Annotated in this window: 193 protein-coding genes, 1 tRNA gene, 1 pseudogene and 1 riboswitch (2 of these 196 cut by a window edge); of the genes and pseudogenes, 93 read left to right on the forward strand and 102 right to left on the reverse strand. The window is 73.7% G+C overall.

Annotation, left to right across the window (positions count from 1 at the left end; translation table 11 throughout):
• From ACIOHG_RS15275 to ACIOHG_RS15285, 3 genes are all read right to left on the reverse strand, one after another.
• Positions 1-92, reverse strand: partial view of a sugar transferase gene (locus tag ACIOHG_RS15275; RefSeq protein WP_400950092.1) — the 5' portion only. It extends 1,423 nt beyond the left edge of the window; the window shows 92 of its 1,515 coding nt (coding positions 1-92); it begins with the start codon at positions 90-92; its stop codon lies beyond the left edge, outside the window.
• A gap of 297 nt (positions 93-389) precedes the next feature.
• A complete protein-coding gene (locus tag ACIOHG_RS15280; protein WP_400950095.1) occupies positions 390-1,553 on the reverse strand; it encodes a glycosyltransferase in 1,164 nt (387 codons plus the stop codon).
• A 165-nt stretch (positions 1,554-1,718) separates the two neighbouring features.
• Positions 1,719-2,159 carry an SRPBCC family protein gene (locus ACIOHG_RS15285; RefSeq protein ID WP_400950097.1) on the reverse strand — a complete coding sequence of 147 codons (441 nt, stop codon included), beginning with the start codon at positions 2,157-2,159 and terminating at the stop codon, positions 1,719-1,721.
• Positions 2,160-2,436: 277 nt separating this feature from the next.
• Here ACIOHG_RS15285 and ACIOHG_RS15290 point away from each other — a divergent pair, with 277 nt between their 5' ends.
• Positions 2,437-4,011: a serine/threonine-protein kinase gene (locus tag ACIOHG_RS15290; protein ID WP_400950100.1), complete on the forward strand. Its 1,575-nt coding sequence runs from the start codon at positions 2,437-2,439 to the stop codon at positions 4,009-4,011.
• 37 nt (positions 4,012-4,048) lie between these two features.
• Here ACIOHG_RS15290 and ACIOHG_RS15295 read toward each other — a convergent pair whose 3' ends face one another.
• Positions 4,049-4,738, reverse strand: a complete 690-nt coding sequence (locus tag ACIOHG_RS15295) for a response regulator (RefSeq protein ID WP_400950103.1) — start codon at positions 4,736-4,738, stop codon at positions 4,049-4,051.
• Positions 4,739-4,760: 22 nt separating this feature from the next.
• Positions 4,761-6,014: a sensor histidine kinase gene (locus ACIOHG_RS15300; protein WP_400950106.1), complete on the reverse strand. Its 1,254-nt coding sequence runs from the start codon at positions 6,012-6,014 to the stop codon at positions 4,761-4,763.
• Positions 6,015-6,110: 96 nt separating this feature from the next.
• Here ACIOHG_RS15300 and ACIOHG_RS15305 point away from each other — a divergent pair, with 96 nt between their 5' ends.
• Positions 6,111-7,010, forward strand: coding sequence for a HipA family kinase (locus tag ACIOHG_RS15305; protein WP_400950109.1), 900 nt, complete (start codon positions 6,111-6,113; stop codon positions 7,008-7,010).
• A gap of 36 nt (positions 7,011-7,046) precedes the next feature.
• On the opposite strand, the gene ACIOHG_RS15310 is transcribed toward ACIOHG_RS15305, so the two are convergent.
• Positions 7,047-8,531, reverse strand: a complete 1,485-nt coding sequence (locus ACIOHG_RS15310; RefSeq protein ID WP_400950112.1) for a S8 family peptidase — start codon at positions 8,529-8,531, stop codon at positions 7,047-7,049.
• A gap of 181 nt (positions 8,532-8,712) precedes the next feature.
• On the reverse strand, positions 8,713-11,622 hold the full coding sequence (locus tag ACIOHG_RS15315; protein ID WP_400950115.1) for a glycoside hydrolase family 48 protein: 2,910 nt from the start codon (positions 11,620-11,622) through the stop codon (positions 8,713-8,715).
• 232 nt (positions 11,623-11,854) lie between these two features.
• On the opposite strand from ACIOHG_RS15315, the gene ACIOHG_RS15320 reads away from it, so the two are divergent.
• On the forward strand, positions 11,855-13,390 hold the full coding sequence (locus ACIOHG_RS15320) for a cellulase family glycosylhydrolase (RefSeq protein ID WP_400950118.1): 1,536 nt from the start codon (positions 11,855-11,857) through the stop codon (positions 13,388-13,390).
• Between the two features lie 55 nt (positions 13,391-13,445).
• Here ACIOHG_RS15320 and ACIOHG_RS15325 read toward each other — a convergent pair whose 3' ends face one another.
• On the reverse strand, positions 13,446-13,862 hold the full coding sequence (locus ACIOHG_RS15325) for a hypothetical protein (RefSeq protein WP_400950121.1): 417 nt from the start codon (positions 13,860-13,862) through the stop codon (positions 13,446-13,448).
• A gap of 845 nt (positions 13,863-14,707) precedes the next feature.
• On the opposite strand from ACIOHG_RS15325, the gene ACIOHG_RS15330 reads away from it, so the two are divergent.
• Entirely contained in the window at positions 14,708-16,162 is a 1,455-nt protein-coding gene (locus tag ACIOHG_RS15330) for a Shedu anti-phage system protein SduA domain-containing protein (RefSeq protein ID WP_400950124.1), read from the forward strand.
• 248 nt (positions 16,163-16,410) lie between these two features.
• Here the strand turns inward: ACIOHG_RS15330 and ACIOHG_RS15335 are convergent, their stop codons facing one another.
• The 3 genes from ACIOHG_RS15335 to ACIOHG_RS15345 all read right to left on the reverse strand — a co-directional run bounded on the left by ACIOHG_RS15335 (position 16,411) and on the right by ACIOHG_RS15345 (position 18,916).
• Positions 16,411-16,767, reverse strand: a complete 357-nt coding sequence (locus ACIOHG_RS15335; RefSeq protein ID WP_400950126.1) for a hypothetical protein — start codon at positions 16,765-16,767, stop codon at positions 16,411-16,413.
• On the reverse strand, positions 16,764-17,225 hold the full coding sequence (locus tag ACIOHG_RS15340) for a prevent-host-death family protein (protein ID WP_400950129.1): 462 nt from the start codon (positions 17,223-17,225) through the stop codon (positions 16,764-16,766). The genes ACIOHG_RS15335 and ACIOHG_RS15340 overlap by 4 nt, the downstream gene beginning before the upstream one ends.
• A 443-nt stretch (positions 17,226-17,668) precedes the next feature.
• Positions 17,669-18,916: a peptidase S8 gene (locus ACIOHG_RS15345; RefSeq protein WP_400950131.1), complete on the reverse strand. Its 1,248-nt coding sequence runs from the start codon at positions 18,914-18,916 to the stop codon at positions 17,669-17,671.
• Positions 18,917-19,434: 518 nt separating this feature from the next.
• On the opposite strand from ACIOHG_RS15345, the gene ACIOHG_RS15350 reads away from it, so the two are divergent.
• Positions 19,435-20,499: a cobalamin-independent methionine synthase II family protein gene (locus tag ACIOHG_RS15350; protein ID WP_400950134.1), complete on the forward strand. Its 1,065-nt coding sequence runs from the start codon at positions 19,435-19,437 to the stop codon at positions 20,497-20,499.
• Between the two features lie 45 nt (positions 20,500-20,544).
• Here ACIOHG_RS15350 and ACIOHG_RS15355 read toward each other — a convergent pair whose 3' ends face one another.
• From ACIOHG_RS15355 to ACIOHG_RS15370, 4 genes are read right to left on the reverse strand one after another with little or no spacing between them, the layout of a single operon-like run.
• Positions 20,545-21,105, reverse strand: a complete 561-nt coding sequence (locus tag ACIOHG_RS15355) for a GNAT family N-acetyltransferase (protein ID WP_400950137.1) — start codon at positions 21,103-21,105, stop codon at positions 20,545-20,547.
• Positions 21,083-21,727 carry a YrhB domain-containing protein gene (locus ACIOHG_RS15360; RefSeq protein ID WP_400950140.1) on the reverse strand — a complete coding sequence of 215 codons (645 nt, stop codon included), beginning with the start codon at positions 21,725-21,727 and terminating at the stop codon, positions 21,083-21,085. The genes ACIOHG_RS15355 and ACIOHG_RS15360 overlap by 23 nt, the downstream gene beginning before the upstream one ends.
• A gap of 28 nt (positions 21,728-21,755) precedes the next feature.
• Positions 21,756-22,337 (reverse strand): hypothetical protein, encoded by a 582-nt coding sequence (locus ACIOHG_RS15365; RefSeq protein ID WP_400950142.1) that lies wholly within the window; start codon positions 22,335-22,337, stop codon positions 21,756-21,758.
• 57 nt (positions 22,338-22,394) lie between these two features.
• Complete coding sequence (locus ACIOHG_RS15370) at positions 22,395-23,723, reverse strand: glutamine synthetase (protein ID WP_400950145.1); 1,329 nt, start codon at positions 23,721-23,723, stop codon at positions 22,395-22,397.
• 241 nt (positions 23,724-23,964) lie between these two features.
• Here ACIOHG_RS15370 and ACIOHG_RS15375 point away from each other — a divergent pair, with 241 nt between their 5' ends.
• The 11 genes from ACIOHG_RS15375 to ACIOHG_RS15425 all read left to right on the forward strand — a co-directional run bounded on the left by ACIOHG_RS15375 (position 23,965) and on the right by ACIOHG_RS15425 (position 38,226).
• Positions 23,965-24,606: a TetR/AcrR family transcriptional regulator gene (locus ACIOHG_RS15375; RefSeq protein ID WP_400950148.1), complete on the forward strand. Its 642-nt coding sequence runs from the start codon at positions 23,965-23,967 to the stop codon at positions 24,604-24,606.
• A gap of 124 nt (positions 24,607-24,730) precedes the next feature.
• Entirely contained in the window at positions 24,731-26,218 is a 1,488-nt protein-coding gene (locus tag ACIOHG_RS15380; protein ID WP_400950151.1) for an MFS transporter, read from the forward strand.
• 551 nt (positions 26,219-26,769) lie between these two features.
• Positions 26,770-28,545: a 3-hydroxyacyl-CoA dehydrogenase family protein gene (locus tag ACIOHG_RS15385; RefSeq protein WP_400950153.1), complete on the forward strand. Its 1,776-nt coding sequence runs from the start codon at positions 26,770-26,772 to the stop codon at positions 28,543-28,545.
• A gap of 218 nt (positions 28,546-28,763) precedes the next feature.
• The gene (locus tag ACIOHG_RS15390; protein ID WP_400950156.1) at positions 28,764-29,675 is read left to right on the forward strand and encodes a TetR family transcriptional regulator; all 912 of its coding nucleotides are present in this window, start codon (positions 28,764-28,766) and stop codon (positions 29,673-29,675) included.
• A gap of 376 nt (positions 29,676-30,051) precedes the next feature.
• Entirely contained in the window at positions 30,052-31,389 is a 1,338-nt protein-coding gene (gene ccrA, locus ACIOHG_RS15395; RefSeq protein WP_400950159.1) for a crotonyl-CoA carboxylase/reductase, read from the forward strand.
• On the forward strand, positions 31,389-33,413 hold the full coding sequence (locus ACIOHG_RS15400; RefSeq protein ID WP_400950162.1) for a protein meaA: 2,025 nt from the start codon (positions 31,389-31,391) through the stop codon (positions 33,411-33,413). The genes ccrA and ACIOHG_RS15400 overlap by 1 nt, the downstream gene beginning before the upstream one ends.
• A gap of 23 nt (positions 33,414-33,436) precedes the next feature.
• Entirely contained in the window at positions 33,437-34,396 is a 960-nt protein-coding gene (locus ACIOHG_RS15405; protein WP_400950165.1) for an HpcH/HpaI aldolase/citrate lyase family protein, read from the forward strand.
• A gap of 5 nt (positions 34,397-34,401) precedes the next feature.
• Positions 34,402-34,899 carry a MaoC family dehydratase gene (locus ACIOHG_RS15410; RefSeq protein ID WP_400950167.1) on the forward strand — a complete coding sequence of 166 codons (498 nt, stop codon included), beginning with the start codon at positions 34,402-34,404 and terminating at the stop codon, positions 34,897-34,899.
• Between the two features lie 133 nt (positions 34,900-35,032).
• Positions 35,033-36,235: an acyl-CoA dehydrogenase family protein gene (locus ACIOHG_RS15415; RefSeq protein WP_400950170.1), complete on the forward strand. Its 1,203-nt coding sequence runs from the start codon at positions 35,033-35,035 to the stop codon at positions 36,233-36,235.
• Between the two features lie 448 nt (positions 36,236-36,683).
• Positions 36,684-37,361 (forward strand): phosphatidylserine decarboxylase, encoded by a 678-nt coding sequence (locus ACIOHG_RS15420; protein WP_400950172.1) that lies wholly within the window; start codon positions 36,684-36,686, stop codon positions 37,359-37,361.
• Entirely contained in the window at positions 37,348-38,226 is an 879-nt protein-coding gene (locus tag ACIOHG_RS15425) for a CDP-alcohol phosphatidyltransferase family protein (protein WP_400716013.1), read from the forward strand. The genes ACIOHG_RS15420 and ACIOHG_RS15425 overlap by 14 nt, the downstream gene beginning before the upstream one ends.
• A 112-nt stretch (positions 38,227-38,338) precedes the next feature.
• Here the strand turns inward: ACIOHG_RS15425 and ACIOHG_RS15430 are convergent, their stop codons facing one another.
• The 3 genes from ACIOHG_RS15430 to ACIOHG_RS15440 all read right to left on the reverse strand — a co-directional run bounded on the left by ACIOHG_RS15430 (position 38,339) and on the right by ACIOHG_RS15440 (position 41,794).
• Positions 38,339-39,676, reverse strand: coding sequence for a hypothetical protein (locus ACIOHG_RS15430; RefSeq protein ID WP_400950175.1), 1,338 nt, complete (start codon positions 39,674-39,676; stop codon positions 38,339-38,341).
• A 392-nt stretch (positions 39,677-40,068) separates the two neighbouring features.
• The gene (locus tag ACIOHG_RS15435; protein ID WP_400950178.1) at positions 40,069-41,187 is read right to left on the reverse strand and encodes an alpha/beta hydrolase family protein; all 1,119 of its coding nucleotides are present in this window, start codon (positions 41,185-41,187) and stop codon (positions 40,069-40,071) included.
• 97 nt (positions 41,188-41,284) lie between these two features.
• Positions 41,285-41,794, reverse strand: coding sequence for a hypothetical protein (locus ACIOHG_RS15440; RefSeq protein ID WP_400950181.1), 510 nt, complete (start codon positions 41,792-41,794; stop codon positions 41,285-41,287).
• A 279-nt stretch (positions 41,795-42,073) separates the two neighbouring features.
• Positions 42,074-42,153: riboswitch (cobalamin riboswitch) on the forward strand.
• A 53-nt stretch (positions 42,154-42,206) separates the two neighbouring features.
• Between ACIOHG_RS15440 and ACIOHG_RS15445 the strand changes: the two genes are divergently transcribed.
• The 5 genes from ACIOHG_RS15445 (at position 42,207) to ACIOHG_RS15465 (ending at position 48,800) form a co-directional block, all read left to right on the forward strand.
• The gene (locus ACIOHG_RS15445) at positions 42,207-43,148 is read left to right on the forward strand and encodes a cobalamin biosynthesis protein (RefSeq protein ID WP_400950183.1); all 942 of its coding nucleotides are present in this window, start codon (positions 42,207-42,209) and stop codon (positions 43,146-43,148) included.
• A 70-nt stretch (positions 43,149-43,218) separates the two neighbouring features.
• Positions 43,219-44,766: a cobyric acid synthase gene (locus ACIOHG_RS15450; RefSeq protein ID WP_400950185.1), complete on the forward strand. Its 1,548-nt coding sequence runs from the start codon at positions 43,219-43,221 to the stop codon at positions 44,764-44,766.
• Positions 44,767-44,801: 35 nt separating this feature from the next.
• The gene (locus tag ACIOHG_RS15455) at positions 44,802-46,814 is read left to right on the forward strand and encodes a putative cobaltochelatase (RefSeq protein WP_400950593.1); all 2,013 of its coding nucleotides are present in this window, start codon (positions 44,802-44,804) and stop codon (positions 46,812-46,814) included.
• A 5-nt stretch (positions 46,815-46,819) separates the two neighbouring features.
• Positions 46,820-47,416, forward strand: coding sequence for a cob(I)yrinic acid a,c-diamide adenosyltransferase (cobO, locus tag ACIOHG_RS15460; protein ID WP_400950188.1), 597 nt, complete (start codon positions 46,820-46,822; stop codon positions 47,414-47,416).
• Positions 47,417-47,429: 13 nt separating this feature from the next.
• Positions 47,430-48,800, forward strand: a complete 1,371-nt coding sequence (locus ACIOHG_RS15465; RefSeq protein ID WP_400950596.1) for a cobyrinate a,c-diamide synthase — start codon at positions 47,430-47,432, stop codon at positions 48,798-48,800.
• An 82-nt stretch (positions 48,801-48,882) separates the two neighbouring features.
• Here ACIOHG_RS15465 and ACIOHG_RS15470 read toward each other — a convergent pair whose 3' ends face one another.
• Entirely contained in the window at positions 48,883-50,442 is a 1,560-nt protein-coding gene (locus ACIOHG_RS15470) for a DUF4190 domain-containing protein (protein WP_400950190.1), read from the reverse strand.
• Between the two features lie 151 nt (positions 50,443-50,593).
• Here ACIOHG_RS15470 and ACIOHG_RS15475 point away from each other — a divergent pair, with 151 nt between their 5' ends.
• From ACIOHG_RS15475 to ACIOHG_RS15495, 5 genes are all read left to right on the forward strand, one after another.
• Positions 50,594-51,244 carry a GntR family transcriptional regulator gene (locus ACIOHG_RS15475; RefSeq protein ID WP_400950192.1) on the forward strand — a complete coding sequence of 217 codons (651 nt, stop codon included), beginning with the start codon at positions 50,594-50,596 and terminating at the stop codon, positions 51,242-51,244.
• Positions 51,245-51,249: 5 nt separating this feature from the next.
• Positions 51,250-51,732, forward strand: a complete 483-nt coding sequence (locus ACIOHG_RS15480) for an OsmC family protein (protein ID WP_400950194.1) — start codon at positions 51,250-51,252, stop codon at positions 51,730-51,732.
• 96 nt (positions 51,733-51,828) lie between these two features.
• Positions 51,829-52,554: a WXG100 family type VII secretion target gene (locus tag ACIOHG_RS15485; protein WP_400950197.1), complete on the forward strand. Its 726-nt coding sequence runs from the start codon at positions 51,829-51,831 to the stop codon at positions 52,552-52,554.
• Positions 52,551-56,357 (forward strand): DUF6531 domain-containing protein, encoded by a 3,807-nt coding sequence (locus ACIOHG_RS15490; RefSeq protein WP_400950200.1) that lies wholly within the window; start codon positions 52,551-52,553, stop codon positions 56,355-56,357. Before ACIOHG_RS15485 ends, ACIOHG_RS15490 begins: the two co-directional genes overlap by 4 nt.
• The gene (locus tag ACIOHG_RS15495; RefSeq protein WP_400950201.1) at positions 56,354-56,845 is read left to right on the forward strand and encodes an SUKH-3 domain-containing protein; all 492 of its coding nucleotides are present in this window, start codon (positions 56,354-56,356) and stop codon (positions 56,843-56,845) included. The genes ACIOHG_RS15490 and ACIOHG_RS15495 overlap by 4 nt, the downstream gene beginning before the upstream one ends.
• A 36-nt stretch (positions 56,846-56,881) precedes the next feature.
• Here ACIOHG_RS15495 and ACIOHG_RS15500 read toward each other — a convergent pair whose 3' ends face one another.
• Together ACIOHG_RS15500 and ACIOHG_RS15505 are read right to left on the reverse strand one after the other, a co-directional pair.
• On the reverse strand, positions 56,882-58,486 hold the full coding sequence (locus ACIOHG_RS15500; RefSeq protein WP_400950203.1) for an ABC transporter permease: 1,605 nt from the start codon (positions 58,484-58,486) through the stop codon (positions 56,882-56,884).
• On the reverse strand, positions 58,483-59,433 hold the full coding sequence (locus tag ACIOHG_RS15505) for an ATP-binding cassette domain-containing protein (protein ID WP_400950206.1): 951 nt from the start codon (positions 59,431-59,433) through the stop codon (positions 58,483-58,485). Before ACIOHG_RS15505 ends, ACIOHG_RS15500 begins: the two co-directional genes overlap by 4 nt.
• A gap of 113 nt (positions 59,434-59,546) precedes the next feature.
• Here ACIOHG_RS15505 and ACIOHG_RS15510 point away from each other — a divergent pair, with 113 nt between their 5' ends.
• On the forward strand, positions 59,547-60,056 hold the full coding sequence (locus tag ACIOHG_RS15510) for a GbsR/MarR family transcriptional regulator (protein WP_400950209.1): 510 nt from the start codon (positions 59,547-59,549) through the stop codon (positions 60,054-60,056).
• 15 nt (positions 60,057-60,071) lie between these two features.
• Here the strand turns inward: ACIOHG_RS15510 and ACIOHG_RS15515 are convergent, their stop codons facing one another.
• The 4 genes from ACIOHG_RS15515 to ACIOHG_RS15530 form a co-directional block, all read right to left on the reverse strand.
• Positions 60,072-60,524 (reverse strand): GNAT family N-acetyltransferase, encoded by a 453-nt coding sequence (locus tag ACIOHG_RS15515; RefSeq protein WP_400950211.1) that lies wholly within the window; start codon positions 60,522-60,524, stop codon positions 60,072-60,074.
• An 82-nt stretch (positions 60,525-60,606) separates the two neighbouring features.
• Positions 60,607-61,698 carry a TolB-like translocation protein gene (locus ACIOHG_RS15520; RefSeq protein WP_400950214.1) on the reverse strand — a complete coding sequence of 364 codons (1,092 nt, stop codon included), beginning with the start codon at positions 61,696-61,698 and terminating at the stop codon, positions 60,607-60,609.
• 211 nt (positions 61,699-61,909) lie between these two features.
• Complete coding sequence (locus ACIOHG_RS15525) at positions 61,910-63,217, reverse strand: MFS transporter (RefSeq protein ID WP_400950216.1); 1,308 nt, start codon at positions 63,215-63,217, stop codon at positions 61,910-61,912.
• A gap of 6 nt (positions 63,218-63,223) precedes the next feature.
• Entirely contained in the window at positions 63,224-64,111 is an 888-nt protein-coding gene (locus ACIOHG_RS15530; protein ID WP_400950220.1) for an alkaline phosphatase family protein, read from the reverse strand.
• 266 nt (positions 64,112-64,377) lie between these two features.
• Between ACIOHG_RS15530 and ACIOHG_RS15535 the strand changes: the two genes are divergently transcribed.
• Together ACIOHG_RS15535 and cobC are read left to right on the forward strand one after the other, a co-directional pair.
• Positions 64,378-64,809 (forward strand): cobalamin biosynthesis protein, encoded by a 432-nt coding sequence (locus tag ACIOHG_RS15535; protein WP_400950222.1) that lies wholly within the window; start codon positions 64,378-64,380, stop codon positions 64,807-64,809.
• On the forward strand, positions 64,806-65,936 hold the full coding sequence (cobC, locus tag ACIOHG_RS15540) for an Rv2231c family pyridoxal phosphate-dependent protein CobC (protein ID WP_400950225.1): 1,131 nt from the start codon (positions 64,806-64,808) through the stop codon (positions 65,934-65,936). Before ACIOHG_RS15535 ends, cobC begins: the two co-directional genes overlap by 4 nt.
• Before the next feature lie 136 nt (positions 65,937-66,072).
• Here cobC and ACIOHG_RS15545 read toward each other — a convergent pair whose 3' ends face one another.
• The 6 genes from ACIOHG_RS15545 to ACIOHG_RS15570 form a co-directional block, all read right to left on the reverse strand.
• Positions 66,073-66,855: an MOSC domain-containing protein gene (locus ACIOHG_RS15545; protein ID WP_400950228.1), complete on the reverse strand. Its 783-nt coding sequence runs from the start codon at positions 66,853-66,855 to the stop codon at positions 66,073-66,075.
• Positions 66,852-67,304, reverse strand: a complete 453-nt coding sequence (locus ACIOHG_RS15550; protein ID WP_400950231.1) for a hypothetical protein — start codon at positions 67,302-67,304, stop codon at positions 66,852-66,854. The genes ACIOHG_RS15545 and ACIOHG_RS15550 overlap by 4 nt, the downstream gene beginning before the upstream one ends.
• A gap of 79 nt (positions 67,305-67,383) precedes the next feature.
• Positions 67,384-67,950, reverse strand: a complete 567-nt coding sequence (locus ACIOHG_RS15555; RefSeq protein WP_400950233.1) for a hypothetical protein — start codon at positions 67,948-67,950, stop codon at positions 67,384-67,386.
• Entirely contained in the window at positions 67,947-69,095 is a 1,149-nt protein-coding gene (locus tag ACIOHG_RS15560; protein WP_400950236.1) for a M48 family metallopeptidase, read from the reverse strand. The genes ACIOHG_RS15555 and ACIOHG_RS15560 overlap by 4 nt, the downstream gene beginning before the upstream one ends.
• A 58-nt stretch (positions 69,096-69,153) precedes the next feature.
• Positions 69,154-70,131 (reverse strand): MerR family transcriptional regulator, encoded by a 978-nt coding sequence (locus ACIOHG_RS15565; protein ID WP_400950238.1) that lies wholly within the window; start codon positions 70,129-70,131, stop codon positions 69,154-69,156.
• Positions 70,132-70,212: 81 nt separating this feature from the next.
• Positions 70,213-70,689 (reverse strand): hypothetical protein, encoded by a 477-nt coding sequence (locus ACIOHG_RS15570; protein WP_400950241.1) that lies wholly within the window; start codon positions 70,687-70,689, stop codon positions 70,213-70,215.
• Between the two features lie 146 nt (positions 70,690-70,835).
• On the opposite strand from ACIOHG_RS15570, the gene ACIOHG_RS15575 reads away from it, so the two are divergent.
• A complete protein-coding gene (locus tag ACIOHG_RS15575) occupies positions 70,836-71,597 on the forward strand; it encodes a GNAT family N-acetyltransferase (protein ID WP_400950244.1) in 762 nt (253 codons plus the stop codon).
• Between the two features lie 90 nt (positions 71,598-71,687).
• On the opposite strand, the gene glnII is transcribed toward ACIOHG_RS15575, so the two are convergent.
• The 5 genes from glnII to ACIOHG_RS15600 form a co-directional block, all read right to left on the reverse strand.
• Positions 71,688-72,710 carry a glutamine synthetase GlnII gene (gene glnII / locus ACIOHG_RS15580; protein ID WP_400950598.1) on the reverse strand — a complete coding sequence of 341 codons (1,023 nt, stop codon included), beginning with the start codon at positions 72,708-72,710 and terminating at the stop codon, positions 71,688-71,690.
• A 230-nt stretch (positions 72,711-72,940) separates the two neighbouring features.
• Entirely contained in the window at positions 72,941-73,906 is a 966-nt protein-coding gene (locus ACIOHG_RS15585; protein WP_400950246.1) for an SCO1860 family LAETG-anchored protein, read from the reverse strand.
• A 306-nt stretch (positions 73,907-74,212) separates the two neighbouring features.
• Entirely contained in the window at positions 74,213-74,755 is a 543-nt protein-coding gene (locus ACIOHG_RS15590; RefSeq protein ID WP_400950250.1) for a GNAT family N-acetyltransferase, read from the reverse strand.
• Between the two features lie 162 nt (positions 74,756-74,917).
• Complete coding sequence (locus ACIOHG_RS15595) at positions 74,918-75,598, reverse strand: uracil-DNA glycosylase (RefSeq protein WP_400950252.1); 681 nt, start codon at positions 75,596-75,598, stop codon at positions 74,918-74,920.
• A gap of 119 nt (positions 75,599-75,717) precedes the next feature.
• The gene (locus tag ACIOHG_RS15600; RefSeq protein WP_400950255.1) at positions 75,718-76,806 is read right to left on the reverse strand and encodes an amidohydrolase family protein; all 1,089 of its coding nucleotides are present in this window, start codon (positions 76,804-76,806) and stop codon (positions 75,718-75,720) included.
• A gap of 94 nt (positions 76,807-76,900) precedes the next feature.
• Here ACIOHG_RS15600 and ACIOHG_RS15605 point away from each other — a divergent pair, with 94 nt between their 5' ends.
• From ACIOHG_RS15605 to ACIOHG_RS15615, 3 genes are all read left to right on the forward strand, one after another.
• Positions 76,901-77,992 (forward strand): pyridoxal-phosphate-dependent aminotransferase family protein, encoded by a 1,092-nt coding sequence (locus tag ACIOHG_RS15605; protein WP_400950257.1) that lies wholly within the window; start codon positions 76,901-76,903, stop codon positions 77,990-77,992.
• A gap of 252 nt (positions 77,993-78,244) precedes the next feature.
• Positions 78,245-79,822: a TauD/TfdA family dioxygenase gene (locus ACIOHG_RS15610; protein ID WP_400950259.1), complete on the forward strand. Its 1,578-nt coding sequence runs from the start codon at positions 78,245-78,247 to the stop codon at positions 79,820-79,822.
• A gap of 105 nt (positions 79,823-79,927) precedes the next feature.
• Positions 79,928-79,998: transfer RNA gene (locus ACIOHG_RS15615), tRNA-Gly, on the forward strand.
• Between the two features lie 107 nt (positions 79,999-80,105).
• On the opposite strand, the gene ACIOHG_RS15620 is transcribed toward ACIOHG_RS15615, so the two are convergent.
• Positions 80,106-80,873, reverse strand: coding sequence for a GntR family transcriptional regulator (locus tag ACIOHG_RS15620; RefSeq protein WP_400950262.1), 768 nt, complete (start codon positions 80,871-80,873; stop codon positions 80,106-80,108).
• A gap of 329 nt (positions 80,874-81,202) precedes the next feature.
• Here ACIOHG_RS15620 and ACIOHG_RS15625 point away from each other — a divergent pair, with 329 nt between their 5' ends.
• The 6 genes from ACIOHG_RS15625 (at position 81,203) to ACIOHG_RS15650 (ending at position 86,415) form a co-directional block, all read left to right on the forward strand.
• Positions 81,203-82,369: an ABC transporter substrate-binding protein gene (locus tag ACIOHG_RS15625; RefSeq protein ID WP_400950264.1), complete on the forward strand. Its 1,167-nt coding sequence runs from the start codon at positions 81,203-81,205 to the stop codon at positions 82,367-82,369.
• An 8-nt stretch (positions 82,370-82,377) separates the two neighbouring features.
• The gene (locus ACIOHG_RS15630) at positions 82,378-83,367 is read left to right on the forward strand and encodes an ABC transporter permease (protein WP_400950265.1); all 990 of its coding nucleotides are present in this window, start codon (positions 82,378-82,380) and stop codon (positions 83,365-83,367) included.
• The gene (locus ACIOHG_RS15635; protein WP_400950267.1) at positions 83,355-84,182 is read left to right on the forward strand and encodes an ABC transporter permease; all 828 of its coding nucleotides are present in this window, start codon (positions 83,355-83,357) and stop codon (positions 84,180-84,182) included. Before ACIOHG_RS15630 ends, ACIOHG_RS15635 begins: the two co-directional genes overlap by 13 nt.
• 21 nt (positions 84,183-84,203) lie before the next feature.
• Positions 84,204-85,295 (forward strand): ABC transporter ATP-binding protein, encoded by a 1,092-nt coding sequence (locus tag ACIOHG_RS15640; RefSeq protein WP_400950269.1) that lies wholly within the window; start codon positions 84,204-84,206, stop codon positions 85,293-85,295.
• Between the two features lie 137 nt (positions 85,296-85,432).
• Entirely contained in the window at positions 85,433-86,095 is a 663-nt protein-coding gene (locus ACIOHG_RS15645; RefSeq protein WP_400950272.1) for an HAD family hydrolase, read from the forward strand.
• Positions 86,095-86,415 carry a DMT family transporter gene (locus ACIOHG_RS15650; RefSeq protein ID WP_400950275.1) on the forward strand — a complete coding sequence of 107 codons (321 nt, stop codon included), beginning with the start codon at positions 86,095-86,097 and terminating at the stop codon, positions 86,413-86,415. The genes ACIOHG_RS15645 and ACIOHG_RS15650 overlap by 1 nt, the downstream gene beginning before the upstream one ends.
• Here the strand turns inward: ACIOHG_RS15650 and ACIOHG_RS15655 are convergent.
• Positions 86,393-87,532 carry a hypothetical protein gene (locus ACIOHG_RS15655; protein WP_400950278.1) on the reverse strand — a complete coding sequence of 380 codons (1,140 nt, stop codon included), beginning with the start codon at positions 87,530-87,532 and terminating at the stop codon, positions 86,393-86,395. The genes ACIOHG_RS15650 and ACIOHG_RS15655 overlap by 23 nt on opposite strands.
• Positions 87,533-88,436: 904 nt before the next feature.
• Here ACIOHG_RS15655 and ACIOHG_RS15660 point away from each other — a divergent pair.
• Positions 88,437-89,063, forward strand: coding sequence for a DUF6584 family protein (locus tag ACIOHG_RS15660; RefSeq protein ID WP_400950281.1), 627 nt, complete (start codon positions 88,437-88,439; stop codon positions 89,061-89,063).
• Between the two features lie 147 nt (positions 89,064-89,210).
• Here the strand turns inward: ACIOHG_RS15660 and ACIOHG_RS15665 are convergent, their stop codons facing one another.
• Together ACIOHG_RS15665 and ACIOHG_RS15670 are read right to left on the reverse strand one after the other, a co-directional pair.
• A complete protein-coding gene (locus tag ACIOHG_RS15665) occupies positions 89,211-90,461 on the reverse strand; it encodes a glycoside hydrolase family 3 N-terminal domain-containing protein (protein WP_400950283.1) in 1,251 nt (416 codons plus the stop codon).
• Positions 90,462-90,553: 92 nt separating this feature from the next.
• On the reverse strand, positions 90,554-91,237 hold the full coding sequence (locus ACIOHG_RS15670) for a phosphonatase-like hydrolase (RefSeq protein ID WP_400950286.1): 684 nt from the start codon (positions 91,235-91,237) through the stop codon (positions 90,554-90,556).
• 28 nt (positions 91,238-91,265) lie between these two features.
• On the opposite strand from ACIOHG_RS15670, the gene ACIOHG_RS15675 reads away from it, so the two are divergent.
• Positions 91,266-91,424, forward strand: a complete 159-nt coding sequence (locus tag ACIOHG_RS15675; protein WP_400950288.1) for a hypothetical protein — start codon at positions 91,266-91,268, stop codon at positions 91,422-91,424.
• A 188-nt stretch (positions 91,425-91,612) separates the two neighbouring features.
• Here ACIOHG_RS15675 and ACIOHG_RS15680 read toward each other — a convergent pair whose 3' ends face one another.
• The 3 genes from ACIOHG_RS15680 to ACIOHG_RS15690 all read right to left on the reverse strand — a co-directional run bounded on the left by ACIOHG_RS15680 (position 91,613) and on the right by ACIOHG_RS15690 (position 94,229).
• Positions 91,613-92,734: a TIGR03364 family FAD-dependent oxidoreductase gene (locus ACIOHG_RS15680; protein ID WP_400950291.1), complete on the reverse strand. Its 1,122-nt coding sequence runs from the start codon at positions 92,732-92,734 to the stop codon at positions 91,613-91,615.
• A gap of 110 nt (positions 92,735-92,844) precedes the next feature.
• A complete protein-coding gene (locus tag ACIOHG_RS15685) occupies positions 92,845-93,357 on the reverse strand; it encodes a pyridoxamine 5'-phosphate oxidase family protein (protein WP_400950293.1) in 513 nt (170 codons plus the stop codon).
• A gap of 224 nt (positions 93,358-93,581) precedes the next feature.
• Complete coding sequence (locus ACIOHG_RS15690; RefSeq protein ID WP_400950296.1) at positions 93,582-94,229, reverse strand: phosphatase PAP2 family protein; 648 nt, start codon at positions 94,227-94,229, stop codon at positions 93,582-93,584.
• 182 nt (positions 94,230-94,411) lie between these two features.
• Here ACIOHG_RS15690 and ACIOHG_RS15695 point away from each other — a divergent pair, with 182 nt between their 5' ends.
• The 3 genes from ACIOHG_RS15695 (at position 94,412) to ACIOHG_RS15705 (ending at position 97,379) form a co-directional block, all read left to right on the forward strand.
• Entirely contained in the window at positions 94,412-94,858 is a 447-nt protein-coding gene (locus ACIOHG_RS15695; RefSeq protein WP_400950298.1) for a BlaI/MecI/CopY family transcriptional regulator, read from the forward strand.
• Positions 94,855-95,844, forward strand: coding sequence for a M56 family metallopeptidase (locus ACIOHG_RS15700; protein WP_400950299.1), 990 nt, complete (start codon positions 94,855-94,857; stop codon positions 95,842-95,844). Before ACIOHG_RS15695 ends, ACIOHG_RS15700 begins: the two co-directional genes overlap by 4 nt.
• Before the next feature lie 125 nt (positions 95,845-95,969).
• A complete protein-coding gene (locus tag ACIOHG_RS15705; RefSeq protein ID WP_400950301.1) occupies positions 95,970-97,379 on the forward strand; it encodes a GAF domain-containing protein in 1,410 nt (469 codons plus the stop codon).
• Here ACIOHG_RS15705 and ACIOHG_RS15710 read toward each other — a convergent pair.
• Positions 97,298-97,801, reverse strand: coding sequence for an SsgA family sporulation/cell division regulator (locus ACIOHG_RS15710; protein WP_400950303.1), 504 nt, complete (start codon positions 97,799-97,801; stop codon positions 97,298-97,300). The two genes, ACIOHG_RS15705 and ACIOHG_RS15710, sit on opposite strands and share 82 nt — an antisense overlap.
• Before the next feature lie 274 nt (positions 97,802-98,075).
• On the opposite strand from ACIOHG_RS15710, the gene ACIOHG_RS15715 reads away from it, so the two are divergent.
• Positions 98,076-98,993, forward strand: coding sequence for a hypothetical protein (locus tag ACIOHG_RS15715; RefSeq protein ID WP_400950305.1), 918 nt, complete (start codon positions 98,076-98,078; stop codon positions 98,991-98,993).
• A gap of 84 nt (positions 98,994-99,077) precedes the next feature.
• Here ACIOHG_RS15715 and pepN (ACIOHG_RS15720) read toward each other — a convergent pair whose 3' ends face one another.
• Entirely contained in the window at positions 99,078-101,573 is a 2,496-nt protein-coding gene (gene pepN, locus ACIOHG_RS15720; RefSeq protein ID WP_400950308.1) for an aminopeptidase N, read from the reverse strand.
• 148 nt (positions 101,574-101,721) lie between these two features.
• Between pepN (ACIOHG_RS15720) and ACIOHG_RS15725 the strand changes: the two genes are divergently transcribed.
• Positions 101,722-102,972 carry a TerD family protein gene (locus ACIOHG_RS15725; RefSeq protein ID WP_400950601.1) on the forward strand — a complete coding sequence of 417 codons (1,251 nt, stop codon included), beginning with the start codon at positions 101,722-101,724 and terminating at the stop codon, positions 102,970-102,972.
• Positions 102,973-103,043: 71 nt separating this feature from the next.
• On the opposite strand, the gene ACIOHG_RS15730 is transcribed toward ACIOHG_RS15725, so the two are convergent.
• Positions 103,044-103,973, reverse strand: a complete 930-nt coding sequence (locus ACIOHG_RS15730) for a proline dehydrogenase family protein (protein ID WP_400950310.1) — start codon at positions 103,971-103,973, stop codon at positions 103,044-103,046.
• A 100-nt stretch (positions 103,974-104,073) separates the two neighbouring features.
• Positions 104,074-105,702: an L-glutamate gamma-semialdehyde dehydrogenase gene (gene pruA, locus ACIOHG_RS15735; RefSeq protein ID WP_400950312.1), complete on the reverse strand. Its 1,629-nt coding sequence runs from the start codon at positions 105,700-105,702 to the stop codon at positions 104,074-104,076.
• Positions 105,703-105,931: 229 nt separating this feature from the next.
• Between pruA and ACIOHG_RS15740 the strand changes: the two genes are divergently transcribed.
• The gene (locus ACIOHG_RS15740) at positions 105,932-107,527 is read left to right on the forward strand and encodes a PucR family transcriptional regulator (RefSeq protein WP_400950315.1); all 1,596 of its coding nucleotides are present in this window, start codon (positions 105,932-105,934) and stop codon (positions 107,525-107,527) included.
• Between the two features lie 62 nt (positions 107,528-107,589).
• Here the strand turns inward: ACIOHG_RS15740 and ACIOHG_RS15745 are convergent, their stop codons facing one another.
• The 3 genes from ACIOHG_RS15745 to ACIOHG_RS15755 form a co-directional block, all read right to left on the reverse strand.
• Positions 107,590-109,107, reverse strand: coding sequence for an alkaline phosphatase PhoX (locus ACIOHG_RS15745; RefSeq protein WP_400950318.1), 1,518 nt, complete (start codon positions 109,105-109,107; stop codon positions 107,590-107,592).
• A gap of 132 nt (positions 109,108-109,239) precedes the next feature.
• On the reverse strand, positions 109,240-110,328 hold the full coding sequence (locus ACIOHG_RS15750) for a hypothetical protein (RefSeq protein WP_400950320.1): 1,089 nt from the start codon (positions 110,326-110,328) through the stop codon (positions 109,240-109,242).
• Positions 110,329-110,491: 163 nt separating this feature from the next.
• Positions 110,492-112,105: a hypothetical protein gene (locus ACIOHG_RS15755; protein ID WP_400950323.1), complete on the reverse strand. Its 1,614-nt coding sequence runs from the start codon at positions 112,103-112,105 to the stop codon at positions 110,492-110,494.
• 386 nt (positions 112,106-112,491) lie between these two features.
• Here ACIOHG_RS15755 and ACIOHG_RS15760 point away from each other — a divergent pair, with 386 nt between their 5' ends.
• A complete protein-coding gene (locus ACIOHG_RS15760) occupies positions 112,492-113,820 on the forward strand; it encodes an MFS transporter (protein WP_400950326.1) in 1,329 nt (442 codons plus the stop codon).
• Between the two features lie 303 nt (positions 113,821-114,123).
• Here ACIOHG_RS15760 and ACIOHG_RS15765 read toward each other — a convergent pair whose 3' ends face one another.
• The 11 genes from ACIOHG_RS15765 to ACIOHG_RS15815 all read right to left on the reverse strand — a co-directional run bounded on the left by ACIOHG_RS15765 (position 114,124) and on the right by ACIOHG_RS15815 (position 124,887).
• Positions 114,124-116,409 (reverse strand): tetratricopeptide repeat protein, encoded by a 2,286-nt coding sequence (locus ACIOHG_RS15765; protein WP_400950329.1) that lies wholly within the window; start codon positions 116,407-116,409, stop codon positions 114,124-114,126.
• A 123-nt stretch (positions 116,410-116,532) separates the two neighbouring features.
• Entirely contained in the window at positions 116,533-117,375 is an 843-nt protein-coding gene (locus ACIOHG_RS15770) for an RICIN domain-containing protein (protein WP_400950332.1), read from the reverse strand.
• A 130-nt stretch (positions 117,376-117,505) separates the two neighbouring features.
• On the reverse strand, positions 117,506-117,994 hold the full coding sequence (locus tag ACIOHG_RS15775; protein WP_400950335.1) for a hypothetical protein: 489 nt from the start codon (positions 117,992-117,994) through the stop codon (positions 117,506-117,508).
• A 95-nt stretch (positions 117,995-118,089) separates the two neighbouring features.
• The gene (locus ACIOHG_RS15780) at positions 118,090-118,377 is read right to left on the reverse strand and encodes a metal-sulfur cluster assembly factor (RefSeq protein WP_051055973.1); all 288 of its coding nucleotides are present in this window, start codon (positions 118,375-118,377) and stop codon (positions 118,090-118,092) included.
• 141 nt (positions 118,378-118,518) lie between these two features.
• The gene (gene sufU, locus ACIOHG_RS15785; RefSeq protein ID WP_400950338.1) at positions 118,519-118,971 is read right to left on the reverse strand and encodes a Fe-S cluster assembly sulfur transfer protein SufU; all 453 of its coding nucleotides are present in this window, start codon (positions 118,969-118,971) and stop codon (positions 118,519-118,521) included.
• Between the two features lie 12 nt (positions 118,972-118,983).
• Positions 118,984-120,246: a cysteine desulfurase gene (locus ACIOHG_RS15790; protein WP_400950341.1), complete on the reverse strand. Its 1,263-nt coding sequence runs from the start codon at positions 120,244-120,246 to the stop codon at positions 118,984-118,986.
• On the reverse strand, positions 120,243-121,007 hold the full coding sequence (sufC, locus tag ACIOHG_RS15795; protein ID WP_400950343.1) for a Fe-S cluster assembly ATPase SufC: 765 nt from the start codon (positions 121,005-121,007) through the stop codon (positions 120,243-120,245). Before sufC ends, ACIOHG_RS15790 begins: the two co-directional genes overlap by 4 nt.
• A gap of 7 nt (positions 121,008-121,014) precedes the next feature.
• Positions 121,015-121,332, reverse strand: a complete 318-nt coding sequence (locus ACIOHG_RS15800) for a non-heme iron oxygenase ferredoxin subunit (protein ID WP_400950345.1) — start codon at positions 121,330-121,332, stop codon at positions 121,015-121,017.
• Positions 121,329-122,561: a Fe-S cluster assembly protein SufD gene (gene sufD, locus ACIOHG_RS15805; RefSeq protein WP_400950347.1), complete on the reverse strand. Its 1,233-nt coding sequence runs from the start codon at positions 122,559-122,561 to the stop codon at positions 121,329-121,331. The genes ACIOHG_RS15800 and sufD overlap by 4 nt, the downstream gene beginning before the upstream one ends.
• A 59-nt stretch (positions 122,562-122,620) precedes the next feature.
• Positions 122,621-124,033 (reverse strand): Fe-S cluster assembly protein SufB, encoded by a 1,413-nt coding sequence (sufB, locus tag ACIOHG_RS15810; RefSeq protein ID WP_400950350.1) that lies wholly within the window; start codon positions 124,031-124,033, stop codon positions 122,621-122,623.
• Complete coding sequence (locus tag ACIOHG_RS15815; protein WP_400950353.1) at positions 124,030-124,887, reverse strand: helix-turn-helix transcriptional regulator; 858 nt, start codon at positions 124,885-124,887, stop codon at positions 124,030-124,032. The genes sufB and ACIOHG_RS15815 overlap by 4 nt, the downstream gene beginning before the upstream one ends.
• Positions 124,888-125,011: 124 nt before the next feature.
• On the opposite strand from ACIOHG_RS15815, the gene ACIOHG_RS15820 reads away from it, so the two are divergent.
• The 3 genes from ACIOHG_RS15820 (at position 125,012) to ACIOHG_RS15830 (ending at position 127,734) form a co-directional block, all read left to right on the forward strand.
• Positions 125,012-125,929 carry an ABC transporter ATP-binding protein gene (locus ACIOHG_RS15820; RefSeq protein WP_400950355.1) on the forward strand — a complete coding sequence of 306 codons (918 nt, stop codon included), beginning with the start codon at positions 125,012-125,014 and terminating at the stop codon, positions 125,927-125,929.
• Positions 125,926-126,696: an ABC transporter permease gene (locus ACIOHG_RS15825; protein WP_400950357.1), complete on the forward strand. Its 771-nt coding sequence runs from the start codon at positions 125,926-125,928 to the stop codon at positions 126,694-126,696. The genes ACIOHG_RS15820 and ACIOHG_RS15825 overlap by 4 nt, the downstream gene beginning before the upstream one ends.
• 72 nt (positions 126,697-126,768) lie before the next feature.
• Positions 126,769-127,734, forward strand: coding sequence for a heme A synthase (locus ACIOHG_RS15830; protein WP_400950360.1), 966 nt, complete (start codon positions 126,769-126,771; stop codon positions 127,732-127,734).
• Between the two features lie 73 nt (positions 127,735-127,807).
• Here ACIOHG_RS15830 and ACIOHG_RS15835 read toward each other — a convergent pair whose 3' ends face one another.
• Genes ACIOHG_RS15835 through ACIOHG_RS15845 form a run of 3 tightly spaced genes read right to left on the reverse strand, consistent with a single transcriptional unit; the run spans position 127,808 to position 130,050 of the window.
• Entirely contained in the window at positions 127,808-128,140 is a 333-nt protein-coding gene (locus tag ACIOHG_RS15835; protein ID WP_400950362.1) for a hypothetical protein, read from the reverse strand.
• A 9-nt stretch (positions 128,141-128,149) separates the two neighbouring features.
• Positions 128,150-129,463, reverse strand: coding sequence for an FAD-dependent monooxygenase (locus ACIOHG_RS15840; protein ID WP_400950365.1), 1,314 nt, complete (start codon positions 129,461-129,463; stop codon positions 128,150-128,152).
• The gene (locus ACIOHG_RS15845) at positions 129,460-130,050 is read right to left on the reverse strand and encodes a chorismate pyruvate-lyase family protein (protein ID WP_400950367.1); all 591 of its coding nucleotides are present in this window, start codon (positions 130,048-130,050) and stop codon (positions 129,460-129,462) included. The genes ACIOHG_RS15840 and ACIOHG_RS15845 overlap by 4 nt, the downstream gene beginning before the upstream one ends.
• Before the next feature lie 163 nt (positions 130,051-130,213).
• On the opposite strand from ACIOHG_RS15845, the gene ACIOHG_RS15850 reads away from it, so the two are divergent.
• Positions 130,214-130,858 (forward strand): DUF2461 domain-containing protein, encoded by a 645-nt coding sequence (locus ACIOHG_RS15850; RefSeq protein WP_400950369.1) that lies wholly within the window; start codon positions 130,214-130,216, stop codon positions 130,856-130,858.
• Between the two features lie 26 nt (positions 130,859-130,884).
• On the opposite strand, the gene ACIOHG_RS15855 is transcribed toward ACIOHG_RS15850, so the two are convergent.
• A complete protein-coding gene (locus tag ACIOHG_RS15855) occupies positions 130,885-131,829 on the reverse strand; it encodes a heme o synthase (RefSeq protein ID WP_400950604.1) in 945 nt (314 codons plus the stop codon).
• A 422-nt stretch (positions 131,830-132,251) separates the two neighbouring features.
• Here ACIOHG_RS15855 and tkt point away from each other — a divergent pair, with 422 nt between their 5' ends.
• From tkt to pgl, 5 genes are all read left to right on the forward strand, one after another.
• On the forward strand, positions 132,252-134,348 hold the full coding sequence (gene tkt, locus ACIOHG_RS15860) for a transketolase (protein ID WP_400950372.1): 2,097 nt from the start codon (positions 132,252-132,254) through the stop codon (positions 134,346-134,348).
• 96 nt (positions 134,349-134,444) lie between these two features.
• Positions 134,445-135,584, forward strand: a complete 1,140-nt coding sequence (gene tal, locus ACIOHG_RS15865; protein ID WP_400950374.1) for a transaldolase — start codon at positions 134,445-134,447, stop codon at positions 135,582-135,584.
• A gap of 70 nt (positions 135,585-135,654) precedes the next feature.
• Entirely contained in the window at positions 135,655-137,214 is a 1,560-nt protein-coding gene (gene zwf / locus ACIOHG_RS15870) for a glucose-6-phosphate dehydrogenase (RefSeq protein ID WP_400950606.1), read from the forward strand.
• The gene (opcA, locus tag ACIOHG_RS15875) at positions 137,211-138,356 is read left to right on the forward strand and encodes a glucose-6-phosphate dehydrogenase assembly protein OpcA (protein WP_400950377.1); all 1,146 of its coding nucleotides are present in this window, start codon (positions 137,211-137,213) and stop codon (positions 138,354-138,356) included. The genes zwf and opcA overlap by 4 nt, the downstream gene beginning before the upstream one ends.
• Positions 138,353-139,090 (forward strand): 6-phosphogluconolactonase, encoded by a 738-nt coding sequence (pgl, locus tag ACIOHG_RS15880; RefSeq protein ID WP_400950379.1) that lies wholly within the window; start codon positions 138,353-138,355, stop codon positions 139,088-139,090. Before opcA ends, pgl begins: the two co-directional genes overlap by 4 nt.
• Positions 139,091-139,159: 69 nt before the next feature.
• On the opposite strand, the gene ACIOHG_RS15885 is transcribed toward pgl, so the two are convergent.
• The 12 genes from ACIOHG_RS15885 to uvrA form a co-directional block, all read right to left on the reverse strand.
• Positions 139,160-139,447, reverse strand: a complete 288-nt coding sequence (locus ACIOHG_RS15885) for an RNA polymerase-binding protein RbpA (RefSeq protein ID WP_400950608.1) — start codon at positions 139,445-139,447, stop codon at positions 139,160-139,162.
• Between the two features lie 162 nt (positions 139,448-139,609).
• Positions 139,610-139,843, reverse strand: a complete 234-nt coding sequence (gene secG, locus ACIOHG_RS15890; protein WP_400950382.1) for a preprotein translocase subunit SecG — start codon at positions 139,841-139,843, stop codon at positions 139,610-139,612.
• A gap of 88 nt (positions 139,844-139,931) precedes the next feature.
• Positions 139,932-140,717, reverse strand: coding sequence for a triose-phosphate isomerase (tpiA, locus tag ACIOHG_RS15895; protein ID WP_400950385.1), 786 nt, complete (start codon positions 140,715-140,717; stop codon positions 139,932-139,934).
• An 8-nt stretch (positions 140,718-140,725) separates the two neighbouring features.
• Complete coding sequence (locus ACIOHG_RS15900; RefSeq protein ID WP_400950387.1) at positions 140,726-141,931, reverse strand: phosphoglycerate kinase; 1,206 nt, start codon at positions 141,929-141,931, stop codon at positions 140,726-140,728.
• A 159-nt stretch (positions 141,932-142,090) separates the two neighbouring features.
• The gene (gene gap / locus ACIOHG_RS15905) at positions 142,091-143,098 is read right to left on the reverse strand and encodes a type I glyceraldehyde-3-phosphate dehydrogenase (RefSeq protein WP_400950390.1); all 1,008 of its coding nucleotides are present in this window, start codon (positions 143,096-143,098) and stop codon (positions 142,091-142,093) included.
• A gap of 218 nt (positions 143,099-143,316) precedes the next feature.
• The gene (whiA, locus tag ACIOHG_RS15910; RefSeq protein WP_030910402.1) at positions 143,317-144,297 is read right to left on the reverse strand and encodes a DNA-binding protein WhiA; all 981 of its coding nucleotides are present in this window, start codon (positions 144,295-144,297) and stop codon (positions 143,317-143,319) included.
• A complete protein-coding gene (gene yvcK, locus ACIOHG_RS15915; RefSeq protein ID WP_400950393.1) occupies positions 144,288-145,334 on the reverse strand; it encodes a uridine diphosphate-N-acetylglucosamine-binding protein YvcK in 1,047 nt (348 codons plus the stop codon). Before yvcK ends, whiA begins: the two co-directional genes overlap by 10 nt.
• 67 nt (positions 145,335-145,401) lie before the next feature.
• Entirely contained in the window at positions 145,402-146,280 is an 879-nt protein-coding gene (rapZ, locus tag ACIOHG_RS15920; protein ID WP_400950611.1) for an RNase adapter RapZ, read from the reverse strand.
• Positions 146,281-146,282: 2 nt separating this feature from the next.
• On the reverse strand, positions 146,283-148,286 hold the full coding sequence (gene uvrC, locus ACIOHG_RS15925; protein WP_400950396.1) for an excinuclease ABC subunit UvrC: 2,004 nt from the start codon (positions 148,284-148,286) through the stop codon (positions 146,283-146,285).
• 74 nt (positions 148,287-148,360) lie between these two features.
• Positions 148,361-149,359 (reverse strand): ArsR/SmtB family transcription factor, encoded by a 999-nt coding sequence (locus ACIOHG_RS15930; protein ID WP_400950399.1) that lies wholly within the window; start codon positions 149,357-149,359, stop codon positions 148,361-148,363.
• A 204-nt stretch (positions 149,360-149,563) separates the two neighbouring features.
• Entirely contained in the window at positions 149,564-150,040 is a 477-nt protein-coding gene (locus ACIOHG_RS15935; RefSeq protein WP_400950401.1) for a Rieske (2Fe-2S) protein, read from the reverse strand.
• A gap of 101 nt (positions 150,041-150,141) precedes the next feature.
• On the reverse strand, positions 150,142-153,021 hold the full coding sequence (gene uvrA, locus ACIOHG_RS15940; protein WP_400950404.1) for an excinuclease ABC subunit UvrA: 2,880 nt from the start codon (positions 153,019-153,021) through the stop codon (positions 150,142-150,144).
• A 231-nt stretch (positions 153,022-153,252) separates the two neighbouring features.
• Between uvrA and ACIOHG_RS15945 the strand changes: the two genes are divergently transcribed.
• Both ACIOHG_RS15945 and ACIOHG_RS15950 read left to right on the forward strand, forming a co-directional pair.
• Positions 153,253-154,008, forward strand: coding sequence for a maleylpyruvate isomerase family mycothiol-dependent enzyme (locus ACIOHG_RS15945; RefSeq protein ID WP_400950406.1), 756 nt, complete (start codon positions 153,253-153,255; stop codon positions 154,006-154,008).
• Between the two features lie 77 nt (positions 154,009-154,085).
• Positions 154,086-154,739 carry an MBL fold metallo-hydrolase gene (locus ACIOHG_RS15950; protein ID WP_400950408.1) on the forward strand — a complete coding sequence of 218 codons (654 nt, stop codon included), beginning with the start codon at positions 154,086-154,088 and terminating at the stop codon, positions 154,737-154,739.
• A gap of 59 nt (positions 154,740-154,798) precedes the next feature.
• Here ACIOHG_RS15950 and ACIOHG_RS15955 read toward each other — a convergent pair whose 3' ends face one another.
• The 3 genes from ACIOHG_RS15955 to uvrB form a co-directional block, all read right to left on the reverse strand.
• The gene (locus ACIOHG_RS15955) at positions 154,799-155,773 is read right to left on the reverse strand and encodes a TerC family protein (protein WP_400950411.1); all 975 of its coding nucleotides are present in this window, start codon (positions 155,771-155,773) and stop codon (positions 154,799-154,801) included.
• 237 nt (positions 155,774-156,010) lie between these two features.
• Complete coding sequence (locus ACIOHG_RS15960; RefSeq protein ID WP_400950414.1) at positions 156,011-156,592, reverse strand: TerD family protein; 582 nt, start codon at positions 156,590-156,592, stop codon at positions 156,011-156,013.
• A gap of 191 nt (positions 156,593-156,783) precedes the next feature.
• Complete coding sequence (gene uvrB / locus ACIOHG_RS15965) at positions 156,784-158,874, reverse strand: excinuclease ABC subunit UvrB (protein WP_400950417.1); 2,091 nt, start codon at positions 158,872-158,874, stop codon at positions 156,784-156,786.
• A 77-nt stretch (positions 158,875-158,951) separates the two neighbouring features.
• Here uvrB and ACIOHG_RS15970 point away from each other — a divergent pair, with 77 nt between their 5' ends.
• Complete coding sequence (locus tag ACIOHG_RS15970; RefSeq protein ID WP_400950420.1) at positions 158,952-159,374, forward strand: hypothetical protein; 423 nt, start codon at positions 158,952-158,954, stop codon at positions 159,372-159,374.
• Positions 159,375-159,389: 15 nt separating this feature from the next.
• Here ACIOHG_RS15970 and zapE read toward each other — a convergent pair whose 3' ends face one another.
• Entirely contained in the window at positions 159,390-160,439 is a 1,050-nt protein-coding gene (gene zapE / locus ACIOHG_RS15975; protein WP_400950421.1) for a cell division protein ZapE, read from the reverse strand.
• Positions 160,440-160,538: 99 nt separating this feature from the next.
• Here zapE and ACIOHG_RS15980 point away from each other — a divergent pair, with 99 nt between their 5' ends.
• From ACIOHG_RS15980 to ACIOHG_RS16000, 5 genes are all read left to right on the forward strand, one after another.
• On the forward strand, positions 160,539-161,336 hold the full coding sequence (locus tag ACIOHG_RS15980) for a pyrimidine reductase family protein (RefSeq protein WP_400950613.1): 798 nt from the start codon (positions 160,539-160,541) through the stop codon (positions 161,334-161,336).
• Between the two features lie 120 nt (positions 161,337-161,456).
• The gene (locus ACIOHG_RS15985) at positions 161,457-161,918 is read left to right on the forward strand and encodes an indole-3-glycerol phosphate synthase (RefSeq protein WP_400950423.1); all 462 of its coding nucleotides are present in this window, start codon (positions 161,457-161,459) and stop codon (positions 161,916-161,918) included.
• Between the two features lie 101 nt (positions 161,919-162,019).
• The gene (murC, locus tag ACIOHG_RS15990) at positions 162,020-163,426 is read left to right on the forward strand and encodes a UDP-N-acetylmuramate--L-alanine ligase (protein ID WP_400950425.1); all 1,407 of its coding nucleotides are present in this window, start codon (positions 162,020-162,022) and stop codon (positions 163,424-163,426) included.
• A gap of 25 nt (positions 163,427-163,451) precedes the next feature.
• Entirely contained in the window at positions 163,452-163,856 is a 405-nt protein-coding gene (gene msrB, locus ACIOHG_RS15995; RefSeq protein ID WP_400950427.1) for a peptide-methionine (R)-S-oxide reductase MsrB, read from the forward strand.
• Positions 163,857-164,143: 287 nt separating this feature from the next.
• Positions 164,144-166,021 carry a restriction endonuclease gene (locus ACIOHG_RS16000; protein ID WP_400950429.1) on the forward strand — a complete coding sequence of 626 codons (1,878 nt, stop codon included), beginning with the start codon at positions 164,144-164,146 and terminating at the stop codon, positions 166,019-166,021.
• Between the two features lie 15 nt (positions 166,022-166,036).
• On the opposite strand, the gene ACIOHG_RS16005 is transcribed toward ACIOHG_RS16000, so the two are convergent.
• Entirely contained in the window at positions 166,037-166,948 is a 912-nt protein-coding gene (locus ACIOHG_RS16005) for a GNAT family N-acetyltransferase (protein ID WP_400950433.1), read from the reverse strand.
• A 199-nt stretch (positions 166,949-167,147) separates the two neighbouring features.
• Between ACIOHG_RS16005 and ACIOHG_RS16010 the strand changes: the two are divergent.
• The 3 genes and pseudogenes from ACIOHG_RS16010 to ACIOHG_RS16020 all read left to right on the forward strand — a co-directional run bounded on the left by ACIOHG_RS16010 (position 167,148) and on the right by ACIOHG_RS16020 (position 170,482).
• Positions 167,148-168,426, forward strand: a pseudogene (locus ACIOHG_RS16010) (DUF692 domain-containing protein).
• A gap of 68 nt (positions 168,427-168,494) precedes the next feature.
• Positions 168,495-169,607, forward strand: a complete 1,113-nt coding sequence (locus ACIOHG_RS16015; protein WP_400950435.1) for a TIGR04222 domain-containing membrane protein — start codon at positions 168,495-168,497, stop codon at positions 169,605-169,607.
• Positions 169,608-169,711: 104 nt separating this feature from the next.
• Positions 169,712-170,482, forward strand: a complete 771-nt coding sequence (locus ACIOHG_RS16020) for a TIGR04222 domain-containing membrane protein (protein WP_400950437.1) — start codon at positions 169,712-169,714, stop codon at positions 170,480-170,482.
• A gap of 72 nt (positions 170,483-170,554) precedes the next feature.
• Here the strand turns inward: ACIOHG_RS16020 and hemQ are convergent, their stop codons facing one another.
• The 3 genes from hemQ to ACIOHG_RS16035 form a co-directional block, all read right to left on the reverse strand.
• Positions 170,555-171,283, reverse strand: coding sequence for a hydrogen peroxide-dependent heme synthase (gene hemQ, locus ACIOHG_RS16025; RefSeq protein WP_400950440.1), 729 nt, complete (start codon positions 171,281-171,283; stop codon positions 170,555-170,557).
• A gap of 21 nt (positions 171,284-171,304) precedes the next feature.
• Entirely contained in the window at positions 171,305-172,693 is a 1,389-nt protein-coding gene (gene hemG / locus ACIOHG_RS16030) for a protoporphyrinogen oxidase (protein WP_400950441.1), read from the reverse strand.
• A gap of 61 nt (positions 172,694-172,754) precedes the next feature.
• A complete protein-coding gene (locus ACIOHG_RS16035; RefSeq protein WP_400950443.1) occupies positions 172,755-174,932 on the reverse strand; it encodes a tetratricopeptide repeat protein in 2,178 nt (725 codons plus the stop codon).
• Between the two features lie 167 nt (positions 174,933-175,099).
• Here ACIOHG_RS16035 and ACIOHG_RS16040 point away from each other — a divergent pair, with 167 nt between their 5' ends.
• Positions 175,100-176,053: a DUF4349 domain-containing protein gene (locus ACIOHG_RS16040; protein ID WP_400950446.1), complete on the forward strand. Its 954-nt coding sequence runs from the start codon at positions 175,100-175,102 to the stop codon at positions 176,051-176,053.
• A 42-nt stretch (positions 176,054-176,095) separates the two neighbouring features.
• Here the strand turns inward: ACIOHG_RS16040 and hemE are convergent, their stop codons facing one another.
• Positions 176,096-177,175 (reverse strand): uroporphyrinogen decarboxylase, encoded by a 1,080-nt coding sequence (gene hemE, locus ACIOHG_RS16045; RefSeq protein ID WP_400950448.1) that lies wholly within the window; start codon positions 177,173-177,175, stop codon positions 176,096-176,098.
• Positions 177,176-177,355: 180 nt separating this feature from the next.
• Between hemE and ACIOHG_RS16050 the strand changes: the two genes are divergently transcribed.
• The 6 genes from ACIOHG_RS16050 (at position 177,356) to ACIOHG_RS16075 (ending at position 184,861) form a co-directional block, all read left to right on the forward strand.
• Positions 177,356-178,009 carry a DUF3000 domain-containing protein gene (locus ACIOHG_RS16050; RefSeq protein ID WP_400950451.1) on the forward strand — a complete coding sequence of 218 codons (654 nt, stop codon included), beginning with the start codon at positions 177,356-177,358 and terminating at the stop codon, positions 178,007-178,009.
• 438 nt (positions 178,010-178,447) lie between these two features.
• Positions 178,448-179,179, forward strand: a complete 732-nt coding sequence (locus ACIOHG_RS16055; protein WP_400950453.1) for a LuxR C-terminal-related transcriptional regulator — start codon at positions 178,448-178,450, stop codon at positions 179,177-179,179.
• Between the two features lie 275 nt (positions 179,180-179,454).
• A complete protein-coding gene (locus ACIOHG_RS16060; protein ID WP_400950455.1) occupies positions 179,455-180,690 on the forward strand; it encodes an HRDC domain-containing protein in 1,236 nt (411 codons plus the stop codon).
• 133 nt (positions 180,691-180,823) lie between these two features.
• The gene (locus tag ACIOHG_RS16065) at positions 180,824-182,041 is read left to right on the forward strand and encodes a thiolase family protein (protein ID WP_400950456.1); all 1,218 of its coding nucleotides are present in this window, start codon (positions 180,824-180,826) and stop codon (positions 182,039-182,041) included.
• Between the two features lie 2 nt (positions 182,042-182,043).
• Positions 182,044-184,170 (forward strand): 3-hydroxyacyl-CoA dehydrogenase NAD-binding domain-containing protein, encoded by a 2,127-nt coding sequence (locus ACIOHG_RS16070; RefSeq protein ID WP_400950459.1) that lies wholly within the window; start codon positions 182,044-182,046, stop codon positions 184,168-184,170.
• A gap of 112 nt (positions 184,171-184,282) precedes the next feature.
• Positions 184,283-184,861: an alpha/beta fold hydrolase gene (locus ACIOHG_RS16075; RefSeq protein ID WP_400950461.1), complete on the forward strand. Its 579-nt coding sequence runs from the start codon at positions 184,283-184,285 to the stop codon at positions 184,859-184,861.
• Here ACIOHG_RS16075 and ACIOHG_RS16080 read toward each other — a convergent pair.
• The 7 genes from ACIOHG_RS16080 to ACIOHG_RS16110 form a co-directional block, all read right to left on the reverse strand.
• A complete protein-coding gene (locus ACIOHG_RS16080; protein ID WP_400950463.1) occupies positions 184,845-185,312 on the reverse strand; it encodes a hypothetical protein in 468 nt (155 codons plus the stop codon). The two genes, ACIOHG_RS16075 and ACIOHG_RS16080, sit on opposite strands and share 17 nt — an antisense overlap.
• Positions 185,313-185,319: 7 nt before the next feature.
• A complete protein-coding gene (locus ACIOHG_RS16085; protein ID WP_400950465.1) occupies positions 185,320-186,834 on the reverse strand; it encodes an ArnT family glycosyltransferase in 1,515 nt (504 codons plus the stop codon).
• A gap of 122 nt (positions 186,835-186,956) precedes the next feature.
• Positions 186,957-188,858: a 1-deoxy-D-xylulose-5-phosphate synthase gene (dxs, locus tag ACIOHG_RS16090; protein ID WP_400950467.1), complete on the reverse strand. Its 1,902-nt coding sequence runs from the start codon at positions 188,856-188,858 to the stop codon at positions 186,957-186,959.
• Between the two features lie 204 nt (positions 188,859-189,062).
• Positions 189,063-190,331, reverse strand: coding sequence for a sugar ABC transporter permease (locus ACIOHG_RS16095; RefSeq protein WP_400950469.1), 1,269 nt, complete (start codon positions 190,329-190,331; stop codon positions 189,063-189,065).
• Positions 190,328-191,116, reverse strand: coding sequence for an ATP-binding cassette domain-containing protein (locus ACIOHG_RS16100; RefSeq protein ID WP_400950470.1), 789 nt, complete (start codon positions 191,114-191,116; stop codon positions 190,328-190,330). The genes ACIOHG_RS16095 and ACIOHG_RS16100 overlap by 4 nt, the downstream gene beginning before the upstream one ends.
• A 136-nt stretch (positions 191,117-191,252) precedes the next feature.
• Positions 191,253-192,347, reverse strand: a complete 1,095-nt coding sequence (locus ACIOHG_RS16105) for a substrate-binding domain-containing protein (RefSeq protein ID WP_400950473.1) — start codon at positions 192,345-192,347, stop codon at positions 191,253-191,255.
• A 192-nt stretch (positions 192,348-192,539) separates the two neighbouring features.
• Entirely contained in the window at positions 192,540-193,709 is a 1,170-nt protein-coding gene (locus tag ACIOHG_RS16110; RefSeq protein WP_400950474.1) for an ROK family protein, read from the reverse strand.
• Between the two features lie 162 nt (positions 193,710-193,871).
• Here ACIOHG_RS16110 and pepN (ACIOHG_RS16115) point away from each other — a divergent pair, with 162 nt between their 5' ends.
• Positions 193,872-196,436 carry an aminopeptidase N gene (pepN, locus tag ACIOHG_RS16115; RefSeq protein WP_400950477.1) on the forward strand — a complete coding sequence of 855 codons (2,565 nt, stop codon included), beginning with the start codon at positions 193,872-193,874 and terminating at the stop codon, positions 196,434-196,436.
• A 22-nt stretch (positions 196,437-196,458) separates the two neighbouring features.
• On the opposite strand, the gene ACIOHG_RS16120 is transcribed toward pepN (ACIOHG_RS16115), so the two are convergent.
• Positions 196,459-198,039 (reverse strand): sensor histidine kinase, encoded by a 1,581-nt coding sequence (locus ACIOHG_RS16120; RefSeq protein WP_400950478.1) that lies wholly within the window; start codon positions 198,037-198,039, stop codon positions 196,459-196,461.
• Complete coding sequence (locus ACIOHG_RS16125; RefSeq protein WP_400950479.1) at positions 198,039-198,740, reverse strand: response regulator transcription factor; 702 nt, start codon at positions 198,738-198,740, stop codon at positions 198,039-198,041. The genes ACIOHG_RS16120 and ACIOHG_RS16125 overlap by 1 nt, the downstream gene beginning before the upstream one ends.
• Before the next feature lie 181 nt (positions 198,741-198,921).
• On the opposite strand from ACIOHG_RS16125, the gene ACIOHG_RS16130 reads away from it, so the two are divergent.
• Genes ACIOHG_RS16130 through ACIOHG_RS16140 form a run of 3 tightly spaced genes read left to right on the forward strand, consistent with a single transcriptional unit; the run spans position 198,922 to position 201,573 of the window.
• Positions 198,922-200,283 carry a ferric reductase-like transmembrane domain-containing protein gene (locus ACIOHG_RS16130; protein ID WP_400950481.1) on the forward strand — a complete coding sequence of 454 codons (1,362 nt, stop codon included), beginning with the start codon at positions 198,922-198,924 and terminating at the stop codon, positions 200,281-200,283.
• Positions 200,284-200,296: 13 nt separating this feature from the next.
• Positions 200,297-200,758, forward strand: coding sequence for an FMN-binding protein (locus tag ACIOHG_RS16135; RefSeq protein ID WP_400950483.1), 462 nt, complete (start codon positions 200,297-200,299; stop codon positions 200,756-200,758).
• 20 nt (positions 200,759-200,778) lie between these two features.
• A complete protein-coding gene (locus tag ACIOHG_RS16140; RefSeq protein WP_400716346.1) occupies positions 200,779-201,573 on the forward strand; it encodes an FAD:protein FMN transferase in 795 nt (264 codons plus the stop codon).
• A 70-nt stretch (positions 201,574-201,643) separates the two neighbouring features.
• On the opposite strand, the gene ACIOHG_RS16145 is transcribed toward ACIOHG_RS16140, so the two are convergent.
• The 4 genes from ACIOHG_RS16145 to ACIOHG_RS16160 all read right to left on the reverse strand — a co-directional run bounded on the left by ACIOHG_RS16145 (position 201,644) and on the right by ACIOHG_RS16160 (position 205,941).
• A complete protein-coding gene (locus ACIOHG_RS16145) occupies positions 201,644-202,711 on the reverse strand; it encodes a hypothetical protein (RefSeq protein WP_400950485.1) in 1,068 nt (355 codons plus the stop codon).
• A gap of 203 nt (positions 202,712-202,914) precedes the next feature.
• Positions 202,915-203,136, reverse strand: a complete 222-nt coding sequence (locus ACIOHG_RS16150; RefSeq protein WP_400950488.1) for a hypothetical protein — start codon at positions 203,134-203,136, stop codon at positions 202,915-202,917.
• Between the two features lie 21 nt (positions 203,137-203,157).
• A complete protein-coding gene (gene malQ, locus ACIOHG_RS16155) occupies positions 203,158-205,266 on the reverse strand; it encodes a 4-alpha-glucanotransferase (RefSeq protein ID WP_400950616.1) in 2,109 nt (702 codons plus the stop codon).
• A 219-nt stretch (positions 205,267-205,485) separates the two neighbouring features.
• Positions 205,486-205,941, reverse strand: a complete 456-nt coding sequence (locus ACIOHG_RS16160; protein WP_400950489.1) for an SUKH-3 domain-containing protein — start codon at positions 205,939-205,941, stop codon at positions 205,486-205,488.
• 198 nt (positions 205,942-206,139) lie between these two features.
• On the opposite strand from ACIOHG_RS16160, the gene ACIOHG_RS16165 reads away from it, so the two are divergent.
• Positions 206,140-209,988: a beta-N-acetylglucosaminidase domain-containing protein gene (locus ACIOHG_RS16165; protein WP_400950491.1), complete on the forward strand. Its 3,849-nt coding sequence runs from the start codon at positions 206,140-206,142 to the stop codon at positions 209,986-209,988.
• Positions 209,989-210,103: 115 nt separating this feature from the next.
• On the opposite strand, the gene ACIOHG_RS16170 is transcribed toward ACIOHG_RS16165, so the two are convergent.
• Positions 210,104-210,718 carry an HNH endonuclease gene (locus ACIOHG_RS16170; RefSeq protein ID WP_400950493.1) on the reverse strand — a complete coding sequence of 205 codons (615 nt, stop codon included), beginning with the start codon at positions 210,716-210,718 and terminating at the stop codon, positions 210,104-210,106.
• 287 nt (positions 210,719-211,005) lie between these two features.
• Between ACIOHG_RS16170 and ACIOHG_RS16175 the strand changes: the two genes are divergently transcribed.
• From ACIOHG_RS16175 to ACIOHG_RS16205, 7 genes are all read left to right on the forward strand, one after another.
• Positions 211,006-212,070, forward strand: a complete 1,065-nt coding sequence (locus ACIOHG_RS16175; RefSeq protein ID WP_400950495.1) for a mechanosensitive ion channel family protein — start codon at positions 211,006-211,008, stop codon at positions 212,068-212,070.
• 174 nt (positions 212,071-212,244) lie between these two features.
• Positions 212,245-213,435, forward strand: coding sequence for an ROK family transcriptional regulator (locus ACIOHG_RS16180; protein ID WP_400950498.1), 1,191 nt, complete (start codon positions 212,245-212,247; stop codon positions 213,433-213,435).
• A 117-nt stretch (positions 213,436-213,552) separates the two neighbouring features.
• Positions 213,553-214,902, forward strand: a complete 1,350-nt coding sequence (locus tag ACIOHG_RS16185; RefSeq protein WP_400950499.1) for an ABC transporter substrate-binding protein — start codon at positions 213,553-213,555, stop codon at positions 214,900-214,902.
• 10 nt (positions 214,903-214,912) lie between these two features.
• Positions 214,913-215,869, forward strand: coding sequence for a carbohydrate ABC transporter permease (locus ACIOHG_RS16190; protein WP_400950502.1), 957 nt, complete (start codon positions 214,913-214,915; stop codon positions 215,867-215,869).
• A 5-nt stretch (positions 215,870-215,874) separates the two neighbouring features.
• Positions 215,875-216,768, forward strand: coding sequence for a carbohydrate ABC transporter permease (locus ACIOHG_RS16195; RefSeq protein ID WP_400950503.1), 894 nt, complete (start codon positions 215,875-215,877; stop codon positions 216,766-216,768).
• An 8-nt stretch (positions 216,769-216,776) separates the two neighbouring features.
• Complete coding sequence (locus ACIOHG_RS16200) at positions 216,777-218,057, forward strand: 6-phospho-beta-glucosidase (protein ID WP_400950617.1); 1,281 nt, start codon at positions 216,777-216,779, stop codon at positions 218,055-218,057.
• Between the two features lie 82 nt (positions 218,058-218,139).
• A complete protein-coding gene (locus ACIOHG_RS16205) occupies positions 218,140-219,159 on the forward strand; it encodes an N-acetylglucosamine kinase (protein WP_400950505.1) in 1,020 nt (339 codons plus the stop codon).
• A gap of 306 nt (positions 219,160-219,465) precedes the next feature.
• Here the strand turns inward: ACIOHG_RS16205 and ACIOHG_RS16210 are convergent, their stop codons facing one another.
• Positions 219,466-220,782, reverse strand: coding sequence for a M64 family metallopeptidase (locus ACIOHG_RS16210; protein WP_400950507.1), 1,317 nt, complete (start codon positions 220,780-220,782; stop codon positions 219,466-219,468).
• A 124-nt stretch (positions 220,783-220,906) separates the two neighbouring features.
• Here ACIOHG_RS16210 and ACIOHG_RS16215 point away from each other — a divergent pair, with 124 nt between their 5' ends.
• The 3 genes from ACIOHG_RS16215 (at position 220,907) to ACIOHG_RS16225 (ending at position 224,277) form a co-directional block, all read left to right on the forward strand.
• Entirely contained in the window at positions 220,907-222,475 is a 1,569-nt protein-coding gene (locus ACIOHG_RS16215) for a helix-turn-helix domain-containing protein (protein WP_400950508.1), read from the forward strand.
• Positions 222,476-222,543: 68 nt separating this feature from the next.
• Positions 222,544-223,629: a MerR family transcriptional regulator gene (locus ACIOHG_RS16220; RefSeq protein WP_400950511.1), complete on the forward strand. Its 1,086-nt coding sequence runs from the start codon at positions 222,544-222,546 to the stop codon at positions 223,627-223,629.
• A 177-nt stretch (positions 223,630-223,806) separates the two neighbouring features.
• Positions 223,807-224,277 (forward strand): hypothetical protein, encoded by a 471-nt coding sequence (locus tag ACIOHG_RS16225; RefSeq protein ID WP_400950513.1) that lies wholly within the window; start codon positions 223,807-223,809, stop codon positions 224,275-224,277.
• A gap of 86 nt (positions 224,278-224,363) precedes the next feature.
• Here ACIOHG_RS16225 and ACIOHG_RS16230 read toward each other — a convergent pair whose 3' ends face one another.
• Positions 224,364-224,936, reverse strand: coding sequence for a nucleosidase (locus ACIOHG_RS16230; RefSeq protein WP_400950516.1), 573 nt, complete (start codon positions 224,934-224,936; stop codon positions 224,364-224,366).
• A 289-nt stretch (positions 224,937-225,225) separates the two neighbouring features.
• Here ACIOHG_RS16230 and ACIOHG_RS16235 point away from each other — a divergent pair, with 289 nt between their 5' ends.
• From ACIOHG_RS16235 to ACIOHG_RS16245, 3 genes are all read left to right on the forward strand, one after another.
• Positions 225,226-226,572: a hypothetical protein gene (locus tag ACIOHG_RS16235; protein WP_400950519.1), complete on the forward strand. Its 1,347-nt coding sequence runs from the start codon at positions 225,226-225,228 to the stop codon at positions 226,570-226,572.
• A 15-nt stretch (positions 226,573-226,587) separates the two neighbouring features.
• A complete protein-coding gene (locus ACIOHG_RS16240) occupies positions 226,588-227,511 on the forward strand; it encodes a glutamate ABC transporter substrate-binding protein (protein WP_400950522.1) in 924 nt (307 codons plus the stop codon).
• Positions 227,512-227,659: 148 nt separating this feature from the next.
• Positions 227,660-228,477, forward strand: partial view of a hypothetical protein gene (locus ACIOHG_RS16245; RefSeq protein WP_400950524.1) — the 5' portion only. It continues 532 nt past the right edge of the window; only the first 818 of its 1,350 coding nucleotides appear in the window; the start codon lies at positions 227,660-227,662; its stop codon lies off the right edge, out of view.

Here is a 228,477-nt window from a genome sequence, read left to right on the forward strand (position 1 = left end):
TTCGGCCGATCGAGCACACCCGCGCGACTGCTGCGGTCCGGGTCCGTCATGGTTCTGCCCGGACGAGGCACGCTCTCGTGGTCAATGGTCATCAGCGCACGAACTCCCCTGCTGTGTGTCCGCCGTGACCGGGCAGCCGGACCGGGCGGACCCGGCGCGACACCCCCGGCCCGGTGGACGCGGTCCAGGTAAGAACCTGCTGCCATGGAAGGCGGTCGACCATTTCTGTCATGAAAATGGGGACGATGCAGGCGGAATCAGACATTACCGAACACCCAACCGAGGCACCGGGAGGCCGATCTGCCATTTCATCCCACCTGCCCAATAATAAGATTTTCCCAATACAGGGCCGCACCCGCATCGGCGGACCCCCCTGGTCTGACAAACGATCAGAACCGCTGCGGGACACGGCCCGTACGGCCCATTGGCACACCTTGGGCTCGAACGATCGTCCGATAGATGACCGCCATTTGGCGGACCACTCCCCCGATATCGTGATGATCTGCCACATGCGCACGGGCGGAAACTCCGCGCCGTTCGCATTCGATCCGATTTCCGAGGAATTCGACCAGCCGTTCGGCCAGCAAACCCGGGTTCTCCACCGGCACCACCGCGCGCGCCCGCTCGGCCGCCGGCAGGCACTCCCGTGCGCCCGGCACGTCGGTCAGCAGCACCGGCCGGCCGCAGGCCATCGCCTCCAGCGGTGCCAGCGCCATCCCCTCCCAGCGCGAGGGCAGCACCGCCAGGTCGGCCGCCGCCAACCAGAGCCGCGGGTCCGCCACGTCGCCCACCAGCCGCACCCGGGACGGGTCCGGCAGGCCGCGCACCCGCTCGGCCAGCGCCTCCGCGTCCGGCCCGCCGCCGACCAGCACCAGCCGGGCCTCCGGCCGCGCGCCCTGCACCTTCGCCCAGGCGTCCAGCAGCACGTCCTGGCCCTTCTGCCGGCACAGCCGCCCCACGCAGACCGCCAGCGGGTCGGCCTGGACCAGGCCCAGCGTCATCCGGGCCGCCCGCCGGGAGGCCGGGTCGGCGGGCGCGAAGTGCTCCAGGTCCACCCCGTTCGGGACCACCCGCCAGTCCGCGACCAGCCCGGCCGCCTCGCCGTCGGCCCGCTCCCGCTCGCTGACGCACAGCACCGTGCGGGCCCAGCGGGTGGCGTGCCGCTCCCAGCGCAGGCTGGCCCGGGCCAGCGCGCCCTCCACCGCGGCGAACGACCAGGCGTGCGGCTGGAACACCGTCGGCACGGCGCCGCGGACCGCCAGCCGCCCGGCCAGCCCGGCCTTCGCGCTGTGCAGGTGCAGCACGTCCGGCTCGGCCCGGCGGACGATCCGGCGCAGCCGCCAGGCCTCCCCCGCGGTGCTCGGGCCGGGTGAGCGCTCGGCGGGCCAGTCCAGCACCCGGGCCCCGGCCGCGGCGGCCTCGCGGGCGAGCCGGCCGCCGGGCGGGCAGGCCACCAGGACCCGGCAGCCGGCCGCGCGCTGACCGCGGACCAGGTCCACCACCACCCGGGCCACTCCGCCGTCGACCGGCTGGGACACATGAAGGATCGTCATCTGCACGGGCCGGAGCCTAGGTTGACGACGGGGGCCCACCGGGCCCGCTTCACCCGTCCCGGGGAAGCAGAACACCCGTACGGCTGACGCGCCGTACGGGTGTCCGAATGTTCTGCCGCTGCGGGTGCGGCTGTCCGACCCGGTGCCGGTCCGCGGTCGGCCGGGTCAGCCGAGTTCGGCCGCCAGGTTGGCCAGCACCTGGTCGTGGATGCGGTTCAGGCCCTTCGGCGCGAAGGTCCGCTCGAAGAACCCGCCGATGCCGGTGGCCCCCGTCCAGGACGCCTCGACCGTGACCCGGCTACCGCCGCCGGCCGCGGCCGAGACCGTCCAGGTGATCACCATCGAGGAGTTGGCGTCGGTCTCCACCAGCTGCTCCGGGCTCGGCGCCGAGACGGTGAACAGGCAGTCCCGGACCCGCTTCTCGGTCGCCTGCAGCTTCCAGTGCACCTGGGTGCCCGCGCCGGTCCCGCCGGCCCGCACCTCGTACTCGCTGTACTGCGCGGGCAGCAGCTTCGGCCGGGTCACCGCGTAGTCCGCCAGCGCCTCGTACACCCGCTCCGGCCCGGCCCCGTACGTCCGCTCGGTGGTGGCGTACACCTTGCCCATCGCTTCACTTCTCCTCGGTCGGCCGCTCGCTGTTCGGCGCCAAGCCAACCACCGCCCCCGCCGCGGGCCAAACCCGGGGGCGGCCCCTCCTCCGGGTGCGGGACGGCGGCGGCCTACTGCGCTGGTTGGAGAAGAGGGTCAACCCGAGGGGGGACTACGGCCGTTCCGGTCCGCACTAGCGTGGGGCGGGAGGTCGGCCGGCGCGGTCCGCGGGTGCGGTGCGGGGGAGGGCATCCGCGCGCCGCCGGCCGTCCGTACCGATCCGCAGGGGGAGAACGTGGCCGAGGAGCCGACGAGTGACGGCCTGCCGGCCCCGTTCGCACGGACCGGCCGGCCCGCCCCGGAACCCCCCGGATCGGGGGCGGGCCGGCTGATCGGCGGCCGCTACCGACTGCTGGAGCGGCTGGGCGCGGGCGGCATGGGCACGGTGTGGCGGGCCCATGACGAGGTGGTGGACCGGGACGTCGCGCTCAAGGAGCCCCGCGTCCCGGACCACCTCACCGACGCCGAGCGGCGGACCGCCTTCCTGCGGATGGAGCGCGAGGCCCGCGCCGCGGCCCGGATCGACCACCCGTCCGTGGTGGCGATCCACGACGTGGCCAGCGAGGACGGCCGGCCCTGGATCGTGATGGAGCTGGTCCGCGGGGCCTCGCTCGCCGAGACCCTGGAGGAGGGCACCCTGGCGCCCGCGGAGGCGGCCCGGATCGGGCTGGCCGTCCTCGGCGCGCTCACCGCCGCCCACGAGGCCGGGGTGCTGCACCGGGACGTCAAACCGGGCAACGTGATGCTCGGCCGGCACGGCCGGGTGGTGCTCACCGACTTCGGGATCGCCCAGGTGGAGGGGGAGCAGACGCTCACCGAGACCGGCGCCTTCGTCGGCTCGCCCGAGTACCTCGCGCCCGAGCGGGTCCTCGGCCGGCGTCCCGGCCCGGCCTCCGACCTGTGGGCGCTCGGCATCACGCTGTACCAGGCCGTCGAGGGCGTCTCGCCGTTCCGGCGGCAGACCACCCCGTCCACCCTGCAGGCGATCCTGCTCGCCGAACTCCCGCCGCCGCAGCAGGCCGGGGAGCTGACCGACCTGATCACCGGGCTGCTGCGCAAGGAGCCGGAGGCGCGGCTGGCCGCGCCGGAGGCCCGCCCGCTGCTGCACACGGCGACCGCCCCGCTGCCCCCGCCCGCCGTGCTCCGGGTCGCCACCGTGGCCGACGGGGCGCTGCCGCCCGCGGCGGAGCGGACCCGGTGGAACCGGCTCCGGCGGCGGCTGCGCACCCGGACCGGACTGGCCGGCACCGGGGCCGGGGTCCTCGCCCTGGCCCTGCTGGCCGGCCTGGTGGTGGCGCTGACCGGCGACGACCTGCCCGACGGGTGGAAGCGCTACGACGAGTACCGGATGGAGCTGACCGTCGCCGCCCCGGCCGACTGGCGGATCGCGACCATGGACGACCTGGGCAGCAGCAGCGGCCCCTACCGCGGCACCCTGTACACCTCCCCCGGCGGTGACAGCTGGATCGGCGTGGACCGCAAGGAGCGGACCACCGAGACCGCGCGGGCGATCGCCGAACGGTGGAAGCGCGAGCACCAGTCCGCCACCCCGCCGGAGGGCGGGGCCGCCGGCGTCGCCACGGTGGAGTCCACCACCGAGCAGGGGCGGGACGCGGCGGTCCTCACCGAGTACTACAGCCAGGACAAGAAGGGGGCGCCGCGCCGGCTGTCCAAGTCCCTGATCATGGTGGGCTCCCGCCAGGAGCGGATCGGCCTCTGGGTGGACGTGCCGGACGGCAAGGACGCCGCGCGGACCGCCGCCGCCCTGCTGGACAAGGCCCGGTCGGCCTACCAGGTCCGCCACCTCTGAACCGCCACCGGGCGGGCGGCGGGCGCCCCGGGCCGGTTCAGGCGCCCGCCGGTGACGGGGCGTCACCCCCCGGCCGGACCAGGCCGCTCTCGTACGCGAGCACCACGGCCTGCGCCCGGCTGGCCAGCCCCAGCTTGGCCATCACCCGGTTCAGGTGGGTCTTGACCGTCGCCACGCTCACCACCAGCCGGGCGGCGATCTCCCCGTTGGTCAGGCCGTGCCCGACCAGGTGCAGGACGTCGGTCTCCCGGGCGGTCAGCGCGGCCAGCCGGGCCGGGTCGGCCGGGGCCGGCGGCTCCGTGCGGGGCGCGAAGGCCTCCACCAGCCGCCGGGTGACGCTCGGGGCGAACAGCATCTCGCCCTCGGCGATCAACCCGACGGCGGCCAGCAGCCGTTCGGGCGGGGTGTCCTTGAGCAGGAAGCCGCTGGCCCCGGAGCGCAGCGCCGCGTACACGTACTGGTCCAGGTCGAAGACGGTGAGCATGACCACCCGGGGCCTGGGCTCCGCGGCCTCGGCCAGGATCCGCTCCAGCGCGGCGATGCCGCTCATCCCGGGCAGCCGGATGTCCATCAGCACCACGTCCGGGCGGCAGCGGGCGGCGAGCTCCACCGCCTCCTCGCCGGTGGCGGCCTCCCCCGCCACCTCCAGGCCCGGCGCGGCCCGGACCAGCGCCGCCAACCCGGCCCGGATCAGCACCTGGTCGTCCACGATGAGCACGCTCGTCATCCGCGCCGTCCCCCGTCGCAGCTCAGTCACCGGCCGGCCGGCCCCGGGGGCCGGGCACGGGGAGGGGTATCGAGAACACCACCTCGAATCCGCCCCCGGGCCGGGGGCCGGCGTGCACCGACCCGCCGTAGAGTTTGACGCGTTCACTCATCCCGATCAATCCGAGCCCGCCACCGGGCGCCGTGCCACCGCCGGGCGCCGTACCGCCACCGGGCACCGTGCCGCCGTCGGTGGCGGGCCCGTCGTCCAGCACCCGGCCGGTCAGCCGCTCCGCGCCGCGGTCCAGGACGACGCGGGCGGTGACCGGCCGTCCGGCGTGCTTGATCACGTTGGTGAGCGCCTCCTGGACGATCCGGTACGCGCACAGGTCGACGCCGGGCGGCAGGAGGAACTCCTCGCCCGTCACGGCGAGTTCGACCGCCACCCCCGCTCCCCCGGCCCGGGCGGCCAGGTCCGCCAGCCCGTGCAGGCCGGGCGCGGAGCGGTAGGGCGGCTCCTCCTCGGGCTCGCCGTCGGGGGCCGGTCGCAGCACCCCGAGCAGTCCGCGCATCTCCTCCAGGGCCGCCCGGCCGGTCGCCCCGATCTCCCCGAGCGCCCGCCGGGCCGCCGCCGGGTCGGAGTCGAAGACGTACTCCGCCAGGCCGGCCTGCACCGTCAGCGCCGACAGGTGGTGGGCGACCACGTCGTGCAGTTCCCGGGCGATCCGCACCCGCTCCTCGACCCTGGCGTGCCGGGCGCGCAACTCCTGTTCGGCGCGCAGCCGTTCGGTCAGCTCGGCGAGGCGCGCGTTGCGCTCGCCGAGGTTCCGCATCCCGGTGCCGAAGATCCACACCACGCCGATGCCGAGCGCCGACTGGGCCACCGCCATCGGCCCGTGCAGCTTCGCCGCCAGCCCGCTGACCAGCCACGCCCCGCCGGTCAGCAGCGCGGCCCCGGCGGCCTCCCCGGCCGGGCGCCGGACCACCACGGTGTAGCAGGCCAGCAGCGGCGCCCAGACGTTCACCGAGGGCTGGTACCCGGCCAGGGTGTACACCAGCAGGGCCGCGACGGAGAGGACGAGCACCGTCCGCGGCAGCCGCCGGCGGGCCGCCAGCGGCAGGTTGACGGCCAGGCACAGCCAGACCGCCCAGCTGTCGAGGGCGTGCCAGGATTCGTGCCGGTACCTCGCCCGGTACGCCTCCAGGGAGTAGGCGACCGCGACCGCGGCCAGCACGGCGGCGAGCACCCCGTCCACCAGTACGGGATGGGCCCGCACCCACCGTCCACCGATCCGCATCCCGGCAGCGTAGGCCCCGCGCGGCACCCCGTCGTCAATCCCGGGGTTGACGGCGGCGGACCGCCGCGGACCGCGGCGCGTTGTTAGGGTGGGCGGATGCTCGATGAGGTGACCGCGCTCCGGTACGTCGACCCGCTGCGGGCGGGGGGTTCGGTGCCGGGCGTGGTGGAGGCCGACGACCTGGGCACCTACGTGGTGAAGTTCACGGGTGCGGCGCAGGGCGTGAAGGCGCTGGTCGCCGAGGTGATCGTGGGCGAGCTGGCCCGGCGGCTGGGGCTGCGGGTGCCGCCGCTGGTGCTGGTGGACTTCGACCCGGCGGTGGCGGCGGACGAGCCGGACCGGGAGATCCAGGACCTGCTGCGGGCCAGCGCCGGGCGCAACCTCGGGATGGACCTGCTGCCGGGGGCGCGGGACTTCCGGCCGGGGATGATCGAGGTCTCCCCCGCCGAGGCGGGCCGGGTGGTCTGGCTGGACGCGCTGACCGGCAACGTGGACCGCAGCGTGCACAACCCGAACCTGATGGTCTGGCACGGCCGGCTCTGGCTGATCGACAACGGTGCGGGCCTGGTCTTCCACCACCGCTGGGCCTCGGCGGCGGCCGCGGTGCACCGGCGGTACGACCTGAGCGGCCACGCGCTGGGCGGCTCGGCCCCGGACGTGGCGGCCGCGGACACCGCGCTGGCACCGCTGGTCACCCCCGAACTGCTGCGCGAGGTGGCCGGGTTGGTGCCGGACGAGTGGCTGGCCGACGAGCCGGGCTTCGACTCGCCGGACGCGGTGCGGGCCGCCTACGTGGCGCACCTGGCGGAGCGGGTCGCGGACTCGGCGGCCTGGCTGCCGGAGGGCTTCGCCACCCCGGACCAGATCCGGGCCGCCGAGGAGCGGGCCGCCGCCGCCCGGCTGGCGGCGCGCCCGTCCTGGTTGAAGCAGGTGCCGAACCGGGCCGGTCTGGCTCCGGTGGAGCCGGACTGGTCCCGGCACGTCGGCGGCGAGTGAGCTACCGACCGCTCGTCAACTGCTGTTTGTGGCCGGTCAGTTGAGCCAAGGGTCGGCGGCCTTGGCGGCGGAGACCACGCCCGCGCCGTAGAAGCCGTTGTGCGCGGCGGAGCCCTCGCAGGTGGCGGTGTACACGCCGGTGCCGCCGGGGTTGTAGACGCCGGGCGGGCAGCCGTGCGCGTCCGCCTCCTGCACCAGCAGGGCGCGCAGCTCGTCCGGCCCGGCCCACGGGTGGGTGGAGGCGAGCAGTGCGAGGACGCCGACCACGTGCGGGGAGGCCATCGAGGTGCCCTGCATGTAGGCGTACCGGTTGCCGCGGACGGTGGACAGGATGCGGCCGTTGCGGTCGGGGGTGTCGGGCAGCTGGTAGCGGGCGTCGCCGCCGGGGGCGGCCACCGTGACCTTGTTCAGGCCGTAGCTGGAGTAGTAGGACTTGTCGCCCTTGACGCCGACCGAGGAGACGGTGACCACGCCGGGGAGTTCGGCGGGCAGGTTGAGGCAGCTGGCGTCGATCGGCCGGTCGACGGGGGTGGTGTCGTCGGGGCTGCTCGGGTCGGTGGTCTTGTGCGCCAGGTCGATGTTCTCGTTGCCGGCCGCGGCCACGTTCAGCACGCCGCCGCGCCGGGAGTAGTCGACGGCCCGGCGGACGCCCTCGGTGATGGCGGCCTGGTCGGGGTCGTTCGCGCAGTTGAACATCCACGGGTCGACGAAGTAGCTGTTGTTGGTGACCTGGAAGTGGTGTTCGGCGGCCCAGACGAAGCCGCAGATCGCGTACTCGGGGTAGATGAACCCGCCGTCGTCGACCACCTTGACGGCGGCCAGCCGGACGCCGGGGGCGATGCCCTCGATGCCCTTGCCGTTCTTGGCGGCGGCGATGGTGCCGGCCACGTGGGTGCCGTGGTCGCTGGCGGTGGGCTGCCAGGACTGCCAGGCGGTGTCGGCCCGGCCGCTGAGGCAGGAGGCGGAGAGCGCCGGGTCGACGTTGGCGGCCAGGTCCTCGTGGGTGGCGTCGATGCCGGAGTCGAGCACGCCGACCACCACGGAGCGGCTGCCGAGCGTGCTGCGGTGGGCCCGGTCGACGCCGATCTGCTTCATGTCCCACTGGTTGGCCCAGAGCGGTTCGACGCCGTCCGCGGGGGCGGCGGTCGGGACGGTGGCGTCCTGGACCGCGTCGTCGGCGTTGGCGGTGATGCCGGCGGTGCGGCTGGCGCCGACCGAGTCGACGGTCTTCGACTGCCGCAGCCGGGCGGCGAACCCGGGGTCGGTCGAGCGGGCGATCAGCACGCCTATCTGCTCGTAGGAGGCCACCACGCTGCCGCCGGCCGCCCGGATCTCGCGCTCGGCCTTCTGGGTCTGGCCGTGGTTGGCCCGGGTGTTGACCACGTAGCTGAGCAGCGGCCCGTCGGCGGCGGCCGACGGGGCGGCCGCGGCGCTGGTGACGGGCAGGGCCAGGGCGCCCGCCGTGGCGAGCGCGATGCTGGCCGCGGCGAGTGAACGGCGGCGGATCGGGGGAACGCTCATAGGGGTTGACCCTCCCGAGTGTGGCGGACGCGATCATGGGTGATCGAGGCGCACGAATGGGCGGGAGACTATTCAGCGCATAAGGTAAATATCAAGATGTATGACAACAATCTCCTCATAAAGAGCGAGTGCCCGGTCCGCTGTCGGTCGGACCGGGCACTCGCGTTCGGGTGACGGCCCGTCAGCCGCCGAACAGCTGGCCGTAGGTGGCCATCGCGGTGGCGATGTCGGCCTGCGCCCAGAACCGGTGGTACGTGAAGGTCGGCGCGGCGCCGCCGTTCAGGTACGTCTGGACCTTGGCGAAGGACGGGTCGTTCTTGTACCAGGACCGGATCGACAGGAAGGTCGAACTCCCGTTGACCGGGTCGCCGTCGGGCATGGTGCCGGTCCAGCCGCTCGGCACCGACAGCGAGTCGTTGAACCGCTTGTAGTCGGTCCGGGTCTCCGGCACCGAGATGCCCAGCGCGTCCTGGTTGTTGCCCCACATGCCGTCGAGCAGCTTCTGCGCCGCGGTCTTCGCCGCCGTGTTGCCGGACTTGGCCGCGTAGTAGGACAGCAGCTTGGCGTACGAGCCGGCCACGCCGACGTCGTTGGTGTAGTCGACCACGCTCACGTGCAGGCCGGTGTTGGCGCCCGGGGAGGCCGCGTTCCAGGTGTCCGGCTTGCCGCTCCAGCCCAGCGTGGACGGGATCCGGTAGCTGCCGTCCGCGTTGAAGGTGGTCTGGGAGAGCGCCCAGGTCACCCACTTGTCCAGGATCGCCTTGGCCTTGGCGTCACCGCTGGAGTAGTAGTACTCGGCCATTCGCTCCAGGCCCCAGGCCTGGAAGCCGAACCACTGGTTGGACGGCGGGTCGTGGTAGACCGGCGCCTCGTCGTAGAACATCCCGTAGAAGGTCGGGGTGCCCGCCGGCGGGGTCCCGTAGTCACCCTCCCAGCTGTTGGTCGCGCCGCCCGCGATCGCGCCCTCGCTGGACTGCAGCCACTGGGTGAACTCGACCTGACGGCTCATCGAGGTGGTCCAGTCCGCCTTGCCGGTGGCCGACTTCGGGGCCATCGCCGGGTCGTTGACCAGCGCGTACGCGGCCATCGGGTTCTGGTAGCCGCCGTGCGCCGCACTGTCGCCGATCCGCCAGGCCCAGCCCGCCGAGGTGTCGGTCGCGCCGCCCCAGGCGTAGTACCAGGACAGCAGGTAGTGCTCGGAGCTCTTGCCGCTGCCGGCCGCGCAGGCACTGGCACCGACGCAGTTGCCGATCTGCTTGAAGTACTTGTCGAAGAACGAGTACCGCAGGTAGTCGCCCATCTTGCCGGCCTTGGCGACCGTGGTCGCCACCTGCGAGCCGTTGCCCTGCGCCTTGGCCCAGGTGTCGGCCCAGTACGCGGCCTGGATGGCGCGCGCGTCGGCGTCCGGCGCGTCGGTGTACTTCCACTGCTTGGCGTACGAGTTGTCCTTGACGAACAGGTCCAGGTACCCGTTCTTGCCGCCGTACTTGAAGCTGTCGCAGGTGGGCTGCGGGACGGTCTCCCACACCGACTCCTGCGCGCCGCGCTGGTAGGTGTTGATGAACGACGGGCCGGTGTCGGCCGGACCGGCCTCGCACTTGCCGGGCGCGTTGCCGTAGCCGTAGACGTTGTCCACGTCCTGCAGCCAGTGCATGCCGTAGATGTCGTCGGTGCCGTACGCGCTCTTCAGCTCCCCGGCGATCGGGTCGCTGCCCGCGGTGACCGAGGTGTCCAGCTGCGCCGGGTAGTCGCTCGGCAGCGGGCGCTCGGGCGCGTAGGTGGCCGGCTTCGAGGCGTTGTAGAACGAGTTGGTGGGCTGGTCGGCGTGGCCCGGGATCATGTACGTCTCCATGAGCGTCCACGCCGCGTTGAACTTCGACCAGTCCTGGCTGATCCGCCCGTACTGGGCCTCCAGCCAGAGCAGGTACGAGTACGCCTCCGAGGTGGTCTCGTGCCCCTGGTCGGGGGCCTCGACCAGCAGCGTCTCCACCGAGTGGTACGGGATGCCCTCGGGCGAGAAGTAGCCGTTCGCCGGGTCCTTGATCTTGTTGTACAGCTGCAGGAACCGGTCGTTGTACACGCCCGAGGCCGCGGTCAGCTCGGTCACCGTGACCGCCGAGGAGGTGTACCCGGTGGCGGTCGAGGTGAAGGTGGCCGCACCGGTGGACGAGGCGTCGGCGGTCAGCGTGACGGTCTGCGCCGTCGACCAGTTGCTCGGCGTGAAGGTCAGCGTCGCCCCGGAGCCGATGGACAGTCCGGTGTTGCCGGAGCTCCGGGTGGTGGTCACGGTGACGTTCGCGGTGGGCTGGCTGGACAGCTTCAGCGCGAAGCTGCCGGTCTTGCCCTGGTTGACCGACAGGGTCAGCGGCGTGGCGGTGATCGACGGCCCGGCCGCGACGGTGACGCCCGCCGGGGTGGACTCGCTGCTCGCGCCCAGGCTGTCGTACGCCTTGGCGTAGATCGAGTGGCTGCCGCTCGCCGCGCCCGTCCAGCTGTAGGTGTACGGGGCGGTGGTGGCGGTCCCGAGCAGCGTGGTGTTGTCGTAGAACTCCACCTTGCCGATGCTCGCGCCGTCGCTCGCGGTGGCCGTGGCGGAGAGCGGAATCGCCGCGCCCGCCTGGTAGTTGGCGCCCGGGGCCGGGCTGGTCAGGGTGGTGACCGGGGCCGCGTGCGCTCCCGTGCAGCTGGTCCCGTTGACCGCGAACGAGGTCGGCGCCGCGTTGGTGCCGCTGTACGAGAAGTTGGCGCCCGCGGTGGCCGAGCCGCCCGCCGCGATGGTGGTCGCCCAGGCCGGGGCGGCGACCGTGACGTTCTTGCCGGACTGGCTCCAGGTGCCGTTCCAACCGCTGCCCGAGAGCGTCTGGTTGCCGGCGTAGGAGTAGGTCAGCGTCCAGCCGTTGAGCGCGGCGGTGCCCTTGTTGTTGATCGCCACGTTGGCGGTGAAGCCGCTGCCCCAGTCGTTCGTCGTGTAGTCGACGGAGCACTGGACGACGGCGGCGGACGCCGGGACGGCGACCGCCGTCGACAGGCCGGCCGCGAGCAGCGTGAGGGCGGCGGTGAGCGCCTGGACCCGGTTGCGGGGTGGTGACATGACGGCTCCTCGGAGGGGGTGGGTGGGGGAGTCCGAAGACGTGCGCACGGTGGCACAGGGATGGTGCTGGCAAGGCCGTTCATGTGGGAGCGCTCCCAAATATCGGGAGGGGCGTGCGCACTGTCAAGGGAGTCTGCAGCCCCACGTGTTGGCAACTGCCTTACCCCTGGCTATGGTTCGGGACGGGCCTGTGGGAGCGCGCCCATATCGCCACTCCTCCGAGGAGCCGGACATGTCCGTCCGCACCACCGCCCTCGCGCTGGTCTCCGCCCTGGCGGCGACCGCGGCCGCCACCCTCGCGCTCACCGGCGCGGGCACCGCGTCCGCCGCCGCCGTCCAGTGCTCCGTCGACTGGACGACGAACGACTGGGGCAGCGGCTTCACCGCCAACGTGAAACTTACGAACACCGGCACCACCGCGCTCACCAACTGGACCCTCGGCTACGCCTACACCGGCAACCAGACCCTCTCCGGCTCCGGCTGGAACGGCACCTGGAGCCAGTCCGGCAGGAGCGTCACCGTCACCGCCCCCGCCTGGGCCACCTCCGTCGCGGCCGGCACCTCCGTCACCGCGGGCGCCAACTTCTCCTACAGCGGCGCCAACGCGGCTCCGACCTCCTTCACCGTCAACGGGGCCGCTTGCGGCGGGGCGGCGCCGTCGCCCTCCCCGTCCCCCTCCGCCTCGGTGTCTGCCTCCTCCTCCGCCTCTCCTTCCCCTTCCCCCTCCCCTTCCTCCACCGGGGGGAGCGGTGACGGTAAGGCCCCGGCGCTGCACGTCTCCGGCAACCGGCTGGTGGACGCGGCGGGCGGCCAGGTGGTCCTGCGCGGGGTGAACCGCTCCGGCACGGAGTTCATGTGCGTGCAGGGCTACGGGTTCACCGACGGGCCGGTGGACGCCGCCTCGATCGCCGCGATCAAGAGCTGGAAGGCCAACGCCGTCCGCGTCCCGCTCAACGAGGACTGCTGGAACGGCTACGCGAACGTCAAGCCGGAGTACGCGGGCGAGAACTACCGCACTGCCGTGAAGAACTTCGTCTACGCGCTGCGGGACGCCGGGATCACCCCGATCGTCGAACTGCACTGGTCGCAGGGCCGCTACACCGGCAACTCATCGGGCTGCTCGGACGCCGACTCGACCTGCCAGAAGCCGATGCCGGGCGCCGGCGCGGCCACCTTCTGGAGCTCGGTGGCCGGCGTCTTCAAGAACGACTCGTCGGTGGTCTTCGACCTGTTCAACGAGCCCTACCCGGACCGCGCCGTCTCCGGCCTCGACCAGGCCTGGAACTGCTGGCGGGACGGCGGCAGCGCCTGCCCCGGCATCGACTACACCGTCAGCGGCATGCAGACGCTGGTGAACGCGGTCCGCGCGGCCGGCGCGAACAACGTGATCATGCTCGGCGGCCTCGCCTACTCCAACGACCTCGGCCAGTGGCTGTCCCACAAGCCTACCGACCCGGCGAACAACCTGGCCGCGGCCTGGCACGTCTACAACTTCAACTCCTGCTCCAGCCAGTCCTGCTGGAGCTCCACGGTGGCCCCGCTGGCCGCGCAGGTGCCCGTGGTGGTCGGCGAGATCGGCGAGAACGACTGCGCCCACTCCTTCATCGACCAGGTGATGTCCTGGGCCGACGCCGCCAAGGTCTCCTACCTCGGCTGGACCTGGAACACCTGGGACTGCTCCTCGGGCCCGTCGCTGATCTCCGACTTCGACGGCACCCCGACCGCGTTCGGCCAGGGCCTCAAGTCCCACCTGCAGGCCGTGAACTGACACCCGGGGCGGCCGCCCGGAACCCGACTCCGGGCGGCCGCCCCGCCACCGCGACCTACTGCCCCCGTTCGGCAAGGACCCGGGCCAGCCCGCTCCGCAGCCGCGCCGAGGCCCCCGCCGACTCCCCCAGCGCCCGGGCCCGTTCCACCGGAAACCCCGGACGGGCGGCCAACGCGAGCACAGCGGCGTACGGCCGCTCCCCCGCCGCCAGGCACGCACCGACGGCCTCCCCCACCGCCGCCAGCACCGCTCCGTCCGCCGCCGGATGCCCGGCGAGCAGGAACAGCAGCCTGTTCCCGTTCCACCCGCCCCACCGCGCCCCCGCCAACGCCACCAACACATCCACCGGCGTGTCCGGATTCTCCGCGAGCGCCTGGTCCACGAACGGATACCCCGTCCCCACCAGCCCCCGCAACACGGCGGCCTCCCTCGAACTCCGGGCCTCGGCAAGACGATCAGCGGGCGTGGGCACGGCACGGACTCCTCGACGAGCGGGACGGGAACTCGGAGCCCCGAAAGGCTACGCGCCCGGGGACACCCAGGACCGGGCGACTGGCTCCGCCACACCCCTCGGCTCCGGCCCCGCCTCTGAAGTGACAGATCGTCACCACCTCCGATGGGCGAGGCAAGCACCGCGGTCGACACACTTCTCCTCAGTCCCTCCTGGCCGTCGTGGCATGACAGCCGATCACGCCACAGGACGTCGGCCTGCTCGTCGAGAACGTAGACCAGGCGGTGATCCTGGTTGATTGGATGTCGCCGGGATCGATCAGTTCGCGGGCCACGGCACTACCCTCCCCAGCACTCCGGCCGGAAGCGACGCAGGTGGTCGGCGGGCAGGCAGTAGGGCAGTTGGCCCCACGGAGCGAGGCGTACTTGGCCGGCGAGATGAAGACCAGCAACTCGCGGCCGGTACGTGTGAGGGCCCCAGCATGGTTTCTCGCGGAGAGCCGAGCCTGTGTCCGCCCTCCGCGCAAGGATACGGCGGGGGATGTGTCATCCGATCGCGCGAGGGGAGATTCGGTGAAGCGGTGGCTGCTACTGACACAAGAGAGGGCATCGGCATCCAGTTCGAATCCCACCATCGAAGACTGGGAGAACGGTCACTTCGCAGTCGCGGACACGTCTGCCCATGTGGGTGACCCTGTCCTGCTGTGGCGCCGCGGGCGTGGCGGCGGGGCCGTTGCGCTCGGACGGATTGCGGAGACGGCTGCCATCAGGCCGCCCAGGTCTCTCCGGTCGGTAATTCTGGGCCAGCCGGACGACGAAGAGCCTGCGCAGGCTGATTACGGACCTTCAACTCCATGCAGGGTGCGCGTGGACTTCGAAGAAATGTTTCTGGCCTCTCCACTCCCGGCTGAATCATGGGGAATTCCTGCACTGGGGCAGATCGTTCGAACTGCAGGCCACGGTCTGACGGAAATCTCCTTGACAGACGCACAATTGGAGGCTCTTGATCGCTGGATCAAGCTTCCGAATCCGTCAGAGGAATTGCTGTCAGCATGGAATATTCCTCCAGGATCCGTAGTGAGCCGCACCCAACTGCACAACATTTACGGCGGAAACTCGCGAGTCACCGCCAGCCCCAGCGCAAAAACACGGAATGTATTCCTGTTCCTGAATCGATCCACCGCTGCCGCGGATTTGACCCCACGCCTGAGCGGAGATGTTCTGCTTGCGCCTGGGCAAGTACAAGTGGGCAACCATCTTTCCACGGAGAACATCGGGGTATTGAGCCATATCCGACGTGGACTGCCATTGCGCGTCTTCGAGGCACGACAGGGTGAATGCTTCTATTTCGGCGAGTTCGCCGTCGCCGAGGAACTTCCGGTCGCTCGGTGGGTCGAGGCCGGAGAGCCGATTGTTCACAGTTTTGGCGGCAGGGATTTTTCCCTCGTTCGCCAGGTGCCAATTTTCCGGCTGCTCCAACTGAACGGGGTCCGACCGTTCGCCGGCGGGTCCGATTCCTTTGACGAGGCTCCCCGGATGAGCCTGAGCCTTCGATTGGCCAATACGGATGACGAGTGCAGTCCGGCTTCGGGGCGCGGCGGCGATGAACCGCCGATCGAGGTGGGAACAACTCGCGAGGCGACCGGCAGTGCGGGAGCAGTGACGGTCCGAAGACTGCTGAATCTATTGGAACACGACCCCGAAGCCGCGCGGGCGATTGGTGCGATTGACGAAGCCCAGGCATTTGCGACTCTGGTGCAGCATGCGAGGAGACGTACCGACCTGGCCGAGTTGCGTATTGCAGCAGAGAACCCGAACAGCACGGAGAGCGACCTCCAGAAGTGTCTGCAGCGCATGACCTGGGTCTTCGGTGCAGAGTTCCTCTCCGGCTCTGCTCGACGAGACCTGACAGCGCAGGATCAGCTCGACCTGTCCCTCATCAGGCCGGATGGGTCCTTGCACGGCGTGGAGATCAAGAAGGCCAAGATCGGTGGCCTTGTCAAGAAGCATCGCAACCACCTCACCGTTGGTGCTGACATCAACGATGCGATGGGCCAGGCACTGAACTACCTTAGGAGCCTCGACGAACATCGGCACCAGATCTTGGCCGACTTCAATATCGACTGTCGCCGCGCCACAATGACCGTTGTCATTGGGCATGCGTCGTTCGTTACGGGGAGAGTCACTGCGGCGCAGGTCGCCGAGACGATCAGGACCTACAACAGCAACATGACCCGGATCACGGTGGTCACCTACGATCAGCTCATCGAAGCTGCGCAGCGCAGCCTCGATCTCGCGGAGCCGTCTGCTGCCGATCGGTAGAAGTGCTGCGGGAAAGCACAAGGCTGACCATGTCCAGCCAGTTCCTCCGATGTGTCGCCGACTTGAGGAAGTCCTGAACGGCTCCTCCTCAAGGCTGCCCATGCCGAACGCAAGACGGGGAGAACGACGAGGGCCCGGACCTCCGAGCGGCCCAGGCCCTCGTTTGCCCTGGTGGGCAGAGGCGGGAGATACGAGATTCGAACTCGTGAGGGGTCACCCACAGCCGGATTGATCCGCTCCGCTGTCGGTCAGTTGTCCGTGTCTTTGGGATGCCGGGGCGAGGCGTAGACGAGGTGGACGGTCCGACTTGGCTCGTCGACGAGGTAGCGCACGCGCCCGCCGGCGGTGACCTCGTACTCCCACTGCGGCAGCTCGTCCCCAGCGAGAACGCGGATGGCGAGGCGACCTCGGAGTCGGTGCTGTCGATCGGGGTCGCTCGTGGACAAGGGGTTGGCGCGGAGGGCTTCGAAGCAGCGACGGGTGTTCCCCGGTGCCTCCGTACAGAGGTCGCCCCATCCCTTGGCTGCCTCGTTGGTGGCGAACCGCAGTCGCCACTCGTCACCGACCGGTGGTGGTGGGACGTCGTCCCCGCGCTTGGGGCTCACGGGGCGAGCACCTCACCGTGGTCATCACCGAGAAGCGGCGCGGCGAGCTGGGCGCTCAGTTCGGGGTCTGCCAGGATTCTGGCTGTTGCCCGCCACTCGACGATCACACGGTGCAGGTTGGCGTGGACGTCCAGTTCCACCACGTCGCGGGTGGCGTCCACGAGGTCGACGACGAACTCGCGCACCTCCTCGGCCGACAGGTGCCGGGTCCAGGGGAAGACCTCGGGGAGGGCGAGGAGCACCGCGCGCGCACCCTCGTCACTGGCGATCAGAGCCGCGAACAGACGAGCCGTGACATCTGCGGTCTCCTCGCGCTGGCGGTCGTGGCGTTCGGTGGTCAGGTACAGGTCCTCGCCGTCACGACGGGTGACATGGACGCGCTGCGCCTGCTCGACGGTGTCCGCGACGCGCTTCGAGTTCTTCGACAAGTCGGAGAACGACACGGTGAGAGTGGACATGCGGCCACGCTACTTCGGAATACGTTCCGAAGTCAATGTGTGGATGCGCCTGGTCAGGTGCAGGTTTCCGCAGCAGGAGCTGGGAACATGACGGAAACGTCTGGGGGCCTGGATGTGGAGGCTCGCAGCCGCGTGGAGCGACGCCCTGCTCGGGTCATGGCGTTCATCACCGCGCTGCTTCGATCGGTGCGGATGCTCCTGCAGTCGGTGACCGACATGATGCGCTCCTGGCACTGTCTTCGGCGTGCTGTTTCGGCTGGCTTCGAGCAGCCCCTTATGACGAAGGCTCGGACCGCTGAGCAGCCCGAGCCTTCGATCGAGACGGGGGATCCGAGGTTCCCACCCGTGCGGAGTTGCCCCCAATACGCTTCCGGGTCGGCCGTCACGAGCCATGGCCGCCGCCCCTCGGGGAGGGGTCGGCGGCCATGGGCGATGCGGGCGCGTCAGCTGTGGAAGGCGGCGGTGCCGTTGGGGGTGCCGAGGCCGGTGGGGCCGTCGTAGCCGGTGGTGGCGGTGCAGAGGTAGGAGGGGGAGCAGCTGCCGTTGTTGCCGGTGGTGACGTCGAAGAGGGAGGTGGTGTGGGCGTAGGGGAAGGAGGCGGGGCTGGTGCCGGTGGCCGGGGTGCCGGCCAGGGCGTAGACGCCGGCGATGATCGGGGCGGCGGCGCTGGTGCCGCCGTAGACGGCCCAGCCGCTGCCGCCGTAGGTCTGGTAGACGGCGACGCCGGTCGCGGGGTCGGCGACGGCCGAGACGTCCGCGATGGTGCGCTTGCTGCAGCCGGTGTCCTTCTGCCAGGTGGGCTTGGTGTCGTACTTGGAGCAGCCGGAGCCGGTGCCCTCGGTGGAGTTGGTGAGCCAGACGCTCTCGGTCCAACCGCGGGTGTTGGAGGCCTTCTTGAGCGCGGTGCCGCCGACCGCCGTCACGTACTTGGAGGCGGCCGGGTACTGGGCGCCGTACGCGGAGTCGCCGGAGGAGACGGTGATGGCGACGCCGGGGTGGTTGAAGTACGAGGAGTCGTACGAGGTGTCGGCGGAGGACTCGCCGCCGCCGTAGCTGTTGGAGACGAACTTGGCGCCGAGCGAGACCGCGGTGTTGACCGAGGTGCCGAGGTTGCCCATGGTCGCGCTGCTGGCCTCGACCAGGATGATGTGCGCGTTCGGGGCGATCGCGGAGACCATGTCGAGGTCGAGCGAGATCTCCCCGGCCCAGCCGGAGTTGTTGGCGGGGAGGCTGGAGCCGCCGGTCTGGTTGACCTGCTTGAAGCAGCCGCTGGCCTTCGTGCAGGCGGGGAGCCCGTACTGGGCGCGGTAGACCGCCATGTCGGACTCGGCGTTGGGGTCGTTGTAGGCGTCGACGATGGCGATGGTCATGCCGGCGCCGCCGTTCGCGGGCAGCTTGTACGCGCTCAGCAGGTCGGCGGGCCCGTAGCCGGACGGGGTGGCGTTCGGAGTGACGCCGAGTGCCTGGACGGCCTCCGTCGTGCTGGTCACGCGCAGGGCGTGGCAGGCCATGGTGTCGCCCTTGGCCAGAGTGTCGCAGGCCCTGACCCAGGACGTGCCGTCCTTGGAGTGCACCTGCGGGCCACCGACCGCGCCGGCCGGGGCGGTGCCGGCCAGGGCGGAGAGGGTGAGGGCGGCGATGCCGGTGGCGGCGAGGGCCGTCCGGCGGGCTGCTGCGGGGAGAGTGCGCATGGGGGAATGCCTCCTGTGGCTGGGGTGACCGGAAGCGGTGCGCGCCCGCGCCGCGGGCCCGGAGTGGGTGGCCGGGTCCGCGGCGGAGCAAGGCCCGTCGCGGGTTCTGGAACCGTCGACGGGCCGGTGTGTCCCTGGAGCCTTGCGGCTGGCGTCCGACGCTAGCCGGGCGTGCACATGCCCAACAAGGACGGCGGCGTGATCCGAACCCTCCCTTTACTCAAGGCAGTTGGCTCTTGGTGGACGGTCGCCAAAGCGACTGGGGAGGGTTTGCCTCCGCTTCCGCCGCTCCCCGCCCCGCCCCCGCAGCCCCGGAGCCGGCGCGCCGACCGCACGTGGACGTCCGCACCGAGGGTGGGCCGCAGGACCGGGGAGGGGGCTTCCCTCCCCCGGCGTCCGCAATCTCACTCGTTCCGGTGAAACAGTGTCATATTCCTTACTCAGCAGCGTAGTTGGGACGCTCGCGCGCCTCGCGCGCCCCTTGTGGCCGCCCGCGCGGACTTCCTAGGGTCGGCGGCATGACCATCCCCACCGAGGCGATCGGCTCGCTGCCGCGCCCGCGCACCCTGTTGACCGCGCTCGCCGACCACGCGGCCGGCCGGATCGACGACGCCGAACTGGCCAAGCACCAGGAGGCCGCCACGGCCGAAACCCTGGCCCGGCTGGCCGAGTTGGGCAGCCCCGTGCTGGTCGACGGCGAGCAGGCCAAGCCGAGCTTCCTCACCTACCCGGTGGCGGGCCTGGAGTCGCTGGCGCCCGACGGCGCGATCGTGCCGTTCGCGGACGGCCACACCCGGCAGCTGCCCGTGCTGACCGCCGGGCCGTTCCGCTACCGGGTCCGGGCGGCCCAGTACCTGCGCGACGCCCGGCGGCACACCGAACTGCCGGTGAAGCAGGCGGTGATCGCCCCGTCCGCGCTCAGCCTGCTCTACCCGGCGGACGGGATCGCCGGGTACGCCCGCGAGGACTTCCTGCGGGACCTCGCCGACGAGGCCGAGGCCGACATCCGCGGCTGCTTGGAGGGCGGGGCGCACGCCGTCCAACTCGACTTCACCGAGGCCCGGTTGTCGCTCAAGCTGGACCCGAGCGGCGGGCTGCTGAACGATTTCGTCGCGCTCAACAACCGCGTCCTGGACCGCTTCACCGCGGCGGAGCGGGCCCGGATCGGCGTGCACACCTGCCCGGGCGGCGACCAGGACTCCACCCACAGCCTGGACGTGGACTACGCCGACCTGCTGCCCGCCCTCTTCCGGTTGAATGTCGGCAACTTCTACGTCCAGCTGGCCAGTGAGACCGACCCGGACCGGGTGCTGTCCGTCATCGCCGCCCAACTCCGGCCCGGTGTAAGGGTGTTCATCGGGGTGACCGACCCGGTCGACCCCCGGGTGGAGACTCCGGAGGAGGTCCGCGACCGGGTGCTGGCCGCCGCCCGGCACCTCCCGGTGGACCAACTCGGGACCTGCGACGACTGCGGCTTCTCCCCGTTCGCGGACGACACCTCCACCTCCCGGGAGACCGCCTTCGCCAAGATCGCCGCCCGGATCGCGGGCACCGCGCTGGCCGCCGAGGCGCTCGGCCTCTGACGGCCGGCCCGGACACTCACTCCGCGCGAAGGACGGCGGCCGGCCTCAGAACCCGGCCGGCTCGCCGTACTTCGCGTAGAACTCCTCGGCGAACAGCGCGAACAGCACCACGTCGACGTGGCGGCCCCGGACGAAGACGTGCCGCCCGAGCCGGCCCTCCTCGGCGAAGCCGACGGCCTGCTGCAGCGCGAGGGACGGCCCGTTGTGGGCGAACACCCGGGCGGTGGCCTTGTGGCAGCGCCGCTCCTCGAACTGGTGCCGCAGCACCATCCGGACGGCCTCCCCGGCGTAGCCCTTGCGGCGGTGCTCCTCCGCGACGGTGATCCCGTACTCGAACCAGCCGCTGCGCGGATCGGCCCGGTGCACCCCGATCGCCCCGACCGCCGTCCCGTCGGCCACCGACTCGATGACCAGCTGGTACGCGTCACCGCTCGGGTCCGCCGCGGCCTTCTCCCGCGCGAACGCCTCCCAACCCTCGGCCGACTGCGGCGGGTTGAGCGCGTCCCCGAGCCGCTCCTCCTCCGCCGAGAGCCGCGCGAACAGCCCCCCGTCCCCCGGCTCGACCGCCCGCAGGCGCACTCGTTCACCCGTCCAGTAACTCGTCATCCGATCTTCGTACCACGCGTACGCACGCCCCGTCCCCCGGTTTTCCGGAGCCTCCGGCCGCGTCCCCCGGACCCCGCACTCGACGCACTCGACGCACTCGACGGGCCGTCAGGAACGGGTCGGGCGGCGGCACGACCTGCTGCCGCACCAGGTCCACCAGCCGGGCCGGGGCCTCGCCCGTCAGCAGGGCGCGCACGTACCCGACGGCCTCGACCGGCGGGAGCGCCGGCACCCGTTCGCGCAGCGCCCGCGCCGCGCGGAGCGGCCCCTGTTCGGCGGCGAGGGCGCGCACCTCCTCGTGCAGTGCGTCCACGGCGGTGCGCACCGGCAGGCCCCGGATCCGGGCACGGTAGTCGTCCTCCCAGCCGCCGGTCGCCGCGGCGACGGCGTGGAGCTCGTACAGCTCCCCGTCGACCCGGTCGACCAGGTACAGACCGGGTCCGACGGGCAGATCCTGGACATCCCGGGTGCGGGCGAACTCCTCGGTGGAGCAGCCGACGATCCAGACCAGCTCGTGCTCGGTGGCGGCCAACACGACCGTGCGCCGCGCCTCCGGCTCCTCCCGGTGCTCCCGTGCCAGTTGCTCCTCGACGATCCGGACCGCGGTCTCCCGGTCGATCACGCCTCCTCCTCCCCCGGCCGACGGGCCGTCAGACGCCCCAGAGGGCGAGGTAGGCCGTCGCGCCGAGGACGGTGGCGACGAGGGCGGTGATCAGGAACCTGCGGGTGGGGACGACGGGCGGGGGCGGGGTCGCGCGGGTGGCCTCCGGGGCGGTGTCCAGCGGGACCTGGACGGGGGCCTCCTGGTGGCCGGACACCTCGACCCGCCACGGGCGGGCCGGGTCGTGGGTGACGTCGACCGTGCGGCCGGGGCGGAAGTCGGCGAGGTCCATCACGTTGACCCGGGCGGTGGCGTGCACCCGGTAGGCGCCGCGCCCCTTGGCGGCGACCGTGAGGTCCAGCCGGACGGTGTGCTGCGGGCCCTCGCCCTGGGCCTGCGCGCTCTCGATCCGCGCCGGGGCGGGGAACATCGGGCCCTTCGCCGCCGGCCCGGGGCGCCGGCGCCGACCGGCGGCGGTCAGCGCGCCCGCGACCAGCGCGGTCCACGGCACCAGGTTGATCCCGATCACGAACCGGGCCACGTCCCCGTCCCCCAGCCGGGCCGCCCCGGTGACCACCGCCGCCAACTCGCCGCCCAGCAGCGCGAACAGCGCCAGTCCGACCCAGTACATCGCAGACCCCCTCCGGTCACCACGGAGGACAGCGAAGACGGGGCCGCGGTTCCCGCGTCAGTACCGGTAGCGGACGGCGTCGACCACCTCCGCCGCCGTCCGGCCGGCGAAGCGGGCGGCCTCGGCCTCCCGGACGCCGAGCACGGAGCCCAGCAGCTGCTCGCCCAGCGCCGCGCCGAGCACCGCCGAGCCGCGCAGGGCGGCGGTGGCCGCGCCCAGGGAGGCCGGGAGGCGTTCGGCGGTGCCGTCCGGGTCGCCGGTGGTCTCGGGCGGCAGGCGCAGGCCCCGGTCGAGCCCGGCCAGGCCGGCGGCGAGGACGCCGCCGACGGCCAGGTAGGGGTTGGCGGCGGCGTCGAAGCACTTGACCTCGGCGTTGGCCTGCTCGGGCGCGGAGCCGGTGATCAGCCGCAGCGCGGCCTCCCGGTTCTCCCGCCCCCAGCAGCGGTACGGGCCGGACCAGCGGCCGGGGGCGAGCCGCAGGTAGCTGGCGACGGACGGGGCGCCGAGGGCGAGCAGCGCGGGCAGTTCGGCCAGCACGCCGGCCAGGAAGGACTCCGCCTCGCGGGTCAGGCCGTGCGGCCCGTCGCCGCCGTGGCCGAGGTTGCGGCCGTCCCGCCAGAGGCTGAGGTGCAGGTGCCCGCCGTTGCCGACGCCCTCGGGGTCGGTGACGGGGGCGAAGGAGGCCCGCAGGCCGTGCCGGAGCGAGACGGCCTGGACGGTGTGCCGGACCAGCAGCGCGGTGTCGGCGGCCTCGACCGGGCCGGCCGGGGCCACCGAGAGCTCGAACTGCCCCTCGGTGTACTCGGGGTGGAGCTGGAGCACCGTCAACTCCTGTGCGTGCAGGGCGCGCAGCAGGTCGCGCAGGTAGTCGCCGTGCCCGATCAGCCGGCGCATGCCGTACGCGGGGCCGCCCTCGAAGCCCGTCCCGTCCTCGCCGCCCTCGACGATCCACTCGACCTCGATGCCGGCCAGCACGGTGAGGCCGCGCGCGGCGAGGGCGTCGGCGGCGCGGCGGGCGAACAGCCGCTGGCAGCCGGGGTGCGGCGTGCCGTCCTGGGCGTACCGGTCGCCGGGGGCCCAGGCCCAGCCGGGCTGGGCGGCGAGGCGGTGCAGCCCGGCCAGGTCGGGGACCAGGCGGAGGTCGCCGACGGGGCCGCCGCCCGGGGCGAGCGAGTCGTCGACCAGGAAGGCGTCGAAGCAGGGGGCGGCGCCGACGCCCCAGCGGGCGGCGGACTCCAGGCCGTGCACGGGGACGGTCTTGACCCGGGTGACGCCGGCGTTGTCGACCCAGCCGACGATCACGCCGTCGACGCCCTCGGCCGCCAGCCGGGCGGCCGACACCCGGGCCGCGGCCGCCCGCTCGGCGCGGGGCTCGGCAGTGCTCATGGCCCCATCCTGGCGGGCCCGGCCGCGCCCGCCGGGCGACCGGGCCGGGGCCTCACCCGTCCGTGGCGCCGTAGATGTGATGCAGGTCACATCGGATGATGAAATTTCCGGGGACCCACTCCCCGTTTGGACATCTGTCGGCAACAAACGGGGACTCGCTCCCCGGTCCGGGGCCGACGCAGAACACCGCAGCACCACCCGCACCGACCGCACCGCGACCGCCACTCGAAGGGAGCGCACCATGACCACCGTCGCCGCCGCCCCCCGCCTGCGCGCGGACGCCAGCCGCAACCGGGCCCGGATCGTGGCCGCCGCCCGGGAGGCCTTCGTCGAGTACGGGGCGATGGCCCCGCTGGACGAGATCGCCCGCCGCGCCGGGGTCGGCAACGCCACGCTGTACCGCAACTTCGCCGACCGCCGGACGCTGATCCACCAGGTCTCGCTCGCCGTGATGGAGCGGATCGTGGCGCACGCGCACGCGGCCGCCGCCGAGGAGCCCGACTCGTTCGCGGCGTTCAGCCGCTTCGTGCTCGCCGCCGCCGAGGAGCGGATCGGCGCGCTCTGCCCCCTGCTGTCCGACTCGATCCACCCCGACGACCCCGAACTCCTGGAGGCGCGGGCGGAGATGAAGCAGGTCACCGAGGACCTGATCACCCGCGCCCAGGCCGACGGCCTGCTCCGCGCCGACGTCGGCGCGGGCGACGTGGTGGTCGCCATGGCCCAGCTCACCCGACCGCTCCCCGGCTTCAACTGCCTCGACCTGGACCCGCGGGTCCGGCGCCACCTGCTCCTGCTGCTGGACGGCCTGCGGGCCGTACCGGCCCCGTCGTCCGTCCTGCCCGGCAGCCCCGTGACCCTGGAGGACCTCTCGCCCCGCGCCTGACCTCCACCGGGCCCGACCGGCAGTCCCCAAGACCTCTCCGCAGCACCCCGTTCCGGGCGTCCCCTGCGGCCCTGCACGCTTCCGAACGTCTCGTACGCTCTCGCACACAAGTGGGTAATCCTCCATGTCTGACACCCTCCAGCCGGATCCGCGCCGGTGGAAGGCGCTGGTCTTCATCGCGCTCGCCCAGCTGATGGTCGTGCTCGACGCGACCGTCGTGAACATCGCGCTCCCGAGCGCCCAGATCGACCTCGGCTTCGCCGACAGCACCCGCCAATGGGTGATCACCGCCTACGCGCTGGCCTTCGGCGGACTGCTGCTCTTCGGCGGCCGCGTCGCGGACCTGTGGGGCCGCCGCCGGACCTTCACGGTCGGCCTGGTCGGCTTCGCCGCGGCCTCCGCGATCGGCGGCGCCGCCGCCAACACCGCCATGCTGCTCGGCGCCCGCGCCCTGCAGGGCGTCTTCGGCGCGCTGCTCGCGCCCGCCGCGCTGTCGCTGCTCGCGGTGATGTTCACCGACGGCAAGGAGCGCGCCAAGGCGTTCGGCATCTACGGCGCCGTCGCCGGCGGTGGCGGTGCGATCGGCCTGATCCTGGGCGGTGTCCTCACCGAGTACCTGAACTGGCGCTGGACCTTCTACGTCAACATCCCGTTCGCGGCGATCGCCATCGCCGGTGCGGTCCTGGTGATCCGGGAGCCCGCCGGCGGCCTGAACCGCAACCGCCTCGACATCCCGGGCGTGCTGCTGGTCACCACCGGCCTGGTCTCGCTGGTGTACGGCTTCACCCGCGCCGAGAGCGACGGCTGGACGGACGCCACCACCATCGGGCTGTTCGTCGCCGCCGCGGTGCTGCTGGCCGCGTTCGTGTTCGTCGAGAGCCGGGTCAAGGCCCCGCTGCTGCCGCTGCGGGTGCTCACCGACCGCAACCGCGGCGGCGTCTACCTCTCGCTCGGCATGGCCGTGATCGGCATGTTCGGCCTGTTCCTGTTCCTCACCTTCTACATGCAGCAGGTGCTGGGCTACAGCCCGGTGAAGAACGGTCTGGCCTTCCTCCCGATGGTGGCCGGCATGATCACCGGCTCCACCCAGATCGGCGCCCGCCTGATGACCCGGGTCCCGGCCCGCTTCCTGATGGCCCCGGGCTTCGTGGTCGCCTCGCTGGGCATGCTGATCCTCACCCAGATCGACGTCGGCACCTCGTACTGGCAGATCCTGCCGGGCCTGGTCCTGATGGGCCTCGGCATGGGCACCGCGTTCATGCCCGCGATGAGCCTGGCCACCTACGGCGTGCAGCCCCGCGACGCGGGTGTCGCCTCCGCGATGGTCAACACCTCCCAGCAGGTCGGCGGCGCGATCGGCACCGCCCTGCTGAGCACCGTCGCCAACAGCGCCGCCACCGCGTACGCCAAGTCGCACGCCGCGGCCGCCACCCACCCGGACCTCTTCAAGCTCCAGGTCCAGGTGCACTCCTACTCCACCGCCATCTGGTGGGCCTTCGGCATCCTGCTGCTGGCCGGTGCCACTGCCTTCACCCTGATCAACGCCGGCAAGCCGGCCCCCCACGCGGCGAACGCCGACGCCGAGGACGCCGTCCCGGTCATGGCGCACTGACGCCCCGTCACCCGCACACCCGAACGGCCCGCCCGGAAACCCTCCGGACGGGCCGTTCGGCGTCTCAGCGGGCGAACTCCTTGAGCTCCTCGGTGTCGAGCGTGACGCCCACCGGCTCCGGCAGCTCCACCACGTGCCCGTAGGCCGGCGTCACGACGCTCAGGCGGCGGACGGCTTCTCCATCCGGTCACAGCGGGCGGCGTGCCGCTTCCCCTCTTCCTACCCGTGAGTAGCTGGGCTACAGTGTCCGCACGCACCAGCGCCGGGCTTCGGGAGCCGCACCGGCGGGTGGCGTTTCTTTCCTTGTGTGTGCGCGTCGGCGTCGCTTCATGATCCTTTCGGAGCGCCTGAGCACCACGGCACGTGCCCCTCGACGGGACCGGAGCGGACCGGACCGTACGGCGGGGTCGCCGCTGTTCTTCTTCCGTTCCCCGTTTCTCCCGTGCCGCCGGCACACCCTCCCCCGTCACACCCTCCGTCCGGGGTCGCGTCGTCGCGGCCGGACGGTGGCGGGGGCCGGGGCACGGGGCCCATGACAAGGAGTCTGGACAATGGAGCGTCCCTTCCCCACTGTTGCCGTGGTCGGCCTGGGCACCATGGGTGCCGGGGTGGCCGTGGCGGTCGCGCGCAGCGGCCGGCGGGTGATCGGCGTGGAGGCCGGTCCGAGCGAGGCGGTGCGGGCGCTGGCCCGGATCGAGGCGGCCACCGCGCGGGCGGTGGAGCGCGAGCGGCTGACCGCCGAGGAGCGCACCGCGCTGCTGGCGCTGATCGAGGTCGGCGCCGAGCTGACGGCGGCGGCCGCGGCGGACCTGGTGATCGAGGAGGTCCCGGAGGACCTGGAGCTGAAGCGCGCCCTGTTCGCCGAACTGGACCGGATCTGCCCGCCGGAGACGGTGCTGGCGACCGGCACCACCGCGCTGAGCGTGACCCGGATCGCGGCGGCCACCGCCCGCCCGGAGCGGGTGCTGGGCGTGCACTTCTTCAACCCGGTGCACAGCATGAAGCTGGTCGAGGTGGTCCGCACCGTACTGACGTCCCCCCAGGCGGCCGAGCAGGTCGCCGAGTTGGCCCGCGACCTGGGCAAGGAGCCGGTCTCGGCGGGCGACCGGGCCGGGTTCATCGCCAACGGCCTGCTGTTCGCGTACCTGAACCAGGCGGCGGCGATGTTCGAGTCCCGGTACGCGACCCGGGAGGACATCGACGCGGCGATGCGGCTGGGCTGCGGCCTGCCGATGGGGCCGCTGGCGCTGCTGGACCTGATCGGGATCGACACCGCCCGCACCGTGCTGGAGGCGATGTACGAGCAGTCCCGGGACCGGCTGCACGCCCCGGCGCCGATCCTCGGGCAGCTGGTCGCGGCGGGCCTGCTGGGCCGCAAGACCGGCCGCGGCTTCTACACCTACGAGGCCCCGGGCTCGTCCAAGGCGGTCGCCGAGGAGGCCGCGGCCGCCGGGGCGCGGACGGCCGGGCGCGAGGTGCGCGGCGTCGGCGTGTGCGGCAGCGGGACGATGGCGACCGGCATCGTGGAGGTGTTCGCCAAGGCGGGCTTCCCGGTGCTGCTGGCGGCGCGCAGCCAGGAGAAGGCGGAGCGGGCGCTGGCGCAGCTGGCGAAGTCGCTGGACCGCTCGGTGGCCAAGGGCCGGCTGACCGAGCAGGCCCGGGACGCGGCGCTGGCGCTGGTCACCCCGACCGGTTCGTACCAGGACCTGGCGGACGCGGACCTGGTGGTGGAGGCGGTGGCGGAGGACCTGGCGGTCAAGCGCGAGCTGTTCGGCACCCTGGACAAGATCGTCAAGCCGGGCGCGGTGCTGGCCACCACGACGTCGAGCCTGCCGGTGATCTCCTGCGCGACGGCGACCTCCCGCCCGCAGGACGTGATCGGGATGCACTTCTTCAACCCGGCGCCGGCCATGAAGCTGGTCGAGGTGGTCTCCACGGTGCTGACCGCCGAGGACGTCACGGCGACCGTGCTGGAGCTGTGCGGCAAGGTGAAGAAGCACGCCGTGGAGTGCGGCGACCGGGCCGGGTTCATCGTGAACGCGCTGCTGTTCCCGTACCTGAACGACGCGGTGCGGATGCTGCAGGAGCACTACGCGACGGTGGACGACATCGACACCGCGATGAAGCTGGGCTGCGGCTACCCGATGGGCCCGTTCGAGCTGCTGGACGTGGTGGGCCTGGACGTGTCGCTGACCATCGAGCAGGTGCTGCACCAGGAGTTCCGCGAGCCGGGCCTGGCGGCGGCGCCGCTGCTGGAGCACCTGGTGGCGGCGGGCTGCCTGGGCCGCAAGACGGGGCGTGGTTTCCGTGACCACGCACGGCGATGACGGGCCGTCCGGCACCCGCCCCGGGAGGCCGTCCGGGGCCCGCGCCGGGGGGCCGTCCGGCGCCCGGCGGCGGGGGCAACCCGCTGGCGGCGCGGCCTCCTTGGGGGACGGGGTCGGTGTCCTCGCACTGGCCCCGGCCCGCCGTGGTGCCGCCCGCGGCGCCGGTGCGGCGGGCCGGGCCGGCGGGTGCCGGGGCGGGGGCGTGTAGCGTTCCGGGCATGGATCGCCAGACCTCTCCGCCCCAGCAGCAGCCGCCGGCCGCCGGGCCGGACACCTCGCGCCCGGGGACGGAGTCCGGCGCGGGCGGCCGCCGGGCCGCCGCGCAGCGCCTGCAGATGCGCCAGGACCTCACGGCGGCGGCGATGGAGCTGTTCGCCACCCAGGGGTACGAGGAGACGACGGTCGATCAGATCGCGGCCGCGGCCGGGGTGGCCCGGCGCACCTTCTTCCGGTACTTCCGGTCGAAGGAGGAGGCGATCTTCCCGGACCACGACGACACCCTGGTGCGGGTGGCGGACCTGCTGGCCAGCGCCGACGCCGAGGAGCACCCGCTGGACGTGGTGTGCCGCGGCATCAAGGAGGTGCTGCGGATGTACGCCTCCACCCCGGAGATGTCGGTGGCCCGCTACCAGCTGATCCGGCAGGTGCCGGCGCTGCGCGAGCGGGAGATCGCGGTGGTGTCCCGGTACGAGCGGCTGTTCACCCGCTACCTGCTGGGCCGGTTCGACGCGGCCGAGCAGACCCCGCCGGGCTGGCAGCGGGGCGGGGACGACGACTCGATGCTGGCCGAGGTGTCGGCGGCGGCGGTGGTCGCGGCGCACAACCACGTGCTGCGGCGCTGGCTGCGGGCGGGCGGCCACGGGGACGTGGAGGCGCAGCTCGACCACTCCTTCGAGCTGATCCGCGGGACGTTCTGGCCGACCCCGCCGAGCGGGGCGCGCCGCCGCGGCACCACCCTGGCACCCGGTGCCAGTGGTGACGGAGCGCACTCGACGGACCCCCGGGCCGTGAGCGCACTGAGTGCCAGTCCGGGGGGTGAGGTGCTGATCACAGTCGCCCGGACGGACGCGCCGCTGGAGGTGGTGGTGGATTCCATCCGAGCTGCCCTGGCGGGTTCAAACCCCGGGTAATCCAGGAAGTTTCCGCAGGTGACACGCATAATCGAAGGCCCGTTCCCGGTTTCGGGAACGGGCCTTCGGGCATTCCCGGGGTAGCCGGCACCGCGTGTCCTGACTCACTCGACAACTTGGCACCCCGTGTCTTTACGAGTGGCACAGGGTGCCACTACCTTGTTCCCACCGGCTGCGGCGCCGCGGCTCCCCACCTCGGCGCGCCGCCTTCCGGCGTCCCCTACCGAGGGGGCGAGAACCAGCAGTAACCCGACGCGACGACCCACCCTTCCGTCGCACCCGCAGTACCCCCCAGACCCTCAGCGAAGCCGGTGTCCGCTCCCGGCTCCCCCAGACGCCCTGTGTCCCTCGCACAGGTACGCCTTCGGAGGCAGCCATGCAGGAAATTCTCGACGCGATCCTCAGCGGTGACGCCACGTCCGCGGACTACGCCGCCCTGGCGCTGCCCGAGTCCTACCGGGCCGTGACGCTCCACAAGGACGAGGAGCAGATGTTCGCGGGCCTCGCCAGCCGCGACAAGGACCCGCGCAAGTCGCTCCACCTGGACGACGTGCCGCTGCCCGAACTCGGCCCGGGCGAGGCCCTGGTGGCCGTGATGGCCAGCTCGGTCAACTACAACACGGTGTGGAGCTCGATCTTCGAGCCGGTCTCCACCTTCGGCTTCCTGGAGCGCTACGGGCGCCTGTCGCCGCTGACGAACCGTCACGACCTGCCGTACCACGTGCTCGGCTCCGACCTGGCGGGCGTGGTGCTGCGCACCGGCGCCGGGGTCAACGCCTGGAAGCCCGGCGACGAGGTGGTCGCACACTGCCTGTCGGTCGAGCTGGAGTCCCCGGACGGCCACAACGACACGATGATGGATCCGGAGCAGCGGATCTGGGGCTTCGAGACCAACTTCGGCGGCCTGGCCCAGATCGCCCTGGTGAAGACCAACCAGCTGCTGCCCAAGCCCAAGCACCTGACCTGGGAGGAGGCCGCCTCCCCGGGCCTGGTCAACTCCACCGCCTACCGGCAGCTGGTCTCCCGCAACGGCGCCGGCATGAAGCAGGGCGACAACGTGCTGATCTGGGGCGCCAGCGGCGGCCTCGGCTCGTACGCCACCCAGTACGCGCTGGCCGGCGGCGCCACCCCGATCTGCGTGGTCTCCAGCCCGCAGAAGGCCGAGATCTGCCGGGCGATGGGCGCCGAGGCGATCATCGACCGCTCGGCCGAGGGCTACCGGTTCTGGAAGGACGAGAACAACCAGGACCCGCGCGAGTGGAAGCGGTTCGGCTCGAAGATCCGCGAGTTCACCGGCGGCGAGGACGTGGACATCGTCTTCGAGCACCCGGGCCGCGAGACCTTCGGCGCGTCCGTCTACGTCACCCGCAAGGGCGGCACCATCGTCACCTGCGCCTCCACCTCCGGCTACATGCACCAGTACGACAACCGCTACCTGTGGATGTCGCTCAAGCGCATCGTCGGCTCGCACTTCGCCAACTACCGCGAGGCCTTCGAGGCCAACCGGCTGGTCGCCAAGGGCAAGATCCACCCGACCCTGTCGAAGGTCTACGCGCTGGAGGAGACCGGGCAGGCCGCCCTGGACGTGCACCACAACAAGCACCAGGGCAAGGTCGGCGTGCTCTGCCTGGCCCCGCAGGAGGGCCTGGGCGTGCGCAACCACGAGCTGCGCGAGCAGCACCTCACCAAGATCAACGCCTTCCGGGACATCTGATGGCCGCTCAGGAACGTGACCGACCCTGGCTGATGCGCACCTACGCCGGGCACTCCACCGCGAGCGACTCCAACGCGCTGTACCGGCGCAACCTCGCCAAGGGGCAGACCGGCCTGTCGGTGGCCTTCGACCTGCCGACCCAGACCGGCTACGACTCCGACCACGTCCTCGCCCGCGGCGAGGTCGGCCGGGTCGGCGTGCCGGTCGGGCACCTGGGCGACATGCGGACGCTGTTCGACGGCATCCCGCTGGAGCGCACCAACACCTCGATGACCATCAACGCCACCGCCATGTGGCTGCTGGCGCTGTACCAGGTGGTCGCCGAGGAGCAGGGCGCGGACATCGCCAAGCTCACCGGCACCACCCAGAACGACATCGTCAAGGAGTACCTGTCGCGCGGGACGCACGTCTTCCCGCCCGGCCCCTCGGTGCGGCTGATCACCGACATGATCGCCTACACGGTGGCGCACATCCCGAAGTGGAACCCGATCAACATCTGCAGCTACCACCTGCAGGAGGCCGGGGCGACCCCCGTCCAGGAGATCGCCTACTCGATGTGCACCGCGATCGCCGTGCTGGACGCCGTCCGCGACTCCGGGCAGGTCCCGGCGGAGCGGATGGGCGAGGTGGTCGGCCGGATCTCCTTCTTCGTCAACGCGGGCGTCCGCTTCGTCGAGGAGATGTGCAAGATGCGGGCCTTCAACCAGCTGTGGGAGAAGGTCACCCGGGAGCGCTACGGCATCGAGGACGCCAAGCAGCGCCGGTTCCGCTACGGCGTGCAGGTCAACTCGCTCGGCCTGACCGAGGCCCAGCCGGAGAACAACGTTCAGCGCATCGTGCTGGAGATGCTGGCCGTCACGCTGTCCAAGGACGCCCGCGCGCGGGCCGTCCAACTCCCGGCCTGGAACGAGGCGTTGGGCCTGCCGCGGCCGTGGGACCAGCAGTGGTCGCTGCGCATCCAGCAGGTGCTGGCGTACGAGTCGGACCTGCTGGAGTACGGCGACCTGTTCAACGGCTCGCATGTGGTCGAGGCGAAGACCGCGGAGCTGCTGGCCGGCGCCGAGGCGGAGATCGCCAAGGTGCTCGGGATGGGCGGGGTGATCCCGGCCGTCGAGTCCGGCTACCTGAAGTCCAACCTGGTCGCCTCGCACGCCGAGCGGCGGGCCCGGATCGAGGCCGGCGAAGACAAGATCATCGGTGTCAACTGCTTCGACACCACCGAGGAGAACCCGCTCACCGCGGACCTGGACGCCGCCATCATGGTGGTCGACCCGGCCTCGGAGCGCTCCGTGCTGGCCAACCTGGAGTCCTGGCGCTCCGGCCGGGACGAGGCCGCCGTGCAGGAGTCGCTGGCCCGCCTCAAGGAGGTGGCCGCCACCGAGCAGAACCTGATGGAGGCCACCCTGGCCTGCGCCCGGGCCGGCGCCACCACCGGCGAGTGGTCCTTCGCGCTGCGCGAGGTGTTCGGCGAGTACCGGGCGCCCACCGGCGTCGGCGGCGCCCCGGTCGCGGTCGCGGCCGAGCCGGGCGGCGAGCTCGCCGCCGTCCGGGAGGCCGTCGCCGCCACCGCCGCCGAACTCGGCACCGGCAAGCTCCGCCTGCTGGTCGGCAAGCCCGGCCTGGACGGGCACTCCAACGGCGCCGAGCAGATCGCCGTCCGGGCCCGCGACGCCGGCTTCGAGGTGGTCTACCAGGGCATCCGCCTGACGCCCGAGCAGATCGTCTCCGCGGCCGTCGCCGAGGACGTGCACTGCGTCGGCCTGTCGATCCTCTCCGGGGCGCACCCGGAACTTGTGCCCGACGTCATACAGCGCCTGCGCCGGGCGGGGGTGGAGGATGTGCCAGTGATCGTCGGAGGCATCATCCCCGCCGCGGACGCCGAGGTGCTCAGGGCCGGCGGAGTCGCCGCCGTGTTCACGCCCAAGGACTTCGGCATCACGACCATCATCGGCCGGATCGTGGACGAGATCCGGCTGGCCAACAGGCTCCAGCCGTGGGCCGCGACCACCGCCGCGACCAGCTGACCCCGGAAGGAACACCCCATCTCATGACCGTGAACCGCCTCCGTCCGCGCCGTTCCTGCCTGGCCGTGCCGGGCAGCAACCCGCGCTTCCTGGAGAAGGCCCAGGGCCTGCCCGCCGACCAGGTCTTCCTGGACCTGGAGGACGCCTGCGCCCCGCTGGTCAAGGAGAGCGCCCGCCACCACATCGTGGACGCCCTCAACAACGGCGACTGGGGCGGCAAGACCCGGGTGGTCCGGGTCAACGACTGGACCACGCACTGGACCTACCGCGACGTCATCACCGTGGTCGAGGGCGCTGGCCAGAACCTGGACTGCATCATGCTGCCCAAGGTCCAGGACGCCCAGCAGGTGATCGCGCTCGACCTGCTGCTCACCCAGATCGAGAAGACCGTCGGCCTGGAGGTCGGCAAGATCGGCATCGAGGCGCAGATCGAGAACGCCAAGGGCCTGATCAACGTCGACGCGATCGCCGCCGCCTCGCCCCGGCTGGAGACCATCATCTTCGGCCCGGCCGACTTCATGGCCTCGATCAACATGAAGTCCCTGGTGGTCGGCGAGCAGCCGCCCGGCTACGGCGCCGACGCCTACCACTACATCCTGATGCGCATCCTGATGGCCGCCCGCGCCAACGACCTGCAGGCCATCGACGGCCCCTACCTGCAGATCCGCAACCAGGAGGGCTACCGCGAGGTGGCCCGCCGCTCCGCCGCCCTCGGCTTCGACGGCAAGTGGGTGCTGCACCCGGACCAGGTCGGCGCGGCGAACGAGATCTACTCGCCCTCGCAGGAGGACTACGACCACGCCGAGCTGATCCTGGACGCCTACGACTGGTGCACCTCGGAGGCCGGCGGCGCCAAGGGCTCGGCGATGCTCGGCGACGAGATGATCGACGAGGCCAGCCGCAAGATGGCCCTGGTCATCGCGGGCAAGGGCCGGGCCGCCGGCCTGGAGCGCACCACCAAGTTCGAGATCCCGGAGGCCTGAGCGCGATGCAGTTCGGACGCACCTACGAGGAGTTCGAGGTCGGCGCGGTCTACAAGCACTGGCCCGGGAAGACCGTCACCGAGTACGACGACCACCTGTTCTGCCTGCTCACCATGAACCACCACCCGCTGCACCTGGACGCCAACTACGCGACCACCACCGTGCAGGGCAAGAACGTCGTGGTCGGCAACTACGTCTACTCGCTGCTGCTGGGCATGAGCGTCGAGGACGTCTCCGGCAAGGCGCTCGCCAACCTGGAGATCGAGTCGCTGCGCCACATCGCGCCGACCTTCCACGGCGACACCCTCTACGGCGAGACCACGGTCCTCGACAAGAACCTGACCTCGAAGCCGGACCGCGGCATCGTGTACGTCGAGACCAAGGGCTACAAGCAGGACGGCACCGTGGTCTGCGTCTTCCGCCGCAAGGTGATGGTGCCCACCGAGCAGTACCTGAAGGAGCGCGGCGGCGACCAGCCCGGCCGCCCCGAACCGCTCGCCTGACACCCCCCAGCCCCGGACGGGCGGGCCGCCGTCATCGGCCCTTGCCCCCACCCGGCACCCGGGGCTCCGCGGCAGCCACGCGCCGCGGAGCCCCACCACCCTCATCCCTCTTGAGCAGTCACGGAGCCGCACGATGGGACGCCTCGCACAGACCGACGGCCTCACCGAGATCCAGCGGGACATCCTCGCCACCGTGCGGGAGTTCGTCGACAAGGAGATCATCCCGGTCGCGACCGAGCTGGAGCACAAGGACGAGTACCCGACCGCCATCGTCGAGGGCATGAAGCAGCTCGGCCTGTTCGGGCTCACCATCCCCGAGGAGTTCGGCGGCCTCGGCGAGTCGCTGCTCACCTACGCCCTGGTGGTCGAGGAGATCGCCCGCGGCTGGATGTCCGTCTCCGGCATCGTCAACACCCACTTCATCGTGGCGCACATGATCAACGCGCACGGCACCCGGGAGCAGAAGGACTACTTCCTGCCGAAGATGGCGGCCGGCGAGCTGCGCGGCGCCTTCTCGATGTCCGAGCCGGGCCTCGGCTCCGACGTGTCGGCGATCTCCACCAAGGGCGTCAAGGACGGGGAGTTCTACGTCCTGAACGGCCAGAAGATGTGGCTGACCAACGGCGGCACCTCCAGCGTCGTCGCGGTGCTCTGCAAGACCGACGAGGGCGGCAGCACCCCCTACAAGAACATGACCACCTTCCTGATCGAGAAGACCCCGGGCTTCGGGCCGAACGAGACCGTCCCCGGCCTCACCGTGCCCGGCAAGATCGAGAAGATGGGCTACAAGGGCGTCGACACCACCGAGTTGGTGCTGCAGGACGTCCGCGTCCCGGCGGACCGCATCCTCGGCGGCGTCCCCGGCAAGGGCTTCTACCAGATGATGGACGGCGTCGAGGTCGGCCGGGTGAACGTCGCCGCCCGCGGCTGCGGCGTCGCCCGCCGGGCCTTCGAGCTGGGCATCGCCTACGCCCAGCAGCGGGTCACCTTCGGCAAGAAGATCTCCGAGCACCAGGCGATCCAGTTCAAGCTGGCCGAGATGGCCACCAAGGTCGAGGCCGCGCACCAGATGATGGTGATGGCCGCCCGCAAGAAGGACAGCGGGCAGCGCAACGACCTGGAGGCCGGCATGGCCAAGTACCTGGCCTCCGAGTACTGCAAGGAGGTCGTCGAGGACTCCTTCCGGATCCACGGCGGCTATGGCTTCTCCAAGGAGTACGAGATCGAGCGGCTGTACCGGGAGGCCCCGATGCTGCTGATCGGTGAAGGTACGGCGGAGATTCAGAAGATGATCGTGGGCCGCCGGCTGCTGGAGGAGTACAAGCTCGCCGACTGAGGCCCGCCCAGGACCCTCCCTCCCCAGGCCGGACCGCGGGCGTGCGGTCCCGAGTCCGGCCGTCCCGCCGCGCCCGCTCCCGGCCTGGTCAGCCGACCCTCGGCGGACGCGGCGCACGAGGCGGCCGACCAGCGCGTTTCCTCGGACGCGCGCCGGTCGGCCGCTTCCGTGCACCCGCCGTGACTGGCGTGTCGCTGAGACGTGAATCACCCGTGACCCGCGAGTCCTTGGGGAACCGACCCCCGTCCGGTTACGGTCGTACACACAGCAGGTGTACGACTCGGCAGGCAGGCGTAGTTCGACTAGCAGGCGGCTTGCCCAGATACCGGCAGGTCCCGATAGCATCCACCGGGACAGCAGCCGTCCCAGACAACTCGATCCCCGCGCCGGCCCCCGTCCAGGGGCCATTCAGTGTCCCCGCGCGGGGCCCGCGACCAAAAGGTCTTCGATGCCCATCAGCCCGTCCCCTCTCACCTCCGCCCAGGGTCCCGGATCCGAAGGGAGGCGTCCTCGCGTCACGATCGCGCGCGGCGCCACCCCGTGGTTCGTGCCCACGCTGGCCACCGCCGCCGTGACGACCGCCCTCACCCGGCGTTCCGGCAAGTGGGCTTTGGCTGCCGTACCGGCCTGCGCGCTCAGCGCGGGCATGCTGTGGTTCTTCCGCGACCCCGAGCGTGAGATCGGCCCCGGCCGGGTCATCTCCCCCGCCGACGGCGTGGTCCAGTCCATCGACGAGTGGCCGGACGGCCGGACCCGCGTCGCCGTGTTCATGAGCCCGCTCAACGTCCACGTCAACCGCGCGCCGCTGGCCGGCACCGTGACGTCCGTGGAGCACATCGCCGGTGGGTACGTCCCGGCGTTCAACAAGGACAGCGACCGCAACGAGCGTGTCGTGTGGCACTTCGACACCGAGCTCGGCGACATCGAGATGGTGCAGATCGCGGGCGCCGTGGCCCGCCGCATCGTCCCCTACATGGACGCCGGCACCAAGGTCGAGCAGGGCGAGCGGGTCGGCCTGATCCGCTTCGGCTCCCGCGTCGACACCTACCTGCCGGCGGGCGTCGAGGTCGGCGTCACGGTCGGCCAGAAGACCACCGCCGGGGTGACTCGCCTTGACCGTGACTGATCCTGAGACCCTCGTCTCCCTCGGCGACGAGGAGGAGACCGACCTCCGCCGCCGCCGCTGGGCGCGGGACCGCGAACTGCGCGCCCCCCGCTCCCCCCAGCACCTGTCCACCGCCGACTTCCTGACCCTCGGCAACGCCGTCTGCGGCTTCCTGGCGATCTACTCGATCACCACCGGGATCCTGATGCCGCACCTGACCGGCGAGTCCAGCGCCCCGGTCAAGCACAGCGCCGCCACCGCGGTGACGCTGCTGCTGATCGGCGCGATGTGCGACCTCTTCGACGGCCTGGTGGCGCGCAAGCTGCGCTCCTCCGCGCTCGGCGCCGAGCTCGACAACCTCGCCGACCTGATCAGCTTCGGCATCGCGCCGGCCTACTTCGTCGCCGTCTGGGGCATCGTCTCCCCCGGCTCCGACCAGCGGCTGTCCGCGCTGATCGCGCTGACCGTGCTGCTCGCGGTGGTGCTGCGGCTGGCCCGCTTCTCCGCCGTGAAGATGCGGCCGGGGATCTTCCAGGGCATGCCCTGCCCGATGGGCGCGATGACGGTGATCGCCATCGTGCTGCTCGACCCGCCGTTCGTCCCGGGCCTGCTGATGATCTTCGGCGTGGCCTACCTGATGGTCAGCCGGATCGAGTACCCCAAGCCGCAGGGCCTGCTGGCCACCGCCACCCTGGCCTGGATCGTCGTCTCCATCGGCTGCCTGGCCTCCTGGGCCGCGGGCCTGCCCGGCGGCGACACCCTGATGCACGTCGGTGCGGTCGCCCAGATCGCGCTGGCCGCGATGGCGCCGCTGCTGGTCATCCGCCGCAAGGTCGGCGAGAAGGTGGGCGTGGTCCGCGCCCGCCGCGCCGAGAACCGGGGCTGACGCCCCGGACCCGCGCACAGCAGAAAGCCGCCCGCCCAGAGCATCTCTGGGCGGGCGGCTTTCTGCTGTGCGGTCTTCCGTCTCGCGCAGTTCCCCGCGCCCCTGACGGGGCTTACGCTCCGCCGGTGTGGACGGAGAAGGCGCTGCGGCGGGCGGCGCGGGCGACGGCCGGGTCCGGGTGGACGGAGGCGACGGCGGTCAGCACGCTGGCGGCGCGCGGGTGGCCGGACTGGCGGGCCCGGTGGAAGAGGCGGACGGGCTCGCCCGCGGACGCGCCCTCGACGTGGCCGACCAGCAGGTTGGTCTCGCCGTGGTCGAGGACGGCGGCGGCGGTGTCGACCCACAGCCAGGCGGCGTCCTCCGCCCCCAGCACGTCGGCCGGGGAGGCGCCCCCCTCGTCCAGCTGTTCGGCCAGCCAGAGCAGCGCGTAGGGCCGCAGGACGGCCTCCTCGACGGCGGCCCGGACGCCCTGCTCGGCGGTGGAGCCGGCCACCACCCGGAGCGCCTCGAAGGCGAGGCCGCGGACCAGGGCGTCCTCGCCGCGGGCGGCTTCGAGGAGTTCGGCCACCGCGCGGTCGGCGGGGCGGGCGGCGACCCAGGCCCGGAACTCGGCGCGGGCCGGGCCGGGGCTGTAGTCGGCGCAGGCGCCGAGCAGTTCGACGGCGCTCTGCTCGATGTGGCCGGCGGCGGTCTGCGCGACGGTGCAGATCTCCTCCAGCTTGGCCCGGACCGCCCAGTGGCCGAGCGGGGAGAGCTCGGCGGCCTCGTCCCGGCGAGCGAGCGCGCCGACGGCGGCCAGGCCGTCCAGCATCCAGTCCAGGACGGCGGCGACGTCGGCGGGCGAGTGCGGGGTGTCGATCTGCGGTTCGCGGCAGGTGCCGCGGACGGCGGAGACCGCGGAGGCGGCGTGCGGCACCGGGGAGAGCGGAATCGTTCCGCTGCTCGGACCGAGGCGGCGCTCGTCGAGGCCGCGGCGGAGCAGTTCGAGCAGTTCGCTGTCGGCGACCGGCCCGTCCACCAGGTGCAGGAAGGAGAGCAGCTGGGGCGCCTGGTCGACGGCCTGGCCGGCCAGCTGGGCGAAGACGCCGCGCAGGGCGGCGGGCGGGACGGGGGCGAGCAGCGTCCAGGCGTCGAACAGCGCGGACCAGCCGCGGACCACGGCCTCGTCGTCGCGCTCCCAGGCGTGCAGGCGCCAGCCGGGGCCGGCGCCGCCGTCCCGGAGTTCGACCAGGCCGACCAGCAGCGCCTGGCCCCAGGCGTTGGCGGCGGCGCCGACGGTCATCGCCAGGGCGCGGCCGGCGGCGCGGGCGTCCTCGGGGAGGAGTTCGCCGCGCTTGTCGACCTCGGTGAGCTCGCCGGCCCAGCGGGCGACCCGGACCGCGTCGGCGAGCATCCGGCGGGCGGCCGGGGCCAGTTCGGCGGGCGCGGGGAAGCCGTCCGGCACGGGCACGCGGCCGCGCCCCGGCTTGGCGGGGACCCGGCGGCGGCCGGCGGCGGGCGGGGGGCCCTCGGCACGACCGACGGCCGTTCCGGGCAGACGGGTCACCGTCGCACCGGTGCGGTGGGGCGGCGGGTGCGGGGCATCACGGTCGCGCGGGTTCCGAGACGTCACGCCGTGCAGTCTTCCCCTTGTACGGGCCTTCTGTCACATCGACCGGCGGCCTGTCTCGGCCTCCTGGCCGAACCGTTCGAACGGCGTAGGAGCAATCCCGGACGAACCGGGGCAAATCATTCCACTTTACGTCATGTCCATGGCGGAATGGGGCGATCGTTCCGAGGCGGAGGACGCGGCGGGCCGGGTTCCGGTTCCGGCCCCTCCGCTTGTTCCCGCCCCCGGGCGGGTCAGAGCAGCGGGGTCAGGAAGCGGCGCAGCGCCTCGGTGTACCCGGCCGGGTCGGCGTTCCACAGCGCGGCGTGCTCGGCCTGTGGCACCGGGTGCAGGCTGACCAGGTCGTCGCGCTCCTCGGCGAGGTGCCGGGCGGCCGCCCACGGGGCGACCGGGTCGTCGGGGCTGTGCAGCAGCAGCGCGGGCGAGCCGAGGTCGGCGCCGGAGGCGATCCGGGCGAAGTCGGCCAGGTCGACGCCGGTGCGGCCCTGCGCGGCCAGCGCGCCGAGCTCGCCGAGGACCGGGGAGGACCAGGCCCGGGCGGCCTCCCGGCGGACGGTGCCGCTCCAGTCGAGCACCGGGGAGTCCAGCACCAGTCCGGCGATCCGGTCCCGCCAGGTGGAGCGGGCCGCGGTGTGCAGGGCGATGGTCGCGCCGACCGACCAGCCGTACAGCACGACCTTGCCGGCGCCCTGGGCGAGCGCGTACCGGACGGCCGCGTCGACGTCGTGCCACTCGGCCTCGCCGAAGTGGCCGAGGCCGTCCGGGGAGGGGGCGGTGTCCCGGTCGCCGCGGTAGCTGACGGTCAGGGTGGGCAGTCGCAGCGCGTGCAGCAGCGGCAGGACCGGCAGGGCCTGCTCGCGGTCGGCGCCGGGGCCGTGGATCAGCACCACCCAGGTGCCGCGGACGCCGGTGGTGCGCCAGGCCGGCAGGTTGCCCAGGTCGCCGGCGATCGCGATCTCGGTGTGGTCGAGGCCGAGGGCGGTGCGCGGGTCGCCGCGCAGGACCCGGGGCGTGATCCGGACCTCGGTGCCGACGGCGAGGGTGCCGTGCTCGGCCCGCTCCAGCCGCCGGGTGACCAGGCCGCCGCGCTCCTCCAGCACCTCGCCGACCACGGCGTGGCCGTCCGCGCCCCACTCCAGCGCATACTGCCCGCGGCGCACCGTGTCGGGCGTCGCGGTCAGCACCACCCGGCCCGGCCCGAGGGCCCGCACCACGGCGGGCGGCGGCACGAAGGCGGCTCCGCCGCCGGACCTGACCACCTGCTCCGACACTCTCCGGCCGAGCGCCAGGAAGGCCACCGCCCCGGTTCCTGCGGCGGCGGCTGCGACGACGGCGGCGGTTCCCCAACGCATGGCGGTCTCCCGGGTGCTGACGGTCTGTCCCCCTCCCAGTGCACCTGCCCCGGCCCCGGACGGCGAATCGGGGCGGCGCGGCGGGTGACAACCGGGGTCAGTCCGTCCGGCAGGCCGCGGCCTCGAACTCCGCGACGGGGACGGTGAGCACGTCGGAGCCGCGTTCGTAGCGGACGTTGCCGGGGGTGAGCCGCTCCCGGTCCGCCGTGGTGAAGGAGACGCTGCTCGCCGCCGAGGAGTCGTCCCGGGTCCCACCCCTGAGCCGGTAGGTGGTTCCGGCGACGAGCGGGGCCATGGGCGTCTCGGCCGTCCAGCCCTCGGCGGGCGCGTCCAGGGTCCAGACGGCCGGCCCTGGCCCGCGGGCGGGGTCCGCGGCCCATCTGCCGACCGTGGCCATTCGGTGGCCGTCGTCGTACTCGAGGCTCACCACGTCGATCCGTTTGCTGCAGACCATGAGGACCCCCAGCAGGTGGCCGTCCTGGTCCACCGAGATCCCGGCGACGGCGTGCACCGCCACCGTGCACCCCGAGGTCGTGGCCAGGGCGGCCAGGGCCGCGGCGGCGAGCGCGGTGCGCCGGAGGGCCGCCTCGGTGCGCGTGGGTCCCATGCTGCTTCTCCCCCGTTCCCCGCCCGTCCGGACCGTTCGGGCAGCGGCAGCAGCCTAGGGTCCGCCGGATGACACCCGGAGTGCACGGACGGTATCGATGCGGTCTCGGACCGGAAGCGGTCGGCGGGGTCGCGGGTGAGGGGCCGTCAGACGGGGTTCTGCTGGTGCACCCGGGCTGAGCTGGGGGGTTGGGGGCGGTGTGTGACCAAACCCTCCGTGGGGTCGGTTGACTGGCCGGAAGGGGGCGTGGTGGGATCTTCGGGCCAAACGGAGGCAAGCAGAGGAAGCCGGTGCGAGTCCGGCGCGGTCCCGCCACTGTGACCGCTCATCCCGCGGGGTGAGGGGGAGTCAGGAGACTCTGGCCGCCGTTCCGTCGATCCAGGGCGCGGACCCTGAGTGAGGACACGACGCCATGCGGGCTGCCCCGTACCTGGTGGGCGCGATCGCGGGTCATCTCGCGGACGCCCGGTTCGGCGACCCCCGGCGCGGGCATCCGGTCGCGCTGTTCGGTGCGGCGGCGTCCCGGTTGGAGCGCCGGATGTGGCGCGACGACCGCGGGGCCGGGGCGGCGTACACGGCGCTGGCGGTGGGGGCGGTCGCGGGCGGGGCGGCGCTGGCCGCGCGCGCGGTGCGGCGGTCCCCGGCGGCGAGTGCCGGGCTGACGGCAGCGGCCGTGTTCACCGTCCTGGGCGGGACGTCGCTGACCCGGGAGGCCCGCACCGTCGGACGGGCGCTGGCGGACGGGGACCTGCCGGCCGCCCGGGAGCGGCTGCCGCACCTGTGCGGGCGCGACCCGTCCGGGCTGGACGAGCAGCAGGTGGCCCGGGCGGTGGTGGAGTCGGTGGCCGAGAACACCGCCGACGCGGTGGTGAACGCCTTGGTGTGGGGCGCGTTGGCGGGGGCGCCGGGCCTGCTGGCGTTCCGCGCGGTGAACACCCTGGACGCGATGGTGGGGCACCGGTCGGCCCGGTACCGGCGGTTCGGCTGGGCCTCGGCCCGGCTGGACGACGTCGCGGGCTGGCCGGGGGCCCGACTGACGGCGCTGCTGACGGTGGCCGCCGCGGACTCCCCCGCCAGGGCCTGGCGGGTCTGGCGGCGGGACGGCTCCGCGCACCCGAGCCCGAACGCGGGCCAGGCCGAGTCGGCGTTCGCGGGCGCGCTGGGCGTGCGGCTGGGCGGGACGCTGCGCTACGGCGAGCGGGTCGAGCACCGGCCGGTGCTGGGCGCCGAACTCCCGCCGGTGGCCGTCCCCGACATCGAGCGGGCCTGCCGGCTCTCCCGCCGGGTCGGCGTCCTCGCGCTGGCGGCGACGCTCGGCGCGCGGGCGGTCCTGGCCGGACGGCGGCGCGGGTGAGCGCGGCCGCCGCGCGGTCCGCCCCCGGTCCTTCTCCCCTGTCTCCCCTGCTCTCCGAAGGAGTCCCGCTGTGAGCGGCGCGTTGCTGGTGGCCGGTACGACCTCGGACGCCGGGAAGAGTGTGGTGACGGCGGGCATCTGCCGCTGGCTGCTGCGGCAGGGGGTGCGGGTGGCCCCGTTCAAGGCGCAGAACATGTCGTTGAACTCGTTCGTGACGGCCGACGGGGCCGAGATCGGGCGGGCGCAGGCGATGCAGGCGCGGGCGGCGGGGGTGGAGCCGGAGGCGGCGATGAACCCGGTGCTGCTGAAGCCGGGCGCGGACGGGCGCAGCCAGGTGGTGCTGCTGGGCCGGGCGGTCGCCGAGGTGGGGGCGCTGGACTACCGGGAGCGCAAACCCGTGCTGCTGGAGCGGTCGTTGGAGTGCCTGGCGGACCTGCGGTCGCGGTTCGACGTGGTGGTGTGCGAGGGCGCGGGCTCCCCGGCGGAGATCAACCTGCGGGACCGGGACATCGCCAACATGGGCCTGGCCTCGGCGGCCCGGCTGCCGGTGGTGGTGGTCGGGGACATCGACCGGGGCGGGGTGTTCGCCTCGATGTTCGGGACGCTGGCGCTGCTGTCGCCGGACGACCAGTCGCTGGTCGCCGGGTGGTTCGTCAACAAGTTCCGCGGCGACGCCCGGCTGCTGGCGCCGGGCCTGGAGATGCTGCGGCAGTTGACGGGGCGTCCGGTGCTGGGGACGTTCCCGATGCTCCAGGGCCTGTGGCTGGACGCCGAGGACTCGCTGGACCTGGCCTCGGTGGCGGCGCGCCCGGCTGCGGGCCGACCGGTGGGGGCGGAGGTGCTGCGGGTCGCCGTGGTGCGCTTCCCCCGGCTGTCGAACTTCACGGACGTGGACGCACTGGCGCAGGAGCCGGGCGTGCTGGTGCGCTGGGCGACCCGGCCGGAGGAGCTGGCGGACGCCGACCTGGTGGTGCTGCCGGGGACCAGGGCCACCGTCGCGGACCTGGCCTGGCTGCGCGCGCAGGGCCTGGCGGAGCCGCTGGCGGCGCGGGTCGCGGCGGGGCTGCCGGTGCTGGGGGTGTGCGGCGGCTACCAGATGCTGGGCCGGGAGATCGTCGACGAGGTGGAGTCGAAGGCCGGGGCGGTGGACGGCCTGGGGCTGCTGCCGACCCGGGTGGTGTTCGGCGCGGAGAAGGTGCTGGCCCGGCCGACCGGGGTGGCGCTGGGCGAGCCGGTGGCCGGCTACGAGATCCACCACGGCGTGGTGGCGGTGGACGGCGGGGAGACCTTCGTCGCGGACGCCGACGGGCGGGCGCTGGACGGCTGCCGGGTCGGCTCCGTGTGGGGCACCACCTGGCACGGCGTGCTGGAGAACGACGCGTTCCGCCGCCGGTTCCTGGCCGAGGCGGCCCGGGCGGCGGGGCGGGCCTTCGTCCCGGCGCCGGACACCTCGTTCGCCGCGGCCCGCGAGCAGCGCCTGGACGCGCTGGGCGACCTGGTCGCGGAGCACGCCGACACCGGTGCGCTGTGGAAGCTGATCGAGAACGGGGCACCGGCGGGCCTGCCGTTCGTGCCGCCCGGGGCCCCGGCCCCGCTGGAGATGGGGAGTAGCAAGTGACCGAGGCCCGTTATCCGTTCACGGCGATCGTGGGCATGGACGACCTGCGGCTGGGGCTGCTGCTGAACGCGGTCTCGCCGGCCGTGGGCGGGGTGCTGGTGCGCGGCGAGAAGGGCACCGCGAAGTCGACGATGGTGCGGGCGCTGGCGGGCCTGCTGCCGTCGATCGCCACCGTGCCGGACTGCCGGTTCGCCTGCGACCCGGCGGCGCCGGACGCGCAGTGCCCGGACGGGCCGCACGAGGGGGCGGCTGCGGGTGAACGCCCGGCGTTCCTGGTGGAGTTGCCGGTCGGTGTGTCCGAGGACCGGGTGGTCGGCTCGCTGGACCTGGAGCGGGCGCTCGCCGAGGGCGTGAAGGCGTACGAGCCGGGCCTGCTGGCGAAGGCGCACCGGGGCGTGCTGTACATCGACGAGGTGAACCTGCTCCAGGACCACCTGGTGGACCTGCTGCTGGACGCGGCCGCGATGGGCCGTTCCTACGTGGAGCGCGAGGGCGTGTCGGTGCGGCACGCGGCCCGGTTCCTGCTGGTCGGGACGATGAACCCGGAGGAGGGCGAGCTGCGGCCGCAGCTGCTGGACCGGTTCGGCCTGACCGTGGAGATCGCGGCGACCCGGGACGCGGACGAGCGCGCCGAGGTGGTGCGCCGCCGGCTCGCGTACGACGCCGACCCGGCCGGTTTCGCGGCGCGCTGGGGCGAGCGGGAGCGGGAGCTCGCCGAACGGATCGCCGCCGCCCGGGAGTTGCTGCCGCAGGTGGAGCTGTCCGATCTGGCGCTGCGTCAGATCACCGCCGTCTGCGCGGCGTTCGAGGTGGACGGCCTGCGCGCGGACATCGTGATGGCCCGCACGGCGGTGGCGCTGGCCGCCTGGGCGGGGCGCACCGAGGTGCTGGAGGAGGACGTCCGGAAGGCCGCGCAGCTGGCGCTGCCGCACCGGCGCCGCCGCAACCCGTTCGACGCGCCGGGCCTGGACGAGGAGCAGCTGGACCGGACGCTGGCCGAGCACGCCCCGGAGGACGGGCCGGAGGACGACGGCCCGGGCGACGGCGGCCCGGGCGACGGCGGCGGTGGCCCGGACGGCGGTGGCACGCCGGAGCCGGGCGACCCGTCCGGTCCGAACGAGCAGGCCGCACCGGAGAGTTCGGACGCACCGGCGGACACACCGGCCGCACCGCCGCAGCAACGGCCGGGCGGCGGGCGGGAGTCGGCCCCCGTGGCGTCCGAACAGCCTTACCGGACACGGCTGTTCAAGGTGGACGGGACGGGGCGGGGTGCGCAGGGCCGCCGCTCCCCCGCCGAGACGGACGCCGGGCACACCATCCGGGCCCGCCGTCCGCAGGGCCGGCTGGCCCGGCTGCACCTGAGCGCGACGCTGCGCGCGGCGGCGCCGCACCAGGCGGCGCGCGGCCGGGACGGACGGGCGCTGGTGCTGACCAGGGACGACCTGCGCGAGCAGGTGCGCCGGGGGCGGGAGTCGAACCTGGTGCTGTTCGTGGTGGACGCCTCGGGGTCGATGGCGGCCCGGCAGCGGATGACGGCCGTCAAGGGTGCGGTGCTGTCGCTGCTGATGGACGCCTACCAGCGCCGGGACAAGATCGGCATGGTGACCTTCCGGGGCGCGGGCGCCGAGCTGGCGCTGCCGCCGACCTCCTCGGTGGAGGTGGGCGCGGCCCGGCTGGAGCAGCTGCCGACCGGCGGCCGGACGCCGCTGGAGGCGGGCCTGCTGCGGGCGCACGAGGTGCTGCGGGTGGAGCGGCTGCGCGACCCGGACCGGCGCCCGCTGCTGGTGGTGGTGACCGACGGCCGGGCCACCGGCGGCAAGGACGCGCTGGCCCGGTCGCGCCGGGCGGCCGGACTGCTGGCCGCGCAGGGCGTGGCGGCGGTGGTGCTGGACTGCGAGTCCGGCCCCGTCCGGCTGGGCCTGGCACGGGAGTTGGCGGCGCACCTGAACGGTGACGCGGTGAGTCTGGACGAGTTGCGGGCCGAGGGTGTGGCCTCGCTGGTGCGCGAGACGCGCACCGGCATGACGACGACGCGAAAGGCGGCGTGAGCGGTATGCCCAAGGGAGTGGCGGAGAACGTCCCGGACGACGGCCTGACGACCCGTCAGCGCCGCACGCAGCCGATCACGGCGGTGCACACCGGGCCGGGCAAGGGGAAGTCGACGGCGGCGTTCGGGATGGCGCTGCGGGCCTGGAACCAGGGCTGGCCGATCGGGGTGTTCCAGTTCGTCAAGTCGGCGAAGTGGAAGGTCGGCGAGGAGAACGCGCTGCGGGTGCTCGGCGAGTCCGGGCAGGGCGGCCCGGTGGCCTGGCACAAGATGGGCTCGGGCTGGTCCTGGGTGCAGCGCGACATCGAGTCCTCGGAGGAGGCGGCCCGGGAGGGCTGGGAGCAGGTCAAGCGCGACCTCGCCGCCGAGACGTACCGGTTCTACGTGCTGGACGAGTTCACCTACCCGCTGCACTGGGGGTGGATCGACGTGGCCGAGGTGGTCGAGGTGCTGCGGGACCGCCCGGGCAGCCAGCACGTGGTGGTGACGGGCCGGTACGCGCCCGCGGAGTTGACCGAACTGGCCGATCTGGTCACCGAGATGACCAAGGTGAAGCATCCGATGGACGCGGGCCGCAAGGGCCAGCGCGGTATCGAGTGGTAGCGAGTTGAGCACGATGATTCCCCGGCTGGTGGTGGCCGCGCCGTCCTCCGGGGCAGGCAAGACGACGGTGGCCACCGGCCTGATCGCGGCGCTGGCCGGGCGCGGGCTGAAGGTCTCCCCGCACAAGGTCGGCCCCGACTACATCGACCCCGGCTACCACGCGCTGGCCGCCGGGCGGCCGGGCCGCAACCTGGACGCCTGGATGAGCGGCCCCGAGCGGATCGCCCCGCTGTTCGCGCACGGCGCGGCCGGGGCGGACGTCGCGGTGGTCGAGGGCGTGATGGGCCTGTACGACGGGGCCGCCGGGCGGGGCGAGTTGGCGTCCACGGCGCAGGTGGCGAAGCTGCTGCGGGCGCCGGTGGTGCTGGTGGTGGACGCCTCCTCGCAGTCCCGGTCGGTGGCGGCGCTGGTGCACGGCTTCGCCTCCTGGGACCCGGAGGTGCGGCTGGCCGGGGTGATCCTCAACAAGGTCGCCTCGGACCGGCACGAGACGCTGCTGCGCGAAGCCCTGGAGGAGGGCTCGGGCGTGCCGGTGCTGGGCGCGGTGCGCCGGGCCGGGGCGGTCGACACGCCGTCCCGGCACCTGGGCCTGGTCCCGGCCGTGGAGCGCTCCGCGGAGGCGGTGCGGGCGGTCCGCGAGATGGGCGAACTGGTCGCCGCCTCCGTGGACCTGGACGCGGTGCTGGCGCTGGCCCGGACCGCGCCGCCGCTGACGGCGGACGCCTGGGACGCGACGGCGGAGGTCGAGCCGCTCGACGGGCCCCGGCCCCGGGTCGCGCTGGCGGGCGGCGCCGCGTTCTCCTTCTCGTACGCGGAGAACGCCGAACTGCTGGCCGCCGCCGGGGCCGAGGTGGTGCCGTTCGACCCGCTGCACGACGAACACCTGCCCGAGCGGACGGCCGGGTTGGTGATCGGCGGCGGCTTCCCCGAGGTGTACGTCTCCGAGCTGAGCGCCAACGCGGCGCTGCGGGCGGCGGTCGCCGCACTGGCCGCGAGCGGGGCGCCGGTGGTCGGCGAGTGCGCCGGACTGCTGTACCTGGGGCGGGAGTTGGACGGCCTGCCGATGTGCGGGGTGCTGGACACCGCCGCCCGGATGACGCCCCGACTGACCCTCGGCTACCGGGAGGCGGTGGCGCTCGCCGACTCGCCGCTGGCCGCGGCGGGCTCCCGGGTGCGCGGCCACGAGTTCCACCGCACCGCCACCGACCCGGCGGCCGGCCCGTCCCCCGCCTGGGGCTGGCGCACCCCCGCAGGACCGCACACCGAGGGCCACCTGCACGGCTCGGTGCACGCCTCCTACCTGCACCTGCACTGGACAGGCGCGCCCGCGCTGCCGTCCCGGCTGGTGCGGCACGCCGCGCGCTGGGCGGCCGGGCGCGACTGATCGCTCCCCCGGCGGCTACGGGCGGCGGGCCGCCCGGGGGGCCGGTCCCGCCGTGGGGGCCGGTCCCGCCGGGGGAGGCGGGTCAGACCGACTGGCCCGCGGAGTGCTTGCCGGGCTCCGCGTCCGGGGCGGCCAGGCCGACGCCGCGGCGGAGTTCGACGATCTGGTCCATGCCGGTGTGGTCGTAGGCCGCCGTCAGCTCGCGGGCGAGCGTCCGGTCGTCGGCGGCGGAGGCCGCGGCCCGGAAGTGCCCGCGGGCGGTCCCGACCTCGGCCACCAACTTGTCCACGGCGGGCTGCTGGGCCGGGGTCCAGGTCCGGCTCTTCATCCGGTCCACCAGCTGGGTCGAGGCGGCGTCCATCGTGCGGGCCCAGGCCCGGAACGCCGCCGGGTCGTCCTCGACCTCGACGTCCTCGTCCGGGGCCTCGTTCAGCGCGCGGTCGAACGGGTTGACGGCATCGAGGAGCTGCTTCTGACCGTCCGTCAGCTTCCCCAGGTCGGTGCGGTAGGTGCGGGTGAGGGGGCTCTTGTCCACGTGGGCGAGGAAGCAGACCACGCGGCGGTCACCGGGCCGCTTCCAGGCCACCGGGTCCGGGTAGTAGTACCGGTACTGGACGTCGTCCGGGACCGACCAGGTGTCCAGCACATAGCCGTCCAGGTGCTCCATGCAGAGCTTCTCGGTCTCCGTCCGCATCCGGGAGCCGCCCGGGTAGTCGCCCTGGGTGGTGGTGCCGGCCCCGGCCCAGAAGACCTCGCCGCGGTGCGGGCCGGAGCAGGTCACCACCTTCGGCACCTGCGGGGCGCTCTCGTCGAAGCACTGCCCGGTGGTCAGCAGGAACGGGGAGTTCAGCGGCTCGCTGCCCGCGGACTTCGAGGAGCCGTGCGGGGTGGTCGTGGTCGTCCCGCTGCCTTCCCACGGGTCGTCGTCCCCGCCCGGGTCGCCGAAAGCAAGGACCAGCGCGCCGACCAGCAGCCAGGCGCAGCCCGCCACGATGCCGGCGATCGCCAGGCCCTTCCCGCGCTCGCCGGTGCGCTTGATCTGGTTCAGCGCGCCGATGCCCAGGCCGATGCCGATGAAGCCGACGCAGCAGATCAGCCCCGTCACCAGGGACGCGATCGCCAGCCCGTTCGTGTAGAGCGACCGCGCCCCGCCCGGCTGCGCCGGGTAACCGGCCGGCGCGGGGTACCCCGGCCCGGTGGGGAAGCCGGGCCCGGCGGGCGGCGGGAGCGCGCGGCCGCCCCACTGCTGCTGCACGCCCGTCACCGCCCACGGGTTGGCGGCCGGCGCCGCCCCGGCCCCGCCCGGCGGTGGCCCGGCAACGGCCCACGGGTTGGCCGGAGGGACGGGGCCGCCCGCGGCCGGCGGCGGCGGGCCGGCAGGTGCCCACGGGTTGGGCGGGGCCTGCGGCGGCGCGGCGGCGGGAACTTCGGGGGCAGGGGCTGCGGGGTCGGCGACGGGCACGGGCTCCACGGCTGCCGGCTCCACGGCTGCGGGCTCCACGGCTGCGACGGCTATGGGCTCGGCGGGCCCGGCGGCCCCGGCGGCCGTCGGCTCGGTGAAGGAGACCGGCGCGGGGGCGGCAGGCTGCTCCGGGGTGGTGGCCGGGTCGTGCTCCCCGGAAGGTTCCTGCTCGAACGGCATTGGGTGGTTCCCCCTGGGAATGGCGCGGGTTCGGCGGTCGCGCGAATATAGCGGACCCGACCGTCACGCTCCCAACGAGTTCCCGACGTCCGGACATACGACATGGACATGCTCATTGCATGCAATGCATGCAGAGCTCTAGGCTGGCCCCGTGCAGACCGAGAGCACCCGCCACCGCCTGCGGGAACTGATCCTGGACGGCCACTACCCGCCGGGGGCCCGGCTGGGCGAGGTCGAGGTCGCGGAGGTGCTGGGGGTGAGCCGGACCCCGGTGCGCGAGGCGTTCCGGGCCCTGACGGCGGACGGGCTGCTGTCGGCCGCCGGGCGCGGCGTCCAGGTGGTGCGGCTGGACGGCGCGGAGCTGGCGCACGTGTACCGGGTGCGGGCCGCGCTGGAGGCGCTGACGGCGGAGCTGGCCGCCGAGCGGCAGCGGGCCGGGCGGCTGGCGCCGGCCGAGCTGGCCGAGCTGGCCGCGCTCGCCGACCGCACCCACCGGGCCACCGCAGGCGGGGAGTTCACCGCCGCGGTCCGGCTGAACCGGGCCTTCCACCGGCGGGTCGCCGAGCTGGCCGCGAACCCGGTGGCGCTGCACAGCCTGGACCGGCTGTGGGACCAGATCCAGGTCTCCACCCGGCGCACCCTCGGCCCGCCCGGGCGCACCGCCCTGGTCGACGCCCAGCACCGCGACCTGCTCGCCGCGGTCACCGCCGGGGATCCGGGCGCCGCTGCGGCGGCCGCCCAGCGGCACGTCCTGGACACCTGCGCGGCCGACCGACCGGCCGCACCCGACGAAACGGAGTGATCCGCATGGCCTTCTCGCACGCCCACCACTACGCGGTCCGGGTCGAGTGGACCGGCAACCTCGGCACCGGCACCGACCACTACCGCTCCTACGCCCGCGCGCACACCGTCTCGGCCGAGGGCCTGCCGGACCTCCTGGGCAGCTCCGACCCGACCTTCCACGGCGACCGCACCCGATGGAACCCGGAGCAGTTGCTGCTGGCCGCGCTCGCCCAGTGCCACATGCTCTCCTACCTGCACCACTGCGCGGCCGACGGCGTCGTGGTCCTCTCCTACGCGGACGACTCCACCGGCACCATGCGCACCGAGGGCAACGGCGGCCGGTTCACCGAGGCGCTGCTCCGCCCCCGGATCGAGGTCGCCGAGGAGTCGATGCGCGAGCGGGCCCTGGCCCTGCACGGCCCGGCGTCCCGGGACTGCTTCATCGCCTCCTCGGTGAACTTCCCGGTCCGCCACGAGCCGGTGGTGACCGTTCACTCCGCCGGATGACCGACCCCCTCCTCACCGGGCAACCGTTCCGCCGGTCGGCACGTCCCAGTATTTTGACTCCGGCGCACAGGTGCAGATCAGGAAAACGGGGGCACTATGGCGATCGAACTGCCCGGTGAAGTGGTCGACTTCCTGTCGGTCATCGGGATCAACTGGCCGACGGTGAACGAGGACAAGGTCCGTGAGTTCGCGGGCCACGTGCGGGAGTTCGCGGACAACGTGGACGCCTCGCACCAGCAGTCGACGGCGACGGTCCAGCAGCTGGGACAGGCCTACGAGGGCGCCTCCTACGAGGCGCTGCTGGCCAAGTGGGCCTCCGTCTCGGACCAGCACCTGAACGAGCTGGTGCAGGCGTGCCACGTGGTGGCGACCGCGCTGGAGGCGGCCGCGGACGTGATCGTGGCGATGAAGGTCGAGACGATCGGCGAGCTGATCGCGCTGGCGGCGGCGTTCGTCGCCGACCAGGCCGCCGCGGTGGCCACGCTGGGCGCGGCAGAGGCGGCGGTGATCCTCATCGAGGAGGCCGCCAAGCGCCTGATCAACTACCTGGAACAGCAGTTGGAGCAGTACATCATCGGCCAGGTGGTCGAGGCGGCGATCGGCCCGCTGGTGGACACCGTCGCCAATGCGGTGTCGGGGATGGTGTTCCAGGCCGCCGAGTCCGCCCTGGGCGGCTCCGGCGGCGGGAGCGGGGGGACGGGCTTCCAGATCGACCCGGACGCCCTCGACGAGCACGCCCGGACGATGCACGAGCACGCCGAGACCGTCGCCGGGCACGCCCAGGCGTTCCAGTCCAAGCTCGCGGGGGTGAGCTTCGAATGAGCAACCAGATCGTCAAGGCCCTCGAACACGGCGCGCAGAAACTCGGCAAGACCCTGGCGGAGGACGCCGGCAAGGCGCTGAAGAGCTTCTACCGCAAGGCCGGCGACAACCTGAAGACCGTCGCCAAGAACACCCGCGAGATCGAGGAGAAGCACGCCAAGGACCTCGCCAAGATCCTCAAGGGCGAAGGCAGGGACGGCGTCCCCCACCCTCGCTCGGGCCCCGGCGGCGGACGCGGTTCCGCCCCGCACAACGAGGGCCGGGGCCGCGACCGGGTCGCGGACCCGCACAAGCCGGGCCGGCCGCCCGAGTCGCGCTGCCAGGGCGGCGAGCCGGTCGACATGGCGACCGGCCTGATGTTCATCGAGCAGCAGGACCTCGCGCTGGCCGGCGCGCTGCCGCTGCTGTTCAAGCGCTCCTACGAGTCCGACCACCAGGCGGGCTGGTGGATGGGCCCGCGCTGGTCCTGCACCTTCGACGAGCGCCTGGAGATCGACGCCGAGGGCATCGTCCACCTCACCCCCGACCGCACCGCCCAGGCCTACCCGCACCCCGCGCCCGGCGAGCCGGTCCGGGCCGCCGTCGGCTCCCGGCTCGACCTCGAACTCGCCCCGGACGGCGGCGGCTACACGCTGACCGACCACGCCGGCGGCCTGGTCAAGGAGTTCACCCGCCGCCCGGCCGGGGACGTCGCCCTGCTGACCGGCATCCGGGACCGCACCGGCCACCGGGTCGACCTGCTGCACGACGCCGACGGCGCGCCGCTGGGCATGACGCACTCCGGCGGCTACCGGGTGCTGGTGACCGTCGACGGCGGCCGGATCACCGCGCTGCGCCTGGCCGGCGCGGGCGAGGAGGGCCGCGACCTGCTGCTGGCCCGCTACGGCTACACCGACGGGCACCTGAGCTCGGTCTACAACTCCTCCGGCAAGCCGCTGCGGTTCACCAACGACGCCACCGGCCGGATCACCGCCTGGACCGACCGCAACGGCACCGAGTACCGCTACACCTACGACGACCGGGACCGGGTGGTCGACGAGGGCGCCGCCGACGGCACCCTGCGCTTCGCCTTCACCTACGGCGAACCGGACCCGGACACCGGCCTGCGGACCACCACCGAGACCAACGCGCTGGGCCGCACCACCACGTACACCGTCAACGAGCGCCACCAGATCACCGCGATCACCGACCCGCTCGGGAACACCACCCACTACGAGCGCGACGAGTACGACCAGCTCCTGTCGCGCACCGACCCGCTCGGCCGCACCACCCATTACGAGCGCGACGGCGTCGGCGACCTGATCGCCGTCACCCGCCCGGACGGCCTGCAGTCCACCGCCGCCTACTTCGGCGACACGAACCTGCCCACCGAGATCACCCGGCCCGGCGGCCAGACCTGGCAGCAGACCTACGACGACCACGGGCTGCGCACCTCGGTCACCGAACCGACCGGCGCCACCACCCTGTTCCGGTACGACGAGCACGGCCACCTGGCCGCCGTCACCGACCCGCTCGGCCACACCACCCTGGTCCGCTGCGACCCGGCCGGCCTGCCCGTCGAGGTCACCGACCGGACCGGCGGCACCAGCCGCTACCGGCGGGACGCCTTCGGCCGGGTGGTCGCCGTCACCGACCAGCTCGGCCACACCACCCGGCTGGCCTGGACCGCCGAGGGGCTGCTGAGCTCGTACACCGCGGCCGACGGGGCCGCCGAGAGCTGGGCGTACGACGACGAGGGCAACCTGCTCGCGCACACCGACCGCCTCGGCCGGACCACCTCGTACGAGTACACCCCGTTCGAGACGGTGGCCGCCCGGACCGACCCGGACGGCACCCGGCTGGTCTTCGGCTACGACGCCGACATGAACCTGGTCTCGGTCACCAACCCGCTCGGGCAGACCTGGACCTACACCTACGACGCGGCCGGGCGGCTGGTCGGCGAGCGGGACTTCCACGGCCGGACCGTCGGCTACCGGCTCGACGCGGCCGGGCAGTTGGTCGCCCGCACCACCCCGACCGGCGGCCGGGTCCACTACGCCTACGACGTGCTGGGCCGGCTGACCGCCAAGGACGCCGACGGCGCCCGCACCGTCTACGGCTACGACCTGGCCGGGCACCTGGTCCGGGCCACCGGCCCGGACGCCGACGTGCTGCGCACCGTCGACCCGCTCGGCAACCTGCTCACCGAGACCGTCGACGGCCGCACCCTCACCCACACCCGCGACCCGCTCGGCCGCAGCGTCCGCCGCACCACCCCCGACGGCCACGCCAGCGCCTGGTCCTACGACCCGGAGGGCCGCCGCACCGCGCTGGCCACGCCGGACGGCGCCCTGGAGTTCCGCTACGACGCGGCCGGCCGGGAGCACGAGCGCACCATCGGCGAGCGGCTCACCCTGGCCAGCAGCTGGGACGCCGAGCAGCGGCTGACCGGCCAGATCCTGCGCTCCGGGCACGGGGTCCTGCAGCACCGCGACTACCGCTACCGCGCCGACGGGGTGCTGACCGGCATCGACGACCGGCTCAACGGCCTGCGGGAGTTCGAGCACGACGCCGCGGACCGGGTCACCGCCGTCCGGGCCGGCGACTGGAACGAGTCCTACGCCTACGACGCGGTCGGCAACCTCACCGACGCCGACTGGCCCGCGACCGGCGGCAGCGAGGCCGCCGTCGGCGCCCGCACCTACAGCGGCACCCAGCTCACCACCGCGGGCCGGGTCCGGTACGAGTACGACGCCGCGGGGCGGATCGTGCTGCGCCAAGTCACCCGGCTCTCCCGGAAACCCGACACCTGGCGCTACACCTGGGACACCGAGGACCGCCTGACCGGCGTGACCACCCCGGACGGCACCCGCTGGCGCTACCTGTACGACCCGTTCGGACGGCGGACCGCCAAGCACCGGCTGGCCGCCGACGGCCGCACCGTCGAGGAGCGCACCGAGTTCACCTGGGACGGCTCGGTGCTCGCCGAGCAGACCACCGAGGCCCCCTACCTCCCCGGCCCGCACACCCTCAGCTGGGACCACAAGGGCCTGCAGCCGCTCGCCCAGACCGAGTCCCTCACCGACCAGGACCAGGTCAACCGCCGGTTCTTCGCGATCGTCACCGACCTGGTCGGCACCCCCACCGAACTCGTCGACCCGGCCACCGACGCCATCGCCTGGCGCGCCACCCCCACCGTCTGGGGCCACACCACCTGGCCCTCCGACAGCACCACCTACACCCCGCTGCGCTTCCCCGGCCAGTACTTCGACCCCGAGACCCGCCTGCACTACAACCTCAACCGCTACTACGACCCCGAGACCGCCCGCTACACCAGCCCCGACCCGCTCGGCCTCTCCCCCGCCCCCAACCCCGACGGCTACGTCCACAACCCGCACACCTGGTGCGACCCGCTCGGCCTCACCGGCGAGGAGATCCCCGACCTCAAGAAGCACCTGATGGACCTGGGGAAGAAGCGGGTCGCCAAGGTCGGGGAGGGCCTCGGCGAGGACGACCGGGCGCCGGGCGCCTACACGGTCGGCCGGGACCGCACCACCGGTAAGGTCTACTACGGCGAGAGCGGCCCGGAGACCGGGCACCACCAGAAGGTGTCCGAGGCGCTGCCGTCCGAATCGCAGCGGGAGGACCACCGCCCGCCCGGGGTGTGCGGCGAGCCCAGGATGTTCACCAACGCGATCAAGGACGGCGCGGATCCGAAGAACATCGACCTGGTGACCGTCAACGCCAAGGGCAAGAAGTTCAAGATGTGCGAGAACTGCGGAAGTTGGGTTCCCGACTTCGGAGGCGAGGTGCTGACCGGATGACCGGCAACGACGAGCGCGAGGGCCTCCCGGCCCTCCGGGAGACACTGGGCGACGCGGCCCGGATCGAGGTGCACCCGCTCGATGTCGCGGACGCCTGCCGGCAGTACGTCGAGGACGGCTACGAAGTCACCGGCCTGCTGCGGGAGTTCCTCGCCGCCTGGGGGGAGCTCACGGTGACCTGGCAGTACCGGGGGCGGGACGTGGTGCTCACCACCGCGGTCGAGCCGACCCTGGAGGCCACCCACGCCACGCCACGCAACCTGGGAGTGTTCGGCCGGCGGCTGGGGCGGCGGGTCGCCCTGGTCGGGACGGTGTTCGACACCGAGGAGGCCGTCCTGCTCACCGAGGACGGGGACGTCCTGCTGGCCGGCGACGTCGGCTTCCAGCGGGTCGCCAACGGCTTCCCGGAGGCGGTCCGGCGGCTGGTCGCCGCCGACTACGACCGAACGTTCTTCTGGCCCGACCCGCCGGCGCCCGCCGCCGGATAGGGCCCCGGCCCTGTCGCGACCCGGGCCGACCGCCCGTCAGCCCAGGTCGCGACGGCGCAGCCCGGCCAGGGCGGCGGCGGCCGTGAGGGCGGTCAGCGCGGTGATCCAGAGCAGCGGGGCGGCGTCGAGCCGGCCGCCGGGCAGGTGCGGGAGGTGGCTGAACGGGGAGAGGTCGAGGACGGCCTGCGGGAACCGGAGGATCGGGCCGAGCCAGGCGACCAGCACGAACACCCCGAACCCGGTCCAGCCGACCGCCGCCCAGTGCGGCAGCAGGGCGTACCCGGCGAGGGCGACGGCCGCGGTCAGCCAGACCGCGGGGAGCTGGACGAGGGTGGCACCGAGCATCCGGCCGATCGCCGGGCCGGTGCCCTGGCCGAGCGCCAGGCCCTCGGCCAGGCCGGCGGCGAGGCCGGCGGCGGCCAGCGGCAGGGCGGTGCCCAGCAGCGGGAAGAGCAGGTGCCCGGCGGCCCAGCGCAGCCGGGAGACGGCGCCCGCCAGGACGGGTTCGGCCCGGCCGGAGACCTCCTCGGTGCGCATCCGCAGCACCGCCTGGACCGCGTACACCGCGGCGACCATGCCGAACACGGTGGCGATGCTGGACAGGTAGGCGTTCAGCACGCCCTGCTGCCCGCCCAGCCGGGCCATCAGGTCGGCCATCTGCCGGTTGTCGCCGACCAGGTCGACGACGCCCTTCGCCACCCCGCCGAAGACCACTCCCCCGGCGGCGAAGGCCAGCGTCCAGCCGATCAGCGGGCCGCGCTGCAGCCGCCGGGCCAACGCGCCCGCGCCCGTCAGCCCGGGGGCGGCCGCGGCCGGGCCGGGGCGCTGCGGGAGCAGCCCGGCGCCCAGGTCGCGGTGCTCGACCAGGGCCCGGGCCAGCGCGCCGAGCAGCGCGGCCCCGGCCAGCGGCAGGAGCAGCACCCACCAGCGGTTCGCGGCGAACGCCCGGGTCTGCTCGGCCCAGCCGATCGGGGAGAGCCAGCTCGCCCAGGCCGCGCCGCTGCCGGAGTCGCCGACCGCCCGCAGCACGAAGGCCGCGCCGATCCCCGCGCCCGCCAGGCCGTTCGCGGCCCGGGCGGTCCCGGCGAGCTGCGCGGTGACGGCGGCCAGCGCGGCGAAGAACAGTCCGGTGGCGCCCAGCGCGAGGCCGAAGGCCAGCGCACCGCCCGCGGCCTGACCCGCCGCCAGCAGTCCGGCGGCGACCAGCGCGGCCAGCGCCGCGTTGGCGGTGAGGGCGGCGGCGAGCGCGGCCGCCAGCGGGGCGCGGCGGCCGACGGCCCCGGCGCCGACCAGTTCGAGCCGGCCGTCCTCCTCCTCGGCCCGGGTGTGCCGGACGACCAGCAGGGTCGACATCAGCCCGGCCAGCACCGCCCCGAACACGCCCATCCGCCAGGCGGTCAGCCCGCCGATGGTGGTGCCGTCGAAGACCGGGCCGTACAGGGCGCGCAGCGAGCCGTTGCCGTCGATGCCGGCGGCGAAGGTCCGGCGGGCGGCCTCGTCGCCGTACAGCTTGCGGAAGGAGAACGCGGTGGAGGCGACCATGCCGGTGCCGACGTAGACCCAGACCGGCAGCGCGATCCGGTCCCGGCGCAGCGCCAGCCGGTAGAGGATGCCGGTGCCCGTCAGGGCCGAACCGCTCATCGCGGCACCGCCGCCGACGTCGCGTCGGTTCCCGGACTGCCGGTTCCCGGACCGTCGGTTCCCGGACCGTCGGCGGTGGTGCCGTAGTGGCGGAGGAACAGCTCCTCCAGGGTGGGCGGGCGGCTGGTCAGGCTGCGGACGCCGACGGCGGTCAGTTCGGCGAGCAGGTCGCCGAGCCGGTCGGTGTCGACCTGGCAGCGCAGCCGGTGGCCGTCGACGGCCAGGTCGTGGACGTAGCCGGGGCGGGGCGGCGGGCCGGTCAGTTCGGCGTCGATCGCGGTGCGGGTGAGGTGCCGCAGGTCGGCGAGGGTGCCGGTCTCCACGGTGCGGCCGGCCCGGATGATCGACACCCGGTCGCAGAGCGCCTCCACCTCGGACAGGATATGGCTGGAGAGCAGCACGGTGGCGCCCCGGTCGCGCGCCTCGGCGACGCACCCGCGGAACACCTCCTCCATCAGCGGGTCCAGGCCGGAGGTGGGCTCGTCCAGGATCAGCAGGTCGGCGTCCGAGGCGAACGCCGCGACCAGGGCGACCTTCTGCCGGTTGCCCTTCGAGTAGCTGCGGCCCTTCTTGGTCGGGTCGAGTTCGAAGCGCTCCAGCAGCGCGGCCCGCCGGGCCGGGTCGGCCCCGCCGCGCAGGCGGCCGAGCAGGTCGATCGCCTCCCCGCCGGAGAGGTTGCGCCACAGCGTGACGTCGCCGGGGACGTAGGCGAGGCGGCGGTGCAGGTGCACCGCGTCCTGCCAGGGGTCGCCGCCGAGGAGTTCGACGCCGCCGGAGTCGGCGCGCAGCAGGCCGAGCAGGACCCGGATGGTGGTGGACTTGCCGGAGCCGTTGGGCCCCAGGAAGCCGTGGACCTCGCCCTGACCGACCGTCAGGTCCAGTCCGTCCAGCGCGCGGGTCCGGCCGAAGGTCTTCACCAGACCGGACACCGAGATGGCGGTAGTCATGGCACCGAAGCTACTCTTGATTCACAGATTCGTGAAGTTGGTGAACCCTCGAAATCTCGGGCCGCCCGGACGGAGGGCCCGGGCCGGCGGGGCGGTGGAAGGCGGGCGTCGGCGTGGGCGACGAGGACGAGGCCGAACGGGACGGGGCCGGGCGGGATGGGGCCGGGCGGGACGCGGCGGCGGTGGCGGAGTTCGTGGAGCGGTTCGCCACGGTGCTGACGGATGCCGGGTTCCCGCGGATGCCGGCCCGGGTGTTCACCGCGCTGCTGACCGCCGACTCGGGGCGGCTGACCGCCGCGGAGCTGGGCGAGTTGCTCCAGGTGTCGCCGGCCGCGGTCTCGGGGGCGGTGCGGTACCTGGCCCAGGTCGAACTGGTCGGCCGGGAGCGGGAACCGGGATCGCGGCGGGAGCGCTACCGGGTGCACGACCACGTCTGGTACGAGGCCACCACCAACCGGGACCGGACGCTGCTGCGCTGGGAGTCGGGCCTGGCCGAGGGCGTCCGGGCGCTCGGCCCGGACACCCCGGCGGGCCGCCGGCTCGCCGAGTCGCTGGAGTTCTTCGCCTTCTTCCGGGTGGAGCTCCAGCAGATGATGGAGCGCTGGCGAGCGAGCCGCCCCTGAGCACCCGTCAGCCGGTCAGTCCGCCGACCCGGCGGCGGTCAGCGGGTGGCGGAGGACCGCGGTGTCCCGGCGGACGAATCCGGCCCGCTCGTAGAGGCGGGTCGCGGCCTCCCGGGACGGCCGGGAGGTGAGGTCGACGGTGCGGGCCCCGGCCTCGGCGGCCAGCACGAGGGCCCGGTCGACCAGTTGCGCCCCGATGCCGTGGCCGCGCGCGGCGCCGTCCACCACCACGTCCTCGATGTGCGCGCGGACGCCGGTCGGCAGCGGGGTGACCACCAGCGTCAGGGTGCCCGCGATCTCGCCGTCCAGCCGGGCGGCCAGCACCGTCACGGCCTCGGCCGCCAGCACCCGGCCGAACGCCCGCGCGTCCAGCGGCGCGGCGCTGCCGGAGAGTTGCGGCAGCAGCCGGGCGAACGCGGCGACCGCCTCGGCGGTCGGTTCGGTCACGGTCTCGATCAGCACGCTCATGCCGGGCAATCTACCGCCGCCCCGGAACGGGCCGTCCGCACGAGGGACCGTCCGCACGACGAGCCGTCCGACTGGCGGGCGGTCAGCCCAGGTAGGCGGGGGCGACGGCGGAGCGGACCAGCATCGTGGGGCTGCCGGTGCCGTCGGCGGGGACGGTCCACAGGTCGGAGCCGTAGTCGCCGGGCATCGAGTACATCAGGGTGTGCGCGTCGGTCCACAGCGCCTGGTCGTCGATGTTGCGCTGCTCGGCGGTCGCGGTCTCGGTCATGGTGGCCAGGTCCAGCACGTACAGCCGCCAGGGCGCGGCCGGGTCGACGCCCTCCACCCGCTTCTTGTAGGCGATCCGGGTGCCGTCCGGGGAGAGCGAGGGGCACTCGACGTTCTGGTGCAGGGTGGTGAGGGTGCGGGCGGCAAGGTCGCCCTGCACCAGGTAGGTGCGGCCGCCGGTGGCGACCGTCGCGTAGAAGCGGTCGTCGTCGGCGAAGGTGACGCCCCAGACGTTGGTGTCGGAGGCCTGCACGGGGTGGCCGTCGCGGATCAGTTGGAAGGTCTCCAGGTTGTCGTAGAACTGCCAGTTCCGGGTGTCGACGATCGCGGTGCGGGTGGAGAAGTCGGTGCCCGCGTAGGAGTCGCCGCTGACGAAGACCGTCCAGGCGACCAGGTGCCCGGACGGGGCGACCCGGGCCCGGGTCGGGATGCCGGGGGCGGGGAAGCGCTTCAGCTCGTGCAGCGAGGAGTCCAGCACCGAGGCGTGGTAGGTGTCGTCCAACGCGCCGTGCTCGGCCTGCAGGCAGATGCCGGTGCCGGCGGCGGCGAAGAAGCGCAGGCACTTGACGCCGGAGGCGGTGCGCGGGCCGTCGGGGGCGTCGGCGGGCACCGCGGAGACCTCGTCGCGGTGCGGGCCCCAGGCCAGGTTGCGGACCAGCAGCTGACGGCCCGTCGGATCGAGCGTCACCTTCCCCTCGCGCACCGGCGGCCCGCCGGCCTGCTCCTGGTTGCGCCGGTCCGAGCGGTCGGCGGCGTACCGGACGGCGCCGAAACCGACCCCGCCGAGCAGCAGCACCGCGACCACCAGCACCAGCACCTTGCGGCGGACGGACGATGCCCCGCCGGGCCCGGCCCCGGGCAGCTCCGAGGAGTCGGGGGCGGGATCGACGGTGGTGGGAGCGGTCATGCGCGTGCCCTCCGGGCGGGATGCGGGACGACAGGGGGACGGAACAGTGGCGGAACGGGCGGGGTGCGGCGCGGCGGGCGGGCGGGCGGGGACGGGGTGTCGGTCGGCGTCCGGCGCGGGCGCGGAAAGGACGGCAGGAGCGGTCGGGCGCGTGCCCTCCGGGCGGGATACGGAACAGCAAAGGGCGCGGCGGGCGGGTGGTGACGGGACGTCAGTCGGTGTCCGGGGCGGGCGTGGGGAGGGCGGGGCGGAGCAGGAGGGTGGCGGTGACGGCGGTGGCGGTCAGGGCGATCGCGGTGGCGGCGAGGGCGGTGCGGCCGCCCCACAGGGACCAGGCGGCGCCGAAGGCGAGCGAGCAGGCGAAGCGGGCCAGCGCCTGGCCGGTGCCCACCAGGGCCTGGCCGGCGCCCTGCTGGCCGTCGGGGACGGTCGCGGCGGTGGCCGCGGCCAGCACCCCGTCGGTCGCGGCGTAGAAGGTGCCGTGCAGCAGCAGGACCAGGGCGGCCGCGGCGGCGCCGCGCAGCGGGGAGAGCAGCACCGCGTAGCCGCCGAGCAGGACGGCGTGGCCGAGCAGGAACAGCACCCGGCGGCCGATCCGGTCGGCGACCATGCCGAGCGGGACGGCCAGGGTCAGGAAGACCGCGGCGGTGCCGAGCGGCAGCAGCGGGAACAGGTGCGCGGGCAGGGCGAGTTCGCGCTGCAGCAGCAGGTAGAGGAAGGAGTCGCTGACGGTGGTCAGGCCGAGCAGCACGGCGGCCAGGGTGAGCCGGCGCAGCGCGGGCCGGGCCAGCAGGGCGAGCGCGTCGCGCAGCGTGGGGCGGGGGCCGGCGGGTGCCGGGGCGGCGGGCCCGGGGCGGGTGATCCGGGCCGGGACGAACAGCACCAGCAGCAGCACGCCGAGCACGGCGACGCAGCCGGAGACGGTGAACACGGCGCTGTAGGAGGTGCGTTCGGCCCGGTCGTCGGCGAACCGGAGGACCGCGAAGGCGAGCAGCGGGCCGATCAGCGCGCCGGTGGTGTCCATGGCGCGGTGCACGCCGAAGGCGCGGCCGCGGTGCTCGGGCTCGGTGGCCAGCGAGATCATCGCGTCCCGGGGGGCGGTGCGCAGGCCCTTGCCGGTGCGGTCGATCGCCAGGACGCCGCCGATCAGCGGCAGGGTGTGGACCAGCAGTAGTAGCGGCTTGCAGAGCGCGGACAGGCCGTACCCGATCCCGGCGACCAGCTTGTGGCCGCGGCCGCCCCGGTCGGCGAGGTGGCCGCCGAGCAGCCGGACCAGCGCGCCGACGCCGTTGTTGATGCCGTCGAGCAGGCCGAAGCCGAGCGGGGACAGGCCCAGCGCGGCGACCACGTACAGCGGCAGGACCGCGCTGACCATCTCGGAGGAGACGTCGGTGACCAGGCTGACCGCGCCGAGCGCGAGCACGGTGCCGGGGACGGCGGCGCGCCGCCCCGGGCGGGTGCCCGGGACGACGGCCGCGGCGCGGTCACTCTTGGTGGAGCGGGCGTCCGCGAGGTACATCGGGCGTCAGTTCCAGATGCCGGTGATGTCGGTGGCGGAGGCGGCGTTGCCGGCGTGCGCGGTGAGGCCCGCCAGGTCCTCCAGGGTGCGCAGCACGTTGTAGTGGTTGTAGGTGGTGGAGGTGCTGGAGCCCGGGATGACGTGCTGGCCGTAGACCAGGGTCGGGATCCGGTTGCCGGAGAGGCTGTTGTCCTCGTCGAAGGTGACGACGAGCAGGCTGTTGTGGGTCTGCGCCCAGGTGGCGTACGCGCCGAGGTTGTTCTTGATCCAGGTGTCGCCGGTGGAGACCGAGCAGTCGTGCATGTCGCTGCACAGGTTCGGCACCACGAAGGAGACCTTCGGCAGCGTGGTGTAGTCGGTGGGGAACTGGGCGAAGGTGTACGCGGTGTTGGTCGGCACGTTGGCGAAGCCGAACCACGGGTTGTGCTTCTGCGCGTACTTGCCGCTGGAGCAGACCGTCGAGCCCTGGCTCGGCAGGGTCTCGTTGTAGGAGCCCCAGGTCTGGCCGGCGGCGATCAGCTCGGACGCCAGGTTGGGCGCGGTCTTCGAGCCGACGGCGACGCAGCTGTCGTCCGTGCGGCCCTGGTTGGAGCCGGAGAACAGCATGTAGTAGTTCGGCTCGGACGGGTGGGTCAGGCCGTACGACTGGGTGAGGTTGGCGCCGCCGGCCTTGATGGTGTTGTTCAGGTACGGGGCGCTGGAGCTGCCGATCACCTGGCTGTAGGCGTGGTTCTCCATCACGACCACGATCACGTGGTCGGGGGTCGGCAGGCCGGCGGCCTGCGCGGTGGAGCCGGTGGCGGCCCACAGGCCGAACGAGGCGGCGGTGAGGGCGACGGTGCTGCCGATCGCGGTCAGGCGACGCTTGGCGCGGCGGCCGAGCTGGGCGGTCATGACAGTCCTCCGGGGCAAGGAATGTGCCGGACAAGGGTGTTGGAGCGCCGGAAACCCTAGGGCCGGGCCGTGGCCGACGAAGCTTTTGACAGGTGAAGAACAAGCGAACGGTTGGCTGTGCAACTCGGGCTTCGAGGCGCTTTTCGGCCAACCGCGCGACGCGTCTCACAGCTGTCCCGATTGACCCGGCTCAGACCGACATGGTGGGATCTCGGAGGCCCGGTGCGCAAGACCGGCGCGGTGGACGGCGGACGGGAGGGCCGGTGGTGACGGTCCGGTCCGAGGCCCCGCCGACGGCCCCCCGGGTGGTGCTCGGCATCGGCCTGCGGCGCGGCGCCCCCGTCGCCGAACTGCTCCGCACCGCGGACGCGGCCCTGGCCGCGCTCGGCCTCGACCGCACCCGGGTGCGCCTGCTCGCCACCCTGGACAGCAAGCTGTCCGCCCCCGAACCGCACGCCGCGGCAGCCGAGTTGGGCGTCCCGCTGGTCGGCTTCCCGGCCGCCGCGCTGGCCGCCGTCCAGGTGCCGACCCGCTCCGCACGGGTGGCCGCCGCGGTCGGCACCCCGAGCGTCGCCGAGGCCGCCGCGCTGCTCGCGGCCGGTCCGGGCGGGCGGCTGCTGGCCCCCCGGACGGCCTCGGCCGCCGCCACCGTCGCGGTCGCCGCGCCCGCCGACCCGCCCCAGGAGGACAACAGGTGAACCCGGAGCCCGATCCGAACCGTTCCGGCGGCGCCGGGGTCCGCCCCGCCGACGCCGCGCCGCACCCCGGCGCGCCGGAGTCCGGCCTTCCGCCGGAGCCCGACCTGCGGCACCACGGCGACGCCGAGGTGCGCTCCGCCGGGCTGGTCGACCTGGCGGTGAACGTCCGCACCGGCACGCCGCCGCGGTGGCTGCGGGACCGGCTCGCCGCCACCCTGGACGACCTGGCCGCCTACCCGGACGGCACCGCGGCCCGGGCCGCCGTCGCCGCCCGGCACGGCCGGCCGGTCGCGGAGGTGCTGCTGACCGCCGGTGCCGCCGAGGCGTTCGTGCTGCTGGCCCGGGTGCTGCGGCCGCGCCGGGCGGTGGTGGTGCACCCGCAGTTCACCGAGCCGGAGGCCGCGCTGCGGGACGCCGGGCACGCCGTCCACCGGGTGCTGCTGACCGCCGACCGGGGCTTCCGGCTGCGGGCCGGGGACGTTCCCGCGGACGCCGACCTGGTGGTGGTCGGCAACCCGACCAACCCCACCTCGGTGCTGCATCCGGCCGGAGTGCTGGCCGAACTCGCCCGCCCCGGGCGGACCCTGGTGGTCGACGAGGCGTTCATGGACACCGACCCGGGCGAGAGCGAGTCGCTGGCCGGGGCCCGCGAGCTGCCCGGCCGGGTGGTGGTGCTGCGCAGCCTCACCAAGACCTGGGGCCTGGCCGGGCTGCGGATCGGCTACCTGCTGGCCCCGGCCGCGCTGGTCGCCGAACTCGCCGCCGCCCAGCCGCTCTGGCCGGTCTCCACACCTGCCCTGACCGCCGCCGCGCTCTGCTCCGCGCCCGCCGCGCTGGCCGAGGCCGAGCAGGCCGCCCGGACCACTGCCGAGCACCGCGCCCACCTGCTCAAGGGCCTGGCCGAACTGCCGCAGGTGCGGGTGCACGGCGAACCCGCCGCGTCCTTCGTGCTGATCGAACTCCCGGACGCCGCCGCCGTCCGCGAGCGCCTGCGCGACGCGGGCTTCGCCGTCCGGCGCGGCGACACCTTCCCCGGCCTGGGCCCGGACTGGCTGCGGCTGGCGGTCCGCGACCCGGACACCACCGGCCGCTTCCTGGCCGCCCTGGCGGCGGCGATCGCAACCTGACGAACCGTCAATTTACTTGCTGTCAGCGCTTGGTGGCCTCTCCCCCGGGCCCCACGGCGCCCGGGGGGATCCGGGTGCAGCTACCGAGGCAGGGCGGCGACGGCGGCCGCGAGCCGACCGTCCGCCAACTCCCCCCTCAGTGCACGGTGACCTGGTCGCCGGGTTCCACGGTGCCCGGGGTGAGGATCCGGGCGTAGGCGCCGAGGCAGGGCAGCGGGTCCATGCCGGGCAGCGGGACGACCCGGTTGTGCCGGGCGGGGCGGCGCAGGGCCTCCGGGTCGGCGGGCAGGTGGCCGTGCGCGAGGGTGGGGACGGCGCAGCGCGGGGTGGCGGCGACGATCTGCAGGCGCAGCTCCGCCCCGATCCTCAACTCCCTTCCCTGCCAGGCGTTCTCGTCGAACGGCTCGGCGTCGGGCCCGGCGTCCAGCACCAGGTTGGGCCGGTAGCGGGCGGCGGGCGCCCCGGCCAGGGTGGCGGTGGTGACCAGGTGCAGCGGGGCGAAGTCGAAGAGGCTGCCGGGCTCCGCGGACCAGCCGAACTCCTGGACGGTGTGGTCGACTTCGGCGTCGATGCCGTCGGCCAGCACCTGTTCGGGCACCGAGCGCAGCAGGGTCGCCCCGTCCGGCCGCCGGTCGATCAGCCGGACCCGCCGCCCGAGCAGCGCGCCGAGCGCGGCCTCGTCCAGCTCGGCCCCGTCGGGTCCGGTGATCCGCACCCCGCCGTCCTTGTCCTCGGCCCGCAGGGTGAGCAACTGCCGCCAGGCGCGCGGCTGTTTGGCGCTGGCCACCCGGCCGCTCGCCAGGTCCAGCAGGGCCCGCCGCCGGTCCCCGGCCAGGCCGTGCCGGTCGATCCGGGCCCGCGGCACCTCCTCGCCGAGCATCGACTTCACCGGGTACCGGTACAGCGCGAGGACCTTCACCGGGCATTCCCTCCGGACTTCTTCGACCGCTTGCGTGCCCGCCGCCTCCGCTCCCGCCACCAGCGGGTGACGGTGCCCGGCTCCTGCCGCAGGTGCGGGGGGACGGCGAACTTCGGGCGGTTGAAGGCGGAGACGGAGGCGTAGCAGCCCATCGCGCCGACGAACAGCACCAGCAGTGCGAGCAGCACCCAGGCCACCGCGGCCGGGAGCGGGTCGCCGGGCAGCAGGGCCGCGACCGGGAAGAACACGCCCATCGCCGTCAGCGAGACCCCGATCGGGAGGTACACCCGGGGGCCGGACACCCTCGGGTTGATGCGCAGGCTGCGCCGGAACCGGCCCTCCGGGCCGGTCGGCCGCTCGTTGCGCCAAGTGCGCACCCCCAGCAGCACGTACCCCACGCCGACGGCCGACGGGAGCGCCCCCAGCGCCGTCATCAGTAACAGGATCATGTCGTCTCGCCCCCGCCCGCTCCCCCGCCAGCCGGATCATAGCCCCGTGCGCGGACGCCCCGTCAACCGTCCGGCGGGCTCAGCCGAGCGCAGCCGCCCAGGTGGTGAGGGCGGCGAAGTCGGCGGGCCGCAGGCCGACCCGGTGGTCGACCGGCAGGGTGAGCGCGGGCGCCGGGTGGTGGGCGGCGATCCAGGCGGTGTCGGCCGGTTCGAGCTCGTCGTCCACCCAGGCGAACGGCCGCCCGGCGGCCCACTCGACCAGGTGCCGGGTCTTCCAGTGCAGGCCGTCCGGGTCGCCGTGGTGCATGGACGGCCAGTCCACGTACGGGAGTTCGGGCAGGCCGAGGAGCGGCGCCAGGTGCTCGTTGGCCTCGTCCTTCCAGGTGGTCGCCCAGACCAGCTCGAACGGCAGCGCGCGCAGGGCCGGCCCGTGCTCCGGGTGCAGCCAGACCCGCAGCGGCTTCGGGTTGCGCACGCCCGACGCCCGCTGCCGCTCCCGCCAGGTCCGGGAGGCGACCCGGTGCGTCAGGTAGCCCTCGGGGCGGCGGTACGGCGAGCCGACGTACGGGGCCAGCGGGCCGTCGACGTCCAGCATCAGCAGCGGACGGGGGGCCGCTTGGCACTCCGGGCTCGGGCGGTCCGTCATCCGTTGCTCCAGGCGCGGGCGGCGGCGATCCGGCGGCCGCCGCTGGGGTGGGTGGCGAGCAGCAGCTCCAGGGCGCGCGGCGGGTACGGGTCGGCGACGTTGGCGACCACCAGGCGGCGCTGCATGGCGATGAACTGCTCGGCATCACCGGTCAGTTCGAGGGCGTGCCGGTCGGCGCGGGCCTCGATCCGGCGGCTCGCGGCGCACTGCGCGGGCAGGCTGGCCGCGCCGATCAGCGCGGCCAGGGCGGCCAGCAGCGGCAGCGAGCGCGGGTCCTGCGGCGAGGCCGCGCCGGCCGCGTCCAGCAGTGGCCGCCAGGCCAGCAGCGCGGCCAGCACCGGCACCACGGCGGCGGCGCCGAGCGCGCCCAGCACGGTGCCGGTGAGCACGTCCCGGTGCTTGACGTGGCCGAGTTCGTGCGCGGCGACCAGTTCGATCTCGCGCGGCTCGGCGGTGGTCAGCAGGGTGTCGTACACCACGATCCGCCGGGTCGGGCCGAAGCCGGAGACGTACGCGTTCAGCGCGGTGGTGCGGCGGGAGGCGTCGGCGACCAGCACGTCGCGCACCGCGATGCCGTCCCGGCGGGCCAACTCCAGCAGCGCGGTGCGCAGTTCGCCCTCCGGCAGCGGCTCGAACCGGTTGAACAGCGGCTCGAACACCAGCGGATGCAGGAAGGACAGCGCCACCGTCAGCAGCGCCGCCGCGACCGCGCCGAACGCCCACCAGTGCCCCGGCGAGCGGCCGATCAGCGCGTACAGGCCGAGCGCGAGCGGCAGGAACAGCGCCAGCGTCACGGCAGTGCCGCGCAGCGCGTCCACCGCCCAGCCGGCCCAGCCCTGGGTGACCAGGCCGAACCGGGCCGAGGCCGTCCGGACCCGGGCCGAGAACGGCAGCGCCACCAGCCGCCCCAGCAGCACCAGCGCCGCGCTCCCGCCCAGCACCCGGGCCGCCCAGCTCCCGCCGAACAGGTCACCGGCGGCGGAGACCAGCCCCGCCCCGGCCCCGGTGAACCCGAGCGCCGCCGCCAGCAGCAGCGCGGCCGCCTGCCCGCCCAGCACCCACGGCAGCCGGGCCCGCCGCAGCGCACGCCCGCGCGCCAGCTCCGCCGCGCTGAAGTCGGCCCCGGCGCCCGCGTTCTCGCTCATGCCCCCAGCCTAGTGACCCCGGCCGTCCCCGCGCCCTGCCCTTCCGTGCCGTGCCGCCCTACGCTTTCCGTTCCGCGTCGGGCCGTTCCGCACCATGGCCTTCCGCGCCGTGCCGCCGCAGCGCCGCGGCGAACCAGCCCAGGACGGGGGCCAGCACCGGCGGTTGCGGCCAGCCGTTGATCCGGGCCACCAGCTCCCAGTAGCGCTCCACCCGCGGGTCCGCCGCCACCTCCAGGCGCTCCAGGATCCAGCACCGCAGCTCCGGGTCGTCCGGACGGTCGAAGGTCTCGGCGTAACGGGCCGTCAGCTCCGCCACCACCTCCCCCGCTGCCGGGCTGCCGGGCTCGGTCCCGGCGGCCAGCGCGCCGTTCACGGCCGCCACCACCCGCTCCGTCAGCTCGTGGTGCAGCCCCGTGCGGTCGCCCTCGGCGCGCTGCGCGGCCTGGTAGGCGGCCATCCGGCGGACCGAGGCCCGGAAGTCCCGGTCGGCGGTCAGCCCGGCCAGCTCGGCCCAGGCTGCGACCTGCCCGGGGTCCGGGTCCGCCGGCAGCTCCGGCGTCACCGTCCTTACCAGGGCCACCAGTTCGGGGTTGGCGTCCGCCGTCCCGAACGTGTCGGTCACGAACTCCTCGATCATCAGCCGCCGTTCCTCGGCGGACAGGCGCACCAGCCGGTGCATCATCGCGGTCTCCTTCGGGTCGGTTCCTCGTTCGGCCACCGCGCGCAGGACCGCGCGGCGCGAGCGCAGCGCCCGGATCTGCACGTCCAGGGCCTCGGCGTGCGCCCGGGCCACCTCCGGAAGGCTCCCCTCCCGCTCCAGCACCTGCCGGACCACCGCCAGCTCCAGCCCCAACTCGCGCAACGTCCGCACCAGTTCGAGCCGTGCCAGGGCCTCCGTCCGGTACCTCCGGTACCCGGCCGCACTGCGCTCCGCGGACGGCACCAGCCCGATGTCGGAGTAGTACCGGACGGTCTTCACCGTCACCCCGACCCGTCGCGCCAGCTCCCCGATCCCCAACAGTCCGTCGCCGTCCATGCCCTCACCCTCCGGTCTCCCCCGACGGGAGAGTCAACCCGACGGGAGAATCGAGCAGCCCGCGGAACGACCCCGCACGGCTCAGCCCGGGGTTCCGTTCGGCCAGACGCAGGGCGAGGCCACCGTCAACCGGAGCGTCCTGGTCACGTCGCCGCTCTCGGTCAGTTCCGCGACGTACCGGTCGGCGGGCCGCTCGAACACCCGGACCCCCGGCTCCTGCCGCCGGGGTTCGAAACCCAGCTCCCGCACCTTCCGCTCGAAGGCCGCGAAGACCGCCGGATTCCCCTCGGGCCGACCGCTGGCGACCACCGCCCGCACGCTGAGCTCGACCCGCCCTTTCGGTCCCGGAATGTCCGTGGCCTCGCACTCCAGTGGACTCAACTCGCCCGGCGGGGCAGCTGATTGACCACTGCCGAGCAGGGCCTGCCGAATCTCGGCGTCGTACGCCAACACCTGCCGGCCGGCCTCGTCCTTGGTCACGGCCGGCTTGAGCTGCTCCTTCTGGAGCCCGCAGGAAGCCAGGAGCAGAACGGCGGTGGCCGCAATGATCGTTCGCAACTGTCGCACGGTCAACAGTCCCCCGTAATCGCCTGCCCGTCCGTACGCGACACCACCCTAGCCAGTCGATACCGCGCCCGGGAGCGGTTCGCCGAGCGGCGGCAAATCCTTCGGAACCGGTGGGGGGATCGGCCTACGATGGCGGGATGTTCGAGGAGAGTCTGCAGGTCGCGCTGGAGTTCCGGCGCGGGTTCGCCCGGCGGCAGGCCGGCGAGGTGGTGGAGGTGCCGGGCGGGTTCGCGGTGCTGCACGAGCGGTTCGAGTACTCGCACGAGCACAACCAGCTGGTGCTGGACGTGCCGCCGGGCGGGCTGGACGTGGCGGAGCTGGCGGAGGACGTGCTGGGGCACCTGGGGCACCGGCGGATCTCGGTGTTCGACGACGCCTCGGGGCGCGCGCTGGCGCCCGGGCTGGTGGCGGCCGGGTACCGGCACGAGACCGAGGTGGTGATGGTGCACCGGGGGGAGGTGCCGGCCGGTGCGGGGGCCCGGGTGGCGACGCTGGCGGAGGTCGCCCCGGCGCTGGAGCGGCAGTGGCGGTGCTGGCTGCCCTGGGCCTCGGAGGACTCGATCGCACAGCTGGTGGGCCGCCGGACGGCCCGGGAGGCGGGCGCGGAGCGGGTGGTGACGGTGGCGGCGCACGACACCGACGGCACCGTCGGCGCCTGGGCCGACCTCTACCAGGACGCCGCGGGCACCGCGCAGATCGAGGACCTGGCGACCGCCGAGGACCGGCAGCGCCGCGGCCTGGCCGACGCGGTGCTGGCGACCGCGCTGCGGCTGGCCGCCGACTGCGCGCCGGACGGCCTGCGCTTCCTGGTCGCGGACGCCGAGGACTGGCCGCAGCACTGGTACGCCCGGCGCGGTTTCGTCACGGTCGGCCGCACCCACGGCTTCGTCCGGATGTGAACCGGCCTCCCCGGCAAGGGAGTCGACGCGACGGCGCCCGCCGTTCCCCTCGCGGGGAGCGGCGGGCGCCGTCGTGGCGGTACGGGCGGATCAGACCTGGCCGACCTTCTCCAGGGCCTCGCAGCAGGTGTTGATCAGCAGGCGGGTGACGACGTACGGGTCGACGTTCGCGTTCGGGCGGCGGTCCTCGATGTAGCCCTTCTGCTCCACCTCGACCTGCCACGGGATGCGGACCGAGGCACCGCGGTTCGAGACGCCGTAGGAGTAGACGTTCCACGGGGCCGTCTCGTGCTTGCCGGTCAGGCGGGACTGGATGTCGTCACCGTACTGGTTGACGTGCTCCAGCACCTTCTCCTGGGAGGCGCCGAGCGACTCGCAGGCGGTGATGATGGCGTCGTAGCCCTCGCGCATCGCCTTGGTGGAGAAGTTGGTGTGCGCACCCGCGCCGTTCCAGTCGCCACGGGCCGGCTTGGCGTCCAGGGTGGCGTCGATGCCGAACTCCTCGGCGGTGCGGTAGAGCAGGTAGCGGGCGATCCACAGGTCGTCCGAGACGGTCAGCGCGTCGACCGGGCCGATCTGGAACTCCCACTGGCCGGGCATGACCTCGGCGTTGATGCCGCAGATCGCCAGGCCGGCGTCGATGCAGCGGTCGAGGTGCAGCTCGACGATCTCGCGGCCGAAGACCTCCTCGGCACCCACACCGCAGTAGTAGCCGCCCTGCGGGGCCGGGTAGCCGCCCTCCGGGAAGCCGAGCGGGCGGGAGCCCTTGAAGAAGGTGTACTCCTGCTCGATGCCGAAGATCGCCTCCTGCGAGGCGTAGCGCTCGGCGACCTCGCGCAGCGCGGCACGGGAGTTGGACTCGTGCGCGTCGCCGTTGGTCTCCAGCACCTCGCACAGCACCAGGATGTTGTCACCGCCGCGGATCGGGTCCTTGACGACCTTCACCGGCTCCAGCACGCGGTCGGAGGCGTGGCCCTCGGCCTGGTTGGTCGACGAGCCGTCGAAGCCCCAGGTGGGGATCTTGTCCGCGTTCGGAAGCACCCGGGTCTTGGAGCGGAGCTTGGCGGTCGGCTTGGTGCCGTCGATCCAGATGTACTCGGCCTTGATCGCCACTGCGGTGATCCTCACTGCTTGGGTGGTGGGTGCCCGCGTAGCGTCGCAAGCCGCCGTTTCCCGGTTGTTCCTCCGATGTAACGCCCATGTGAACCAACGGTCCGGAGTGGCACGCTCACTGTTGGAGAGTGCCTGTCTCGGGATGCGAGCGCGCCACCTGGACGGAAGGGACGGAACGGACACCCGTCCGGTGCGGGACGGGCGCCGATCAGGACGGGACGGACCTCGGGTCAGTGGCGCCGGGCGTGCGCGGCCCGGCGGCGGCGGGTCATCCAGACTGCGGCGCCGCCGGTGACCACCAGGGTGACGGCGCCCGCGGCGAGCGCCGTCGTCCCGGCCGCGCCGGTGGCGGCCAGCTCCTCGCCCGCCGCCTTGGGCACCGGCCGGTTCTGCGCGCTGCCGGCGGTCGACGGGGCGACGGCCGGGGCGCTGGTGGCGGGGGCGGGCACCGGCTTCTCGCAGGACACCGAGGCGACCGTCACCCGGCCCTCGACGGTGGCGACGTTCAGGTTCAGCGGGTTCAGCTTGACCTGCAGCTCCAGCGCGGAGGCCGCGGCGGTGGCGGAGGTGACCGTCTTCCTGGCGAACTCGACGTCGACGGTGCCGACGGCCGGCACGGCCACCTGGGTGGGCGAGTTGAGGCCGACGGCGACGGACTTGCCGAGCACCGTGACCCGCGCGGGCGCGATCACGTCGGCGGTCGGCTGCCCGTCCACCGGGCAGGTCGCCTCGGCGCTCATCGCCTCCAGGCCGACCAGGGTGGTCAGCGGCAGGCCGGGCGCGTGCAGGTCGGCGGCGACCAGTTTCACGGAGGCGGTGGCCTGTTTGTCGTCCACCTTGGTCACCGACTTGCCGACCTCGGCCTTCACCAGGGTGACCGGCCGCCCGCCGTCGACGCCGTCGACGGTGGCGGTGAGCATCGCGCCGTCGCGCCGGGCGGGCGACTCCACCTTGTTCAGCGCCACCGCGACCGGGACCTTCACCTTGTTCAACAGCGTGACGTCCAGCGCGAGTTCGGCCGTCACGGCGCTGGCCCGGCCGGGCTTGGCGACCGCAGTGGGCGTGGCGGGCGCCGCAGTCGTGGCGGGCGCGGTGTCGGCCGCAGCGGCCGGGAGCGGCAAGGTGACGGCGAGCGCGGACACCGCCAGGGCGGACGCGGCGACGACACGCAGGGTGCGCACGGGCAGAACGGGCATGGCAGGGACCCCCACACGACGGTGACTGGCGGAGCGCGCCCGCAGCCTCGCCCGGCGAACGGCCCTGCGGTGCCTCGAAGTCGGCTCGAAGTCGGCTCGCAGCTGCCTCGCTCGGGAAGGGGACTCGCGCTCCCGGCTGCCGCCAGTCTTCTCGAACAGTGCGTCACTTCAGCAACACAGAGCGTCATTTCACCCTTTGGGGTGGTGTTGACGCTCCACGTTGACCATTCGGGGGTTCGACCTGACGGATTCCCGTCGGGATCTGTCCGCCCGCCGGGGGTCGGCGGGCGGACGCGGCTCGATCCGTCAGCCGGTCAGGCCATAGGCCAACATGCCGTCCACGTCCGGGAGTCGGGAGAATCCGGCGCGCTCCATGACCCGCTGCGAGGGGACGTTGTCGGGCGTGGTGGTGGCGATCACCTGCTCCACCCCGGGGCGGGCCAGCGCCCAGCGGGCGAGCGCGCCGAGCGCCTCGGTGGCGTAGCCGTGGCCGCGGGCCGGCTCGACCAGGTCGAAGCCGATCTCCACCCGGCCGCCGTCCGGGGCGCCGTGGAAGCCCATGCCGCCGACGGCCAGGCCGTCCTCGGCCCGGATCAGGGCGTAGTTGCCCCAACCCGCCTGCCACAGACCGGCCGCGGCGGCGCCGGCCATCATCCGGGCGGCCACCCGACTGCCGTCGCCGGGCTCCCCGCCGAGCCACTCCAGGCCGGCGGCGCCGCCGTCCCGCAGCGACTCGGCCTCGGCCGGCAGGATCTCCCGCAGCCGGATCCGGTCGGCCGGGATCTCCGTCCGCTCCGGGGCTCCGGCGGTGGGCTGCTGCTCGGCGGACGGGGTGGTGAGGTCGGTCACAGGTGCTCCATCATTGCGGTGGTACTGATCGGTACCCCCGCAGCCTGCCGCAACTTCGTCCCCGAATCGAGGGTTTTTCGCCAGCCCGTTCGGGCCTCGCCGGTGTTGCCGTACCGGTGTCGTCGTGCCGGTGCTGCCGTATCGGGGTTGCCGCGCCGGTGTTCAGGCGGGCAGTCGCCAGTCGACCGGGGAGCCGCCCTGCCGGACCAGCAGGTCGTTGGCCCGGCTGAACGGGCGGGAGCCGAAGAAGCCGCTCGCCGCGGAGTACGGGCTCGGGTGCGGGGACTCGATGCTGGGCACCTGGCCGAGCCACGGGCGCAGTTCGCGGGCGTCCCGGCCCCAGAGGATGGCGACCAGCGGGCCGCCGCGCGCCGCGAGGGCCTTGATGGCCTGCTCGGTGACGGCCTCCCAGCCCTTGCCGCGGTGGCCGTTGGTCTTCCGGGCCTGGGTGGTGAGCGCCCGGTTGAGCAGCAGCACGCCCTGCGCGGCCCACGGGGTGAGGTCGCCGTTGGCGGGCGGCGGGAACCCGAGGTCCTGGCTGTACTCCTGGTAGATGTTCACCAGGCTGGCCGGCACCGGCCGGACCTCCGGCGCCACCGAGAAGCTCAGCCCGACCGCGTGGCCGGGCGTGGGGTACGGGTCCTGGCCGACGATCAGCACCCGGACGTCCGCGAACGGCTGCTGGAACGCCCGCAGCACCTGCGGGCCGGGCGGCAAGTAGGTACGCCCGGCGGCGAGTTCGGCGCGCAGGAAGTCGCCCATCGCGGCGACCTGCCCGGCCACCGGGGCGAGGGCCTGGGCCCAGCCGGATTCCACGAGTTCGTTCAGGGGTCGAGCAGCCATGGACGCCAGCCTATCGGCCGCACCGACAGCCGCAGTTCACCAGCCCGCGCCATCCGGACTGCCCCGTCCGGACCGCCCCGTCCGCCGGGGTCCCCCGAGGTCCCCCGAGGTCCCCGGGGTCAGCCGACCACCCGGCCGTTCAGGACGATGTGCGCGGGGGTGGCCAGGACGCGCAGGTCGGCGCGCGGGTCCTCGGGGTAGAGGACCAGGTCGGCGGGGGCGCCCTCGTCGAGGCCGGGGCGGCCGAGCCAGCTGCGGGCCGACCAGCTGGCGGCCGACAGGGCCTGGAGCGGGGTGAGTCCGGCCTTCGTCAGCTCGATCGCCTCCTCGGCGACCAGGCCGTGGGCGAGCGAGCCGCCCGCGTCGGTGCCGACGTAGACCGGGACGCCCGCGTCGTGGGCGGCCGCGACCGTGTCGTAGCGGCGGGCGTGCAGCCGCCGCATGTGGGCGGACCAGGCCGGGAACTTGGCCTCGCCGCCGTCGGCGAGCTTCGGGAAGGTGGCGATGTTGACCAGGGTCGGGACGATGGCGACGCCGCGTTCGGCGAAGGCCGGGATCAGATCCTCGGTGAGGCCGGTGGCGTGCTCGACGCAGTCGATGCCGGCGGCCAGCAGGTCGGGCAGCGACTCGGTGGCGAAGCAGTGCGCGGTGACCCGGGCCCCCTCGGCGTGCGCGGCGGCGATCGCCCCGGCGAGCGCGTCGCCCGGCCAGCAGGCCTTCAGGTCGCCGGCCTCCCGGTCGATCCAGTCGCCGACCAGCTTGACCCAGCCGTCGCCGCGCCGGGCCTCGGCGGCGACGTACGCGGCCAGGTCGCCGGGCTCGATCTCGTGCGCGTAGTTGCGGATGTAGCGGCGGGTGCGGGCGATGTGCCGCCCGGCCCGGATGATCTTCGGGAGGTCTTCGCGGTCGTCGATCCACCGGGTGTCGGCGGCCGAGCCGGCGTCCCGGATCAGCAGGGTGCCGGCGTCCCGGTCGGTGAGCGCCTGCTTCTCGCTGGTGCTGCGGTCGACGGCGCCGTGCGCGTCCAGCCCGACGTGGCAGTGCGCGTCGACCAGGCCGGGCAGCGCCCAGCCGGTGAGGACGGCGTCCGGCTCGGCGGCGGGGCGCTCGAAGGTCACCCGCCCGTCCACCGACCAGAGTTCGTCCCGGACGTCCTCCGGGCCGACCAGCACCCGGCCCCTGATGTGCAGCACCCCGCGGTCCGTCATGCCCCGCACTGTACCCGCGGCGCCACGGGTGCACCGGCCCGCGTGGGGCAGACTGGACGGCGGTGTCGCTCCGCTCACGAAAGGCCCTTGCCGCATGCTGCTCGACCTGCCCCCGCTGACCGCCGACCGGTTCGCCGCGATCGAGGACAAGGTGGCGGCGCTGCTGCGCACCCGGGCCGACGTGATCGTCACCCAGGGCGAGGCGCTGCTGCCGCTGGAGGCCGCGATCAAGGGCGCGGCGCACCCCGGCTCCACCGCGCTGAACGTGGTCACCGGCCCGTACGGGCAGACCTTCGGCGGCTGGCTGCGGGACGCCGGGGCGAAGGTGGTCGACCTGGCGGTGCCGTACGAGACAGCGGTCTCCGCCGAGCAGGTCGCGGCGGCGCTGGACGCGCACCCGGAGATCGACTTCGTCTCGCTGGTGCACGCCGAGGCCGCCACCGGCAACACCAACCCGGTCGCCGGGATCGCCGAGGTGGTCCGGCGGCACGGCGCGCTGCTGATGTTGGACGCGGTGGCCTCGGTGGCCGCCGAGCCGCTGCTCACCGACGAGTGGGGCGTCGACCTGTGCGTGATCGGCGGGCAGAAGGCGATGGGCGGGCCGGCCGGCGTCTCGGCGGTCTCGGTGAGCGACCGGGCCTGGGAGCGGATCGCCGCCAACCCGGCCGCGCCGCGCCGCTCCTACCTCTCGCTGCTGGACTGGAAGGAGCGCTGGACGGACGCCGGGCGGACCCAACTGCCGCACGCACCGGCCCAGTTGGAGATGCTGGCGCTGGAGGAGTGCCTGGCCGCGATCGAGGCCGAGACGCTGGACGCGGTGATCGCCCGGCACCGCGCCGCGGCCGCCGCCACCCGCGCGGGCGTCCTGGCCCTCGGCCCGCTCACCCGCGGCGCCCTCGCCCCGTACGTGACCCGCGCCGAGGACGCCGCCCCGGTCGCCACCACGCTGCGCACCACCGGCAACGCCACCGAACTCGCCGCCGAGATCCGCCGCCGCGCCCCGCACCTCCCCGTCCAGGCCGGCGGCGGCCTGCTCGCCTTCACCATGCTCCGGATCAACCACTACGGCCCGGCCGCCACCCCCGAGACCGTCCTCGCCGTCCTGGAGGCCCTGGCCGAGGCCACCGGCGTCTCCGCCGCCCCGGCGGTCGAGGCGGCCACCGAGGCCTGGGAGCAGGCGATCTGACGTTCCGTCGGACAGCGGGGAGCAGGCCGGAGGGTTCGTCGAGCACTCCTTCGTCGGCCGCCCGCATCGCCGGCCAGGAGCCGCCCCGGACGACCGGCAGGGCGGGCGGCAGGGCGGGCAGGACAGGCCCTCGGGGTGACAGGGTTCGGCTGCCGGTGGCCCGCCGTTCACCGGGGTGGCGACCGGTGTATCCGGACGGCGGCTTGGCTGGGCAACCCCCGTCGAGTTGTCTGTACAACCGGAGGCTGCTCCATGTCCGTGCCCAACCCGTACTGGCTGCGCGACAACTGCCCGTGCACCGACTGCCGCGACCCGCGCAGCGGGCAGAAGCGGTTCCGGATCGGTGACCTGCCCGAGGACCTGGCCGCCGTCGAGGCCGCCGAGGACGCCACCGGCCTGACGGTGCGCTGGTCCGACGGCCACCGCTCGCACTACCCGGCCGGCTGGGACGACCACGAGGAGCCCGACGACCGCACCGAGCACGCCAAACGCCTGTGGCAGGCCGCCGACTTCGCCTGCGGCCTGCCCGAGGCCGACTGGCCGGCCTACCTGGCCGACCCGGAGGAGCGGATCGCGGTGCTCGCCGCCGTCCGCCGCTCCGGCTTCGCGCTGCTGCGCGGCGTCCCGACCGAGCCGGGGCGGGTGCTGGAGGTGGCCCGCAGCTTCGGGTACGTCCGGGAGACCAACTACGGCGCGCTGTTCGACGTCCGGGTCGAGCCGGACGCCGCGAACCTGGCCTTCACCGACGCGGCGATCGCCCCGCACACCGACAACCCGTACCGCGACCCCGTCCCCACCCTGCAGCTGCTGCACTGCCTGCACAACGAGGCGGTCGGCGGTGACTCCGGGCTGGTGGACGGCTTCCGGGCCGCCGACCTGCTGCGGGCCGAGGACCCGGCGGCGTTCGCGCTGCTGGCCCGGACCCCGGTGCCGTTCCGCTACCGGGACCGCACCGCCGACCTGTCCGCCGAGCGGCCGATGATCGGGCTGGACCCGCGCGGCGCGATCCGCGAGGTGCGCTTCAACAACCGCTCCCTCGGTACCCTGCGCGGCCCGGGCGGCACCGAGCCGGACGTCTTCTACGCCGCGTACCGGGCGTTCGCCGCGATCACCCTGCGCCCGGAGCTGCAGTTGGAGTTCCGGCTCGGCCCCGGCGACTGCCTGGTCTTCGACAACACCCGCCTGCTGCACGCCCGCACCGCCTTCGAGGGGGCGTCCGGCCGCCGCCACCTGCAGGGCTGCTACGCCGACCTGGACGGGCTCTCCTCCACGCTGGCCGTGCTGCGCCGCAACACCGCCGCGCTGGACGAACTGGAGGCGCTGTTCGAGGGCGAGGGGGCCGACGAGTACCTGGGCGAGGCCGTCACGCTGGCCGAGCACATGCGGCAGGCCGGGGCGCTGGCCCGGGCGGCGGGCGCGCCGCCCGCGCTGGTGGCCGCCGCGCTGCTCCACGACATCGGCCACTTCCGGGGCTCCGGGCGGGAGTTGATGGCGGGCAGCGACAACCGGCACGGCGAGACGGCCGCCGCCCGGCTGTCCCGCTGGTTCCCGCCGGCCGTCACCGAACCGGTCCGGCTGCACGTCGAGGCCAAGCGCTACCTGTGCACCGCCGAGCCCGGCTACGCCGACCGGCTCTCCCCCGCCTCCGTCCACACCCTGGCCGTCCAGGGCGGCCCGCACACCCCCGAGCAGGCCGCCGCCTTCGCCGCCCACCCCTTCGGCCCGGACGCGGTCGCCGTCCGCCGCTGGGACGAGGCCGCCAAGGACCCGGCCGTCACCGCCCCGCCCTTCGCCGAATTCCGCCCGCTGCTCCTGGAGTTGATGGGCTGACCGCCGCCGCCCCGGACCGGCCCGCCCCCGATTACCCATCCGACCTGCGGATGTGCCATGATTCTTCTCGTTCGGCCGGAAGAGCGAAGAACCAAGGCCGATCATGCGTCGGTGGTGCAGCGGTAGCACACCTGTCTTCCTGGCAGGAGGGCTGGGTTCAATTCCTGGCCGGCGCTCGACAGAACAAGGAAGCCCCCGCCCTCCCGGACGGGGGCTTCCGCCGTTCCCGGGGTCTCCCGGGCCGGGAGGCGCCGCCCCCGGCCCGGCCGCACCCGGCGGGACCTCAGTCGTCGTCCCGGGCGTGCCGCGAAAGGGCGGACGAGGCCAGCGAGTTGTGGATGGAGAAGGCGACGGTGCCGGGCAGGTAGCGGTCCTGGGACCACTCGACGGGGGTGCCGGTGGGGTCGGTGGTGCGGCGCTTCTCGCGGAGCAGCGGGCTGCCGCGGCGGCAGGTGAGCAGGCGGGCGTCGTCGGCGTTGGCGGCGACCACGTCGATGGTGTGGTCGGCGTCGGTGAACAGGATGCCGTGCTCGCGCAGCGGCTCGGTGTGCGAGACCACGTCCGGGGGGAGCTGGGCGACCAACTCGCCGACCCGGGGCGGGTAGACGGTGCGCTCGACCATCACGGGGGTGCCGGAGAGGGTGCGCAGCCGGAGCGTCACGTAGACCTCGGTGCCGGGCTCCAGGCGGAGCTGCTCACGCTCGGCGGCGTCGGCGGGGCGGCGGATCAGCGATTCGAGCCGGCCGCCGGGCTCCTCGCCCATCGAGCGGGCCCAGTGGGTGAAGGAGAGGAGTTCGGAGAAGGACTGGACGCGGGCGCTGCCGAGGACGACCCGGCGGGTGCCGCGGCGGGAGGTGACCAGGCCGTCGGCGCGCAGCAGGGCGAGGGCCTGCCGGACCGTTCCGCGGGAGACGCCGTACTGCTCGGCGAGGGCGCCCTCCGCCGGCAGGCGTCCGGAGTCGCCGAACGAGCCGGAGGTGATCGCTTCGCGCAGGTCGGCGGCCACCTTGCGGTAGAGCGAGCCGGCGGCGCGGTCCTGGTCGAGTGCCACGTGCGTCGATGTCCCTTTGCTGGTACGGGGGTTGGAATGTGTTCGCGCCGTGATCGCGCGTACACCATTGACTGTAGCCGCTGCTCCCGCCCGCTCCGGCGCCGGGCGAGACCGTTCCCGCAGCCGACCCCCGTACTGGGCCGTCCGTTCACCTTCCCGTCACCGGGCTCGGGCGTACTTGCTCTCGGCGCCGGAAGTTGGCTGGCCAACTTGGTCAGGACAGGACCGCGCCGCCCCTCGAAGCATCCGCGCCGTACGCGCACCGCACCACCACGCACCGAACACTTCCCGTGATCTCTGCAGCTCCACTTCCTCCAGGAGACCCTCCCGTGACCGTGCACCGCCACCGCGCCGCCGCCCTCGCGGCCGTGCTGACCGCTGCCGCGCTCTCCCTCACCGCCTGCGGCTCCGCCGGCTCGACCGCCAAGTCCGGCGACACCGCCAAGGGCGGGAAGGACGCGAAGACCGCGACCTCGCTGGCCGACTTCGGCGGCATGGACGGCCTGGTGGCCGCGGCCAAGAAGGAGGGGAAGCTGCACGTCATCACCCTCCCCCGCGACTGGGCCAACTACGGCAAGCTGATGGACGACTTCAAGGCGAAGTACGGCATCGAGATCGAGGACGAGAACCCGGACGGCTCCAGCCAGGACGAGATCAACGCGATCAAGTCCCGCAAGGGCCAGGACCGCGCCCCCGACACCGTCGACCTGGGCTCGGCCTTCGCGCTGTCCGCCGCCAAGGAGGGCATCCTCGCCCCCTACAAGGTCGTCGCCTTCGACAAGATCCCGGACACCATGAAGGACCCGGCCGGCCTGCGGGTCAACGACTACGGCGGCTACGTCTCGATCGGCTGCGACGCCAAGAAGGTCGCCAACTGCCCGAAGACCTTCGCCGACCTGCTGAAGCCCGAGTACAAGGGCCAGGTCGCGCTGAACGGCAACCCGACCAAGTCCGGCTCGGCGTTCGGCGGCGTGTACGCGGCCGCCCTGGCCAACGGCGGTTCGCTGGACAACATCCAGCCCGGCATCGACTTCTTCGCCAAGCTGAAGCAGTCCGGCAACTTCAACCCGGTCGAGTCCACCCCGGCGACCGTCGAGAAGGGCGAGACCCCGATCTCGATCGACTGGTCCTACCTGAACGCCGGCTACACCGACGAGTTCAAGGGCAAGGGCGTCGACTGGAAGGTGTCGATCCCCAGCGACGGCTCCTACGCCCAGTTCTACAACCAGGCCATCAACAAGGACGCCCCGCACCCGGCGGCCGCCCGCCTGTGGATGGAGTACCTGTACTCCGTCGAGGGCCAGAACGGCTTCATGGGCGGCTACGCCACCCCGGCGCTGTTCGACGCGTTGAAGAAGGACGGCACCCTGGACACCGCCGCAGCCGCCAAGCTGCCGGTCGTCGAGAAGCCCTTCACCACCTTCCCGAGCTCGGAGCAGATCGACGCGGCCAAGAAGGTCGTGACCGATAACTGGGCCAAGGCGATCGCGGGCTGATCACCGACATGACCACGGCTCCCACCCCGGTGCCGACCCCGGCCGCCGCTGGCACCAGCGGCGGCCCGGGGGCTCCCGGCGCCGCCACCGAATCCCCCGCCACCGACTCCCCCACCGCCGCCACCCCGCCGCCGGTCGCGGCCGAGCGCCGTCTGCTGCGCGGCGGTTCCTGGCTGGCCACCGTGCCGCTGCTGGTGTTCTTCGCCATCGGCTTCGGCCTGCCGGCGATCGCCATCGTCACCGGCGCGTTCACCGTCTCCAGCGACTCGGACACCGACCCCGGGGCGTTCACCACCGCCAACCTCACCGACTCGGTGCAGGGCGCGTACTGGACGGCGCTGCTGTCCAGCATCAAGCTGTCCGCGCTCACCGCGCTGATCGGCACCGTGCTCGGCGTGCCGATCGCCCAGGCCGTGGTCACCTCCCGGTTCCGGATGCTGCGCGAGGCCGTGCTGACCGCCTCCGGCGTGCTCGCCAACTTCGGCGGCCTGCCGCTGGCCTTCGCCTTCGTCGCCACTCTCGGCAACGCCGGCGAGCTGACCAAGATGTTCCACCTGACCGACCACGGCTGGTCGCTGTACAGCTTCACCGGCCTGACCGTCACCTACCTGTACTTCCTGGTACCGCTGATGGTCCTCACCATCACCCCGGCCCTGGAGGGCCTGCGGGTGCAGTGGCGCGAGGCCGCCCAGAACAACCGGGCCACCGCGCTGCAGTACTGGCGGCACGTCGCGCTGCCGATCCTGTTCCCCTCGCTGCTCGGCGGCTTCGTGCTGCTGTTCGGCTCGGCGTTCGCCGCGTACGCGACCGCCGCCGCGATGGTCGGCGCGACCGTCCCGCTGATCAGCCGTCAGATCGCCGACGCGCTCTCCGGCAACGTGCTGGTCGGCCAGGGCAACCTGGCGCTCGCGCTCAGCCTGGACATGATCATCGTCGCCGTCCTCGTGATGGCCGTCTACCTGCCCCTCCAGCGTCGGAGTGCCCGATGGCTCAGCTGATCTCCCGCCTGCGGATCTGGCGCGGAGCCGTCCTGCTGCTGGCCGGCCTGTACTTCCTGATCCCGATGGCCGCCTCGGTCTGGTTCTCGATCGACAACCAGGACGGGATCTCCTTCGACGCCTACACCGGCCTGCTCTCCGCGCCCGGCTTCACCGACAGCCTGGTGCTCACCCTGGAGCTGGCCGCCGTCACCGTGGTGGTGCTGCTGCTCCTGCTGGTGCCCGCGATGATCGCGGTCCGGCTCGGCTCGCCGAAGCTCCGCCCGGTGCTCGAAGTGGTCTGCACCCTGCCGCTGGTGGTGCCGCCGGTCGCGCTGACCGCCGGCGTCATCGGCGTGCTGCGCTGGGGCCCGGACTACCTGATGGACACCCCGTTCTTCCAGACCTTCGTGTTCGTCCAGCAGCCCGAGTTCCCGCTGGTCCTGGTCATCGCCTACGTGCTGATGGCGCTGCCGCTCGCCTACCGCGCGATCGACTCCGGCCTGCGCGCCGTGGACGTGCGCACCCTGGTCGAGGCCGCCCGCAACTGCGGGGCGAGCTGGCCGCGGGCCGTGTTCTCGGTGATCCTGCCGAACCTGCGCGGCGCGCTGCTGAACGCCGCCTTCCTGACCCTGGCCCTGGTCCTCGGCGAGTTCACCACCGCCTCGATCCTCGGCTACCAGCCCTTCGCCGTGTGGATCTACTCCGTCGGCAACAGCCAGGGCCAGATGTCCGTCGCGGTGTCCGTGCTCAGCCTGCTGATCACCTGGGTGCTGCTGCTCCTGCTGGCCGCCGCCGGCCGCGAGCGCCGCCACAAGACCGCCGCCACCTCCTGAGCCCCCGACCGGAGACCAGTCATGAGCACCGCCACCGTCGCCCCCGCCGGGTCCACCACCGCCAGCGCCACCGTCGAATTCCGTTCGCTGCGGCGGCAGTTCGGCACCACCACCGCCCTCGACGGGCTCGACCTCAAGGTCGAGCCGGGCGAACTCCTCGCCCTGCTCGGCCCGTCCGGCTGCGGCAAGACCACCGCGCTGCGCGTCCTCGCCGGGTTCGAGACCCACGACTCCGGCGAGGTCCTGGTCGACGGCGAGGACATCACCCGCATCCCCGCCCACAAGCGGGACGCCGGCATGGTGTTCCAGTCCTACAGCCTGTTCCCGCACCTCACCGCCGCCGACAACGTCGCCTTCGGCCTGCGGATGCGCGGCGCCGGCAAGGCCGAGCGCCGCAGGCGCGCCCAGGAGCTGCTGGAGCTGGTCGGCCTGCCGCAGCGCGCCGACCACTACCCGCACCAGATGTCCGGCGGCCAGCAGCAGCGCATCGCACTGGCCCGGGCGCTCGCCCTGCAGCCGCGGGTGCTGCTGCTCGACGAGCCGCTGTCCGCACTGGACGCCAAGGTCCGGCTGTCGCTGCGCGAGGAGATCCGCCGCCTCCAGCAGGAACTCGGCATCACCACCCTGTTCGTGACGCACGACCAGGAGGAGGCCCTCTCGATGGCCGACCGGGTCGCCGTGCTCCGGGCCGGCCGGCTCGAACAGTGCGCCACGCCCTCGGAGCTGTACTCCCGCCCGGCCACCGCCTTCGTCGCCGAGTTCGTCGGCACGATGAGCCGCATCCCCTGCGTCCGGGCCGGCGACGGCGAGGTCGAGGTGCTCGGCCGCCGCCACCCCGTGGACGGCGAACTGCCCGCCGACGGCGACCTGCACGTGCTGGTCCGCCCCGAGAACGTCGAGCTCGCCCCGGCCGCCGAGGGCCCCGCCCAGGTGGTCTCGGCCTCCTTCCTCGGCGCGGTCACCCGCCTCACCGTCCGCCTCGCCGACGGCACCGCGATCAAGGCCGACCTCCCCACCGAGACCGCCGCCGGCCTCCCGGTCGGCACCCGCGCCACCCTCACCCTCCCGGCCCGCCCGGTCCTGGTCGACCGCGCCGCGACCGCCGCCGCCTGACGGACCGTCGGCTCCCGCCCCGCCGCCGCGCGCGGAACGGAGCGGGAGCCGACGCCTCCGGAACCCTTTCGCGGACAGGGAGTTGCCCCCGCTCCACCGCCCCCCTGTGCGCCCGAAATCCACCGTAAGGTACCGCCATGCCTGCATCCCGCCCCGCCGCCGTCCTCTTCGACATGGACGGCACCCTGGTCGACACCGAGCACCTGTGGTGGCAGGCCGCGGCCGAACTCGCCGCCGAACTCGACCTCACCCTCACCGACGCCGACCTCCCGGACGTCCTCGGCCAGGCCGTCGAGCACACCGCCGCCCACCTGCACCGCAGCAGCCGCACCAGCCGCCCGGAGGCGGACCTCGCGGCCCGGCTGAACGAGAGCTTCGCCGCGAAGGTCGCCGCCGGGACCGTCCCCCGCCCGGGCGCGCTGGACCTGCTGGCCGCGCTGCACTCCGCCGGGGTGCCGACCGCGCTGGTCTCGGCCTCGCCGCGCCGGGTCGTCGACCTGGTACTCGGCACGCTCGGCCCGCACTGGTTCACCACCACCCTCGCCGCCGAGGACACCCCCCGCACCAAGCCGCACCCCGACCCGTACCTGGCCGCCGCCGAGCGCCTGGGCCTGGCCCCGGCCGCCTGCGTCGCCGTCGAGGACACCCCGACCGGCGTGGCCTCCGCCCGGGCGGCCGGCTGCGCGGTGCTCGCGGTGCCCTCCACCGTCCCGATCCCGGCCGCCGACGGCACCACCGTCCGCGACAGCCTGTCCGGCGTCGACCTCGGCTACCTCGCCGCGCTGGCCCCGGCCGCCTGATGCCCTACCTGCTGCTGGCCCTGGCGATCGCCTCCGAGGTCTGCGCGACCAGCCTGCTGAAACTCACCGACGGCTTCTCCCGGCTCTGGCCGAGCCTCGCCGTCGCGGCCGGCTACGTGCTCTCCTTCGCCCTGCTCGGCCGCGCCCTCAAGCACATCCCGGTCTCGATCGCCTACGCGGTCTGGTCCGGCGCGGGCACCGCGGCCGTCGCCGCGATCGGCGCGACCTTCTTCGGCGAGTCGCTGGGCCGCCTCCAGTGGTGCGGCATCGCCCTGGTCATCGTCGGCGTGGTCCTGCTCAACCTGCGCCCCTCGCACTGACCGTGCCCGGCTGCACACCTTGGCCGGTCGGGTCGGCGACCGTACTGTCCGACTCCGTCGGAAGGTCAGGCGCCCGCCGAATCACATCGGGAGTTCGGCGAAGAAATACCGCGTACGGCACCCGCATGAGGACGACCACCGTAGCAGCCAGCGGAACATATGCCGCCCCGCTCGATATTCCGATCCAATCGATGACGAAGAACATACCCAGCCCCAGGGTCAGCGATGCCACATGGGCCCCAATGGTCGACCACGGAATCAATCGCGTTTGAAACCCCGCATCGAACCTGGCTGCCACTCCTCTGTCGACCATCGAATAAATGTTCCGCGACCCCAGATCGTCAAGCAGTCGAGCAAGTGAACCGGCCAGCGCTGAAACGTCCTCCCCGGACTGCAAGGAACGCGCCAATCTGTCTTCCAGTTCGGCGATTTTCCCGGCAGTCAACCCCATGAGATGGGTCCGGCTGCATGCACCTCCGGAGAGCCCATACCTCCCGAACCGGTCCAGGGCCGATGAAACCTCGGAAACCCTGAGCACCAACTGATCAGCGCTGCGCAGATTTCTATCCACTCGATAAGCGCCGCAGCACGACAATGCAGAGCAGACGGACGCCACCAAGGCGTCCAGGCTGTTGGTGCGACGGACCGCCACCTGATCAACACTTATGATCGCAGCAGTAAGAGCGGAAACGATCAGCATTGGTGCAACGACCAGCGTAGGAACACTCCCAAGGTCGACCGTGAAGAAAAAAGCAATTGCGGCCGCGGCGGCGAACGTAATGGAAACTACAGCCAGAAACCATCCCGCGATCCGATGACCGCGCATCGACAGACCCCAGCGGAGCAATGATTCCCGCACCGCGATCGCCGGCTCCGGGGATCCAAATTCTCGCGCGACCTTCCGTGCATCAACGAATTTTTCACCAGCCTCTCGGCAGATCCGCCACCGGATCAGCCGGAGACGTCTCATGATCGCCCCGCCGCCGCGTCGCCTCAGCGGCAGATAGACGAGCTCCGCCATGAGCAGCGCGCTCAAGGTCGGCACCAAGATCGCAGCAGCACACATGAACACCAGGACAAATTGATTCACAATCCCCCCAAATGCAATCGGCCACATCGAAGAACATACCAGGAAGGAGATCGATATTCTAGCCCCGATAAAACCATGCAAACCCAGATAAAATATCCCTGCAATGCACCATCGGCACAAAAGTGGAGAATTTTCGACTGCTTTTCTCAAGTCTCGGCAGAACAGTCGGATTCGGGCAAGTGGCTTCGGATGGGAAACGAGGAGCAAGCAAAGCGAGCGGAAGATGCGACCGGACCTAATGTGCAGTCAGGGCTCCCCTGACAACGCTTATCCGGAGTTACTTGCCAAGGGGGCCGAACCGTGAGCAGGAGCGAAATGACCGGGGAGGGAGACTGGAGGAGCCCGTCCACCTCAGGTACTGGCATCTCGACCGACCGGGCGGAGATCGGATACCACGTGACCGATGTCGCCAGAGTCACCGCGCATGCTGACCAGGCCCCACAGCTCTGTCGCATGGAGGGAGTCGATTACCTGGCCTGGGGGCTCCTTGTCGCAGGACACCGACGCCCCCGAGGACTCCTTCGGTCTCGCTATCGCTCCAACAGGCTGAGCCGCCATCCACGCCGATGGCGAGTTCTTCCAGACTGTGACACCAGGGCCACCGGGCCCAGCGTCGGCTTGACAACGGGTTCACTTCGATGACCTGCTGGGAATCCCGACTGACTGCTTCATCGACAGCGTGTCGCTGTCGATGGCCGATGGCACGCTGTTACCGACGGCCGGATTCTGCGACGACCTGTTCGGCTAGCTTTTGGGGAGATCCTGCCGACAGTCAACCGGGAGGCCCTCTGGCACCATCTGTCCGAATCTGTCCGAGCTCAGTAGTAGCTCGGCCCTCCATTCGGGCGGATCCCCGGTGGCACGGTCGTCCGGGGGCGGTACCGGCAACCCGGTTGACGGGGCGTCGGCCCGGCGGCCACGATCCGGGGCCATGAGCGTCAAATCCACCCTGGCCAGGGCCGCCGCCGAGCACCGGGACGGCTGGGTCCTCCCGGCCCGGCGGCGGCTGCACGGCCTGCTGTCGAACGACCCGACCGACCTGGCGGTCCGGCACGCGCTGGCGCTGGCCTACGACCAGGCGGTGTCGGACGGGTGGCCGCCGCCCGGCGGCGAGGGCCGGCGCTGGTGGGAGCAGCACCTGTCGGAGGTCGGGCGCTGGAACTACCTGGACGAGTCGCTGACTGCGGAGGAGCTGACCGCGTTCACGCACCGGTTCCGCACCCCGGCCCGGCAGTTGGCGGTGCTGCGCTGGCCCGACCCGGCCGGGAACCCGCCCGGCACCGCACTGGCCCGCCGCCGCCTCGCCGCCCTGCACCACCGGGCCACCGGCACCGCCCCCGACTGGCCCGAGCACCCCGAGGACGCCGCGACCACCGTCTTCCCGGGCCCGGACCTGATCGCCCGGCCGCAGCCCGCCGTCCGCCGGTCCACCCCGCCGGTCCCGCCCCCGGTCCCCTCCCGCCCGGAACACCGGCCGGCCTACCGGGCCCTCATGCTGGCCCTGGTCGGCCTCGGCCCGCTCGTCCTCGCCCTGCTGGTCCTGGCCCTGCTCTTCTGAGCGCCGTTCCCCCCAGCGCCGTTCCCCCCAGCGCGACTCCTGCGGGCGCGGCTCCCGAGGCGGCCCGGCGCAGCGTCTCGACCCTGCCGGTGCCCCACTACCGTTCCCTGCCGCCCCGCCCGAGTCCCGCGCGGCTCCCGGGGCGGCTCAGCGCAGCGTGTCGCGCAGGGCGTCGACCCGGTCGACGGAGGCGGTGAAGTCCGCCCGGTCGAGTTCGCCGGAGACCAGGGCCGCGGCGAGCGCGTCGGCGGCCCGGTCGCCCTGCTCGACGTCCCGGGCGGAGCAGAGCAGCAGGTCGACGCCGGCCTGCGCGACGGCGAGGGCGCGCGGTCCGGTGCCGCCGACGGGGGCGAGGGCCTTGGCCTCCAGCGCGTCGGTGACGGTGACGCCCTGGTAGTGCAGGCGGTTGCGCAGTTCGTCCCGGACGATCGAGCCGGACATCCCGGCGGGGCTGCCGGGGTCGAGCACGGGGTAGACCGCCCAGGAGAGCATCACCAGCTTCACCCCGGCCGCGACCGCGTCCCGGTACGGGCGTTCGTCGACGGCGCGCAGCCGGTCCAGCGGGACGGGCAGGGTGACGGGTTCCTCGTCGGTGTTCGCCCCGGCGGGGGCGGTGCCCAGGCCGGGGAAGTGCTTGGCGGTGGCGGCGATCCCGGCACCCTGCTGGGCGGTGACGAAGGCCGCGCCGAGCCGGCCGACCGCGGCCGGGTCGGTGCTGTACGAGCGCTGGGCGCTGTCGGCGAAGTCGCCCGGGGTGCGGTACACGTCCAGCACGGGCGCCAGGTTGAGGTTCAGCCCGTAGGCGGCCAGCGCGGCGGCGGCCTCCCGGCCGGTGCGGGTGGCGGCGGCCACCGGGTCGGCCGAACTGCCCACGGTCTTCGCGGAGTCGGCGGGCCCACCAGGCAACCGGCGGACCAGGCCGCCCTCCTGATCGGTCATCAGCAGCAGCGGGCGGGGGTGCGGGCTCTGCTGCTCGGCGTCGCGCAGCTGCTGGACGGCGCCGCGCAGCACGGCCGGGTCGCTGCCGACGTTCTCGGCGAAGAAGATCACCCCGGCCACCCGGCCGGCCCGGACCCGCTCCAGCAGCGTCTCGGGCACGGTGGTGCCGGGGTAGGAGTAGACGATCCGCCGCCCGGCCAGCGCGGCCGCGGTCGCGGCGTCCACGGTGGGCGAGGGCGACGGGGCCGCCGTCGGGCTCGCCACCGGGCTCGAACTCGCCTCGGTGCTCGGACTGCTGGGCACGGCGCTCCTGCTCGGCCCGGCGCTGCTGCTCGTGCTGACGTCAGGACTCGGACTCGGGCCGGTGGACGCGCCGCCGCGCGCCCCGTTCGACCCGCAGCCGGCGAGCAGCAGCAGGCCGAGGGCGAGCGCTCCGAACGACCTGCGCGGGACCGGCATGCCGCCAGCCAAGCACGCGGACGCGCCCCGGGCCAGCACCGCGCCCGCCCGGGGCGTCGCGCGGCGCCGGCCCTCGCCGGAGCGACGGGGCGTCAGCCCTTCAGCAGGGCGGGCAGCTCGGCGATCGAGGCGAGCACGTGGGTGGCCCCGTCGGCGCGCAGCCGGGCCTCGTCGTGCGCTCCGGTGAGGACGCCCGCCACCACCGAGGCCCCGGCCCGGGTGCCGGTCAGCATGTCGTAGCCGGTGTCGCCGGCCACGGCGATCTGCCGCACCGAGTCGGTGGCGGTGCGCAGCAGCGCCGTCAGCACCATGTCGGGGTAGGGGCGGCCGCGGCCGGCATCGGCCGGGCAGAGCGTCAGGTCGGCGACGGACTGCCAGCCGAGCGCGGCCAGGATGCGGTCCTGGGTGGTCCGGGAGAACCCGGTGGTCAGCACAACCTTTCGGCCCTGGCCGCGCAGTTCGGCGATCGCCTCGGCCGCGCCGGGCAGCGCCTCGCAGCGCCCCTCGTCCACCAGGCTGTCGTACGCGGTCTCGAAGGCGAGATTCGCGCCCTGCGCCCGCTCCTCGTCCCCGCCGAACAGGTGCCGGAACACCGAGATCTTGGACTCGCCCATGGTGGCCCGGACGTGCGCCAGCATCGTCGCGTGCTCGGGGCTCCCGGTCTCCACCCCCTGCGAGCGCGCGGCGGCCGCGAACGCGAGCTCCACCAGGCCGTCGTCGGCGACGGTGGTGCCCGCCATGTCGAGCACCACCAGGTTCACATCGTGCGTGGTCATGATCCTGCCCTTGCAGTCGAACGAAAGTATGACGATTCATCAGCGCCCCGCCCCGGCGGCCTGCGGCGGCCCCGGGGCCGAAGCCGTCCCGCGGGCCCGGCCGGGCAGCCCGCTGCTCGAAGCCGGCGCACCGACCCTCGGCCCCGCCGGCCCGGCGGACGCCCCGAGCCCCGGCCCCACTCCTTGAACTCCCGGGTTGCCCGGCCGGCGGCCGTCCTGCGGCTCCGCCGGACAACCCGCTGCTCGAAGCCGACGACCCGGCCCGCGGCCCCGCCGGCCCGGCGGACGCCCCCGGCCCGAGCCCGCCGAGCTCCTGAGCCACCCGTACTCCCGAGCCCCCGTACTCCCGGGTGCCCGGCCGGCGGCCGTCCCCGGTCAGAGGCCCGCGGCGTCGGCGGTGGTCTCGGCGATGGCCGGGGAGCAGGTCATGCCGCGGCCGCCGGGGCCGGTGACCAGCCAGGCGGCGGGGGTGAGCTGCTGGCGGTGGACGACGCGGGTGGTGTCGACGCACTGGGCGTAGACGCCGGCCCAGCGGCGGCGGATCTTCGGGAGCGGGCGGCCGAGGAGTTCCCCGGCGACCTCGGCGACGTGCTCGTAGGGGTCCTCGACCACGTCGAAGCCGAAGGGCTGGTCGTACTCGTGGGTGTCGCCGACGGTCAGGCTGCCGTCCCTGCGCTGGACCATGAGCAGCTGCATCTTGTGCTCGGCGGCGACCGGCGGCTGCGGCTGCCCGGCCCGCAGGGCGTCCAGCTCGGGGCCGGCGAAGGCCGGGTAGTAGCGGAAGGAGTCGCCGTCGGCGACCGAGGTGGTGAGCGTCTCGCCGAGCGGGTCGGTCTGCATCATCTGCAACCGGACCCGGCGGACCGGGAGTTCGGGGGCGAGCTCGCGGACCAGGCCGCCGAGCCAGGCGCCGGTGCAGAGCACGACGAGGTCGCCCTGGTGGAGCTGCCCGTGGTCGTCGCGGACGGCGCTGTCGCCGACCAGTTCGCGGACCTCGCGCCCGGGCAGGAAGGTGTAGCGGCCGCTGGCCTCCAGCGCGGCGCGCAGCGCGGGCTGGGCGACCCGGGGTTCGACGGCGGCGTCCCGGGTGCAGTGCAGGGCGCCGAGGAAGCGGCCGCGCAGCGCGGGGTTGAGGGCGCGGGCCTCGGCCGGGTCGAGCAGCCGGTAGCCCCGGGCCTCGGCGTCGGGGAGCTTCAACGCGGCTTCGGCGACGGCGAGTTCGGCCTCGGTGCGGGCCAGCGTGAGCGAGCCGTTGGGCCGGAACCAGAGGCCGGGGACGCGGGCGCCGATCCGCTCCCACAGTTCGCGGGCGCGCAGGGCGGTGTCGAGTTCCTCCCCGGCGGCGCGTCCGCTGACCCAGACCAGGCCGAAGTTGCGGACGGAGGCGCCGCGCGCCTCGGTCTCGCGTTCCAGGTGGACGACCTCGTGGCCGCGTTCGACGGCCTGCCAGGCGTGCATGCTGCCGAGCACGCCTGCTCCTACGACGATGACTCTCATGCGGACAGGCTCCGGCGGCGAGGTGGCCGCAGTTCGTCCAACTCGCGTCGCCGAGGTGAACCGACCGCAAGAGTTGTCCATACAGCTTGGCCGCCCGGCCCGACGGACCGTCAGCGCACCACCTTGGCGTGCAGGTAGTTGCGCCGCCCGAACCGGGGCTCGTCCACCGCGGTCAGCTCCTCCACCTGGAAGCGGTACAGCGCGGCCGCGCCCCGCCCGGCCAGGAACTGCTCGCGCACCTCGGGGTCGGTGGCGAAGGAGGGGTAGCGCCCCTGGTAGGCGGCCAGCGCGGCCTCGGCCTGGTGGCCCCACGCCTCGCCGGCGCTGCCGGTGAACTGGATGCCGCGCAGCTGCTCGCCGAAGACCGGCGGCGGCAGGTGGACGGTGCCGGCGGCCCGGGCGCAGTCGGCCAGCAGCCGGCTGTGCCGGGTGGAGCGCTCGCTGACGAAGTACAGCACCAGGTCGTCGTCGAAGGCGTAGAAGGCGAGGTTGGCGTGCGGCCCGCACTCGTGGCCCGTGGTGGCCAGGCTGAGCACCGTGCTGTCGGCGAGCAGCCCCGCCACCCCCGCCCCGAGCTCGTCCGCGGGCCAGCTTCCCTGGGTGACGTCGAGTCGGTACGGCATGGCGCGTCCCTTCGCTGAGCTGCTGAGCCGTGGAGCTGCCGGACTACCGGGCTGCCGGACTACCGGGCTGCCGAGCCGCCGGACTGCCGGGCTGCCGAGCCGCCGGGCTGCCGGACTACCGGGCTGCGGAAAACACCGAGCCGAGCGGGGAGTTCACCCCGGCCCGGCTCACATGCTCTCCCCGCGCGGCGCGGCGGCACAAGAGGCCGACCGGCGCCGGACGGTCAGGCCGTCCCGACCGTCCCGGTGCCCAGCACGGGGGCCCAGCGGCCCTCCCGGAGGCGGTCGACCAGCGGCGCGGCGCGGCCGGCCAGCAGCGCGAGCGGGACGGCCACCAGGACGCCGACCAGGGCGCCGACCAGCACGTCGTGCGGGTAGTGCGCGCCGACCCAGACCCGGGAGGCGCCCATCAGCACGGCGGCCAGGGCGGCGATCCGGCCGAGCCGGCGGTCGGCGGTCCACAGCGCGGCGGCGGCCGCGAAGGCGATCACCGTGTGGTTGCTGGGGAAGGACCAGTCGGTGGGGCCGGGGCAGGCTTCGACCGTGACGGTGTCGGGCAGTTGGCGGCAGGGCCGGACCTCCTCGACCACCGATTTGAAGCCGGAGTTCACCAGGTAGGCGGCCACCACGACCACCGGCGCGGCGAGCACCCGGGCCATCACCACCGCCGACGCGCCGCGGGCCCGCCACCAGGCCCACACCATCAGCAGCGCGAACAGCGCGAGGCCGAGCCCGGACCAGAGCACGACCAGCCGGTCGAGCCAGTGCGGCGCGGCCTCGGCCCAGCCGTTGATCCGGGCGTAGAGGCCGCCGTCGATGCCGCTGCCGTCGTAGGCGAGCGGCCGGGCGTGCTGGGGGACGTTCGGGATCATGGGGACAATCTGTAGCAGATCGGACGTCGGCGGTGGCGCAAGGGCCGCCGCGAGGGGCGGGGTCTGGGGCAAGGCTGGCGGACCTCCCGTTACGTTGGGGTGTCCGCAGGGGGAGCACCCCAACGTCTACAGAGTTGTAGACGCAAACTGGACTCTAGATGAACGTCGGAGGTTCGCGCGACATGACGGACACGCCCGCCCGTCGGCCCGCCGGGGAGCTGGAGGCCCAGGTGCTGACCGCCCTGTGGTCGGCCGGCGCCCCGCTCACCCCGCAGCAGGTGCAGGAGGCGATCACCGCCGACCTGGCCCGCACCACCGTCGCCACCATCCTCGCCAGGCTGCACGAGAAGGGGACGCTGGCCCGCAGCAAGGCCGGCCGGGCCTTCGCCTACACCCCGACCGTCCAGGACGCCGACGGCCTCGCCGCCCGCCGGATGCGCACCGAGCTCGAACGCGGCCGCGACCGCTCCACCGTGCTCGCCCGCTTCGTCTCCGACCTCTCCGACGAGGACGAGCGGCTGCTCCGCGACCTGCTCGGCGACCCCGCCACCGACCCCGCCACCGGTCCGTCCACCGACCCCGCCACCGGCCCGTCCGCCGCGCCGGGCCCGCGCCGGGAGCGGCCGTGACCCTCGCCGTCTGGGCGCCGCTGCTGCTGCCGCTGCTGGCCGCGCCGCTGGCCCGGCGGCTCGCCGAGCAGCTCGCCCCGCGCGCCGCCGCGCTCACCCTGGCCGCCACCGCCGTCGCCCTCGGCGCGGCCGCGCTCGCCTCGCTCGGCCTGCTCACCGTCACCGGGCTGCTGCACCTGCCGTACGCCGCCGCGCTCGCCCACCTCTCCCCCGCGCACTGGCACCCCACCGCGCTCGCCGAGGTCGAGTGGGCGCCCACCGCGGGCGCGGCCGGCCTCGCCCTGCTGGTGATCACCGCCCTCGCCGCCCGCACCGCCCACCACCAGCGCACCGACCTGCGCCGGGCCCGCGCCGCCACCGGTGACGCCCCGTCGGGGCTCGCCGCGCTGCTGCGCCGGCCCGGCCCGGAGCCCGCGCTCACCGTGCTGCCCGACGAGCGCGCCGACGCCTACGCGCTGCCCGGCCGCCCGCCCCGGGTGGTCGCCACCACCGGCATGCTGGCTGCGCTCAGCGCCCCCGAACGGGCCGCGCTGCTCGCCCACGAGCGCGCCCACCTGGCGGGCCGCCACCACCTGCTGCTGGCCGCCGCCGAGTACGCGGCCGCCTGCCATCCGGCGCTGCGGCCGCTGCGCGGGGCGCTCGGCTACCACGTGGAGCGCTGGGCCGACGAGTGCGCGGCCGCCGAGGTCGGCGACCGGGCGCTGACCGCCCGGGCGATCGGCCGGGCCGCCCTGGCCGCTGCCCGCACCCCCGCCGGGCCCCGCCCGCAGCTCGCCCCGGGCGCCACCACCGGCCCCGTCCCCCGCCGGGTCCGCGCCCTGCTCGCCCCGGCCCCGCCGCCCCGCCACCGCGCCCGGCGCACCATGGCCGCCCTCGCCCTGGCCGCCTGTCTCACCGCCACCGCCGGCGCCGCCGCCGAAGCCGGCCACGACCTGCACGAATCCGTCGAAACCGCCCAGTCCGACCTTCCCTCCGGCCACAACTGACCCCCCGTCACCCGCACCGTCCCGACCGGGTGTTCGAGGGGCGTCGGCCGGGGAACAGATCAGTCTGCGCCGGCGCTCCGGGCGGCCTTACCCTGGCACCCGGACGGCGAGACGGGGGGACGCACATGCAGCGGAGCGCGGGCGGCGGGGCGCCGTCCGTCCGGCCGCCGGGGCGGCACGCGGCGGCCCGGGCGTACGAGCGGGCGATGGCCGGGGAGCGGGCCGGCAGCGGGCTGCGGCCGGAGATCGAGGACTCCTGGGCGCGGCTGCGCCGGCTCGGGCTGGACCCGGAGCGCACCCGCGAGGTGCACCGGCTGCCGCCCGCCGAACTCGCCGAGCTGCGCCGGAGCAGCGGCCTGGAGCAGGTGCTGCCGGTGCTGCGCTCCACCCTGTTCCTGCCCGGCGACCCCACCCCGGTGATCCTGGCCGTCGCCGACCCCCGGGGCCGGGTGCTGTGGATGGACGGCGAGCGGCGGCTCAAGCGCGAGGTCGACGCGATCGGCTTCGAGCAGGGCGCGCTCTGGTCCGAGGACGCGGTCGGCACCAACGGCATCGGCCTGGCCGCCCGCACCGCCCGCCCCACCGTGGTGCACTCCGCCGAGCACTACCTGCGCAGCCACCACAGCTGGACCTGCGCCGGCGTCCCGATCCGCGACCCGCGCACCGGCCGTCCGGCCGGCGTGGTGAACCTCAGTGGGCCCGCCACCGGCCTCCACCCGCACCTGCGGCAGCTCACCCTGACCGCGGCCCGGCTCGCCGAGGCCGAGCTGCGGGCCGGCCACCTGGAGGCCCTGCACCGGCTGCGCACCGTCGCGGTGCCGCTGCTGGCCCGGTTCCGCGGCCCGGCCCTGGTGGTGGACGGCGCGGGCTGGACGGCGGCGGCCGTCGGCATGCCGGGGCCGCCCCGGCTGGCCGCGCCGGAGGGCTGGGGCAGCGGCGGCCCGCAGTGGGTGCCGACGCTCGGCGAGTGCACGGTCGAGCCGCTGGCCGACGGCTGGCTGATCCGCCCGGCGGCGGCGCGCTCCGCCGAGCCGCCGGACCGGCCCGGGGCCGCGCTGCTGGAGCTGGACCTGCGTCACCCGGACCGCCCCGAGCTGCGGGTGGGCGGCAGCGCGGGCTCCTGGTCGCTGACGCCGAGCCCCCGGCACACCGAGCTACTCCTGCTGCTGGCCCTGCACCGGGACGGCCTGAGCGCGGCCCGGCTCGCCGAGGCGCTGTTCGCGGACCCGGCCCGCACGGTCACCGTCCGGGCCGAACTGTCGCGGCTGCGAAGGCACTTGGGGGCGCTGCTGGAGGCCAGGCCGTACCGGCTGTCGGCGGCCGCCGAGGTGGTGGTGCTGGGCCCGGACGAGCCGCACGACCTGCTGCCGGGCTCGGTCTCCCCGGCGGTGCGGGTGCTGCGGGCGGACCTGGCGCGCGGCCTGCTCCGGCTGCCCGGGCCGGCGGGGGACGCTCAGCCGCCGGTCAGCAGCGCGGCCAACTCCGCGTCGCTGGGCAGCAGTTCGCCGGCCCGGCCGTCGGGCACCACGGTGTAGGTGCGTTCCAGCCAGGCCGCGACCCGGGCCCGGGGCGCCTCCAGCAGGGCGCTGCCGTGCGGGGAGTCCAGCGCCAGGTGCACGGTCGCGCCGTGGCACGGGCAGGACGCCGGCCAGAGCTTGATGTCCCCGTGCCCGCTGAGCGACACCAGCCCGTCGCGCAGCAGGTCGCGGGAGAAGACCCAGTCCGCCTCGTCGGGTCGCCCCAGGTGGAAGGTGAGGCGCACCTCGTACGGCGCCGCGGCGTCGTAGCGGAAACGGGTGCGCACCTCACCGACCAGGTCCTGGTCCAGTGCGATCCGCAGGTCGAGCACCTCCTCCACCACCGACGGGGGCGCGGTGGTGGCTCCGTCCCGACCGCCGCCCGTGGGGGTGGCGGCGATCGGCTGGTCGGAAGGGGCGGACAGCGGGTCGCGCGGCATGACGTTCTCTCCGAGGCGGCTGGGTACCGCGCCCAGCCTGCTCCGGCGCCCCGCCGCCCGCAACGGTTGCAGGGGGTTGCACGAACGCAGGGGGTTGCACCAACGGCGGGGCGGGGCCGCCGCGTTCCGATTCGGCCACGGCGCCCGGTCCGGCCTCTGGCGGTCCGTCGGACCGCTGGTAGGCTCGTCCCTCCCCGCCCCGTACGTCCGGGCCCGCCAGGGCCGCGCACGGGGCGCGGTGTCGCGTGCGGACCTGTCCAGGAAGGGGAGCCCGGTGGCGCTCCGCGAGCACTCCCGGTCCACCGGCCGGCCGGGACGGCACGGCCGGCCCCGTCCCTTCGGCGGGCGCCTGCGGCTGCCCACCATCCGGTTCTCCGGCGCGGCGATGGCGATGTCCACGGTGGTCGGCATCAGCCTGGCCACCACCTGGCTGCTGAACGAGCAGCAGCAGATCGGCCGCCGCCCGGGCGTTACCGTCGGCGGCCCGCCGGTGCCCAGCCCCGACAGCACCCCGACGGGCGGCGCCGTGCCCGAGGCCGGCTCGGCCCGCGCCACCGCCGACGCGCTCACCGACGAGGCGGCGGTCGGGCCCGCGCCGACCCCGGCTCCGGCCCGCACCGCCGCCCGGCCCGCCACGGCCGGCACCCCGGCCCCGCCGGTCCGGCCCGCCGCGGACACCCGGCCGTCGCCGAGCGCCAGCACCCCGCCGACCACCTCACCGACCAGCTCGCCGTCCCCGAGCACGACGGGCACGCCGCTGGCCGCGACCTCCTCGCCGTCCCCGTCCGGCCCGCCGCGCCCGAACACGCCCACCGTCCCGCCGCTCACCATGTCCGGCCTGACCTGGGTGGACGCCCTCGGCCGGGCCGGCACCCGGCACAACCTGCAACTGCGGCTGGACGAGTCGATGACCGCCCTGCAGGTCGAGTTCCGCCTCAACCGCCCGGACGCCCTCCCCGGCACCGTCCCGGCCACCGACCTGCCCGGCGCGGTCGCCACCATCGCCCTCGACCGCGACACCCTGGTCTACCGCTTCACCACCCCGCCCGACCTCCCCCTCCCCCCGGGCACCTACACCTTCACCGTCACCGGCGCCATCGCCGCCCCCTCCCCCACCACCCCCGAATCCTGGACGGCCTCCGCCTTCGCCCTCCCCACCACCCGCGCGGTGGCGGCCCGCGGCACCTTCTGACCCACGGGCCCGGAACGCCGGAGGGGCGGGGCACCGGACCTCTCCGGCACCCCACCCCTCTCCTGCTCTCCCCCTGACCCGGCGTCAGCCGCCGAAGGCCGCCCGGACGGCGCGGGTGCGGCGCAGGTCGTCGGTGGAGTCGGCGAGGTTGCGGCGCAGCGCGGGCGACAGCCCCTGGTCGGCGAGGGCGGCCTCGGCGGCGGCGACCACCTCGGGGGTGGCCTGGTCGACGGGGTAGAGCGCCTGGCCGAGCAGTCGGGCGATGATGTCGCCGCGCTCGGCGGCCTCGCCGATCCGCTCGAAGAACCGCAGCGCGTACCGGGCCTGGCCGGCCGGGTCGCCGGAGGCCCAGAAGCCGCGGGCGGTGGCCTCCAGCAGCCGGTTGGACATCGCGTCGGGGGTGAACAGCCGCTGCCAGGCGGTGTCCTTGGCCGCGTCGGCGGGCAGCGCGGCCCGGCAGCGGGCGGCCCCGTACTCGGCCTCGGTGCCGGGCTCGCGGGCGAGTTCGGCGGCGATCGCGTCCTCGTCGAGTTCGCCGAGCGCGGCCAGCCGGGCCAGCCCGGCCCAGCGCAGTTCGGCGCCGAGGGACAGGCCCGCCGGCAGGCTCCGGTCGGCCAACCAGCCGCGCAGTTCGGCGAGTTGCTCGTCCCCGCCGCTGCTCTCGACGGCGGCGCGGAACGCGGCCAGCCGGATGCCCGGGCTGCCGCCGTCGGCGAGCAGCGCGCGGGCGGTGCGGCTGACGGCGGCCAGGCCGGCCTCCCGGCCCGTGCCGGTGAGGTAGCGGCCGACCACGTGGGTCCGGGCGAAGCCGAGCACCGTCTCGACGATGACGTCGCAGCGCTCGGCGGGCAGGTGGCGCTCCATCAGGGCGAGGTACCCGGCGGGGTCGAGTTCGGCGTCCCGGACCAGGTCGCGGGCGTGCTCCCAGAGCACGGCCCGGGTGACGTCGTCCTCGACGGTCGACAGCGCGTCGGTGACGGCCTGCCAGGAGCCGTCGTCCAGCCGGATCTTGGCCCAGGCCAGGTCGCCGTCGTTGGGGACGGCCCACTGGGCGCCGGCCTCGACCAGGGCGGGGACGGCGACCCGCCGCCCGGGGCCGATCTCGACCTCGGCGCGGGCCACCGGCACGGCCCGGCCGTCGACGGTCCGGTAGCCGCCGATCCGGACCAGGTGCGGCCGTTCGCCCTCGTTGACGACGGTGAGCGCGGCGAGGGCGCCGTCGGCGTCCCGCTCGGCCTCGGCCCGGAGGGTGTCGACGCCGCTGGTGCGCAGCCAGGCGTCGGCCCAGCTGTGCACGTCCCGGCCGCTGCTGGTCGCCAGCGCGCCGAGGAAGTCGGCGAGTTCGGCGTTGCCGTAGAGGTGGTCGGCGAAGTAGGCGTTCAGGCCGGCGAAGAAGGCTTCGTCGCCGAGCCAGGCGACGAGCTGGCGCAGCACCGAGGCGCCCTTGGCGTAGGAGATGCCGTCGAAGTTGACCATCGCCTCGGCGACCGAGCGGGTGCCGTTGCCGGCCACCGGGTGGGTGGAGCCGCGCTGGTCGGCGTCGTAGCCCCAGCCCTTGCGCTGGACGGAGAAGCCGGTCCAGGTGCCGGTGAAGCGGGTGGACTCGGCGGCGATCCGGTAGCCGAGCATCTCGGCGAAGGACTCGTTCAGCCACAGGTCGTCCCACCAGCGCATGGTGACCAGGTCGCCGAACCACATGTGGGCCATCTCGTGGCAGACCACCATGGCGCGGCGCTCGCGCTCGGCCTCGGTGGCGGCCGAGCGGAACAGCATCTCGTCGCGGAAGACCACGCAGCCGGGGTTCTCCATCGCGCCCCAGTTGAACTCGGGCATGAAGGCCTGGTGGTAGTCGCCGAACGGGTAGCGCTCGTCGAAGAGTTCGTGCAGCCGGTCCAGCGAGGCCCGGGTGACCTCGAACAACTCGGGCGCCTCGCGGTCGAGTTCGGCGGCCAGCGAGCGGCGGGCGTGCAGGCCGAGCGGGATGCCGTCGTGCTCGGCGAAGACCGAGTGCAGCGGGCCGGCCACCACCGTGAACAGGTAGGTGGAGATCGGCTTGGTGGCGGCGAACTCCCAGTGCCCGCCGTCGGACTTGACCCGGGTGCCGTTGGAGACCAGCGTCCAGTCCTCGGGGGCGGTCGCGGTGAGGGTGATCGGGGCCTTCAGGTCGGGCTGGTCGAAGCAGGCGAACACCTTGCCGGCCAGGTCGGGCCCGCAGGTGGCGTACAGGTAGACCGCGTCGTCGGCCGGGTCGGTGTAGCGGTGCAGGCCCTCGCCGGTGCGCGAGTAGCGCATCTCGGCCTCGACCAGCAGCTCGTTCTCGGCCCGCAGGCCGGGCAGGGCGAGCCGGTTGCCGTCCAGCGCGGACACGTCCAGCGGCTGCCCGTTCAGGACGGCGCGGTGCAGGGTCTCCGGTTCGAGGTCGACGAAGCTGTCGGCGCCGGGCTCGGCGCACCCGAACCGGATCACGGTGGTGCTGCCGAACCGGTCCGGGCCGCGGGTCAGGTCGAGGTCGACGGTGTAGCCGCGGACCTCCAGGAGTCGGGCACGGACAGTGGCTTCGGATCGTTGCAGTGCTGGCATGACCGCATGCTTGCCGAGGCCGCCCGGCCCGGGCAAGCGCCCGGGCCCGGATTCGCTCGCGGCGTACCCCGCGGGGCGGGGGCCGTTGGCTAGGGTGAGGCACGGCCGGGCACGGCGGCGAGACGAGGAGGAGCACGTGACGACGGATCTGGTGCAGGGCGGCAACGCGTCCCTGGGGACGGCCCGGGTGGTGGTGGAAGTCACCGCGCCCGAGCGGCTGGACGTCTCGGGGCTGCTGCTCACCCAGGCGGGCAAGGTCCGTTCGGACGCCGACTTCGTGTTCTTCAACGCCCCGCAGGGCCCGGGGGTGACGCACCGTCCGGCGTCCGGCGGCGCCCCCGACGCGATCACGGTGGACACCGCGGCGGTGCCCGCCGAGATCACCCGGATCGTGGTGACCGCCTCGCTCGACGACCAGCGGGCCACCTTCGCGGGCACCGAGCCGACGGCGACCCTGCGGGACGCCGACAGCGGCCGCGAGCTGTTCACCTTCACCCCGCCCCGGCTGTCCCGGGAGACCGCCCTGGTGGTGGTCGAGGTCTACCGGCGCGGCGCCGAGTGGAAGGTCCGCGCGGTCGGCCAGGGCTACGCGGACGGGCTGGCCGGCATCGCCACCGACTTCGGCGTCTCGGTCGAGGAACCCACCGCAGGCCCCACCACGAGCCCGGCCGCGAGCCCGGCCGCGCCCCAGCAGGCCCCCGCCGCCGTGCCCCCGGCGCCGCCCGCTCCGCCCGCCGCCCCGGTCGCCCCGCCGATGCCCGCCGGCGCCCCGCAGGGCGGCTCCGTGCCGCCGCCGATGCCCTCCGGCTCGCCCGCCGTCGGCAAGATCACCCTGGACAAGGGTCGGGTCAACCTGGTCAAGGGCGGCTCCGTCTCGCTGGAGAAGGCCGGGCAGCCGTTCCTGTCCGCCGTCCGGATGGGCCTGGGCTGGGAGCCCGCCGGGCGCGGCCGCAACATCGACCTGGACGCCTCCGTCATCGCCTTCGACGCCCAGCGCGGCAAGCTGGAGACCGCCTGGTTCATGAAGCTCCAGGTCTTCAACGGCGCGATCGCCCACTCCGGCGACAACCTGACCGGCCGGGGCGGCGGCGACGACGAGTCCATCACCGTCCACCTCGGCGGCCTGCCCCCCGAGGTCTGCGGCCTGGTCTTCGTCGTCAACTCCTTCTCCGGCCAGAAGTTCACCGACGTCAAGAACGCCTACTGCCGCCTCACCGACGCCGCCACCGGCGAGGAACTCGTCCGCTTCGACCTCACCCACGCCGAGCCCCGCACCGGCGTCGCCATGTGCAAGCTCGTCCGCCAGTTCTCCGGCGAATGGGTCATGACCGCCCTCGGCGAATACGTCGACGCCAAGACCGCCCGCTCCATGGTCCGGCCCGCCGCCGCCATGCTCTGACACCCCCCGCACGCCGAAGGGCCCGTGACATCACGTCACGGGCCCTTGCTGCCAGGGGAGTTGGCGGTGCGTCAGCCGCGGGTGGCCATCGCGCGGAGGAAGAAGGTCAGGTTGGCGGGGCGCTCGGCGAGGCGGCGCATGAAGTAGCCGTACCACTCCTGGCCGTAGGGGAGGTAGACCCGCATGGTGTTGCCGGCCTCGGCGAGGCGGAGCTGCTCCTCGGGGCGGATGCCGTAGAGCATCTGGTATTCGAACGACGTGGCGCCGCGCTTGTTCCACTCGGCGAGCTGGCCGGCGATCTTGATCATGTTGGGGTCGTGCGAGGCCACCATGGGGTAACCCTCGCCCGCCATCAGGACCTTGAGCGCGCGGACGTAGGCGAGGTCGACCTCGTGCTTGCCCTGGAAGGCGACCGTCTCGGGCTCCTTGTAGGCGCCCTTGCAGATCCGGACCCGGGAGCCCTCGTGCGCGAGGTCGCGGCAGTCGGCCTCGGTGCGGCGCAGGTACGCCTGGAGGACGACGCCCAGCCACGGGAAGTCGGCGCGCAGCTCGCGGGCGATCGCCAGGGTGGAGTCGGTGGTGGTGTGGTCCTCCATGTCGAGGGTCACCGTGGTGCCGACCGCGGCGGCGGCCTCGCAGATCCGCCGGGCGTTCTCCAGCGCGATCTTCTCGCCGTCCACCGGCAGGAACTGGCCGACGGCGGAGAGCTTCACCGACACCTCGGCGTTCGCGGCCAGGCCGGTCTCGCCGAGCGCGGACAGCAGGTGCTCGTAGGCGAGCGCGGTGCCGGCCGCCTGCTCGGCGTCCTTGGTGTCCTCGCCGAGGTGGTCGAGGGTGACCTTGCGGCCACTGGCGACCAGAGTCTCGGTCGCGGCCATGCCCTGGTCGAGCCGCTCGCCGGCGACGAAGCGCTCGACGATCGCGTGGGTGGGCGGGAACTTCTCGACCATGGTGCGCACCTGCGGGGAGCGCGAGGCGGCGAGGAGGGCGGAACGGAGCATCGTGGACTCCCGGCGAGGACGGATCGGCCGGCGGAGGAGCCGGCGGAGGAGAGGGGGACGGCCGGCCGGGGGTGGTGGCCGGCCGTCGGGGCGGGCTCGGTCAGCCCATGTGCGGGTAGCGGTAGTCCGTCGGCGGGACGAACGTCTCCTTGATGGACCGGGTGGAGGTCCAGCGGGTCAGGTTCTGCTTGGCGCCGGCCTTGTCGTTGGTGCCGGAGGCCCGGCCGCCGCCGAAGGGCTGCTGGCCGACGACGGCGCCGGTCGGCTTGTCGTTGATGTAGAAGTTGCCGGCCGCGTTGCGCAGCACCCGCATCGCGTGCTCGATCGCGGTGCGGTCCTGGGCGATGATCGAGCCGGTCAGGCCGTAGGAGGAGACCGACTCCATCTGGGCCAGCATCTCCTCGTACTTCTCGTCCTCGTAGACGTGCACGGCGAGGATCGGGCCGAAGTACTCGTCGCGGAAGTACTCGGCCGCCGGGTCCGCGCAGACCAGCACGGTCGGGCGGACGAAGTACCCGACCGAGTCGTCGTACGTGCCGCCCGCCAGGATCTCGACCTCCGGGTCGGCGGCGGCGCGGTCGATCGCGGCCTTGTTCTTGGCGAAGGAGCGCTCGTCGATGACGGCGCCCATGAAGTTCGCCAGGTCGGTGACGTCGCCCATGGTCAGCCACTCGACCTCGTCGCGGAACTCGTCCTTCAGCTCCGCCCAGATCGAGGCCGGGACGTACGCCCGGGACAGCGCCGAGCACTTCTGGCCCTGGTACTCGAAGGCGCCGCGGGTCATCGCGGTCTTCAGCACGGCCGGGTCGGCGGACGGGTGGGCGACCAGGAAGTCCTTGCCGCCGGTCTCGCCGACGATCCGCGGGTAGGTGCGGTAGCCGGCGATGTTCTCGCCGACGGTGCGCCACAGGTGCTGGAAGGTCGCGGTGGAGCCGGTGAAGTGGATGCCGGCCAGCGCGGGGTGCTTGAGGGCGACCTCGGAGACGTCCAGGCCGTCGCCGGTCACCATGTTGATGACGCCCTTGGGCAGGCCCGCGGCCTCCAGCAGGCGCATCAGGTAGTGCGCGGCGAACTGCTGGGTGGGGGACGGCTTCCAGACCACCACGTTGCCCATCAGCGCGGGCGCGGTCGGCAGGTTGCCGGCGATCGCGGTGAAGTTGAACGGGGTGATCGCGTAGACGAAGCCCTCCAGCGGGCGGTGGTCGGTGCGGTTCCACACGCCGTCCGAGGAGATCGGCTGCTCGGCCAGGATCTGCCGGGCGAAGTGCACGTTGAAGCGCAGGAAGTCGACCAGCTCGCAGGGGGTGTCGATCTCCGCCTGCTGGGCGGTCTTCGACTGGCCGAGCATGGTGGCCGCGGCGAGGGTCTCCCGCCACGGGCCGGCCAGCAGGTCCGCGGCGCGCAGGAAGATCGCGGCGCGGGAGTCGAAGGAGAGCGCCTGCCACCCGGGGGCCGCGGCCAGCGCGGTCTCGACGGCCTCGCGGGCGTCGTCCTGGGTGGCGTTGCGCAGCGTGCCGAGCCGGGCCGCGTGGTGGTGCGGCTGCACGACGTGGATCTCGGAGCCGCCGCCGAGGCGCTGCTCCCCGTTGATCGTCATGGTGAGCTGGATCGGCCCCTGGCCGCCCAGTTCCTTCAGCTTGGCCTCCAGCCGGGCCCGTTCGGGGCTGCCGGGGGCGTAGCTGTGGACCGGCTCGTTCACCGGCGCGGGGACCTGGGTCACAGCATCCATGGCGCACGCTCTCCTTCTCGTCATGGGGCAGCGGCGGGATCGCACGCCGGCCACGGAGAACGCTATTCCCCGTCCCGGGCCGCTTCTGTTGGCCGGGACGCCAAATTCCCCCGCTCGCCGTTGTCCGGCCGGACGAACACCGTCACGCCGCGGTCACGGCCGCCCGTGCGCTGTCCGGCTGACTAAACTCGGACCCCGGTTCCTGTCCGATCCGACGAAGGACCCCGCGATGACCGGCCTGCCCCTGCGCCAGCTGCTGATGTCGCTCGGCGAACCCCTGGTGGAGCTCCAGGCCGCCCCGGCCGGCCTGGACGTCCCGGTCCGGGACGTGGCCATCCTCGACCCGGAGGACCCGCCGACCGCCGCACCGGGCGAACTCGTCCTCGCCATCGGCGCCCGCGGCCGGGCCGCGCTGCCCGCGCTGCGCGCCGCCGGCCGGGCCCGGGCCGCCGCCGTCGCCGTCAAGCTCGACGGGCCCGGGCAGGCCGACGCGCTGCGCGAGGCCGCCACCGAGGCCGGGGTGGCGCTGCTCTCGGTGCGCCGGGAGACCCGCTGGGAGCACCTCGACTCGCTGGCCCGCACCCTGCTCACCGGCTCGGACGGCGCCGAGCCGGGCGAGCCCGCCAGCGGCGACCTGTTCTCGCTCGCCCAGACGGTGGCCGTCCTGACCGGCGGCATCGTCTCGATCGAGGACACCTCCAGCCGGGTCCTCGCCTACTCCCGCACCTCGGAGACCGACGAGGTCGACGACCTGCGCCGGCTGTCCATCCTCGGCCGCCAGGGGCCCGAACCGTACCTGGCCAAGCTCCGCGAGTGGGGCGTCTTCTCGCACCTGCGCGGCTCGGACGGCGCGATCGAGATCGCCGCCCACCCCGAGCTGGGCATCCGCCGCCGGCTGGCCATCGCGATCCGCTCCGGCGCGCAGCCGCTCGGCACCATCTGGGTGCAGGAGGGCTCCCACCCGCTCACCGACACCGCCGAACAGGCCCTGATCGGCGCCGCCCGGGTCGCCGCCGCCCAACTGGTGCGCCGCCGAAGGGAGTTGTCCGCCGACACCCGGCTCACCCAGACCCTGCTGACCGGCCTGCTGGAGGGCTCCACCGGCCCCCAGTCGCTGGCCACCCACCTCGGCCTGGACCTGCGCCGCCCCGCCACCGTCCTCGCCTACGCGCCCGCCGCCACCGACGGCCGGGACGCCGAGCTCTCCCGCGAGGAGGTCACCGGCCTGATCTCCGTGCACACCGCCGCCCGGCACCGCGGCGCCCTGCTCGCCCCGGTCGACTCCCGGGTCTACGTGCTGCTCCCCGACCTGCCGCCGGGCCTGCCGCCCGCCACCCTGCGCGACTGGACCCAGGAGGCCGTGGACGCCGCCCGCGACCACCTCTCGATCCCGCTGCGGGCCGCGATCGGCCCCACCGTCCCGAACCTGGCCGCCGTCCCCGAGTCCCGGGCCCAGGCCGACCGCATCCTCGACGCGATGGGCCGCGGCGGCGTCGTCCCGGACGTCGCCGCCCTCCAGGACGTGCAGGCCGAGGTGCTGGTCTCCGAGGTGCTCGCCCTGCTCCAGGACCGCCCCGCCCTGCGCGACCCCCGGCTGACCGCCCTGACCGCCTACGACGCCCGCCACCACACCCGCCTCGCCGAGTCCCTGCTCGCCTACCTCGACGCCCTCGGCGAGGTCCGCACCGCCGCCGACGCCCTGCACATCCACCCCAACACCCTGCGCTACCGGGTCCGCCGCGCCGAACAGCTCACCGGCCTCGACCTCGCCCAGCCCCAGCAACGCCTGTTCGCCATGCTCCAGTTGAGGCTCCCCGAGTCCTGAACGCGACCGGGCCCCGCGCCCCTGTGCGGGGGGCGCGGGGCCCGGCGGATCTCAGCGGTGCGTCACATCCGGTGCCAGGGGCCGGTGATGGCGAGCATGATGCCCGGCTCCTGGATGTTGGCGAACAGCGTCCGCCCGTCGTGCGAGAAGGTCACACCGGTGAACTCGCTGAACTCCGGCGCCTGCGCCGTCCCGAGGTTCAGCTCGTTGCGCGCCAGCGCGTAGGTGCGGCCGTCCGTGGTGGTGCCGAACAGGTGCTGCAGGCCGTTGCCGTCCTCGGCGATGATCAGGCCGCCGTGCGGCGAGACGGTGATGTTGTCCGGGCCGTCGAAGTTGCCCTTGTCGGCCCAGATGTCGTTGTTGACGCCGAGGATGACCTTCAGGGTCAGCGTGCGGCGGACCGGGTTGTAGAACCAGACCTGGCCGTCGTGCTGGAGCGGCGACTCCTCACGGGCGAAGGAGGAGACGAAGTAGATGCCGTTGTCGCCCCACCACATGCCTTCGAGCTTGCGGGCCCGGGTGATCTCGCCGTCCTTGAACTGCTTGCGGATCGAGGTGGTGCGGGCGTCCCGGTCCTGCACCTTGACCCAGTCGGCGCCGTAGGTGGTGCCGGGCTTGGTGGCGCGGGACAGGTCGTCGACCAGCTTGCCCTGCGCGTCGAACGCCTTCAGCGCCTCGAACGCGCCGGCGTCGGCGGCCAGCGTGCGCAGCCTGCCCTTGCCGTGCTTGAAGCCGGCCGGCGGGGTCCAGCGGTAGAACAGGCCGTTCGGCTTGGACGCGTCCTCGGTCAGGTAGGCGTGGCCGCGCTTCTCGTCGATCACGACGGCCTCGTGCGCGAACCGGCCGAAGGCCTTGATCGGCTGCGGGTTCCGGTTGGCGTCCTGGTCGCGCGGGTCGACCTCGAAGACGTAGCCGTGGTCCTTGGTGAAGCCGTTGGTGCCGGCCTTGTCCTCGGTCTCCTCGCAGGTCAGCCAGGTGCCCCACGGGGTGGCGCCACCGGCGCAGTTGGTGGCGGTGCCGGCGATGCCGACCCACTCGCGGACCTGGCGCTTGCCGTGCCCGCGGCCCTTGCCCTGCGCGTCCTCGCCCTGCGCGTCGTGCCCGTGGCCGTGGCCGTGCCCGGAGACCTCGACGACGGTGCAGCCGCCGGCCGCGGCCGGGTCGTAGACGAAGCCGTCCAGCAGCGGCACGGGGTGCGGCCACTTGGACCGCGGGCCGGCCAGCTCGTGGTTGTTGACCAGCAGGGTCGCGCCGTGGCGGCCCTCGAACGCGGCGGTGCCGTCGTGGTTGCTGGGCGTGGTCTCGCCGGTGACCAGCGTGGTCCTGCCGGAGTGCGTGATGACCTCGTACGAGAAGCCCTTGGGCAGCGCCAGGACGCCCGCCGGGTCGGGGACCAGCTCGCCGTACCCGACCGCGGTGCGCCCGCCCTTGGCGAGGGCGGCGTCGACGGGGGCCTCACCGCCCGCGGGGGCGGCGATCGCGCCGGGCGCGGTGGCCAGCACCTCGGCACTGCCGGCGATCAGGACACCTGCCCCGAGCATGGTGGAACGGTTCACGAAGTCCCGGCGGGACAGCGACATGACGGTCACTCCTGGAGGAGGGGGTGTGCTTCGGTGACCGCCAGAGTCCGGGCCCCGGGTGAACCGGGCATGAATCGGACGCGTCGCCCGCGTGCCGATTTACCAACCATAGACATCCCCATGACCGGGGCTTTACCGCCGGGGCAGGTGCTGGGTACGCTCGACCCGCCACAGCTCCCACGCCGTCAGCCAGGCCTCCTCCGTGCCCGACGGGAGCTCCGGCGTCCCGCCCGCCCACAGCCGCTCCCAGGCCCGCTGCGCGGGCAGGCTCGGCACCTCGCTGGCGAACGCGGTGAACCGGACGACCTCCTCGACGGCCGCCGCGCCCTCCGCCGTCCCGCTCAGCCAGTCGGCGTGGTGCGCCAGCCGGCCCAGGTGGTTGACCATCGAGGTGACCGCCGCGTCCGCCTCCTCCCGGGTCTCCGAGGCCAGCCGCATCTGCTGCCGCACCGCGGTCTCCCAGTGCGCCTGGTGGTCCTCGCCGCGCAGCCGCCGCGGCAGCCGGGGCGAGCGGCCCGCCCGCAGCCGGGCCTCCCGCTCCACCGCCCGGGCGATGCCCTGCTCCACCAGCGCGCGGTGCGCCGCCAGCCCCAGGGCGACGGGCTCCGGCGCGGGCCCGGGCCGGGCCGCCCGCCGCTCGGCGAGCTGCCGCAACTGCGCGGTCCGGCCGCGCAGGTAGTGCTCGAAGTCGAGGATGCGGCGCAGCTCCACCGCGCCCGGCTCGACGCCGCGGCCGGTCACCGTCACGGTCGCGCCGTCCACCCGCAGCCGGCCCGCCCAGACCGTGCCGTGGCCGGCGGTCCGCGAGTCCTCGTGCACCTGCACCGCGCGCGGCTCCCCGTCCACGGTGATCCACGCGCGCAACGCCCTGACCCGGACCGGGACTTCGCCCTCGTCGACGCCGAGATCGTCGTAGACCCGGTCGCGCTCGTCCTCGACCACGTCCTCCAGGTCCGGCAGCGGCCCGCCCGGCTCCGCGCCCGCGCGGTGCGTGCGCACCGTGACGTACGGGCCGTGCGGCGAGCGCCAGTCCCCGGAGCGGATCTCCACCGCCTCCAGGACGCCGTCCCCGACCTCGTACTCGGCCAGCACCCCGCCCGCGTCCCGCACCCAGCCGAACACCGGGAAGTCCGCGCCCGCCAGCACCTGCCGGCCGTGCTCCTCCTGCGCGGAGTAGCCGGCCTCGACGTCGACCGGCCCGTTCGCGTGCTGCCTGTTCATCCCTCGACGCACCCCCGGCACCTCTACCGCCCACGGTTCCCCGCCGGGCGGGCCCGGCGGTGGCCCCACCTTACGGCCCGGGGAACCTGTCGATCCATCAGGTGGCGCAAACCCCGGGAGCGGGCGCCGCCGGGCCGGTCCGACGGCGCCCGCGCGGCGCGACTCAGCGCCGGGCGCGCAGCGAGCGGGCCTTGACGGCCGCCCGGCGGGCCTCCTTGGCGACCTTGCGGTCCAGGTGCAGCTCGCCGACGATCTCCAGGATCTCGGCCGTCATCGGGTGCGGGACCCGCCAGACCTCGCCGAAGTAGCTGGCCGGGTTGTCGGTGACCGGCAGGTCCGCGACCAGGGCCTGCAACCGGCCGCCCTCGCCCGCGCTGATCAGCAGGACGGCGGACATCGAGTCGATCATCCGCCAGAGCGCGACCCCGCGTTCGGCGGCGTCGACGTCCGCGCCGCGGGCCCGCAGCCACTCCCGGGCCAGGCCGCCCAGCTCGTCGTCGTCGACCACCTCCTCGACGGCGGGCGCGGCCTCCGCACCGAGCTCGCCCAGGCCCACCACGCACCAGTAGCGGCGCACCGGGGACTGCACGTCCCGGCCGCGGCCGCCGGCCAGCAGCTCGCGGGCGGCGGCCAGCGGCTCGCGGGCGGCGACCCAGGCCTTCAGCTCGGCCTCGGCGAACAGCTGGCCGTTCTCGGCCAGGGTGCGCAGCAGCGTCGGGCCGTCGCTGTCGGCGAGGTCGCCGATCAGCGGGGCGTCGTAGCCGTCGGCGAGCAGCCACTCGCGCACCGCGTACTGGCCGAGCGGGGTGAGCCGGACGGTGCCGAAGCGGGCGGCGTCCTCGTCGCTGAGCGGGCCGTCGCCGTCCGCCGCCCCGGCGCCCCCGGCGCCCCCGTCGCCCCCGTCGCCCCCGTCGCCCTCGGCCTCCTCGAACAGGTCGGGGTCGATCGGGGTGTGCTCGACCAGGCCGAGTTCGGCGAGGTCGCCGAGCATCGGGTCGAGCACCACCATCAGGTCGGTGATCTCGCCGAGCATCTCCTCGTCGGGCTCCGCGCCGTCGGGGACGACCAGCAGCGCGGCGAGCACGCCGAGCGGCACCGTCTCGGCGCCGGGCTCGGCGAACGCGGCGGTCTCGTAGAGGACGTGCAGGGCCTCGTCGAGGATCTCGGCGGCCTGGTCGCGGGCGTCCTCGACCTCGGCCAGGCCCTCGGAGTCGTCGCTGTCGCTGCCCTCGACCACCTCGGGGTCGACCGACTCGGCCTCGGCGGCGAGCTCGCGGACCAGCTCGGCGGCCTCGAACCAGAGGCCGAGCACGGCCGCCGGGTCGCCGGACTCGACGGCCTCCAGGTCGGGGCCGGGGATCGCCACGTGGGCGCCCTCGTCGGTGGTGCCGGTCTCGACCAGGTCGAGGTCGCAGGCCAGCGCCCAGGCCCGCAGCGCCTCGACCACGTCGTCCTCGTCCGGGTCCTCGACGCCGAGCACCCGGGCGGCCCGCACCCGGTCCTCCTCGACCAGGTCGCCGTGCTCGTCAACGGCGCGGTGCGGGGCGATCCACCGGGCCAGCGCGATCACCTGGGAGATCAGCGGGACGGCCAGGGCGGCGTCGGCCAGCTCGCGGTCGGACGGGAGGGCGATCGGCGGAACGACCACGGCCGTGTCGTCGGGGTCCTCCTCGCCGGACTGCGCGCCGTACAGGTCGGCGAGGTCGTAGTCGGCGGGGAGCAGGCCCGCGGCTTCGGACGGCTGCTGGTCAGGGGTGAAACGGCTTCGTCCGGCCATCGCGCGCGATCTCCCGTTGTCGTGGCAGGGCACCGCCGTCCGACGGACGGTCCTCGCGGGGGTGGGCGTCGGGCCCGGCGGCGCGGGCCGGATGCGTGGCGGCCCGTCAACCCAGCGTATCGGCCGCCACCACCATGTGCCTGAGCTGGGCCTGCGTCCCCCCGAACGAGTGGGGACGTGCGGCCGAACGAGTGTCCGCGACACCGTATCCTTCGGGGGGCGCCGCGCACCATCCCCCGCGCGCGCCCCCCCCCGGGACCGGGAGCGACGAAGCCCCGGAACCCAGTACCACGCGCACACCCGCGACGTCCGGGCCGCTCCGCCATGCCGCCACTCCTGGCCTGGCCGGGTCCGACGGCGCCCGGCCACACCAGGAGACCCCTGCCATGGCGGACCTCTCCCCCGCCGGCCCCGGCCCGAGCACCGCTCGGTACGCCGGCCGCCGACTGTCGGAGGCCCTGCTTCCGCTGGAACTCGCCCCCCGCAAGCAGCTCCAGCTCGCCGCGATCAGCCGCTGGAACGCGCTGCGCGGCATCCGCGTCGGCCTGGTCGCGGCGGCCCTGCTGCTGCTGCTGATCGGCGCGAACCTCGCCACCCCGCTCTACCCGGTGCTGCAGCAGCGGCTCGGGCTGAGCCCGCTGGACACCACGGTCCTGTTCACCGTCTACGTGTTCGCCCTGGTCCCGGTGCTGGCCGCGGTCGGCCACTGGTCGGACCACCTGGGGCGGCGGGCCCTGATCCTGCCCGCGGTAGCGCTGGCCGCCGTCGGCGACACCGTGTTCGCCACCGCTGGCTCGTTCTGGCAGCTGGCCGCCGGACGGGCCGTGCAGGGCGTCGCGGTCGGCCTGTCCACCGGCGCGGCCGGCGCCGCCCTCGGCGACCTGCTGCCGGACCGGCCCTCGCTGGCCGCGAAGCTGACGCTGGCCTGCTCGGCGGGCGGCGTGGCGCTGGGGCCGCTGGTCGGCGCCGCGCTGACCGACCAGGACCGGCCGCTGCTCGGCCCGTTCCTGCCGCACGCCGTGGCGCTGCTGGCGCTGTGCGTGCCGCTGGCCCTGGTGCACCCCCGGATGCCCGGCCCGCACCGGCCGCCGGCCTCGGCGCCGCGCGTCACCACCCCGGCCCACCTGCGGCCGCAACGCCTGCGGCTGCCGCGCACCGGACGTCGCGAGTTCCTGCTCGCCGCGGCGGCGGGCTTCGTCTCGTACGCGGTCTTCGGCGTCTACCTGTCGCTCGCCCCGGCGTTCTCCGCCACCCTGCTGCACACCGACTCCCGGATGGCGGGCGCCGCGGTGGCGGCCCTGCTGCTGGGCTCCTCGGCCGCGGCGCAGCTGCTCGTCCCGCCGACCTCGGACCGGATCGTGGTCGCGGCCGGCCTGGTCGGCCTGGCCGCCGGCCTGGGCCTGCTGACGGCCGCCGCGGCCACCGGCACCCCGGCCCTGCTCTTCATCGGCAGCGTGCTGGCCGGCGTCTCCCAGGGCATCGCCTTCCGCTCCCTGTTCACCGCCGCCGTCGCCGCCCTCGACCCGGCCCGCCGCGGCAGCGAGCTCTCCGCCCTCTGGGTGATCGTCTACCTGGGCTCCTCCGCCCCGATCATCGCCGTCGGCGCCCTCACCCGCGCCTACGGCCTCCTCCCCGCCATCACCGCCTTCGCCCTCACCGCCGCCACCGCCGCCCTCGCCCTGGCCGCAACGGTCCTCCGCCGCCCCCGACACTGACCACAGCGGCACAGAACTGTTCGAACACCTGCACCCGTTGTGCTCCGGACAACCCGTGGAGTACCACGACCAACCCCGCGACGAGCACGAGGACCGCCACCAACGGCACCGCGACGACCGTGCACAGCATGACCAGAGCACCCATTCCGATCTCCTGACGTCCTGTCACACACACCTGCTGCACGTGACCGGGCCATCGGAACAGCCGACCAGCAGCCGTGACCAGCGTCAATCGGCCGCTCTGCTCGTTTCGCCAGGTCAAGGGGGGTGGTCCGGAATTCCAGGCAGGACGGCACCGTCTCCTCAACGCAGGTAGCCGCGCGCAGGGTCCCGGGCTTTCCTGGGGTCGAAGGGTTCGAACCAGTCCTCGGGCTGCAGATAGGCAACACCCATGCGCTGCCCCAGGCTGCTCTGTGGATCCGCCACCGAGCTCAGCCACGGGTCGTAGAGGAAGAGCACGTCATGGCCCTGGAACAACAACTCTGAGCACTCGCACCAGTCGTAGTCCCCTGCCTCGGCAGGTTTCCCCTCGACGAACCGCTCGACCAGGTCCGGCTCGTCCTGGCTCATGGCCGATGCATGCTCAAGTGCGATGTGGAGCGCCATCTCTTCACCGGTACAACGAGGGCTCGGCATGCCACCGCTCCGGATGTCCGCTGCAAGGTCGTCGAAGCACCGGACGAAATTCCGACGCCAAGCCGCACCCATGCGCCAGGTCTGACTCGGCAGCTGGTCAAGAACGAAGTGCCAGGGGCCCTTGATCTTGATCCGACGGTCACCGGCCTCCTCCACCGCATCGTGAACCATGTCACCGAGGATTTCGAGGTTGGCAAGCAGCACTGCCAGTGTGCGCGGTGTCGGCTGCCACGGCGTGTCGTCCTCCTCGTCCCATTCGAGTGCGTCCCAGCGACTGACCACGTCCGGCTGGTTGTACACGCCAGGCTTGCAGAAGTAGGCGTATGCCTCTTCGTCCCCGGCCTTTGCCGCGCGACGAAACCACTTGTTGGCCTTTTCGTATTTCCCGGCAAAGATGAAGTGATTGCCCATCAGCCGCATCGCGACAGGATCACCCAGTGCCACCGCGCGCCGAAGCACGCGCCTCGCCTCCTTGGGATCACTCGGCCGCAGCATCTCCCCAAGCCCACGTATCGCGCCCAGATCGCCGGCTTCAACCAGTGGCCCCAGAGCCTTCTTTGACACCTCCGGCAAATCGTTCATATATGCCGCCAGTGCCACTTCGAAGCGATCGCCCTTCTCCTGTACGAGGTCGAGAGCTGCTTGCCAGGCGTCTTCGGGCACTAGGCCCCGCCCAGGACCGCTCTCACGGAGTGTCGCGTCAACCAGATAGTCGAACGGATAGAAGCCCGACCCATCCGGCAGGAGCGGTGCGGTCACCCCGTAACGCACCTCTGTCGCCCATCGCACCGCCTCGCCCTCACTCTCCGGTGTCAGGAGCGCCTTGTTGGCACCAGGAAGGAAGATCTCGTGGATACGTTCCAGCACCTCCATCCCGACGGGCATCCGAGCGCCGGCCAGGGCAAGCGCGATCGCGGCCCGAACGAACGCGGCACCCCGAGGGTTTCCGTGCACTGTCGACGCCTGCACAAGTTCACGCCACAGTTCCGGTCCGGCCGCCAGATATTCGGCGACCCCGTGGTCCTTCGCACACTGCAGGGCTTCCACCAGGCGGGAATCACTCTCAGCGGCGATGACCTCCTTCAGCCGGGCGATTTCCTTGTCCGACCAGAGGCGTTCAACGGCGAACTCGCGGCAGGATTTCAAAACATCCGCACCCACGCCACTCGCCATGTACTGCTGACGCACGGCCAACCGTATCGTGGCGAGCACGACCACTCCCGCCCGGCGCAGGGACCGGAGTGCGGAAACATCAAAACCCGGCGAGGCGAGATAGCGTTCGAGGTTGTCGAGCCAGAGCACCCTCACAACACCCGGAGCAGGTCGACTGCGCGAGAGGGTCCCGATCAGGTCCCCCAGATCCCTCGCCCTGCCGGGAACGAACATCAGAGCATCGGGAAGCACCGCTCGCAGCGCTTCGTAGGCCGCTCTGGTCTTACCCGCCGTCGAATCCCCGCTGAGGAGGACCATCCCTCCCGTCGATGCCGTCCGTGACAATTCTGCACGTATCTCACCGTCGATGTCCCGGAGAACGTACGTGGGAACACGTGATTCGTCAGTTCCGGTCCTCGCCCGGTGCACTCCGAGTTCCGACGGTTCGAAGTCACGAACAGTCCCCGGTTCCTCCCGTGTCTCTTCCCCCGATTCCACCGGTGGTTCTTCCCGTGCACGCCGGTAGTGCCGGTGCCACTCCTGCCGATCGAAGCGCCCAGGGGCACTTGCAATCTTCTCCAGTACAGTCAGGAGTGACATCAGGGCATCCGGGCCGTCCGGCAGTCCCCGCCCGCGGCTCCAGGCGCTGACAGTGGATCGCTTGAGTTCGACACCTCCTGGAATGGTCTTGCTGACCTGGGCAATCCGCTCCAGCGTGGGCCGCCCTGACTGTGTGATCGCGACGGTGATTCGTTCGGCAAACGTCTCTCGTGCAGCGCCTGGCCGCTGTGGTTCCTCCATCGCACCACCCTACGGTCGGGTTGAACGCTCTTTCGGCGGCAGGGCGTGATGCGACACCTCGATAACGCCGTCTTGGGCCGACCACCCTTCTGCGTTGCTCCGACCAAGGTTTCTGGCGATACGTCAGATCCGCCAGGCCATGTTGGCCATGGTCGGGTGGCAGGTCCACTGCTGGACGGTGGCGCCGTCGCCCGTGCCGGAATTCTCGACCTCCAGGCACTTGCCGCTGTTGCGGTTGACCAGCATCCGGCCGCCGGTGCCGGTCCTGAGCTCCCAGTGCTGGGTGGGGGTGCCGTCGCAGGTGCGCTGGAGGGCGTGGGTGCCGTCGGCGGTGGAGGCACCGGGGATCTCCAGGCACTTGCCGCTGTTGAGGTTGCGCAGCTCCCAGCCGTCGCCGACCCAGTGCATGGTCCAGATCATGGTGGGGATGCCGGAGTAGGTCCACTGCTGGGCGCGGCCGCCGTCGGCGGTGACCGAGTTCTCGATCTCCAGGGCCTTGCCGCTGTTGGCGTTGAGGACGCCGCCGCGGATGTCCACCGGCCCGCCCGACGCGGGGGCGGCGGGCGCGGCGGAGGACGGGGCGGCCGGGGAAGGCGTGGCACCGGCCCGGCGGGAGGCCGCCGCGGACGGGCTCGACGAGGCGGAGGCCGAGACCGGGGCGGAGACCGGGGCCGAGGTGGAGACCGGGGCCGAGGTGGACGGGGCCCCGGAGGCCGGGCCCGTCCCTCCGGAGGGGACGGGCGCGAGCACCGGCACCGCGCTGTCCGCGACCGGGGCGGGGGCCGCGGCGGGCGACTGCTTCCCGCCACCGAGCAGGGTCACCGCGACGGTGCCGCCCGCGATCAGCACGATCGCCCCGGCGGCGGCCCCGGCGATCCGCGCCCGCCTGCGCCGCCGCTCCTGCCGCTCGTTCTCGTCCGCCAGCGCGGCCCAGTCCGGCTCTCCGCCGCCCACCCCGTAACTCATGGGGCCGGATTCTAGTTCGAGTCCGGAACGCGAAAACGCGGCGGGCCCGGTCTCGCCGGTACGGTCCGGACGTTCACCCGTCAGTGGCAGAAGCGGAGTTGACGCCCGGTCGGGCCCGCCCGGCAGGGCGTCACCCCCTGCGGGCCGGGACTCCGAGGAACAGACCCGCCGCGGAGTCGGCGATCTCCAGCGCCCGCCCGGCGTCCTCCTCCCGGACGCCACCGCGCAGGTCGGCGGACGGGGCCGAACTCGCCGCCCGGGCAGGCCTGTTGGCGCTCGCGGTGGGCACGGACCGCTTCCCCTCCCGGGCCGGGGCCGCAGGAGACGCAGCGGCGGGCGTCGGGGGCGGGGCCGGAATCTCCGGAGCGGGCCGCGCTTCCGGCGTCGCCGAGCCGGTGGCCGCCGCAGGCGAAGCGCTCCCGGCGACCGCCACCGCCGGGCCGCCGTCCTCGCCGCCGCCCGTCCGGCCGGCCACGGCCGCGCCGCCCCCGACGAGCAGGACGGCCGCCCCGGCCACCGCCCCGGCGGCCCGCAGCCGCCTGCGCCGCCGCTGCTCGCGCTCGTGCCGTTCGGCCAGCGCGGCCCAGTCCGGCGCCCCGCCGTCCGACCCGAAATCCATGGCCCCGCAGTCTAGTTCGTCCCGGTGGCGGCGGAACGCGCGAAGGGGCGGGAACCCGGAGGGTTCCCGCCCCTGGCGGACGTGCCGACGCTCGGTCAGACGTTGAAGCCGAGCGCGCGGAGCTGGTCGCGGCCCTCGTCGGTGATCTTGTCGGGGCCCCACGGCGGCATCCAGACCCAGTTGATCCGCAGGTCCTTGACCAGGCCGTCGGTCGCGGTCCGGGCCTGGTCCTCGATCACGTCGGTGAGCGGGCAGGCGGCGGAGGTGAGGGTCATGTCGACGGTGGCGGTGTCGTCCTCGTCGATGTGCAGGCCGTAGATCAGGCCGAGGTTGACGACGTCGATGCCCAGTTCGGGGTCGACGACGTCCATCAGGGCCTCCATGAGGTCCTCGGTGGAGACCGTCCCGGCGGTGGTGAACGCGCCGGGGCTGTCGGACCCGGCGGCCTCGGCCGCGGGAGCCTCGGCCGCAACGGCCTCGGCGGTCGTCTCGTTCTCGCTCATGTCCAATGTCCTAACGGGGCGTCAGTCGGCGATCGGGGGCTGGCCGCCGAGTGCCTTGGCGGTGGCGTCCTTCCAGGCCATCCAGCTGAGCAGGGCGCACTTGACCCGGGCCGGGTACTTGGAGACCCCGGCGAAGGCGACGGCGTCCTCCAGCAGGTCCTCGTCGCCCTCGGACTGGCCCTTGCTCTGCATCAGTTCCAGGAAGGCTTCCTGGATCTGCTGGGCCTCGCCGACCGGCTTGCCGACCACCAGGTCGTTGAGCACGGAGGCGGAGGCCTGGCTGATCGAGCAGCCCTGCGACTCGTAGGAGACGTCCGCGACGACCGCGCCGTCGAGCTTCACCCGCAGGGTGATCTCGTCGCCGCAGGTCGGGTTGACGTGGTGGACCTCGGCGTCGCCGTCCCGCAGCCCCTTGCCGTGGGGGTGGCGGTAGTGGTCCAGGATGATCTCCTGGTACATCGAGTCGAGCTTCATGGGGCAGCCACCTCAGCCGAAGAAGTTGCGGACGTGGTGGAGGCCGTCGATCAGCGCGTCCACCTCGCCGGGCGTGGAGTACAGGTAGAACGACGCCCTGGTGGTCGCCGGAATTCCGTACCGCAGGCAGACCGGCCGCGCGCAGTGGTGGCCGACCCGGACGGCGATGCCCTGCTCGTCGAGGACCTGACCGACGTCGTGCGGGTGGATGTCACCGAGCGTGAAGGAGATCGCCGCGCCGCGGTCCACGGCCGTGCGCGGGCCGATGATCCGCAGGTCGGGGACCTCCAGCAGGCGCTCGATCGCGTAGGCGGTGATGGCGTGCTCGTGCTCCGCGACCTTGTCCATGCCGATCGCCGTCAGGTAGTCGACGGCGGCGCCGAGGCCGACGGCCTGGGCGATCGGCGGGGTGCCTGCCTCGAACTTGTGCGGGGCGGGGGCGTAGGTGGACGAGCCCATGGTGACGGTCTCGATCATCTCGCCGCCGCCGAGGAACGGCGGGAGGTCCTCCAGCAGCTCCTGGCGGCCCCAGAGCACGCCGATGCCGGTGGGGGCGAGCATCTTGTGGCCGGTGAAGGCGACGAAGTCGGCCTCCAGCGCCTGCACGTCGAGGACGGCGTGCGGGGCGGCCTGCGAGGCGTCGATGCAGACCAGCGCGCCCACCGACTGCGCCTTGCGGACGATGGTGTCCACCGGGTTGACGGTGCCCAGCAGGTTCGACACCAGCGTGACCGAGACGATCTTCGTCTTCTCGGTGATCAGCTCGTCGATGGTGGACAGGTCGAGCCGGCCCTCGTCGGTCAGGCCGAACCACTTCAGCTTCGCGCCGGTGCGCTGCGCGAGCAGCTGCCACGGCACGATGTTGGAGTGGTGCTCCATCTCGGTGATCACGATCTCCGAGTCGGCGTCGACCTTGTACGGCTCCTCGGCCCAACCCAGCATGTTCGCCACGAGGTTGAGCGACTCGGAGGCGTTCTTGGTGAAGATCACCTCGTTCCGGCTGGGCGCGTTGACGAACGCCGCGACCTTGTCCCGGGCGCCCTCGTACAGCGCGGTGGCCTCCTCGGCCAGCACGTGCACGCCGCGGTGGACGTTGGCGTTGTGCTGCTCGTAGTAGGCGTTCAGCGCGTCCAGCACCTGCTGCGGCTTCTGCGAGGTCGCCGCGTTGTCCAGGTACACCAGGGGCTTCCCGTCGTGCAGCTGGCGCGACAGGATCGGGAAGTCCTTGCGGATGGCGTCGGTGTCGAGCAGTCCGGTCAGATGGGGATGGGTCACGCGGAAGCGCCCCCCTTCACGTAGCTCTCGTAGCCCTCTTCCTCCAGCTTGTCGGCGAGCTCGGCGCCGCCGGACTCGACGATCCGGCCGCCCGCGAAGACGTGCACGTGGTCGGGCTTGATGTAGCGGAGGATGCGGGTGTAGTGGGTGACCAGCAGGGTGCCGACCTCGCCGGTGGAGCGGACCCGGTTGATGCCCTCGGAGACGATCCGCAGCGCGTCGACGTCCAGGCCGGAGTCGGTCTCGTCGAGGATGGCGATCTTCGGCTTGAGCAGCTCCAGCTGGAGGATCTCGTGGCGCTTCTTCTCGCCGCCGGAGAAGCCCTCGTTGACGTTGCGCTCGGCGAACGCCGGGTCCATCGAGAGGGCGGCCATCGCCTCCTTGACCTCCTTGACCCACAGCCGCAGCTTGGGGGCCTCGCCGCGGACGGCGGTGGCGGCGGTGCGCAGGAAGTTGGAGACCGAGACGCCGGGCACCTCGACCGGGTACTGCATGGCCAGGAAGACGCCGGCCCGGGCGCGCTCGTCGACGGACATCTCCAGCACGTCCTCGCCGTCCAGCAGCACCTGGCCGCCGGTGACGGTGTACTTCGGGTGCCCGGCCAGCGAGTAGGCCAGGGTGGACTTGCCGGAGCCGTTCGGACCCATGATCGCGTGGGTCTCGCCCTGCTTGACCGTCAGGTCGACGCCCTTGAGGATCTCGCGCGGGCCGCCCTCCGCGTCGACGGAGACGTGCAGGTCGCGGATTTCAAGCGTTGCCATGGGGTACTCAGTTCTCCTGGTTGACGGAGACGAGCACATCGTCCCCTTCGATCTTTACGGGGTAGACGGCGACCGGCCGGGTCGCGGGCAGTCCGGAGGGCTTGCCGGTGCGCAGGTCGAAGCTGGAGCCGTGCAGCCAGCACTCGATCATGCAGTCCTCGACCTCGCCCTCGGAGAGCGAGACGTTGGCGTGCGAGCAGGTGTCGTTGATGGCGAACACGCCCTCGTCGGTGCGGACGATCGCCACCGGGACGCCGTTCAGCTCGACCTTGGTCGGCACGTCCTCCTGGAGCAGGCTGAGCGCGCAGGCCCGGACGTAGCTCATGCCACCGTCCCTTCCAGCTCGGCCTCGATCTTCTCCAGCAGGCGGTCCTGGACCTCGGGGACGCCGATCTGCTGGACCAGCTCGGCGAAGAAGCCGCGCACCACCAGGCGGCGGGCCTCGTCGGCCGGGATGCCGCGGGACTGCAGGTAGAACAGCTGCTCGTCGTCGAAGCGGCCGGTCGCGGAGGCGTGGCCGGCGCCGACGATCTCGCCGGTCTCGATCTCCAGGTTCGGCACCGAGTCGACCCGGGCGCCGTCGGTGAGCACCAGGTTGCGGTTGAGCTCGTAGGTGTCGGTGCCGAGCGCGGCGGCCCGGATCAGCACGTCGCCGATCCACACCGCGTGCGCGTCCTGGCCCTGGAGGGCGCCCTTGTAGGCGACGTTGGAGCGGCAGTGCGGGGTGTCGTGGTCGATCACCAGGCGGTGCTCCAGGTGCTGCCCGGCGTCCGCGAAGTACAGGCCGAACAGCTCGGCCTCGCCGCCGGGGGCGGCGTAGTTGACGCGGGGGTGCAGGCGCACCACGTCGCCGCCGAAGGTGACGACGACCGACTTGAACGAGGCGTCCCGGCCGACCAGCGCGTTCTGCTGGGCGACGTGCACCGCGTCCCGGTCCCAGTCCTGGACCGAGACGAAGGTGAGCTTGGCGCCGTCGCCGACCAGCAGGTCGACGTTGGCGGCCCGGGTGCCGGTGCCGGTGTGGTTGAGCACCACGACGGCCTCGGCGAACGGCCCGACCTCGACCACCACGTGCGCGAAGGCGGTGCCGCCCTCGCCGTGCACGTCGATCCGGACCGGCTCGGTGAGCACCGTCTCCTTGGGGACGGTCACCACCAGGGCCTGCTCGAAGGCGCTGAACGCCTGCGCGGCGACCCGGTCCACCGGGGTGCCGGCCTTGCCGACCCGGGCGTCCGCGCGGCCGACCAGCTCGGAGGTGACGCCCTCCGGCAGGCCCAGCTCGATCTTGTCCTCACCGCGAGGGGCTTCGAGCGCCTTGCCGTCGTGCAGGCCGCCGAGGCGGTGCAGCGGGGTGAACCGCCAGTCCTCCTCGCGGCCGGTCGGCACCGGGAAGTCGTTGACGTCGAAGGACGGCTTGACGGCGACCCGGGCGTCGATCGGCTGCCGGACGGTGTCGCGCCCGGTGCCCGGGCCGGCGAGCTGCGCGCCGGCGACGGCGGTGCCGACCTCGATCGAGCCGGCGGTGGTGGAGCCGGGGGTGTTCTGCTCAGCCATGGCTGTTCGTGTTGCTCTCTTTCGGGAATCGTCGACGGGTGGCGGGGGCTGACGGAGCGTCAGCCGACCGCGCCCTCCATCTGCAGCTCGATCAGCCGGTTCAGCTCCAGCGCGTACTCCATCGGCAGCTCGCGGGCGATCGGCTCGACGAAGCCGCGCACGATCATCGCCATCGCCTCGGTCTCGCTCAGACCGCGGCTCATCAGGTAGAACAGCTGGTCCTCGGAGACCTTGGAGACGGTGGCCTCGTGGCCCATCGACACGTCGTCCTCGCGGACGTCCACGTACGGGTAGGTGTCCGAGCGGGAGACCGTGTCCACCAGCAGCGCGTCGCACAGCACGTTCGACTTGGCGCCGTGCGAGCCCTCGCCGATCTCGATCAGGCCGCGGTAGGAGGTCCGGCCGCCGCCGCGCGCCACCGACTTCGAGACGATGTGCGAGGAGGTGTTCGGCGCCATGTGGACCATCTTCGCGCCGGCGTCCTGGTGCTGGCCCTCGCCCGCGAAGGCGATCGACAGCGTCTCGCCCTTGGCGTGCTCGCCCATCAGGTAGACGGCCGGGTACTTCATGGTGACCTTGGAGCCGATGTTGCCGTCGATCCACTCCATGGTCGCGCCCTCGTACGCCACGGCGCGCTTGGTGACCAGGTTGTAGACGTTGTTCGACCAGTTCTGGATGGTCGTGTAGCGGCAGCGGCCGCCCTTCTTGACGATGATCTCGACCACCGCGGAGTGCAGCGAGTCCGAGGAGTAGATCGGCGCGGTGCAGCCCTCGACGTAGTGGACGTAGGCGTCCTCGTCGACGATGATCAGCGTCCGCTCGAACTGGCCCATGTTCTCGGTGTTGATCCGGAAGTAGGCCTGCAGCGGGATGTCCACCTGCACGCCCTTGGGCACGTAGATGAACGAGCCGCCGGACCACACCGCGGTGTTCAGCGCGGCGAACTTGTTGTCGCCGGCCGGGATCACGGTGCCGAAGTACTCCTTGAAGAGCTCCGGGTGCTCCTTCAGCGCGGTGTCGGTGTCCATGAAGATCACACCCTGAGCCTCGAGCTCCTGGTTGATCTGGTGGTAGACGACCTCGGACTCGTACTGCGCGGCCACGCCGGCGACCAGGCGCTGCTTCTCCGCCTCCGGGATGCCCAGCTTGTCGTACGTCGCCTTGATGTCGGCGGGCAGGTCCTCCCAGGACTCGGCCTGCTTCTCGGTGGAGCGCACGAAGTACTTGATGTTGTCGAAGTCGATGCCCGACAGGTCGGAACCCCAGGTCGGCATGGGCTTCTTGCCGAACAGCTTGAGGCCCTTGAGGCGGAGGTCGAGCATCCACTCGGACTCGCTCTTCTTCGCCGAGATGTCGCGGACGACCTCCTCGCTCAGGCCGCGCTTGGCGGCGGCGCCGGCGGTGTCCGAGTCGGCCCAGCCGTACTCGTACGTGCCGAGGCCTTCGAGCTCGGGGTGTGCGATGTCAGTCATGCGAGGTTCCTCCGCGCGGACGAGCCGTTTTCGATGGGGGACGTACCGGCAGTCGGCACTGCACCGGGCGCCCGGGAGGGCGACGGTGCGGCACCGGATGCCGGCACATACGTGGTGCAGACCCCGTCGCCGTGGGCGATCGTGGCCAGCCGTTGCACATGGGTGCCCAGGAGTTGCGAGAAGACCTCGGTCTCCGCCTCGCAGAGCTGCGGGAACTGCTCGGCGATGTGCGCGACCGGGCAGTGGTGCTGGCAGAGCTGCGCGCCGGCCGGTGCGGCGGGCGCAGCGGAGGCGGGCGGGACGCGCCGCACCGTGGCAGCGTACCCGTCCGCACTCAAGGCCCGAGCGAGCGCCTCGGCGCGCTGTTCGACGCCGGCCCGGCCGACCTCATCCTGGTAGCGCTCGCCCTGCTTGGCGAGCCGGGCCCGGGCGAAGGCGGCGATCGCCTCCTCGCCGGCCCGGCCGCCGCCGGCGGTCTCCGAGATCCAGCGCAGCGCCTCGGCGGCGAGCTGGTCGTAGGCCTGGTAGAAGGCGCTGCGGCCGCTGTCGGTGAGGGCGAAGACCTTGGCGGGGCGGCCCCGGCCGCGGCTGCCGTGCACCCGCTGCTCGCGGGAGACGACCAGCCCGGCGGCGGCCAGGCCGTCCAGGTGGCGGCGGACCGCGGCGGCGGTCAGGCCGAGGCGGGCGGCCAGGTCGGCGGCCGAGGACGGGCCGTGGTCGAGGATCGACCGGGCGACCCGGTCCCGGGTGGCCCGGTGGCCCTCGGCGAGCACGTCCGCCCCCGTCGCGGGCACGGCGCAGTCGGGGGCCTCGGGCTCCCCAAGCGGCGCGGCGTGCTCGCGGATGTTTTTCACAACACGATTGTTGCGTAATTCGTCCGCCGGAGACAAGCCGTGACCCGGGTCTCACCGGTGTCGTCCGTCACGGAAGGCAAGCCTTACCCGAACGGGGGTGTGAACGGCTCCTACACTCGCCGGTATGCATGCAGAACCCGCCGTCCTGGTGACCGGACTGGTCAAGCGGTACGGCGCCAAGACGGCCGTGGACGGGCTCGACCTGGCCATCGCGCGCGGCACCGTCACCGCGGTGCTCGGCCCCAACGGCGCGGGCAAGACCACCACGATCGAGACCTGCGAGGGCTACCGCCGCCCGGACGCGGGCACCGTCCGGGTGCTCGGGCTGGACCCGGTGGCGCAGGCCGCGGCGCTCCGGCCGCGGATCGGCGTGATGCTGCAGTCCGGGGGCGTGTACGCCGGCGCGCGCGCCCTCGAAATGCTCCACCACACCGCGAAGCTGTACGCCGACCCGCTGCCGGTCGGCCCGCTCGCCGAACGCCTCGGCCTCGACTCCTGCGGCCGCACCCCCTACCGCCGGCTCTCCGGCGGCCAGCAGCAGCGCCTCGCCCTGGCGATGGCCGTGGTCGGCCGCCCCGAGCTGGTCTTCCTGGACGAGCCCACCGCCGGCCTCGACCCGCAGGCCCGCCGCGCCACCTGGGAGCTGGTCGCCGAGCTGCGCGCGGCGGGCGTCACCGTCGTGCTGAGCACCCATCGGATGGACGAGGCCGAGCAGCTCGCCGACGACGTCGCGGTGGTCGACCGCGGCCGGGTGATCGCCCAGGGTTCCCCCGACGACCTGCGCGGCAGCGAGGCCCGGTTGTGCTTCGACGGCCCGCCCGGCCTCGACCTGGCCGGGCTGCGCAAGGTGCTCCCCGACCGGGCCGCCGTCACCGAGGCGGCCCCCGGCTCCTACCGGGTCGAGGCCGAACTCGACGCCGCCCTGCTGGCCGCCGTCACCGGCTGGTGCGCCGCCGCCGGGGTGATGCCCGACAAGCTCGCCGTCCAGCGCCGCAGCCTGGAGGATGTCTTCCTCGACCTGACCGGACGGGACCTGCGATGACCGCCACCGACCTCACCCCCCGCCCCGGCGCCGCCCCGGTCGGCCGGATGCTGCTCGCGCAGACCGCCCTGGAGACCAGGATGCTGCTGCGCAACGGCGAGCAGCTGCTGCTCACCGTGGTCATCCCGACCGTGCTGCTGGTGCTGTTCTCCGCCGTCGACGTGGTCGCCGTGGACGGCCCCGGCAAGCGGGTCGACTTCCTCGCCCCGGGCCTGCTGGCGCTGGCCGTGATGTCCACCGCCTTCACCGGCCAGGCCATCGCCACCGGCTTCGAGCGCCGCTACGGCGTGCTCAAGCGGCTCGGCGCCACGCCGCTGCCGCGCTGGGCGCTGCTGACCGCGAAGACCGGCTGCGTGCTGGTCACCGAACTGCTCCAGGTGCTGCTGCTGTCCGGCATCGCGCTGTCCCTCGGCTGGTCGCCGCACGGCAATCCACTGGCGGTGCTGCTCCTGCTGGTGCTGGGCACCGCCGCGTTCTCCGGCCTCGGCCTGCTGATGGCGGGCACGCTGCGCGCGGAGGCCACGCTGGCCGGCGCCAACCTGGTGTTCGTCCTGCTGCTGCTGGCCGGCGGCGTGGTCGTCCCGCTGGCGAAGTTCCCGGCCGCGGTCCGCCCGGTGCTGGAGCTGCTGCCGATCTCGGCGCTCTCCGACGGCCTGCGCTCGGTGCTCCAGCTCGGCGGCGGCGTCCCGTGGGCCGACCTGGGAATCCTCGCGGCCTGGTCGGTGCTCGGCCTGGCCGCCGCGGCCCGGTTCTTCCGCTGGGAGTAGCCCCGGGGGCGGCCCGCCGCCCGGGGCGGGTCCGGGGCCGGGGCACGGCATAAGCCCGCCTACGATGGTCCGGTGACCAACCCGTTCTCCCTCCTCGCCGACCGCTGGCACCCGAGCGCGCAGCACGTCCGGCGGGCCGCCCTGGCCGCGCTGGTGATGAGCGTGGTCATCGTCGTCACCGGCGGCGCCGTCCGGCTGACCGCCTCCGGCCTCGGCTGCCCCACCTGGCCGCGCTGCACCGCCGACAGCCTGACGCCGACGCCCGCGATGGGCATCAACGGCGTCATCGAGTTCGGCAACCGGATGCTGACCTACGTGCTGTGCGCGGCGGTCGGCTGGTTCATCCTGGCCGCGCGCTGCGCCAGGCCGTGGCGGCGCTCGCTGACCAAGCTGGGCTGGGCCCAGTTCTGGCTGGTGATGAGCAACTCGGTGCTGGGCGGCATCACCGTGCTGACCGGCCTGAACCCGTACATCGTGGCGGCCCACATGGTGGCCGCGATGGGCCTGATCTGGGTCGCGCTGCTGTCCTGGGAGCGCGCGAAGGAGGGCGACGGCCCGCCGCGCGCCCTGGTCGCCGAGCCGATCCGGCGGCTGGCCCAGGTGCTGGTGGCGGTGATCGGCCTGCTGGTGCTGGCCGGCACCCTGGTCACCGGCGCGGGCCACCACCCGGGCGCCTCCTCGAAGGACGGCAAGCCGGTGTACCGGATCCCGGTCGACTACGACCGCCTGGTCCAGGTCCACGCCGACCTGGTGTTCCTCTCGGTCGGCCTGACGCTGGCCGCGCTACTGGTGTTCGCCGCCGTGCAGGCCCCGCCGGCCGCCCGGGCCCGGGTCCGCGACCTGTTCGTCCTGCTGCTGCTGCAGGGCCTGCTGGGCTTCGTCCAGTACTTCACCGACGCCCCGGAGCTGATGGTCGGCCTGCACATGCTGGGCGCCGCCCTGGTCTGGGCCGCCGCGCTGCGGGTCCCGCCGGCGCTGCGCAGCCGCGCCGAGATCCCGGCCCAGGCGGCGGCGCCGTCCGCCGAACTGGTCGCCTGAGCCGCCCGCAGGTACGAGGAAGGCCCGCCGGTGCACGGCGGGCCTTCCTCGTACCTGCGGGGGTGACGGGCGGTCAGATCTGGATGCCCGCCATCCGCTTCCACTCGTACGGGCCGGTCCGCACCTTCAGGCCCAGCTCGCCGTCGAAGTCCTCGTGCAGGGTGAGCCCGGCCAGTTCGGCGGCCCGGCGGCCGATCGCGTAGGTCGGGGCGACCTGGTCGCCCCAGGTGCCGTCGGCGCCGACCACGACGATCCGGGTCGCGGTCCGGCCGACGTACTCGACCACCCCGTCCGCGCTGCCGCCGTGCTGGGCAGCGAAGCTGCTGAGGTGCTTGGCGATGCGCTTGGCACGGCGCTCGGCGCGGGCGTCCGGCGCGGCGGTGGTGGCGGTCTCTGCGCTGCTCATGCCCGCATGCTACCGACCGGTAGTCCGGCTGGCGACGCCGCCGCCCTGTGCCGACGGCCACACGTCGCGCCCCGCCGCCCGCGCGGGGGGCACCGCCGGACCCGCCGGGGCGGCGGGCAGCTCCCCCGCGCCCGCGTAGGCCCGGGCGAACGCCTCGGCCTCCGGGCCGGGGCGGGCGATCCGGTGGATCCGCCGCAGCCGCAGCCGCAGCGCGAACTCGCGCTGCCCGGACGGGATCCCGGCCGGCAGGTGGAGCAGTTCGAGCAGCTGGTCGGAGAACTCCTGGGTCTCCCAGGCGGCCTCCAGCCGACGCTCCTGGTAGCCGTCCAGGGCGCGCTCGTCCCCGTCCCGGACGGCGGCCACCAGCGCCCCGGCCAGGTCGGCGACGTCGGCGACCGCCGAGTTGAGGCCCTTGGCGCCGGACGGGGTGACGGTGTGCGCGGCGTCCCCGGCCAGCAGCAGCCGCCCGGCCCGGATCCGGGCGGCGACCCGGCCGCGCATCCGCAGCATGCCGGTCTCCAGCAGGCCGCCGAGCGCGGGGTCGCCCGCGTCCAGGGCGAGCCGCCGCTCCAGCTCGGCCCGGATCCGCGGCTCGTCCCAGCCGGACAGCTCCTCCCCCGCCGGGACCTCCAGGTAGAACCGGCCGACATCGGCGGTGCGCGGCATCATCCCGGCGAACCCGTCGGCGTGCACCGCGTAGCGGATCTGCTCGACCGGGCGGGAGATCCGGGCCAGCACGGTCAGCCAGTCGTACGGGTAGCGCCGGGCCGGCCCGTCCCCGCCGTCGGGGCGTCCGCCGTCGGGGAGTCCGCCATCGGGGAAGGCCGCGGCGACCGTGCTGCGCGCGCCGTCGCAGCCGACCACCCAATCGGCGCGCAGCTCGCCGTCGGCGGTGCGCAGCACGGGGCGGCCGTCGCCGTCGAGGGCGACCGACTCGACGGGCCGCTCGAAGGCGATGGCGCCGCCGTCCTTCTCGTAGGCGGCGATCAGGTCGCGGACCAGCAGCTGCTGCGGGTAGACCCAGTGCCGGACGCCGCCGGAGAGCGCCCCGTAGTCGACCAGTACCTTCTCGCCGAGGCAGACCAGCTCGCACTCGCCGTGCCGCTCGCCCTCGGCGGTCAGCCGGTCGGCGAGACCGAGGGCGCGCAGGTACTCGACCACCCGGTGTTCGAGCACGCCGGCCCGGGCGGTGCGCTCCAGCTCGGCGCGGGAGAGCCGCTCGTGGACGGTGACCCCGATCCCGGCCCGGCGCAGCACGTGGGCGAGGACGAGTCCGGCGGGCCCGGCGCCGACCACGGCGACGGCGGTGCGGCGGGCGGTCACCGGCTGCCTCCGGCGGCGAGCAGTCCGGCGCCGAGCGCGGCGGGCACCACGGCGGGGTTGAAGGTCTCGGTGACGGCGGCCAGCGGTCGGCGGCCGTGCCAGAGCAGGTAGGTCTTGTAGGCGGCGGGCGCGCCGTCCCAGTCCCGGACCCCGGCGTCCAGCACGGTGCGCCGGTGGGCGGTGCCGCTGGCCTGCAGGGCGGCGCCGATCGGGGCGTCGGTGTCGGTCAGGCAGCGGTCGGCGTCGGCGTCCAGGGCGGGCCGGGCAACCACCACGTTGCGGGAGAGCTCGGCTCCGTCCCGGCCGGTCAGCACCGAGCGGCGGACGATCAGCTGCTCCTCGGGCCCGGCGCCGAGCAGGGCGGCGGTCCCGGCGGGGGCCGCGGCCGCGGGCAGCCGGCGGTGGTCGGCGCCGCCGATCCGGGCGGGCGCCCCGGTCCACGCCTCCAGCAGGGTCGTGGTGAGCCCGTCGGTGCTGAGCAGCATCCGGGTGGGCGGGGCGGCGAAGCGCCCGATCCGGACGGCCGTCTCGGCCGGTTTCCGGGTGGCGAAGGCGTGTGCGGACACGTCGATGGAGTGCAGCGGCATCGGTTCCCCCGAGGATGTCGACGACGTTCGGCGTACCGAACGGTGGCCGACCCTACTCGACAACTGTTTCCGCTGACGAAACGTCACCTCATGTCCGGGCAAAGCCGTCCGGGCCCGGGCCGGGCCGTTCGGCGGACCGCCCCGGGGCGGGAATACTGTCCGGGTGAACGATTTCCGTGGCTGGCCGGCCGAGGCGCTGGAGTTCTACGAGCACCTGGAGGCCGACAACTCGAAGACCTTCTGGGCCGCGCACCGCGCGGTGTACGACGAGGTCGTCCGGGCCCCGATGGAGGCCCTGCTGGCCCGGCTGGAGCCGGAGTTCGGCCCGGGGAAGATCTTCCGGCCGAACCGGGACGTCCGGTTCTCGGCCGACAAGTCCCCGTACAAGACGCACCTCGGCGGGTACCTGGAGTCCGGCGGCTACGTGCAGCTGTCCGCCGACGGGCTGGCCTGCGGGCTGGGGTACTACCACCTGGCGAGCGACCAGCTGGCCCGCTACCGCACGGCGGTGGCCGAGGACGTGCCGGGCGCCGAGCTGGAGCGGGTGGTGGCGCGGGTGCGGGCGGCCGGGCCGCAGGTGGTGGGCCGGGACAGCCTGAAGACGGCGCCGCGCGGCGTCCCGAAGGACCACCCGCGGATCGAACTGCTGCGCCACAAGGGCCTGATCGCCTGGCAGGAGTGGGAGCCCGCGGCCTGGCTGGGCACCGCGGCGGCGTACGGCCGGATCACCGGCTTCCTGCACGCGGCGGCGCCGCTGCACGCGTGGCTGGAGAACCACGTCGGCCCCAGCGAGCTTCCGCCGCGCTGAGGCCGAGGGGGTGGAGCGAGGGGGCGTCAGCCCACGAACGGGTCGATCGCCACGACCAGGAACAGCAGGGTCAGGTAGGTGATCGACCAGTGGAACAGCCGCATCTCCTTGAGCTTGGCGCCCACGATGCCGGCCTTGGCGCGCGACTGGAGCGCGTACGCCTCCTTCATCCACAGCGCGCCGAGGACGGCGGCGGCGGTCGGGTACAGCCAGCTGGTGTGCGCGGCCGGCCAGAGCAGCAGCGAGGTCGCCACCATCACCCAGGAGTAGACGACGACCTGCTTGGCGACGCCGATGTTGCCGCGGATCACCGGCAGCATCGGCACGCCGGCCTTGGCGTAGTCGTCGCGGACCTTCATCATCAGCACCCAGGTGTGCGGCGGCGTCCAGAAGAACACCACCAGGAACAGCACCACGGCCGCCCAGGACAGCGAGTCCGTCACCGAGGACCAGCCGACCAGCACCGGCATGCAGCCGGCGATGCCGCCCCAGACCACGTTCTGCGAGGTGCGGCGCTTGAGGCCCAGGGTGTAGACGAAGACGTAGAACAGCAGGGCGCCCAGCGCGAGCGCCGAGGACAGCCAGTTGACCAGGACGCCCAGCCAGAGGGTGGAGACCACGGCCAGCGTGACGCCGAAGACCAGCGCCTCCCGGGGGGAGACCATGCCGGTGACGATCGGGCGCCGCTCGGTGCGGGACATCACCGCGTCGATGTCCCGGTCGATGTACATGTTGAGGGCGTTGGCGCCGCCCGCCGAGAGGTAGCCGCCGACCACCACCGCGAGCACCCGCCACAGGTCCGGCACGCCGCCCTGGGCGAGGAACATCACCGGCACCGTGGAGATCAGCAGCAGCTCGATGATGCGGGGCTTGGTGAGGGCGACGAATGCGCCGACCCGGGCCCCGAACGGCCGGGGCGCGGTCCTCGTCCCTACCACCACCCCTGCGGGGCGGGATTCGACGGCGGTCACGGACACCTCAACAGTCGATGAACTTCCACAGGCGACCCGGAGACCCGCAGGGTGCCCGCCGTCCGCTCTGCGCGTACCACGCAACCATAGACGTTCCATATCTCCCGATCCGCCCCGGGGTCCTCCGGCGAGCCGCGTCCGTTCCCGTCTTGCCCATCGGACGGGCATGGCCTCCCCGGACGGGTGAAGGTAGGACAGAGCAGTTGACGGATCGCCAGGGGACTGCCGGGGAACCGGCGGCGGAATGCGACGCCCGGCACTCGCGTTGCCCGGCACAGAGGGTGAGGTGCCCGGCAAACGGTAGGCTCGCACAGAGAAGCGGGATCAACCCTCCGTGATCGGCACCACCACAGCGACGTGGCCGAACCGGTCCCCTTCACGGGGTCACACTTCACAAAATCCGGAAGGAGCCCTGAGTCAGGGTGAGCACGACGCCGAACGTTTTCGAGTGGAGCGAGTGGGACCAGCGGGCCGTCGACACGGCCCGGGTACTGGCGATGGACGCCGTGCAGAAGGTGGGGAACGGACACCCCGGCACCGCCATGTCCCTCGCGCCCGCGGCGTATCTGATCTTCCAGCGCTTCCTGCGCCACGACCCGACCGACCCGTCCTGGGTCGGCCGCGACCGCTTCGTGCTCTCCCCCGGGCACACCTCCCTCACGCTGTACACCCAGCTGTTCCTGTCCGGCTACGGACTCTCGCTGGACGACCTGAAGGCCTTCCGGGTCGCGGGCAGCCGCACCCCCGGCCACCCCGAGCACGGCCACACCGCCGGTGTCGAGACCACCACCGGCCCGCTCGGCCAGGGCATCGGCAACGCGGTCGGCATGGCGATGGCGGCCCGCTACGAGCGCGGCCTGTTCGACCCGGACGCGGCGCCCGGCACCTCGCCGTTCGACCACACCGTCTGGGCGATCGTCTCCGACGGCGACCTGGAGGAGGGCATCTCCGCCGAGGCGTCCTCGCTGGCCGGCCACCAGAAGCTGGGCAACCTGGTCGCGCTCTACGACGACAACCACATCTCGATCGAGGGCGACACCGCCACCGCGTTCTCCGAGGACGTGCTGGCCCGCTACGAGGCGTACGGCTGGCACGTCCAGCGGGTCGCCCCGAAGGCCGACGGCGACATCGACGTGGCCGCGCTGGCCGCCGCGCTGGAGGCCGCCCGGGCCGAGACCGGCAAGCCGTCGATCATCGCGATGCGCACCATCATCGCCTGGCCCGCGCCGAACGCCCAGGACACCGCGAAGGCGCACGGCTCGGCCCTCGGCGACGCCGAGATCGCCGCCACCAAGAAGGTGCTCGGCTTCGACCCGGCCAAGACCTTCGAGGTCTCCGACCAGGTCGTCGCGCACGCCCGCGAGGTCGTCGTCCGCGGCCAGGCCGCCCGCGCCGCCTGGGACGCCGAACTCGCCGACTGGCGCGCCGCCAACCCGCAGCGCGCCGCCGAGTTCGACCGGATCCAGACCGGCGAGCTGCCCGACGGCTGGGAGAAGGCGATCCCGTCCTTCCCGGCCGGCAAGGACGTCGCCACCCGCAAGGCCTCCGGCGACACCCTGAAGGCCGTCGGCAAGCTGGTCCCCGAACTCTGGGGCGGCTCCGCGGACCTCGCCGAGTCCAACCTGACCACCATCGACGAGGAGTCCTCCTTCCTGCCGGAGGGCAACCCGCTCAAGAGCGCCTCGCCGTACGGCCGGACGATCCACTTCGGCATCCGCGAGCACGCCATGGGCTCCGTGATGAACGGCATCGCCCTGCACGGCCGCACCCGGATCTACGGCGGCACCTTCCTGGTGTTCTCCGACTACATGCGCCCCGCCGTCCGGCTCGCCGCGCTGATGAAGCTGCCGGTGGTCTACGTCTGGACGCACGACTCGATCGGCCTCGGCGAGGACGGCCCGACCCACCAGCCGGTCGAGCACCTGGCCGCGCTGCGCGCCATCCCCGGCCTCGCCGTGGTCCGCCCGGCGGACGCCAACGAGACCGCCGTGGTGTGGCGCACCGTGCTGGAGCGGCAGACCAGCCACCCCGGCCCGGTCGGCCTGGCGCTGACCCGGCAGGGCGTGCCGACCTTCGACCGCGAGGTGTTCGGCTCCGCCGAGGGCGCGGCCCGGGGCGGCTACGTGCTGGCCGAGGCCGAGGGCGGCGAGCCCAAGGTGATCCTGATCGGCACCGGCTCCGAGGTGCAGCTCGCCGTGCAGGCCCGCGAGGCGCTGCAGGCCGAGGGCACCCCGACCCGGGTGGTCTCGCTGCCCTCGGTCGAGTGGTTCAACGAGCAGGACCAGGCGTACCGGGACAGCGTGCTGCCCCCGAACGTCCGGGCCCGGGTCTCGGTCGAGGCGGGCATCGCCCAGGGCTGGCGCGAGCTGGTCGGCGACGCCGGCCGGATCATCAGCCTGGACCACTTCGGCGCCTCCGCCGACTACCAGGTGCTGTACCAGGAGTTCGGCATCACCGCCGAGGCGGTGGCCAACGCCGCCCGCGCCTCGCTGCGCACGGTCGAGGCCGTCTCGCGCTGACGCGCTGATCCGCCCGGCCCGGGGTATCCGCACTGCCCCGGGCCGGTTCCCCGGACTCCACCCGACGTACGAAAAGAAGAAGAGGGACTGAGCACCATGACCGACGCTTTGAACCGCCTCAGCGAAGAAGGCGTGGCGATCTGGCTCGACGACCTGAGCCGCGACCGGCTGAACTCCGGCAACCTGGCCGAGCTGGTGCAGGAGAAGCACGTCGTCGGCGTCACCACCAACCCGACCATCTTCCAGAAGGCCATCGGCGGCGGCAGCGCCGCCTACGACGGCCAGCTGACCGACCTCGCGGTGCGCAAGGTCACCACCGACGAGGCGATCCGCATGATCACCACCTCGGACGTGCGCGACGCCGCCGACGTGCTGCGCCCCGTCTACGACGCCTCCAACGGCCGCGACGGCCGGGTCTCCATCGAGGTCGACCCGCGGCTGGCCCACGAGACCGCGGCCACCGTCGCCGAGGCCAAGCAGCTGTGGTGGCTGGTCGACCGCCCGAACGTCCTGATCAAGATCCCGGCGACGGTGGCCGGCCTGCCCGCGATCAGCGAGGTGCTCGGCAGGGGCATCAGCGTCAACGTCACGCTGATCTTCTCGCTGGAGCGCTACAAGGCCGTCATCGACGCCCACCTGACCGGCCTGGAGACCGCCAAGGCCGCCGGCCTCGACCTCTCGCAGATCGAGTCGGTCGCCTCGTTCTTCGTCTCCCGGGTCGACACCGAGATCGACAAGCGCCTGGACGCGGTCGGCACCCCCGAGGCCAAGGAGCTGCGCTCCAAGGCCGCCGTGGCCAACGCCCGCCTCGCCTACCGGGCGTACGAGGAGGTCTACGGCTCGGTCGACGGCAGCAAGCCCGCCTCGGCCCGCTGGGCGGCCCTGGAGGCGGCCGGCGCCAAGCCGCAGCGCCCGCTCTGGGCGTCCACCGGCGTCAAGGACCCGAACCTGCCGGACACCCTGTACGTGACCGAGCTGGTCGCCCCGGGCACCGTCAACACCATGCCCGAGGCCACCCTGGACGCCACCGACGACCACGGCGCGGTCACCGGCGACACCATCACCCCGCACTACGAGGACGCGCAGGCCGTGCTCGACGCGGTCGCCGCCGCGGGCGTGGACTACGACGACGTGGTCCAGGTCCTGGAGGACGAGGGCGTGCAGAAGTTCGAGGCCTCCTGGACCGAGCTGCTCGACACCGTCGCCGCGGCGCTCGACGCGCACGGCAAGAACTGACTCCTGCTCACGAACTGAAGCGACGAAAGCGGAGCACACCACAGTGAGCAACACCCAGCCGTACCCGGACGTGGAGGGGACGGAGCCGACCGCGGGAGACACCCCGGAACGCCCCGTCAACCCGCTGCGCGACCCCGCCGACCGGCGACTGCCGCAGATCGCCGGCCCGTCCGGGCTGGTGATCTTCGGCGTCACCGGCGACCTGTCCCGCAAGAAGCTGATGCCGGCCGTCTACGACCTCGCCAACCGCGGCCTGCTGCCGCCGGGCTTCTCGCTGGTCGGGTTCGCCCGCCGCGAGTGGGAGGACGAGGACTTCGCCAACGAGGTGCACGACGCCGTCAAGGAGCACGCCCGCACGCCCTTCCGCGAGGAGGTCTGGCAGCAGCTCGCCAAGGGCATGCGCTTCGTCCAGGGCGACTTCGGCGACGACGAGGCCTTCGACACCCTGCGCCGCACCATCGAGGACCTCGACCGGGCGCAGGGCACCGGCGGCAACTTCGCCTTCTACCTGTCGGTGCCGCCGAAGTTCTTCCCGACGGTGGTCCAGCAGCTCAAGAAGCACGGCCTGACCGACCCGCCGAAGGGCTCCTGGCGGCGCGCCGTGATCGAGAAGCCGTTCGGCCACGACCTGGAGAGCGCCCAGGAGTTGAACCGGATCGTCCACGAGGTCTTCCCGCGGGACGAGGTCTTCCGGATCGACCACTACCTGGGCAAGGAGACCGTCCAGAACATCCTGGCGCTGCGCTTCGCCAACCAGATGTTCGAGCCGATCTGGAACCGGTCGTACGTCGACCACGTGCAGATCACCATGGCCGAGGACATCGGCATCGGCGGCCGGGCCGGCTACTACGACGGCATCGGCTCCGCCCGCGACGTGATCCAGAACCACCTGCTGCAGCTGATGGCGCTGACCGCGATCGAGGAGCCGGCGTCCTTCCACCCGAAGGCGCTGGTGGCCGAGAAGCTGAAGGTGCTCAGCGCCGTCAAGCTGCCCGCCGACCTGGGCGCGCACACCGTGCGCGGCCAGTACGCGGCGGGCTGGCAGGGCGGCGAGGAGGTGGTCGGCTACCTCGACGAGGACGGCATCGACCCCGAGTCGAAGACCGACACCTACGCCGCCATCAAGCTGGAGATCAACAACCGGCGCTGGGCGGGCGTCCCGTTCTACCTGCGCACCGGCAAGCGGCTGGGCCGCCGGGTCACCGAGATCGCGGTGGTCTTCCAGCGCGCCCCGTACCTGCCGTTCGACTCCTACGCCACCGAGGAGCTCGGCCAGAACGCCCTGGTGATCCGCGTCCAGCCGGACGAGGGCGTCACCGTGCGGTTCGGCTCGAAGGTCCCCGGCACCGCGCTGGAGGTCCGCGACGTCACGATGGACTTCGCCTACGGCGAGTCCTTCACCGAGTCCAGCCCCGAGGCGTACGAGCGCCTCATCCTGGACGTGCTGCTCGGCGACGCGAACCTCTTCCCGCGGCACCAGGAGGTCGAGCTGTCCTGGCAGATCCTCGACCCGATCGAGCAGTACTGGGACAGCCACGGCAAGCCCGCGCAGTACCCGGCCGGCACCTGGGGCCCGGTCGAGGCGGACGAGATGCTCGCACGAGACGGCAGGAGCTGGCGCCGGCCATGAAGATCGACCTGACGAACACCACGTCCAGCAAGATCAACGCTGCCCTGATGGACGCCCGCCGGGCCAGCGGCTCCACCGCGGCCGGCATGGTGCTGACCCTGGTCATCGTGACCGACGAGGGCAGCGCCTACGACGCCCTGAAGGCCGCCAACGACGCGTCCCGCGAGCACCCCTCGCGGACCCTCGCGGTCATCAAGCGGGCCGGGCGCTCGCCCCGCGCCCGGGCCGAGACCCGGCTGGACGCCGAGATCCTGGTCGGCACCGACGCGGGTAGCGGCGAGACCGTCGTGCTCCGGATGCACGGCGAACTCGCCGCGCACGCCCAGTCGGTGGTGCTGCCGCTGCTGCTGCCGGACGCCCCCGTGGTGGTCTGGTGGCCGGACAACGCGCCGCTCAACCCGGCCCAGGACCCGCTGGGCGCGCTCGCCCAGCGCCGGATCACCGACGCCGTCACCGCGGAGTCCCCGGTCGGCCAGCTCGCCCAGCGGGCGGCCGGCTACACCCCCGGCGACACCGACCTGGCCTGGACCCGGATCACCGGCTGGCGCTCGATGCTCGCCGCCGCGCTCGACCAGCGCGCCGTGCGGATCGTCGGCGCCGTGGTCGAGGGCGAGTCGTACAACCCCAGCGTCGAACTGCTCGGCCTGTGGCTGCACAACCGCCTGCGCGTCCCGGTCGAACGGGTCGTCACCGGCGGCCCCGGCATCACCGCCGTCCGGCTCCGCACCGAGGAGGGCGACATCACGCTCGACCGCCCCGACGGCCTGCTCGGCACGCTCTGCATGCCCGGCGCGCCCGACCGGATGGTCGCGCTGAAGCGCCGCGACACCGCCGAACTGATCGCCGAGGAACTGCGCCGCCTCGACCCCGACGACATCTACGCGACTGCCGTCCGGACCCCCGTGGACCGGCTGCGCGAGCGGATCGCCGGCGTCGAGCACGCGGGCCCCGGCGGCACCGTCGAGGGCCACGCGGCGGAGGTCGAGGCCGAGGCGGCGGAGGTCGAGGCGGCGGCGGCCGAGGTCGAGGTGGCGGAGGAGATCGCCGAGGACGAGACCGCCGCGCCCGCGAAGAAGGCGGCCCCGGCGAAGAAGTCCGGCGCCGCCAAGAAGTCCACCGCCCGCAAGCGGAGCGGTCAGTGAGCGGCCGTCAGGTCCTGGTGCACGCGGACGCCGCGCTGCTGGCCCAGGCCGCGGCCGCCCGGCTGATCACCGCCCTGGTCGACGCCCAGGCCGCCCGCGGCACCGCGCACGCGGTGCTCACCGGCGGCCGCAACGGCAACGCCCTGCTGGCCGCGCTCGCCGCCCACCCGGCGCGCGACGCGGTCGACTGGGCGGGCGTCCACCTGTGGTGGGGCGACGAGCGGTACCTGCCGGCCGGCGACCCGGAGCGCAACGCCGTGCAGGCGGCCGCGTTCCTGGACGCCGTCCGGCCGCTCGGCGCCCGCGTCCACGAGATGCCGGCCGACGACGGCTCCTCCGCCGAGGAGGCCGCCGTCCGGTACGCCGCCGAACTGGCCGCGGCCGCCGAACCGGGCGAGCCGCTACCGGTCTTCGACGTCCTGCTGCTGGGCGTCGGCCCGGACGCCCACGTCGCCTCGCTGTTCCCCGGCCACCCCGGGGTCCGGCAGTCCGGCGGAACGGTTCTCCCGGTGCACGACTCCCCGAAGCCGCCGCCGACCCGGCTCTCGCTCACCCTGCCCGCCCTCAACACCGCCCGCCAGGCCTGGCTGCTGGCCGCCGGACCGGACAAGGCCGAGGCCGTCGCCCTCGCCCTGACCGGCCCGGACGCCGACACCGCCCCGGCGAGCGCCGTGACGGGCACCGAGCGCACCCTGTGGCTGATCGACGCGGCCGCCGCGAGCAGCCTCGCCTGACGCCCCGTCACGCCCGTCACGCCGGAAGGCCCGGCCCCCGCCAGGGGGCCGGGCCTTCCGCACGGTGCCTCAGATCTCGCCGCGCAGCTTGGCCAGCGCCTCGGCGAGGATCGCCTCGCCGTCGGCGTCGGTGCGCCGCTCGCGGACGTAGGCGAGGTGGGTCTTGTAGGGCTCGTTGCGGGCCGGGGCGGGCGGGTTGTGCTCGTCCTGGCCGGCCGGGAAGCCGCAGCGGGGGCAGTCCCAGGTCTCCGGGACGGCCGCCTCCGCCGCGAAGCTGGGTCGCGTCTCGTGCTTGTTCGCGCACCAGAAGGAGATCCGGTTACGGGGAGCGGACTCGCCGCGCTCCGCCTCGCCCATCGGGCCGGCGCCCACCCTGCTGCCTCGGATCGCGTTGCCACTTGCCACGGTCTGACTCCCTGCGTGCTGGTGCCGTCCGGCCGCGGCTGGGCGGACGGTGGCGAAGTCGTCCTAGTGTAAGCGGCGGTTAAGCCTGCGCCACCACCGCCCGACGACTTCGGGTCAGTTGTTCTTGAGCAGCAGCCCGAGCACCACGATGCAGGCGAACCAGGCGATGCCGAGGATCACGGTGATGCGGTCGAGGTTGCGCTCGGCCACCGCGGAACCGCCGCCGGTGGAGGACGCGCCGCCGCCGAACATGTCGGACAGGCCACCGCCCTTGCCCTTGTGGAGCAGCACCATCAGGATCATCAGCACACTGAGGATGATCAGAGCAATCTCGAACCCGAGGACCACGACGGGACCAACTCTCTCGAATCTGCGGCGAAGGGGCCGGGCCCGCTCCTCGCGGTCCGGCCCCAAAGCCTACGTTGCTGCGGCGGCGTTAGCCTACTGCCTGCTCACGGTAGCGCACGATCTTGACGAACTCGTCGGCGTCCAGCGAGGCCCCGCCGATCAGGGCGCCGTCCACGTCGGGCTTGGCCATCAGGCCGGCCGCGGACGAGGACTTCACCGAACCGCCGTACAGGACGCGGACCTTGTCGGCCAGCTCGGGCCCGTACAGCTCGGCGAGGCGGGCCCGGATCGCGCCGCAGACCTCCTGCGCGTCCTCGGGGGTGGCGACCTCGCCGGTGCCGATCGCCCAGACCGGCTCGTACGCGACGACGATGCTCTCGGCGTCGGACGCCGGGACGCCGTCCAGGGCGCCGTCGAGCTGGGCGAGGGTGTACGCGACGTGGGTGCCGGCCCTGCGGACCTCCAGCGGCTCGCCGACGCACAGGATCGGGGTGATCCCGTGCCGGTAGGCGGCCTTCACCTTGGCGTTGACGATCTCCTCGTTCTCGCCGTGGTACTGGCGGCGCTCGGAGTGGCCGATCACCGCGTAGGCGCAGTTCAGCTTCGCCAGCATCGGGCCGGACACCTCACCGGTGTACGCGCCGCCGTCGTGCTGCGAGATGTCCTGCGAGCCGTACTTGAGCTTCAGCTTGTCGCCGTCGACCAGGGTCTGCACCGACCGCAGGTCGGTGAACGGGGGCAGCACGGCGACCTCGACGGCCGCGTAGTCCTTGTCCGTCAGCGAGAACGCCAGCGCCTGGGTGTGGCGCAGCGCCTCGAAGTGGTCGAGGTTCATCTTCCAGTTGCCCGCCATCAGCGGGAGACGCTCAGTCATGATCCTTCTCAGTCCTCCAGGGCGGCGAGACCGGGGAGGGTCTTGCCCTCCAGGTACTCGAGGCTCGCGCCACCGCCGGTCGAGATGTGTCCGAACTTGGCCTCGTCGAAGCCCAGGGTGCGGACCGCCGCCGCCGAGTCGCCGCCGCCGACCACGGTGAACGCGTCGGAGTCGACCAGCGCCTGGGCGACCGCGCGGGTGCCGTCGGCGAACGCGGGGTGCTCGAAGACGCCCATCGGGCCGTTCCAGAACACCGTCCGCGCGTCGGCGATCTTCTCCGCGAACAGCTGCGCGGTCTTCGGGCCGATGTCCAGGCCGAGCGCGCCGTCCGGGATCGCGTCCACGTCGACGACCGCGTAGTCCGCCACCGGGGCGCCGGTCTTGACGTCCGGGAAGCTGCCGGAGACCGCGGTGTCCAGCGGGATGACGAACTCCACGCCCTGCTCGGCGCCGCGCTTCAGGTAGTCCTGGACGACCGGGATCTGGTCCTCCTGGAGCAGCGAGGCGCCCACGCCGTGGCCCTGGGCCGCGATGAAGGTGTACATCATGCCGCCGCCGATCAGGATCCGGTCGGCCTTGTCGAGCAGGTTCTCGATCACGCCGACCTTGTCGGAGACCTTGGAGCCGCCGAGCACCACCACGTACGGGCGGGCCACGTCCTCGGTGAGGCGCTTGAGCACGCCGACCTCGGTGGCGATCAGGTCGCCGACGGCGTGCGGCAGCCGGGCCGGCAGGTCGTAGACGGAGGCGTGCTTGCGGTGCACCGCGCCGAAGCCGTCGCCGACGTACAGGTCCGCCAGGGCGGCCAGCTCGTCGGCGAACGCGCCGCGCTCGGCGTCGTCCTTGGAGGTCTCGCCCGCGTTGAAGCGGAGGTTCTCCAGCAGCGTGACCTCGCCGTCGCCGAGGGCGGCGACGGTGGCCTTCGCGCTCTCCCCGACCGTGTCGGTGGCGAACGCCACCGGGCGGCCCAGGATCTCGCCGAGGCGGACGGCCACCGGCGCGAGGGAGAACTTCGGGTCGGGCTCGCCCTTCGGGCGGCCCAGGTGCGAGGCCACCACGACGCGGGCGCCGCGCTCGACGAGCTTGGCGATGGTCGGCGCGACGGCGCGGATCCGGCCGTCGTCGGTGATGGTGTCACCGGACAGCGGCACGTTGAGGTCGGCGCGGACGAACACCCGCTTGCCGGAGACCTCCAGGTCTTCGATCGTCTTCACGGTCTTGCTCCTCAGGGGTGGAACGGTGCGCAGACGGCGACACGACGGCGGGCCACCGGTAAGGGGTAGGACGACGAGGGTGGGCGCAGCGGCAGGGCCCGGTCGGCGGTCGAAGCCGTCCGGGCCCTGCCCCTTACCGCACGTCAGCTACCGCTGGAATCAGAGCTGGTCGCCGACCAGGGAGACCAGGTTGACCAGGCGGTTCGAGTAGCCGAACTCGTTGTCGTACCAGCCGAGCACCTTGACCTGGTTGCCCTGAACCATCGTCAGCTGCGAGTCGAAGATGCAGGAGTGCGGGTCGTTCACGATGTCGGAGGAGACGATCGGGTCCTCGGTGTACGCCAGGATGCCCTTCAGCGGGCCCTCCTGGGCGGCCTTCTGGAACGCGGCGTTGACCTCGTCCTTGGTGACCTCGCGCTCCAGGGTGACCACCAGGTCGGTGATCGAGCCGGTCGGGACGGGGACGCGCAGCGAGGTGCCGTCCAGCTTGCCCTTGAGCTCCGGCAGGACCAGGGCGGTCGCCTTGGCGGCGCCCGTCGAGGTCGGGATGATGTTCTGCGAGGCGGCGCGGGCGCGACGCAGGTCCTTGTGCGGGAAGTCCAGGGTGACCTGGTCGTTGGTGAACGCGTGCACCGTCGTCATCAGGCCCTTGACGATGCCGAAGTTCTCGTTCAGCACCTTCGCCATCGGGGCGACGCAGTTGGTGGTGCAGGACGCGTTGGAGATGATGTCGTGCGCGGCGGCGTCGTACTTGTCCTCGTTGACACCGAGGACGATGGTGATGTCCTCGTCGGTGGCCGGCGCCGAGATGATGACCTTCTTCGCACCGGCGGTGATGTGCTTCTTCGCAGCATCGGCCTTGGTGAAGATGCCGGTGGACTCGACGACGATGTCGGCGCCCAGCTCGGCCCAGGGAAGGTTGGCGGGGTCGCGCTCGGCGGTGACCTTGAAGGTGTGGCCGTCGACGGTGATGCTGTCCTCGGTGTGCGAGACCTCGCCGGGGAAGGTACCGAGAGTGGTGTCGTACTTGAGCAGGTGAGCGAGGGTCTTGGTGTCCGTCAGGTCGTTGACACCGACGATCTCGATGTCCGCGCCCTGGGCCTTGACCGCACGGAAGAAGTTGCGGCCGATGCGGCCGAACCCGTTGATGCCTACCCGGATCGTCACGAACCGATCTCCTCTTAGGTACGCCGGGCCGGAGCCCGACGGGGGTGAAATTTTGGGTTTTCCCCGACCACTGCTGACCCTACCTCCCCCAAGTGTCGCAAGGCACATCGCCTCACCGGTAGGGCGCAACGGCCGGAACGGCCGGAAGGGGCGGGCGGCCCCGTTCCGGACGGGTGCCGCACGCCCCTTCCGGGTGTGCACGGACGGTTGACGAACCGTCAGCTCAGGGCCATCTCCTCGGTCAGGTTGGCCTCGGTGTTGGGCAGGCCGAGTTCGGCGGCCCGCTTGTCGGCCATCGCCAGCAGGCGGCGGATCCGACCGGCCACCGCGTCCTTGGTCAGCGGCGGGTCGGCGAGCGCGCCCAGCTCCTCCAGCGAGGCCTGCTTGTGCTGCATCCGCAGCGCGCCGGCCGCGGCCAGGTGCTCGGGCACCTCCTCGCCGAGGATCTCCAGGGCGCGCTGCACCCGGGCGCCGGCCGCGACCGCGGCGCGGGCCGAGCGGCGCAGGTTGGCGTCGTCGAAGTTGGCCAGCCGGTTGGCGGTGGCCCGGACCTCGCGGCGCATCCGGCGCTCCTCCCAGGCCAGCACCGACTCGTGCGCGCCGAGGCGGGTGAGCAGCGCGCCGATCGCGTCGCCGTCGCGGATCACCACCCGGTCGACGCCGCGCACCTCGCGGGCCTTGGCCGGGATGCCGAGCCGGCGGGCCGCGCCGACCAGGGCGAGGGCGGCCTCCGAGCCGGGGCAGGTGATCTCCAGCGAGGAGGAGCGCCCGGGCTCGGTCAGCGAGCCGTGCGCCAGGAAGGCGCCGCGCCAGGCGGCCTCCGCGTCGCAGGTCGCGCCGGAGACCACCGCCGGGGGCAGGCCCCGGATCGGCCGTCCGCGTCCGTCCACCAGCCCGGTCTGCCGGGCCAGCAGCTCGCCGTCCTTCACCACCCGCACCACGTACCGGCTGCCGCGTCGCAGCCCGCCGGGGGCCATCACCACCAGATCCGAGGAGTGTCCGAAGATCTCCAGGAGGTCCTTGCGCAGCCGCCGCGCCGCAATGCCGGTGTCCAGCTCCGCCTCGATCACGATGCGGCCGCTCACAATGTGCAGTCCGCCCGCGAAGCGCAGGATCGCCGAGACCTCCGCCTTGCGGCAGCAGGCACGGGTGACGGGAAGCCGGGAGATCTCGTCTTTCACCGCTGCCGTCATCGCCATGGGCCGATCCTTCCATGAGTCCGGAAAATCCGGTCGTACGCGGCGGCCAAGAGCTCCGCGTCGTGTCGCGGGGTGCCGTCGTCGCGGGCCACCGAGTCGAGCACCAGTGCGGCGCCCATCCGTCCGGCGGCCTGTTCCAGGCCGGCCAGGTCGGCGACGCCGAAGGCGCCGCCGCTGACCGCGCGCTCGTCCACCAGGATCGCGTCCACCGCCAGGCCGGGGGCGTGGTCGGCGATCACCTCCAGGTGGCGCTGCGGGGTGAAGCCCTCGGTCTCGCCGGGCTGCGGGGCCAGGTTGAGGGTGAGCAGGCGGCGGGCCCGGGTCTCGATGAGCGCCTTGGCCAGCTCGGGGACCAGCAGGTGCGGCAGCACGCTGGTGAACCAGGAGCCGGGGCCGAGCACCACCCAGTCCGCCTCCAGGACGGCCTGCACGGCGTCGGGGACGGCCGGCGGCTCGTCCGGGAGCAGCCGGATCGACTGCACGGTGCCCGGGGTGACCGCGACCGCGGCCTGGCCGCGGACCGCCGTCACCTCGGCGGGGCGCAGCGGGTCGTGGCCGCGGACCTGCGCCTCGATGTCCAGCGGGACGGCGGACATCGGCAGCACCCGGCCCTGCACGTTCAGCAGCCGGCCGACCCAGTTCAGCGCCTCGACCGGGTCGCCGAGCTTCTCCCAGAGCGCCACGATCAGCAGGTTGCCCACGGCGTGGCCGCCGAGTTCGCCGCTGCCGGCGAAGCGCTGCTGGATCACCTCGGACCAGGTGCGGCCCCAGTCGTCGTCGCCGCACAGCGCGGCCAGCGCCTTGCGCAGGTCACCGGGCGGCAGCACGCCGAGTTCGGCGCGCAGCCGCCCGCTGGAGCCGCCGTCGTCGGCGACGGTGACCACCGCGGTCAGCTCGTTGGTGAGCCGGCGCAGCGCGGACAGCGAGGCGGACAGGCCCTGGCCGCCGCCGAGCGCGGTGATGCGCGGCGCCCGACGGGGTGGCCGCTCGGCAGGCCGGTGCTGGAGCTGCTGCCGCGGTGGCCCGTATACCGTCACGCCGACCCCATGTTCCTGTCTCGTGCCCGGCCGGCGGTGGTGGCGGGGACCGGTGGGTCCCCGGCCGTCACTCCCGGCCCATGTCGCGGTGGACCAGCACCGTTTCGACGCCGTCCGCGATCAGTCGCTTGGTCAGCTGCTCGGACATCGCCACGCTGCGGTGCTTGCCTCCGGTGCAGCCTACGGCAAGCGTCATGTAGCGCTTCCCCTCGCGGCGGTAGCCCTCGGCGATGATCCGCAGCAGTTCGGCGTAGCCGTCCAGGAACGGCTGCGCCCCGGGCTGCTGGAAGACGTACTCTGCCACGTCGGGGTCGGTCCCGGTCCGGGCCCGCAGCTCCGGCACCCAGTGCGGGTTCGGCAGGAAGCGGCAGTCCACCACCAGGTCGGCGTCGACCGGCAGGCCGTACTTGAAGCCGAAGGACATCACGGTGGCGCGCAGTTCGGGCTCGTCCTGGCCGGCGAACTGGGCGTCCATCTTGGCGCGCAGCTGGTGCACGTTGAGGTTGGAGGTGTCGACCACCAGGTCGGCCTCGCCGCGCAGTTCGCGCAGCAGTTCGCGCTCCTGGGCGATGCCGTCGACGATCCGGCCGTCGCCCTGCAGCGGGTGCGGGCGGCGGACGTTCTCGAAGCGGCGGACCAGCGCGTCGTCGGAGGAGTCCAGGAAGACCACCCGGAGCCGGACGCCGCGCTTCTCCAGCTCCTCCAGCGAGGTCAGCAGGTCGTCGAAGAACGTCCGGCCGCGGACGTCCACCACCACGCCGATCCGCGGCACCGCGCCCTGCGAGCGCGCGCCCAGGTCGACCATGGTCGGGATCAGCGCGGGCGGCAGGTTGTCCACCACGAACCAGCCGAGGTCCTCCAGGCACTTCGCGGCGGTGGACCGCCCCGCCCCGGACATGCCGGAGATGATCACCAGCTCGGGGGTGTCTTCTCCCCCGTTGGACACAGTCACGTCTCTTCCCCGCTTCTCGGTACTGCTGTGGCGGTGCTGTCTTCGATGATCTCGCCGGTCGCGGTGTTGACCGCGAATGCGGCGGGTGTACGGGAGGCCAAGGCTGCGGCAACAGTCTCCGCGGTGCGGCGCCCGATCCCGGGGACCTCGCACAGCTCGTCGACCGTGGCCGCCCGCAGTTTCTTCAGCGAACCGAAGTGCTTGAGCAGGGCCCGGCGGCGAGTCTCGCCGAGGCCGGGGACGGAGTCCAGTTCCCCCGCCGTGAGCCGCTTGGCGCGCTTGGTCCGCTGGTAGCCGATGGCGAAGCGGTGCGCCTCGTCGCGGACCCGCTGGAGCAGGTACAGGCCCTCGCTGGAGCGCGGCAGCACCACCGGGTCGTCCTGCCCGGGCAGCCACACCTCCTCCAGCCGCTTGGCCAGGCCGCAGACCGCGACGTCGTCGATGCCGAGTTCGGCCAGCGCGCGCGCGGCGGCGGCGACCTGCGGCTGACCGCCGTCGACGACCAGCAGCTGCGGCGGGTAGGCGAAGCGCTTGGGGCGGCCGTTCTCGTCGGTCAACGCCTCCTCGCCCTCCGGGAGCTCCTCGGGGACGGCCCACTCGCCGGTCCGCTCGCGCTCCTGGAGGTAGCGGCGGAACCGGCGGGTGATCACCTCGTGCATCGAGCGGACGTCGTCCTGGCCCTCGAAGGTCTTGATCTGGAACCGCCGGTACTCGCTCTTGCGGGCCAGGCCGTCCTCGAACACCACCATCGAGGCCACCACGTCCTCGCCCTGCAGGTGCGAGATGTCGAAGCACTCGATCCGCAGCGGCGCCGAGTCCAGCTCCAGCGCGTCGGCGATCTCCTGGAGGGCGCGGCTGCGGGTGGTCAGGTCGGAGGCGCGCCTGGTCTTGTGCAGGGCCAGCGCCTGCTGGGCGTTCCGCCGGACCGTCTCCATCAGGTCCTTCTTGTCGCCGCGCTGCGGGACCCGCAGGTCGACCTGGGCGCCGCGCAGGCCGGTCAGCCACGCGTGCACGGCCTCCTCGGGCAGCACCGGGACCAGCACCTCGCGCGGGACCTGCCCGGTGCCGGCGCCGTACAGCTGCTGGAGGGCGTGCTCGACCAGGCCGGCGGTGTCCACGTCCTCGACCTTGTCGGTGATCCAGCCGCGCTGGCCGCGGACCCGGCCGCCGCGGACGTGGAAGATCTGCACGGCCGCCTCGAACTCGTCCTCGGCGACGGCCAGCAGGTCGGCGTCGGTGCCGTCGCCCAGCACCACCGCGTTCTTCTCCATCGCCCGCCGCAGCGCGCCCAGGTCGTCGCGCAGCCGGGCCGCCCGCTCGTACTCCATGTCCTCGGCGGCCTGCTGCATCTGCTGCTCCAGCCGGCGCAGGTGGTTGCCCGTCCGGCCGGCCATGAAGTCGCAGAACTCCTCGGCGAGTTCGCGGTGCTCGGCGGCGGTGACCTTGCCCACGCAGGGCGCCGCGCACTTGCCGATGTACCCCAGCAGGCAGGGGCGGCCGACCTGGCGGGCCCGCTTGAAGACGCCGTTGGAGCAGGTGCGGACCGGGAACACCCGGAGCATCAGGTCGACCGTCTCGCGGATCGCCCAGGCGTGCCCGTACGGCCCGAAGTAGCGCACGCCCTTCTTGTGCGCCCCGCGCATCACCTGGACCCGGGGGTACTCCTCGTTCAGGGTGACGGCCAGCTCCGGGTAGCTCTTGTCGTCCCGGTACTTGACGTTGAACCGCGGGTCGAACTCCTTGATCCAGGAGTACTCCAGCTGGAGCGCCTCGACCTCGGTGGACACCACCGTCCACTCCACGGACGCCGCGGTGGTCACCATCGTCGCGGTGCGCGGGTGCAGGTTCGCCACGTCCTGGAAGTACGAGGCGAGCCGCTGGCGCAGGCTCTTCGCCTTGCCGACGTAGATGACCCGCCCGTGCGCGTCACGGAACTTGTACACCCCGGGCGAGGGCGGGATCGCCCCCGGCGCCGGACGGTAGGTGGACGGGTCAGCCATGCCCCTACCGTACCGACTCGTACTGACGGTCCGTGACCGGTTCCGCGGCTCGGACGATCAACGCGCCGCGCGGGTCACCCGGCGGCGCTCCGGACCAGCAGGTCGGTGCCGAGCGGGGTGATGGTGTGCAGCACCGCGCCGCCGCGGCGGCGGGTGGTGATCAACCGGGCGTTGCGCAGCACGGTGGCGTGCTGGCTGGCGGCGGCCGGGGAGACGTCGAGGCGGCGGGCCAGCTCGGTGGTGCTGCAGCCGTCGGTGACCAGTTCCAGCGCGGCCGCCCTGGTCCGGCCGAGCAGCGCGGCCAGCGGCGCGGCGCCGCCGGGCCGCTCGCCCCACAGCGCGGCCGCGGCCAGCGGGTCGCGGACGGTGGGCACCGCCAGGACCGGCGCGGCGGCCTCGTCGGCGATGTCGGTGAGCAGGTGGGGGCGGCCGGTCAGGAAGACCATCGGGGCGATCACCAGGCCGCGCCCGTCGAGGTGCACGTCGACCGGGCGGTAGTAGCCGACCTCCAGCACCGGGGGGCTCCAGCGGACCGCCGGCGGGCAGAGCGTCGCCAGCAGGCGCTCCACGCCGCCGTCCAGGACGGTGCGGGCGCAGTCCGTCCGGAAGGCGTCCAGGTGGGCCCGCATCCGGCCCCAGTGCGGAGCGATCAGGTCGCGGTGGGCGGCGGCGAGCGCGTCGGCGAGCACCCGGCGGGCCGACAGGTCGCCGTCCATCAGCTCGCCCAGCCAGACCCGGTCGGCGGCCGGGGCGTCGATGTGCAGCAGTTCGAGCCGGAGGACCTCGTCGGCGACCCCGAGCAGCGCCTCCAGGCCCGCCTCGGCGGAGGGGTCGGTGCCGACCAGGCCGATCAGGTCCAGCGAGGGCCCGCTCCGCGGCAGCAGCGACCGCAGCGGGCGGCAGGCGTCGTCGAGCCGGCCGGGCAGCTTGGCCCGCCAGGGCCGGAACGGCAGGGCGTTGCCGCAGTGCGCCAGCACCTCCAGGCCGTGGAAGGCCTCGGCGAGCGGCCCGGCGGTCGGCGCCACCCGGACCCGGGCCAGGTCCTGCGCCGTGAAGTGGATGCGCAGCGCCACCCGTCCCGCTCCCCCCGTCGTCGTGCCCGCCCCGGCGGTGCCGATTCTGGCGCGCGGGGGCGGGCGCGGTCCAGCGGCCTTTAAGGCAGGGCTGAATGCTTTTGGCGCGGGGCGGCCGGGCCGCGATGCTGGGCGGCAGCGGGGAGCGCGGGGGGACGCCCGGCCCCCTGCCCGGCACGGGGGTGCGGGCAGGGGGCCGGCCGGTCAGCCCTTGGTGACCTGGAGGTTGCCGTTCTGCACGGCGACCTTGTACGCGGGCAGCGGCTTCGGCGCGGGGCCGTCCTGGACGGCGCCGTCGGCGATGCCGAACCGGCTGCCGTGGCACAGGCACTGGATCTGCTGCTTCTCCACACCGTTGACCAGGCAGCCGGCGTGGGTGCACTTGGCGCCGAAGGCCCTGTACTCGCCCGCGGTCGGCTGGGTCACCACCACGGCCTGCTCCCGGTACACCTTGCCGCCGCCCACCGGGACGTCCGCCGCGGGCCCGAGGTCGACCGGGGCGGCCTGGGTGGCCTGCGTGGCCGGGGTGGTCGGCTTGCCGGTGTCCTTGGTCTCCCCGGCGCCGTTCGAGGAGGAGCCGGTGGTGGAGGCGCCGGAGGAGCAGCCGGCCGCCGTGGCGCCGGCCAGCGCGACGGCGGCGCAGCACAGGACGGTACGGCGAGAGGCGACGGGCTCGGTCACGTGGACTCCTCGGAAGCGGGGAACGGCCGCAGCAACCTAGCACGCGGGCAGGGGACGGCCCGGGGAGCGCGCGCGGCTCCCCGGGCCGAACTGCCGTGCCGCTACTGCTTCTTCCGGCGCTTGGCCGGCGCCGCGTCCGAGACGTTCGGCAGGATGTCGCGGAGGAACTTGCCGGTGTGGCTGGCGGTGCAGGCCGCGACCTCCTCCGGGGTGCCCTCGATCACGACCGAGCCGCCGCCGGAGCCGCCCTCGGGGCCCATGTCGACCAGCCAGTCGGCGGTCTTGATGACATCGAGGTTGTGCTCGATGACGATGACGGTGTTGCCCTTGTCGACCAGGCCCTCCAGCACCTTGATCAGCTTGCTGATGTCCTCGAAGTGCAGGCCGGTGGTGGGCTCGTCGAGGACGTAGACCGTCCGCCCGGTGGAGCGCTTCTGGAGTTCGGCGGAGAGCTTGACGCGCTGGGCCTCGCCGCCGGAGAGGGTGGTGGCGGGCTGGCCGAGCCGGACGTAGCCGAGACCGACCTCCTTGAGCGTCCTGAGGTGGCGGGCGATCGCGGGGACGGCCTCGAAGAAGTCGAGCGCCTCCTCGATCGGCATGTTCAGCACCTCGGCGATGGACTTGCCCTTGTAATGGACCTCCAGCGTCTCCCGGTTGTAGCGGTCGCCGTGGCAGACCTCGCAGGGGACGTAGACGTCCGGCAGGAAGTTCATCTCGATCTTGATGGTGCCGTCGCCGGAGCAGTTCTCGCAGCGGCCGCCCTTGACGTTGAACGAGAACCGGCCGGGCAGGTAGCCGCGGACCTTGGCCTCCTGGGTCTCCGCGAACAGCTTGCGCACGTGGTCGAAGACGCCGGTGTAGGTGGCCGGGTTGGAGCGCGGGGTGCGGCCGATCGGCGACTGGTCGACGTGCACCACCTTGTCGACCTGGTCGGTGCCGGTGATCCGGGTGTGCCGGCCGGGGACGCTGCGGGCGCCGTTCAGCTCGCGGGCCAGGTGCGCGTACAGGATGTCGTTGACCAGCGTGGACTTGCCGGAGCCGGAGACGCCCGTGACGGCCGTGAAGGTGCCGAGCGGGAAGGCGACCGAGACGTCCTTGAGGTTGTGCTCGCGGGCGCCGTGCACCACCAGCTGGCGCTTCTTGTCGCGCGGGCGGCGGGCGGCCGGGATCGGGATGCTCCGCCGGCCGGACAGGTACTGGCCGGTCAGCGACTCCTCGTTGGCCAGCAGCTCGGGCAGCGAGCCGGAGTGCACCACCTTGCCGCCGTGCTCGCCGGCGCCGGGGCCGATGTCGACGATCCAGTCGGCGGTCTTGATGGTGTCCTCGTCGTGCTCGACGACGATCAGGGTGTTGCCGATGTCCCGCAGCCGGACCAGGGTCTCGATCAGGCGGTGGTTGTCGCGCTGGTGCAGGCCGATGGACGGCTCGTCCAGCACGTAGAGCACGCCGACCAGGCCGGAGCCGATCTGGGTGGCGAGCCGGATCCGCTGGGCCTCGCCGCCGGAGAGGGTGCCGGCGGCGCGGTTGAGCGAGAGGTAGTCCAGGCCGACGTCGACCAGGAAGCGCAGCCGCTCCAGCACCTCCTTCAGCACCCGCTCGGCGATCTGCTTGTCCCGCCGGTCCAGCCGGAGCGCGCCGAGGAAGTCCGCGCAGTCGTTGATCGACATCGCCGAGACCTCGGCGATGGACTTCTCCATCACCGTGACGGCGAGCACCACCGGCTTGAGCCGGTTGCCCTTGCAGGTCGGGCAGGGCACCTCGCGCATGTACCCCTCGAAGCGCTCGCGGCCCGCGTCGCTCTCCGACTCGGAGTGCCGGCGCGTCACGAACGGGACGGCGCCCTCGAAGGCGGTGGTGTACGAGCGCTCCCGGCCGTAGCGGTTGCGGTAGCGGACCTCGACCTGGGTCTTGTGCCCGTACAGCAGCGCCTTCTTGGCCCGGACCGGCAGGCCGGCCCACGGGATGTCGGTGCGGAAGCCGAGCTCGCCGGCCAGCGCGTCGACCAGCCGCTGGAAGTACTCCTTGGTGGCGCCCTGCGACCACGGGTGGATGGCGCCCTCGTCGAGCGACTTCTCCTCGTCGGGGACGACCAGCTCCGGGTCGACCTCCATCCGGTTGCCCAGGCCCGAGCAGTCCGGGCAGGCGCCGAACGGGGAGTTGAAGGAGAACGAGCGCGGCTCCAGCTCCTCGAACGACACGTCGTCGTACGGGCAGTAGAGGTGCTCGGAGTACATCCGCTCGCGCTCGGGGTCGTCCTCCGGCAGGTCGACGAAGTCGAGCACCACCATGCCGCCGGCCAGCTTGAGCGCGGTCTCCACCGAGTCGGTGAGCCGGCGCTTGGCCGAGGACTTCACGGCGAGGCGGTCGACGACCACCTCGATCGTGTGCTTCTCCTGCTTCTTGAGCGTCGGCGGCTCGGTCAGCTGGACGGTCTGCCCGTCCACCCGGGCCCGGGCGTAGCCCTTGGACTGCAGGTCGGCGAAGAGGTCGACGAACTCGCCCTTGCGCTCCCGGACCACCGGGCTGAGCACCTGGAACCGGGTGCCCTCGGGCAGCTCCAGCACCTTGTCGACGATGGCCTGCGGCGACTGCCGGGCGATCGGGCGGCCGCAGTGCGGGCAGTGCGGCTTGCCGATCCGGGCGAACAGCAGGCGCAGGTAGTCGTACACCTCGGTGATGGTGCCGACGGTGGAGCGCGGGTTGCGGTTGGTGGACTTCTGGTCGATCGAGACGGCCGGGGAGAGGCCCTCGATGAAGTCGACGTCGGGCTTGTCCATCTGCCCGAGGAACTGCCGGGCGTAGGAGGACAGCGACTCGACGTAGCGCCGCTGGCCCTCCGCGAAGATCGTGTCGAAGGCGAGCGAGGACTTGCCGGACCCGGAGAGGCCCGTGAAGACGATGAGGGAATCCCGGGGCAGGTCGAGCGAGACGTTCTTGAGGTTGTGCTCGCGTGCACCACGGACGACGAGGCGGTCTGCCACTGCTTCTGGCGCCTTTCTCCGGGTCGAAGGGGAGAGTGAGGTGTGCTTCTTCCAGGATGCGCCCGCCAGCGTACTAGCTCATTCGTTCGAATCATGAGCTGTCCAGCGGGGACCACCCGGACGGGTGAACGGCACCCGCGCTCGACGGTAGCGTCAACGACTGACAACCGCCCCGGGCAACGCCCGGGCCGGTCCCGCACCCGCTCCACCGAACCTCGGGAAAGGCCTCCGATGAGCGACTCCAGCACCGCAGCGGCCCAGCTGCGGGCCACCGTCGAGAGCACCGACCTGCTCCTGCACACCCTCCGCGAGCTGCGCCCGGAGGACGTGCCCGCCCCCTCCGCGCTGCCCGGCTGGACCCGCGGCCACGTGCTCACCCACCTCGCCCGCAACGCGGACTCGCTGGTCAACCTGCTGAACGGCGCCCGCACCGGGCAGGACATCCCGCAGTACCCGAGCGCCGAGGCCCGGGACGCCGCCATCGAGGCGGGCGCCGGGCGGCCGCTCGCCGAGCAGGTCGCCGACGTCCGGGACAGCCAGCAGCGCTTCCTGGACGCCGCCGCGCTGCTCGACCCGGAGCACTGGAGCGCCGAGGTCAAGCACCGCTCCGGCTACGTCTTCCCGGCCTGGCAGCTGCCGGTCAAGCGGCTGGCCGAGCTGGAGTACCACCACGTCGACCTGAACGCCGGCTACACCCCCGCGCACTGGCCGGAGGACTTCGCCACCGCCGAGTTCCGCCGCCTGGGCGGGCACTTCGGCGCCCTGGCCGGGCTCCCGGCCGTCCGCCTGATTGCCGAGGACGCCGGCCTGGAGGCCCGGCTCGGCGACCCGGAGGCCGCGCCGGAGCTGACCGTCGAGGGCCCGGTGCGGGCGCTCACCGGCTGGCTCTCCGGCCGCTCCGACGGCGACGGCCTCCAGGTCCACCGGGCCGGCGAGGGCCTGGTCGACCCGCGCAGCGCGCTGCCGCAGCTCCCCCCGATGGGATGATGGCCGGGGTTGACGAACACCCGACGAACACCCGACGGACACCCGAGCGCAGGACAGCGGCAGCGAGGAGCGGCGTGATGACGTACCACGGAGCGGTGAAGGTCGGCGGCGCGCCGGACGTGCGGGAGCTGGCGCACCTGATCGTCACCAAGGTCGCGGTCGGCCCGTACGACAACAACGCCTACCTGCTGCGCTGCCGGGCCACCGGCGAGCAGCTGCTGATCGACGCGGCCGCGGACGCGCCGGTGCTGCTGGAGACGGTCGGCGAGCGGCTGGCGATGGTGGTCACCACGCACCGGCACCGCGACCACTGGGACGCGCTGGGCGAGGTGGTCGCCGCCACCGGGGCCCGGACGGCGGCCGGGCGGATCGACGCCGAGGGCATCGAGGTGCCCACCGACGTCCCGCTGGAGGACGGCTCGGTGCTCCGGATCGGGCAGGTCGAGCTGACGGTCCGCCACCTGGTCGGCCACACCCCGGGCGCGATCGTGCTGGTCTACGACGACCCGCAGGGCCACCCGCACGTGTTCACCGGCGACTGCCTCTTCCCGGGCGGGGTGGGCAACACCTGGAACGACCCGGCCGCCTTCGACTCGCTGTTCCGGGACGTCAACGAGAAGCTGTTCGACGTCCTCCCGGACGAGACCTGGGTCTACCCGGGCCACGGCAACGACACCACCCTGGGCGCCGAGCGCCCGCACCTGGCGGAGTGGCGCGAGCGCGGCTGGTGACCCGCCGCAGCACGCGCGAGGGCCCCGCCGGACGGTTCCGGCGGGGCCCTCGCGGTGCGTCAGGCGTCGATCTTCTCCGGCTCGGCGGCGGCCTGCTTCTTCGCCGCGACCAGGCTGGTGACGGTGGTGACCGCGAGGGTCAGCAGGATGAAGCCGAGCGAGACCGGGATGCTGATCTCGGGGACGTGCACGCCGCTCTCGTGCAGCGCGTGCAGCACCAGCTTGACGCCGATGAAGCCGAGGATCACCGACAGGCCGTAGGAGAGGTGGACCAGCTTCTTCAGCAGCCCGCCGATCAGGAAGTACAGCTGGCGCAGGCCCATCAGCGCGAAGGCGTTGGCGGTGAAGACGATGTACGCGTCCTGGGTGAGGCCGAAGATCGCCGGGATCGAGTCGAGCGCGAACAGCACGTCGGTGGTGCCGATGGCGAGCATCACGATCAGCATCGGGGTCATCAGCCGGCGGCCGTTCTCCCGGACGACCAGCTTGGTGCCGTGGTACTGGTCGGTGGAGGGGAAGCGCTTCTCGATCGACTTGAGCAGGCGGTTCTCCTCGAACTCTTCCTCCTCCTCGTCGGCCCGGGCCTCCTTGATCAGCTTCCAGGCCGTCCAGACCAGGAAGGCGCCGAAGAGGTAGAACACCCAGGAGAACTGGCCGACCAGGGCCGCGCCGCCGGCGATGAAGACCGCCCGCAGCACCAGGGCGATGATCACGCCGAACATCAGCACGCGCTGCTGGTAGATCCGCGGCACCGCGAACTTGCCCATGATCAGGATGAACACGAACAGGTTGTCGACGCTGAGCGACTTCTCGGTGACGTAGCCCGCGAAGAACTCACCGGCCGGCTTCCCGCCGCCGTGCCACCAGAGGAATCCGCCGAACAGCACGGCGAGCGCGATCCAGACGGCCGTCCAGATACCGGCCTCCTTGACGGAGACCTCGTGCGGCTTTCGGCCGCCGATGAAGAAATCGGCCACGATCAGGGCGACCAGCACCGCGATGGTGCCGGTCCACAGGCCCACGGAAACGTCCACTACTGCTCCTCCGGCAGGTAGGCGAACAACATCGTCACTTGCCGGAGGTCTCTTCCACCGTGCGACACTCCCCGGCGTCGCACGGCCAGCGCCCCGGGGCGCCGCTGGGGGCGCCCGTGATGACGGGGTCGCTGAACGGGGAATACTCCCCTCCGCTCCCTGAAGATTAACAGGAAAACCAAGGGAAGGTAAAGAAGGTAAAGAACTCCCTCTGTTGCGGGGTCTTCTGACGGCCTTTTACAGGAAGGGCTCGACGAAGGGCAGCATGTCGCGGAAGGTCCGCCCGGTGGCGGGGGCGCCGATCGCGGTCATCTTCCAGCCGTCGCCGTCCCGGACCACCTTGGCCATGATCTGGCCGGTGTGGGTGCCGCCGCCGGTCAGCTCGTAGCGGGCCAGCTCCTTGCCGGTGGTCTCGTCGACCAGCCGGCAGTGCGCGTTCTGCACCTCCAGGAAGTTCTGGCCGGTGTACGAGCTGACGGTGAAGACGATCTGGGTGACCCGGCGCGGCACCTTGGTCAGGTCGACCACGATGCTCTCGTCGTCCTCGCCCGCGCCCGCACCGCCGACCAGGTTGTCGCCGGTGTGCTGCACCGAGCCGTCGTTGCTGACCAGGTGGGAGAAGAACACCACGTCGCTCATCACCTTGCCGTCGTACAGCAGGGCGGAGGCGTCGAGGTCGATCTCCTTGGGGCGGCGGCTGAAGAAGCCGCGCTTTCCGGGGGCGGACTTCCACCCGAGGCCCATCCGGACCACGGTCAGAGTCTCGCCGGTGGACTTCAACAGGCTCACGCTCTGGCCCTTGGCCAGGTTCACGGACACGCTGCCGACCTCTGCTTCCTCCCGGCGTCTCCCGGGACCTCGCCGTGCCCCCGGCCGCGCCGGGAACGCCGGATGGCCGCACTCCGACCGCGCCCCAGCCTACGCCGCCGTCCCGCCGCACCGGCGCGGGGCGGCGGGACTGTGGCAGAACCACGACACAGCGGCGGTTTCCGGCGCCTCCCGGCCCCGGATCAGGCCATTCCGGCCTCGCGCATCTGGCGCAGCTCGCGCTTGAGCTCCTTCACCTCGTCCCGCAACCGGGCCGCCACCTCGAACTGCAGCTCGGCCGCGGCGGTGTGCATCCGGTCCGTCATGTCCTGCACCAGCTGGGCGAGTTCGGCGGCGGGCAGGCTCTTGGCGGGCTTCCGCTCGGTGCCCAGCGCCGGGACGGGCGCCCGGCCCTTGCCCTGCTGCCGGTACCCGGTGGCGAGCAGTTCCTCGGTGTCGACGTCCTCCGCGCTCATCGTGGAGAGCAGGTCGCCGATCTTCTTCCGGAGCGGCTGCGGGTCGATCCCGTGCTCCTGGTTGTACGCCTGCTGGACGGCGCGCCGGCGGTTGGTCTCGCCGATCGCCAGGTCCATCGCCGGGGTGATCTTGTCGGCGTACATGTGCACCTGGCCGGAGACGTTGCGCGCCGCGCGGCCGATGGTCTGGATCAGCGAGGTGCCGGAGCGCAGGAAGCCCTCCTTGTCGGCGTCCAGGATCGCCACCAGCGAGACCTCGGGCAGGTCCAGGCCCTCGCGGAGCAGGTTGATGCCGATCAGCACGTCGTACTCGCCGGCCCGCAGTTCGCGCAGCAGCTCGATCCGGCGCAGCGTGTCCACGTCGCTGTGCAGGTAGCGGACCCGGATGTCGAGGCCGAGGAAGTAGTCGGTGAGGTCCTCGGCCATCTTCTTGGTGAGGGTGGTGACCAGGACCCGCTCGTCCTTCTCCACCCGCTGCCGGATCTCGTGCACCAGGTCGTCGATCTGGCCCTCGGTGGGCTTGACCACCACCTCCGGGTCGATCAGGCCGGTCGGGCGGATGATCTGCTCCACCTGGCCGTCGCCGCGGGCGAGTTCGTACTTGCCGGGGGTGGCCGACAGGTAGACGGTCTGGCCGATCCGCTCCTGGAACTCCTCCCACTTCAGCGGGCGGTTGTCCATCGCCGAGGGCAGCCGGAAGCCGTGCTCGACCAGGGTGCGCTTGCGCGAGGCGTCGCCCTCGTACATCGCGCCGATCTGCGGGACCGTCACGTGCGACTCGTCGATGACCAGCAGGAAGTCGTCCGGGAAGTAGTCGAGCAGGGTGTTCGGCGGCGAGCCGGGCTCGCGGCCGTCGAAGTGCATCGAGTAGTTCTCCACGCCGGAGCAGGTGCCGATCTGGCGGAGCATCTCGATGTCGTAGGTGGTGCGCATCCGCAGCCGCTGGGCCTCCAGCAGCTTGCCCTGCTTCTCCATCCGGGCCAGCGACTGCTCCAGCTCGGCCTCGATGCCGTTGATCGCCCGCTCCATCCGCTCCGGGCCGGCCACGTAGTGCGAGGCGGGGAAGACGTGGATCGAGTCGTCCTGGCTGATCACCTCGCCGGTGAGCGGGTGCAGCGTGTAGAGCGCCTCGATCTCGTCGCCGAACATCTCGATCCGGACGGCGAGTTCCTCGTACACCGGGAAGATCTCGATGGTGTCGCCGCGGACCCGGAAGGTGCCGCGGGTGAAGGCCAGGTCGTTGCGGGTGTACTGGATGTCCACGAAGCGGCGGAGCAGCGCGTCCCGGTCGACCTCCTCGCCGACCCTGAGCCGGACCATCCGGTCCACGTACTCCTGCGGGGTGCCGAGGCCGTAGATGCAGGAGACGGACGCGACCACCACGACGTCCCGCCGGGTGAGCAGGCTGTTGGTGGCGGAGTGGCGCAGCCGCTCGACCTCCTCGTTGATCGAGGAGTCCTTCTCGATGTAGGTGTCCGTCTGCGGGACGTACGCCTCGGGCTGGTAGTAGTCGTAGTACGAGACGAAGTACTCGACCGCGTTGTTCGGCAGCAGCTCGCGGAACTCGTTCGCCAGCTGGGCCGCCAGCGTCTTGTTCGGCGCCATCACCAGGGTGGGGCGCTGGAGCTTCTCGATCATCCAGGCCGTGGTGGCCGACTTGCCGGTGCCGGTCGCGCCGAGCAGGACGACGTCCTTCTCCCCGGCGCGGATGCGGCGCTCCAGCTCGGCGATGGCCGCCGGCTGGTCGCCACTGGGCTGGAAGGGACTGACGACCTCGAAGGGCGCCACGGACCGCTCAATACTCGTGATGGGACGCACGCCCCCACGGTACGGCGGAGCACCGACACTCCGCGGCCGGTCCGGCCCTGTCGGCCGCCCTTGCTAGCGTCCCCGGCATGACGGAACTGGCAGAACTGGTCCTCACCGCCGACGAGCGGGCCGCCGGGGCGGATGTCGACGCGGTGCTCCTCGTGCTGGACTGGAGCGGCGAGGACGAGCCGGGCCAGCTGGCCGCCTTCGCCGCCGGGCGGGCCCGGGCCCTCGGGACGGACCCGACCGGTGTCGACGACGGCGCCGTCCGGCGCGCCGCCGAGAACGACCCGACGCTGGAGCGCGGCGACCTGCTGGTCCGCCAGCTCGACCACCTGTCCGGGGTGCTGACCGGCCTCGGCTGCGCGCTGCTGACGGTGTTCAGCGGGACCGACAGCTACGAACTGCTGGTCGCCCGGACGGACGGCCGGGAGCCGACCGGGCTGACCCACCAGGGCTGCCCGGTACTGCCCTGGGGCACCGAGCCGGACCCGGCCCTGTACGGCTGAGCCCCGCCCCCGGCGCTACTTCGCGGAGTCGCGGGCCAGCGCGACCAGCCGGGAGACCGCGCGCAGGTACTTCTTGCGGTAGCCGCCGCGCAGCATCTCCTCGGTGAACACCTGGTCGAAGGGCACGCCGGAGGCGGTGATCGGCAGCTCCCGGTCGTACATCCGGTCGGCCAGCACCACCAGGCGCAGCGCGGTCGCCTGGTCGTCGACCTGCCGGACGCCACGCAGGAACACCGCGCCGACCTCGTCCAGCAGCGCGCCGTAGCGGCTCGGGTGCACCTCCTTCAGGTGCTCCAGCAGCGTCTCGAAGTCGTCCAGCGAGGCGCCCGGGGCCTTCGCCGCGCGGGCGGTGACCTCGGCGTCGGTGTACGGCGGCGGGGCGTCGGGCAGGCCGCGGTGGCGGTAGTCCTGGCCGTCGATCCGGATCGGACGGAAGTGCGCGGACAGGCCCTGGATCTCGCGCATGAAGTCGGCGGCGGCGAACCGGCCCTCGCCGAGCTTCTCCGGCAGCGTGTTGGAGGTGGCGCAGAGTTTGACGCCGTTCTCCACCAGCTTGCCGAGCAGGGTGGAGACCAGCACGGTGTCGCCCGGGTCGTCGAGCTCGAACTCGTCGATGCACAGCAGCCGGTGCGAGGAGAGCGTGCGGACCGCGCCCTGGAAGGTCAGCGCGCCGACCAGGTTGGTCAGTTCGACGAAGGTGCCGAACGCCTTCGGGCCGGGGACGGCGTGCCAGAGCGAGGCCAGCAGGTGGGTCTTGCCGACGCCGTAGCCGCCGTCCAGGTAGATCCCGGCCGGACCGGCGGGCACCGGCGCGGACCGCCGGAACCAGCCCCGCTTCGGCGGTTCGGCGGCGCCGTTCAGGCCGGCCGCGAAGGACTCCAGGACCTGGACCGCCTCGTACTGGCTGGGCTGCGCCGGGTCGGGCAGGTAGCTGCCGAAACTCACCCCGGCGAACCGGGGCGGCGGCACCATCTCGGCCACCAGCCGCTCGGCCGGGACCACCGGGCGCCGATCGGCCAGGGCTATCGCGGTGTGAATATCGGACTCCGAGGCAGCAGCAGACACGGAACAACAGGGTACGCGAGCGGGTGGCCCGGAGCCGCGAGGCGGGGTCCCCGCCGCTCCCGGCTGCCAGACTCTGGAGGCATGGAGCAGCTGAGCGACATGCGGCAACTGATCGGCGCGGACCCCGGCACCCCCGGCGGCCCCGGCACCCTGGAGTGGCTGGCCGAGGCGTACGCCTACCCGGACGGGGGGCGGTGGCTGCGGGCGAACATGGTGACCTCGCTGGACGGGGCGGCCCGGCTGGACGGCCTCTCCGAGGGCCTGTCCGGCGAGGCGGACAAGCGGATCTTCGGGGTGCTGCGGGCGCTGTGCGACGTGGTACTGGTGGGCGCGGAGACCGTCCGGGCCGAGGGCTACCGGCCGGGGCGGGCCCGGGCCGAGTTCGCGGAGCGCCGGGCCGCGGCGGGACAGCTGCCGGCCCCGGTGATCGCCGTGGTGACCCGCAGCCTGGACCTGGACCTCTCGGCGCCGCTGTTCACCGAGCCGCTGGTGCCCACCGTGGTCGTCACCACGGTCGACGCGCCGCCCGACCGGCTCGCCAGGACCGCCGAACGAGCCGATGTGATCACCGCAGGAACGGGGTCGGTGGACCTCCCCCGCGCGGTGGCGGCGCTCACGGAGCGTGGTTGGCGCCGACAGCTCTCCGAGGGCGGCCCCCGCCTGCTCGGCCAGCTCGCGGCGGAGGGCCTGCTCGACGAATTGTGCCTGTCGGTGGCCCCCCTGGTGACTGCGGGTGATTCACCGAGGATCGTGAACGGTCCGCAAATCCCGCACGTGCGCCCCATGCGACTGGTGTCATTGATCGAGCAGAAAGGTTTCCTCTTCACCCGCTACCTGCGAGCGACCGATCCGGACCGATCCCCGAACGACCACGACCTCACCGGAGACGCATCCTGACCGATGTGGATCATGTGATCCGTGTGGCGCGTGTGCAGCGTGAGGAATCCTTCCTCCGGGCACTATGGAGCAAGGGGATCTGAGCCGGACCCGGGGGCCCGTACCAGCGAAGGGACTCACGTGTTCAAGACCGTACTGATGATCGAGAAGGCACTCTCCGACGCCGACGTGGAGCTGGTCACGACACTCCACGGCGAGGAGAAGGTCTCCTTCGTCGTCCTGATGCAACCCCGCGGCAAGCAGGACGAACTGCTCCGCGCCCTGGACGACGTGGCCCTCGGCCATCTGGACCGGGCGGTGCACGAGCACGACGAGGACGACGACGCGCCGACCCTCGCGGGCGAATCCCTGGCGCACAGCCTGCGCCACCTGCAGCGGGCCGGGGCCGAGGCGGTCGGCGAGGTGGTCGGGTCGCACCCGCTGGTCCGGCTGCGCGAGGTGGTCGAGGAGAACCGGGCCGACGAGGTGCTGGTGCTCACCTCGCCGCACTTCGTCGAGGAGTTCTTCCACCGCGACTGGGCCTCCCGGGCCCGGCACGAGGTGGGCGTCCCGGTGCTCAAGCTGTTCGCCAGCGATTCCTGACCGGACTGCCGATTAGGGCAGAATCGTCCCGGTGTCCTCGTTTCGAGGACACCGGGACTGCCCATTGCCCCCGCTCTCCTCGCGCCCGTACGGAGCCCGCCTTGAACGACGCCGCCCACGACCTGCACGCCCCGCACTTCATCGGCATCGGCGGCGCCGGCATGTCCGGCCTGGCGAAGATCCTCGCGGTGCGCGGCGCGACCGTCTCGGGGTCCGACGCGAAGGAGTCGGAGACCGTGCGGGCGCTGCGCGAGCTGGGGGCGACGGTGTTCGTCGGGCACGCGGCGGAGCACCTGCCGGCCGGGACGAGCAGCGTGGTGGTGTCGAGCGCGATCCGGGCCGACAACCCGGAGCTGGTGGCGGCGCAGGAGCGCGGCGTGCCGGTGGTGCACCGGTCGGACGCGCTGGCGGCGCTGATGGGCGGCCGCCGGGCGCTGGCGGTGGCCGGGACGCACGGCAAGACCACCACCACCTCGATGCTGGCGGTCAGCCTGGGCGAGCTGGGCCTGGAGCCCTCGTACGCGATCGGCGGCGACCTGGACGCGCCGGGGTCGAACGCGCACCACGGGGCGGGCGAGATCTTCGTCGCGGAGGCGGACGAGAGCGACCGGAGCTTCCACAAGTACGCGCCCGAGGTGGCGATCGTGCTGAACGTGGAACTGGACCACCACGCCAACTACGCGTCGATGGAGGAGATCTACGAGTCCTTCGAGACCTTCGTCGGCCGCATCCGGCCGGGCGGCACCCTGGTGGTGTCGGCGGACCACGAAGGCGCCCGCGAGCTGACCCGCCGGGTGGCCGGGCGGGACGGGCTGCACGTGGTGACGGTCGGCGCGGCCGCGGACGCGGACGTCCGGGTGCTGGAGGTCGCGGCGCACGGCATGACCAGCGAGGTGACGGTCGAACTGGGCGGCGAGCGGCTGGTGTTCACCGTCTCGGTGCCCGGTCGGCACTACGCGCACAACGCGGTGGCGGCGCTGGCCGCGGGCGTGGCGCTGGGCGTCCCGGCGGAGGGGCTGGCGAAGGCGCTGGGCGCGTACACCGGGGTGCGGCGGCGGCTGCAGCTGAAGGGCGAGGCGCGCGGCGTGCAGGTGATCGACTCCTACGCGCACCACCCGACCGAGATGGCCGCCGACCTGGAGGCGATCCGGGAGGCGGCGGGCGCGGGCCGGGTGCTGGTGGTCTTCCAGCCGCACCTGTTCTCCCGCACCCAGCAGCTGGCCGAGGAGATGGGCGCGGCGCTGGCGCTGGCCGACGCCTCGGTGGTGCTGGACATCTACCCGGCCCGCGAGGACCCGATCCCCGGCGTCACCGCCGAGCTGATCATCGACGCGGCCCGCCGGGCGGGCGCGGACGTCCGGGCCGAGCACGACTTCGCGGCGGCCCCGGCGGTGCTGGCGGGCCTGGCCCGGCCGGGCGATCTGGTGCTGACCATGGGCGCGGGCGACGTGACCAACCTGGGCCCGGAAATTCTGGCCGCCCTGGCCGACGTTGCACCTGCTGTCTGAGTCCCCGGCTGCCCTGGAGAGTGCCGTGAGCTACGAGGTCGAGAAGTCCGACGCCGAGTGGCGGGCCGAGCTGTCGCCCGAGGAGTACCACGTGCTCCGCGAGGCCGGCACCGAGCGCCCGTTCGTCGGCGAGTACACCGACACCAAGACCGTCGGCGTGTACAGCTGCCGGGCCTGCGGTGCGGAGCTGTTCAGCAGCGAGACCAAGTTCGACTCGCACTGCGGCTGGCCGTCGTACTACGCGCCGCTGGCCGGCGACTCGGTGGAGTACCTGGAGGACACCTCGCTCGGCATGCGCCGGGTCGAGGTGCGCTGCAAGAAGTGCGGCAGCCACCTGGGCCACGTCTTCGAGGGCGAGGGCTACGGTACGCCCACGGACCAGCGGTACTGCATCAACTCGATCTCGCTGAAGCTGAAGCCCGCCGAGTAGGCTCCCCGCCCCGCCTGCCCACGTGGAAGACTTGGACCTTCTTCCGAATGGTCTTTGACGTGGGTGGGGCGGGCGTGGCACGGCGGTCTTCCGGGGTGTGGTCGATACTGGCAGAGGCTCAGCGCGAGCAGCACCGCCGAACGGAGACGGAGAGGTCCGCTCCCACGGCCGGGTCGGCCGCCCGGCGCGAGACGGGGCGCGGGACGTCTCTCGGCAGGTCGCAGCGCAGCTATGAGCAGGAGCGAGCCGCCGAAGCGAGCCGCCGAACCGCCGAGTTGGACGCCCAGGTGTCCGAACTGCGCAGTGTGCTGGCTACAGGGCTGGCAGGCCGGGGCTTTTCCCTGGCTGCGATTGCGGCGGCGAGTCAGGAACCGCTGCCGCCGTTCGATCCGGGAACGCTGGGCGTGCCCATCCAAATGCCCGACCAGAACCGCTATCTGGTACCACCATTGACTGGCGCTCAGGCATACGACCCGATCGCCCGTCGACACTGGGACGCGCAGGCCGCACAGGCACGGGGCAGGTTCGAACACGACTGGCACGCGGCTTGGGGGGCCGAGCAGCAACGGCAGCGGCAACTCGCCGACTACCGTGTCCAGTACGACACTTGGGCGCTCGAAAGAGGCCGGCAGCTGGCCTGGCAATCCACTCAGGCCGCAGAGTTGGCAGAGCGGGTACGGGCCGGCGAGGTCGATGCAGTGGTCGGACTGTTCGAAGCGGTCCTCAATTGGCGCGAGGACTGGCCCAACGGGTTCCCGATCCGCTGCGAGGTCTCCTGGGACGCGTCGACGAACCGATTGGTGGTGCAGTGGCTGCTGCCACCGTACGACGTGGTGCCCGCGCTCTCGAAGTACCGCTACGTGCGATCCGCCGATCGTGAGGACGAAGTCACCCGGCCGGCCACCCAGCGTCGGGAGATCTACCGCGAGACACTGGCACAGTGCGCGTTGCGGGTGATAGCGGAGGTGTTCAGAGCCGATGCCGAAAGGCTGATCTCCGTTGTCGGCCTGAATGGATTTGCGATCGTCCCGGATCCGGCCACCGGACAGGATCGTGAACACTGCCTCGTCGCCGTCGAGGTCGACCGCGCGACTTTCCAGTCCCTGGCCTTGGACCGGGTCGAGCCGCTGGACTGCCTGCTGCACGCACTCTCCGGACAGCTGTCCGCCCGCCCGGAGAAGGCCGAGCCGGTCTCGGCCCGCCCTGCTGCCACGACCTTCTCCACCAGTGGTGATGAGCCAGACCTGTTCACGATGGACCCACTCGAGTTCGAGAAGCTGATCGCCGAACTGTTCCGCCGCCGCGGCTTCCGCACCAGCACCACCGACCGCAGCGGCGACGAGGGCGTGGACGTCCTCGCCGAGGACCCGGACCCAATCACCGGCGGAAAGATCGTCATCCAGGCAAAACGCTACCGGCACACCGTCTCCCCCAGCGCCGTCCGCGACCTGGAGTCGACGATGCGCCACCAGGGCGCCAACCGCGGCATCCTGGTCACCACCTCGCGGTTCGGTCCGGGCTCCCGCAAGCATGCCCAGGGGAAACCGCTCACGCTGGTCGACGGGTCGATGCTGATCGAACTACTCCGCGAGCATGGCCTGCCAGGACGGCTGGGCCCCGCCTCAGTCGAGATGCCCCGCCAGCGCGCTGCCGAACCTCCGACTCCCCTGAGTGAGTTGAAACCCGGTCAGAACGCGGTGCTGCCCGCCGGGGAGGTCCGGGTGCGGTTCCGCTCCGGCGGGGCCGAGGCGGACCTGACGCTGCTGCTGCTCGACGCCGGCGGGAAGGTCCGCCGGGACGAGGACTTCGTCTTCTACCACCAGCCGACGGCCGAGGACGGCGCGGTGACGCTCCGTCCGGCGGACCGCAGCGCGACCGTGCTGACCGGCCGGCTGCCGGACGCCGTGCGGCGGGTGGCGATCTCCGTCAACCTCGACACGGACGGCGACGCGACCTGCGCCGACCTGGTCGACCCCGCCGTCGAGCTCTCGGCCGGCCCCGCGGCCTGGGTCTTCCGGCCGCCGGCCGACCCGGCGATCTCCGCGATGCTGGTCGCCGAGCTCTACCGCCACCCGGCCGACGGCTGGAAGCTCCGCGCCGTCGGCCAGGGCTGGTCCGACGGCCTGGCGGGGCTGGCCCGCGACCACGGCGTGGACGTGGCGTAGGAGGCCCCCCGGGGTTCAGAGCGTGCGGGTGTGCTTCCACTCCGTCGCGCACTCGCGGTAGCCGAACCAGTCGTTGATGGCCAGCATCGGGGCGTTGCCGGCGTCGTTCTGGGTGTAGGCGGCGGTGAGGCCGCGGGCCTGCGCGTGGTGCAGGGAGTGGGCCTTGGCGAGTTTGGCGAGGCCGCGGCCGCGGTGGGTGGAGCGGGTCGCGGTGAAGGCGGACCAGTAGGTGCGGTGGCCGTCGGTCTGGGCGGCGGAGAAGGCGACGGGCTCGCCGTCCGCGAGGACGACCGCGGTGAGGGTGTGCTCCTGGTCGGGGCGGTGCCAGATCTCGGCGAGCCAGCTCTCGTAGGGCTGGTCGTCGAGTTCGAGGTCGCCGGGCTCGGCGCGGGTGCCGTCGATGTCGACCAGGTAGATCGGGTGCGGGTCGTCCAGGAAGTCGGCGGCGGTGCGCAGTTCGACGCCGGGCGGGGTCGGCGGGAGCGGCGGCAGCGGGGCGGTGAGGTCGAGGCCGGAGAACCGACCGGCCCGGCCGCGCCGGTAGCCGCGGGCGGCGGCGAAGCCGAGGGCCTCGGGGGTGCCGTCGGCCCAGCCGTGGGCCGCGCGGACGCCGAGCGCGGCGAGGTCCCGTTCGGCGGCGGCGAGCAGGGCGGTGCCGATGCCCGCGCCGCGGTGCTCGGGGAGCACGCTGACGTTCAGGAAGCCCTGGTGCGGGGTGGTGCTCTCGACGACGGGGCCGAACCGGGCGGTGCCGACGACCCGGCCGGCCCGTTCGGCGACCAGCAGGTGGTGGTCGGGCAGGCCGGCCTGCCAGGCGACGACCTCGGGGGTGGTGACCAGGTGCGGACGGCCGGCCCGGTAAGCATCGGCGGCGTCGGCGGCGTCGGACGGTGCGAACGGTCGGATGCGGTACGGCTGCGAAGTCATAGGCATGTCACGTTAGCCATTCGTTCGTCCGCGCGCCGCTGAATTTCCCCCACCTCCCCCGGACGTGTTCAGTACCGGTGAAAGCTCAAGTTCAGCTCTGAGTTCGCCCTGCGCCGCTTGGCAGCGGCCCGCGCCGGATACACCCTCGGCAACAGGGGGAATCGGCGTCGGCCACGGCCCGTCGGAAAAGGGGTGAGGCATGTCTGCGAGCGGTATTCCGCGACTGGGCACCGGGCTCGGCTGGCGGTCCGAGATCGACACCGCGGTGGAGCGGCTGCCCGGTCTGGACTGGGTCGAGGTGGTCGCCGAGAACGTGTGCGCCGACCACCTGCCGCCCTCGCTGGAGCTGCTGCGGGCGCGCGGCACCACCGTCGTCCCGCACGGCGTCTCGCTGGGGCTGGGGGACGCCTCGGCGCCCGATCCGGGGCGGCTGGCCCGGCTCGCCGGGGTGGCGGAGGCGCTCGGGTCGCCGCTGGTCAGCGAGCACCTGGCGTTCGTCCGGGCGGGCGGGCTGGAGGCCGGGCACCTGCTGCCGGTGCCGCGGACCCGGGAGGCGCTGCGGGTGGTGGCGGCGAACGTCCGGATCGCGCAGGCCGAGCTGCCGGCGCCGCTGGCGCTGGAGAACATCGCGGCCCACCTGGCCTGGCCCGGGGACGAGCTGACGGAGGCCCAGTTCCTGGCCGAGCTGGTCGAGCGCACCGGCGTGCACCTGCTGGTGGACGTCGCCAACCTGCACACCAACCGGGTCAACCTGGGGGTCGACCCGGTCGCCGAACTGGAGCGGCTGCCGCTGGCGGCCGTCGCCTACGTGCACGTCGCCGGCGGGATCGAGCGGGACGGCGTCTGGCACGACACCCACACCCATCCCGTCACCGCGCCCGTGCTGGAGGTGCTGGCCGCGCTCTGCGAGCGGGTCGACCCGCCCGGGGTGCTGCTGGAGCGGGACGGCGCGTACCCGCCGCCCGCCGAACTGTCCGCCGAACTCGACGCCGTTCGCCGGGTCCACCGCGCGACCCGCGCCCACCGGGGGGAGACCGTCCGTGTCTGAGCAGAACGAGTACCTGATCCGCGACCGGGTCGACGCCGAACTGGCCCTGGCCCGCCGCGACCTGGCGCACCGCCAGGAGGAGCTGCTGGCCGCCCTGGTGGCGGGCGGCCCGGCGCCCGCGGGGTTCGACCCCGAGCAGCTGCGGGTGCAGGCCGAGGGGCTGCTGGCCAAGCGCCGGGAGACCGTCGGCCACCTGATGCCGGAGCTCCCGGAGCTGCTGGGCGCGGAGTTCGCGCCGCTGTTCCGCCGGTACGCCGCCGGCCGGCCGCTGACCGGCGGCTACCGGGCCGACGCCCGGGCCTTCGCCGAGTGGGCCCTGGACGCCGCCCCGGCCGCGCCCTGGCACGCCGCGCTGGAGCGGCTGCTGCGGCCCGCGCCGAGCCGCTGGGGCCGGCTGCTGCCGCGCCGCACCGCCCGGGCGCACCCGTGACCGGCACCGGGCTGCTCGCCACCGCTGTCGTCACCGTCACCGTCATCGTCTGAAGGGAAGTACGGGGGATGTGGAACATTCCGTTCGTCGTGGCGCTGGCACTCGTCGTCCTGACGATGTCCGCCACCACGGTCCTCAACCGGCGCAGCCGCCGGGTCACCGACCCGCAGGGCCTGCCCGGGCGCGGCATTCCGCTGCTGCACGCGGCGTTCCTGGCGGGCGGGCCGCGCCGGGTGGTGGACACCGTCCTGGTCCGGATGGAGCGCGAGGGCCGGGTGGTGATCTCCCGGGCCAACCGGGTCACCGTCACCGACCCGGCGCCGCGCGACCCGGTGGAGGGGGTGCTGATCACCGCCGTCGGGGGCCGGGCGGGGCGGGACCTGGAGGTGCTGCGGGCCTCGGTGGTGGGCAGCCCGGAGGTGCAGGGGATCGGCGAGGCGCTGGCGGCCCGCGGGCTGCTGCGGCACCCGGTGGCGCTGCGGGCCGCCCGGCGGGCCTGGCGGCTGGGGCTGCTGGTGCCGCCGGCCCTGCTGGTGCTCTGCGCGGTGGCGGTCGCGCAGTGGCTGTCCGGGCCCCGTCCGGGTTCCGGGTTCCCGCCGTTCGCCCTCTTCGTCCCCCTGCTGATCGTGACCCTGGTGCACCTGATCGTGGGGCGTCCGCCGCGGTCCCGGATCACCCCGGCCGGGCGGCGGCAGCTGCTGCTGATGCGCGGCAGCAGCCCGTGGCGGCCCGCCGGGGTCTCCCCCGAGCACGCCGTGCTGGTCGGCGCGTTCGCGCTGGAGGGGACGTCGGCGCTGGCCGACCAGGCGCTGTGGCCGCTGCGGGACGCGATGGGCGGCGGGCCGACGGCGCCGGTCACGCTGGCCAAGGCGGGCCGGTCCGGGCGCTCGCGGCGCTCCGGCGGTTCGGACTCCGCGGCGGACAGCGGCTACGTCGCGACCGGCGCGGCCTGGTGCGGAGCGGCCACCGCCTCCTGCGGGGCGTCCACGGACCAGCACGGCCACCACGGCCACTCGGGGCACTCGGGGCACTCCTGCGGGGGTTCCTCGCACTCCTCCTCGCACTCCTGCGGGGGCTCCTCGCACTCGTGCGGCGGCTCCTCGCACTCCTGCGGTTCGTCGAGCTCCTGCGGGGGCGGCGGGTCGTCCTGCGGCGGTGGCGGTGGCGGTTGTGGTTCCTGAGTGCCTTTCGGGTGTCCGGCAGGTGCCCGCGGAGTGTCACAGTTCGGTATCGCGGTCGGGGCAGGCGTTCCGTTCGGCCCCGGCGCGGGACTAGAACAACACGCATGTGGGTGTTGCTGCTGATCCCGTCCTGTGCCGCCGCGGTGCTCTCCTGCCTACGGCTGGTCCGGGTGGCGGCGATCGCGGACTCGCTGTCCGGGCGCCTCCCGGCCCCGCCCGGCCGGCCCCCGGGGGTCGGCCTCTACGAGACCGCGTACCTGGCCGGCGGCCCGGGCCGGGTGGTCGACCTGGCGCTGGTGCGGATGGCCGGGCTGGGCCGGCTGCACCTGGCGCACACGGGGTGGACCACCGTGGTCGACCCGCAGGGCCGGGGCCGGCTGGAGCGGGCCCTGATCAACGCGATCGGGCCCGACGGGCAGTGCCGCACCGCGCAGTTGAAGGCGGCGCTGGCCGCGCACCCGACCGTCCGCGACATCGGCGACCGGCTGGCGCTGGCGGGGCTGGCCACGCCGGCGGTGGTCCGGGATCGGGCGCTGCGGGCGATCCGGCACGTCCGGTACGCGCTGCTCGGGGCGGCCGCGATGCTGCTGCTGACGGTGCTGCTGAGCGCCCCGGACGGGGCCGCCGCCCGCACCGCGGTGGCCTGGTACGCGCTGCCGCTGGTGCTCACCGGCGGCACCCTGCTGATGGCCCGGGTGGACGTGCACGCCTACACGGCCTGGGCGGCCCCGGCCGGGCAGAGCCTGCTGCGCGCGCTGCGCTGGCCGCACCCGCACCACACCGAGACCCCGGACGACCTGCTCACCGCCGTGGCCATCTGCGGCCCGGACGCGGTCGCCGACCCGCGCCTGCGCGCCGCCCTGATCCACCGTTAGGGCCCGGAGACGGGCGGGGCCCGGGGAGCGCGCGCTCCCCGGGCCCCGCCCGTCCTGCGACACCGCGACGGCTCAGTACAGGCCGGCCAGCAGGTCGGCGACCGGCTTGCGGCGGCCGGTGAAGAACGGCACCTCCTCGCGCACGTGCAGGCGGGCCCGGGACGGGCGCAGGTCGCGCATCAGGTCGACGATCCGGTGCAGTTCGTCGGCCTCGAAGGCGAGCAGCCACTCGTAGTCGCCGAGCGCGAACGAGGCGACGGTGTTGGCCCGGACGTCCGGGTAGCCGCGGGCCATCTTCCCGTGCTCGGCGAGCATGCCGCGGCGCTCCTCGTCGGGGAGCAGGTACCACTCGTAGGAGCGGACGAACGGGTAGACGCAGACGTACTCGCGGGCCTGCTCGTCGGCGAGGAACGCCGGGATGTGCGACTTGTTGAACTCGGCGGGGCGGTGCAGCGCCATGTTCGACCAGACCGGCTCCAGCGCGCGGCCGAGGCCGGTGCGGCGGAAGCGGTTGTACGCCTCCTGGAGGTCGTCGGAGGACTCGGCGTGCCACCAGACCATCAGGTCGGCGTCGGCGCGCAGACCGGACACGTCGTAGGTGCCGCGGACGGTGACGTCCTTGGCGGCGAGCTGCTCGAAGAGGGCGTCGACCTCGGCGGCCAGCGCGGTGCGGTCCTCGGGGAGGGCGTCCTTGAGCCGGAACACCGACCACATGGTGTAGCGGATCACCTGGTTGAGGTCGCGGGCCTTCTTCTTCACGGGCTGCGCGGGTGCTTCGGTGCTATCGGTCATGGGGCCCATTGTCCCTTCTGGGTGCGGTGTTCAGGTGCCGGGGGTGAGCAGGGCGGCGGCCCGCCGGGCGCTCGCCACGACGGCGGGGATGCCGACGCCGTCGTAGGCGGCGCCGCAGACCGCGACCGCGCCGAGGGCGTCGAGCCGGGTGCGGATGCGGGCGACCCGGTCGAGGTGGCCGACGGGGTACTGCGGGAGGCCGTCGGTCCACCGGGTGACGGCCCGGTCGTAGGGGGTGGCGCGCAGGCCGACGGCGGTGCGCAGGTCGGCGAGCGAGCGGGCGACGAGTTCGTCGTCGTCCCACTGCAGGGCGGCGTCCTCGTGGTGGCGGCCGAGCGAGGTGCGCAGCAGGAAGGCGTCGGGGGCGGAGCGCTCCAGCCAGCCCCACTTGTTGCTGGAGAAGGTGGAGGCCTTGATGTGGCGACGGTCGACCGGCGGGACCAGGAAGCCGCTGCCGGTGAGCGGGGCGTCGGCGAGGTCGGCGCGCCGGAACGCCAGGGTGACCAGGGCCATCGAGGCGTACTCGATCCGGCGCAGCTCGGCGGCCGCGGCGGAGGCGTCGGCCTCCAGCAGGGCGGCGGCCTGCGGGGCGGGGACGGCCAGCACCACGGCGTCGGCGGTGAGTTCCCGCCCGGCGGCGGTGATCCGCCAGCCGTCGGGGGTGCGGCGCAGCGCCTCGACGGGGTGTCCGGTGCGCAGGTCGGCGCCCAGCGCGCGGGCGTGCGCGGCGACCGCGTCGGGGAGGGTGCCGAGGCCGCCGCGCAGGCCGTTGAAGACCGGTCCGGCAGCGGTGGCGCGGCTGCCGAGTTCGGCGATCGCGGCGGTCAACGAGCCGGGGCGGCGGGCGAGTTCGAGCAGTTGCGGGACGGCGGCGCGGATCGAGATCTCGTCGGCGTGCCCGGCGTAGACGCCGCCGAGCAGCGGTTCGACCAGCCGGTCGACGACCTCGCGGCCGAGCCGTTCGGTGAGGTACCGGCCGATCGGGGCGTCCTCGCCGAGCTCGGCGGGCCGTTCGTCCCGGACCCGCCGCAGGCCCTCGGGGGTGAGCACGCCGGAGGCTTCGAGCGCGGCCAGGTCACCGGGGACGCCCATGAGTTGGCCGCCGGGCAGCGGGCGCAGGCCGTCGGCGGTCCAGATCGCGGCCTTGGCGGTGCTGGGCGGCTCCAGCCGCTCGCCGAGGCCGGCGGCGCGGGCCAGCTCGACGCCCTCGGGGCGGCGGGCCAGCATCGACTCCGCGCCGAGGTCGACCCGGACGCCGCCGACCTCGCCGCCGAGGAGCTTGCCGCCGAACCGCCCGGAGCCCTCCAGCACGGTCACCCGCACCGGCCCGGCACTTCCGGCACTTCCGGCACTGAGGAACGCGGCCGCGGCCAGGCCCGCGACCCCGCCACCGATCACCACGACGTGAGGTTTCGCCATGCCGACCAGTCTCCCAGCCTTTATCCGGTTCCCCGGACCGGCCTTGCCCCGGCCTCCCCCTTCATCCGGTCTCCCCGGCGGTCTCCCCGGGCCGGCCCGGCGGGGCGGCGGCGGCCCGCTCGATCGCGGCGAGCAGGGCCTCGGCGTCGGCGCCCCGTTCGGGCCGGCCGTGGGTGTCGGCCAGGGCGACCGACCGGCGGGCGTGACCGGCGGCGGCCTCGGTCTCCCCGAGGAGCAGCCGGGCCAGCGCGAGGGCGCCGTGGACCTCGGCCTCGCGCTGCGGCTGGTGGAACTCCAGGTAGAGGGCGAGGGCCTGTTCGAGGCTGTCGACGGCGGCGGCGGGCTGTCCCGCGACGAGTTGGGCGCTGCCGCGTTCGGCGAGTGCGGAGGCCGCGCGGTTCCGGTCGCCGAGGGCCAGGAAGTTCCGCAGCGCGGCCCCGCTGCGGACGATCGCCGCGTCCGTCCGGCCGGCCGCCCGCAGGGTTCCGGCCAGCCGGAGCTGGGCCACGGCCAGGCCGTGCCGGGTGCCGTGCAGGCGGTGCACCCGGACGGCCTGCCGGTGGTGGTGCAGGGCGGCGTCGAGGTCGCCCCGGTTCCGGGCGAGGTCGCCGAGGTCGTTGTGGACCCCGGCGGTCAGCCGCTGGTCCCCGATCTCGCGGGCCGCCCCGAGGGCGGCCTCGGCGGCGCGGGCGGCCGCGGCGCCGTCGCCGAGGTCGCGGTGGGCCTCGCAGGCGGTGGCGAGCGCCCAGCCCTCCCCCTGGCGGTCGCCGAGCTCCCGGCAGGCCCGGGCCAGCGATGCGGCCACCGCCACCCGGTCGGCGCTGCGCCAGCGGTGGGCGAGGTAGCCGTCGAGCAGCCGGGCCGTGGTCCGGGCGTGCCCGGGGTGGGTGTCGGCGGCGAGGTGGACGGCGGCGAGCAGGTTGTCGCGTTCGGTGTCGAACCAGTCGAGCGCCTCGGCGCGGGCGGCGTGCTCGGCGGCGTCGTCAGTGGCGGGCCGGTCGGTGCCGAGGCGGGCGTCGGCGTCCCGCAGGGCGTCCGCCAGGTGGTCGAGCAGCCGGGTGACGGCGGCGGTGCGTTCCGTGCCGGTCAGGTCGCGGGCGGCCCGTTCGGCGGCGTACAGCCGGACCAGGTCGTGGAAGCGGACGGCGCCCCGGCCGGCCGGGGCGGCCTCCAGCAGGTGGGCGCGGCGCAGGGCGGCCAGCTGCCGGGCGGCGGTCCGGGGCGGGAGGTCGGCGAGGGCGGCGGCGGCCGGCGGGGTGAGGTGCGGCCCGGGGGCGAGCGCGAGCCGGGCGAACAGCGCGGCGAGGGCGGGGTCGAGCCGCCGGTGCGAGAGGTCGAAGGCGGCCCGGACGGCGAGTTGCCCGCCGTACTGGAGCACGTCGAGGCGGTTGGCGGCGTCGGCGAGTTCGGCGGCCAGGTCGGTCGGCCGCAGGCCGGGGTCGGCGACCAGCAGGGCGGCGGTGATCCGCAGCGCCAGCGGCAGTCCGGCGCACTGCCGGACCAGGTCGGCGGCGGCCGCGGGCTCCTCGCGGGGGCGGCGGTCGGCCGGGTCGGCGGCGGCGAGGACCAGGTCGAGCAGGTGGCGGCCGTCCTCCTCGGCGAGTCCGGCGAGTTCGACCAGCCGGAAGCCGTCGAGTTCGGCGAGCGTCTCGCGGCTGGTGGCGAGCAGCGCGTGCCCGGGGTGGGCGGGCAGCAGCGGGGCGAGGGCGGCGGCCTCGGCGGCGTCGTCGGCGAGCACCAGCAGCCGGGTGCCGTCCCGGCCGCGCGCGGCCAGTTCGGAGCGGTAGAGCGCGGCCCGCCCGGTCCGGGAGGCCGGGACGCGCTCGGCGGGCACGCCGAGCATCAGCAGCAGTTCCTCCAGCGCCTGATCGACCGTCACCCGGGCCTCGGCGTCCGGGTGGTGGCCGTGCAGCGGAACGAACAGCGCGCCGTCGAACCAGCCCCGCCGGACGGCCTCCCGGGCCGCCGCCACGGCCAGCGCGGTCTTGCCCGCCCCGCCCAGACCGCCGACCACCGCGGCCCGGGGCCCGGGCCGGTCGGGCGCCAACGCGGCCAGCACGTCGGCGAGTTCGCCGTCCCGCCCGGCGAGGATCCCGGCGGCCGGGAGGGTGTCCAGCGCCGGCCGGGGCGGGTCGGGTTGACGGAACGTCACCGTGCCGGCCTGCACGACGGTTCCGCCGACCACCTCCGCGCGCACGGTGTTGACGGTGGTGCCGATGCTGTGGACGTACTCCCCCATCCCCCCGTTGTACTCCTCCTGGGAGCGCCGTCACCGCGCCGACTCCGGTCCGTGACCGACCTGGTACCGCGCGAACGGATCCCGTTCCCGGGACGGTGCGTCCCATGGTCGTGCGGCGGGCGAACGGCCCCGCCGGAGTCACGGGGAGGGTACGGATGGAACGTCGGATGCGCAGAGCGGGCGCGGCCGGGGCGTTGGCCGCGGTGCTGCTGCTGGCCGGGTGCAGTGCGGGCGGCGGGTCGTCGGCGTCCTCGCGCGGGGTGGTGGCGAACGACGCGGCGGCCCCGCAGGCCGCGGCGGGCGCGGCCACGCCCGGCAAGGCGGCGACGCCGGGGGCGGGCGGGGCGGCGACCGCCGGGGCGAACGGCGCGGCGGCGACGGACCGTCGGATCGCCTACCAGGCCCGGCTGACCCTGCGGGTGGACGCGGTGGACACCGCCCGCGGCAAGGCCGTCGACCTGGTGACGGCCGCCGACGGCTACGTCTCGGGCGAGGACCTGAGCGGCGGGGCGGAGCGCGGCGCGCGCTCGGTGCTGACCCTGAAGGTGCCGTCCGGGTCGTACCAGAAGACCCTGGACGCGCTGGGCGGGCTGGGCGCCCGGATCGCGCTCAGCAGCAAGGCCGACGACCTGACCCAGCAGATGGCCGACGTGGACAGCCGGGTCAAGTCGATGAAGGCCAGCGTGGACCGGGTGCGGGCGCTGATGGCCGACGCCAAGACCCTGTCGGAGGTGGTGTCGCTGGAGAGCGAGCTGACCCGCCGCGAGTCCGACCTGGAGTCCCTGCAGCGGCAGCAGCAGGAGCTGTCCGCGAAGACCTCGCTCTCCACCATCACCCTCGAACTGACCACCGTCGTACCGCCCGAGCCGGTGGCGCAGCAGCACGGGACCGGCTTCTGGGGCTCGGTCGGCAAGGCGCTGGACGGCGGCTGGCACGCCCTGCTCGGCTTCTTCCGGGTGGTGCTGATGGTGCTGGCCGCCCTGGCCCCGTTCCTGCTGGTGCTGGCCCCGCTCGGCTGGCTGCTCCGCCGCCACCTGCGCCGCCGGCCGCCCCGGGTCAAGCAGTTCGTCCCGGCCGCCCCGCCGCAGCCGTTCGACCCGCCGCAGCACACCGAGGAGTAGCGGCCCGGCCGTCGGGGCCCGGTGCCGGGCCCCGACGGAGTGTCAGCGGGCGCTGGCCTCGTGGACGAAGGCGGTGAGCCGGGTCAGCGCGTCGGGGTCCATGGTGGGCATGACGCCGTGGCCGAGGTTGAAGATGTGGTGGCTGCCGCCGAGCACCTTCGCGGCGTCCAGCACCTCGCGGGCCTTGGCCTCGACGACGTGGGTGGGGGCGTAGAGGACGGCCGGGTCGAGGTTGCCCTGCAGGCCCTTGCCGGGGCCGACCCGGCGGGCCGCCTCGTCCAGCGGGACGCGCCAGTCGACGCCGACGATGTCCGCGCCGGCCTGCCCCATCAGGCCGAGCAGTTCGCCGGTGTGCACGCCGAAGTGGATGCGCGGCACGCCGTAGAGGGCGACCGCGTCGAAGACCTTGGCGCTGGCGGGCAGCACGGAGCGGCGGTACTCCTCGGGGGCGAGCGCGCCGGCCCAGGAGTCGAAGAGCTGGACCGCCGAGGCGCCGGCCGCGATCTGGATCTCCAGGAAGGCCGAGGTGATCTGCGCGAGCCGGTCGACGAGGTCGGCCCACAGCGCGGGGTCGCCGTACATCATCGCCTTGGTGTTCTCGTAGCTGCGCGAGGGCCCGCCCTCGACCAGGTAGCTGGCGAGCGTGAACGGGGCGCCGGCGAAGCCGATCAGCGGGGTGGCACCGAGCTCGGCGACCAGCAGGCCGACCGCCTCGGTGATGTACGGCATGTCGCCGGGCTCCAGCGGGCGCAGCCGCTGCAGGTCGGCCCGGGTCCGGATCGGGTCGGCGATGACCGGGCCGACGCCGCCCTTGATCTCGACCTCGATGCCGACGGCCTTGAGCGGGACCACGATGTCGGAGAAGAAGATCGCCGCGTCCACCCCGTGCCGGCGCACCGGCTGCAGGGTGATCTCCTTGACCAGGTCGGGCCGCATGCAGGCGTCCAGCATCGGGATGCCCTCGCGCACCTTCAGGTACTCGGGCAGCGAGCGCCCGGCCTGCCGCATGAACCACACCGGGGTGTGCGGGACGGGCTCGTTGCGGGCGGCGCGCAGGAAGACGGAGTCGTACGCGGCGCCGCGGGGCCGCTGACCGGACTGGGCTGCGGGGGTCTCACTCACGGGCCCCATCCTCGCACGGGGCCGACGCTCCCCCGGCCGCCCGCCCGGTCCGCCGCGGGGCCGGAGCGGGTCCGGAAGAGGTCCGTTCGGGGGCGGTTCGGTGCCGGTTTCGCGGACTTCGGCACGCCGGGGGGAGGAAAGTGCTCGGATTGCGGGCCCGCGCCACCTAGGCTTCCCGACATGGCAGCGGTCGGCGGGCAATCCGCACAGGGTGGAGGAACGGGCAGGGAGTCGGCGCCGATCGGTTTCCGCGACGCGGTCGAGGCGCTGACCGGGGCGCGGTTGCGCCCCGAGGTACGGCTGTCCCCGCAGCCCGCCCCCCGCCGGCTGGCCCCGTACACCTTCGCGCTGTCCGCCTCGGTCGAGGTGGACGGCGAGGAGCTGGCGGACGGCACCCTGGTGCTGCTGCACGACCCGGCCGCGCCGGAGGCGTGGAACGGCGACTTCCGGGTGGTCACCATGACGCGGGCCGAGCTGGAGCCGGAGATGGCGGGCGACCCGCTGCTCTCCGAGGTCGGCTGGACGTGGCTGCTGGACGCCCTGCAGGCGCACACCGCCCGGTACGCCGAGCCGTCCGGCACGGTGACGCGGTGCCATTCCCAGTACTTCGGCGCGCTGGCGGAGCGCGGCGCGTCCACCGAGATCGAGCTGCGGGCGTCCTGGACGCCGGCCGACCGCCGCTTCGAGCGGCACCTGGCGGCCTGGGCCGACCTGCTGTGCGTGTGCGCGGGCCTGCCGCCGTCGGTGCCCGCCCCGCTGCCGGCCGACGGTCCGGTGCTGCTCGGCGGCGTGGTGCCGATGCCGGCCCGCCGCCGGCCGCGCAACTCGCACTGACCCCGGGGCCGGCGCCCACAGCCGCACCCCCACTCGCACCCGCCACCCACGCCCGCGCCGACGGCCCGTCAGCCGGCCGCCGCCGCCCGGTCCGCCGCGCCCCGGCCCCGCCTCGGCCACACCCCGGGGGGACTTGTCCGCGTCGGTGGCGCGGTTCCACCCGCAGGACTGACGGAGTGTGACTTCGTATGCGCTCCCGGTCAATTACCTGCCCGTTCCCGATCGTCGTGTCGCCGGGAGCGATCGAATCTGTGCGATTTCCAAGCATGTCGTACCGGTCACCTGCGCGATTTGTCCGTATTGTTACTCACCAGATCGTGATCACTCGCTAAAGCCGGGCACGGTTGTTGCCGAAGGTGTCAGTGACCCTTTCCAGACGCGGAACACTCCGACCGCCCCCTCGGGGTTCCGTCCGCCACTCCCCGCCGGAGGCCACAGGTGTCGGTCCTTCTTGAGCACCCCACGAGCGTCGTCGCGTACCGTCCGACGAAGCCCACCGCCATGGTGGTCATCGCTGATCCCCGCGTCCGGAACACGGTGACCCGGCACCTATGGGCGCTGGGCGTCCGGGACGTGATCGAGGTCTCCTCGATCGCCGAGGCCCGCCCGCGCATCTCCACCCCCCGGGACATCTGCATCGCGGACGTCCACCTGCCCGACGGCTCCGGCCTGACGGTGCTGGCCGAGACCCGCGCCGCGGGCTGGCCGAACGGCCTGGCGCTGTCCGCCGCCGACGACATCGGCGCGGTCCGCTCGGCGCTGGCCGGCGGCGTCAAGGGCTACGTGGTGACCGGGACCCGGACCAACATGCCGATGCCCGGCCGCCCCGGTCTGCCGATCGGCGCCGGCCTGGCCGGCCGGATGCGCCGTCCCGGCATGCCCGGCCACCACCACCCGGGCGCGCCCGGTGCCCCCGGCCAGCCCGGCGCCGCCCCCGGCGCTCCCGGTGCGCCCGGCGCGCAGCCGTCCGCCTACCGCGAGCTGTCCGGCCGCGAGGTCGAGGTGCTGCGGCTGGTGGCCGAGGGCCAGTCGAACAAGGCGATCGGTGTGGCGATGGGCCTCTCCGCGCTGACGGTGAAGAGCCACCTGGCCCGGATCGCCCGCAAGCTGGGCACCGGCGACCGGGCCGGCATGGTGGCCGTCGCGCTGCGGACCGGCATCATCCACTGAGGGAATCGCCCCTGGTGACGGCCCGGAGGAACGTTTCCTCCGGGCCGTCGCCGTTCCCCTCCGCACTCCCCCGCCCCGGCTCCGGGGTCGCTCCGGGGCGGCGCCGGGCGGCGCGCGCGGCGCGTTCGCGCACGTGACGGGCCGTCAGCGGCCCGCCGCGCCACGCCCGGAACGGGCACCGGGACGGGCCGCCCGCACTGCCCGGCATATGTCCGAACATGGTCCGACCAGTCGGACAACACTCTCGGCGGCGGCGCACGACGTACCCTTGGGGGGTGACCGACGCCGTAGCCGCCATCCCCGAAGAGACCGCCCCGGTTCCGCTGCTCGAACCCCGGGACGGGCTCCCACCGGTGGTGGCCGACGAAGCGGCGCTGGCCGCGACGATCGCGGCCTTCCGGTCCGGCACCGGCCCGGTCGCCGTCGACGCCGAGCGCGCCTCCGGCTACCGCTACGGCCAGCGCGCCTACCTGATCCAGCTCCGCCGCCGGGGCGCGGGCACCGCGCTGATCGACCCGATCGCCTGCCCCGACCTGTCCGGTCTGGACGCGGCGATCCACGACGCCGAGTGGGTCGTGCACGCCGCCACCCAGGACCTGCCCTGCCTGTTCGAGGTCGGCATGCACCCCGGGGTGCTGTTCGACACCGAGCTGGCCGGCCGGCTGGCCGGTTTCGCCCGGGTCGGCCTCGGCCCGATGACCGAGAACGTGCTCGGCCTCTCGCTGGCCAAGGAGCACTCCGCGGTCGACTGGTCCACCCGCCCGCTGCCCGAGCCCTGGCTGCGCTACGCCGCGCTCGACGTGGAGGTGCTGGTCGACCTGCGCGACGCGCTGGAGGCCGAGCTGGAGCGGCAGGGCAAGCTCGACTGGGCGCACCAGGAGTTCGCCGCGCTCGCCGCCGCCCCGCGCCCGGCCCCCCGGGTCGACCCGTGGCGGCGCACCTCCCAGCTGCACAAGGTCCGGCGGCGCCGGCAGCTGGCCGCCGTCCGCGAGCTCTGGGAGACCCGGGACCGGATCGCCCGCGAGCGGGACGTCTCCCCCGGCCGGGTGCTGCCGGACGCCGCCATCGTCAACGCCGCGCTGGCGATGCCGCTGAACGCGCCCGCGCTGATCGCCGTCCAGGGCTTCGGGCCGCGGGTGAACCGCCGTCAGCTGGAGCAGTGGCTGGCCGCGGTCGAGCGGGCCCGGCAGCTCCCGGAGTCCGCGCTGCCGCCCGCCACCGCCCCGCACGAGGGCCCGCCGCCGCCGCGCGCCTGGGCCGAGAAGGACCCGGTCGCCGCGGCCCGGCTGACCGGTGCCCGGGCCGCCGTGACGGCGCTCGCCGAGCAGCACCACCTGCCGGCCGAGAACCTGATCACGCCCGACCTGGTCCGCCGGGTCGCCTGGGAGCCCCCGGCCGAGGCCGGGCCGGAGGCGATCGCCGCCGCGCTGCGCTCGCTCGGCGCCCGCGCCTGGCAGACCGAGCTGGTCGCCCCGGTGCTGGCGGCGGCCTTCCGCGAGGCCGCGGGCTGACCTCGGGGCGCCGCGCGGAGTGACGGCTCTCACGGTCCTTGCCGGGCGTTGTTACTCACGGGTAGATTGGTGGACGCAGCAGCGCAGAACATGTGCGCGCTCATCGCCATGTCCCCCTGGGAGGAGAGCCCCCGTGCCTCGTACCGCGAGGGACGTCGTCTTCGTCGACGGCGTCCGCACCCCGTTCGGCAAGGCCGGCCCGAAGGGCATCTACCACGAGACGCGCGCCGACGACCTGGTCGTCAAGTGCATCCGTGAGCTCGTGCGCCGCAACCCGAGCCTGCCCGTCGAGCGGATCGACGAGGTCGCCGTCGCGGCCACCACCCAGATCGGCGACCAGGGCCTGACCATCGGCCGCACCGCCGCGCTGCTGTCCGGCCTGCCGAAGTCGGTCCCGGGCTACGCCATCGACCGGATGTGCGCCGGCGCGATGACCGCCGTCACCACCACCGCCGGCGGCATCGCCTTCGGCGCGTACGACGTGGTCGTGGCCGGCGGCGTCGAGCACATGGGCCGCCACCCGATGGGCGAGGGCGTCGACCCGAACCCGCGCTTCGTCTCGGAGAAGCTGGTCGACGAGTCCGCCCTGTTCATGGGCATGACCGCGGAGAACCTGCACGACCGCTTCCCGCACCTCACCAAGGAGCGCTGCGACGCGTACGCGGTGCGCTCGCAGGAGAAGGCCGCCAAGGCGTACGCCAACGGCGACATCCAGCCCGACCTGGTGCCGATCGCCATCCGCAACACCAACCCCGAGGTCGGCGAGACCGGTTGGGGCCTGGCCACCACCGACGAGCCGATGCGCCCGGGCACCACGATGGAGAGCCTGGCCGGCCTGAAGACCCCGTTCCGCCCGCACGGCAACATCACCGCGGGCAACTCGGCCGGTCTGAACGACGGCGCCACCGCCTCGCTGCTGGCCGCCGAGGACGTGGCCCGCGAGCTGGGCCTGCCGGTCAAGATGCGCCTGGTCTCGTACGCCTTCGCCGGCGTCGAGCCCGAGGTGATGGGCATCGGCCCCGTCCCCGCCACCGAGAAGGCGCTGGCCAAGGCCGGCCTGACCATCGAGGACATCGGCGCGTTCGAGGTCAACGAGGCGTTCGCCATCCAGGTGCTGGCCTTCCTCGACCACTACGGCATCGCCGACGACGACGAGCGGGTCAACCCGTACGGCGGCGCCATCGCCTTCGGCCACCCGCTGGCCTCCTCCGGTGTGCGCCTGATGTCGCAGCTGGCCCGCCGCTTCGAGCAGCGCCCGGACGTCCGCTACGGCCTCACCACCATGTGCATCGGCTTCGGCATGGGCGGCACCGTCATCTGGGAGAACCCGCACTTCGAGGGTGGTAAGTGACCATGAGCACCACTGAGCTGCTGCGCCGCGCCGCCGAACTCTTCCCCGGCGAGGTCGTCACCACCGCGCACGTGCGCCACCTGGACCTGCCGCTGCAGGCCGGCAAGCTGGCGCTGATCACCCTGGACAACGGCTTCGACCACACCAAGCCGACCACCTTCGGCCCCGGCTCGCTGGCCAAGCTGTCCGAGGCGCTGGACCAGGTCGAGGCCGAGGCCGCCGAAGGCAAGGTGGTCGCCGTGGCGATCACCGGCAAGCCGTTCATCTTCGCGGTCGGCGCCGACCTCAAGGGCGTCGAGGTGCTGAGCGACCACGCGGACGCGCTGGCCATCGGCAAGGGCGGCCACGACGTCTTCAAGCGGATCGCCGCGCTGCCCGTCCCCTCCTTCGCCTACTACAACGGCGCGGCGATGGGCGGCGGCGTCGAGGTCGGCCTGCACGCCACCTACCGCACCGTCAGCTCCGGCGTCCCGGCGTTCTCGCTGCCCGAGGTCTTCCTCGGCCTGGTCCCCGGCTGGGGCGGCTGCACCCTGCTGCCGAACCTGATCGGCCCCGCCAAGGCGGTCAAGGTCATCGTCGAGAACTCGATGGCCCAGAACAAGCAGCTCAAGGGCCAGGAGGTGTTCGACCTCGGCATCGCGGACGCGATCTTCGAGCCGGCCGACTTCCTGGAGCAGTCGCTGCGCTGGACCGCGCAGGTCCTCAAGGGCGAGGTCACGGTCGAGCGCGAGGAGTTCGACCGCGGCAAGGCCTGGGACGACGCCGTGCTCTGGGGCCGCTGGGTCGCCGACGCCAAGGTGCACGGGGCCGCCCCGGCCGCCTACAAGGCGCTCGACATCATCCAGCAGGTCAAGGACGGCGACCTGCAGGCCGGCTTCGACGCCGAGGACACCGCGCTCGCCGACCTCATCATGAGCGGCGAACTGCGGGCCGGCCTCTACGCGTTCAACCTGGTCCAGCGCCGCGCCAAGAAGCCGTTCGGCGCGCCGGACAAGTCGCTGGCCCGCCCGGTCTCCAAGGTCGGCGTGGTCGGCGCGGGCCTGATGGCCTCGCAGCTGGCGCTGCTGTTCGCGCGCCGCCTGGAGGTGCCGGTGGTCCTCACCGACATCGACCAGGAGCGCATCGACAAGGGCGTCGGCTACGTCCACGGCGAGATCGACAAGCTGCTCGCCAAGGGCCGGATCGGCGGCGACAAGGCCAACAAGCTCAAGGGCCTGGTCTCCGGCCACCTCGACAAGGCGGTCGCCTTCGGCGACGCGGACTTCGTCATCGAGGCCGTGTTCGAGGAGATGGGCGTCAAGCAGAAGGTGTTCGCGGAGCTGGAGGCCGTGGTCTCGCCGACCGCGATCCTGGCCACCAACACCTCCTCGCTGTCGGTCACCGAGATGGCCTCCAAGCTCCAGCACCCGGAGCGCGTGGTCGGCTTCCACTTCTTCAACCCGGTCGCGATCCTCCCGCTGCTGGAGATCGTCCGGGCCGAGCAGACCGACGACGCCTCGCTGGCCACCGCGTTCGGCGTCGCCAAGAAGCTGAAGAAGACCGCGGTCCTCACCAAGGACGCCCCGGCGTTCGTGGTCAACCGCATCCTGACCCGCTTCATGGGCGAGATCCAGAACATCATCGACGAGGGCACCCCGTTCGAGACCGTCGAGGCCGCGGTGAAGCCGCTCGGCCTGCCAATGTCGCCGATCGCCCTGCTCGAACTGGTCGGTCCCGCGATCGCCCTGCACGTCTCCGAGACCCTGCACCGCGCCTTCCCGGAGCGGTACACCGTCTCCGAGAACCTCGGCAAGGTCGTCGCGGCCGGCAAGCGCGGCTTCTACATCTGGCAGGACGGCGCCCAGGTCCTCGACCCCGAGGTCCTCGCCCTCCTCACCTTCGGCGACTCCGTCCTGACGGAGGACCAGGTCCGCGCCCGCGCCCTGGAGGCCGTCGCCCAGGAGATCGGCCTGATGCTCGACGAGAACGTGGTCGGCGAGGCCCAGGACATCGACCTCTGCATGATCACCGGCGCCGGCTGGCCCTTCCACCTCGGCGGCATCACCCCGTACCTCGACCGCGAGGGCGTCTCCGAGCGCGTCAACGGCAAGAAGTTCCTGGCCCCCGGCCTGGCTTCGCTCCCCGCCTGACGCCCCCCCCGCCCCACCGCCGCAGGGCGGCACCCCTCCCCCTCCCGGGCTGGGGTGCCGCCCTGCGGCGTTGTAGGCTGCCCGTTCTTCACCACGGAGGGGGACGCGAACGGTGTTGGTACTGGTGCACGGCGGGCTGTGGGACGACCCGATGGACGCCGAGCGGTTCTGGGGGCGGACCGGGGTGGTGGCCGGGCTGCGGGCCGAGGGACTGGCGGTGAGCGCGCCGGATCGGCGGATGCGGGCCGGGAGTTGGCAGGCGGAGGCGGCGCACCTGGCGGCGGGGTTGCCCGCGGGGCCGGTGGTACTGGTCGGCGGGTCGAACGGGTGCTCGGTGGCGGTGCGGCTGGCGCTGGCCGTGCCGGAGCGAGTCCGGGGCCTGGTGCTGGCCTGGCCGGCCACTGCGTGCGACCCGGAGCTGAACCAGCGGGTCCCGGCGGAGGCGGCCGGGCTGCTGGCGGGCGGCGTGCTGCGCGGGGTCGCGGACCAGGAACTGGCGGGCCTGCGGCTGCCGGTGGCGGTGCTGCCCTCGGTGCCGGAGAACCCGGTGCACCGGCGGTGGACGGCGGACGCGCTGCTGGGGCTGGTGCCGGGCGCGGTGGAGCTGCCGGGGTGTCCGGAGCCGCCGCACCCCGACTTCCGGGCGGCGGGTCTGGTGGCCGTGCTGGCGGGCGTCAGTCGTTCCCGGTGAGCCAGTCCTCGGTGCGGCGGTGGCGGCCGAGGCCGACGGCGTCGAACTCGTCGAGGTGGCCGTCGGAGGTGGCGCCGAGGTGGCGGAGGGCGAGGGAGAGGGTGGTGGGGCCGGTGGGGGTGCGTTCGGTGAGCGGGCCGAGGGTCAGGGTGCCGGCGGTCCAGGCGAGGGCGTACCGGTCGCCGGTGCCGCCGAAGATGTCGGCCTCGACGTAGGCGACCGGGCCGTTCGCGGACCAGGCGGCCAGGGTGTGCTGGAAGCCGTGCGGGAGCAGCCGGAACGGCCGCAGCCGCTCGGCGGCGGGGTCGGTGAGCGCGTCGTGCAGCTCGTCCGTCATCGGGATCAGCGCCAGGCCCTGGCGGAGCGGGACGACGTGCGCGCCGGGCAGGCCCGCCGCGGCGGTGCGCAGCAGGGGTTCGGCGGCGACGACGGCTTCCAGGTAGTAGCCCACGACGGCCCTACTTCTTCTTGAGGCGGTAGATGACGGTGTCGCCGGTGACGCCGACCACCTCGTAGTGGGTGTCGAGCAGGGAGGCGATCCGGGGCACCATGTCGGGCTGGTACGGGGAGGTGCCGGAGTCGTCGACGAAGACCTCGGGGAAGCCGTTGGTGGAGATCTCGTTGTCGAAGGTCTGCCAGGCGTCGGAGACCGAGTACTGCTCGCCGACCTTCTCGGCGCCCTTGCCGCCGCTGAAGTTGGTGAGGAAGCCGGCCGTCAGGTAGCGGGTGGCGGGGCGCCGGTCGGCCAGCCAGTAGAGCTCGGGGTGCATGCCCCAGACCAGGACGGTGTCCTTGGGGGTGGTCTGGGCGGCGACAGCGGTGGCGACCTCGGTGGTCTGGGTGAGGCGCTGGCCGGGCCAGAAGACGGCCAGGGCGCAGAAGAAGGTGGAGGCGACCGCGGTGTAGGCGACCACGGGTTTCCAGGGGACGGCGGAGGTGGCGACGGCCCCGATGCCGAGCAGCACCAGCGGCGGCATCAGCTGGAGGTAGTAGTGGCCGAAGAAGTGGAAGCCGACCGAGACCGCGACGACCGAGGAGGCCAGCCAGACCCAGAGGTCGGCGGTGGAGCCGTGCTCGGGGCCGCGGCCCGGCACCGGCCGCCGGTGCCGGCGCAGCCAGAGGCGGTGCGCGTAGGGCAGCAGGAAGGCCAGGCCGGCCGACAGCAGGATGGCGGAGTTGCCGAGCGCCCGGCCGAGCATCTGCGGCCAGTTGGAGCCGAGCACGGCGTAGTCGCCGGAGCCGGTGACCACCCAGAACAGGAAGCCCTTGGGCTTGGTGAGGATGACGGCGACCAGCGCTATCGGCAGCGCGAACCCGAAGCCGATCTTGGCGAGGGCGGGGGGCCAGCGGACACCGCGGCGGCGGGCGTCCTGGAGCAGCATCCACAGCACCGGCAGCAGGACGGCGCCGCCGGTCTGCTTGGTGAGCGAGCAGAGCGCGACGGCGATGCCCGCGGCCAGCCAGCGGCGGCGCTCCGCGTAGCGGAACGCCGCGACCATGGCGGGCAGCATGAAGACTTCGAAGGTGGCGGCCTGGGTGTCCTCGGGCGAGAGCCCGATCGAGACCAGCAGGTAGATCAGACCGGCGCAGCGGCCGGCCCGGTCGCCCCAGCGGCCGCGGGCGATCGAGGCGAGCAGCACGGCGGTGGCCAGGTGGGCGCAGATCGCCAGGGCGCGCAGCGGCCAGAGCGAGACGGAGCCGAAGACGGCGAAGCAGGCCTCGTAGAGCCAGGGCAGCAGCGGGGGCTTGCGGTCGACGACGGTGTCGTAGAGGACGCCGCCGTCGGCGAGCATCCGGGCCTGGGTGGCGAGGTAGCCCTCGTCGGGGCTCCAGACCGGGCGCAGGAAGGACGGGAGGTGGGTGAGGGTGGCCACCAGCGCGAGCAGCGGGACGAGCCCGGTCCAGTACCCGGTGCGCGCGTTCGCCGTCAGTCGGTCGGCGAAGGAGCGCGCTCGGCTCGTGGTGAGGGACACGGATGACAACCTACCTGCCGTGAACGCGCGGGGAAGTGCCGGTCCGCGAAAGAGTGTGACAGTCGGACGATCGGCGCACCGCCGAAAGGGTTCCGGCGGTGCGCCTGGGGTGTTCCGGGGCGTCAGCTCCGGGCGAGCGCGCGGGCGTTCAGCGTCGCGGCGATCTTCGCCGCGACGGCCGGCCCGGTGAGGCCGATCTGCTCCAGGATCTCGGCCCGCGAGGCGTGGTCGAGGAACTCCTGCGGGATGCCGAAGTCGCGCAGCGGCACGTCCACGTCGGCGTCGCGCAGCGCCTGGGCGATCGCCGAGCCGACGCCGCCGGCCCGCCCGTTGTCCTCGACGGTGACCACCAGGCGGTGCTGGGCGGCCAGGCCGGGCAGCGCGGCGTCCACCGGCTTGACCCAGCGCGGGTCGACGACGGTGCTGGTGATGCCCTGCTCGGCGAGCAGCTCGGCGGCCTCCAGGCAGAGCGGGGCCATCGCGCCGACCGAGACGATCAGCACGTCGGCGGCCTCGTCGGCGGAGCGCTCCGCGGCGCGGCGCAGCACGTCCATCCCGCCGACGGTGCCGACGGCGGGGACGGACGGGCCGACGCTGCCCTTGGAGTAGCGGACCACGGTGGGCGCGTCGGTGACCTCGACGGCCTCCCGCAGCTGGAGCCGGACCTGCTCGGCGTCGCGCGGGGCGGCCAGCCGCAGGCCGGGGACGACCTGCAGGATCGACATGTCCCACATGCCGTTGTGCGAGGCGCCGTCGGTGCCGGTGACGCCCGCCCGGTCGAGCACGAAGGTGACGCCGAGCCGGTGCAGGGCGACGTCCATCAGCACCTGGTCGAAGGCCCGGTTCAGGAAGGTCGCGTAGACCGCGACCACCGGGTGCAGGCCGTTGGTGGCCAGGCCGGCGGCGCAGACCGCGGCGTGCTGCTCGGCGATGCCGACGTCGAAGATCCGGTCCGGGAAGGCCTCGGCGAACGGGGCCAGGCCGACGGGGTGCAGCATCGCGGCGGTGATCGCGACGATGTCGCGGCGCTCGCGGCCGAGCGCGACCATCTCCTCGCCGAACACGGACGTCCAGTCCTTGCCGGCGGTCTTCACCGGCAGGCCGGTGTCGGGGTGGATCACGCCGACCGCGTGGAAGCGGTCCTCGTCGTTGTTCTCGGCGGCGTGGTAGCCGCGGCCCTTCTCGGTGATGCAGTGCACGATGACCGGGCCGCCGAAGCCGCGCGCCTTGGTGAAGGCGGACTCCAGGGCCTGCAGGTCGTGGCCGTCGATCGGGCCGATGTACTTGAGGCCGAGGTCCTCGAACATGCCCTGCGGGGCGATGAAGTCCTTCAGGCCCTTCTTGGCGCCGTGCAGGGTGTCGAACATCGCCTGGCCGACCACGGGGGTGCGCTGCAGCGCGTCCTTGCCCCAGGACAGGAAGCGCTCGTAGCCCTGGGTGGTGCGCAGGGTGGAGAGGTGGTTGGCCAGGCCGCCGATGGTCGGCGAGTAGGACCGCTCGTTGTCGTTGACCACGATGACGATCGGCAGGTCCTGGCTGTCGGCGATGTTGTTCAGCGCCTCCCAGGCCATGCCGCCGGTGAGCGCGCCGTCGCCGATCACGGCGACCACGGGGCGGTCCTTGTGGCCCTGGATCTTGTTGGCCTTGGCCAGGCCGTCGGCGTAGCCGAGGACGGTGGAGGCGTGCGAGTTCTCGATCACGTCGTGCTCGGACTCGGCGCGCGAGGGGTAGCCGGACAGGCCGCCCTTCATCTTGAGCCGGGAGAAGTCCTGCCGGCCGGTCAGCAGCTTGTGCACGTAGCTCTGGTGGCCGGTGTCGAACAGGATGCGGTCGCGCGGGGAGTCGAAGACCCGGTGCATCGCCAGCGTGAGCTCCACCACGCCGAGGTTGGGGCCCAGGTGGCCGCCGGTCTTGGAGACCTCCTCGACCAGGAAGCCGCGGATCTCCTCGGCGAGCTCCGACAGCTGCGCGGGCGTGAGCCGATCGAGATCGCGCGGTCCCCGAATGCGGGTCAGCAGGGCCACCCGTTCCTCCTCGTTCAAGTTCCCGCGCCCGTCCGGGCCCGGAGGGCGTACGCCCCGGTCGAGTCTAATGTCCATTACCCGGGCGCAGTGCGGCGGGCAACCCGGACCACCTTTCGGGTGGTCCGGGGCCGAACGCACGCGACCGCGCGACCGGCCCCTGTTATAGAGGGGGGTGCCGGTCGCGCGGTTCCGGGCGGAGCGGGGTCAGCCGCGTCCGTGCGACTTCTGGGTGCGGCGGGAGACCGAGTCCAGGACCACCGCGGCGAGCAGCACCGCGCCGGTGATCATGTACTGGATGGCCTGCTGGGCGCGGACCATGTCGAGGCCGGTGGTGATCGACTGGATCACCAGGATGCCGAGCAGCGCCGACCAGGTCTTGCCCCGGCCGCCGAACAGGCTGGTGCCGCCGATGACGGCCGCCGCGATGGCGCTCATCAGGACGTTTCCGCTGCCCAGCGCCTTGTCCGCGGAGCCCTGCTGGGAGGCGATGAACAGGCCGCCGAAGCCGGCCAGGCCGGCCGAGATCATGTAGACCGAGATCCGCACCCAGGCGACGTTGATGCCGGAGCGGCGGGCCGCCTCGATGCCGCCGCCGACCGCGAAGATCTGCCGGCCGTAGGAGGTGCGGCGGAGCACGAAGTCGCCGAGCGCGACGATGCCCACGAAGATCACCAGCGGCAGCGGCAGGCCGCTGTCCTGGTTGAGCATGTAGGCGACGACCAGCACCACCACGGCGATCGCGCCGGTGCGCAGCGCGATCTCGCTGAGCGGGCGGGCGGGCAGGCCGGCTGCGGCGCGGCGGCGGGAGTCGAGCAGCTGGCCGCCGCCGAACAGCACGATGGTGACGACCGCGAACAGCCAGGCCCAGATGATGTCGCCGTCGCCCAGGAAGTAGGTGTCCAGGTTGGCGATCACGCCGTCGTTCGGGTTGTTGACGGTGCCCAGGGTGCCGAGCACCAGCATCTGCAGGCCGTTCCAGGCCAGCATGCCGGCCAGCGTGACCACGAAGGCCGGGACGCCGATCTTGGCGAAGAAGTAGCCGTGCAGGGCGCCGATGGCGATCGCCGAGGCGATGGCGACCAGGATCGCCAGCCACTCGTTCATGCCCTGCCGGACGGCCAGCACCGAGGTGATGGCGGCGGTGGCGCCGGCCACCGAGCCGAGCGAGAGGTCGATCTCGCCGAGCAGCAGCACGAACACCACGCCGACCGCGATCAGGCCGGGGCCGGCGATCCACTTGGTGATGTTGGTGAGGTTCTCGGCGTTGAGGAAGGAGCCGGTCTTCACCTGGAAGATCGCGGCGATGATGATCAGGCCGATCACCACCGGCAGCGAGCCGAGCTCGCCGCTGCGGATCTTGCGGGTGAACTCCTCGAAGTAGCCGGCCAGGCCCTCCTTGCGGACCAGCAGGCGCGGGTCGACGGCCGGCGGGGCCGGCTCGGGGGAGGCGGTGGGGGTGGTCTCGGTGGTCACTTCGTTTCCTCCGCGATTCGGGCCTGACGACGTGTCACCGCGTTGTCGGTGGCGCCGGTGATGGCGGAGATGATCTCCTCGTGCGAGGTGCTGGCGACCTCGAAGCTGCCGTTGTTGCGGCCCAGCCGGAGCACCGCGACGGTGTCCGCGACGGCCTTGACGTCGGCCATGTTGTGGCTGATCAGGATCACGCCGAGGCCGCGCTGGCGGAGCCGCTCGACCAGGTCCAGGACCTGGGCGGTCTGCTCGACGCCGAGGGCGGCGGTGGGCTCGTCCAGGATGACGATCTTGGGGTCGCCGACCAGGGCGCGGGCGATCGCCACCACCTGGCGCTGGCCGCCGGAGAGGCCGGCGATCGGGATGCGCACGCTGGGGATGCGGATCGACAGGGTGTCCAGCAGTTCGCGGGCGCGCTTCTCCATGGCGACCTCGTCCAGGGTGCCGAAGCGCTTGAGCTCGCGGCCGAGGAACAGGTTGCCGACCACGTCGAGGTTGTCGCAGAGCGCGAGGTCCTGGTAGACGGTGGCCACACCGAGCGCCTGGGCGTCGTGCGGGCGGTTGATCGAGACCGCCCGGCCCTCCCACTCGATGACGCCCTCGTCGATCGGGTGGACGCCCGCGATGGTCTTGACCAGGGTGGACTTACCGGCGCCGTTGTCGCCGACCAGGGCGACGACCTCGCCCGCATGGACCTCCAGATGCACGTCGGTGAGTGCCTGGACGGCGCCGAAGCGCTTGGAGACCCCGCGCAACGCCAGTACGGGTGCGCCTGTCACGTGAACCAACTCCTTGAGTCCCGTGTCGGACCTGACGTTTCCGACACGGCCGTCCCGCGCGCCGGGCCGGGCGCGCGGGGTACTGCCGAGGGATGGGGCGGGGCGGGGGCCGCCGAGCGGTCGGCGGCTCCCCGCCCGGCGGGTGCTACTTCAGGCCGGCCGCGGTGCAGGCGGCGGCGAAGTCGGCGGTGCAGATGTCCGAGACCTTGTAGAGCTTGTCGGCGATCACGGTGTCGTTGATGTTCGCCTTGGTGACGATCTTCGGCTCGAGCAGCTTGGCCGGGATGCCCTTGTCGGTGTCGCTGTCGATGGTCGACGAGGCGACGGCCTTGACGTCCTTGTTCTGCAGCAGGTTGACCGCGAGCTCGGCGGCCGAGTCGGCCAGCGGCTTGTAGGCCTTGTAGATGCTGTAGGCCTGGTCGCCGGAGACGATCCGCTGGATGGCGTCGAGGCCCGCGTCCTGGCCGCCGACCGGGACGTTGATGCCCTGGGACTTCAGCTGGGTGATGATCGCGGCGGCCATGCCGTCGTTGGCGGAGTAGACGGCCTGGAAGCCGTCCTTGCCGAGCTGGGTGATGGCGGCGCCGACCTTCTGGCCCGCGACGGTGGGCTTCCACTCACCGCTCTGCTCGTAGACGACCTTCTTGACCTTGCTGTCGAGCACCTTGTGCGCGCCGGCCTTGAACTTGGCGGCGTTCGGGTCGGCCTCGTCACCGTTGATCATCACGACGTTGGCGTCGGCGGCCTTGGCACCGAGGGCGTCGACCAGGGCCTGGCCCTGCAGCTCGCCGACCTTCTCGTTGTCGAAGGAGACGTAGGCGGCGACCGGGCCGGTGGCCAGGCGGTCGTACGCGATGACCTTGACGCCCTTCTTGGCCGCGTCGGACACCCAGGCCTGGGTGGACTTGGCGTCGAACGCGTCCAGGATGATCACCTTGACGCCCTGGGCGATCAGGGTGTCGAACTGCTGCTTCTGCTTCGCGGCGGAGCCCTCGGCGTTGTTGTACTCGACCTTGCAGTCGGCGCACAGCTCCTTGACCTTGGCCTCGATGAACGGCTTGTCGAAGGACTCGTAGCGGGTCGAGGACGCGTTCTCCGGCAGCAGCAGGCCGATCGACTTGTTGTTGCCCGAACCCGCGTCGGCCTTCTTGTCATCGCCGGCCTTGCCACAGGCGGCCATGGTCAGAGCCATCGAGACGGCGGCGGTACCGATGACGACGCGACGCATCATTGCGTTCATGGTGGGGGGTGCCTCCCTGACAGAGCCGCGGAACATCGCGGCGAGGTGGGCAGGAGTCAACCCCGTCACCAAGCTTGTCGTCAATAAGTAAAACCGGAGGCCCTGGAATTCAAACCCATTCGTTATCTTCCTGAAGGCTCACCCGAGACCGGGCGAGCCTCCGGACTCCCCCTCCGGAGTGGTCCGAGCGCCTCAGAGCACCCCGGTCTCGCTCATCTCGCTCATCACCAGGGCCAGCGCGCCGAGCACCTCGGCCCGGCCGCCCAGGGTGCCCGGGACGACCGAGAGCTGCCGGGCGGCGCTGGGGATCGCGTACCGTGCCACCGAGTCCCGGATCGGGGAAAGCACCAGCTCACCGGCCTCGGCCAGGTCGCCGCCGAGGATCACCCGGCGGGGATTGAGCAGGTTGCACAGGGTGGCCACGCCCATCCCGATCTGCCGGCCCGCGTCGGCGATCACCCGGCGGCAGCCCAGGTCGCCCTGCTGGGCCAGTTGGACCACCTTGCTCAGCGAGAGCTCGCCGGGGTGGTTGGCGTTCAAGAGGTTGAGCAGGTAGCGCGAGCCCACGAAGGTCTCCAGGCAGCCGCGGTTGCCGCAGCGGCAGACCGGCCCCGCCTCGTCCAGCGTGAGGTGGCCGATCTCGCCCGCGGTACCCCCGGGGCCGCGGTAGATCTGCCCGTTGATCACCAGGCCGGAGCCGACGCCGCTGGCCACCTTGATGTACGCCAGGTCGCCCAGGCCCCGTCCGGCGCCCCAGACCAGCTCGCCCAGCGCGCCCAGGTTGGCGTCGTTGTCCACGTGCACCGGCATGCCGAGCCGCCCGGCCAGCTCCTGCCCGGGCGTCACGCCCGACCAGCCCGGCAGGATCGCGGTCGAGCCGAGCGCCCCGGTCTCCTGGTCGATCGGGCCGGGCACGCCCAGACCCACCCCGATCACCTTGTCGGCCGGGAACCCGGCCTGGCCGAGCAGCCGCTCGACCATCCGCTCGGCCCGGTCGAAGCCCTGCTGGGCGGAGACGTCCACGTCCAGCGGCTCGCTCTCCTCGGCCAGCACCCGGTGCGCCAGGTTGCCGACCGCCACCCGCAGGTGGGTGTGGCCGAAGTCGACGCCCACCACGATCCCGGCGTCCCCGCTGAGCGAGACGCTGCGGGCCCGGCGCCCGCCCGAGGAGGTGTCCGCCACCACCACGGTGCCGGACTCCTTCAGCTCCCGGACGATGTTGGACACCGTCGCGGCCGACAGCCCCGTGCCGCGGGCGATCTCCGCCTGGGTCAGCGATCCGGCCATCCGGACCGCCCGGAGCACCCGCTCGAGATTCGCCCGGTGCAGCGAGGACTGCGATCCCGGTGTGTCCGTCGACATGTTCCACCCTCCAGGGCGTACTTGCGGTTCGTCCAAAGTTCAGCTTCAACTTCTGAACTCTATGCTCGGGCACCCACCGGAGGGGCGGTCAAATACGAACACGAATTGTTACCCACGTGGGAGGATGCCCGGTAACCATGCCCTGACGAAGGAGTCCTGCGAGTGCCTGGCACCAACTTGACCCGTGAGGAGGCCCGCACCCGGGCCGCGCTCCTGCACGTGGACGCGTACGAGATCGAGCTCGACCTGAGCTCGGCGCGCGAGGGCGGCACGTTCCGGTCCACCACCGTGGTCCGGTTCACGGCCGCCGAGACGGGCGCCGCCACCTTCATCGACCTGGTCGCCCCCGCCGTCACCGAGATCGTCCTGAACGGCCGCGCCCTGCCGCTGGAGAACTTCGCCGACAGCCGGATCGCGCTGCCCGACCTGGCCGCCGAGAACGAGCTCCGGGTGGTCGCGGACTGCGCCTACACCAACACCGGCGAGGGCCTGCACCGCTTCGTCGACCCGGCCGACGGCGAGACCTACCTCTACACCCAGTTCGAGGTGCCGGACGCCCGCCGGGTCTTCGCCAACTTCGAGCAGCCCGACCTGAAGGCCACCTTCGCCTTCACCGTGACCGCCCCGGCCGGCTGGGTCGTGGTCTCCAACTCCCCCACCCCCGAGCCGGTCGGCGAGGGCGACACCCGGGTCTGGACGTTCGAGCCGACCCCGCGGATGTCCACCTACATCACCGCGCTGATCGCCGGCCCCTACGTCGGCGTCTTCGACAGCTACGACAACGGCGCCCAGCACGTGCCGTTCGGCGTCTACTGCCGCCCGTCGCTGCGCGAGTTCCTGGACGCGGACGCGATCTTCGCGGTGACCCGCCAGGGCTTCGACTACTTCCAGGAGAAGTTCGACTTCCCCTACCCCTTCGCCAAGTACGACCAGCTCTTCGTCCCGGAGTTCAACGCCGGCGCGATGGAGAACGCGGGCGCCGTCACCTTCCGCGACCAGTACGTCTTCCGCTCCAAGGTCACCGACGCCTCCTACGAGGCCCGGGCCGCGACGATCCTGCACGAGCTCGCCCACATGTGGTTCGGCGACCTGGTGACCATGGAGTGGTGGAACGACCTCTGGCTGAACGAGTCCTTCGCGACCTTCGCCGAGGTGGTCTGCCAGGCCGAGGCCCCCGGCTCCAAGTGGCCGCACTCCTGGACGACCTTCGCCAACCAGATGAAGACCTGGGCGTACCGGCAGGACCAGCTGCCGTCCACCCACCCGATCATGGCGGAGATCAACGACCTGGAGGACGTCCAGGTCAACTTCGACGGCATCACCTACGCCAAGGGCGCCTCGGTGCTCAAGCAGCTGGTCGCCTACGTCGGCCAGGACGCCTTCTTCCAGGGCGTGCGCGCCTACTTCAAGCGCCACGCCTGGGGCAACACCCGGCTCTCCGACCTGCTCGGCGCGCTGGAGGAGGCCAGCGGCCGCGACCTGCGCGCCTGGTCCGCCGCCTGGCTGGAGACCGCCGGCATCAACGTGCTGCGGCCCGCGCTGGAGGTCGCCGAGGACGGCACCATCGCCTCCTTCGCCGTCCTCCAGGAGGCCCCCGCGCTGCCGGCCGGGGCCCGCGGCGAGGCCGTGCTGCGCCCGCACCGGATCGCGGTCGGCCTGTACGAGCTGGTCGACGGCGCCCTGGTGCGCACCGACCGGATCGAGCTCGACGTGGACGGCGCGCGCACCGAGGTCCCGCAGCTGACCGGCCGGGCGCGGCCCGCCGTGCTGCTGCTCAACGACGACGACCTGTCCTACGCCAAGGTCCGGCTCGACGCCGACTCGCTCGCCGTCGTCACCGAGCACCTCGGCGACTTCACCGACTCGCTCCCCCGCGCCCTGTGCTGGGCCTCCGCCTGGGACATGACCCGGGACGGCGAGCTCGCCACCCGCGACTACCTCTCGCTCGCCCTCTCCGGCCTGCAGCGGGAGAGCGACATCGGCGTCGTCCAGTCCGTGCAGCGCCAGGTCAAGCTGGCCCTGGACGTCTACGCCGACCCGGCGTGGCGGGAGACCGGCCTGCAGCGCTGGGCCGCCGCCGCCGAGACCGCCCTGCGCGAGGCCCCGGCCGGCAGCGACCACCAGCTCGCCTGGGCCCGCACGCTGGCCCAGGTCGCCCGCACCGACGGCCAGCTCGCCCTGCTGGCCGGGCTGCTGGACGGCACCGAGACGGTCGAGGGCCTGGCCGTCGACACCGAGCTGCGCTGGACGCTGCTCACCCGCCTGGCCGCCACCGGCCGGGCCGACGAGGCCGCGATCGAGGCCGAGCTCGCCCGCGACAACACCTCCTCCGGCCAGGAGCACGCCGCCACCTGCCGGGCGGCCCGCCCGACCGCCGAGGCCAAGGCCGCGGCCTGGGCCTCCGTGGTCGACTCCGACGCCCTCACCAACTACGTGCAGGAGGCCGTGATCGCGGGCTTCCAGCAGGCCGACCAGCGCGAGCTGATCGGCGGCTACGCCGAGAAGTACTTCGCCTCGGTCAAGCAGGTGTGGGAGACCCGCAGCCACGAGATCTCGCAGCAGATCATCGGCGGCCTGTACCCGTCCTACGCCGTCTCGCAGGCCACCCTGGACGCCACCGACGCCTGGCTCGCCGAGGCGGACCCGGCGCCGGCGCTGCGCCGCCAGGTGATCGAGGCCCGGGCCGGCGTGGAGCGCGCGCTGAAGGCGCAGGCCGCCGACCGCTGAACGATTGACGGTTGACGGCCCGTCAGGGCCCCGGCGCCCCCGCCCGCTCCGCCGGGCCCAGGGCGCCGGGGCCCTGCGCGTTCCCGCCGGGCAGCACCGCGGTGAACACCGTCCGGCCCGGGGCGCTGCTCAGCTCCACCGTCCCGCCGTGGGCCCGCACCACGGCCCGGACGATGGCCAGGCCGAGGCCGGTGGAGCCGGTGCGGCGGGAGCGGGCCCGGTCGCCGCGGGTGAAGCGCTCGAAAACGTGCGGGGCCAGCTCGGCCGGGACGCCCGGGCCGTCGTCGGCGACGGTGAGCCGGACCTCGCCGTCCCCGGGCTCGATCCGCAGCGTGACGGTGCTGCCGTCGGGGGTGTGGGTGCCCGCGTTGGCGAGCAGGTTGCCGACCACCTGGGCCAGCCGGTGCGGGTCGCCGGGGACGGTGACCGGGTCGGCGGGCAGCTCCAGCAGCCAGCGGTGGCCGGGGTGCGCGGCCCGGGCGTCGGCGGCGCCGTCCAGCGCGATCCGGGTCAGGTCGGCGTCCTGGACGGCGAGCGGCCGGCCGGCGTCCAGCCGGGCCAGCAGCAGCAGGTCCTCGACGATGTCGCCCATCCGGCGCGACTCGGCGCCGATCCGCTCCAGCGAGTGCCGGACCGGCTCGGGCACCGGACCGGGGTGCCGGAGCGCGAGTTCGGCGTGGCCGCGGACGGCGGCGACCGGGTTGCGCAGCTCGTGGCCGGCGTCGGCGGCGAAGGCGCGCAGCCGCTCCTCGACGGCCTGACGGCGGGTCAGCGCGTCGCCGACGTGGCCGAGCATCCGGTTGAGCGCGGCCCCGACCCGGCCGACCTCGGTGCCGGGGTCGGCGTCCGGGACCCGCTCGCCCAGCTCGACCGAGCCGTTGGCGAGCGGCAGCGCGGAGACCCGCTCGGCGGTGGCGACCACCCGCTCCAGCGGGCGCAGCGCGAGCCGGACGCCGAGCGCGCCGACCGCCCCGGCAACGGCCAACGCGGCGCCGAAGACCACCAGTTCGATCAGCAGCAGGCGTTGCACCGTCTCGTCGACGGGGTGCAGCGGCAGGCCGGTGACCAGGGTGTCGCGGTCGTGGCCGGTGACGGCGGCGGCCCGGTAGTGGCCGAGCGCGGAGAGCTCCAGGTCGCGCGGGCGGCCGTCGGCGGGCAGGGCGCGCAGGGCCCGCAGGTCGGCGGCGTCCAGCGGGACGGCGGCGTCGGCGGCGGACCCCTGGACGATCATCGGCACCGGGTCGTCGTCGCCCGGCGGGACGCCGCCGACCACGGCGGCGTGGGTGAGCCCGCCGTCGACCAGCCGGGCGCCGAAGGTGCCGGGCGACTGGGCCCGGGTGTCGTTGCCGGCCCGGTCGGGGTGTTCGAGGCTGGCGGCGTAGCGGCCGCCGGTGGCGGCGAGCTGCTGGTCGAGCCGGTCGGTCAGGAAGTGCCGGAGCGCCTCGCAGGTGGCGAGGCCGACCCCGGCGCAGATCAGTACGAGCAGCACCAGCACGCCCGCCACCAGCCGGGCCCGCAGGGTGCGCGGACGGCGCGGCAGCGGACGGCGCGGCAGCGGACAGCGCGGCAGTGGACGGCGCGGCAGTGGCACCCGGCGCCGCATCAGGGGGCCGGTCGCAGCACGTAGCCGGCGCCCCGGACGGTGTGGATCATCGGCGGGCGGCCGGCGTCGATCTTGCGGCGCAGGTAGCTGATGTACAGCTCGACCACGTGGGCCTGGCCGCCGAAGTCGTAGGACCAGACGGCGTCCAGCAGCTGGGCCTTGCTGAGCACCTGGCGGGGGTGCTCCATCAGGTGCTTGAGCAGGGCGAACTCGGTGGGGCTGAGTTCGACCGGCGCGCCGCCGCGGCTGGTCTCCCGGGCGGTCGGGTCGAGCCGCAGGTCGCCGACGGCCAGGGTGCCGGGACCGGCCGGGGCGGCGGGGGCGGTGCGGCGCAGCAGTCCGCGCAGCCGGACCACGACCTCCGCCAGGCTGAACGGCTTGGTGACGTAGTCGTCGCCGCCCGCGGTGATCCCGGCGATCCGGTCCTCGACGGCGTCCCGGGCAGTGAGGAAGAGCACCCGGACCTCGGGGTCGGCGGCGTGCAGGCGGCGCAGCACCTCGAAGCCGTCCAGGTCGGGCAGCATCACGTCGAGGACCACGGCGTGCGGGCGCCAGTCGGCGGCGGCGGTGACGGCGGCCAGGCCGTCGGTGGCGCCGCGGGCCTGCCAGCCCTCGTAGCGCAGGGCGCCGCAGACGACGTCGACCAGGTCGGGTTCGTCGTCGACCACCAGGACCCGCCAGGGGGTTTCGGTCGGCTGCATCGGCCCATTCTGGCCCGCCGCGATGAGAAAGCGGTGAGATCGTCGTACCGCCCTTTCCCCTGGTACACCGGCCCCGACCTGCCCGAACGCCGTTCCGAGGGCCGTCGCGGGGCGCGGATTCATAGCGAACTGAGAGCTTGCGGTGCGACGGTGGGGCCCGGCACCACCGAAGGAGGGCCCGTTGACCGCACTGTCCACCCCGCCCCGGGCCGCCCGGCGCGCCGCCACCGCGCGCCGGGGCCTGCCGCCGGACGCCGTCCGGTGCGCCGTGCCCGCGCTGATCGCCCTCGGGGCGCTCGGAGTGCTCGCCCTGTGGTGGTCGGACACCCCCCGGGTGGCCGGCGCCGCGGACTGGCTGACCGGCGCGGGCCGGATCACCGGCCTGCTGGCCGGGTACGCCGCGCCCGTCCTGCTGCTGCTGATGGCCCGGGTCCCGCTGCTGGAGCGCGAGGTCGGCACCGACCGGCTGGCCCGCTGGCACGCCTTCGGCGGCCGCTACCTGGTCGCGCTGCTGACCGCGCACGTGCTGACGATCGTCTGGGGCTACGCGCTGACCGACGGCCGGGGGGTGTGGAGCCAGGGCGTGGAGATCGTGCTGCACTTCCCCGACCTGCTGAAGGCCACCGCCGGGACGCTGCTGCTGCTCGGCACCGGCGCGGTCTCCGCCCGGGCCGCCCGCCGCCGACTGAGCCACGAGACCTGGTACTACCTGCACCTGGCCACCTACCTCGCGGTGGCCCTCGGCTTCGGCCACCAGCTCACCACCGGCGCCGACCTCGGCGACGGCCCGGCCCGGGCCGCCTGGTACCTGCTGTACGTCGGCACCGCTGCCGTGCTCGGCTGGTTCCGGCTGCTGCGGCCCTGGCGGCACGACCGGCGGCACCGGCTCCGGGTGGCCGAGGTCCGCCCGGAGGGCCCGGGCGTGGTGTCGGTCTTCCTGACCGGCCGTCACCTGGACGAACTGCGGCCCGAGCCCGGGCAGTTCTTCCGCCTCCAGTTCGCCGATCCGCGACTGCGCTGGACCTCCAGCCCCTACTCGCTGTCCGCCCCCGCGCACCCGCACTTCCTCCGCTTCACGGTCAAGGACCTGGGCGCGCACAGCGCCGCCGTCGCCGCCCTCGCCCCCGGTACCGCCGTCCGCGCCGAGGGCCCCTACGGGGCGTTCACCGCGCGCCGCCGGCACGGCGCCGGACCGGTGCTGCTGCTCGGCGCGGGCGTCGGCGTCACCCCGCTGCGCGCCCTGTTCGAGACCCTGCCCGGACGGGTGACGCTGGTTCAGCGCGCCCGCCGCCCCGAGGACGTGCTGTTCCGCCGCGAACTCGCCGCCGTCGCGGAACGCGGCGGCCGCCGGGCCCACGAACTCCTCGGCACCCGGCAGCAGGTCGGCCCGCTCGGCCCCGCGCTGGCCCGGCTGGTCCCCGACCTGGCCCGGCACGAGGTCTGGCTGTGCGGCCCCGCCGAGTTCACCGCCGAGGCCGTCCGCGCCCTGCGCGCCGCCGGGGTCCGGCCGTCCCGCATCCACCACGAGTCCTTCGCCCTCTAGGAGCCCCGCCACCATGCGCCGAGCCGTCGTCACCGCCTCCGCGACCGCCGCCGGGGTCGTCCTGCTGCTCTCCCTCAAACCCCACGACCCCGCCGCGCCCGTCACCGCGATCAGCTCCGGCGGCACGGGTCCTGGTGGCACGGGTTCCGGTGGCGGCACGCAGGAAACCGCCAACACCGGCACCGGCGGCGGGACTTCACGGTCCGTCACCGGAGACGCCGTCAGCACCCGCTACGGGCCGGTGCAGGTGAAGGTCGCCCTGGACGCCGACCGGAGGATCACGAAGATCGACGTCGTCCAGTACCCCAGCCGGGACCACCGCGACCAGGAGATCAACAGCTACGCCATCCCCGTCCTCAACCAGGAGGCGCTGGCCGCCCAGAGCGCGAAGATCGACGTGGTCTCCGGCGCCACCTACACCAGCGACGGCTACACCCGCTCGCTGCAGAGCGCGCTCGACAAGGCCGCCGAGTGACCACCCGGGTCGAGCACGTGATGGGGACGGTCTTCTCGATCACCGTCCGCGACCCCGGCCCGCGGACCGCCGCCGCGGTCGAGCGGGTGGTCGAACGGCTGCACCGGATCGACGAGCTGTTCTCCACCTACCGGCCCGGCAGCGAGATCTCCCGGCTCGGCCGGGGCGAGCTCCGGGCCGACGGGTGCGACCCCGAGGTGCGGTGGGTGCTCGACCGCTGCACGGAGCTCGCCGCCGAGACCGGCGGCTGGTTCACCCACCGCCCCGGCGGGCGGCTCGACCCCAGCGGCTACGTGAAGGGCTGGGCCGTCGAGGAGGCGTCCCGCCTGCTGCGCGAGTCCGGCTCGGCGGACCACTGCGTCAACGGCGGCGGCGACGTCCAGACCGCGGGCGGCCCCTGGCGGATCGGGATCGCCGACCCGCACCGCGCGGGGGCCCTCGCCCGGGTCCTGACCGGCCACGACCTCGCCGTCGCCACCTCCGGCACCGCCGAACGCGGCGCCCACGTCCTCGACCCGCACACCGGCCGCCCCGCGACCGGCTACGCCTCCCTCACCCTGGTCGGCACCCGCCTCGCCCGCCTCGACGCCCTCGCCACCGCGGCCTTCGCCATGGGCCCGCCGCACGCACTGCGCTGGCTCGCGGACCACGGCATCACGGCGTTCGCGATCCACCCGGACGGGACCAGGGAAGAGACGTTCGGAAGGAGCGAACCCAGGGGCCCGGGGAACGGCGGGGCCGAGAGGCTGATCGCCGGAACACAGTGGGGCGCAACGGGGCTTTCGCAAAAGAACCTTCGGCCCGAAACGGGGTAGCGCATCGCAGCCTGTTGGACGCCCGCCACTCGGCTCCGCCGTTCCCCGGGCCCCTGACGGGGCTCCTTGGTCAGGAGGTCGAGGTGGCGAGGGCGAGGGTGGTGGCCATGACCGGGCTGGTGAAGGTGTTCGTCGCGTCGCCCGGGGACGGGTGGTAGGAGCCCCACTTGAGGTAGTTGCGGTCGCCGTCCCAGGTGGTGCCGGTGAAGGTGCCGGAGCCGGTGGTGAAGGTCTGCTTGACGCCGTCGTACCAGAAGTCGATGGTGCCGTCGGTGCGGCCGAGGTGGATCTTCAGCGCGTAGGAGTGCCACTTGTCGTTGGCGGTCGGCGCGGTCCACAGCGCGTGCGCGACGTGGTCGGTGTCCCACTCCTGGAGGCGGACCCGCCCGTCGGCGATGTCGATCTCGATGGGGTGGTTGGCCGTGCCGGTGCTGGGCGAGCACTTGAGCTGGAAGACGTAGCGGCTGTCGCTGTCGGCGATGTTCACCCGGGACGACCAGCCGAGGTAGAAGGTGTCGCCGTTCCTGAGGTCGGGCCCGACGGTCTCGCAGCGCTCCTCACCGGCGGCCTGGAAGGCCCGCCAGACCTTGCCCTTGGCGGAGTCGCTGACGACGCCGAAGTTCCCGGCCTTGCACTGGACGTCGTTGAAGGCGGACGGCCCTGCCGCGGTGCTCGGCGTCCACAGGATCTTGCCCGTGACGGGTGCGGGGGCCGGCGCGGGGGTGCTGCCCGTTCCACCCGTGCTGCCCGTTCCACCCGTGCCGCCGGTGCCTGAAGTGCCACCGGTGGAACCCGAACCCGTGGAACCCGACCCCGTGGAGCCCTGGCCGGAGGAGCCGGAGGTGCCCGTGGAGCCCGAGGTGCCCGTGGAGCCCGAGGTGCCGGTGCCGCCGGGCACGATGTCGCCCTGGCGGCCGGTGCCGCTCGGCGCGGGAGTGCTCGGGGCTGCCGTGCCGCCGGGGGCGGGGGTGCCGGTCGGCGGCGGGGCCGGGGCGCCGGCGGGGAGCTTGCCGGGGGCCGTCGCGCGGGGCGGGGCCGCGTCGGCGGAGGCGGCGGGGCCGGTCGCGGAGGCGCAGCCGGTGAGGGCGACACCGGCCGCGAGCAGGGCGGCGGTCCGGTGGAGGCGGTGGTGCGTCATGGGCGTTCCTCGGGTGACGGGGACGTCGGACGGTGCACCGGGACGGGGCGCGCTGCCTGATGCTCCGTCACCGTCGGGGTGGTCGGCGGCGCCGCGGCGCCGGTCGGACCGCTCACGACGCGCACCAGCCCCCCGGGAGGCCCGGGAGCCCGAAAAACGGCGACCGCCGGGGCGGTCGCCGTCCGGGTCCGGGGGCCCGTAGGTTACTTCTTCTTGCTGCCCGGGACCATACAGAGGCCCGCGATCACCGCGAAGGCGAGGATCGGGAGGCCGACGAACAGGCCCAGGGTGGCACCGACGCTCAGGCCGCTGCCCGGGTCGTCGCCGTCGTCGCGCGTGAGCGCCATGGCGGGCGACGACATCAGCATCATCAGCGTGGCCGCCGCGGTGACCGCACCGGCGCGCATTGCGTTCCTCTTGTCCACGTTTTCCAAGGTACCGGCCCCCTACAGCGGGTGGCCCGGCGGGGTGGGCCTGTCGGCGCGTCCGGGTGACGGGGCGTCGAGCGGGGCGAGGGTGGCGGCGATGCCGGCGGTGCCGGGGGCGGCGGCGAGGGCGTCCAGGGTGCGGGGGGTGCCGGTGGCGTCGGCGATCGGGAGCCGCCAGTTGGGGTACTGGTCCCAGGTGCCGGGGAGGTTCTGCGGGCGGGGGTCGCCGACGGTGTCGGGGAGCCAGACGCCGACCAGCTTCGCGGGGGTGGCGAGCAGGAAGGCGTACAGCGCCTCGGGGGTGGTGGGCTCACCCTCGGCGAGCAGGCCGACCCGGACCAACTCGCGCTGCCAGTCGGCGAGTTCGACGTTCGCGGCGTCCTGCTCCTCGCTCAGCGGGCGGGCCAGCAGGCCGAGCCGGTGGCGGAGTTCGACGTGTTCGCCGGTCAGCCGGGCGGCGGTGCTGGGCAGGTCGTGGGTGGTGAGGGTGGCCAGGCAGCCGGGCCGCCAGCGCTCGGGCGGCAGGATCGTCCCGCCGGCCTGCCAGTCGCGTTCGAACCAGAGCACCGAGGTGCCGAGCACGCCGTGCTCGGCGAGCCGTTCCCGGACGCCGGGTTCGACGGTGCCGAGGTCCTCGCCGATGACGGCGGTGCCGGCCCGGTGCGCCTCCAGGGCGAGGACGGCGAGCATCGCCTCGGCGTCGTAGCGGACGTAGGTGCCCTGGGTGGGGCGGGCGCCCTCGGGGACCCACCAGAGCCGGAACAGGCCCATCACGTGGTCGATCCGGATCGCGCCGGCGTGCCGGGCGGCGGCCCGGATCAGCTCGGCGAACGGGGTGTAGCCGGCCTCGGCGAGGGCGTCGGGGCGCCAGGGCGGCAGGCCCCAGTCCTGGCCGTGGGCGTTGAAGGCGTCGGGCGGGGCGCCGGTGGAGATGCCGGTGGCGAGGACGTCCTGCAGGGCCCAGGCGTCGGCGCCGTCGGGGTGGACGCCGACCGCGAGGTCGTGGATCAGGCCGATCGGCATGCCGGCGTCGAGGGCGGCGCGCTGGGCGGCGCCCAGCTGCTCGTCCACCAGCCAGGCCAGCCAGCGGTGGAACTCGATCCGGTCCTTCAGCTCGGCCTTCTCGGCCGCGACCTGGGGGTTGTCGGGGTGGCGCAGGCCCTTCGGCCAGGCGGGCCGGCCGGTGCCGTGCCGCTCGGCGAGGGCGTTCCAGGTCGCGTACCGCTCCAGCCACTCGCCCTCGCGGCGGACGAACGCCCGGTAGGCGGCCTCCCGGCCGACGCCGCGCGGCACGGCGTGCAGCAGTTCCAGGGCCTGCCGCTTGAGCGACCAGACGGCGTCGCGGTCGATCAGGCCGTCGTGCTCCAGCACCTCCTGGCGGAGCAGCCGGGCCCGGCGGGAGAAGTCGTGCGCCTCCGGGCAGCGGGCGTACTCGGGGACGGCCTCGATCCGCAGGTGCACCGGGTCGGCGAAGCGGCGCGAGGACGGCCGGTAGGGGGACGGGTCGGAGGGGGCGCCGGGCAGGCCCGCGTGCAGCGGGTTGATCTGCAGGAAGCCGGCGCCGAGTCCGGCGCCGGCCCACTGGGCGAGTTCGGCGAGGTCGCCGAGGTCGCCCATGCCCCAGGACTGCTCGCCGAGCACCGAGTACAGCTGGGCCAGGAAGCCCCAACTGCGCTGCCGCGGTTCGGGGAGGCGCGGCGGGGCGACGATCAGGGCGGCCCGGCCCTCGCGTTCCCCGGCCCGCGCGGTCAGCACGTGGTGGCCGAGCGGCAGGTCCGCGGGGAGCCACCAGGAGTGGTCGTGCGCCAACTCCCAGGCGCCGCCGTCCTCCAGCTCGATCCGGACGGCGGCGTCGGCGGGCAGGTCGAGCGCGGTGCGGCGGCCCTGCCAGGCGACCACGGTGGGGGGCAGCAGGCGCCGCGCGGTCTCCTCGCGGTGCTGCTCCAGCGCCTTCGCGGCCAGCTCCGGCGTCCCGGCGGGGACGCCGAGCGCGGCCAGCACGGCGCTCAGCGTGCGGGCCCCGACCTGCACCGGCCCGGCCCCGGCGTCGTAGTGGGCGTCCACCCCGTACGCGTGGGCCAGGGCCACCAACTCCGGTGGCGCCGACGGGTTGTCCTCCGCCGGCACCTGCTCGACTCCCGCCTGGTCACGGTCAAGGTATGCGGCCACCCAGCGCACTCCGTCCTCGGACTCCCGAACGCCAACAGCCACAGTCCTACCCGCGCCGCCGCTCCCCGACCCCGACCGACACGGCCCACCGCCCGCACCGGTCGGGTGAACCCGTCCCCGCCGGGTTGCCGTCCGGACCGGTCGTCGCAGCAGCCTCGGCCGCAACGGCCCGCCGGGTCAGGTCCCGCTCAGGGTCGTCGGCCTGCGGTCGGAGTGGAGCAGGTTCAAGAACGCGTGGAACGAGTCGCCGTACGTGCCGAGGTAGGGGCTGTGACCGCCGTAGACCGCCCCGGACGCTCCCAGGAAGATCTGCATGCCGTACCGCGTCAGGCCGAGCGGGGACAGGGGTTCGCCGGCTGCGGCCTCGTACTCGCCGGTCAGGACGGGGAGCCAGGTGCGGCCGACCGCCGCCACCGGATCGATGTCCGTGAAGTCGTCGAGCGTCTTGGTCCAGTAGTGCGGGTGCGTCAGCCGGAGACCGGTGAACTCCCGGGCCGCGGCCAGGGCCGCGGGGCCCGGCACCCGGTCGATCTCCCGCCAGGCGTCCAGGGCCGCGTCGATCGGCACCTGCCGCCCCTCGAACCAGCCGCTCCCGCGGAGCCCTTCCCGGGCCCGGGCCGTCAACTCTCCCATGGTGTCCCCCGATCCTCGTCCCGCTGGTGATCGTACCGGGGCGGCGCGCGGACGTATCGTGCAATATCGGGCATAGCTGCCAGGCTCGTTGACAGGGACGCGGGGAGCTGGTGGGCTGGGTGGGCCGGTCGGCCGAGGGGGCTCGGGGTGGGTCGGCGGGGGGCCGTTGAGCTGGGTGTTTCGGGCGAGGAGGCTCCGGTGCGGGCGCGGGTGTCGGAGATGGCGGGGCGTCGGCTGCGGCAGCGGTGGGAGCAGAGCGCGGCCCTGCGCGAGGTGGTGGAGCATCCGGTGGCGCTGGCCGCCCGGCGGGCGGCGGCCCGGACGGCGCGGCAGGTCGCGCCGCGCGCCGCGGACCGCCTGATCGCCGATCTGAAGGGCACCGCCCCGCTGCTGCCCGAGGTGCGGGCCGAGCGCCGCGCGGGCCGCCGGGGCCGGTCGCTGCGGCTGGCCGCCACGCTCTCCGCGGCGGCCGTGGTCGGCGGCCTGCTGGTCCCGGCGCAGGCCCTCGCCGCCGACCGGGACGGCGGCTACGGGACGGCCCGGCTGCTGGCCGGGAACGCCGGAGAGACCGGAGAGGCCGAACAGGACGCGCCGGCCACCGCCGAGGCACCGCCGCCGCTGGGTTCGCTGACGGACCCGCAGGTCTTCCCGCGCCCGCAGCAGCTGCGGACCGGCGGCCAGGCCGTGGCGGTGCCCCGGCGGGTGACGGTGGTGCTCGCCGACAGCGCGGACGGCCCGGCCACCGACGCGGTGCGCCGGCTGCTGCGGCGGGCGGGCGCCGAGGAGGTGGTGACGGCGGAGCGGGCGCCGGACGCGCCGGCCGCCGGTTCGCTGCTGGTGTTCCTCGGGGGCCCGCACGAGGGCGCCGGCGGGGCGACCGACCGGGCGCTGCGGCAGCTCGCCGCGGCGGCCGGGCTGAAGGACACCGAGGTGCCGGGGCTGGCGGGCCTGCCCTCGGGCGGGTACCTGCTGGCGACCGGGCGGCTGCCCGCCCCGGGCGGCGCGTACGGGGCGGTGGTGCTGGCGGGCGCGGACGGCGCGGGCACCTTCTACGCGGCGCAGAGCCTGGCCCAGCTGCTGGCCCCGGTCGGGCCGGGGCAGGGGCAGGGCGGCGAGGGCGACAAGGGCTTCCCGGGCGTGCTGGTGCGGGACTGGCCGAGCGGCGCGCCGGTGCGCGGCACCGCGGAGGCGTTCTTCGGCGCCCCGTGGAGCGCGGAGCAGCGGCTGGCCGCGGTGGACTTCCTGGGCCGGACCAAGCAGAACTTCTTCCTGTACGCGCCGGGCGGCGACCCGTACCGCTCGCAGCGCTGGCGCGAGCCCTACCCGGCCGCGCGGGAGCGGGAGTTGACCGAGCTGGCGGCCCGGGCCCGGGACAACCACGTGACGCTGGGCTACTCGCTGGCCCCGGCGCAGAACTTCTGCTTCTCCTCCGCCAAGGACGTCGACGCGCTGGTCGCCAAGCTCGACGGGCTGCGGCAACTGGGCTTCCGGGCCTTCCAGTTGGACTTCCTGAACGTCTCCTACGACGAGTGGCACTGCGGCACCGACCGGCGGAAGTTCGGCACCGGCCCGGTGGCCGCGGTGAAGGCGCAGGCCCAGCTGGTGGCGGCGGTGCAGCGGCGGCTGGTCGCGCCGCACCCGGAGCTGGCGCCGCTGGCGGTGGTGCCGACGGAGTACCAGAAGCAGGGCTCGACCCCGTACCGGTCGGCGCTGGCGGCGGCGCTGCCCGCCGAGGTGCGGGTGGTGTGGAGCGGCGGCGCGGTGATCCCGCAGCAGGTGACGGGGGCTCAACTGGCCGAGACCGCCGGGCTGTTCCGCCGCCCGCTGGTGACGCTGGACAACTACCCGGCCAACGACTCGACGCCGGACCGGCTGTTCCTGGACGGCTACCGGGGCCGCGACCCGGAGGTGGCCACCCGCTCGGCGGTGCTGCTGACCTCGGCGATGAGCCGGCCGGTGGCGTCCCGGCTGCCGCTGGCCACGGCCGCGGACTTCGGCTGGCAGCCGGACGGCTACCGGCCCGAGCAGTCCCAGGCGGCCGCGCTGCGGCTGCTCACCGCCGGTCCGGCGCAGCGGGCCGCGGCGGCGGCGCTGGCCGGGAACTCGGCTTCCTCGCCGCTCGGCGGCAAGGAGTCCGCCTACCTGGCGCCGCTGCTGGACCGGTTCTGGGCGGCGGCCGAGCCGGCCGCCGGCACGCCGGTGGACCCGGCCGGACTGGCGGCGGCCGCGCAGCCGCTGCGCGAGGCGTTCTCGGTGATGGCGGACGCCCCGGCCGCGCTGGCCGGCGACCCGCTGGCGGCCGACGCCGCGCCGTGGCTGGACCGGCTGTCGGCGTACGGGGCGGCGGGCCGGGCGGCGCTGGACATGCTGCTGGCGCAGCACGCCGGCGACGGCACCGCGGCCTGGCGGGCCCGGCTGGAGCTGGGCCGGCAGCGGGCGGTGCTGGAGCAGAACCCGGTGACGGTCGGCAAGGGCGTGCTGGACGCGTTCCTGGACCGGGCGGCGAAGTCCGCCGACACCTGGTCGGGCATCACGCCGGGCGCGGTGCCGACCACCACGCTCGGCACCGCGCACGACCACGGCCCGGCGCTGATGGCGGACGGCTCGCAGCAGACCTTCTACTGGTCCTCGGCGCCGCCGCAGCTCGGCGACAGCTTCGGCCTGGACCTGGGCACACCGCGGCCGCTGGGCTCGGTGACGGTGCTGATGGGCTCCTGGGGCGACGACCCGGACGCCGGGCCGGCCGCCGACGACTACCTGCACGACGGGGTGCTGGAGTACTTCAGCGGCTCCGGCGGCTGGCAGCGGCTGGCGACGGTGCACGGGCAGCGCAGCGTCCGGGTGACCGCCCCGGCGGGCACGGTGGCGAAGGCGGTGCGGCTGCGCGCCACCGGCGGGCAGCAGGGCGCCGTCGCGGTGCGCGAGTTCACCGCCGACGCGCCGGACGCGGTGGACGCCGCGGTGTCCGGCCCGCCCGCGCTGCCGGGCTCCTCGCCGGGCGCGGTGCTCTCCGGCGACCCGGACTCGGCGTTCCGGGCGGCGGCCCCGCCGGCGTCGGGCGACGCCCCGCTGACGGTGGCGCTGGGCGCGGCCCGGCCGCTGGACCGGCTGACGGTGCTGACCGATCCGGCGGTGCGGGCCGAGGCGGTGGCGCAGGTCCGCCGGCCGGACGGCAGCTGGGCGGCGCTGGGCCCGGTCCGGCCGGGCTACAACGAGCTGCGGGCCGACGGCGGCCCGGTGGACGCGTTCCGGCTGGTCTGGCAGCCCGGCGGCGAGGCGCCGGTGGTGAACCAGGTGATCCCCTGGTACGCGGACGTCCCGGCGGCCCGGGTGGCGCTGGCCGATCCGACGCTGGACGTGGTGGCGGGCGCGGCGGCCCCGGCGCAGACCCGGGCGACCGTGGAGTCGGGCCGGGCGGACGCGCTGACCGGCGCGCTGACCGCCGAGGTGCCGCCGCTGGCCAAGGGCCTGACGGTGGTTCCGGCCCCGGCGGTGACGGTGCCGCGCGGCGGCCGGGTGGGCGCGCCGGTGCTGGTCACGGCGGCGGCCGGGACGCCGTCGGGCACCTACCGGGTGCCGCTGGTGTTCACCGGCGGCGGGCTGACGGTCCGCCAGGAGCTGCTGGTGCACGTGGTCCCGCCGACCGGCGGCCCGGACCTGGCGCGCGGCGCGAGCGCCTCCTCCTCGGGCGACGCCTCGGCGAAGGGCCCGGCCGCGGCGGTGGCGGACGGCGACCCGAAGTCGGCCTGGACGGCGCCGCCCCAGGACGACGCCTGGGTGCAGCTGCGGCTGCCGCAGCCGGTCCGGCTGGGTTCGGCGGTGCTGCACTGGGGCTCCGCGTACGCGTCGGGGTACCGGGTGGAGACCTCGGCGGACGGCGTGGAGTGGACCACCGTCGCGGTGGTGGAGAACGGGCAGGGCGGCACCGAGACGGTCCGCTTCGACGCCCCGGACGTCCGCCACCTGCGGGTGCAGGGCATCAGCCGGGCCTCCCGGTACGGGTACGCGCTGACCGGGGTCGAGCTGTACGCCGTGCAGGGCCCCTGAGCGGGCGGGCGCAGCGCGGGCGGGCGCACGGCGGGCCGCCGACGCTCCCGCTGCGGAGTGCGTCGGCGGCCCATGAGGCGTACCGAGGTGTCGTGTCGGGCAGGCCCTTGTCTGATCAGGCGGAGAGCGGAGCGTGCTGCTCGCCGCGGCGGACGGGACGGGGACGGACCGGGGCCGGGACCGCGGCCTCGGGGTGCTCGTGGAACTCGACGAACTCGCGGAACTGTTCGAGTCCGCCGTAGGGCTCCAGGTAGGGGCGCCAGCGCGGGTCCTTGATCCCGGTGCCGATGACCCGCCAGGCCAGGCCGCTGGGGGCGGCCGGGGCCCGCTTCATCCGCCAGCCGAGGTCGGCGAGGTGCCGGTCGGCCTTGGTGTGGTTGCAGCGGCGGCAGGCCGCCACCACGTTGTCCCAGCGGTGCTGGCCGCCCCGGCTGCGCGGGATGACGTGGTCCACGCTGGTCGCGGCGGCCCCGCAGTACACGCACCGACCGTGGTCGCGGGCGAACAGCGCCCGCCTGGTCAGCGGTACGGGGCCGCGGTAGGGGACCCGCACGAAACGGGTCAGTTTGACGACGGACGGTGCCTGGACGGCACCGGTGGCGCTGTGCAGTGTGGTTCCCGCATCCTCCAGGGCGATCGCCTTGTGGTTGAGGACGAGGATGAGGGCGCGTCGCATCGAGACGACACCGAGTGGCTCGTACGACGCGTTGAGGACAAGGACATGCGGCACGGGGCCTCCTTGGACGCCTGCGGCGCGTGGCTCGCGCCGAGTCGAGCGGGGCGATCGTGGCCCGTGCGGGACGCGATCTCCCTCAGTGTCGCCTTACGCCGTCGTACGACGCCACCATTTCTCCGTGAACGGGCCGCGCTCGTGCGGTGATCGTGTGCGGTCCGCCATAGCCGGTATGCCCAGCTCGGGGCCGTCCTGCACGTACCGTGCGGGCGGTGGCGCACAGGGTGGCCGAAGCCGCCCGGTGGGCCGTCCGGGCGGGTGAACGGGCTCGCTACAGTGGGGCGATGCTCGCCGATTCCACTCCCGACACCGCGACGCCGACGTTCACCCTGCCGACCAGCGCCGCCGACGTGACCGACACCACCCGGCAGGCGGCCGGCTGGCTGGACGACAACTGGCAGGGCTGGTTGGTCGACGGGCTGCGGATCGTGTTCATCCTGGCGCTGGCGCTGGTGCTGCGGGCGGTGGTCCGGAAGGTCATCGACAAGCTGGTGGCCCGGATGGGGCGGCCCGCGGAGCACGAGAGCGACCACGGGGTGCTGGGCGGGCTGCTGGCCAACAGCGGTGTGGTCAACACCGAGCGGCGGCAGCAGCGTTCCGAGGCGATCGGCTCGGTGCTGCGCTCGGTGGCCTCGTTCTCGATCATGGGCACCGCCTCGCTGATGGCGCTGTCGGTGCTCGGCGTGGACCTGGCCCCGCTGCTGGCCTCGGCCGGCGTGGCCGGCGTGGCGATCGGCTTCGGCGCCCGGAACCTGGTCACCGACTTCCTGTCCGGCGTCTTCATGATCATGGAGGACCAGTACGGCGTCGGCGACGAGATCGACACCGGGGTGGCCACCGGCACCGTGCTGGAGGTCGGCCTGCGGGTCACCAAGCTGCGCGGCGCGGGCGGCGAGATCTGGTACATCCGCAACGGCGAGGTGAAGCGGATCGCCAACATGAGCCAGGGCTGGGGCACCGCCACGATCGACGTCCAGGTCGGGTACAAGGAGGACCTGGAGCGGGTGCAGGAGCTGGTGCTGGAGACCGCCGAGCAGCTGTCCAAGGAGTCCCCGTTCGACGAGCTGATCTGGGGCCGGGTCAAGGTGCTGGGCGTGGAGTCGGTGGCGGTGGACTCGGTGCAGATCCGGATCGAGGCCCGCTGCACGCCCGGCCGGACCGCCGAGGTGGCGCGCGCCCTGCGGCTGCGGCTGAAGGCGGCCTTCGACCTGGCCGGGGTGAAGCTCAAGGAGGAGGCGGCCGCCGTCCCGGCGCAGCCCGCCGCGCCGGAGGTGCTGCCGCCGTCCGCGCTGGCCGACCCGAACTCGGTGCGCTCGCTGGCGACCAAGCCGATACCGACCCAGCTGTAGCGGCACCGCTGCGTGCACGACCTCCGACGACGGCAGGGCCCGGGGCGTTCTCCCCGGGCCCTGCCGTCTGCTTTCCGGTAACGAACGCGTCTCCGACCGTTGACATCGCCGCCCCACGATTGGAAACTTTCCTAACAGTTGGCCGCAGGCGCTCACGCAGAGGAGGATCGGGCCGTGACCACCCGAAACGCACCCCGTTCCCCGCTGGCCGGTACACCGAGCCTGTTGCGGGCCATCAACGACCGCGCCGCGCTGGAGCTGCTGCTCGCTCACGGTCCGCTGTCCCGGACCGGGATCGGCAGCCTGACCGGGCTCTCCAAGCCGACCGCCTCCCAGCTGCTGGCCCGGCTGGAGGCCGTCGGACTGGTGGTGCCGGTCGGCACCACGGCCGGCGGGCCCGGGCCCAACGCCCAGCTGTACCAGGTCAACCCGGCCGCCGGGTACGTCGCGGGCCTGGACGTCACCAGCACCTCGGTGCGGGTCGCGGTCGCCGACATCACCGGCGTGACGCTGGCCGAGCACCGGGTCCCCACCAAGGGCTGGCCGGCCGCCGCCACCGTGCCGCAGGTCGCCGAGGCGGTGGCCGAGACCGTCCGCCGGGCCCAGCTCGCCCCGGACGCGCTGCGCGAGGTGGTGATCGGGATCGGCGGCGCGCCGGACCCGGCCACCGGCAAGCTCCGCTACGCCGCGCACCTGCCGGGCTGGCACTCGCCCCGGCTGGCCGAGGAGCTGGCGGCCGCGATCGGCGCGCCGGTCTCCTTCGAGAACGACGTCAATCTGGCCGCGGTGGCCGAGCAGTCCGGCGGGGCCGCCGCCGGCTGCGAGGACTTCGTGCTGCTGTGGGCCGAGGAGGGCGTCGGCGCGGCGATCGTGCTGGCCGGGCGCCTGCACCGGGGCTTCACCGGCGGCGCCGGCGAGGTCGGCTACATGCCGGTGCCGGACGCCCCCGCGAAGCTGCGGACCCGGCAGAAGGTGGCCGGCGGCTACCAGGACCTGGTCGGCGACCCGGCCGTGCTGGCGCTGGCCCGCCGGCACGGGCTGCGCGGCACCGACGCCGCCCAGGTGGTGGCCGACGCGCTGACCGCCCCCGAAGGCAACGCCTTCCTGGCCGAGCTGGCCGAACGGCTGGCGGTCGGGCTGGCGGTGATCGCCTCGGTGGTCGACCCGGAGCTGATCGTGCTGTCCGGCGGCACCCCCACCGCCGGCGGCGAACGCCTGCGGGAGCTGGTCCAGGAGGCGCTGGGCCGGATGTCCATCCCGCGGCCCGAGGTGCGGCTGTCCACCGTGCCCGGCTCCCCCGTCCTGACCGGCGCGCTGCAGCGCGCGCTGGCCACCGCCCGGGACGCCCTGTTCAGCACGCACTGACCGTTCACCCCACCCTGTTACACCGACCCGATGCACACCGTCCCCGCTCCCGTCCCCCCGCAGGGGTCGCCGGGCCCTGCCGCCCTGCCCCCGCACCCTCGCAAGGAGAGCAACACCGTGGACCTGACCCGCAGATACCGCCGGCCGCTGGCCGCGCTCACCGCCGCCGTCTGCACCGCACTGCTGGCCTCCGCCTGCACCGGCACCAACGCGGCCGGCGGGGACGACGAATCGGCGTCCGGCAAGGACGTCACCATCACCTTCTGGCACGGCTGGAGCCAGGACAACGAGGTGAAGGCGATCAACGACAACGTCGCCGCCTTCGAGAAGGCGCACCCGAACATCCACGTCAAGGTGGTCGGGAACATCGCGGACGACAAGAGCGACCAGGCACTGCGCGCGGGCGGACCGGACGCGCCGGACGTGGTCTCCTCCTTCACCACCGACAACGTCGGCAAGTTCTGCTCCTCGCACGTGTGGACGGACCTCGGGCCGCTGCTGAAGAAGGACGGCATCGACCCGGCCAAGACCTTCCCGGCCGCGATGCTCAAGTACAGCCAGTTCGAGGGCAACCAGTGCTCGCTGCCGCTGCTCGGCGACGCCTACGGCCTGTACTGGAACAAGAAGATGTTCGCCGACGCCGGGTACACCCAGCCGCCGAAGACCTTCAGCGAGCTCGCCGAGATGGCGGCCAAGCTGACCGTCCCCGACGGCGACTCGTACAAGCAGCTCGGCTTCATGCCGAACTACCACGGCTACGAGACCTCGATCGCGCACTACCTGGGCCAGTACGGCTCGACCTACTTCGGCGCCGACGGCAAGTCCAACGTGGCCACCGACCCGACCGTGGCGGCCGGGCTGACCTGGCAGAAGTCGCTGGTCGACAAGCTCGGCGGGTTCGAGAAGCTGGAGAAGTACCGGACCACCTTCGGCGACGAGTTCAGCGCCAAGAACCCGTTCACCGCCGGGCAGGTGGCGATGAGCCTGGACGGCGAGTGGCGGACCGCCTCGCTGGCCGAGGACAAGCCGGACTTCGAGTGGGCGACCGCGCCGTTCCCGGTGCCGGACGACCAGGCGGCGACCTACGGCCGCGGCTACCAGACCGGCACCATCATCGGCATCGCCAGCGGCTCCAAGAAGCGCACCGCGGCCTGGGAGTTCGTCAAGTTCCTGACCACCGACACGGACGCGGTGGTGTCCTTCGCCAACGCGATCCACAACGTGCCCAGCACGCTGGCCGCGCTGGACTCGCCGAAGCTGGACGCCGACCCGAACTTCCGCACCTTCATCGACATCGCCAAGAACCCGAACTCCTCGACCACCCCGGCGAGCGTCAACGGCGGCGCCTACCAGGTCTCGCTGCAGAACCTGAGCTTCGAGGTCGAGGCCGGCCGGAAGAGCGACCTCAAGGCGGGCCTCGCGGCCACCGCCAAGGAGATCGACGACGCCGTCAACCAGGCGAAGTGACGCGGACGCCATGGCACTCGTGAGCTCCACCGTCCCGCCGGCGCTGCGCAGGAAGCGCCGGCGGGAGCGGGCCAGGACCCTGGCCTTCCTCTCCCCCTGGCTGATCGGCTTCGGCGTCTTCTTCCTGTACCCGATGGTCTCCACCGTCTACTTCTCGTTCATGCACTACGACGGGTTCCTGGCGCCGACCTTCTCCGGCTTCCAGAACTGGGACTTCGTCTTCACCAAGTACCCGGCGTTCTGGCCGGGCCTGCGCAACACGCTCTGGCTGGTCGTGGTGATGGTCACCCTGCGGGTGGCGTTCGGCCTCGGCATCGGCATGCTGATCACCAAGGTGAAGACCGGCGCCGGGTTCTTCCGGACCGCCTTCTACCTGCCGTACCTGGCCCCGCCGGTGGCCGCCACGATGGCCTTCGCCTTCCTGCTCAACCCCGGCACCGGCCCGGTCAACCACCTGCTGGGCGAGCTCGGCCTGCCGCAGCCCGGCTGGTTCACCGCCCCGTCCTGGTCGAAGCCGGCCCTGACCATGCTGGCCATGTGGGGCATCGGCGACCTGATGGTGATCTTCATGGCGGCGCTGCTGGACGTCCCCCGGGAGCAGTACGAGGCCGCCGAGCTGGACGGCGCGAGCGCGCTGCAGCGGTTCCGGTACGTCACCCTGCCGAACATCTCGCCGATCGTGATGTTCGCCGTGGTCACCGGCGTGATCCAGACCATGCAGTACTACACCCAGGCGATCGTGGCCGGGAAGGTCGCCTCCGGCGTGATCGGCGGCTCCGGGCAGCAGTTCGAGTCCGGCTACCCGCACGGCTCCACCTGGACGCTGCCGCAGATGGTCTACAACCTCGGCTTCCAGCACCACGACTACGGCTCCGCCTGCGTCGTCGCCGTCATCCTGTTCGCCCTGTCGATGGCGTTCACCTCGTTCCTGCTGCGACGCAAGTCCGGCTTCCTGACGGAGGACTGATCCCCGTGGCCGTCGCCTCCACCCTCCCCCGCCGGCGCACCGCCGCGGCCTCCGCCGCCGAACGCACCGCCCGCCGCCGCACCGTCCTGAACTGGGTCGCGGTGCACGCGCTGGCGATCGCCGCCGCGCTGTTCTTCGTGCTGCCCTTCGTGTTCGTCTTCCTCACCTCGGTGATGACGGACAAGCAGGCGCTCACCTCCGACCTGTGGCCGCACCACTGGCAGTGGTCGAACTTCACCAAGGTGTGGAACACCGACGGCTTCCTGGTCTGGTGGCGCAACACCCTGCTGTACGCGGCGGCCGGCACCGCGCTGACCGTCGTCTCCAGCCTGCCGGTGGCCTACGCGCTGGCCAAGTTCCGCTTCCGCGGCCGCAACCTGGCCCTGATGGCGGTCGTCTCGATGATGATGCTGCCGCCGCAGGTCACCGTCATCCCGATGTACCTGTTCTGGGCGAAGCAGCTGCACCTGTCCGGCTCGCTCTGGCCGCTGATCATCCCGATGGCGTTCGGCGACGCCTTCTCGATCTTCCTGCTGCGCCAGTTCCTGCTGACCATTCCCAAGGAGTACATGGAGGCCGCCCGGATCGACGGCTGCGGCGAACTGCGCACCCTGCTGCGGGTGGTGCTGCCGATGGCGAAGCCCGCCGTCGCCGCCGTCGCGCTGTTCCAGTTCTTCTACTGCTGGAACGACTACTTCGGACCGCAGATCTACGCCTCCGAGAACCCGGGCGCCTGGACCCTCAGCTACGGCCTGGACTCCTTCAAGAGTGCCCACCACACCAACTGGAACCTCACCATGGCGGCCACGCTGCTGGTGATGGCGCCGGTGCTCGTTCTGTTCTTCTTCGCACAACGCGCCTTCATCGAGGGCGTCACACTGACAGGGGTCAAGGGCTGATGTCCGCACTGAAGCTGGCAATCGTCGGCGGTGGTTCCACCTACACGCCGGAGTTGATCGACGGGTTCGCGCGGCTGCGCGACACCCTGCCGATCGGCGAACTCGTGCTGATCGACCCGGCCGCCGACCGGCTGGAGCTGATCGCCGGGCTGGCCCGCCGGATCTTCGCCAAGCAGGGGCACCCCGCGACCGTCTCCACCGCCACCGACGTCGCGGCCGGCGTCCAGGGCGCCGACGCGGTGCTGCTGCAGCTGCGCGTCGGCGGCCAGGCCGCCCGCAACCAGGACGAGACCTGGCCGCTGGAGTGCGGCTGCGTCGGCCAGGAGACCACCGGCGCGGGCGGCCTCGCCAAGGCGCTGCGCACCGTCCCGGTGGTGCTGGACATCGCCGAGCAGGTCCGCCGGGCCAACCCGGACGCCTGGATCGTCGACTTCACCAACCCGGTCGGCATCGTCACCCGCGCCCTGCAGACCGCCGGGCACAAGGCCGTCGGCCTGTGCAACGTGGCGATCGGCTTCCAGCGCAAGTTCGCCGCCCACCTGGGCGTCGCCCCCGAGCTGGTCCGCCTCGACCACGTCGGCCTGAACCACCTCACCTGGGAGCGCGGCGTCACCCTGCTCGACGCCCCCGACGCCGCCACCGGCCGCGAGGTGCTGCCGCAGCTGCTCGCCGAGCACGGCGAGGAGATCGCCGCCGACCTGCTGCTGCCCCGGCCGGTGATCGAGCGCCTCGGCGTCGTCCCCTCCTACTACCTGCGCTACTTCTACCAGCACGACCAGGTGGTGCAGGAACTGAAGGTCAAGGGCTCGCGGGCCGCCGAGGTCGCCGCGATCGAGAAGCAGCTGCTGGAGCTGTACGCCGACCCGGCCCTGGACACCAAGCCGGAGCTGCTCGGCAAGCGCGGCGGCGCGTTCTACTCCGAGGCCGCCGTCCAGCTGATCGCCTCGCTGCTGGGCACCGACGGCCGCACCACCGTGCAGGTGGTCAACACCCGCAACGACGGCGTGCTGCCCTTCCTGCCCGACGACGCGGTGATCGAGGTCCCCGCCGAGGTCGACGCGGCCGGCGTCCGCCCGCTCGCCCAGCGCCCGGTCGAGCCGCTGTACGCGGGCCTGATCGCCAACGTCACCGCGTACGAGCACCTGGCGCTGGACGCCGCGCTCAAGGGCGGCCGGGACCGGGTCTTCGACGCGCTGCTGGCGCACCCGCTGGTCGGCCAGCTGGCCCTGGCCGAGCAGCTCACCGACCGGCTGCTCGCGCACAACCGCGACCACCTGGCCTGGGCGTGACCCCCGCCATGCGCACCCGCTCCACCACCACCCGCTCCACCGTCCGCACCACCACCGGGCACCACCAGAGGGGGGCCGGCCGATGAGCCACGCCGAACACCTGCCCGGCGTCCTCGCCATAGACGCCGGCAACAGCAAGACCGACCTCGCGCTGGTCTCCGTCGAGGGGCGGGTGCTGGCCACCGCCCGCGGCGGCGGCTTCCAGCCGCAGATCACCGGCGCGGCGGGGGCCGTCGACGCGCTGGCGCCGCTGGTCGCCGACCTGGCCCGGCAGGCCGGGGCGGACCTGCAGCCCGGCGGCCGCCCGCTGACCAGCCACGTCAGCGCCTGCCTGGCCAACGCCGACCTGCCGATCGAGGAGCAGCAGCTGCACGCGGCGATCACCGCGCACGGCTGGGCGCCGTCCGCGTACGTCGCCAACGACACCTTCGGGCTGCTGCGGGCCGGCACCGACGGTCCCGAAGGGGTGGCCGTCGTGTGCGGCGCCGGCATCAACTGCGTCGGCCTGCGGCCGGACGGGCGCACCGCCCGCTGGCCCGCGCTCGGCGAGCTGACCGGCGACTGGGGCGGCGGCGGCGGGCTGGCCCGGGCCGCGATGTGGCACGCCGCCCGGGCCGAGGACGGCCGCGGCGGGCCGACCCTGCTGTCCGCGATGATCGGCGCGCACTTCGGGGTGGCCGGCGCCAACGCGCTCGCCGAGGCGCTGCACCTGGGGCGGATCGAGGAGTCCCGGCTGCACGAGGTGGCGCAGGTGCTGTTCGCCGCCGCCGAGGCCGGCGACGCGACCGCGCTGCGGCTGGTCGACCGGCAGGCCGACGAGGTGGCCCGGCTGGCGGTGATCGCGCTGACCCGGCTGGAGCTGCTGGAGCGCCCCGTCCCGGTGGTGCTCGGCGGCGGCGTGCTGGCCTCCCGGCAGCCGCTGCTGCTGGACAACGTGCTGGCCCGGCTGGCCGCGGCGGCGCCGCTCGCCGAGCCGCGCGTGGTGGTCGCCCCGCCGGTGCTCGGCGCGGCCCTGCTCGGCCTGGACCACCTGGCCGCCGACCCGGCCGCGCACCACCGGCTGCGCGACGCCTACCTGACGGACCGTCCGGTCGCTGCCTGACCCGCCGTCACCACCAGACCCGCCGCCGGCGGGGGCCCCGGGGTACCGCACATACCCCGTCCCGCTCCCGCCGGCGGCGTCCGGCATTCCCGGTGCCTCAGAACTCCAGGTCCTCGTCCAGGGCGGAGGCGAGCAGGGCGTTCGCCGCCAGCAGCCCCTCGGGCGCCGGACAGGGCCTGGACGTGCGGCGTGCAGGCCGGGTCGTCCTCGTCGGCGCGCGGGCCGAGGACCATGACCTGGGCCAGGACCCGCGCCGATCACGAAACCGGAGAAGACCCGCGGGCCGCAGCGGCCCGGCGGGGGGTGTCAGCGGGTCAGGTCCCAGTCGAGGCTGTCGGTGAGCGCGGGCAGCAGCTCCGGGTCGATCACCGCCGGGGTGGGGTCGGTGGCGGTGGCGGTCAGCCGGTGGTGCAGGCGCTTCGGGCCGGTCAGGTGCAGGGCGGCGAGGTCCAGCCGGGTGCGGTCGCGCAGGGCCGTCAGCTCGCGGCCGTCGAGGTACCAGCGCACGCGGGTGCCGGCGACCGGCAGGGCGATCTCGACCCGGTCGGCCGGGGTGAGCGTCCCGGTGGCCGGGGTGGTGCTGGTGAGGGTCGACGCGTAGCGGTAGAACCCGGCGATCATCGCCTCGCGGCCGGGCAGGCTGAACTCGCGGCCCAGCGACCGCATGATCGAGTTGTCGGTGGGCCGGTAGAGGCCGGTCGGGTAGTAGCCGCCGCCGAGGTAGGCGCCGACCGTGCCGCCGTCCGGCGAGGCCTGGCCGAGCCACCGGTACCACTTGGTCCTCGCGCGCCGCATCCGGTCGGCGGTGAGCCGGCTGAGGTTGGCCTCGGCCGGCTCGGCCCCCGGGTACGGGCCCTGGCCGTCGTACCAGTACTCGTCGGCCAGGTGCCCCAGCGAGTGCCCGGTCTCGTGGACGGCTATCTGCCCCGACCGGTCGTTGCCGCCGGAGACGGTGGCGATGCCCGAGTAGCCGAGCGGGGAGACCAGGTCGTTGTAGCCGGCGCCGCCGTACTTGGTGCTGTTGGCGACCACCAGCACCAGGTCGGCCTGCGGCGCCCTGGCCGCGTACCGGTCGACGGCGTCGGTGTCGACGCACAGCAGGCGCTCGACGTCGCCGCACCAGAAATAAGAGCCGAGCGCGGTGCGGCGGACCGTCGCCCGGTCCGGGTCGCCGGAGACGCCGGACTCCGCGGACACCGCCTGCACCGCCCAGACGTTGAACAGCCCGCGGTAGCTCGCGTACGGCTCGACGGCCGAGATCTCCTGCCACTTGGCCGCCGCGTCGGTCAGGAACCTGCCCTGCTCGGCCGCGGTGTAGCCGTCGCCGACGACCACCAGGTCGAGCTTGGCGCTGGTCGGACCGGCCTGGACGATCGGGGTGACCGTGCCGTCGGCGCCGTCCGCGGCAAGGGCGCTGGGGGCGGCGGTGAACGGCGAGCGGGTCGGGACCCGGGCGTGGGAGATCGAGCCGTCCTCCCCGAACGCCTCGACCTGCCGGGTGGCCCCCACCGGGGCCGCCGGGCTCGGCGGGGCGGGGGCGGCGACGGCCGGCTGGGCGAGGCCGGCGCCGGTCAGCGCCAGTACCGCACCCAGGGCCATGGCAGCGAGACTTCTGGTGCGCACGGTGGAACTCCCGTCGATCGACGTTAAATTGATGGATAATCAGAGTTACGTGCCGAGTTAATGTAGGTCATCGCCACGTCCCCGACAATGGGCCGGGGCACGGCGGACGGCGGAAGGGCAGGCCATGACCGAGGAGACCGGGACGTCCGGAGCGTCCGGGACGTCCGGGACGGACGGCGCGATCGGGCAGCGCATCCAGCGGCTCCGCCGCGCGCGCGGCCTCACCCAGCGCGCGCTCGCCGAGCCCGCCTACACCGCCGCCTACGTCTCCACCCTGGAGGCCGGCCGGGCCAACCCGTCCGAAGCCGCCCTGCGCCACCTCGCCGAGCGCCTCGGCGTCGGCTACGACGAACTCGCCACCGGCCGCCCCGCCCACCTCGCCACCGAGCTCAACCTCGCGCTCGCCGAGGCCCAAGGCGCGCTCGCCACCGGCGATGTCGAGGAGGCCGCCGACCGCTTCGCCGACGTCCTGGAGCGCGCCGCCCGGCACGACCTGCCCGCCGTCCGCCCCGCCGCCCTGCTCGGCCTCGGCGAATGCGCCCTGGAGAGCGGCCGGCTGGCCGAAGCCGGCCGGCACTTCGAGGCGGCCGAACACCTCCAGGGGGACCAGCCGCTGCCCCGCCGGGCGGCGGCCGTCCGCGGCCGGGCCGTCGCCCACCTGCTGGCCGGCGAACTGCGGTACGCCTGCTACCTGTTGGAGACCGAGATCGACCGGCTCAACGCCGCCGGCCTGCACGACCCGGACGCCCTGCTGCTGCTCTACTCCGCCGTCATCGGCCCCTACATCGACATGGGTGCCCACGCCCGCGCCGCCCAGGCCGCCGAGCTCGCCCTCGCCCTCGCCCCGACCGCCACCGACCCCGCCCTCGTCGCCCACCTCCACCGCAGCGTCGCCCGCACCCTCCTCTCCGAGGGCCGCACCGCCGAGGCCGACGCCTCCCTCGCCAAGGCCCAGGAGCTCTACCAGCGGCTGAGGCTGACCGGCGACCTCGCCAAGTGCCACTGGATGCGCGGCTACGTGCACGCCCAGGCCGGCGACCTGGACCAGGCCGAGCGCAGCCTGCGCACGGCACGCGACCTGCTGGCCACCCGGCGGGCCGAACTCCTGATCCACCAGGTCGACGTGGAACTCGCCGACGTGCTGCGCCGCCGGGGCCGCCACCACGAGGCCGAGGCCCTCCTCACCGGCCTCCTCGCCCGCACCGGGGCCGGCCCGGCCACTGACCCGGGCAGCGCCGCCGAGTCGGGCAGCGCCTCCGACCCGGGCAGCGCCGCCGAGCTGGGCGCGGTCCACGCCGGTGCGGCCCACCGCCTGCTCGGGCTGCTCGCCGAGGACCGGGACGATCCGGCCGCCGCCGAGGAGCACTACGTCCGCGCGCTCTCCCTGCTGGAACGGGCCGGCGCGGCCGGCGACCTCGCGGACCTCTGCCGCCTCTTCGGCGACCTGCTGCGCCGCACCGGCCGGACCGAACTCGCCCTCGACGTCTACCGCACCGGGCTCGGACACCGCGCGGCCCCCGGCACCACGACGCTCGGGCCCGCGCCCGCCGCCCCGCCGATCGCCGTCGCCCCGCCGATCGCCCTCGCCCCGCCGGTCGCCGCCGCCCAGGTCGGCCGGGCCGCTCCGGAGCGGGCGGCCTTCCCCGCCGAGGTCCGTCCGGCCCGCGGGGCCGGGTGCGAGGATCGGGCTTGACCTTCCCCTTCGGGAAAGGCCCAGAGTCGGTGGGGCCGGGCCGCGCGGTCCGGTACGAGGAGGGCGGGATGGAGCTGCTGACCATCGGGGCGTTCGCCCGGGCGGCCCGGCTGTCGCCGAAGGCCCTGCGGCTGTACGACGAGCTGGGGCTGCTGCGGCCCGCCGAGGTGGACCCGGTGTCGGGCTACCGGCGTTACGCCGCCGGGCAGTTGGAGCGGGCCCGGCTGGTGGCGTGGCTGCGCCGGCTCGGCATGCCGCTGGCCCGGATCAGGTCGGTGCTCGCCCTGGAGCCCGGCGCGGCGGCCGTCGAGGTCGCCGCGTACTGGGAGCGGGTGCGGGCCGAGACCGAGGCCCGCCGGCAGCTCGCCGCCTTCCTCGTCGACCACCTCTCGGGGAGGAGCACCACCATGGAGCACACGACGGGCGCCCTGCGGGTCGCGTACGCGGCCGGATCGGACCGGGGCCTGGTGCGCGAGCGCAACGACGACTGCGCGTACGCCGGGCCCGGCCTGGTCGCGGTCGCCGACGGGATGGGCCCGCAGGGCGGCGGGCAGCAGGCCGGGGAGGCCGCGATCGCCGCGCTGCGCGGGCTCGAAGCCCCGGCCGGGGAGCTGCTGAACGCATTGGAGGACGCGCTGGCCGGGCTGGACGCCGAGGTCGGCGCGGCGAGCGGGCTGCCGGGCGCGGGCACCACCCTGACGGCGGTGCTCTGGTCCGGCTCGCAACTGGCGCTGGTGCACATCGGCGACTCCCGGGCCTACCTGCTGCGCGACGGCGAGCTGCTGCGGATCACCCACGACCACACCCTGGTCCAGTCGATGGTCGACGAGGGCCGGCTGACCCTGGCGGAGGCCGCCTCGCACCCGCAACGCACCCTGCTGGTGCGGGCGTTGACCGGCTCCGGCGACAGCCGCCCGGACGTCTCGCTGCACGCGGCCCGCCCGGGCGACCGCTACCTGCTGTGCTCCGACGGCCTCTCCCGCTGGGCCGCCGAGGAGCAGCTGCACGCCGTGCTGGCCGCGGCCCCCGACCCGGCCGAGGCCGTCCGGCGGCTGATCGCGCTGGCCCACGGCGCGGGCGCGCCCGACAACGTCGCCTGCGCGGTGGCCGACGTGCTGCCCGGGGTGGCCGGCGCGCAGGCCGCCACGGGGTGACGGTACGTCACGGCGCCGACAAGTTCCCGGCCCGGGTCTCGGTTGGGTGAACATTCGACGATGGTGTACGAGTTGCCCGTTCTGTCCGTTGAAGGGCGGCGGCCCGGCCCGCTAACGTCCCGCGCTCACAGCGCGTCCGAACGGGGGCGTGCGCCCGGAGACCGGAGCAGATGCCAGATGGCGATCCGCAAGTCCACCATGCAGGAGCAGGTCGCCGCGGCGATCGCCGCGATCGAGCCGAACGACCGTCCGGTGACGACCTTCCACACCATCACCGGCCCGAGCCCGTGGCTGATGAACGAGCTGGGCCTGATCGGCCAGCTGTTCGTGAAGTACTACTTCGTCACCCTGACCGAGCGCGTGGTCGTCGTGCACAAGGCCTCCCGGATGAGCAACCGTCCCAAGGAGCTCGTCCACGTGATCCCGCTGGACCAGGCCCGGGCCTCGATCAGCGACGTGCGCCGCAACACCCTGTGGAGCTCGCTGCGCTTCCAGCTGCCGGGCGAGCCGAAGCCGACCCGCCTGAACATCGGCCGCTACTGGCGCGCCGAGATGGACGTCTTCACCGCCGGCCTGCTGGGCGGCGGCCCGGGCGTCCCGCCGCAGGGCCAGCCGGTCCCGAACCCGTACCAGACGCCGAGCGCCTGATCCGCCGGCGGAGCGCCCGTCCCGTGCCGCCGCGGCCGGGGCGGGCGCTCCGCCGTTGCCGGCGCCGTCGCCGGAACGGGGGCGCCTCAGACCAGCCGGGTGCGGGCCCAGTCGGCGAGCAGCTTCGCGCAGTCGTCGACCGACTCCTGCCAGCTGCGGACCGCGCCGTCGCCGGCCTCGTCGCTGACGTGCTTGACCAGCCGGACCGGCAGTCCGGCCCGGCGGGCCACGTGGGCGACCGCCCAGCCCTCCATGTCGACCAGGTCGGCGCGGGCCGCGAGCAGGTCGCGCTCGGCGTCGACGGAGACGAAGCGGTCGCCGGTGGCCAGCACCGGACCGGCCGGGGCCAGCTCGATCGGACCGTCCATCGGACGGCCCGTCAGGCCCTCCAGCAGCGCGGTGTCCAGGTCGTGCTGGAGCACCCGGGCGATCTCGTGGGTGCCGGCCAGGCCGGGCTTCAAGGCCCCGGCGGTGCCCAGGTTGACCACCTCGGCGGGGTGCGCGCCGCCGGCCAGCACGGTCGCCAGCGCCGTCGCGGCGTTGACCTTCCCCATGCCGGTCAGCAGCACCGGCAGGCCGCCGTCCAGGTGCGCGGCCTCCTCGGGCAGCGCGACGACGAGCAGCGGGCGGTCCGGGGCGACGGTTCCGATCAGGCGCATGGCCACCAGCTTACGAGGGCAGCCGACCGGGGTGGGCGCCGAGCCGGACGGGGGCCGACGGGGCCGGGACGGAACCCGGGCGCGGAACCCGGCCGCGCCGGACGGAACCGGACGGCCGCCGCCGGGCGTCGCAGCGGGCGCGAGGGGTGCGGGGCGCCGCCGCCGATCGGGAACGAACCGGTCACCGGTGGAAGAACTCCCGGACAACTCGGGTGTGGTGATCGCCTCCGACCGCCATACTGCCGGGTGACGGGCCACGACAGGGGGAAGCGGACCGATGGGGGGAACGGTGCTCGGACAGGCACAGGAGGGCGCCGCCGCGCCGCCCGCGACCCGCGGGCCCGGGCCGGTGGCCCGGCTGCGCGCCGCCGGGCGGACGCCACCGGGCCGGCTGCGGGCCGCCGCCGCGGTGCTGGTCGCGCTGGTGCTGCTGTTCGGCGCGGCCGGGCTCTGGCAGTCCGCGAACCGCTCGGCCGCCTCCGGGGGGCTGGTGTCCCGCAGCGAGCCGCTCAGCCAGGACGCCGCGGAGATCTACCGCTCGCTGGCGGACGCCGACACCACCGCCGCGGCCGGCTTCCTGCTGGCCGGCCAGGAGCCCCCGGCCCTGCGCAAGCGCTACCAGGACGACCTGGCGACCGCCGCCCGGCTGATCTCCGAGGCGGCCGCCCGGACCGGCTCCACCGGCGGCGACGCCCAGCTCCGGCTGGCCGAGCTGAACCAGCAACTGCCGCGCTACGCGGGCCTGGTGGACACCGCCCGGGCCGCCAACCGGGAGGGCCTGCCGCTCGGCGGCGCCTACCTGCGGTACGCCTCCGGGCTGATGCAGCAGACCATCCTGCCGGCCGCGCAGAAGCTCGCCGACAGCGAGGCCGCCGCGCTGGACGAGGAGTACGACCGCGCCGCGGCGGCGCCCTGGCTGGCGCTGAGCCTGGGCGTACTGGCGCTGGCCGCGCTGGCCCGCTACCAGGTGCTGCTGTTCCGCCGCACCAACCGGGTGTTCAACCCTGGCCTGCTGGCCGCCTCGCTGGCGGTGCTGACCGCGCTGGTCTGGCTCGGCGCGGGCGCCGCGGTGGCCGGCGGCAGCCTGGACGACGCCCGGGCGCAGGGCATCGACCCGCTGCGCCGACTCAACCAGGTCCGGGTGGAGGCGCTGCAGGCGCACACCGCGGAGAACCTCAACCTGGTCTCCCGGGGCGCCACCGACGCCTACACCCAGCGCTGGGACCAACTGTCCAAGGCGCTGGCCGGCCCGGCCGGGCAGGACGGCTCGGTGGCGGGCCTCTCGCAGTCCCCGCCGGCCCCGGCGAAGGACCAACTGGCCGACGCCCGCAAGGCGTTCGGCGACTGGCAGGACCGGCACGCGAAGGCCGCCGGGAAGGACGCGGAGGGCGACTACGAGGCCGCGCTGGGGCTGACGCTGGCCCCCGACGGCGGAGACACCGCCGACACCGCGTTCGGGGCGGCCGAACAGAAGTGGGCGGCGGCCGAACAGTCCGAGCAGGGCGCGTTCGAGGCCGCCGCGGGCGGGGTGGACACCGTGCTGGCCGTCCAGGCCGCCGCCGTCGCGCTGCTGGCCGCGCTGGCCGCCGCGGGCACGGTGCGCGGCATCGGGCGCCGGCTGGCCGAGTACCGGTAACGGGGGGATCGAAGGATGCGCAAGGCAAGGACCCGGGGCCTGATCGCGGCCGCGGTGCTGGTGGGCGGCCTGCTCGGCACCGGCGGCTCGGCCGCCGGCCTGACCGGGGGCGCCCCGGCGCGGCCGGCCGAGCTGGCGGTCACCGCCGCCGCCGAGGACTGCGACCTGGCGGCCTCGCTGCCGCCGAAGCAGCAGGCCGGGGCGAAGATCGCCAAGATCCGGCAGCGCGGGAAGCTGGTGGTCGGCGTCGACCAGAGCGCCTACAACTGGGGGTACCGCAACCCGCAGACCGGCAAGATCGTCGGCTTCGACATCGACCTCGCGCACGCGGTCGCCAAGTCGGTGCTGGGCGACCCGGACAAGGTCGTGCTGAAGACCGTCTCCACCGCCCACCGGATCGACGCGCTGAAGAGCGGCGAGGTCGACCTGGTGGTCCGGGCGATGACCATCACCTGCGAGCGGAAGAAGGACATCGCCTTCTCCGTCCCGTACTTCCGGATCGCCCAGCAGGCGGTGGCCCCGAAGTCCGCCAAGGCCCGCAGCACGGCGGAGGCGATGAAGGGCCGGCGGGTCTGCGCCGCGCTGAACTCCTCCTCGCACACCGAGCTGAAGTCCGACTCCCGGGGCGCGGCCGCGATCGTCACGCCCGACAACCAGTTGGACTGCCTGGTGCTGATGGAGCTGGGCGAGGCCGACGCGACGCTGTCGGACAGCTCGCTGGCCGCCGCGATGATCGCCCAGGACCCGACGATGGAGCTGGTCGGGCAGCCGTTCCAGTCCGCCTACATGGGCGTCGGGATGAACCAGAACGACACCGACCTGATCGCCTGGGTCAACCAGGTGCTGGCCGACTGGCGGTCCTCCGGCGGCTGGCGGGCGAGCTACGACACCTGGCTGCGGGCCAGCATGGGCGCGGCCCCGGACCCGTACCTGCCGTGACCGGCCGGCCCGGTCCGCGGCACGAGCGGGGGACCGCCGTCCGCTCCGCGCCGGGCTTCGGGGAGACTGGGCGGCCGACGGGCCGTCACCCGGACCGCCCGGTCCGCACGCCCCGTCACCACGACCGTGGCCGAGAGGAGGAACCGCGTTGGCCGGAACGACCCGCCCGGTGCTGAACCGTGAGGAGGTCGACCGCGCGCTGGCCCGGCTGGGTGCCGAGCGCGACGCGGTCGAGGCGGCGCTGCTGGCGCTCCAGGACCACCCCGGGCTGCGGCTGCTGACCGGCGCCGAGCTGTCCGGGCGCACCCGGGAGCGCTGGGCCGTCGCCGAGGGCGGCGTCACCCTGCTGTGGGCGCTGTTCGACCGGTACGCGGAGGCGCTGGCCTCGGCCCGGGCGGTCCGCTCCCGCCGGACCCGGCCCGGCTCGGCCGAGCTGGCCGAGCTCAGCGAGCTGCTGTCCGGCCCCGCGGTCACCGTCCCGGGCGGCCGGCTCCCCGAGGCGGCCGGCCAACTCGGCGCGCCCGCACGGCTGGTGGAGCGGGTCACGCTGGCCGAGCTGCTGGAGCGGATGAACGACTGGTACGCGGTGGTGCTGGAGGTGGTCGGCCCGGTCGACGCCGTCTGGTCGGCGCTGCCCGCCCGGATCGACCTGCTGCTGGCCGAGCTCGGCCGGGTGCAGATGCTCGCCGTCTCGGTCGGGGTCCGCCCCGGCGGCCACCCGCTCGCCGACGACCTGTCCGAGCTGGCCGGGCAGTTGACGGCGCTGCGCTCCCAGGTGGTGTCCGACCCGCTGGCGCTGTGGCGCCCCAGCCGGGTGCCCGCGCAGCGCGGCCGGGCCGCCGAGGACGCGACCCGGGCCGCCCCGACCGGGGTCGTCGACACCTCCGGATTCGACCGGATGGGGCGTCAACTCGACGATATACGCGTCGAGTTGGAGGGGCTGCTGCGGCTGCGCGACGAGTCGCA

The sequence above is a fragment of the Kitasatospora sp. NPDC088134 genome (assembly GCF_044741705.1).
GTDB lineage: Bacteria > Actinomycetota > Actinomycetes > Streptomycetales > Streptomycetaceae > Kitasatospora.

Excerpts from the sequence above, each read along its gene's own strand:
- ACIOHG_RS15280 (WP_400950095.1), bottom strand. The coding sequence starts at position 1,553 with ATGACGATCCTTCATGTGTCCCAGCCGGTCGACGGCGGAGTGGCCCGG.
- ACIOHG_RS15285 (WP_400950097.1), bottom strand. The coding sequence starts at position 2,159 with ATGGGCAAGGTGTACGCCACCACCGAGCGGACGTACGGGGCCGGGCCG.
- ACIOHG_RS15295 (WP_400950103.1), bottom strand. The coding sequence starts at position 4,738 with ATGACGAGCGTGCTCATCGTGGACGACCAGGTGCTGATCCGGGCCGGG.
- ACIOHG_RS15300 (WP_400950106.1), bottom strand. The coding sequence starts at position 6,014 with ATGCGGATCGGTGGACGGTGGGTGCGGGCCCATCCCGTACTGGTGGAC.
- ACIOHG_RS15305 (WP_400950109.1), top strand. The coding sequence starts at position 6,111 with ATGCTCGATGAGGTGACCGCGCTCCGGTACGTCGACCCGCTGCGGGCG.
- ACIOHG_RS15310 (WP_400950112.1), bottom strand. The coding sequence starts at position 8,531 with ATGAGCGTTCCCCCGATCCGCCGCCGTTCACTCGCCGCGGCCAGCATC.
- ACIOHG_RS15315 (WP_400950115.1), bottom strand. The coding sequence starts at position 11,622 with ATGTCACCACCCCGCAACCGGGTCCAGGCGCTCACCGCCGCCCTCACG.
- ACIOHG_RS15320 (WP_400950118.1), top strand. The coding sequence starts at position 11,855 with ATGTCCGTCCGCACCACCGCCCTCGCGCTGGTCTCCGCCCTGGCGGCG.
- ACIOHG_RS15340 (WP_400950129.1), bottom strand. The coding sequence starts at position 17,225 with ATGTCCACTCTCACCGTGTCGTTCTCCGACTTGTCGAAGAACTCGAAG.
- ACIOHG_RS15345 (WP_400950131.1), bottom strand. The coding sequence starts at position 18,916 with ATGCGCACTCTCCCCGCAGCAGCCCGCCGGACGGCCCTCGCCGCCACC.
- ACIOHG_RS15350 (WP_400950134.1), top strand. The coding sequence starts at position 19,435 with ATGACCATCCCCACCGAGGCGATCGGCTCGCTGCCGCGCCCGCGCACC.
- ACIOHG_RS15355 (WP_400950137.1), bottom strand. The coding sequence starts at position 21,105 with ATGACGAGTTACTGGACGGGTGAACGAGTGCGCCTGCGGGCGGTCGAG.
- ACIOHG_RS15365 (WP_400950142.1), bottom strand. The coding sequence starts at position 22,337 with ATGTACTGGGTCGGACTGGCGCTGTTCGCGCTGCTGGGCGGCGAGTTG.
- ACIOHG_RS15370 (WP_400950145.1), bottom strand. The coding sequence starts at position 23,723 with ATGAGCACTGCCGAGCCCCGCGCCGAGCGGGCGGCCGCGGCCCGGGTG.
- ACIOHG_RS15375 (WP_400950148.1), top strand. The coding sequence starts at position 23,965 with ATGACCACCGTCGCCGCCGCCCCCCGCCTGCGCGCGGACGCCAGCCGC.
- ACIOHG_RS15380 (WP_400950151.1), top strand. The coding sequence starts at position 24,731 with ATGTCTGACACCCTCCAGCCGGATCCGCGCCGGTGGAAGGCGCTGGTC.
- ACIOHG_RS15385 (WP_400950153.1), top strand. The coding sequence starts at position 26,770 with ATGGAGCGTCCCTTCCCCACTGTTGCCGTGGTCGGCCTGGGCACCATG.
- ACIOHG_RS15390 (WP_400950156.1), top strand. The coding sequence starts at position 28,764 with ATGGATCGCCAGACCTCTCCGCCCCAGCAGCAGCCGCCGGCCGCCGGG.
- ccrA (WP_400950159.1), top strand. The coding sequence starts at position 30,052 with ATGCAGGAAATTCTCGACGCGATCCTCAGCGGTGACGCCACGTCCGCG.
- ACIOHG_RS15400 (WP_400950162.1), top strand. The coding sequence starts at position 31,389 with ATGGCCGCTCAGGAACGTGACCGACCCTGGCTGATGCGCACCTACGCC.
- ACIOHG_RS15405 (WP_400950165.1), top strand. The coding sequence starts at position 33,437 with ATGACCGTGAACCGCCTCCGTCCGCGCCGTTCCTGCCTGGCCGTGCCG.
- ACIOHG_RS15410 (WP_400950167.1), top strand. The coding sequence starts at position 34,402 with ATGCAGTTCGGACGCACCTACGAGGAGTTCGAGGTCGGCGCGGTCTAC.
- ACIOHG_RS15415 (WP_400950170.1), top strand. The coding sequence starts at position 35,033 with ATGGGACGCCTCGCACAGACCGACGGCCTCACCGAGATCCAGCGGGAC.
- ACIOHG_RS15420 (WP_400950172.1), top strand. The coding sequence starts at position 36,684 with ATGCCCATCAGCCCGTCCCCTCTCACCTCCGCCCAGGGTCCCGGATCC.
- ACIOHG_RS15435 (WP_400950178.1), bottom strand. The coding sequence starts at position 41,187 with ATGCGTTGGGGAACCGCCGCCGTCGTCGCAGCCGCCGCCGCAGGAACC.
- ACIOHG_RS15440 (WP_400950181.1), bottom strand. The coding sequence starts at position 41,794 with ATGGGACCCACGCGCACCGAGGCGGCCCTCCGGCGCACCGCGCTCGCC.
- ACIOHG_RS15445 (WP_400950183.1), top strand. The coding sequence starts at position 42,207 with ATGCGGGCTGCCCCGTACCTGGTGGGCGCGATCGCGGGTCATCTCGCG.
- ACIOHG_RS15455 (WP_400950593.1), top strand. The coding sequence starts at position 44,802 with ATGGACGACCTGCGGCTGGGGCTGCTGCTGAACGCGGTCTCGCCGGCC.
- cobO (WP_400950188.1), top strand. The coding sequence starts at position 46,820 with ATGCCCAAGGGAGTGGCGGAGAACGTCCCGGACGACGGCCTGACGACC.
- ACIOHG_RS15465 (WP_400950596.1), top strand. The coding sequence starts at position 47,430 with ATGATTCCCCGGCTGGTGGTGGCCGCGCCGTCCTCCGGGGCAGGCAAG.
- ACIOHG_RS15470 (WP_400950190.1), bottom strand. The coding sequence starts at position 50,442 with ATGCCGTTCGAGCAGGAACCTTCCGGGGAGCACGACCCGGCCACCACC.
- ACIOHG_RS15480 (WP_400950194.1), top strand. The coding sequence starts at position 51,250 with ATGGCCTTCTCGCACGCCCACCACTACGCGGTCCGGGTCGAGTGGACC.
- ACIOHG_RS15485 (WP_400950197.1), top strand. The coding sequence starts at position 51,829 with ATGGCGATCGAACTGCCCGGTGAAGTGGTCGACTTCCTGTCGGTCATC.
- ACIOHG_RS15490 (WP_400950200.1), top strand. The coding sequence starts at position 52,551 with ATGAGCAACCAGATCGTCAAGGCCCTCGAACACGGCGCGCAGAAACTC.
- ACIOHG_RS15495 (WP_400950201.1), top strand. The coding sequence starts at position 56,354 with ATGACCGGCAACGACGAGCGCGAGGGCCTCCCGGCCCTCCGGGAGACA.
- ACIOHG_RS15500 (WP_400950203.1), bottom strand. The coding sequence starts at position 58,486 with ATGAGCGGTTCGGCCCTGACGGGCACCGGCATCCTCTACCGGCTGGCG.
- ACIOHG_RS15505 (WP_400950206.1), bottom strand. The coding sequence starts at position 59,433 with ATGACTACCGCCATCTCGGTGTCCGGTCTGGTGAAGACCTTCGGCCGG.
- ACIOHG_RS15515 (WP_400950211.1), bottom strand. The coding sequence starts at position 60,524 with ATGAGCGTGCTGATCGAGACCGTGACCGAACCGACCGCCGAGGCGGTC.
- ACIOHG_RS15520 (WP_400950214.1), bottom strand. The coding sequence starts at position 61,698 with ATGACCGCTCCCACCACCGTCGATCCCGCCCCCGACTCCTCGGAGCTG.
- ACIOHG_RS15525 (WP_400950216.1), bottom strand. The coding sequence starts at position 63,217 with ATGTACCTCGCGGACGCCCGCTCCACCAAGAGTGACCGCGCCGCGGCC.
- ACIOHG_RS15530 (WP_400950220.1), bottom strand. The coding sequence starts at position 64,111 with ATGACCGCCCAGCTCGGCCGCCGCGCCAAGCGTCGCCTGACCGCGATC.
- ACIOHG_RS15550 (WP_400950231.1), bottom strand. The coding sequence starts at position 67,304 with ATGATCCTGTTACTGATGACGGCGCTGGGGGCGCTCCCGTCGGCCGTC.
- ACIOHG_RS15555 (WP_400950233.1), bottom strand. The coding sequence starts at position 67,950 with ATGACGGACCGCCCGAGCCCGGAGTGCCAAGCGGCCCCCCGTCCGCTG.
- ACIOHG_RS15560 (WP_400950236.1), bottom strand. The coding sequence starts at position 69,095 with ATGAGCGAGAACGCGGGCGCCGGGGCCGACTTCAGCGCGGCGGAGCTG.
- ACIOHG_RS15565 (WP_400950238.1), bottom strand. The coding sequence starts at position 70,131 with ATGGACGGCGACGGACTGTTGGGGATCGGGGAGCTGGCGCGACGGGTC.
- ACIOHG_RS15575 (WP_400950244.1), top strand. The coding sequence starts at position 70,836 with ATGTTCGAGGAGAGTCTGCAGGTCGCGCTGGAGTTCCGGCGCGGGTTC.
- ACIOHG_RS15585 (WP_400950246.1), bottom strand. The coding sequence starts at position 73,906 with ATGCCCGTTCTGCCCGTGCGCACCCTGCGTGTCGTCGCCGCGTCCGCC.
- ACIOHG_RS15595 (WP_400950252.1), bottom strand. The coding sequence starts at position 75,598 with ATGGCTGCTCGACCCCTGAACGAACTCGTGGAATCCGGCTGGGCCCAG.
- ACIOHG_RS15600 (WP_400950255.1), bottom strand. The coding sequence starts at position 76,806 with ATGACGGACCGCGGGGTGCTGCACATCAGGGGCCGGGTGCTGGTCGGC.
- ACIOHG_RS15605 (WP_400950257.1), top strand. The coding sequence starts at position 76,901 with ATGCTGCTCGACCTGCCCCCGCTGACCGCCGACCGGTTCGCCGCGATC.
- ACIOHG_RS15610 (WP_400950259.1), top strand. The coding sequence starts at position 78,245 with ATGTCCGTGCCCAACCCGTACTGGCTGCGCGACAACTGCCCGTGCACC.
- ACIOHG_RS15630 (WP_400950265.1), top strand. The coding sequence starts at position 82,378 with ATGACCACGGCTCCCACCCCGGTGCCGACCCCGGCCGCCGCTGGCACC.
- ACIOHG_RS15635 (WP_400950267.1), top strand. The coding sequence starts at position 83,355 with ATGGCTCAGCTGATCTCCCGCCTGCGGATCTGGCGCGGAGCCGTCCTG.
- ACIOHG_RS15640 (WP_400950269.1), top strand. The coding sequence starts at position 84,204 with ATGAGCACCGCCACCGTCGCCCCCGCCGGGTCCACCACCGCCAGCGCC.
- ACIOHG_RS15645 (WP_400950272.1), top strand. The coding sequence starts at position 85,433 with ATGCCTGCATCCCGCCCCGCCGCCGTCCTCTTCGACATGGACGGCACC.
- ACIOHG_RS15650 (WP_400950275.1), top strand. The coding sequence starts at position 86,095 with ATGCCCTACCTGCTGCTGGCCCTGGCGATCGCCTCCGAGGTCTGCGCG.
- ACIOHG_RS15655 (WP_400950278.1), bottom strand. The coding sequence starts at position 87,532 with ATGTGGCCGATTGCATTTGGGGGGATTGTGAATCAATTTGTCCTGGTG.
- ACIOHG_RS15660 (WP_400950281.1), top strand. The coding sequence starts at position 88,437 with ATGAGCGTCAAATCCACCCTGGCCAGGGCCGCCGCCGAGCACCGGGAC.
- ACIOHG_RS15665 (WP_400950283.1), bottom strand. The coding sequence starts at position 90,461 with ATGCCGGTCCCGCGCAGGTCGTTCGGAGCGCTCGCCCTCGGCCTGCTG.
- ACIOHG_RS15670 (WP_400950286.1), bottom strand. The coding sequence starts at position 91,237 with ATGACCACGCACGATGTGAACCTGGTGGTGCTCGACATGGCGGGCACC.
- ACIOHG_RS15675 (WP_400950288.1), top strand. The coding sequence starts at position 91,266 with ATGACGATTCATCAGCGCCCCGCCCCGGCGGCCTGCGGCGGCCCCGGG.
- ACIOHG_RS15680 (WP_400950291.1), bottom strand. The coding sequence starts at position 92,734 with ATGAGAGTCATCGTCGTAGGAGCAGGCGTGCTCGGCAGCATGCACGCC.
- ACIOHG_RS15685 (WP_400950293.1), bottom strand. The coding sequence starts at position 93,357 with ATGCCGTACCGACTCGACGTCACCCAGGGAAGCTGGCCCGCGGACGAG.
- ACIOHG_RS15690 (WP_400950296.1), bottom strand. The coding sequence starts at position 94,229 with ATGATCCCGAACGTCCCCCAGCACGCCCGGCCGCTCGCCTACGACGGC.
- ACIOHG_RS15695 (WP_400950298.1), top strand. The coding sequence starts at position 94,412 with ATGACGGACACGCCCGCCCGTCGGCCCGCCGGGGAGCTGGAGGCCCAG.
- ACIOHG_RS15705 (WP_400950301.1), top strand. The coding sequence starts at position 95,970 with ATGCAGCGGAGCGCGGGCGGCGGGGCGCCGTCCGTCCGGCCGCCGGGG.
- ACIOHG_RS15710 (WP_400950303.1), bottom strand. The coding sequence starts at position 97,801 with ATGCCGCGCGACCCGCTGTCCGCCCCTTCCGACCAGCCGATCGCCGCC.
- pepN (WP_400950308.1), bottom strand. The coding sequence starts at position 101,573 with ATGCCAGCACTGCAACGATCCGAAGCCACTGTCCGTGCCCGACTCCTG.
- ACIOHG_RS15730 (WP_400950310.1), bottom strand. The coding sequence starts at position 103,973 with ATGCTCCGTTCCGCCCTCCTCGCCGCCTCGCGCTCCCCGCAGGTGCGC.
- pruA (WP_400950312.1), bottom strand. The coding sequence starts at position 105,702 with ATGGATGCTGTGACCCAGGTCCCCGCGCCGGTGAACGAGCCGGTCCAC.
- ACIOHG_RS15740 (WP_400950315.1), top strand. The coding sequence starts at position 105,932 with ATGACCGGCCTGCCCCTGCGCCAGCTGCTGATGTCGCTCGGCGAACCC.
- ACIOHG_RS15745 (WP_400950318.1), bottom strand. The coding sequence starts at position 109,107 with ATGTCGCTGTCCCGCCGGGACTTCGTGAACCGTTCCACCATGCTCGGG.
- ACIOHG_RS15750 (WP_400950320.1), bottom strand. The coding sequence starts at position 110,328 with ATGAACAGGCAGCACGCGAACGGGCCGGTCGACGTCGAGGCCGGCTAC.
- ACIOHG_RS15755 (WP_400950323.1), bottom strand. The coding sequence starts at position 112,105 with ATGGCCGGACGAAGCCGTTTCACCCCTGACCAGCAGCCGTCCGAAGCC.
- ACIOHG_RS15760 (WP_400950326.1), top strand. The coding sequence starts at position 112,492 with ATGGCGGACCTCTCCCCCGCCGGCCCCGGCCCGAGCACCGCTCGGTAC.
- ACIOHG_RS15765 (WP_400950329.1), bottom strand. The coding sequence starts at position 116,409 with ATGGAGGAACCACAGCGGCCAGGCGCTGCACGAGAGACGTTTGCCGAA.
- ACIOHG_RS15770 (WP_400950332.1), bottom strand. The coding sequence starts at position 117,375 with ATGAGTTACGGGGTGGGCGGCGGAGAGCCGGACTGGGCCGCGCTGGCG.
- ACIOHG_RS15775 (WP_400950335.1), bottom strand. The coding sequence starts at position 117,994 with ATGGATTTCGGGTCGGACGGCGGGGCGCCGGACTGGGCCGCGCTGGCC.
- ACIOHG_RS15780 (WP_051055973.1), bottom strand. The coding sequence starts at position 118,377 with ATGGAGGCCCTGATGGACGTCGTCGACCCCGAACTGGGCATCGACGTC.
- sufU (WP_400950338.1), bottom strand. The coding sequence starts at position 118,971 with ATGAAGCTCGACTCGATGTACCAGGAGATCATCCTGGACCACTACCGC.
- sufC (WP_400950343.1), bottom strand. The coding sequence starts at position 121,007 with ATGGCAACGCTTGAAATCCGCGACCTGCACGTCTCCGTCGACGCGGAG.
- ACIOHG_RS15800 (WP_400950345.1), bottom strand. The coding sequence starts at position 121,332 with ATGAGCTACGTCCGGGCCTGCGCGCTCAGCCTGCTCCAGGAGGACGTG.
- sufD (WP_400950347.1), bottom strand. The coding sequence starts at position 122,561 with ATGGCTGAGCAGAACACCCCCGGCTCCACCACCGCCGGCTCGATCGAG.
- sufB (WP_400950350.1), bottom strand. The coding sequence starts at position 124,033 with ATGACTGACATCGCACACCCCGAGCTCGAAGGCCTCGGCACGTACGAG.
- ACIOHG_RS15820 (WP_400950355.1), top strand. The coding sequence starts at position 125,012 with ATGCATGCAGAACCCGCCGTCCTGGTGACCGGACTGGTCAAGCGGTAC.
- ACIOHG_RS15825 (WP_400950357.1), top strand. The coding sequence starts at position 125,926 with ATGACCGCCACCGACCTCACCCCCCGCCCCGGCGCCGCCCCGGTCGGC.
- ACIOHG_RS15835 (WP_400950362.1), bottom strand. The coding sequence starts at position 128,140 with ATGAGCAGCGCAGAGACCGCCACCACCGCCGCGCCGGACGCCCGCGCC.
- ACIOHG_RS15845 (WP_400950367.1), bottom strand. The coding sequence starts at position 130,050 with ATGCCGCTGCACTCCATCGACGTGTCCGCACACGCCTTCGCCACCCGG.
- tal (WP_400950374.1), top strand. The coding sequence starts at position 134,445 with ATGACCGACGCTTTGAACCGCCTCAGCGAAGAAGGCGTGGCGATCTGG.
- opcA (WP_400950377.1), top strand. The coding sequence starts at position 137,211 with ATGAAGATCGACCTGACGAACACCACGTCCAGCAAGATCAACGCTGCC.
- ACIOHG_RS15885 (WP_400950608.1), bottom strand. The coding sequence starts at position 139,447 with ATGGGCGAGGCGGAGCGCGGCGAGTCCGCTCCCCGTAACCGGATCTCC.
- tpiA (WP_400950385.1), bottom strand. The coding sequence starts at position 140,717 with ATGACTGAGCGTCTCCCGCTGATGGCGGGCAACTGGAAGATGAACCTC.
- whiA (WP_030910402.1), bottom strand. The coding sequence starts at position 144,297 with ATGGCGATGACGGCAGCGGTGAAAGACGAGATCTCCCGGCTTCCCGTC.
- uvrC (WP_400950396.1), bottom strand. The coding sequence starts at position 148,286 with ATGGCTGACCCGTCCACCTACCGTCCGGCGCCGGGGGCGATCCCGCCC.
- ACIOHG_RS15945 (WP_400950406.1), top strand. The coding sequence starts at position 153,253 with ATGAGCGACTCCAGCACCGCAGCGGCCCAGCTGCGGGCCACCGTCGAG.
- ACIOHG_RS15950 (WP_400950408.1), top strand. The coding sequence starts at position 154,086 with ATGACGTACCACGGAGCGGTGAAGGTCGGCGGCGCGCCGGACGTGCGG.
- ACIOHG_RS15970 (WP_400950420.1), top strand. The coding sequence starts at position 158,952 with ATGACGGAACTGGCAGAACTGGTCCTCACCGCCGACGAGCGGGCCGCC.
- ACIOHG_RS15980 (WP_400950613.1), top strand. The coding sequence starts at position 160,539 with ATGCGGCAACTGATCGGCGCGGACCCCGGCACCCCCGGCGGCCCCGGC.
- ACIOHG_RS16005 (WP_400950433.1), bottom strand. The coding sequence starts at position 166,948 with ATGACTTCGCAGCCGTACCGCATCCGACCGTTCGCACCGTCCGACGCC.
- ACIOHG_RS16015 (WP_400950435.1), top strand. The coding sequence starts at position 168,495 with ATGTGGAACATTCCGTTCGTCGTGGCGCTGGCACTCGTCGTCCTGACG.
- ACIOHG_RS16020 (WP_400950437.1), top strand. The coding sequence starts at position 169,712 with ATGTGGGTGTTGCTGCTGATCCCGTCCTGTGCCGCCGCGGTGCTCTCC.
- hemQ (WP_400950440.1), bottom strand. The coding sequence starts at position 171,283 with ATGGGCCCCATGACCGATAGCACCGAAGCACCCGCGCAGCCCGTGAAG.
- hemG (WP_400950441.1), bottom strand. The coding sequence starts at position 172,693 with ATGGCGAAACCTCACGTCGTGGTGATCGGTGGCGGGGTCGCGGGCCTG.
- ACIOHG_RS16035 (WP_400950443.1), bottom strand. The coding sequence starts at position 174,932 with ATGGGGGAGTACGTCCACAGCATCGGCACCACCGTCAACACCGTGCGC.
- ACIOHG_RS16040 (WP_400950446.1), top strand. The coding sequence starts at position 175,100 with ATGCGCAGAGCGGGCGCGGCCGGGGCGTTGGCCGCGGTGCTGCTGCTG.
- ACIOHG_RS16050 (WP_400950451.1), top strand. The coding sequence starts at position 177,356 with ATGGCAGCGGTCGGCGGGCAATCCGCACAGGGTGGAGGAACGGGCAGG.
- ACIOHG_RS16070 (WP_400950459.1), top strand. The coding sequence starts at position 182,044 with ATGAGCACCACTGAGCTGCTGCGCCGCGCCGCCGAACTCTTCCCCGGC.
- ACIOHG_RS16105 (WP_400950473.1), bottom strand. The coding sequence starts at position 192,347 with ATGAACGCAATGATGCGTCGCGTCGTCATCGGTACCGCCGCCGTCTCG.
- ACIOHG_RS16110 (WP_400950474.1), bottom strand. The coding sequence starts at position 193,709 with ATGTCGACGGACACACCGGGATCGCAGTCCTCGCTGCACCGGGCGAAT.
- ACIOHG_RS16120 (WP_400950478.1), bottom strand. The coding sequence starts at position 198,039 with ATGCGGCGCCGGGTGCCACTGCCGCGCCGTCCACTGCCGCGCTGTCCG.
- ACIOHG_RS16125 (WP_400950479.1), bottom strand. The coding sequence starts at position 198,740 with ATGCAGCCGACCGAAACCCCCTGGCGGGTCCTGGTGGTCGACGACGAA.
- ACIOHG_RS16135 (WP_400950483.1), top strand. The coding sequence starts at position 200,297 with ATGCGCCGAGCCGTCGTCACCGCCTCCGCGACCGCCGCCGGGGTCGTC.
- ACIOHG_RS16140 (WP_400716346.1), top strand. The coding sequence starts at position 200,779 with ATGGGGACGGTCTTCTCGATCACCGTCCGCGACCCCGGCCCGCGGACC.
- ACIOHG_RS16145 (WP_400950485.1), bottom strand. The coding sequence starts at position 202,711 with ATGACGCACCACCGCCTCCACCGGACCGCCGCCCTGCTCGCGGCCGGT.
- ACIOHG_RS16160 (WP_400950489.1), bottom strand. The coding sequence starts at position 205,941 with ATGGGAGAGTTGACGGCCCGGGCCCGGGAAGGGCTCCGCGGGAGCGGC.
- ACIOHG_RS16175 (WP_400950495.1), top strand. The coding sequence starts at position 211,006 with ATGCTCGCCGATTCCACTCCCGACACCGCGACGCCGACGTTCACCCTG.
- ACIOHG_RS16190 (WP_400950502.1), top strand. The coding sequence starts at position 214,913 with ATGGCACTCGTGAGCTCCACCGTCCCGCCGGCGCTGCGCAGGAAGCGC.
- ACIOHG_RS16205 (WP_400950505.1), top strand. The coding sequence starts at position 218,140 with ATGAGCCACGCCGAACACCTGCCCGGCGTCCTCGCCATAGACGCCGGC.
- ACIOHG_RS16215 (WP_400950508.1), top strand. The coding sequence starts at position 220,907 with ATGACCGAGGAGACCGGGACGTCCGGAGCGTCCGGGACGTCCGGGACG.
- ACIOHG_RS16220 (WP_400950511.1), top strand. The coding sequence starts at position 222,544 with ATGGAGCTGCTGACCATCGGGGCGTTCGCCCGGGCGGCCCGGCTGTCG.
- ACIOHG_RS16225 (WP_400950513.1), top strand. The coding sequence starts at position 223,807 with ATGGCGATCCGCAAGTCCACCATGCAGGAGCAGGTCGCCGCGGCGATC.
- ACIOHG_RS16230 (WP_400950516.1), bottom strand. The coding sequence starts at position 224,936 with ATGCGCCTGATCGGAACCGTCGCCCCGGACCGCCCGCTGCTCGTCGTC.
- ACIOHG_RS16240 (WP_400950522.1), top strand. The coding sequence starts at position 226,588 with ATGCGCAAGGCAAGGACCCGGGGCCTGATCGCGGCCGCGGTGCTGGTG.